The organism is Pontibacter sp. YIM B11418, assembly GCF_059278805.1.
The window spans coordinates 1-176,925 of the sequence record NZ_JCAEMH010000008.1; the positions used below are offsets into that span (position 1 = coordinate 1).

At 49.8% G+C, this 176,925-nt stretch carries 158 protein-coding genes, 1 tRNA gene and 1 riboswitch; of the genes, 65 read left to right on the plus strand and 94 right to left on the minus strand.

The genetic code is table 11. The features are described from left to right. Nucleotides 1-471, plus strand: a 471-nt coding sequence (locus AC4QZR_RS17980; RefSeq protein ID WP_494482164.1) for a hypothetical protein, incomplete at its 5' end; no start/stop codon positions are given. Between the two features lie 371 nt (nucleotides 472-842). Here the strand turns inward: AC4QZR_RS17980 and AC4QZR_RS17985 are convergent. From AC4QZR_RS17985 to rpmH, 5 genes are all read right to left on the minus strand, one after another. After that, nucleotides 843-1,355, minus strand: a complete 513-nt coding sequence (locus AC4QZR_RS17985; protein WP_494482165.1) for a DUF2480 family protein — start codon at nucleotides 1,353-1,355, stop codon at nucleotides 843-845. Nucleotides 1,356-1,364: 9 nt separating this feature from the next. Continuing rightward, nucleotides 1,365-2,063, minus strand: a complete 699-nt coding sequence (gene tsaB, locus AC4QZR_RS17990) for a tRNA (adenosine(37)-N6)-threonylcarbamoyltransferase complex dimerization subunit type 1 TsaB (protein WP_494482166.1) — start codon at nucleotides 2,061-2,063, stop codon at nucleotides 1,365-1,367. Between the two features lie 107 nt (nucleotides 2,064-2,170). Further along, entirely contained in the window at nucleotides 2,171-3,820 is a 1,650-nt protein-coding gene (locus AC4QZR_RS17995) for a S41 family peptidase (protein WP_494482167.1), read from the minus strand. Nucleotides 3,821-3,849: 29 nt separating this feature from the next. Continuing rightward, nucleotides 3,850-4,254, minus strand: a complete 405-nt coding sequence (gene rnpA, locus AC4QZR_RS18000; RefSeq protein ID WP_494482168.1) for a ribonuclease P protein component — start codon at nucleotides 4,252-4,254, stop codon at nucleotides 3,850-3,852. Nucleotides 4,255-4,295: 41 nt separating this feature from the next. After that, nucleotides 4,296-4,454, minus strand: a complete 159-nt coding sequence (rpmH, locus tag AC4QZR_RS18005; protein ID WP_220627940.1) for a 50S ribosomal protein L34 — start codon at nucleotides 4,452-4,454, stop codon at nucleotides 4,296-4,298. Nucleotides 4,455-4,684: 230 nt separating this feature from the next. On the opposite strand from rpmH, the gene AC4QZR_RS18010 reads away from it, so the two are divergent. After that, nucleotides 4,685-6,409 carry a M61 family metallopeptidase gene (locus AC4QZR_RS18010; protein ID WP_494482169.1) on the plus strand — a complete coding sequence of 575 codons (1,725 nt, stop codon included), beginning with the start codon at nucleotides 4,685-4,687 and terminating at the stop codon, nucleotides 6,407-6,409. Here the strand turns inward: AC4QZR_RS18010 and AC4QZR_RS18015 are convergent. From AC4QZR_RS18015 to AC4QZR_RS18050, 8 genes are all read right to left on the minus strand, one after another. Next, complete coding sequence (locus AC4QZR_RS18015) at nucleotides 6,406-7,641, minus strand: NAD(P)/FAD-dependent oxidoreductase (RefSeq protein ID WP_494482170.1); 1,236 nt, start codon at nucleotides 7,639-7,641, stop codon at nucleotides 6,406-6,408. The genes AC4QZR_RS18010 and AC4QZR_RS18015 overlap by 4 nt on opposite strands. 204 nt (nucleotides 7,642-7,845) lie before the next feature. Beyond that, nucleotides 7,846-8,046 (minus strand): hypothetical protein, encoded by a 201-nt coding sequence (locus AC4QZR_RS18020; RefSeq protein ID WP_494482171.1) that lies wholly within the window; start codon nucleotides 8,044-8,046, stop codon nucleotides 7,846-7,848. A 156-nt stretch (nucleotides 8,047-8,202) separates the two neighbouring features. Beyond that, nucleotides 8,203-9,126: a PfkB family carbohydrate kinase gene (locus AC4QZR_RS18025; protein ID WP_494482172.1), complete on the minus strand. Its 924-nt coding sequence runs from the start codon at nucleotides 9,124-9,126 to the stop codon at nucleotides 8,203-8,205. A 136-nt stretch (nucleotides 9,127-9,262) separates the two neighbouring features. Next, nucleotides 9,263-9,339 (minus strand) — tRNA-His (locus AC4QZR_RS18030). Nucleotides 9,340-9,583: 244 nt separating this feature from the next. Beyond that, nucleotides 9,584-9,952, minus strand: coding sequence for a DUF6980 family protein (locus tag AC4QZR_RS18035; RefSeq protein WP_494482173.1), 369 nt, complete (start codon nucleotides 9,950-9,952; stop codon nucleotides 9,584-9,586). Nucleotides 9,953-9,961: 9 nt separating this feature from the next. Then, the gene (locus tag AC4QZR_RS18040; RefSeq protein WP_494482174.1) at nucleotides 9,962-11,296 is read right to left on the minus strand and encodes a dihydroorotase; all 1,335 of its coding nucleotides are present in this window, start codon (nucleotides 11,294-11,296) and stop codon (nucleotides 9,962-9,964) included. Between the two features lie 102 nt (nucleotides 11,297-11,398). After that, nucleotides 11,399-12,688 carry a serpin family protein gene (locus tag AC4QZR_RS18045; protein ID WP_494482175.1) on the minus strand — a complete coding sequence of 430 codons (1,290 nt, stop codon included), beginning with the start codon at nucleotides 12,686-12,688 and terminating at the stop codon, nucleotides 11,399-11,401. 4 nt (nucleotides 12,689-12,692) lie between these two features. Next, nucleotides 12,693-13,322, minus strand: coding sequence for a hypothetical protein (locus AC4QZR_RS18050; RefSeq protein ID WP_494482176.1), 630 nt, complete (start codon nucleotides 13,320-13,322; stop codon nucleotides 12,693-12,695). Nucleotides 13,323-13,456: 134 nt separating this feature from the next. Between AC4QZR_RS18050 and AC4QZR_RS18055 the strand changes: the two genes are divergently transcribed. Next, complete coding sequence (locus AC4QZR_RS18055) at nucleotides 13,457-14,797, plus strand: DEAD/DEAH box helicase (RefSeq protein ID WP_253406376.1); 1,341 nt, start codon at nucleotides 13,457-13,459, stop codon at nucleotides 14,795-14,797. A 38-nt stretch (nucleotides 14,798-14,835) separates the two neighbouring features. On the opposite strand, the gene AC4QZR_RS18060 is transcribed toward AC4QZR_RS18055, so the two are convergent. The 3 genes from AC4QZR_RS18060 to upp all read right to left on the minus strand — a co-directional run bounded on the left by AC4QZR_RS18060 (nucleotide 14,836) and on the right by upp (nucleotide 16,481). Continuing rightward, nucleotides 14,836-15,243, minus strand: a complete 408-nt coding sequence (locus AC4QZR_RS18060) for a hypothetical protein (protein ID WP_253406377.1) — start codon at nucleotides 15,241-15,243, stop codon at nucleotides 14,836-14,838. A gap of 122 nt (nucleotides 15,244-15,365) precedes the next feature. After that, nucleotides 15,366-15,809 (minus strand): GNAT family N-acetyltransferase, encoded by a 444-nt coding sequence (locus AC4QZR_RS18065; RefSeq protein WP_494482177.1) that lies wholly within the window; start codon nucleotides 15,807-15,809, stop codon nucleotides 15,366-15,368. A gap of 15 nt (nucleotides 15,810-15,824) precedes the next feature. Further along, on the minus strand, nucleotides 15,825-16,481 hold the full coding sequence (gene upp, locus AC4QZR_RS18070) for a uracil phosphoribosyltransferase (protein ID WP_494482178.1): 657 nt from the start codon (nucleotides 16,479-16,481) through the stop codon (nucleotides 15,825-15,827). A gap of 221 nt (nucleotides 16,482-16,702) precedes the next feature. Here upp and AC4QZR_RS18075 point away from each other — a divergent pair, with 221 nt between their 5' ends. The 8 genes from AC4QZR_RS18075 to AC4QZR_RS18110 all read left to right on the plus strand — a co-directional run bounded on the left by AC4QZR_RS18075 (nucleotide 16,703) and on the right by AC4QZR_RS18110 (nucleotide 26,881). Continuing rightward, the gene (locus AC4QZR_RS18075) at nucleotides 16,703-18,382 is read left to right on the plus strand and encodes a hypothetical protein (protein ID WP_494482179.1); all 1,680 of its coding nucleotides are present in this window, start codon (nucleotides 16,703-16,705) and stop codon (nucleotides 18,380-18,382) included. 574 nt (nucleotides 18,383-18,956) lie between these two features. Continuing rightward, nucleotides 18,957-20,795, plus strand: a complete 1,839-nt coding sequence (locus tag AC4QZR_RS18080) for an ABC transporter ATP-binding protein (protein ID WP_494482180.1) — start codon at nucleotides 18,957-18,959, stop codon at nucleotides 20,793-20,795. Between the two features lie 128 nt (nucleotides 20,796-20,923). Then, nucleotides 20,924-21,265: a hypothetical protein gene (locus AC4QZR_RS18085; protein ID WP_494482181.1), complete on the plus strand. Its 342-nt coding sequence runs from the start codon at nucleotides 20,924-20,926 to the stop codon at nucleotides 21,263-21,265. An 8-nt stretch (nucleotides 21,266-21,273) separates the two neighbouring features. Then, nucleotides 21,274-21,849 (plus strand): D-sedoheptulose 7-phosphate isomerase, encoded by a 576-nt coding sequence (gene lpcA, locus AC4QZR_RS18090; RefSeq protein ID WP_494482182.1) that lies wholly within the window; start codon nucleotides 21,274-21,276, stop codon nucleotides 21,847-21,849. 814 nt (nucleotides 21,850-22,663) lie between these two features. Next, the gene (locus tag AC4QZR_RS18095; RefSeq protein WP_494482183.1) at nucleotides 22,664-24,202 is read left to right on the plus strand and encodes a YifB family Mg chelatase-like AAA ATPase; all 1,539 of its coding nucleotides are present in this window, start codon (nucleotides 22,664-22,666) and stop codon (nucleotides 24,200-24,202) included. A 244-nt stretch (nucleotides 24,203-24,446) separates the two neighbouring features. Continuing rightward, entirely contained in the window at nucleotides 24,447-25,031 is a 585-nt protein-coding gene (locus AC4QZR_RS18100; RefSeq protein ID WP_494482184.1) for a porin family protein, read from the plus strand. A gap of 371 nt (nucleotides 25,032-25,402) precedes the next feature. Beyond that, entirely contained in the window at nucleotides 25,403-26,068 is a 666-nt protein-coding gene (locus AC4QZR_RS18105; RefSeq protein WP_494482185.1) for a porin family protein, read from the plus strand. 153 nt (nucleotides 26,069-26,221) lie between these two features. Continuing rightward, nucleotides 26,222-26,881 (plus strand): porin family protein, encoded by a 660-nt coding sequence (locus AC4QZR_RS18110; RefSeq protein ID WP_494482186.1) that lies wholly within the window; start codon nucleotides 26,222-26,224, stop codon nucleotides 26,879-26,881. Nucleotides 26,882-26,962: 81 nt separating this feature from the next. On the opposite strand, the gene AC4QZR_RS18115 is transcribed toward AC4QZR_RS18110, so the two are convergent. The 7 genes from AC4QZR_RS18115 to uvrA form a co-directional block, all read right to left on the minus strand. Beyond that, the gene (locus tag AC4QZR_RS18115; RefSeq protein WP_494482187.1) at nucleotides 26,963-28,324 is read right to left on the minus strand and encodes a dipeptidase; all 1,362 of its coding nucleotides are present in this window, start codon (nucleotides 28,322-28,324) and stop codon (nucleotides 26,963-26,965) included. A gap of 93 nt (nucleotides 28,325-28,417) precedes the next feature. After that, nucleotides 28,418-29,062, minus strand: a complete 645-nt coding sequence (gene plsY / locus AC4QZR_RS18120) for a glycerol-3-phosphate 1-O-acyltransferase PlsY (RefSeq protein ID WP_494482188.1) — start codon at nucleotides 29,060-29,062, stop codon at nucleotides 28,418-28,420. 163 nt (nucleotides 29,063-29,225) lie between these two features. After that, nucleotides 29,226-34,010, minus strand: a complete 4,785-nt coding sequence (locus AC4QZR_RS18125) for a hypothetical protein (RefSeq protein WP_494482189.1) — start codon at nucleotides 34,008-34,010, stop codon at nucleotides 29,226-29,228. A gap of 19 nt (nucleotides 34,011-34,029) precedes the next feature. Further along, on the minus strand, nucleotides 34,030-34,860 hold the full coding sequence (prmA, locus tag AC4QZR_RS18130; RefSeq protein WP_494482190.1) for a 50S ribosomal protein L11 methyltransferase: 831 nt from the start codon (nucleotides 34,858-34,860) through the stop codon (nucleotides 34,030-34,032). A gap of 9 nt (nucleotides 34,861-34,869) precedes the next feature. After that, complete coding sequence (locus AC4QZR_RS18135) at nucleotides 34,870-35,241, minus strand: 7(1) septoil knot domain-containing protein (protein ID WP_494482191.1); 372 nt, start codon at nucleotides 35,239-35,241, stop codon at nucleotides 34,870-34,872. 92 nt (nucleotides 35,242-35,333) lie between these two features. Continuing rightward, the gene (gene tpiA / locus AC4QZR_RS18140; protein WP_494482192.1) at nucleotides 35,334-36,095 is read right to left on the minus strand and encodes a triose-phosphate isomerase; all 762 of its coding nucleotides are present in this window, start codon (nucleotides 36,093-36,095) and stop codon (nucleotides 35,334-35,336) included. Nucleotides 36,096-36,229: 134 nt separating this feature from the next. Continuing rightward, on the minus strand, nucleotides 36,230-39,037 hold the full coding sequence (gene uvrA / locus AC4QZR_RS18145; protein ID WP_494482193.1) for an excinuclease ABC subunit UvrA: 2,808 nt from the start codon (nucleotides 39,035-39,037) through the stop codon (nucleotides 36,230-36,232). A gap of 346 nt (nucleotides 39,038-39,383) precedes the next feature. On the opposite strand from uvrA, the gene AC4QZR_RS18150 reads away from it, so the two are divergent. Further along, a complete protein-coding gene (locus AC4QZR_RS18150; protein ID WP_494482194.1) occupies nucleotides 39,384-39,506 on the plus strand; it encodes a 30S ribosomal protein THX in 123 nt (40 codons plus the stop codon). Between the two features lie 63 nt (nucleotides 39,507-39,569). Here AC4QZR_RS18150 and AC4QZR_RS18155 read toward each other — a convergent pair whose 3' ends face one another. After that, nucleotides 39,570-40,838 carry an MFS transporter gene (locus AC4QZR_RS18155; protein ID WP_494482195.1) on the minus strand — a complete coding sequence of 423 codons (1,269 nt, stop codon included), beginning with the start codon at nucleotides 40,836-40,838 and terminating at the stop codon, nucleotides 39,570-39,572. Nucleotides 40,839-41,328: 490 nt separating this feature from the next. On the opposite strand from AC4QZR_RS18155, the gene AC4QZR_RS18160 reads away from it, so the two are divergent. The 5 genes from AC4QZR_RS18160 to nth all read left to right on the plus strand — a co-directional run bounded on the left by AC4QZR_RS18160 (nucleotide 41,329) and on the right by nth (nucleotide 44,110). Continuing rightward, nucleotides 41,329-41,664 carry a hypothetical protein gene (locus AC4QZR_RS18160; RefSeq protein ID WP_494482196.1) on the plus strand — a complete coding sequence of 112 codons (336 nt, stop codon included), beginning with the start codon at nucleotides 41,329-41,331 and terminating at the stop codon, nucleotides 41,662-41,664. Nucleotides 41,665-41,820: 156 nt separating this feature from the next. Further along, the gene (locus tag AC4QZR_RS18165) at nucleotides 41,821-42,210 is read left to right on the plus strand and encodes a group III truncated hemoglobin (RefSeq protein ID WP_494482197.1); all 390 of its coding nucleotides are present in this window, start codon (nucleotides 41,821-41,823) and stop codon (nucleotides 42,208-42,210) included. A gap of 386 nt (nucleotides 42,211-42,596) precedes the next feature. Then, on the plus strand, nucleotides 42,597-43,199 hold the full coding sequence (locus AC4QZR_RS18170; protein WP_007655595.1) for an RNA polymerase sigma factor: 603 nt from the start codon (nucleotides 42,597-42,599) through the stop codon (nucleotides 43,197-43,199). Further along, entirely contained in the window at nucleotides 43,174-43,404 is a 231-nt protein-coding gene (locus AC4QZR_RS18175; protein WP_253406399.1) for a hypothetical protein, read from the plus strand. Before AC4QZR_RS18170 ends, AC4QZR_RS18175 begins: the two co-directional genes overlap by 26 nt. Nucleotides 43,405-43,423: 19 nt before the next feature. Beyond that, nucleotides 43,424-44,110: an endonuclease III gene (gene nth, locus AC4QZR_RS18180; protein WP_494482198.1), complete on the plus strand. Its 687-nt coding sequence runs from the start codon at nucleotides 43,424-43,426 to the stop codon at nucleotides 44,108-44,110. A gap of 66 nt (nucleotides 44,111-44,176) precedes the next feature. Here the strand turns inward: nth and AC4QZR_RS18185 are convergent, their stop codons facing one another. After that, nucleotides 44,177-44,701 (minus strand): DUF4890 domain-containing protein, encoded by a 525-nt coding sequence (locus tag AC4QZR_RS18185; RefSeq protein WP_494482199.1) that lies wholly within the window; start codon nucleotides 44,699-44,701, stop codon nucleotides 44,177-44,179. A gap of 291 nt (nucleotides 44,702-44,992) precedes the next feature. On the opposite strand from AC4QZR_RS18185, the gene AC4QZR_RS18190 reads away from it, so the two are divergent. Then, nucleotides 44,993-45,526, plus strand: coding sequence for a hypothetical protein (locus tag AC4QZR_RS18190; protein WP_253406402.1), 534 nt, complete (start codon nucleotides 44,993-44,995; stop codon nucleotides 45,524-45,526). Nucleotides 45,527-45,529: 3 nt separating this feature from the next. Here the strand turns inward: AC4QZR_RS18190 and AC4QZR_RS18195 are convergent, their stop codons facing one another. Both AC4QZR_RS18195 and gldB read right to left on the minus strand, forming a co-directional pair. After that, nucleotides 45,530-46,732 (minus strand): glycosyltransferase family 4 protein, encoded by a 1,203-nt coding sequence (locus AC4QZR_RS18195; protein ID WP_494482200.1) that lies wholly within the window; start codon nucleotides 46,730-46,732, stop codon nucleotides 45,530-45,532. Nucleotides 46,733-46,761: 29 nt separating this feature from the next. Next, a complete protein-coding gene (gldB, locus tag AC4QZR_RS18200; protein ID WP_494482201.1) occupies nucleotides 46,762-47,721 on the minus strand; it encodes a gliding motility lipoprotein GldB in 960 nt (319 codons plus the stop codon). 103 nt (nucleotides 47,722-47,824) lie between these two features. On the opposite strand from gldB, the gene AC4QZR_RS18205 reads away from it, so the two are divergent. Beyond that, the gene (locus AC4QZR_RS18205) at nucleotides 47,825-48,502 is read left to right on the plus strand and encodes a porin family protein (protein WP_188503220.1); all 678 of its coding nucleotides are present in this window, start codon (nucleotides 47,825-47,827) and stop codon (nucleotides 48,500-48,502) included. Nucleotides 48,503-48,575: 73 nt separating this feature from the next. Here AC4QZR_RS18205 and AC4QZR_RS18210 read toward each other — a convergent pair whose 3' ends face one another. The 3 genes from AC4QZR_RS18210 to AC4QZR_RS18220 all read right to left on the minus strand — a co-directional run bounded on the left by AC4QZR_RS18210 (nucleotide 48,576) and on the right by AC4QZR_RS18220 (nucleotide 51,630). Then, on the minus strand, nucleotides 48,576-50,183 hold the full coding sequence (locus tag AC4QZR_RS18210) for an Rne/Rng family ribonuclease (protein WP_188503113.1): 1,608 nt from the start codon (nucleotides 50,181-50,183) through the stop codon (nucleotides 48,576-48,578). A 208-nt stretch (nucleotides 50,184-50,391) separates the two neighbouring features. Beyond that, nucleotides 50,392-51,153: a tetratricopeptide repeat protein gene (locus AC4QZR_RS18215; RefSeq protein WP_253406406.1), complete on the minus strand. Its 762-nt coding sequence runs from the start codon at nucleotides 51,151-51,153 to the stop codon at nucleotides 50,392-50,394. Between the two features lie 171 nt (nucleotides 51,154-51,324). Next, entirely contained in the window at nucleotides 51,325-51,630 is a 306-nt protein-coding gene (locus tag AC4QZR_RS18220; protein WP_007655567.1) for an HU family DNA-binding protein, read from the minus strand. Nucleotides 51,631-51,984: 354 nt separating this feature from the next. Here AC4QZR_RS18220 and mutY point away from each other — a divergent pair, with 354 nt between their 5' ends. The 9 genes from mutY to AC4QZR_RS18265 all read left to right on the plus strand — a co-directional run bounded on the left by mutY (nucleotide 51,985) and on the right by AC4QZR_RS18265 (nucleotide 61,644). Further along, nucleotides 51,985-53,076: an A/G-specific adenine glycosylase gene (gene mutY / locus AC4QZR_RS18225; protein ID WP_494482202.1), complete on the plus strand. Its 1,092-nt coding sequence runs from the start codon at nucleotides 51,985-51,987 to the stop codon at nucleotides 53,074-53,076. A gap of 110 nt (nucleotides 53,077-53,186) precedes the next feature. Then, a complete protein-coding gene (locus AC4QZR_RS18230; protein WP_494482203.1) occupies nucleotides 53,187-53,669 on the plus strand; it encodes a single-stranded DNA-binding protein in 483 nt (160 codons plus the stop codon). Nucleotides 53,670-53,695: 26 nt separating this feature from the next. Further along, nucleotides 53,696-55,066 carry a gliding motility-associated protein GldE gene (gene gldE / locus AC4QZR_RS18235; protein ID WP_494482204.1) on the plus strand — a complete coding sequence of 457 codons (1,371 nt, stop codon included), beginning with the start codon at nucleotides 53,696-53,698 and terminating at the stop codon, nucleotides 55,064-55,066. Between the two features lie 7 nt (nucleotides 55,067-55,073). Continuing rightward, on the plus strand, nucleotides 55,074-55,646 hold the full coding sequence (gene gldD, locus AC4QZR_RS18240; protein ID WP_494482290.1) for a gliding motility lipoprotein GldD: 573 nt from the start codon (nucleotides 55,074-55,076) through the stop codon (nucleotides 55,644-55,646). 212 nt (nucleotides 55,647-55,858) lie between these two features. Further along, entirely contained in the window at nucleotides 55,859-56,383 is a 525-nt protein-coding gene (locus AC4QZR_RS18245) for a Riean_0653 family protein (protein ID WP_494482205.1), read from the plus strand. Nucleotides 56,384-56,453: 70 nt separating this feature from the next. Further along, nucleotides 56,454-56,927: a Riean_0653 family protein gene (locus tag AC4QZR_RS18250; RefSeq protein WP_494482206.1), complete on the plus strand. Its 474-nt coding sequence runs from the start codon at nucleotides 56,454-56,456 to the stop codon at nucleotides 56,925-56,927. 164 nt (nucleotides 56,928-57,091) lie between these two features. After that, nucleotides 57,092-59,188: an ATP-dependent DNA helicase RecG gene (gene recG, locus AC4QZR_RS18255; RefSeq protein WP_494482207.1), complete on the plus strand. Its 2,097-nt coding sequence runs from the start codon at nucleotides 57,092-57,094 to the stop codon at nucleotides 59,186-59,188. 8 nt (nucleotides 59,189-59,196) lie between these two features. After that, a riboswitch (cobalamin riboswitch) is annotated at nucleotides 59,197-59,393 on the plus strand. Between the two features lie 228 nt (nucleotides 59,394-59,621). Beyond that, a complete protein-coding gene (locus AC4QZR_RS18260) occupies nucleotides 59,622-60,041 on the plus strand; it encodes an acyl-CoA thioesterase (RefSeq protein WP_494482208.1) in 420 nt (139 codons plus the stop codon). Nucleotides 60,042-60,183: 142 nt separating this feature from the next. Then, entirely contained in the window at nucleotides 60,184-61,644 is a 1,461-nt protein-coding gene (locus tag AC4QZR_RS18265) for a hypothetical protein (protein WP_494482209.1), read from the plus strand. On the opposite strand, the gene AC4QZR_RS18270 is transcribed toward AC4QZR_RS18265, so the two are convergent. The 7 genes from AC4QZR_RS18270 to AC4QZR_RS18300 form a co-directional block, all read right to left on the minus strand. Further along, nucleotides 61,645-62,376 carry a glycosyltransferase family 2 protein gene (locus AC4QZR_RS18270; protein WP_494482210.1) on the minus strand — a complete coding sequence of 244 codons (732 nt, stop codon included), beginning with the start codon at nucleotides 62,374-62,376 and terminating at the stop codon, nucleotides 61,645-61,647. It abuts the gene before it with no gap. A 141-nt stretch (nucleotides 62,377-62,517) separates the two neighbouring features. Then, nucleotides 62,518-64,308: an acyl-CoA dehydrogenase FadE gene (locus AC4QZR_RS18275; protein WP_494482211.1), complete on the minus strand. Its 1,791-nt coding sequence runs from the start codon at nucleotides 64,306-64,308 to the stop codon at nucleotides 62,518-62,520. A 58-nt stretch (nucleotides 64,309-64,366) separates the two neighbouring features. Next, the gene (locus AC4QZR_RS18280; protein WP_494482212.1) at nucleotides 64,367-64,723 is read right to left on the minus strand and encodes a four helix bundle protein; all 357 of its coding nucleotides are present in this window, start codon (nucleotides 64,721-64,723) and stop codon (nucleotides 64,367-64,369) included. Nucleotides 64,724-64,756: 33 nt separating this feature from the next. After that, entirely contained in the window at nucleotides 64,757-65,935 is a 1,179-nt protein-coding gene (locus tag AC4QZR_RS18285; protein ID WP_494482213.1) for a thiolase family protein, read from the minus strand. 29 nt (nucleotides 65,936-65,964) lie between these two features. Then, entirely contained in the window at nucleotides 65,965-68,367 is a 2,403-nt protein-coding gene (locus tag AC4QZR_RS18290; protein WP_494482214.1) for a 3-hydroxyacyl-CoA dehydrogenase/enoyl-CoA hydratase family protein, read from the minus strand. A 26-nt stretch (nucleotides 68,368-68,393) separates the two neighbouring features. Further along, nucleotides 68,394-68,828 carry a MarR family winged helix-turn-helix transcriptional regulator gene (locus AC4QZR_RS18295; RefSeq protein WP_494482215.1) on the minus strand — a complete coding sequence of 145 codons (435 nt, stop codon included), beginning with the start codon at nucleotides 68,826-68,828 and terminating at the stop codon, nucleotides 68,394-68,396. A 229-nt stretch (nucleotides 68,829-69,057) separates the two neighbouring features. Further along, on the minus strand, nucleotides 69,058-70,815 hold the full coding sequence (locus AC4QZR_RS18300) for an AMP-dependent synthetase/ligase (RefSeq protein ID WP_494482216.1): 1,758 nt from the start codon (nucleotides 70,813-70,815) through the stop codon (nucleotides 69,058-69,060). A 242-nt stretch (nucleotides 70,816-71,057) separates the two neighbouring features. Between AC4QZR_RS18300 and AC4QZR_RS18305 the strand changes: the two genes are divergently transcribed. From AC4QZR_RS18305 to murQ, 4 genes are all read left to right on the plus strand, one after another. Continuing rightward, a complete protein-coding gene (locus AC4QZR_RS18305) occupies nucleotides 71,058-72,209 on the plus strand; it encodes a formimidoylglutamase (RefSeq protein ID WP_494482217.1) in 1,152 nt (383 codons plus the stop codon). A 108-nt stretch (nucleotides 72,210-72,317) separates the two neighbouring features. Continuing rightward, the gene (locus tag AC4QZR_RS18310; RefSeq protein ID WP_253406421.1) at nucleotides 72,318-72,575 is read left to right on the plus strand and encodes a cytochrome b5 domain-containing protein; all 258 of its coding nucleotides are present in this window, start codon (nucleotides 72,318-72,320) and stop codon (nucleotides 72,573-72,575) included. Nucleotides 72,576-72,636: 61 nt separating this feature from the next. Further along, nucleotides 72,637-73,497 carry a hypothetical protein gene (locus AC4QZR_RS18315; RefSeq protein ID WP_494482218.1) on the plus strand — a complete coding sequence of 287 codons (861 nt, stop codon included), beginning with the start codon at nucleotides 72,637-72,639 and terminating at the stop codon, nucleotides 73,495-73,497. A 47-nt stretch (nucleotides 73,498-73,544) separates the two neighbouring features. Further along, on the plus strand, nucleotides 73,545-74,363 hold the full coding sequence (gene murQ, locus AC4QZR_RS18320) for an N-acetylmuramic acid 6-phosphate etherase (RefSeq protein WP_494482219.1): 819 nt from the start codon (nucleotides 73,545-73,547) through the stop codon (nucleotides 74,361-74,363). A gap of 84 nt (nucleotides 74,364-74,447) precedes the next feature. Here the strand turns inward: murQ and AC4QZR_RS18325 are convergent, their stop codons facing one another. Next, complete coding sequence (locus AC4QZR_RS18325) at nucleotides 74,448-75,530, minus strand: hypothetical protein (protein ID WP_494482220.1); 1,083 nt, start codon at nucleotides 75,528-75,530, stop codon at nucleotides 74,448-74,450. 223 nt (nucleotides 75,531-75,753) lie between these two features. Here AC4QZR_RS18325 and AC4QZR_RS18330 point away from each other — a divergent pair, with 223 nt between their 5' ends. Then, on the plus strand, nucleotides 75,754-76,323 hold the full coding sequence (locus tag AC4QZR_RS18330; RefSeq protein ID WP_253406424.1) for a hypothetical protein: 570 nt from the start codon (nucleotides 75,754-75,756) through the stop codon (nucleotides 76,321-76,323). Nucleotides 76,324-76,400: 77 nt separating this feature from the next. On the opposite strand, the gene AC4QZR_RS18335 is transcribed toward AC4QZR_RS18330, so the two are convergent. The 4 genes from AC4QZR_RS18335 to era form a co-directional block, all read right to left on the minus strand. Next, on the minus strand, nucleotides 76,401-76,592 hold the full coding sequence (locus AC4QZR_RS18335; RefSeq protein ID WP_253406425.1) for a hypothetical protein: 192 nt from the start codon (nucleotides 76,590-76,592) through the stop codon (nucleotides 76,401-76,403). 185 nt (nucleotides 76,593-76,777) lie between these two features. Continuing rightward, nucleotides 76,778-76,960, minus strand: a complete 183-nt coding sequence (locus tag AC4QZR_RS18340) for a hypothetical protein (protein WP_494482221.1) — start codon at nucleotides 76,958-76,960, stop codon at nucleotides 76,778-76,780. 72 nt (nucleotides 76,961-77,032) lie between these two features. Beyond that, on the minus strand, nucleotides 77,033-78,346 hold the full coding sequence (gene der, locus AC4QZR_RS18345; RefSeq protein ID WP_494482222.1) for a ribosome biogenesis GTPase Der: 1,314 nt from the start codon (nucleotides 78,344-78,346) through the stop codon (nucleotides 77,033-77,035). 63 nt (nucleotides 78,347-78,409) lie between these two features. After that, on the minus strand, nucleotides 78,410-79,297 hold the full coding sequence (era, locus tag AC4QZR_RS18350; RefSeq protein ID WP_494482223.1) for a GTPase Era: 888 nt from the start codon (nucleotides 79,295-79,297) through the stop codon (nucleotides 78,410-78,412). A gap of 391 nt (nucleotides 79,298-79,688) precedes the next feature. Between era and hemH the strand changes: the two genes are divergently transcribed. Then, the gene (hemH, locus tag AC4QZR_RS18355; RefSeq protein WP_494482224.1) at nucleotides 79,689-80,717 is read left to right on the plus strand and encodes a ferrochelatase; all 1,029 of its coding nucleotides are present in this window, start codon (nucleotides 79,689-79,691) and stop codon (nucleotides 80,715-80,717) included. Between the two features lie 417 nt (nucleotides 80,718-81,134). Here hemH and AC4QZR_RS18360 read toward each other — a convergent pair whose 3' ends face one another. From AC4QZR_RS18360 to glmM, 3 genes are all read right to left on the minus strand, one after another. After that, on the minus strand, nucleotides 81,135-81,716 hold the full coding sequence (locus AC4QZR_RS18360) for an LOG family protein (RefSeq protein WP_494482225.1): 582 nt from the start codon (nucleotides 81,714-81,716) through the stop codon (nucleotides 81,135-81,137). A 97-nt stretch (nucleotides 81,717-81,813) separates the two neighbouring features. Then, nucleotides 81,814-82,956 carry a cysteine desulfurase family protein gene (locus AC4QZR_RS18365; RefSeq protein ID WP_494482226.1) on the minus strand — a complete coding sequence of 381 codons (1,143 nt, stop codon included), beginning with the start codon at nucleotides 82,954-82,956 and terminating at the stop codon, nucleotides 81,814-81,816. 135 nt (nucleotides 82,957-83,091) lie between these two features. Continuing rightward, a complete protein-coding gene (gene glmM, locus AC4QZR_RS18370; protein ID WP_494482227.1) occupies nucleotides 83,092-84,483 on the minus strand; it encodes a phosphoglucosamine mutase in 1,392 nt (463 codons plus the stop codon). Between the two features lie 170 nt (nucleotides 84,484-84,653). Between glmM and mazG the strand changes: the two genes are divergently transcribed. From mazG to AC4QZR_RS18410, 8 genes are all read left to right on the plus strand, one after another. Beyond that, nucleotides 84,654-85,466: a nucleoside triphosphate pyrophosphohydrolase gene (mazG, locus tag AC4QZR_RS18375; RefSeq protein WP_494482228.1), complete on the plus strand. Its 813-nt coding sequence runs from the start codon at nucleotides 84,654-84,656 to the stop codon at nucleotides 85,464-85,466. A gap of 581 nt (nucleotides 85,467-86,047) precedes the next feature. Then, nucleotides 86,048-86,914, plus strand: a complete 867-nt coding sequence (locus AC4QZR_RS18380) for a MotA/TolQ/ExbB proton channel family protein (RefSeq protein ID WP_253406433.1) — start codon at nucleotides 86,048-86,050, stop codon at nucleotides 86,912-86,914. Nucleotides 86,915-86,944: 30 nt separating this feature from the next. Continuing rightward, nucleotides 86,945-87,547 (plus strand): ExbD/TolR family protein, encoded by a 603-nt coding sequence (locus AC4QZR_RS18385; RefSeq protein WP_253406434.1) that lies wholly within the window; start codon nucleotides 86,945-86,947, stop codon nucleotides 87,545-87,547. A 22-nt stretch (nucleotides 87,548-87,569) separates the two neighbouring features. Continuing rightward, nucleotides 87,570-88,094, plus strand: coding sequence for an ExbD/TolR family protein (locus AC4QZR_RS18390; protein WP_253406435.1), 525 nt, complete (start codon nucleotides 87,570-87,572; stop codon nucleotides 88,092-88,094). Between the two features lie 3 nt (nucleotides 88,095-88,097). Next, nucleotides 88,098-88,928: an energy transducer TonB gene (locus tag AC4QZR_RS18395; RefSeq protein ID WP_253406436.1), complete on the plus strand. Its 831-nt coding sequence runs from the start codon at nucleotides 88,098-88,100 to the stop codon at nucleotides 88,926-88,928. Nucleotides 88,929-89,139: 211 nt separating this feature from the next. After that, the gene (locus AC4QZR_RS18400; RefSeq protein ID WP_494482229.1) at nucleotides 89,140-89,982 is read left to right on the plus strand and encodes an energy transducer TonB; all 843 of its coding nucleotides are present in this window, start codon (nucleotides 89,140-89,142) and stop codon (nucleotides 89,980-89,982) included. Nucleotides 89,983-90,350: 368 nt separating this feature from the next. After that, nucleotides 90,351-91,313: a PstS family phosphate ABC transporter substrate-binding protein gene (locus tag AC4QZR_RS18405; protein WP_494482230.1), complete on the plus strand. Its 963-nt coding sequence runs from the start codon at nucleotides 90,351-90,353 to the stop codon at nucleotides 91,311-91,313. A 44-nt stretch (nucleotides 91,314-91,357) separates the two neighbouring features. After that, entirely contained in the window at nucleotides 91,358-92,962 is a 1,605-nt protein-coding gene (locus AC4QZR_RS18410) for a tetratricopeptide repeat protein (protein WP_494482231.1), read from the plus strand. 89 nt (nucleotides 92,963-93,051) lie between these two features. Here the strand turns inward: AC4QZR_RS18410 and AC4QZR_RS18415 are convergent, their stop codons facing one another. The 14 genes from AC4QZR_RS18415 to AC4QZR_RS18480 form a co-directional block, all read right to left on the minus strand. Next, complete coding sequence (locus tag AC4QZR_RS18415) at nucleotides 93,052-94,137, minus strand: RluA family pseudouridine synthase (protein ID WP_494482291.1); 1,086 nt, start codon at nucleotides 94,135-94,137, stop codon at nucleotides 93,052-93,054. 31 nt (nucleotides 94,138-94,168) lie between these two features. After that, entirely contained in the window at nucleotides 94,169-94,783 is a 615-nt protein-coding gene (locus AC4QZR_RS18420; RefSeq protein ID WP_494482232.1) for an OmpH/Skp family outer membrane protein, read from the minus strand. A 31-nt stretch (nucleotides 94,784-94,814) separates the two neighbouring features. Further along, on the minus strand, nucleotides 94,815-95,477 hold the full coding sequence (locus AC4QZR_RS18425) for an OmpH/Skp family outer membrane protein (protein ID WP_253406441.1): 663 nt from the start codon (nucleotides 95,475-95,477) through the stop codon (nucleotides 94,815-94,817). A 9-nt stretch (nucleotides 95,478-95,486) separates the two neighbouring features. After that, nucleotides 95,487-97,967 (minus strand): outer membrane protein assembly factor BamA, encoded by a 2,481-nt coding sequence (gene bamA, locus AC4QZR_RS18430; RefSeq protein WP_494482233.1) that lies wholly within the window; start codon nucleotides 97,965-97,967, stop codon nucleotides 95,487-95,489. 8 nt (nucleotides 97,968-97,975) lie between these two features. Further along, the gene (gene uppS / locus AC4QZR_RS18435; protein WP_494482292.1) at nucleotides 97,976-98,719 is read right to left on the minus strand and encodes an undecaprenyl pyrophosphate synthase; all 744 of its coding nucleotides are present in this window, start codon (nucleotides 98,717-98,719) and stop codon (nucleotides 97,976-97,978) included. A 60-nt stretch (nucleotides 98,720-98,779) separates the two neighbouring features. Further along, nucleotides 98,780-99,478: a type IX secretion system protein PorG gene (porG, locus tag AC4QZR_RS18440; protein ID WP_494482234.1), complete on the minus strand. Its 699-nt coding sequence runs from the start codon at nucleotides 99,476-99,478 to the stop codon at nucleotides 98,780-98,782. Nucleotides 99,479-99,635: 157 nt separating this feature from the next. Then, nucleotides 99,636-100,637 carry a DUF6089 family protein gene (locus AC4QZR_RS18445; protein WP_494482235.1) on the minus strand — a complete coding sequence of 334 codons (1,002 nt, stop codon included), beginning with the start codon at nucleotides 100,635-100,637 and terminating at the stop codon, nucleotides 99,636-99,638. Nucleotides 100,638-100,760: 123 nt separating this feature from the next. Beyond that, nucleotides 100,761-101,648 (minus strand): NAD kinase, encoded by an 888-nt coding sequence (locus tag AC4QZR_RS18450; protein ID WP_253406445.1) that lies wholly within the window; start codon nucleotides 101,646-101,648, stop codon nucleotides 100,761-100,763. Between the two features lie 14 nt (nucleotides 101,649-101,662). Further along, nucleotides 101,663-103,051: a BamA/TamA family outer membrane protein gene (locus AC4QZR_RS18455; protein WP_494482236.1), complete on the minus strand. Its 1,389-nt coding sequence runs from the start codon at nucleotides 103,049-103,051 to the stop codon at nucleotides 101,663-101,665. Nucleotides 103,052-103,059: 8 nt separating this feature from the next. After that, a complete protein-coding gene (locus tag AC4QZR_RS18460; protein WP_253406447.1) occupies nucleotides 103,060-103,725 on the minus strand; it encodes a CBS domain-containing protein in 666 nt (221 codons plus the stop codon). Then, complete coding sequence (locus AC4QZR_RS18465; protein WP_494482237.1) at nucleotides 103,722-104,498, minus strand: alpha/beta fold hydrolase; 777 nt, start codon at nucleotides 104,496-104,498, stop codon at nucleotides 103,722-103,724. Before AC4QZR_RS18465 ends, AC4QZR_RS18460 begins: the two co-directional genes overlap by 4 nt. Before the next feature lie 42 nt (nucleotides 104,499-104,540). After that, nucleotides 104,541-105,113 carry an anthranilate synthase component II gene (locus AC4QZR_RS18470; RefSeq protein ID WP_494482238.1) on the minus strand — a complete coding sequence of 191 codons (573 nt, stop codon included), beginning with the start codon at nucleotides 105,111-105,113 and terminating at the stop codon, nucleotides 104,541-104,543. A gap of 305 nt (nucleotides 105,114-105,418) precedes the next feature. Then, a complete protein-coding gene (locus AC4QZR_RS18475; protein ID WP_494482239.1) occupies nucleotides 105,419-105,937 on the minus strand; it encodes a CvpA family protein in 519 nt (172 codons plus the stop codon). Nucleotides 105,938-106,043: 106 nt separating this feature from the next. After that, nucleotides 106,044-106,505 carry a GatB/YqeY domain-containing protein gene (locus AC4QZR_RS18480; protein WP_494482240.1) on the minus strand — a complete coding sequence of 154 codons (462 nt, stop codon included), beginning with the start codon at nucleotides 106,503-106,505 and terminating at the stop codon, nucleotides 106,044-106,046. Between the two features lie 166 nt (nucleotides 106,506-106,671). Between AC4QZR_RS18480 and AC4QZR_RS18485 the strand changes: the two genes are divergently transcribed. The 5 genes from AC4QZR_RS18485 (at nucleotide 106,672) to AC4QZR_RS18505 (ending at nucleotide 111,261) form a co-directional block, all read left to right on the plus strand. After that, entirely contained in the window at nucleotides 106,672-107,385 is a 714-nt protein-coding gene (locus AC4QZR_RS18485; protein WP_494482241.1) for a pyridoxine 5'-phosphate synthase, read from the plus strand. After that, a complete protein-coding gene (gene mnmH / locus AC4QZR_RS18490) occupies nucleotides 107,327-108,415 on the plus strand; it encodes a tRNA 2-selenouridine(34) synthase MnmH (RefSeq protein ID WP_494482242.1) in 1,089 nt (362 codons plus the stop codon). The genes AC4QZR_RS18485 and mnmH overlap by 59 nt, the downstream gene beginning before the upstream one ends. A 4-nt stretch (nucleotides 108,416-108,419) precedes the next feature. Next, nucleotides 108,420-109,472, plus strand: coding sequence for a selenide, water dikinase SelD (gene selD / locus AC4QZR_RS18495; RefSeq protein WP_494482243.1), 1,053 nt, complete (start codon nucleotides 108,420-108,422; stop codon nucleotides 109,470-109,472). 70 nt (nucleotides 109,473-109,542) lie between these two features. Further along, entirely contained in the window at nucleotides 109,543-110,313 is a 771-nt protein-coding gene (locus tag AC4QZR_RS18500; protein WP_253406455.1) for an alpha/beta fold hydrolase, read from the plus strand. A gap of 231 nt (nucleotides 110,314-110,544) precedes the next feature. Next, on the plus strand, nucleotides 110,545-111,261 hold the full coding sequence (locus AC4QZR_RS18505) for an SAM-dependent methyltransferase (protein ID WP_494482244.1): 717 nt from the start codon (nucleotides 110,545-110,547) through the stop codon (nucleotides 111,259-111,261). A 70-nt stretch (nucleotides 111,262-111,331) separates the two neighbouring features. Here AC4QZR_RS18505 and AC4QZR_RS18510 read toward each other — a convergent pair whose 3' ends face one another. The 10 genes from AC4QZR_RS18510 to AC4QZR_RS18555 form a co-directional block, all read right to left on the minus strand. Next, nucleotides 111,332-112,363 (minus strand): DUF4249 domain-containing protein, encoded by a 1,032-nt coding sequence (locus AC4QZR_RS18510; RefSeq protein ID WP_494482245.1) that lies wholly within the window; start codon nucleotides 112,361-112,363, stop codon nucleotides 111,332-111,334. A gap of 5 nt (nucleotides 112,364-112,368) precedes the next feature. Then, nucleotides 112,369-114,690, minus strand: a complete 2,322-nt coding sequence (locus AC4QZR_RS18515; protein ID WP_494482246.1) for a TonB-dependent receptor — start codon at nucleotides 114,688-114,690, stop codon at nucleotides 112,369-112,371. Nucleotides 114,691-114,936: 246 nt separating this feature from the next. Next, nucleotides 114,937-116,367 carry a SusD/RagB family nutrient-binding outer membrane lipoprotein gene (locus AC4QZR_RS18520; protein WP_494482247.1) on the minus strand — a complete coding sequence of 477 codons (1,431 nt, stop codon included), beginning with the start codon at nucleotides 116,365-116,367 and terminating at the stop codon, nucleotides 114,937-114,939. An 11-nt stretch (nucleotides 116,368-116,378) separates the two neighbouring features. After that, complete coding sequence (locus AC4QZR_RS18525) at nucleotides 116,379-119,591, minus strand: SusC/RagA family TonB-linked outer membrane protein (protein ID WP_494482248.1); 3,213 nt, start codon at nucleotides 119,589-119,591, stop codon at nucleotides 116,379-116,381. A gap of 1,049 nt (nucleotides 119,592-120,640) precedes the next feature. Continuing rightward, on the minus strand, nucleotides 120,641-122,062 hold the full coding sequence (locus AC4QZR_RS18530; RefSeq protein WP_253406461.1) for a SusD/RagB family nutrient-binding outer membrane lipoprotein: 1,422 nt from the start codon (nucleotides 122,060-122,062) through the stop codon (nucleotides 120,641-120,643). Nucleotides 122,063-122,073: 11 nt separating this feature from the next. Further along, the gene (locus AC4QZR_RS18535) at nucleotides 122,074-125,283 is read right to left on the minus strand and encodes a SusC/RagA family TonB-linked outer membrane protein (protein ID WP_494482249.1); all 3,210 of its coding nucleotides are present in this window, start codon (nucleotides 125,281-125,283) and stop codon (nucleotides 122,074-122,076) included. Nucleotides 125,284-125,629: 346 nt separating this feature from the next. Continuing rightward, on the minus strand, nucleotides 125,630-125,821 hold the full coding sequence (locus AC4QZR_RS18540) for a hypothetical protein (protein ID WP_494482250.1): 192 nt from the start codon (nucleotides 125,819-125,821) through the stop codon (nucleotides 125,630-125,632). Nucleotides 125,822-125,835: 14 nt separating this feature from the next. Next, nucleotides 125,836-127,989 carry a ferrous iron transport protein B gene (gene feoB, locus AC4QZR_RS18545; RefSeq protein WP_253406463.1) on the minus strand — a complete coding sequence of 718 codons (2,154 nt, stop codon included), beginning with the start codon at nucleotides 127,987-127,989 and terminating at the stop codon, nucleotides 125,836-125,838. A gap of 12 nt (nucleotides 127,990-128,001) precedes the next feature. Further along, nucleotides 128,002-128,250 carry a FeoA family protein gene (locus tag AC4QZR_RS18550; RefSeq protein ID WP_494482251.1) on the minus strand — a complete coding sequence of 83 codons (249 nt, stop codon included), beginning with the start codon at nucleotides 128,248-128,250 and terminating at the stop codon, nucleotides 128,002-128,004. 432 nt (nucleotides 128,251-128,682) lie between these two features. Then, nucleotides 128,683-131,133 carry a bifunctional UDP-N-acetylmuramoyl-tripeptide:D-alanyl-D-alanine ligase/alanine racemase gene (locus AC4QZR_RS18555; protein ID WP_494482252.1) on the minus strand — a complete coding sequence of 817 codons (2,451 nt, stop codon included), beginning with the start codon at nucleotides 131,131-131,133 and terminating at the stop codon, nucleotides 128,683-128,685. 162 nt (nucleotides 131,134-131,295) lie between these two features. On the opposite strand from AC4QZR_RS18555, the gene AC4QZR_RS18560 reads away from it, so the two are divergent. Continuing rightward, the gene (locus tag AC4QZR_RS18560) at nucleotides 131,296-132,246 is read left to right on the plus strand and encodes an EamA family transporter (protein WP_494482253.1); all 951 of its coding nucleotides are present in this window, start codon (nucleotides 131,296-131,298) and stop codon (nucleotides 132,244-132,246) included. A gap of 96 nt (nucleotides 132,247-132,342) precedes the next feature. Here the strand turns inward: AC4QZR_RS18560 and AC4QZR_RS18565 are convergent, their stop codons facing one another. The 3 genes from AC4QZR_RS18565 to AC4QZR_RS18575 all read right to left on the minus strand — a co-directional run bounded on the left by AC4QZR_RS18565 (nucleotide 132,343) and on the right by AC4QZR_RS18575 (nucleotide 136,315). Next, on the minus strand, nucleotides 132,343-132,651 hold the full coding sequence (locus tag AC4QZR_RS18565; RefSeq protein ID WP_253406467.1) for a hypothetical protein: 309 nt from the start codon (nucleotides 132,649-132,651) through the stop codon (nucleotides 132,343-132,345). Between the two features lie 87 nt (nucleotides 132,652-132,738). Then, complete coding sequence (locus AC4QZR_RS18570) at nucleotides 132,739-135,360, minus strand: DUF5686 and carboxypeptidase regulatory-like domain-containing protein (protein WP_494482254.1); 2,622 nt, start codon at nucleotides 135,358-135,360, stop codon at nucleotides 132,739-132,741. A gap of 73 nt (nucleotides 135,361-135,433) precedes the next feature. Beyond that, nucleotides 135,434-136,315, minus strand: a complete 882-nt coding sequence (locus AC4QZR_RS18575; RefSeq protein WP_494482293.1) for a DMT family transporter — start codon at nucleotides 136,313-136,315, stop codon at nucleotides 135,434-135,436. Between the two features lie 147 nt (nucleotides 136,316-136,462). Here AC4QZR_RS18575 and AC4QZR_RS18580 point away from each other — a divergent pair, with 147 nt between their 5' ends. Beyond that, nucleotides 136,463-136,942, plus strand: coding sequence for a regulatory protein RecX (locus tag AC4QZR_RS18580; protein WP_494482255.1), 480 nt, complete (start codon nucleotides 136,463-136,465; stop codon nucleotides 136,940-136,942). A gap of 203 nt (nucleotides 136,943-137,145) precedes the next feature. Further along, complete coding sequence (locus AC4QZR_RS18585) at nucleotides 137,146-137,340, plus strand: PLDc N-terminal domain-containing protein (RefSeq protein WP_494482294.1); 195 nt, start codon at nucleotides 137,146-137,148, stop codon at nucleotides 137,338-137,340. Between the two features lie 107 nt (nucleotides 137,341-137,447). On the opposite strand, the gene AC4QZR_RS18590 is transcribed toward AC4QZR_RS18585, so the two are convergent. The 4 genes from AC4QZR_RS18590 to AC4QZR_RS18605 form a co-directional block, all read right to left on the minus strand. Continuing rightward, the gene (locus AC4QZR_RS18590) at nucleotides 137,448-138,077 is read right to left on the minus strand and encodes a DUF4230 domain-containing protein (RefSeq protein ID WP_494482256.1); all 630 of its coding nucleotides are present in this window, start codon (nucleotides 138,075-138,077) and stop codon (nucleotides 137,448-137,450) included. Between the two features lie 68 nt (nucleotides 138,078-138,145). After that, the gene (locus AC4QZR_RS18595) at nucleotides 138,146-139,045 is read right to left on the minus strand and encodes a 1-aminocyclopropane-1-carboxylate deaminase/D-cysteine desulfhydrase (RefSeq protein ID WP_494482257.1); all 900 of its coding nucleotides are present in this window, start codon (nucleotides 139,043-139,045) and stop codon (nucleotides 138,146-138,148) included. 45 nt (nucleotides 139,046-139,090) lie between these two features. After that, nucleotides 139,091-141,535, minus strand: coding sequence for a YfhO family protein (locus AC4QZR_RS18600; protein ID WP_494482258.1), 2,445 nt, complete (start codon nucleotides 141,533-141,535; stop codon nucleotides 139,091-139,093). A gap of 206 nt (nucleotides 141,536-141,741) precedes the next feature. Continuing rightward, on the minus strand, nucleotides 141,742-142,014 hold the full coding sequence (locus AC4QZR_RS18605; RefSeq protein WP_494482259.1) for a DUF4834 family protein: 273 nt from the start codon (nucleotides 142,012-142,014) through the stop codon (nucleotides 141,742-141,744). A gap of 287 nt (nucleotides 142,015-142,301) precedes the next feature. On the opposite strand from AC4QZR_RS18605, the gene AC4QZR_RS18610 reads away from it, so the two are divergent. Then, nucleotides 142,302-142,643, plus strand: coding sequence for a transposase (locus AC4QZR_RS18610; protein ID WP_494482260.1), 342 nt, complete (start codon nucleotides 142,302-142,304; stop codon nucleotides 142,641-142,643). Between the two features lie 415 nt (nucleotides 142,644-143,058). Here the strand turns inward: AC4QZR_RS18610 and carB are convergent, their stop codons facing one another. From carB to AC4QZR_RS18625, 3 genes are all read right to left on the minus strand, one after another. Next, nucleotides 143,059-145,872: a carbamoyl-phosphate synthase large subunit gene (gene carB, locus AC4QZR_RS18615; protein WP_253406476.1), complete on the minus strand. Its 2,814-nt coding sequence runs from the start codon at nucleotides 145,870-145,872 to the stop codon at nucleotides 143,059-143,061. 132 nt (nucleotides 145,873-146,004) lie between these two features. Further along, on the minus strand, nucleotides 146,005-146,205 hold the full coding sequence (locus AC4QZR_RS18620; RefSeq protein WP_253406477.1) for a helix-turn-helix transcriptional regulator: 201 nt from the start codon (nucleotides 146,203-146,205) through the stop codon (nucleotides 146,005-146,007). Next, complete coding sequence (locus AC4QZR_RS18625; protein WP_494482261.1) at nucleotides 146,195-146,668, minus strand: hypothetical protein; 474 nt, start codon at nucleotides 146,666-146,668, stop codon at nucleotides 146,195-146,197. The genes AC4QZR_RS18620 and AC4QZR_RS18625 overlap by 11 nt, the downstream gene beginning before the upstream one ends. 311 nt (nucleotides 146,669-146,979) lie before the next feature. Between AC4QZR_RS18625 and AC4QZR_RS18630 the strand changes: the two genes are divergently transcribed. The 6 genes from AC4QZR_RS18630 (at nucleotide 146,980) to AC4QZR_RS18655 (ending at nucleotide 151,667) form a co-directional block, all read left to right on the plus strand. Continuing rightward, nucleotides 146,980-147,201 (plus strand): hypothetical protein, encoded by a 222-nt coding sequence (locus AC4QZR_RS18630; RefSeq protein WP_253406479.1) that lies wholly within the window; start codon nucleotides 146,980-146,982, stop codon nucleotides 147,199-147,201. Nucleotides 147,202-147,465: 264 nt separating this feature from the next. Continuing rightward, nucleotides 147,466-147,864 (plus strand): hypothetical protein, encoded by a 399-nt coding sequence (locus AC4QZR_RS18635; protein ID WP_494482262.1) that lies wholly within the window; start codon nucleotides 147,466-147,468, stop codon nucleotides 147,862-147,864. A gap of 174 nt (nucleotides 147,865-148,038) precedes the next feature. Continuing rightward, on the plus strand, nucleotides 148,039-148,785 hold the full coding sequence (locus AC4QZR_RS18640) for a lysophospholipid acyltransferase family protein (protein ID WP_494482263.1): 747 nt from the start codon (nucleotides 148,039-148,041) through the stop codon (nucleotides 148,783-148,785). 22 nt (nucleotides 148,786-148,807) lie between these two features. Next, nucleotides 148,808-149,404: a hypothetical protein gene (locus AC4QZR_RS18645; protein WP_494482264.1), complete on the plus strand. Its 597-nt coding sequence runs from the start codon at nucleotides 148,808-148,810 to the stop codon at nucleotides 149,402-149,404. 174 nt (nucleotides 149,405-149,578) lie between these two features. Continuing rightward, nucleotides 149,579-150,061 (plus strand): hypothetical protein, encoded by a 483-nt coding sequence (locus AC4QZR_RS18650; protein ID WP_494482265.1) that lies wholly within the window; start codon nucleotides 149,579-149,581, stop codon nucleotides 150,059-150,061. A 91-nt stretch (nucleotides 150,062-150,152) separates the two neighbouring features. Beyond that, the gene (locus AC4QZR_RS18655; protein WP_494482266.1) at nucleotides 150,153-151,667 is read left to right on the plus strand and encodes an HTTM domain-containing protein; all 1,515 of its coding nucleotides are present in this window, start codon (nucleotides 150,153-150,155) and stop codon (nucleotides 151,665-151,667) included. A 45-nt stretch (nucleotides 151,668-151,712) separates the two neighbouring features. Here AC4QZR_RS18655 and AC4QZR_RS18660 read toward each other — a convergent pair whose 3' ends face one another. The 4 genes from AC4QZR_RS18660 to AC4QZR_RS18675 all read right to left on the minus strand — a co-directional run bounded on the left by AC4QZR_RS18660 (nucleotide 151,713) and on the right by AC4QZR_RS18675 (nucleotide 155,136). Continuing rightward, nucleotides 151,713-152,159 carry a hypothetical protein gene (locus tag AC4QZR_RS18660; protein WP_494482267.1) on the minus strand — a complete coding sequence of 149 codons (447 nt, stop codon included), beginning with the start codon at nucleotides 152,157-152,159 and terminating at the stop codon, nucleotides 151,713-151,715. Nucleotides 152,160-152,297: 138 nt separating this feature from the next. After that, nucleotides 152,298-152,750, minus strand: coding sequence for a hypothetical protein (locus tag AC4QZR_RS18665; protein WP_494482268.1), 453 nt, complete (start codon nucleotides 152,748-152,750; stop codon nucleotides 152,298-152,300). 269 nt (nucleotides 152,751-153,019) lie between these two features. After that, nucleotides 153,020-154,279, minus strand: a complete 1,260-nt coding sequence (locus tag AC4QZR_RS18670) for a zinc dependent phospholipase C family protein (RefSeq protein WP_494482269.1) — start codon at nucleotides 154,277-154,279, stop codon at nucleotides 153,020-153,022. Nucleotides 154,280-154,344: 65 nt separating this feature from the next. Next, nucleotides 154,345-155,136 carry a phosphatase PAP2 family protein gene (locus AC4QZR_RS18675; protein WP_494482270.1) on the minus strand — a complete coding sequence of 264 codons (792 nt, stop codon included), beginning with the start codon at nucleotides 155,134-155,136 and terminating at the stop codon, nucleotides 154,345-154,347. Between the two features lie 139 nt (nucleotides 155,137-155,275). Here AC4QZR_RS18675 and AC4QZR_RS18680 point away from each other — a divergent pair, with 139 nt between their 5' ends. Next, a complete protein-coding gene (locus tag AC4QZR_RS18680) occupies nucleotides 155,276-155,836 on the plus strand; it encodes a DUF4864 domain-containing protein (protein ID WP_494482271.1) in 561 nt (186 codons plus the stop codon). Nucleotides 155,837-155,864: 28 nt separating this feature from the next. Here the strand turns inward: AC4QZR_RS18680 and AC4QZR_RS18685 are convergent, their stop codons facing one another. Beyond that, nucleotides 155,865-156,344: a GNAT family N-acetyltransferase gene (locus AC4QZR_RS18685; RefSeq protein WP_494482272.1), complete on the minus strand. Its 480-nt coding sequence runs from the start codon at nucleotides 156,342-156,344 to the stop codon at nucleotides 155,865-155,867. A 91-nt stretch (nucleotides 156,345-156,435) separates the two neighbouring features. Then, a complete protein-coding gene (locus tag AC4QZR_RS18690; RefSeq protein ID WP_494482273.1) occupies nucleotides 156,436-156,930 on the minus strand; it encodes a CHRD domain-containing protein in 495 nt (164 codons plus the stop codon). A gap of 162 nt (nucleotides 156,931-157,092) precedes the next feature. Here AC4QZR_RS18690 and AC4QZR_RS18695 point away from each other — a divergent pair, with 162 nt between their 5' ends. Then, on the plus strand, nucleotides 157,093-157,683 hold the full coding sequence (locus AC4QZR_RS18695; protein ID WP_494482274.1) for a membrane-associated protein: 591 nt from the start codon (nucleotides 157,093-157,095) through the stop codon (nucleotides 157,681-157,683). A 53-nt stretch (nucleotides 157,684-157,736) separates the two neighbouring features. On the opposite strand, the gene AC4QZR_RS18700 is transcribed toward AC4QZR_RS18695, so the two are convergent. The 4 genes from AC4QZR_RS18700 to AC4QZR_RS18715 form a co-directional block, all read right to left on the minus strand. After that, nucleotides 157,737-158,834 (minus strand): efflux RND transporter periplasmic adaptor subunit, encoded by a 1,098-nt coding sequence (locus tag AC4QZR_RS18700; protein ID WP_494482275.1) that lies wholly within the window; start codon nucleotides 158,832-158,834, stop codon nucleotides 157,737-157,739. A 41-nt stretch (nucleotides 158,835-158,875) separates the two neighbouring features. Further along, the gene (locus AC4QZR_RS18705; RefSeq protein ID WP_494482276.1) at nucleotides 158,876-160,126 is read right to left on the minus strand and encodes an ABC transporter permease; all 1,251 of its coding nucleotides are present in this window, start codon (nucleotides 160,124-160,126) and stop codon (nucleotides 158,876-158,878) included. Between the two features lie 297 nt (nucleotides 160,127-160,423). After that, nucleotides 160,424-161,668, minus strand: coding sequence for an ABC transporter permease (locus AC4QZR_RS18710; protein ID WP_494482277.1), 1,245 nt, complete (start codon nucleotides 161,666-161,668; stop codon nucleotides 160,424-160,426). A 34-nt stretch (nucleotides 161,669-161,702) separates the two neighbouring features. Further along, a complete protein-coding gene (locus AC4QZR_RS18715) occupies nucleotides 161,703-162,422 on the minus strand; it encodes an ABC transporter ATP-binding protein (protein WP_494482278.1) in 720 nt (239 codons plus the stop codon). 593 nt (nucleotides 162,423-163,015) lie between these two features. Here AC4QZR_RS18715 and AC4QZR_RS18720 point away from each other — a divergent pair. Beyond that, complete coding sequence (locus tag AC4QZR_RS18720; RefSeq protein ID WP_494482279.1) at nucleotides 163,016-163,303, plus strand: hypothetical protein; 288 nt, start codon at nucleotides 163,016-163,018, stop codon at nucleotides 163,301-163,303. Here AC4QZR_RS18720 and AC4QZR_RS18725 read toward each other — a convergent pair. The 5 genes from AC4QZR_RS18725 to AC4QZR_RS18745 all read right to left on the minus strand — a co-directional run bounded on the left by AC4QZR_RS18725 (nucleotide 163,300) and on the right by AC4QZR_RS18745 (nucleotide 170,600). Beyond that, on the minus strand, nucleotides 163,300-164,079 hold the full coding sequence (locus AC4QZR_RS18725) for a pentapeptide repeat-containing protein (protein WP_494482280.1): 780 nt from the start codon (nucleotides 164,077-164,079) through the stop codon (nucleotides 163,300-163,302). The genes AC4QZR_RS18720 and AC4QZR_RS18725 overlap by 4 nt on opposite strands. 86 nt (nucleotides 164,080-164,165) lie before the next feature. Then, the gene (locus AC4QZR_RS18730; protein ID WP_494482281.1) at nucleotides 164,166-164,375 is read right to left on the minus strand and encodes a hypothetical protein; all 210 of its coding nucleotides are present in this window, start codon (nucleotides 164,373-164,375) and stop codon (nucleotides 164,166-164,168) included. 139 nt (nucleotides 164,376-164,514) lie between these two features. After that, entirely contained in the window at nucleotides 164,515-165,918 is a 1,404-nt protein-coding gene (lpdA, locus tag AC4QZR_RS18735) for a dihydrolipoyl dehydrogenase (protein WP_494482282.1), read from the minus strand. A 156-nt stretch (nucleotides 165,919-166,074) separates the two neighbouring features. After that, a complete protein-coding gene (gene odhB / locus AC4QZR_RS18740) occupies nucleotides 166,075-167,664 on the minus strand; it encodes a 2-oxoglutarate dehydrogenase complex dihydrolipoyllysine-residue succinyltransferase (protein WP_494482283.1) in 1,590 nt (529 codons plus the stop codon). Nucleotides 167,665-167,843: 179 nt separating this feature from the next. Beyond that, nucleotides 167,844-170,600 carry a 2-oxoglutarate dehydrogenase E1 component gene (locus AC4QZR_RS18745; protein WP_494482284.1) on the minus strand — a complete coding sequence of 919 codons (2,757 nt, stop codon included), beginning with the start codon at nucleotides 170,598-170,600 and terminating at the stop codon, nucleotides 167,844-167,846. A 275-nt stretch (nucleotides 170,601-170,875) separates the two neighbouring features. Here AC4QZR_RS18745 and AC4QZR_RS18750 point away from each other — a divergent pair, with 275 nt between their 5' ends. The 5 genes from AC4QZR_RS18750 to aspA all read left to right on the plus strand — a co-directional run bounded on the left by AC4QZR_RS18750 (nucleotide 170,876) and on the right by aspA (nucleotide 176,467). Continuing rightward, nucleotides 170,876-171,355, plus strand: a complete 480-nt coding sequence (locus AC4QZR_RS18750) for a very short patch repair endonuclease (protein ID WP_494482285.1) — start codon at nucleotides 170,876-170,878, stop codon at nucleotides 171,353-171,355. A gap of 77 nt (nucleotides 171,356-171,432) precedes the next feature. Continuing rightward, nucleotides 171,433-173,163, plus strand: coding sequence for a M28 family metallopeptidase (locus AC4QZR_RS18755; protein ID WP_494482286.1), 1,731 nt, complete (start codon nucleotides 171,433-171,435; stop codon nucleotides 173,161-173,163). 323 nt (nucleotides 173,164-173,486) lie between these two features. Next, nucleotides 173,487-173,717, plus strand: coding sequence for a hypothetical protein (locus tag AC4QZR_RS18760; RefSeq protein ID WP_494482287.1), 231 nt, complete (start codon nucleotides 173,487-173,489; stop codon nucleotides 173,715-173,717). A gap of 130 nt (nucleotides 173,718-173,847) precedes the next feature. Continuing rightward, nucleotides 173,848-175,032: a ribonuclease D gene (locus tag AC4QZR_RS18765; protein ID WP_494482288.1), complete on the plus strand. Its 1,185-nt coding sequence runs from the start codon at nucleotides 173,848-173,850 to the stop codon at nucleotides 175,030-175,032. A 25-nt stretch (nucleotides 175,033-175,057) separates the two neighbouring features. Next, nucleotides 175,058-176,467: an aspartate ammonia-lyase gene (gene aspA / locus AC4QZR_RS18770; RefSeq protein WP_494482289.1), complete on the plus strand. Its 1,410-nt coding sequence runs from the start codon at nucleotides 175,058-175,060 to the stop codon at nucleotides 176,465-176,467. Nucleotides 176,468-176,925: the final 458 nt, after the last annotated feature.

Consider the following 176,925-nt stretch of genomic DNA (forward strand, 5'->3'; position numbering starts at 1 on the left):
TTTTTTTCTCTCTCCGGTTCGCTTAACCTTCAAGTACTCGCACTGTTTTCGCTTTCAAGACCCTGTGTCTCGGAGCGGGTTGCAAAGGTAAGAAGAACTTTTACATCTTCAAGCACTCTGCAAAAACTTTTTTTCTTTTTCCTGCGGGCTGTGTTAGCAGCCTTTCCAGGAACGCTCCCTGCTGAAGCGGGTGGCAAAGGTAAGCAGCTTTTTTTAAGTTGCAAGGCCCCGGCCAAAGTTTTTTTTCAGTCTCGTTTCGGAGTGCCTGGCCTCTCAGCTTTCCGCACCCGTGGCCGCCCTGCCGGCTGCCGCTTTACTATCTTTCACCCGCCCCGTTTAACCGGGTTGGGAGTGCAAAGGTCTATAAAATTTCCGAATCCGCAAGCACCCGGTGTTAAATTCGGCCCGTGTCCCGGAGCAGTTCCCCCTAACTGTCTGTGTGGCACCATCAAAATCTTTAAATTAGTTTAAAAGTTTCGTCAGGCACTCCACCGACTTTTAGTAAAGCAGGTCAATTAACCCGCATTGCTAAAAGTTAAGTTTGTTTTCAGAGCTTTAAAAACTCTCTATTAAGATTGTGTGTTCTGTAATAGCATAAGGAGATTGCTTTCGCTTTCTGTGGGAATTCCCTATGCCTGGCGCCTCAGTACTTGCTGCGCTAGAGTGTAACAGTAATATCTCCTCCGGAAGTTCCCTTCCCTCATATTTTTTCAAAGAGTTTCACTTTTCTCCTCACGGCTGCCTAAAAGACAACTGAACATCTAGTCTCCCACCCCCTTTCAAAGCAAAAGACCTCTCGTTTCGGAAAGGGCTTTTCAACTATAATGAATTCCTGGATTGAATTATGCTGTCTTTGGTCTCTTATATAAAGGTACTGTACTGCATGGTTCGCCATACATCAGACTACTCACTACTGGTGATAGTTTTCGCATAATCTCTACATAAGCATAAGTAGGCACAGGTATACTGCCGCATCCTTTGATCACAACTTTACCATCCCGGTATTCTTCCGGATCTATTTTGGCAATCGCTTCCTGCATCAGCGCTTGTTCCAATGCTTCCAGATCGCCGAACACGTAATAGTTAGCGTGCGCCTGAAGCTTTGTAGCCAGTAGCATATAAGCCCAGGTCGGCACGATGGCATCAACAGAACAGATTATGGCGACATTCTTCCCGGCATAAGCCGACCAGTCGTGTTCTTTCACAAAAGCTCTGAAATCCTTCTCGCGCAGAATCAGGCCCTGGAACAGATTATCTTTTATATCATATACTACGCGCTCTCCCGGATGAAGCAGCTCTTCCAGGTTTAGCGTCACGAGTGCGCTTTGCGCTACTTTGTTTATTATATCTGACATTGTTATAGCTTATTTAATCGTGTTCTTACTCGGACTTGTTATATAAACATCCTTCAGGTAGAAGGGTTCATAATAGGCCACATCTTCAAATGTCTGCTGTTCGTACTTCACCATCGCCAGCTGCCCAATCGGTTTGGCGGATGGTTGTATACTATCTATAAATAGCGCATTCGAATTTGCTTCCTGTAGCTTTTTGAATTTAGCAGCGCCATTGCCGAAGAAAACAATTGACTGACTGGCTAATTGTTCCTGAAAGCTTTGCTCATCTAACACCATTGGCGTGACAGGCATTTGTTCTTCCAACCTGGAGTTGAGCAGACAGGTATAGACTTCCATACGGCGGGCATCCATCATGGGGCAGAACAAGTAGTTCTGCGCATTGGGCACACCGTCTATTGCTTGCTTCGCTAATCCATATAAAGTAGACACCTCCAGCAGCGGAATATCGAGTGAGTAGCAAAGGCCTTTGGCAGTAGAGCTCCCGATACGCAAACCGGTATATGAACCGGGTCCTCCCGAAACAGCCACAGCACTCAGGTCATGTAAGGTATAGCCACAGTTCTCAACCAGCTGCGAGATCATGACCGTGATGTGGGAAGAATGAGACTTTTCGATCTGCAGCTCGGATGCGCCCAATAAGTCCGCTCCTTTATATAAGGCAACAGAGCATACGTTAGACGAGGTTTCGAGCGCTAGCAGTAGTGGCATACTTTATACTTATAATAAATGATATGACAAAAGTACGGCCGAAAGACCAAGAAACAAAAAAGGTGACACCGGACCGGCATCACCCTTTCTACTTATACCTTGCTTGCTTACTTCACTTTCAGGTATGATGCATATTCCTGCTGATTGCTTAACACACGCTTGGCCATCAGAATATCCGGATCGTCATCGAACGAAGACTCGATATAGCCTTTCTGCAAATAGTAGCGAGAAGCGATTTCCGCCTCCAGCATTTCCTGTATCTCGGCACGGAAGCGCGTCAGGTCATTAGACTTGTTATGCGATACCTTTTTCTTAATAGCATCCAGCTCCAGTTTAATATCATCCAGGTGCTTTCCATCCTTTGCCTGCTCGGTCAGTTGTTCCAGTTCGCGCTCTACTTTCGTGGTGTAGTTCACATCTTTGTTGTCCAGGAAGGCGATGAACTTCTGGTAGTCGGCATCAGTCAACTTAAACTGCTTGGCTGAAGGTATAGTCGGGTTCTCTGCTCTGTACTTATTGGCGTACTCAAAGAAGTATCCTTTAACTGCGATTGTCCTGGCAATTTCAGAATAATCCTTTCGGGTAACTTCCACATCCGGGCTAACGCCACCGCCATCATAAACGATGCGTCCTCCGGCTGTTTTATGGGCCACCTTAAGTGAATCCGGAATTTTACCGGCGCTGCCGTCTTCGTTGCGATGCTGGTAGTCGATTGCCTGTATACTACGGCCGCTCGGGATATAATATTTAGCAGTTGTTACTTTCAGTTGTGAGTTATAGGAAAGCGGACGTGTTGCCTGTACCAGGCCTTTGCCGAAAGTGCGCTCCCCTACCAGCACCGCTCTGTCATAGTCCTGCATCACACCGGCCACAATTTCAGAGGCCGAGGCACTTCGCGAACTAGTCAAGATCACCATCGGAACCTCCTTGTCCAGTGGTTCATCCAGCGCTTTGTAGGTTTTGTTCCACTCCTTTACCTTGCCCTTGGTACTTACAATGTCACTGCCCTTGTCAACAAACAGGTTAGAGATGTTCACAGCTTCGTGCAGCAAACCACCCGGATTGTCGCGCAAATCGAAAATAATCTTCTTAGCCCCCTGCTCTTTCAGCTTCTGAACGGCAGTTCTCACTTCTTTAGAAGCGTCCACTGTGAAGCCTGACAGCTGGAAGTAACCAATTTCGTTATCGATCATGCCATAGTAAGGCACATTGTCGACCATAATATTGGCGCGGGTGAGTTCTACTGTTCGGGATTTGTTCTGCCCGTAGCTGCGCACTTCAAGTTTAACAATAGAGTTGGCCTGCCCTTTAAGCAGTTTGCTCACTTCAGAAGTAGTCTTACTGGAAACGTTCACGCCATCTATTTTCACGATCTCGTCGCCGATTACCAAACCTGCCTTGTGGGCCGGGGAGTTTTCATAAGGCATTTGTACCACAATCTTATTATCGCGGCTGCCAATGAGTGCGCCTATACCGCCATACTGACCGGTGGTCATGGTACGGAAATCTTCAATATCGTCTTCGGGAATGTAGTTGGTATACGGGTCGAGCGACTTGAGCATCGCGTCTATACCTGTGCGCACCAGTTTGGAGGGCGGCACTTCGTCTACATAATAGGTGTTTACTTCTTTGAAAAGCGTGGCAAAAACGTCGAGGTTTTTAGCTATTTCGAAATAGCGCTCCGACTCTGACTTAAAAGAGAAGAGGGTCAGCGCTAAGCTGCCGGCGAGGAGGCCAGCTAGTAACTTCTTGTACATAGAATTCCAGGTTTAGGGGCGGGGTAAGACTATCTAGTCAAACAACGTTCCAAACCGGAAATTAGTTTTTTTTGGATTGTATCAAAGGATTTTTTTTCCTTGCCGATGTAAATAATGGCAAGGAGGCTGGGAGCCTGCCCCTGATGTTGGGTAAGAAAGTGCTTGTTAAGGCGGTAAGCCTCACGTATCTGGCGCTTCAGGCGGTTCCGGTCGACGGCACGCTTAAAGTTGCGCTTCGAAACGGAAATAACCAGCTGCGTTCCTTCGGAAAGAGGTGTTTCAGGTGTGTGGTATACAAACCTGAGCGGATACAAATTAAAAGAAGAACCCTTGCTAAACAGCAGCGAGATGAGTCGCTTACTGCACAAGCGTTCTTCTTTCGAATATGTATAAGAAATCGGTTGCTCTGCTGGCTTGTTGTTAGCTGGATCCATACGCGTGACGGCTCCGGGCTGAGCAAAGCACAACCAGATTACTAAGCTTTGTGTCTTCTTTCGTCAGAAACAGAAAGTCTCTTTCTGCCTTTAGCTCTTCTGCTAGCTAATACTCTTCTTCCGTTAGCGGTTTCCATTCTTGATCTGAAACCGTGCTTATTTCTTCTTTTTCTCTGCGAAGGCTGGAATGTTCTTTTCATCGGATGCCAATGGTTTTATTATGGCCTGCAAAATTAGGGAAGCTTTTCTAAAATAGCAATCCCACTTCTCATATTATTTCAAAAAATACAGAAAAAATCGGCTGCACACCCTTTTATATTACTTTTAACGCGTAGCTATACCTTGAGCTGAGCCTTATCTGAGGGCTCTATACCTGGGTTAAACGCAGATTATCTTAATTTTACACCGAACGCTATACCTTCCCGCAACTATGATCCGACACCACCTCTCCTACACCAATCCGCTGACGCACTTCCTGGATATCACCATCACTATACCTGACAACAGCCAACAGGAGCTATACCTGCAACTGCCTGCCTGGCGACCGGGCCGCTACGAATTGCAGCATTTTGCCCAGAAGCTACGCGGTGTTACGGCCAGTGCCAATGGCGTGGCTAAACCTGTGCGCAAGGTAACCAAAGACCGCTGGATCGTAGAGACTGGTGGCGCAGAGCAGATCGAGATCTGTTACAGCTTTTATGCCCGGCAGATGGATGGTGGCGGCTCCTGGCTCGATGAAGAGCAGCTATATCTAAACGGCATCAACTGCCTGATGGCGGTGGAGGATCGCTTGCATGAACCACAGCAACTGCAACTCGCTATACCTGACAACTGGCAGATTGCCTGCGGATTGCCTGAAACTAAACACCATACTTTGCTGGCCGATAACTATGATCAGTTGGTGGACTCCCCTTTAATTGCCAGCGCCTCACTCAAAAAGGAGACTTATACCGTGGCTGGTATACCTTTCCATATCTGGCTGCAGGGCGATTGCCGGCCAGACTGGGAGCGGATCAAAAAGGATTTTGAGGCTTTCACAAAGGAGCAGCTGGAGGTGTTTGGTGATTTTCCGGTGCAGGATTACCATTACCTGAACGAGATCCTACCCTATCGCTTTTATCACGGGGTAGAGCACGTCAACTCCACTGTCATCACACTTGGTCCGGGCGAATTGCTGATGACACCAGCTTTATACAAGGAGTTTCTGGGTGTGAGTTCGCATGAGCTTTTTCACACGTGGAACGTCAAGCAGATTCGGCCCAAAGAAATGTTGCCATACGACTTTACCGGGGAGAATTATTTCCGGACAGGCTATGTGGCGGAAGGTATAACGACTTACTACGGCGACTACATGTTGGCCCGCTCGGGGGTATTCACGGCAGCACAGTATTTTGATGAGCTCAATACGACACTGCAACGCTACTTTGCAGACCACAGCCGCTACCACATGTCTGTCGCCGACTCGTCGTTTGACCTCTGGCTCGATGGCTACAAACCCGGTATACCTGATCGCAAAGTGTCTATCTACATCAAAGGTGCTCTGACTGCCTTGCTACTCGACCTGCAGCTGCGTCGTGTTACCGGCAATCAGGAAAGCCTGGATACTGTGATGCGACACCTTTGGGAAGACTTTGGGAAACGCGGCATTGGGTATACCGAAGATGATTACAAGCAATTGGTGCTCCGTGTTGGCCGTGAGGAGTTTAAGGGTTATTTTGAACAGTATATCAACGGCACTGCTCCGATCGAAAAGGCTTTGGATGAGGCGCTTGCTTATGTGGGCTGTACCCTGCGCGCAGAAGAAAATGCTCTGCTTTATGAGAGAATCTTCGGATTTAAGGTAGTCGCTGATGCGCAAATAACCAAAGTAACCGCTATCGCTCCTGACTCTCCTGCCAGTGCTGTGTTAAGCATAGACGACGAGTTGATAGCAGTGAATAGGAGAAAGATCGAGCAGAACCTGCAAGCTTTATTAGCGGACACAGATCTCATACAAGGTATAGAACTGACGTTATTCAGAAACAAGCAACTGCATCAGGTCAGGCTGGAGCCAAACCAACATACCTACTACACCAGGTATAGCATCGCCAAAAAAATGGAAGCGACAGACGCCGAGAAGCAAAACTTCAAGCTGTGGCTGAAGCAGGAGTTTTAGTTGAATAGTAGTTTGAGGTAGAATGATGGCTGCTTGAGTCGCTCGCGCAGGTCCAGGTCGGTGAACATACAGGAGATCGTTTCGGCGAGGGCCTGATTTTTTGATGCTTTGCTTGCCACTTGGTCAAATAGCCATGGGTAGTCCAGTAGTTGCTGCATGCGCCTGCTCAGCTTGAGTTCTTTCCAGAGCCGGTTATACACAGCTTTGTCATAGCCCTGCATGAAGCCGGCGGAGAAATTTCGCTGCTGTAGGCAAAGTTCGGCCTGCGTAGCGGCCCAGCGACCACTGATCATGGCATTGCTTATACCTTCTCCTGTAAAAGGGTCGATAAGCGAAGCTGCGTCGCCGACCAGCATGTAGTTGTCGCCGGAGATCACGCGTTTTTTGGAGCCCAGCGGCAGGCCATACCCTTTAATATCACCCATCAGTTCTGCTGCTGCAAAGCGCTGTTTGAATTCTGGGTGCGTCTCGATGATGCGGAGCATTTCCTTCTTCAGGTTGATCTTTCTTTGGCTCACCGTTTCGCTCAGCATCCCTACACCCACGTTGGCATAACCGTCCGGCAGCGGGAATATCCAGAAATAGCCCGGCAGAAAATCTTTGAGAAAGTGCAGTTCAATAAAATTATCCTTGTCGAGGCCCGCCACATTTTTGTAGTAAGCCCGGAGGCCGGCGCAATAGTGCTCGGGTTCCTGCTTTATACCTGCCTCGTGCCGCGCAAAGGCAGAATGCGCCCCATTGGCAGCAATCAGCAGGCGGGTGCTGAACTGGTGTTCGCCGCTTTTGTCGGTCAGTGAGAACCCCTGCTCGTTCCTCTCCACTTTCGAAATGTCTATACCTTCGAGTAAAGTGATCTCGGGCCGCTTCTTCACCTGCTCGATCAGGAAGTTGTCGAAGTCAATCCGTTTGGAGATGTAGCCGGAAGGAATGTCTTGCGCAGCTTTGTAATCAGGCTTGAAAGGGACGCTGAGTTTGTGACCGGCCGGCGAGATGAAATGAATTCCCCAGGATGGCAACTGCTCTTCCTGCTGACTTAAGAGGGCGGGCAAATCCGGAGAAATGCGTTTCAGTTCGTTGACTACTTTACCGCTCAGGGCATCGCCGCATACCTTGTCTCTGGGAAAAATGGCTTTATCAAGCAGCACACAAGAGATGCCTTTGTTGGCCAGGTGCAAAGCTGCCGAGGCACCACCCGGTCCGGCGCCCAGTATATAAATGTCGTGTTGCTGCATAAGGTCCTTCTGGTGGAAGAAGCTAAAAATAAACAGCAAAAACGAGTCTGTTGCTATACCTGCCGCAAAAGGACATAAAAAAAGGAAAGCCCTTGGGCCTTCCTCTCATTATTTCATAGTCTTATTTTGCATTCCTGACGCGCTTACCAACAGTAAGGGGTGCTTTCGCTACCTTTCGCCAGGTTAGATTGAATTACCGTATGGCTATTTCTTGTCGTAAGGCGTGTTGTTACCGCCTTTTGCCAGGTTTCGGTTTGGGTTTTGCACTTTGGTATCGTCAGCGTTCAACGCATTCTGGTTCGGCTGAGAATCAATATTACCCATTGGCTTGTTCGGATCTTTACCTTCTGGGTTATTCTTCTTCAACTCGTCCAGTGTTTTTTTATTTTCGTTTTTCAAGCTCATTTTCGTCAGTTTTAAGGTAATCTATACTTAAGTCTTACCTGTTATACCTGTACTTTGTTACAATTTAGTGCAAATCAGGCCACTGGCTATACCTTCCAGAAAACAAAAAAGGGAAGCTTTCGCCTCCCTTTTCCGGAATATATAAAATCCTTATACTTAAGACAATACTGTGTCAAAAGCCACCAGGTTCACAAACTGCTGCACGCGGCTGTCGATTTCCTGCTGGTCTAATTTCTTCAATCTTTCAGTGCCAAATTTTTCTACGCAGAAAGATGCCATAGCTGAACCGTGGATGATCGCACGCTTCATATTCTCGAAACTGATGTCGCCTGTAGCGGCAATATAGCCGATGAAACCACCCGCAAACGTATCGCCTGCGCCGGTTGGGTCAAATACTTCCTCGAGCGGCAGGGCTGGTGCAAAGAATACTTTTTCTTCGTGGAACAACAGGGCGCCGTGCTCTCCTTTTTTGATGATCAGGAATTTCGGTCCCATCGCCATGATTTTGCGGGCAGCTTTTACCAAAGAATACTCGCCGCTCAGCTGGCGTGCTTCTTCGTCGTTGATCGACAGCACGTCTACCATACCAATCGTTTTCTGAAGCTCTTCCATGGCAATGTCCATCCAGAAGTTCATGGTGTCCATCACGATCAGCTTCGGACGGTTGGTGAGGCGCTCCAGCACCGTGCGCTGCACCTGTGGCGCCAGGTTACCCAGCATCAGGTATTCGCAGTTCTGGTAGCTCTCAGGTATAATCGGATCGAAATCACCCAGCACGTTTAGTTCAGTTACGAGCGTTTCGCGGCTGTTCATGTCGTTGAAGTAGCGGCCAGACCAGAAGAAAGACTTCTCGTTCTCCTTTACCTGCACACCTTCGGTGCTGATGTTACGCTGGTGCATCAGGCTGATGTGGTCCTGATCAAAATCGCCCCCTACTACCGATACCACATTCACGGGCTTCACAAAATAAGAAGCCGACAGTGAAATATAAGTGGCAGCACCGCCCACGATCTTGTCTGTTTTTCCGAAAGGAGTTTCCAGCGCGTCAAACGCCATCGAACCTACTACTACTAAGCTCATATTACTGATTTTTGAATGAGTGATTTTTGAATGAGTGAATGGTTTCAGTTGATAATTGACACCATCAAGCTAACCATACAGCAATTTAATCATTAAAATAAATAAAAAAAGCCCCTGAAGGTTTGCTTCAAGGGCTTGGGGTGGAAGATGGGTCTCGAACCCACGACCCCCAGAATCACAATCTGGTGCTCTAACCAACTGAGCTACAACCACCGTGTCTCGTTTGAGAATGCAAATATACGTCTCGTTTTCTTATTTACAATACGTGAGAGGCATTTTTTCTAAAAACTTTGTAATCCTCCATAACCCTAAAAGGTAATCAACTCGCTATAAAGGCATTAATTAGCGACAGTAACAATTCCTGTCATTTCGACCCCCAGGGAGAAATCTGATAACTTAACAGGTATAGATTCAGATCTCTCCTATCGTCGAGATGACAGTTTAAAGTTTCAGGTCCTTATCTACTCAATTTTGTACCGCACCAGGGGCAGTAATTGATCACCACCATCGTGGCGCTACCGTTGTGGACAGGTATACCATAAAAGCCTTCATCCCATTTGTTGATGATTACCTCCGGATCATCATACCTGATATCCCCTTCCGAATCCAGGCTTTCGTATACCTTGTCGGCCATCATCAGGCAGCAGTAGTGCTGGTAGTCAAATCCCTTGCTTTTCAGCTTATCGGTAATGGCCCAGTTGTAACAAGCCTCATTTTCATGAATAGCCGCTTCGTAAGCCTCATACTCCTCCGATTGCAGCACTTCCTCAGGCAGGTCTTTTCCGAAAAAGCGGGTATGCAGTTCTTTGAATCGCTCTAATTCCATGGCTATACCTTAGCGGTCAAACAACAGTCGCTCGCCTTTTTTGCTTTCGTCGAAGGCGCCGTTGGCAAAAGCGAGGTGGCCGGAAACCAAGGTATGGGTGATGGTGCTATTGAAGGTATGGCCCTCGAAAGGCGACCAGTTGCACTTGTAGTAGGTGTTCTCTTTGGTCACGGTATAAGGCTTGTCCAGATCCACCAGCACGAGGTCAGCCCAGTAACCTTCGCGGATATAGCCGCGCTCGCGTACGTTGAAGAGGATAGCCGGCGCATGCGCCATTTTCTCCACCACTTTCTCAATCGTGAGCTTGCCCTGCTTCACAAACTCGAGCATCATCTGCACCGAATGCTGTACCAGCGGCACACCGCTTGGCGCCTGCTTGTACTTACCCTGCTTCTCTTCCCAAGTATGCGGGGCGTGGTCGGTGGCAATTACGTCGAGTTTATCTTCAAGCAAACCTTGCAGCAGACCTTCTTTGTGACGATGCTCTTTTACGGCCGGGTTGCACTTGATCAGGGTGCCGTATGTATCGTAGTCTTCTTTGTCGAACCAAAGGTGGTGCACGCAAACCTCGGCAGTGATACGCTTCTGCTCCAGCGGAATATCATTGCGGAAAAGCTTCAGTTCTTCTTCCGTGGAAATATGCAGAATGTGCAGGCGGGTGTTGTGCTTCTCGGCCAGCTTCACCGCCAGAAAGGAAGACTTGAAACAGGCCGTCTCGTTGCGGATCTCCGGGTGGCACTTGATAGGTATATCTTCTCCGTACTTCTCTTCATAGATTGCCATGTTGTCGCGGATGGTTTGCTCATCCTCGCAGTGCACGGCAATCGGCAGCCTGGCCTTAGCAAAAATCTGCTCCAGCGTTTCTTCGTTATCCACGAGCATGTTCCCCGTGGAAGAACCCATGAAGATCTTGATGCCGCAAACGGTGTTAGGGTTGGTGAGCAGCACCTCGGCGAGGTTGTCGTTGGTGGCGCCCATGTAGAAGGAGTAGTTTGCCAGCGAGGTCTCGGCCGCGATCTTATACTTATCCTCCAGCAGCTCCTGCGTCACGGTGTTGGGGACCGTGTTGGGCATCTCCATAAACGAAGTCGTGCCGCCTGCCACAGCTGCTCTTGCTTCAGTCTCGATGCTGGCTTTGCGTGTAAGTCCCGGCTCGCGGAAGTGTACCTGGTCGTCGATAGCACCGGGCAACAGGTACAGGCCGGTAGCGTCGATGGTCTGGTCGGCTTCGGCGGCTATACCTTGCCCGATCTGGGCGATACGTCCTTCTTTTACCAGCACATCGGCGGTGGTAGTGCTTCCTTCGTTTACAAGCTGTGCGTTCTTTATCAGGATAGATTTCATGCTACTAAGGTATGTGCTCAACAAAGTTAACACACATTAGCGTAGATTCCTGCACAAAAAGCCCCTGATTGCTATACCTTAAATGAAAAGCTATACCCGCCGCTATTCGGGCTGCATCAGTTTGCCGATGAAGAGAATGGCACCCGAGGATTTCTCGCGGATCATGAAAACAAAAGGCCGGTCGATGCGCACAGAGGGCGGCAATGAGGTGAGCATTATACCGGTGGAGGTGGCCGCTGCTGCTTCCGTACCTTCTTCGTTCACTTCTACAAATGTCTTGTGCTTTACTTCGGAGATCGCCAGGTTAGCACCGCCTTCTACCATCCTGCTAAAGTTGGCTCCACCATTAAAAGCAACGCTCATACCTAACTGGCTCAGCATGTCATTCAGCTCTTTGCTGTACTCGAGTTTGAACTTGGGCATGTAGAGTTCGTAAGTCGTTTCTTTCGCATCTGCCAGCAAAGTTGCCAGTCGGGCCGCATCGAGTTCCTGCACCACATCCTGCACCGTGCGGTCACGGCCGGGCAACAAAATCGTCATGCTGTATTGCCGGTTGCCGTAGGGCAGGTCGATTAGTTGTAGGCGGTCATCCTGGTAGTGCAGGTATTTGCCATCTCTCATCGCCATGAAGTCATGCGTTACGGTGCTGCCATTCTCCAGTTGGAAAGGGCCCGGTTGGGTCAGCTTTTTGTCGAAAGGAAAGGTCCAGGTGCCTTTAAAGTAAATGGCGTTGATCAGGAACAGGACATGCTCGCGCCGCACATCGTCTACGATCGTCTCAATTTTGCCGTTGGTTTTGCTCTTCACCCAGTTGTTCATCTGGTCTTTGGCGGTCGGAGAGGAAAAATCGAGCCCCTGTACCGTCGCGTCGTAGTAGGTTTGATTTGTTTTGATGAAAGGCGTCTGCAATTTGTACTCATTGCTGTGCCACATGGAGTTGGCAGAAGTGAATACCACCTGCTTGTCTATACCTTTCAGCAACGCGTCGAGGTCCCTGAAAGACTTGTTGATTTCTTCGTTGGTTGGCAGTGTAAAGCCGAGTGCTTTGCGCATGGCTTCTTTGGTTTCGCCATCGGCCCCGTTGTAGGCCATTCCCAACGACATGCTGATGCTCAATGGAGAGATGAAAACGTTCTCCGGCCCTTCTGCCTCACTCAGTTGCGCAAATGCCCGGAAAGCAAAATCGTTGGAGCTCGCCACTGTCTTTTCTTCCTGTGCCGTTAGCGGACGGGTGTTGGGCGAGTTATCTGCCAGCTCTTTTTTACAACCAGAAAATAAACTCACCGCCACAAGGGCTATACCTGAGAGAAATATACTTTTGCTCATGAGAAACATTGGGGTAAAATAAAGTTCTATACCTGAAAGACCCGGATTGTACCGGGATGGTTGCATGGGGTTAATTCTGGTGCTTCAACCCAGGAAAACATTGCGGCCCCACAGCCCCGCCACCGTACTCCAGCACGACCCTATCAGTATAGAGCACATAAGTACAGCCATCAATATAAGTAGCAACTAAGCTGTCAGGTATAGGTTGATCGAACAAGTTGTAAAAATACATGCCCATACCGCTTCGTTGAAAACCAATGTTAAAAGGAGAACTGTTGGTTACAGAAATGCAGTCGGCCTCATCTAACTTTAGTTTTAAAGTTTTCAGCGTCTCCTGCGACCAACCTAGTGATGCAATCATAGAGTCAACTTTTGGAGACTTGATCATCAGATCCCAATTACTATTCTGTATTGATTTGCCTGTCCGTGAATCTTTAGTCAGGATGTGAAAAATCCCCAACTCCCTGTTTCCATCAAACTCAATCTTTACAGTTTTATTGGCAGGAACTATAGATTCATAGTAAGCTTTAAGGTTTTGTATTTCGGCAGTCCTGGATTCGTAATGCTCGATCAGGTCTTGCTTAGTGTAATCCCTATCAAAAACTCCGAAGGCATACAAAACTGCTATGATGTAACCAACAAAAGAAAGGAAGCCTATACCTGCGATAATAAACACCCACTTGAGTATCTTTTTGAACATACTTTGATCTGACAAGCACCATTGGTATCAAAAATCAAGGTACTACTATTCATCAACAACTCCTCTCTCTTTATCCCGCTCCCGCAAATTTCCCGTACCTTTGCATATTAACACCAAACACAAGTACCACAAACATGGCTGAAGAAGCGGAGAAAGAAATAAGCACGTTCGAGGATTTTAAGCTGAACCGACAGCTGCTCAACGCCATTGAAGAGGCTGGCTACGAAAAGCCAACGCCTATCCAGCTCAAAGCTATACCTGTGATCATGGGCGGGCACGATGTAATGGGCATTGCCCAGACCGGCACGGGCAAAACAGCGGCCTTCCTGCTGCCAATCCTCATGAAAGTGAAGTATGCCCAGGGCACCAACCCGCGCGCCATCATCCTGGCCCCCACCCGCGAACTGGCTATGCAGATTGAGGAACACATCACTTTACTGGCCAAATATACCGACCTACGTCATACTGTTATCTATGGCGGACTGGGACCTAAAACACAGATCGAGATCCTAAGCAAAGGCATCGACATACTGGTAGCCACACCCAAACGCCTGATGGAGCTATACCTGAAAGGCGACCTTATATTAAAAGAGGTGAAGACGCTGGTGCTCGACGAGGCCGACAAGATGATGGACATGGGCTTTATGCCGCAGATCCGTCAGTTGCTGGAAGTGTTGCCACGCAAGCGCCAGAACCTGCTTTTCTCGGCCACTATGCACCCCAAGGTGGTAGAATTATCTGAGGAGTTTCTGGAATTCCCGACCCGCATTGAGGTAACACCGCAGGCTACGCCGGTTGAGACGGTGAGTCAGGTGCTGTACCAGGTGCCGAACCTGCGCACCAAAATCGCGATGCTCGAGCATATTATTCGCGACAAGGAAACATTCAACCGCGTGATCATCTTTACCCGAAGCAAGAAAAACGCTGAGAACGTGGCCAAGTTTCTGGAGCGTCGCGAGTACGGCGAAGTACGTGCCATTCACGGTAACAAAGGCCAGAACACCCGCATCAACTCCATGGAAGCCTTTAAAGGTGGTGAAGTCCGCTTTCTGGTTGCCACGGACGTCGCCTCCAGAGGTATAGATGTGACCATGGTGAGCCATGTGATCAATTTCGATGTGCCGTTTGTGTACGAGGATTATGTGCACCGCATTGGTCGTACGGGTCGTGCCGAGAATGTGGGCGCAGCCATTACTTTTGCGAACCCGGCCGAAATGTACCACATCCGCAAGATCGAGAAGCTGATCCGGATGCAGATACCGGAGGAGCCGATGCCGGCGGAAGTGAAGATTCACGACATCACATTTGAGGAGCAGCAGGCCATTGCCCGTGACATCGACCACCAGAAGCGCAGCGAGAACCCGGACTTTAAAGGCGCCTTCCACGAAAAGAAAGCTATACCTAAGAAGCGTCCGGAGAGCAAACGTGACCCGAGAGCCTCATTCTGGCAAAAGACAAAAAAGAAGAAAAAATAAGTGAGAGCACCCTGTCCGGTAGGACGGGGTGTTTTTGTTTACAGGTATAGCAGCGCTACTTCCCGGAAGCGGTAAACGAGGAAGGTCAGGATGAAACCCCACACGATGCCACTGCAGAGCATGTATATCAGGATTTGACGGCGGGGCACGCCAAACACAGCGGCTATCATGGTACCAGCTATCGGTGTCAGAAAAAGCGGTGTGAAGAAGGCAACGCCCAGTATCCCGAAATTATGCCAAATCCGGATAATGAAGCGCGTCTTGGTACCAAATACGGGCTTTTTGGCCTTGCGCCGGTATGCTGAGTACCACCGGGAGGCAGCGCGCCCTATAACGGAAAACACAAATACGCTCGTCATCATACCGGCGATCGTCAGAGACACCGTTTCTAAATAGGATAGCCCCAGCGACATACCCGTTAGGGGCCCGCCTATGAATTTCACCATGCTGACCAGGTACACTGACGCGTATTTGAGAAGTTCCGCTACCACTCTACTGCTTTAAAAGGGATGTGATCTGGTTGTTTTTACCTGACTGATGCGTATCCAGCATGTTATGAACGATGGTTCTAAGCGTTTAATTTCATCTTCATCTGATACAGGTCGATGCCTTGCGCCCAGAAATCCTTTTCTACTTTCTCCAGCTCAAATCCCAGCTTCTGGTAGAACGGATATACAAACTGACTTGTGCGTACCTGCAGCCACTGCATACCGGGCTTTTCCTTCAGCTTAGAAATACGAAACAAGGTCAGCTCCCGGCCTATACCTTTGCCCTGAAACGCAGGATGAACCAGATCCCATGACAGCCTGGCCCAAGTATAGCCATCGAAATAATTGATACCGCCCGCACCGACTACCTGGCCCTCCTGCTCTACCACAAAGTAATCTTCGCGGCGCTCCTGCAGGTATAGCAAAAAATCAGCCTCCTCCTCAGGTGCAAAGTAAGTTGGCGTGTTGAGCCGCAAAATCTGCAGCAGCGCATCCTGGTCAGCCGGGGTATAAAGCCTGATCATAATTGGCAGGTATGGCTATACCTTTGGACCGAAAGCCAGGTCGCCGGCATCGCCCAGACCGGGCACGATGTAGAAATTCTCATTCAGGCTTTCGTCCATGGCCCCAAGCCAGATGTGTGCTTCCGGCACTTCCTGCTGCACATACGCTATACCTTCCGGCGAGGCAATGGCAGCTGCAAAATGTACCTGCACCGGTTTGCCATGGCGCAGCATTCCTTTATAAGACTTCACAAGCGATCGACCAGTAGCCAGCATCGGGTCCGCCAGAATCAGAATTTTGTCGTGCAGGTCGGTCGAGGCCAGATATTCCATGTTGATCTGCAGCTCCGTGTTTTGCTCCTCCACCCGGTAAGCGCCCACAAACGTGCTGTAGGCTTTGTCAAAATAGTTGAGCATACCGTTGTAGAGCGGCAATCCGGCCCTTAAGATAGTAGCCAGCACTGGTTGTGCCGTGAGCAATTGCGTTTTGGTAGTCGACAGTGGCGTCACGATATTGCGGGTTTCGTAAGGTAGCGTTTTGGAAATTTCGTAGGCCAGCAGCTCGCCCAGTCGCTCCAGGTTGCGGCGGAAACGCAGGCTGTCATGCTGCACCGACACGTCGCGCAGTTCGGCTACAAAATGGTTGGCAAGCGATGGGGTTGCGGTGAGGATATGCAGGTTATCGTTTTGCATGGCTATGGCTGATTTGATAGGCTAAAGATACAGTCTTTCGGTCGTGTGGCAATCTCTGAGGATCAAAAACGTTAAACCGGTCAAGTGCTATACCTGTATAAGGCTGAGCTATACCTGCTTTCGTCGGTCGGCATCATGCAATTTCATGTGTTTTTGTTAATATTGTAACTTCTAAATAAGTACCTTACAAATCGCTTTCCCCTGATTAGAACTTTCTTCCTATGAGAAATATACTTGCCGCTATGGCATTTGGTCTGCTGGCTATACCTGCCGTGCAGGCGCAGGACGTGTACGTGCCTTACGACCGCGACACCTACCACCTGATAGACCGCTACCAGATTAAACTGGGAACAAAAGTGCCGGAGATGCATACTAATGTGCGCCCGATCGGTCGCCGCGACGTAGCTGCTTTGGCCGAAGCTGCCACAGGCGAGCCACGCTCCAACGCCGACATGTTCAACATCCAGTACCTGCTCAACGATAACTGGAACTACACTACGCAGGCCAACGACAATAGCAGCGAGCGCCCGATCTTCAACACCTTTTACCGCAACAAGACCGACTTGTATCATTATGAGTCCGAAGATTTTACTCTGCGTGTGAACCCGGTGCTGCACCTGGAGCTAGGCCACGATGACCAAAGCGACGGCATGCGCTACGTCAATACACGAGGTATACAGCTAGAAGGCAGCATCGACGATCGATTCGGCTTCTATACCTTCATCGGGGAGAACCAGGCGAAGTTTGCCGATTATGTGGTGGACCGCATCGAGCGCGATGGCGTGGTGCCGCACGAAGGGCTTTGGAAAGATTTTAAAGGCGATGGCTATGATTTTCTGACGGCACGCGGCTACATGAACTACTCGCTCTCGAAGCACGTGGAGATACAGCTGGGCCACGACCGCCACTTTATCGGCGACGGCTACCGCTCACTCGTTTACTCCGACTATGCTCCGCCGGCTTTCTTTCTTAAGCTAAACACCCGCGTCTGGAAACTGCACTACATGAACCTGTTCCAGGAGCTGACGGCTGACTACCGCCGGCGTAGCGGCGGCGACAGAATTCTGCCTAAAAAGTACATGGCCCTGCACCGCCTGGGTGTCAACATCACCGACAACCTGAATGTGGGTTTGTTTGAGCAGGTGATTTTCGGGCGCGAGAAAGGAAAGTTCGAGCTGCAGTACCTCAACCCGATCATCTTCTACCGCAGCGTGGAGCACAATCTGGGTAGCCAGGACAACGCCATGCTGGGCCTCGACTTCCGCTGGAATCTCTTTAACACCGCACAGCTTTACGGTCAGCTGGTGCTCGACGAGTTTGTGCTGAACGAGGTAAAATCGGGCGAAGGCTGGTGGGCGAACAAGCAGGCCGGTCAAATTGGTGCCAAGTATATCGATGCCTTTGGCCTTTCTAACTTAGACCTGCAGGGCGAGGTAAACATCATCCGCCCCTATACCTACCAGCACCGCGACGGCAGCTCCAACTACCAACACAACCGCCAGCCGTTGGCCCACCCGATGGGTGCCAACCTATACGAGTTTATAGGTATAGCCCGCTACCAGCCGCTGCCACGTCTTCATTTGGTAGGCAAAGCCATTGCCACCCGCTTCGGCCAGGACGAGATCACAGCAGAGGGCGACACCATTAACTGGGGCAACAATGTGAACCTGGATTATAACTCAAGACCATTCAACTATGGTCACGAAATTGCACAAGGTATACGCACCAACCAACTGCACCTCGACCTGACGGCTACTTACCAGTTCAAGCACAACCTGTTCGTAGACCTGAAGGGCATCATCCGCCGCACCGATGCTGAGGTGAGTTCTTTGAGCAAAAACACCGTGTTTACCTCTGTAGCCTTGCGCTGGAACATCGCCCAGCGACTGCATGAGTTTTAACAGATCATCTATATGAAACGGACCGCGCTTGTCCACCTAGGTATTAGTATGCTCTATTTCTGGGTTATTATCCTAATGTCCTGGAATGTGTCGGGCGGAGATATTCTGGCGATATTTTTCGTTTCTGTTTGCGTCCTGATACATTTGTTTGTGGTACTCCTGAGGATGATTCTGTATAAGCATAAGCGAAGCTTTTTACCATTGTTGGGAGTGTTATGTGGCTTGGCACTTCACCTACTTTCTTTTTATCTGATCTCGGAGTATAGGCAGTACAGGCACGAAGTAGCCGGCGGCAATCGAGTTGTACCCATGGAAGTAGAATAGTTAGTCTGTCACTGAAAAAAGTGGGAAGCCTTTCATAACAAGGCTTCCCACTTTCGTTTTAAAAGCCCGCTATACATACCTGTTCCATTTTAGTTATCTTTGCAGCGGCTAAGCGTGCGACAGGTATAGCATGGCCTATAATATTATAATTCATTAATACTTAAAAACTTCCGGTAAGCGGCTCGTGTGTTACGGGAAGCAAACGGAACCGCCGCCTATACCTGCAAGTGGTCAGGACGGCCTACACAACATGAAGACTTATCTCCGGATACTACAGTTTGCAAAGCCATACACTCGCTTTGTACCGCTTTATACTATTTACACCGTGCTGGGCATTATTTTCGGCCTGCTCAACTTTACGCTCCTCATTCCGCTGCTCAGCGTACTTTTCGGCACGGTAGGCGCAGACGATGCTGCCGCTATGGTGACCACCAAGCCCGAATTCAGCCTCTCGCTTGAGTATTTCAAGGATTTCTTCAACTACCATTTCGGACAAGTGATACTGGAAAAAGGCAGGCAGGGCGCTTTGCTGTTCGTGTGTATCATCATTGTATGCTCGGTTTTCCTTTCGAACCTCTTCAAATACCTGGCTTTGAGAGTAGTAGGAGCGCTAAGGGCACATGTCGTTAAAAAAATCCGCCATGCTACTTATGAGCGCGTGACGCAGCTGCACCTGGGTTATTTCAGCAACGAACGCAAAGGCGACCTGATGACCCGCATGACAGTGGATATTCAGGAAGTGGAAAACTCTGTGGTCAACACGATGACTGTGGTGATCAGGGAGCCTATTTCTATTATCGCCTTCTTTGTCGTGCTGTTTACCATGTCGGTCAAACTGACGCTTTTCACCCTGATCCTGCTTCCGCTCTCAGGTATACTCATTGCAGGTATAGCCAAGCGCCTGAAGCGGGCCGCGCAGCAAGGGCAGGAATCGCTGAGTTTTATCCTGACAATCATAGACGAAACGTTGAGCGGGATACGTGTGATCAAAGCCTTTAATGCCGAACCCTACATTCTGGACAAGTTCAACCACCAAAATGACCGATACGCCCACCTGCAGCGCTCCATCGCCAACAAGCGTGACCTGGCCTCTCCTTTTTCAGAGTTCATGGGTGTGACGGTAGTGGCTGGCCTGCTTTGGTTTGGCGGCAACCTGGTGTTGAACCAGCAATCTGAACTAAAAGCAGAAGAGTTTATCACCTACATTGTGCTCTTCTCGCAGGTGCTCGTGCCGGCCAAGGCCATGTCCTCTGCATTTAGTAACATACAGCGCGGTCTGGTATCCGGCGATCGTATCCTGAAAGTGATCGACACCAAGCCGCAGGTAACTGACAAGCCGAATGCAAAGGTTTTGCCGGAGTTCCGCCACGAAATTGAGTTCCGGGATGTGCGCTTTGGCTACGGTGACCACACGGTACTTCAAGACATCAACCTGCACATTCAGAAAGGAAAAACCATAGCTTTAGTTGGCCCCTCCGGAGGCGGCAAGTCCACGCTGGCCGACCTGATTCCGCGCTTCTACGACCCGACAGCTGGTGCTATTCTCATCGATGGCCACGACATACGGGACTATACCACAGAGTCGGTGCGCGACAAGATAGGTGTGGTAACGCAGGAGTCCATCCTTTTCAATGACACGATCTTCAATAACATCGCCTTCAACAAAACCGACGCGACCGAGGAAGAAGTGATCGCAGCAGCCAAAATTGCCAACGCCCACGAGTTTATCGTGAAGGCGCCGGAAGGCTACCAGACCCTGATCGGTGACCGGGGCAGCCGTTTGTCGGGTGGACAGCGCCAGCGCCTGAGCATTGCCAGAGCCATTCTGCAAAACCCGCCTATTCTGATTCTGGACGAAGCGACCTCGGCTCTGGATACCGAATCGGAGAAACTGGTGCAGGAAGCGTTGACCAATTTGATGAAGAACAGAACGTCTGTTGTGATTGCGCACAGGCTGAGCACAATACAGTATGCCGACGAGATTGTAGTATTACAACAGGGCAGCATCGTGGAGCGCGGCACGCACGAAGAACTGCTTCAACACGGTGGATTGTACGCGAAACTTACACAAATGCAACTGGTGTCATAATAGCATTTGGCGCTTAAGTGTTACTTACTCTTGCTTTAAATTAAATTTTGGACTCAACATTTCGGTATATTCACATTTTTTTATATTTTAGCCCGATACATTTTTGCACCAAAATCCAACCTGAAAGCATGAAAGAACTTAAGACTCTCTCGGATGTTGTCGTTTTTTGCTACGCCCTGTTTATAGCACTTTTGCTAACAAACCTGCTGGACCATAAAACCATCTTCGAGATCGCGACTGAAGAGCAGGCGCTCACCCTCTACAAAACGCTCGGGGCAGTAGGCGCCGGGCTGATGCTGATCAAACTACTGATCGGAAAACTTTACATTACGTCCCTCAAATACGACAGGCACATGGCTCAGGTAAAAATTAACGAGCTGAAAGCCGATCTGTATGAGCGCAAACAGGAATACAGAAGCAACAGCTACAAAGAATCTCTCCGTATGGAGATGGCTGTGGCGAGCAACTAATATTATACATGACCCAAACCGTAATCAAGGAGCTGCAGGAAGCGCAACAGACGCTTAACAATTTTATAGCCGACCCTAACAATATTGCTTCCATCGAAAAAGCAGCCAATGCCATGGCAGATGCCATAGCAGCTGGCGGCAAAATACTGTCGTGCGGCAACGGTGGCTCCATGTGCGATGCCATGCACTTTGCCGAGGAACTGACAGGTCGTTACCGCGAAAACCGCCAAGCTATACCTGCCATCTCTATCTCTGACGTGAGCCACATGAGCTGCGTGGGCAACGACTACGGCTACGATCATGTATTTTCCCGCTACATCGAAGCACTGGGTAATAAAGGCGATGTGTTGTTGGCGATCAGCACCAGCGGTAACTCCGCAAACGTGCTCAAGGCAGCCGCAGCCGCCAAAGCCAAAGGTATGACGGTCGTTGGCCTCACCGGCAAAGACGGTGGCAAACTGGCAGCCTTCTGCGACATAGAAGTGCGCGTTCCACACCACGGCTACGCTGACCGCGTGCAGGAAATCCACATCAAAGTCATCCATATTCTGATTCTGCTGATCGAGAAGTGGATTTGTGGGTAAGGTAAGACTGATTAAGGTATAGGTATAATTTGCTGGCGAGAAATGGCAGCCGCGGAGGGGCACCAAAACCCGCAGCGCCGTTCAGGCTGGTGAGCGTTTAGTGTTTGCTACGCAGGTATAGCTTTACTTAGATACTCCCACAGATTTATCACGCGCCTGCGAATTACCTCCCTTCGCCCCTCCTTTTGTAGCGGGCCCTACCTTCAAAACAGGAGGGTAAGTTTCTGCTACTGCCAGTTTGTAGGTATGCTTAGTAGTTTTGGTTTCGAGTGCACTAATAACATCCCCCTGCCCCCTTCAAAGGGGGAGTTTCCCACTATGGCGAATTTGTAAGTATAAGCGCTGTAGTTCCTGTCACATACCACTGGCAGGTATAGCAAGACTAACTTGCCCCGGAAGCGATGGAACAAACAGCCTTAGCCCGGTGCACTTTTCGGCGCTCCACTGTTTGAGCGGTCAGCGAGTTTGGGGAGTCTTGATTTTTTTGCTTACTTTTTTCATCAAGGAAAAAAGTAAGGCCGGCCAGGGCAAGCTATAAAACAATACGGGTTACTATACCTACAACCGCAGCTACACTAATCACAAACCAGCCATCATGCATTACCACAAGTTACGCTGACACTGTAAACTAGCGCTACACCCTCTACCCGCCTCACAGGCAATCCTATACCTACAATAGCAATACTACCCCTTACAACCTCAATAAATTTCTTTTTCCTACATTTACTACCACTCTCCGGAATCAATTACCGGCAGGCTATGTTGCGAATCTAACTTATCAAAAATTGCATTTACAGATCAACATCTAACCCCTATGCTTATCAAGACGTTTGGCAGCGCCGTGCAGGGCGTGAACGCCTATACCGTGACTGTGGAAGTGAGTGTGAGCGCCGGCGCGAAGTACTTCCTGGTGGGTCTGCCCGACAACGCCATTAAAGAAGGCGAGCAGCGTATAGAATCGGCACTGGCGCAGTATGGCTACAAACTCAAGCGCCAGAAAACCATCATTAACATGGCCCCTGCCGACATACGGAAAGAAGGCGCTGCTTACGACCTCACCATCGCGATGGGTATGCTGGCTGCCGGCGGACAAATGGCTGCTGATAAGCTTTCACAATACATGATCATGGGGGAGCTTTCGCTTGATGGCTCGCTTCGTCCGATTAAAGGGGTGCTTCCTATTGCCATTCAGGCCCGCAAGGAAGGTTTCAAAGGCATTATACTACCAGCCAGCAACGCCCGCGAAGCAGCTATCGTGAATAACCTGGATGTGATCGGGGTAGAGAATATCAAAGAAGCAATCGATTTTCTGAACGATGAGCTTGACATCCAACCAGTAAAAATAGATACCCGTGATGTGTTTCAGAATACGGCCAATCAGTATGCTGCCGACTTCTCGGATGTGCAGGGGCAGGAAAACATCAAACGTGCCTTGGAGATTGCTGCAGCCGGTGGCCATAATGTGATCATGATCGGACCTCCGGGTGCGGGTAAAACCATGCTGGCCAAGCGACTACCGTCTATCCTCCCTCCGCTTTCGATGCATGAAGCCCTGGAAACGACCAAAATACATTCGGTGGCTGGCAAACTGGGCGAGGTTTCGTCGCTGCTTGCTACGCGGCCATACCGGTCGCCGCACCATACCATCTCGGATGTGGCATTGGTGGGTGGTGGCGGTATACCACAGCCCGGTGAGATTTCATTGGCCCATAATGGCGTGCTATTTTTGGACGAACTCCCGGAATTTAAGCGCACTGCACTGGAAGTAATGCGTCAGCCGCTTGAAGAACGTCGTGTTACCATTTCGAGAGCAAAAACCACCCTGGATTTCCCGGCAAACTTTATGCTTATAGCGAGCATGAACCCGTGTCCGTGCGGATTTTATAACCACCCTGATAAAGAGTGTGTATGCGCACCCGGCCTGGTGCAGCGCTACCTCAACAAAGTCAGCGGCCCCCTCCTCGACCGCATCGACCTGCACGTAGAAGTAACCCCTGTTACGTTTGATGAAATGACAGCCACCCGTAAGTCAGAAGACAGTGAGACCATACGCGAACGTGTGGTGAGGGCGCGCGAGTTACAGCGGGAGCGTTTCAACGAATTCGACGACATCCACTCCAACGCCATGATGCCCTCGCAAATGGTGAAGGAACTCTGTCAGATCTCAGATGCCGGCCGCACTTTGTTGAAGACTGCTATGGAGCGCCTTGGACTCTCGGCCCGTGCCTATGATCGCATCCTGAAAGTAAGCCGCACCATCGCTGACCTGGCCGATAGCGACGAAATAAAAATTGAACATTTAGCAGAAGCCATTCAGTACCGCAGCCTGGATCGGGACGGCTGGGCTGGCTAAGTCATAAAAGATACAAAAACTTATATATTAAGTAATTATAAAGTTCAATACCATAAAATGGTGTTGAACTTTTCTTTTTAATACCGTTTTAATCTGCCATTGTGATTGCACTACCTTTCAAGCGAAAGATTAATCTTTTATAGACTTTTCTTGGGGGACTGCGTATTATGGGGCGTCAGGAGCCTGAAGTGAAGAAGACTTATCCTGACGGTTACACACTTAATCCAATTAACCATTTACTACTATGAAGAAGAGAATTTTAATGCTTGTATTAGCCATGACAACAGTGGTTGCCGCACACGCACAGGGACCACGATTGGGTATCAGGGCTGGTGTGAACTATGCTGGCTTTGGCGGCTCAGATGCCGACAATCTCGATCGTATCTGGGGCGGGCATGCTGGTCTGACGGCCAACTTCCCAATATCAACTGATAACTTTTTCTCTGTTCAACCCGAATTGCTTTACTCCATGAAGGGTGCCGAGACAAGTGCCGATGATGTGAAGTGGAAAATCAACTACCTGGATGTACCTGTATTGGGCCGCATAAATGCGGGACCACTGTACTTTGAAGCAGGACCTCAGGTGTCGTTTAGAATAGGCGGCGAAGTGGATGTGAATAATACAACCATCACCGATGATTTGGACGACTACAAGCGTACCAGCCTTGGATACGCAGCTGGTGTTGGCCTGCAGGCTACTCCGCTTGGGCTAAGCGTTGGCGTTCGTTATAACGGCGACATTTCTAAGCTTTATGACAACACAAACATAGGTAACTATCGTAATGACGTATTCATGCTGACGCTGGGCTATTTGTTCGGCAGCAGATAAGCGCCTCCATTAGTACAGAATAAAACTATGATACTGAAGCCCCGGTTTACGCCGGGGCTTTTTCTTGATCCCTCTGCTATACCTGTTGTGCCTTTTCCCAACTACTGTATCAGCACCGCTCACTAAGTATCCGTAACTAAGTTTTGAGTAGGTATAGTAAAGTTACGTATGCTGCAACTTCACTGAATGAGAGCCCGGATGAGTTGGCGCACAATAAGGTCGCAAATATGATCCAATTCTATAAAAATTATTCACTTGATAGTCAACCAGATGACCCCTTGTTGATAAATATACCCGCCTTATATACTCAATAAAAATATAGTTCTGCACGTATATTGCACAGGTAATACCAAAACAACCAATACCCAATTATGAAAAAGCTAGTATTTATGTTCGTGTTTGCAGTAGCTACTGCATTTAGTGCTCAGGCGCAAAACGCAAGCTTCGGTGTAAGAGGCGGTGCGAATATTTCTAACCTGTCCGGCGACCTGCGTGATGAAGACCGTTTCGAAAACAAAGTTGGATTCCATGCCGGTGTCATGGCTAACTTTGGCATCGTCGACAATTTCTTCTCTATACAGCCGGAGTTGCTCTACTCTGTGAAGGGTTTTAAGAACGAGGATTCTGAGTTTACGCTACTGGGCCAGAACTGGAGAAGAGAGGGTAAGGTGAATTACAACTACATCGACCTGCCAGTGCTTGCCAGAATCAAAGCAGGACCTTTGTATTTTGAAGCAGGTCCGCAAGCGTCTTACCTCGTGAGTGTAAACAATGAGACAAAGTCTTACCTGAACGGCCAGTTACAGAACACCTCCCGCGATGAGAACAGCAAGGATGGCCTGAAAGAATTTGAAGTGGGTTATGCAGCCGGGATCGGTTTCACTTCTGCTAACAATGCCATCAGTTTCGGAGTGCGCTACAATGGTGCCTTCAGCGACTTCGTGAAAGAAGACTTGAATTTCGACGGAGACCTGACCAACGCCCGCCATTCTACCTTCATGGTGACGGTAGGCTTGGCACTGCCAACAGGCCGCTAATTAATTTCTTAAATAGAAAAGCCGTCGGGTGCACAGCATCCGGCGGCTTTTTTGTTTCCGGCTATACCTGCTATACCTGTGCTTAACTAAATGCAGCCGTCAGGAGTACAATGAAGCAAGGCAAGACCCTAACTCGTTACTAAACACGCAACTATGAAAAAGACCATACTCCTGACAGGACTGCTGCTGATCACCTCGTTGGCAGCGGAAGCCCAGTATTACCGCTACGGCGTAAAAGCCGGGGGTGGCTTTTCCAAAGCAGCCGGCTCCGACGCCCCCTCCGACCAGATCAACCACCTGGCAGGTATACATGGCGCTTTTGTTTTCGACTATGAGTTTGCTTCCCGCCTGTCGGTGCAGCCCGAGCTCCACTACAGCCGCAAGGGCTTTACCTACGACAACTATACCTTAAACACGCCTTCCGAAACCGCCCTCACCGGCGACCTCCGCCTCGATTACATCGAACTCCCCCTTATGATCAAATTGCAGAAAGCCGCTCTGTTCGTAGAGGCCGGTCCTTACATGGGTTATCTGATCAATGTCGGCAACAAGGTTAATATGGTGAGCACTGATCCTACCCTGGATCCTCCACTCGTTCTGGGCCGCCAAGATTTCAGTCGGGATGATTTCAACAGCTTTGATGCCGGTTATGCTGTGGGTGGCGGCTTAATGCTCGAAAGCGGCTTCTTTCTGAATGTGCGCCACACGGGCAGCCTCCGCCCATTTCCGAAACAGGACCTGACCCAGCGTAACCTTGTCTGGCAACTTTCTATCGGCTTTCTGATGCCTGCAAGTAAGCCTGGCAACTGGTAAAAGCGCACTCGTATACCTTAAAAATAGCACAGCCCCGCTACTTGGATCAGTAACGGGGCTGTGCTATTTTGGAGAAGCTACTTATTTGCTCATCTCTGCGTAGTGCTTATAGAACTGCGGGATCGTCTCTATACCTTTCATGAAATTGAACACACCAAAATGCTCGTTAGGGGAGTGGATCGCATCCGTGTCCAGACCAAAGCCCATCAATACCGAGTCTAAGCCAAGCTCTGACTTGAACATCGCCACGATCGGAATAGAACCACCGCTGCGCACCGGCACCGGCTTCACCCCAAAGGTTTCCTCGTAGGCTTTTGCAGCTGACTGGTAGGCGATCGAATCCGTAGGCGTTACCACCGGCTCGCCACCGTGGTGTGGCTTCACCAGCACCTTCACACTCTTCGGTGCAATGCTCTCGAAGTGCTTCTTGAATTTCTCTGTGATCTCCTCAGAAGTTTGGTTCGGCACAAGGCGCATCGATATTTTGGCAAACGCCTGGGAAGGTATAACTGTCTTGGCGCCTTCTCCGGTGTAGCCTCCCCAGATGCCGTTCACATCCAGCGTCGGGCGAATGGAGTTGCGCTCCATGGTCACGTAGCCTTCTTCGCCATGCACATCCGGCAGGTCGAGGGCCTGCTTATACTTGTCCAGACTGAATGGGGCGCGGGCCATCTCGGCGCGTTCCTCCTGGCTTAGCTCCTGCACGTTGTCGTAAAAGCCAGGTATGGTGATGTGGTTGTTCTCGTCGTGCATCGAGGCAATCATCTGGCACAGGATGTTGATCGGGTTTGCCACAGCGCCGCCGTACAGGCCGGAGTGCAGGTCACGGTTCGGTCCGGTTACTTCTACCTCCACATAGCTCATACCGCGCAAACCAGTCGTAATCGAAGGCGTGTCGTTGCCCAGCATACCTGTGTCCGAGATCAGGATCACATCGGCATTTAATTTCTCCTTGTTATTTTTAACGAAAGTAGCCAGGTTGGCAGATCCCACTTCCTCCTCGCCCTCTATCATGAACTTCACGTTGCAAGTCAAAGCATTGTTCTGCATCATCACCTCAAAGGCTTTCACGTGCATGTACATCTGGCCTTTGTCGTCGCAGGCGCCACGGGCGTAGATCTTGCCGTCTTTAATCACAGGCTCAAAAGGAGGCGATGTCCACAGTTCATAAGGATCGGCGGGCTGCACATCGTAGTGGCCGTACACCAGCACCGTAGGCAGGCTTGGGTCCACCATTTTCTCGCCATACACGATCGGGTAGCCGGCAGTTTCGCATAGCTCCACGTTATCGGCGCCGGCCTCGCGCAGCTTTTGGGCTACAAAATCGGCTGTGCGCAGTACGTCCTGCTTAAACTTTGGGTCGGCGCTTACGGAAGGTATGCGCAGCATGTCGAGCAGTTCGTTTATAAATCGGTCTTTGTTGTCAGCGATATATTGATTCATAGTCTAGATAAATGTCCTGCGCTAAAGGTACAAAAAAAGCCACCCTTCGGAAAGAGTGGCTATTAGAATGCTTATACCTGTGGGTGGCTATACTTATTTTCGGAGCCCGAGCTTGATGTTGGCTTTGCTCTCCTCGCCATTTATCAGGCGGTTGATGTTCTTACGGTGCGTCAGTACCACCACGGCAAATACGATGAATCCGAATATGATCAGGATCGGGTTGTCGGGATGGAAACGCGGCAGTAACAGGAGGATTGGAAACGCAAGCGCCGCAATCATAGAGCCCAGCGACACATACTTAGAAGTAAAGAGCACGATCACAAAAATGACCATGCACATCAGGGCTACTTCCAGGTGTATGGCTAGCATCATACCCAGCAGCGTTGCCACTCCTTTTCCGCCCTTAAAGCGCTCGTATACCGGAAAAATATGGCCTACCACTGCTAATGCGCCCATGGCCAACTGATAGAACATCAAATCATCGGCGGGCACGGCGTTGAAGATCACCAGCAAGGCCGCCAGCGAAGTGGCTACCCAGCCTTTGAAGATGTCGATCAGCATCACGATGGTGCCCGGCTTTTTGCCCAGCACCCGAAATGTATTGGTTGCACCGGAGTTACCACTGCCGTGCTGGCGAATGTCAATCCCGTAGTATGCCTTGCCGATCCAAACGGCGGTAGATATAGATCCAATTAAGTATGCTACTATAAATAAAGCGGCAATTAAAAGTATGTTCATGACGCGTGTGCCAGGTTTCTGTTTGCATTAACCACACTTAACAGAATTTAGTGCGGTTTGCCCGTGTGTTTTTATATTGAAAAGAACCCAAATATAGGGACTAGTTATTTTAATATCCAAACGGTAGATATCTTTCCCTATACGGCCGTAATGCGGTTATCGGTTATTGCCAACCTTCCTCCTCTTCGGCATTTCCTTTTTTCTTCTTCTTTTTCTTCTTTGTGTCCTCTACTTCGTCTTCAGCCACATTAAAGCCACCCTGCTCTGCTATTGGTGCCTGAGTTGCCATTTTAAAAGGATCTTTACCGTTCAGGTAGTCGTGCTTAAACTGGTCCACGAAGCGGTTCTTGTCGATGCTCTCGCCCATGTACATGCCGTACTTACGGGAGCGACCGCCACTGGCCTTGGAGCGGATGGTTTTGTTCAGGTCAGCGTCAGACGACACAACTACCAGACCGTTTTCCAGGTAGCTCAGGAACACCCAGGTATACGGATCGGCCTGCAGGTACAGGTTCACCACCGGCTCGCCGTTCAGGTCCTGCTTTATTTCCATCAAGCCGTCCATGTTTGCGTTTATCTCCTCTTTCATCACGTTAGACAAGCCGAGCTTGCCCACGCTGTACCAGGCATTGGTTTTGTTGGACCAGCGCAAATCTACGTTGTCGAACACCATGCTGCGCACCAACTTGTTTGACAGCTTCGGTAAAGCGATCGCGCCGCCCTGGTAGCGTTGCGCGTCGCGGTTGCCGATGATGTTGCCCAGTTTGTAAAGCATCGTCTCATCACTGCCCTTGTCGCCGCCTCCGCGTATGGCCGTCTCGTTCAGCTTTTTGCCCAGCGCCGTTATAACCGAGGAGTGCATGTTCATGTCAAAAGCCATGAGCGCATCGATGGCATAGTAGCCGCTGTCGGTTTTGGCTATACCTGTTCCGGCCGATTCTATGCCGAAGTCTTTCAGGGAGTTCACCAGGTTCAGCTTGCCTTCAAAGGCTACAGTTTTGGAACCCTCGTTGTAACGCAGCTCGCTGCCTTCGTAAGATCCGGCAGCTGAACGGGCGGCATCCGTAATCTTAAATTCGCTTTTCTCCTTGTCGTAAGACAGGTCGCCGCTTACGGTAAAAATGTCCAGGTCGTCCTCGTACTGCTTCTTCGAAACAAAAGTGTTGTAGGGTTTAAACGTTCCACGTGACAGGTGCAGACCGGTGTACAGCTGGTTTCCGTCCGGCGCCTTCTGCTTCATGATCGGGATGCGCACGTTGTCCGGGTTCAGGGAGTCACGCTTGAACGGGAACCAGTCCGAGTCTTCTTCGTTTCCGGTGAAGTTCAGCTTCAGGTCGCCATCAAAATCCATGTGCGGGCGGTAGGAATACATCGTCACGTTTCCTCTGTAGCGAATGTGCGGGAAGATGTAGAAATTATCCGTTTCGCGCACCAGCGACTGTGCATAGGTTGTGTTGATGCTTGACTTCTTCTTCAGTTCGTGCTGCTTGTACAGGAAGTCGGCAAACTGCAGCTTAAACGAATCGGATGCGGCATTCTGATAATCATGTATAGCCGTACCACTGAAGGCATTGCGCGATAGCACGTTGATATTGCCTGAATACAGTTTGTGAAACTGCTGCAGAGAGTCAGCCAGAACGCGTGCATTGCGCAAGGTAGTAATGGTTGCACCTGCCGCCACAGATACTTTACCGCTGTCAGGTATAATGTGCACATCACCTACAGGTATGTAGGGCACGCCGCCTGCCAGAATAGAGTTTACTTTGAGGTCATACTCACCGGTGGCGGCGCTAAAGTACAGGCCTTCCTGCTCCGGGTGCTGCGAGTAGAAGTAGTTTTTACCGCTTGCGTCATCGGCTGCCAGACTTACCTTTTGCTGCTTCATATCCCAGGTGGCGCGGCTCATAGATGTTTTGTACTGTGCCTTCGGGAACTCAATACTCGCTATACCTGTCTGCTCACTACCAAACTCGACAAAGCGCTTGTCCAGGTCGTAGCTAATGGCCATATCCGTCGCTTTCATGGCTGGCTTACCTTCCACATCCGATTTCACGATCATCTGTGCATTGTTGCCCGACAGGTTGCGCCCTTTGAACGAAAGCTTTTGTGACACGATGTTGGCATCGGTGTTATCCAGTTCGCCATCGCCATACAGTCCGCCCGGCGACAACTTGGCTGTACCCGTAAACTTGAATTCTTCTTTGTAGATCTTCATCGGGTCCTCGGCAGCGGCCATCAGGTACATGGTGTCCTGCTTCGGCACCCAGATCATTTCATAGTGCCCCAGGCTGGCCATCGGGAAGCTGGCCTCGCCGCCTCCTGCTTCCACTTTCGCGCTGGCTCCTTTTTGGGTCACCACTTTGTCGAGGTAGTAGGTATACTCCGGCGCCTCTAAGGTCGAGGTCAGGTACTTGAGTTTGCCCCGGCTCTGTATACCTGCCGAGGTCATCATAATGGTATCATAGGCTATACCTTTGCCGCCGAATGCTGGCAGTCCTTTCGGGCCGGGCTGGTAGTAGAAGCCAAGCGTTTCGTCCGGCATCATGGTAAGCTTGGTCTTGATCGGCGGAAAAATATCGCCGGAATAGAAGGTGCCATTGAAGCCGAGCATGCTTTTGCCTTTGCTCAAACTGTCGAGTTTGTAGGACGGGATATCGAAGTAGACGGTGCTGTCGTAAGCACCTGCCAGTACGTCCGGCCTGGCAAAGGCCACCTGCCCACCCATCGGCGAGTCAAATTTCGGATACTCCGGGTAGTGCTTGCGACCCGACTTGTTGTTTGGCTTGTTGATGTAGAGCTTACCGGACATTTTGCCCGACCGGCTGGTCATTACTTGCTCCAGTTCTTTCTTTTTGCCTACCGCATGGCGTTTCTTTGTCACAAAAGCCACGGTGTCCAGCTTCTGCATATCGATCATGAACTCATTATAATCGAACTTGAACTGAGAGCCTCTGAAGTTCAGACGGCCTGCGTACAGCCTGCCACCGAACTCCATGTTGCGGTTGTCAAGCAGGTGCACAATGCTGCTGTCAGGCACGACGTAAACGGTAGAAGAGTCGTTGTTGAAGGCCATTTTCTCTACACCTCGCACCGTCAGGCGGTTGCTGTTCAGGTTGAGGGTCGCATTACGGCCAGACGGTACCACCGATTTGATCACCAGGTGGTCGTAGTCGCTCAGGTTCTGTGCTGAGCCCACATAATGCCAAGCCTTCGGCTTCAGGGAAATAAAGTTAGTCTGTCCGTCGTAGGTCAGGTAACCTTCGCGTGCCAGGCTGATGGCCGCTTCCCGCACCGCTTTCTCGTTCAGTTTCGATGCCTTGGCCACATCGAATGCGTAGAAGTCGTTGGTTTTGGCTTTGGCGGCATACGACACCAGCACCTGCAGCGGGTGGAAACTAGCTACACCGACCAACTGCTGAAAACGCATGTTAGAGAAATACTGCGCCGATTCCAGCTGTACAGGTATAAGGGTTTTGGTATTCAGGATCGAGAAATTGATATGTGGCGTGCCCAGGTTCCAGGCAACACGCTCAGCTGTGATCTCGAACTTGTGATAGCTGTCGTAGAAAGGAGACTTGCTATACACACCTTTATCGCGGGTCAGGACCAGTTCGCGGGTTGGCTTGGAGTAGCGCAACTGCATAGCCGGATGTGTAAGCGAGTCGCGGCGCTGGTTTTGGTAAATGGCTACGTAAGCCCTGTTGGCAAATATAATGGAGTCGTTCAGGTTGTAGTTGTGGGCCATAGACCGGAACTTCTTCTTCCCATCTTCCAGTACGGCCAACGCAGAAATACTACCGTCGAGTGGCTTACTACCGATCAGGTTGCCGGCCAGCGTAAAACCACCGGAATAGACTATATCTTTGCCCAGGCTTTTTACTTTTGCATCGTTGGTGTAGGAGGCAAAACGCGGATAGGATTTCTCTCCGTTCGTGCCGGCTTTGGTGCTTCTGAACTCAAAAATACCCTCAATCGGGGCGTCGAGCACAGCATTGTAGGTGATGGTGGCTTCAGGTACTTTGAAGGCGGCTGCAGTAATATCAAAATTGAATGCCTTGAAATCGGCTGAGACCGGCTTGCCGTCAGCTGTCCATGAAAAAGAGCCGCCCTCCCCGACGAACAGATTGCTCGCCAGCATCAGGTGCCCGCTCGTTTTCATGATGGCAGTGGAATCGTGTATAGTAGCGAAGCTCAGGTTGACGTTATCAAGCTTCAGTACCGGGCCGCTCGCCTTTGGCTGGGCAGGTATAAACATCTTCTTGAAGTCGTCGCGGCGCTTCTTCTCAGCTACTTTTGGGTCTACTTTTTTTGCGGCAGGCTTAGGCGTATCCCAGGCATCTCCCCAATCGTCAGCAGTAGCCTCTTTGCTTTCGCCCGCTACCTCATCATCCCAAGAGAAACTTTCCCAGTCGCTTACCTCCTCCGACTTTTCTTTGTCTTTCGGGGCTGCCTTGCCTTCATAGGCAAAGCTCACGGCGCCCCCTGTGGTGCGGAGGGTATACTGCTTGTTCTGGTAAAGTATACCTGTGCTCAGGTAACTGCTGCTGGTCTTAAAGAAACGATCGAGGGCTGCACCCTCATCCTGCTGCACAGCCTTGGCCACTACTTCCAGCATGTTGTCGATCTGAGCACCACGCATGTTCTGATGGTTCACGGCGCCCACCAGCATCTCGTAGAAGTTCTCGTAATGCGGATTGACGCGCAGCTTCTTGCGGTACATCAATTGCGAAATGTCGATCACCTGCTGTTTCTGCTTATCGGATAGTCGCTGGTTGCCCCACACGCTCTCCAGGGCAGCTCCCAGTGCTTCGGCATTTTTGGCTTTGCCAGTCACCAGCATAGCTTTGGCATCGGTGATATACTGCGCCGGGTCAGTTGCCAGCTTAGTCTGGGCTTGTGCTGCGAATACAGCCAGGAAAAATAAAAAGGGTAGAAGTTTATATTTCATAGGTCGGAAGGATAATCAATTACTTGTTCTTAAAAATAGCAGACACCCAGTTGTTCTTGGTGCGGTGCGATACGTAGGTCAGTCCCAGTTCAGCTGCCCGCTCCTGCAGCGCAGGCAAGTCTTCAGTATAAAAGCCGCTCAGCAACAAGGTGCCTGCTGGCTTTAGCACCGCCACATACGCTGGCATGTCTTCAAGCAGCACGTTACGGTTTATGTTGGCCAGGATAATGTCGTAAGGCTGGTCTCCTTCAATTGTCTCGGCACCGCCCAGTCGCACGTCTATACCTGCGTAGCCGTTTTCCTGCGCATTCTCGCGGGCATTTTCTACTGTCCAGTCTTCTATTTCTACGGCTACGATCTCAGCAGCGCCCAATTCTCCGGCCATAATGGCCAGTATACCTGTGCCGCAACCCATGTCCAGCACGCGCTTGCCCTGGTGGTCCAGTGTCAGCTGGTTTTCGATCATGAGCGTAGTCGTTTCGTGGTGGCCCGTGCCGAAGGACATTTTCGGGTTGATCACGATGTCATACTTTGCCCCGGCCGGTTTCTCGTGGAACGACGCCCTCACAGATACCTGCCCGCCGATGAAGAGCGGCTCGAAATTACGCTCCCACTCTTCGTTCCAGTTCTGCCGCTCGATCTTCTGTACCTGATATTCCACGGTGGTATACCCGGCGTAGCGGGAGATCATGTTAGTGAGTTCGCGCTGATCGAACTTGTCTTCGTCGATGTAAGCGTTAAAACCCTCGGCTGTGTCTTGGAAGGCATCGAATCCCAACTCTCCCATTTCGGCAGTGAAGATGTCGGCAAAATCGGGGCTTACTTTCAGGGCTACTTCTATAAAATCCATGTGTGTTGGTTAGGGGCGACACGCTGCGTAGGAGCGCACGTTGGTAAAGTGTACAGTAAAATCAGCAAAATTCCGGTTATCGGTCACGTACAGTACGTGGTCTGCAAAGGCTTTCTTGTTGGTGATGTGCCAAACGCCGGTGGCATCGGCAAAGAGCTTGTTGCTTTCGCGGTAAACCACCATGTTGGCAAAGGCTTCTTCATCGCCCAGGTATACCGTATAGGCAGCAGTGTTCTTGTACCTGGGGTCGCGCTCCAGGTATACCGAACCGTAGATGCGGCAAATGTCATTGCTGGCTACGGTGACGGGCGAGGGGGCTGCTGGCTGCGGTGCCACCAGGTATGGAAGCAGCGATAACCAAAAGGATATTATCAAAATCATAGCAGATAATTTAGCCAAATATAACTATATCTACAAGAAAAAAGGCTGCCAACTTTTTTAGTTAGCAGCCTTTTTCCTGTGTTACCTGATTCTTAGAACGATTTGATAATGTCGGTAAAGTCGCGTGATTTAAGCGAAGCTCCTCCGATCAGGCCACCATCAACGTCTGGCTGAGTGAACAATTCCTTTGCGTTGCCCGGGTTACAGCTGCCTCCGTACAGGATCGAGCAGTTGAAAGCCGCTTCGGCATCGAACATGCGTGAAAGCTGCTCGCGAATGTAAGCATGCATTTCCTGCGCCTGCTGGCTGCTGGCCGTGCGGCCTGTGCCAATAGCCCAGATCGGCTCGTAAGCTACCACCACCTGGTCAAACTCCTCGTTGCTCAAATAAGAAAGACTGTCGTGCAGCTGTTTGCCCACATAGTCGAAATGGCGGTCTGCGTCACGCTCCTCTAGCGGCTCACCGCAGCAGAAGATCGGCGTTATACCTTGCGCAATGGCCGCTTTCAGTTTTTTGTAAAGTGCCTGTGCATCTTCGTGGTGGTACATGCGGCGCTCACTATGACCTATGATCACGTACTGCACTCCCACCGACTTTAGCATACCAGCCGACACCTCACCTGTAAAAGCACCACTTTCGTGTTCGCTCACGTTTTGCGCAGCCAGGTGCATCAGGTCATTGCCCTGGGTTAGCTTGCCCACGCCCTGCAGGAACGGGAAAGGCGGTGCCACGATCACGGTCACATCGCCGTTCACTTCGTCTTTCACCATGTTATCAATTTCCGATACCAGCGAAAGCGCCTCCTCGTAGGTCTTGTTCATTTTCCAGTTACCGGCAACAATTCGTTTTCTCATGTTTTATAGTAGCTATTGATTTTTTTTGATTTTCACCTATACGGCAAGTTAACAAAATATAGTATACCTGCCTTGCTATACCTTAAAAACAAAAGCCGCCGCAAATTCAATTGCGGCGGCTTTTATACCTTACGTTACAACCTTTCCTTCAGGAACCTGGCCGTATGGTTATCCTCCAGTTTCGCCATCTCCTCCGGCGTGCCTTCGAACAGCAGGTGCCCTCCGTTAGTACCTCCTTCAGGCCCCAGATCGATGATCCAGTCGGCGGACTTGATGATGTCCATGTTGTGCTCAATGATGACGACCGTGTTGCCGTTCTCGATCAGCGCATTGATGGACTGCAGCAGTTTGTTGATGTCGTGGAAGTGCAGACCGGTGCTTGGCTCATCGAAGATAAACAGAATATCCTCCTGATGCGCCTGCACGCCTTTGGTCAGGAACGAAGCCAGCTTCACGCGCTGCGCCTCACCTCCCGACAAAGTGTTGCTCGACTGCCCCAACCGAATGTAGCCCAGACCCACGTCGTTCAGTGGTCTCAGTTTCTCTACGATCTTTGACTGATCGGCGAAGAAATCGATGCTGTCGGCAATGGTCATGTCCAGCACTTCCGAAATGCTTTTGTCCTTATACCTGACATCGAGCACGTCCTGCTTAAAGCGTTGGCCGTTGCAGCTCTCGCAGGTCAGGTAAATGTCAGCCATAAACTGCATTTCGATCTTCACCTGCCCCTCACCCTGGCATACTTCGCAGCGACCACCTTCGATGTTGAATGAGAAGTGCGACGGCTTAAACCCACGCGACTTGGCCAGCGGCTGATCAGCGTACAAGGAACGGATCGCATCGTAAGCCTTCACGTAGGTTACCGGGTTGGAGCGCGACGACTTCCCGATCGGGTTCTGGTCCACGAACTCGACGTGCCGGATCTTGTTGTAGTCACCGGCCAGTTTATCAAATTTACCGGTCGCCTCGGCTGTGTTGCCGTGCAGTTTCATCATGGCCGGAGCCAGTATTTTTTTGATCAGGGTAGACTTGCCAGAACCACTCACGCCTGTCACCACAGTCATCACGCCCAGCGGCACTTTCACGCTCAGGTTTTTGAGGTTATTCTCACGGGCACCCTGTATTTCAATAGCATTTCGCCATTTACGGCGCTGCGCCGGCACCGACACCTCCATCTCGCCGCTCAGGTATTTGGCGGTATAGGTATCGGCAGTGCGTATCATCTCATCCAGCGTCCCCTGGAACATCAGGTTGCCACCACCCGAGCCAGCCTCCGGACCAATATCGATCAGTTGGTCGGCAGCACGCATCATTTCTTCTTCGTGCTCCACCACAATCACGGTGTTGCCCATTTTTTGCAAAGAGCGCAGCACACCGATCAGTTGCTCGGAGTCCTTCGGGTGCAGACCGATACTTGGTTCATCCAAAATATACATGGAGCCTACCAGGGCACTACCCAGCGAAGTCGCCAGGTTGATACGTTGGCTCTCGCCACCGGATAATGTATTGGAAAGTCGGTTTAGCGTGAGATAGCCCAAGCCCACCCGCACCAGGTAGCCGAGGCGGTTGGTCACTTCCGTCACCAGCCGTTCTGCTACGTTGCGTTCGTGCTCGGTCAGCTGCATGTTCTCAAAAAATGCCAGCGACTGTGTGATCGGCATCAACACCAGATCAGTGATGCTCTTGTCATTGATCTTCACATAACTGGCGTCTTTGCGCAAGCGGGAGCCTTTGCAATCGGGGCAGGTGGTGCGGCCACGGTAGCGCGATAGCATCACGCGGTACTGTATTTTATGCGTCTGTGCTTGCAGGTGTTTAAAGAAATCGTTGAGTCCTTCGAAGTATTTGTTGCCGGTCCACAGCATCTCCTGCTCTTTTTCGGAAAGCTCACTGTAAGGGCGATGGATCGGGAAGTCGAATCGTATACCGTTCTTCACGAGCGGCTGCAGCCATTCGTTCATCTTTTCAGATCGCCAGGGCGCAACGGCTCCTTCGTATACTGTCAGGCTCTTGTCAGGTATAACCAGATCCGGATCTATACCTAGCACACTGCCAAAACCCTCGCAGGTCTGGCAGGCTCCGTAAGGATTGTTAAAGCTGAAGAAATTGACAGAAGGCTCTTCGAACACCATGCCGTCGAGTTCAAAGCGATCGGAGAAAACACGCTCTTCGCCGTCGCCATACTTCACACGACACTCCCCGTTACCTTCAAAAAAGGCGGTTTGCACGGAGTCAGCAATCCTGAACTGCAGGTCTTCGTCTGATTTGTAAATCACAGCGCGATCCACGAGAATGTATACCTGCTTGCCCAGCTTCGGCTTTTTCTCTTCCAGCAGCTCTTCGATAAAGTATACCTGTCCGTCGGCGTAAATACGTGAATAGCCTTTTTGAAGCAGCAGATCCAGTTCTTTGGCAAGCGTGCGCTCTTTGTGCAGTTGCAGCGGCGCCAAGATCATCACACGGGCTTCATCCTCTAACGAAAAGATAAAGTCCACCACATCGGCCACGCTGTCTTTTTTCACGACCTCACCCGAAACAGGTGAATAAGTTTTGCCAATGCGGGCGTAGAGCAGCTTCAGGTAATCGTAGATCTCGGTGCTGGTACCCACGGTAGAGCGGTTGTTCTTGATACTCACCTTTTGCTCGATGGCAATGGCCGGGCTGATGCCTTTGATGTAGTCCACATCAGGCTTATCCATACGCCCCAGAAACTGACGGGCATACGAGCTCAGGCTTTCCACATACATGCGTTGCCCTTCGGCATACAGCGTATCGAAAGCCAGCGATGATTTGCCGGAGCCGGAAAGGCCGGTGACCACAATGAATTTGTTGCGCGGCAAGGCCACACTGAGATTTTTGAGATTGTGCACGCGGGCGCCTTTGATGATAATGTGCTGGCGCGGATCGAGTGTTTCGAGGTTATTTTCGGATGTGTTTGCCATAAAGTATAGCGCAGGCTAGATAAAGCCCACGCATGACGAACTGATTTTTTTACGATGTAAAGATACAAATACCCGGTCGCATTCTGAAGGCTTTTTACCCCTTGGCACTATACCTGGCTTTTGGCCAAAGCATGCAACACGGCATCCTTTTGAAACAGCTACAGGTATAAAAAGGTTTAGCTTTCTATTACTATTTAAAGGTATAGGCCTGTCTTGGTTTCTGCCTGTGCTTTACTGGCGGCGGTTATAGAACCCGTCTGTTCCTAAACTTTGCCAAATGATTAAACTGCAGTCCCCTGCTTCCGTATGTATGGGTTACGATCTACAACCAATAAACTAACACAACATGGGAAAAGGAGATAAAAAATCGAAGAAAGGCAAAATCGTAAAAGGCACTTACGGCAACAGCCGCCCAAGACAGGCTACCAAAAGGAAAGCCGCCGAGAAGAAAGAGGGCGCTGCCAAGTAGCACCACCACCCTACCACATCAGCAGTCCCATGCCCCGCCTGTCGGGGCATGGGACTGCCTTTTTTAGACAACCTCCATCTCCGGCGTCAGGTCCAGCTTGCGCAGCTTGTCGGCCTTTAGGGCCGTTATACCTACTACCAACAGTGTGATCGCGCCGCCCAGCACCACAGAGGGCACCGCGCCCATCACCTTAGCCATTGTTCCTGCCCGGAAGGCCCCTATCTCGTTGGACGAACCGATAAAGATACTGTTCACCGAAGAGACGCGCCCCTTCATATACTCCGGTGTCAGGGTATGGAGCAGCGTGGAGCGGATGATGACACTGATGCTGTCGAAGGCGCCGCTCAGCACCAGCAATACCAGCGAGAGCCAGAAACTGGTAGATAACCCAAAAAAGATCAGGCTCAATCCGAAGCCTGCCACGCACCAGAGCATGATTTTTCCGGCTTTGATGGTAATAGGGTAATAGGCCATCCAGACGGCCATCGCCACCGAGCCGACAGCAGGCGCAGCCCGCAGAAAACCGAGCCCCTGCGGACCAACCAGCAATATGTCCGAGGCGAAAACTGGAAGCAGTGCCACCGCTCCTCCAAACAGCACCGCGAACATATCCAGGGAGATGGCGTTCAGGATGACTTGGTTGCCGAACACGAAGCGTATACCTGAGCGCAGACTCTCCATCATGTTCTGCGGATTGACATTTTCCGGGAGCGCCTTCCCGCCGATCAGCGCGAAAGAAGTGAGTGCCAGCAAGACAAGCACGGCATCCAGGGTATAGGCCGCTGTGATGCCGTAGAAACCGTACACCAGTCCGCCCAGGGCGGGTCCTACCAGCGAGGCAGCCTGCCAGGTGGTACTGCTCCAGGTGATGGCATTGGCGTAGAGTTGCTTGTCGGCCACCAGTTGGGGCATAAACGAGAACACGGCCGGCCCCATGAAACCACGGGCGATGCCGCTGACAAAGATGACGACATAAATCGGTAGCACACCATACAGCGGCAACACATGACTCGCATCCAGGGTAAAGTACAGCAGCGCCAGCGAGCAAAGAAGCAGCACCGCCACCACCGTCACGATGATTTTCTTGCGGGGCACCGTATCGGCCACGTAGCCAGCGTACAGCGACACAAAAATGGAAGGTATAGCCTCCGCCAGCCCGATCAGGCCCAGGGAGAAGACATCGTCAGTAATGGCATAGATTTGCCAGCCGACAATAACGGCCTGGATCTGCATGGCCAGCGTGATGCACAGCCGCGCCGATATATAATGCCTGAACTCCGGCAACCGGAGCACGGCGTAAGGGTCGTGCCTGCGGGTTGACTTAGCGCCCATTTCCCTTTATCCTCCACAAATAGGTTTTCATAGCCACAAAGCTACGCCATCGTGCGCATACCTGCAGAATGTCTGCCAGAGTAAAACCGGCCCAGCTGTTAATCGGTGAGCAATCCGAACCAGATCTAGAAGGCAGCTTTTTATCTTCAGTCTACTCAGCAAGCCGCATTGTCAGGCCACCGGATAAATCGTAAAGGGCTGTATACCTATGTTGTATAAAATTATTTGGAATTATATGACTTAAACTGTAACACTCCCTCCGGTATAGAAGTATAATTTTTTAAGGAGCGGCCACCCCCTCATTTAGCAGCCGACTTCTGCGTGTCAGACAACACCAACCTGTGCTGATGCATGCTTCTGGTGCTTACAGCGCCATATTATTCTTTTATTAACAATCCTTTTATGGGTTAACGCAGCCAACTCAGGACCGTATCCTGAGCAGAGGAACTGCCGACTTTATTGATTATTAATATTTAAAAATATCAACATCATGGAACAACTGGACATCCGCAAATTATTGGAAAACATCGAGAGGAAGGTGTACCAGCAGGAAATCACTTCAAGCTCTGACGTGACACAACTGATCAACACTGAAATCGCAAAGGCTATCAACCTTAATAGCAAAGTAGCTGACGGGGAAGGCCTGCAGTACCAGAATATCCCGTGCACTACCATCGAGTGCTATCTGGAGCACCTCAAAGCAGTAGAGGAAAAACTGAAATGCCCTGCTGACATCACCGCACAGTGCAAGCCTGTGGAAGAGCGTGAGATAAACCGCCGTCTGCTCCTCATCCTGAACCGTTTGAAGCGATACAACCGCGAGTAGTCAGCATTTGTAGTAATAACCTTATCCTTCGTACAGACGATCAGTTCTTACGAAGGATTTTTTATGACCTTTATATGCCCATAATGACCAATGTCATTTTTCCCGTGCTTCAGTGCTGGTAATTTTGTAAACCTATGAGGTTTCAATTTGCAGCAAATGAAGGAAGATATTAAAGACGAACAAGATATAAAACTGCTGGTTGACTCGTTTTACGCCAAAGTAAACGAGGACGATCTGTTGGGGCCTATTTTCAATGGCTTTGCGAATGTGGACTGGGAGCACCACCTTCCCATCATGTACAACTTCTGGAGTTCAGTTCTGTTTGGCACCATGGCCTACAAAGGGCAGCCTTTCCCCAAACACATGCGCCTGCCCATAGACAGGCAGCATTTCGCACGCTGGGTGATGCTATTTAGTGAAACTGCAGACGAGCTGTTTGAAGGCGATAAAACAAAGGAGTTGAAGCAGAAGGCAACCAGCATTGCGCAGGTGTTTCAGATGAAATTAGGCCTTCTGGGCATTATAGGCAAAGAAATGACCATCTAAAGCAGCTTATTAGCACAAGAGAGCGGCAGTCGCCCCGGGTTACATCCTTGGGGCGACTGCCGTTTTGCTTTGCCCTATACCTTATTCGTCTCCCTGATCAGTACTAATCTCCTCCCTGTCAGCACTATATACGTAAATACTATATGTTGAAAAATAAATTTAACTAAAAGCATATACGTTTACATTATCTTGCCGTATATTAGGGAACGATAATTCTTTACTGGCATATAGCACCTTTAATATTTTTTGCTAAGGACACCCGGCTATGTTTGCGCAGTCAAAATGCATTCTCTATATTTGATTTCCATTTCAAAAAAATATTTGTTCTAACAGCTTAACGCAACAATATGGTATAAAGCTCTACGTTAAACTAATGTAGCTTTACGATGAATACAACTACCCAGCTGAGCGACTCTGCTTTAGTCTCGCTCTACATCGCAGGTAACGAAAATGCGTTTGAACAGCTAGTAAACAGACACAAGAACAAAGTATTCACTACGATCTTACTGATTGTTAAGGACACGTATACCGCTGAGGACCTCATGCAGGATGCTTTTATTAAGGCAATCCACACCATGAAAGGTGGCAGGTATAACGAGGAAGGTAAGTTCTCTTCATGGATATGCCGCATTGCCCATAACCTGGCAATCGACTTTTTCCGTAAAGAGAAAAGAAGCCCGATGATCACGCTGGAGGACGGTAGCAATGTGTTCAATGCCTTGTCTTTTGCAGAAGACTCCGCTGAGTCGCAGCAAATAAAGGAGGACACCCATGCCCGACTACGCGAGCTGATCCAAACGCTGCCACAAGCACAGCGGGAAGTACTCATGATGCGCCATTACGCTGACATGAGCTTCCAGGAGATAGCAGAAGCAACCGGTGTGAGCATCAACACAGCTTTAGGTCGTATGCGCTACGCATTGATCAACCTAAGAAAAAAGATGCTAAACAGCACCATTGCTTATGATAAAAACCTCTACTCAGAATGAGCTGATCCAGTACGTATACGATGAGTTGGCAGACCCTGCCCGCGAGCAACTGGAAACAGCACTGATGCACGACAACGAGTTAGCCGAGAGCTGCTCCGAGCTCATGCTCATCCAGCGACTGTTAAGCGGCGCGGCCAAAAGCCCTAGCAAGCAGTCTATCGACAACATTTTAAATTACTCAAAAAGCTTAAGTTTGCAGTCTTAACCGACTGCAAACTTTTTTTATGCGCAAACGAGAACGCTACAAGCTGCTGATCGAGCACTTTACCCAAAACTTTCCGGATCCGGAAACCGAGCTAGCCTATACCAATCCCTTCGAACTGATACTGGCTGTAGTGCTCAGCGCCCAGTGTACCGATAAACGCGTGAACATGGTAACGCCTGCCCTGTTCGAAGCATTCCCGACGCCAGAGCATCTGGCTGCGGCCACTCCGGAAGATATCTTTCCAATTATTAGAAGCATTTCCTACCCTAACAATAAGGCCAAGCACTTGGCGGGTTTAGGAAGAATGCTCGTGGAGCAGTTTAACGCGGAGGTACCTAGCACAGTCGAAGAACTGGTGAAGCTGCCGGGTGTAGGTCGAAAGACGGCCAACGTGATCGTGTCAGTGATCTGGAACCAACCGGCTATGGCTGTGGACACGCATGTGTTTCGGGTGAGCAAGCGACTGGGCCTGGTTTCGAAAACAGCCAAAACCCCGCTGGAAGTTGAAAAAGAGTTGGTGGCCAACCTTCCACAAGAGCTGATCGCCAAGGCGCATCATTGGCTCATATTGCATGGCCGCTACATCTGCCTGGCGCGACGGCCGAAATGCGAGGAATGCCCGCTCACGCATTTCTGTGCTTTTTTTCAGAAGTACTACCCCAATATACCCGACGACCCTGAAAATAAAGTAGGAGGTATAGCCTGATAAAAAAAGCGGGGGCAGACACTAAATGGTCTGCCCCCGCTTTCACTATGGGAATCTTATCAGGGATTACATTCCCTGCTGTTGCTTCTTGTACTCCCCTCTTTTTTTGTGCTCACCTGATTTTTTGTGCTCGCCTGACTTGTGGCCTCTCTTACCATCAGCACGCTTCTGCTTCATCTCCGCGCGATCGGTTTCGTACTTGGCATACTGCTCTGCTGACAAGATGCTCTTAAGCTCGGCCTGCCACTTCTCGTGACTTGCTTTTCTGGCTTCCTGCATCTGTGCTCGCTGCTCAGGCGTTTTTTCCGTAGTCGCTTTGTGACTCTCTTGCATGGCTTTCATTTCCTGCGCATGCCGCATGTTCAGTTCCTGGAGTTGGTTTTTCTGCGATGCACTCAATTCCAGCTTCTGCGCCATCCTATCGGTTTTCATCTGAGCCATTTCCTCAGGGCTTTTTTGGGCTCTGTCTTTCATGGCTCCACGCATTTCGCTGCGCGGCTTTTGGTCTTGTGGCTTGGTTGTGGTCTGTGCGTAAGCGCCGCTGCCAGCAACTAACATTCCGAGCGAAAGGGCTGCTATTATCTTCTTCATATTTCTTTCTCTTTTAAATTTCTGGTTGGTTCGATCAGTAGCAAAGTTCAAATTTGCACATGTGCTCTGCTATACCTGCCTAAACAAAGGCTGTGCCAAAAACTCAATCGCAACTTGCACAGCTTCGTAAGCAACTGTTTTGCAAGAGCATGAGTCGAAACAGAGCAGGGGGCAATTTGAAAGCATGCTATACCTGAGCCGTCACTATACCTTTCGGAATCTGAAAATAATGGCACTGAAATAAATTCATATCCCTATATTTAACTATTCATCACTATACCCTTTAAGCTTATGCAAACTTCTACATCTATCAAACTATTTGTATCCTTCCTACTGCTCTTTGTTAGCTTTTCGGCAGTACAAGCCCAGACGCAGTTCACTGAGCGTAAAGGCGGACATTCCTATTCCATGGAAATACCAAGTTACATGGTGAAAACCTACGAGCTGAATGATGTAGCCAGTCTGCAGTACTTCAACAAAAACAAAGACGCTTACGCCATCGTGATAGAGGACTCTAAAGATGAGCTGGAGACGAAGGGGATGATGTTTGAGAATGCGACAGATTTTCTGGACAGCTTTACCGCTGACTACAAGAAGGAGGAGAAGAGACGCAAGCTGAGCAAGACAAAGGCCTTCGAATCAAACGGAAACAAAATTGCACAGAATGAATTGAAGTGGACGGATGAAGATGGCGACTTCTTTATGCTGATCACAGCTGTAGAAACGAAAACACACTTTTACAAAGTGATCTGCTGGACGCTGGCCGCAAATGCCCCACAATTAAAAGAAGACTTCAAGCACTTGTCGGAGAGCATCAAGGACTAGATCCTATACCTTGCCCGTTACCTTCAACAGGATTTGCTCTACCTGAGCGGCAAGTTGCTGGCGGTCGAATAGTTGCCGGGCGATGGCTTGTCCGTTTTGTCCGGCCAGCCGCCGCTTCTCATTGTCCGATAGGATCTCTCTTATTTTCTGGGCCAGTTGATTTGGCTGACCTGCCGGGCAATACCAACCGCAGTTGTACTGCTCCACAAATGTTTTCGTCCAACCAGGATTCGTTACCAGCACGGGCACGCCACAAGCCAGGCTATCGTACAGCTTGGCCGGCGAATTAGAGGCCAGCACAGGTAGATCGTTGAAAGTAATAAGCGACAGGTCTGCCAGCTTGAACAGCGTGAACACATCGGGCCGTGGCTGTGGGGGAAGCAGCACCAGGTTAGAAAGTCGCAGCGATAGCCTCCGGAGCTCGTCATCATAAAAACCTCCACCTGCCAGCACGAACACAATGTCCTGCTGATCGGCCATCGCCTCAGCTGCCTGCATGATGGTAGGGATATCGTTGGCCCGGCCAAAGGTACCGGCATAGAGCACCACTTGCTTGCCTTGTAATAGGTATCGCCTGCGCAGTGCTGCTACCTTCTCAGGAGTCACGGCATCAACCATTTCGATGTCAGTGCCATTCAGGATAGTGGTCACCTTGTCGCGCGCTATACCTTGGCTTACTACGTAGTCTTCCATGTCCGGGGAAAGCGTGATGATGTGGTTGGCACTCTGATAAAGGCTCTTCTCCAATCTGAACAGGCGGCGCTTCAGCCACTCCCGCTTTACCGCACCCATCTCAATGGGGAAGCTGGGCCACAGGTCCTGTACCTCAAATACCCACGGAATACCACGCATCTTCGCGACACGGGCCGCCATCCATGGCGTTGTGAGCGGTGTAGACACGCCCCAAACCACATTAGGCTTAGGTATAGAAAGGCCTTTGGCAAGACTGTAGGCAGCAAAGCCGCCGTAAGAAACCAATCGTCTGCGCACGCCCATCTTGTTACTATAGGGCACCTCCTGCTCATATAGATCGACTCCCTCTGGCACCCACTTATACTTGTCCGTAATGCGAAGCTGCTTCCAGGCGCTACTCGAGATCAGGCTCACCTTATGCCGCTTGGCAAGATACTCCAGAAAGGTATAATGCCGGCAAGTTGAAGGGCAGTCCGGGTTGTGATGGTGCTGGTTGAAAATAGCTATGTGCATGCGCGCAGGTATAGAGGCGAAGTATGGTACTACCGCTTCTCAGGCTTGTATTTCGATTCGTTAAATATTTTTTGGTGATCTTCGTCAGCCATCAGTTCCTGCAGCGTTACCTTTGGGTTACGCTCCATATACTTGCGCACGATCTGCCAGCCTACCCAGGTGCCGAGGCGGCCAGGAGATGTGGCATCGATCTCGGGCGTATTAGGGCGTTCGCCAATATACTTGTTCACTACGAACGGGCTCTTCTCATAAAGCAGTTTTTGCTCAATAAAGTGTGCCCAGATACGGCCTTCGTTATGACGCACGTCAGCCAGTTGCTGACCGCTATACCCAATGATAGTAGAGTCTGGCGCGCAAGGCATAATAGATTTCACAAAATAGTAGGCCTTACCCGTATTCACCATCTCAGCAAGCAGGCTACGCTCCAGGAAGTTCGTTTTGTTGTATCGGTTAGACAGCAGCAGCATAGCAGCCGGCACCATGTTCGCGCGTTCGTATCGCTTCAAAATATAGTCGTAGGTATCCGGGCGGTAACTGGCATTTTCGCCGATAAAGAAGTCGATGCCAAACACCAGTAGGCTATCCGACACCAGCAGGTCCTGGTTCAGGCCGGACACAAAGGTTTTCACTTGCGGCTCCTTAAACTCAGGATAGTAATATTTGATATGCTTGAAGGCAGTTTCCAGCTGTTGCTTTTCAGTAGCCATGTCACCGAAGGTAGTGTCCGCCTCATGGGCCAGCTTTTGAAGCTCAGGGTTAGCCGCCAGGTTATAAAGAGCATTGACGATGGCTGAGTCAGAAGGGTAATTCTTCCGCTGCAGGAACCGTTCGGTAAAAATAGGGTTGCTTTCCAGGAGTGAGGCGATATCCTGCCTAGAGTCCGCCGCAAAAAAAGGCTTCTCGAGTCGCTCTATCTCTACCTTTACCGGTATGCGTTCTATTTCTTCAGGTATGTCGCAGCCGGTCTTCTTCTTGCAGCTAAAAAGCAATAGGATGGTTGCTAGTAATAATAATCTGTGATACATTGCCGAATATTTAATACAAAAATAGAGGGTTATCCCGTATTAGAAGAAATAAACGCGACAAATTAACATGCAATTCAAAAAACTAGCATTCCTGCTGCTCTTTTTGGGCTTCTCATCCACTGCCATGGCCCAAATGGAAATCGGCATTCAATTCTCCCCCACTATTTCGGGTAACCGTTTTATAGCTGAGGACCGGCATAACTTTGAGAAATCGAACAGCGCTTTGCGCTTAGGAGTAGGCGTAGTCGGCGACTATTTCTTCTCTAACAACTATGCCTTCAGCTCAGGGCTGATGTACCGTAGCAAAGGCTCTAAGATCAGCTATACCTATATGGTTGAAAGTGGGGACGGAGTGGTTACACCTGCTAAAGAAACTGACGAGTTGACTGTGCAGTATCTTGAAATACCGCTTACACTCAAGCTTTTCACAAACGAAGTAGCTCCTGACATAGTGTTATACTTCCAGGTAGGCGGTGCACTTGGCACCAAAGTTTCTGGCCAGGTTGACCAGAAAAAGGTGATTAATGGCGAAAAGACGGCCAAACGTTTCAATGTTTTTGAGACCAGTGCCGTACTGGGTACCGGTGCAGAAATGCAGCTGGGCCAAAGCACAAAGCTGTTTGGAGGTGTTACCTACCTGCGTGGTCTGAGTAACATCGATAACTACTACAAAAAGCAGTTGAATGACAAGAACCTAGCAATCAAGAACAATGGCGTGTCCATTGATGTGGGCATCAAATTCTAAGGTATAGCCACCGCGAAAACCTGTTAAATCAAAAAAGCCGCTCTGTCTAGACAGAGCGGCTTTTTTGTTGCCTTTAAATCTGATTAAAATTTTCTTGATCCTGCACCCCGTTCACCTCCGTCAGGGCGGTGCGCAGCTCTATTTCTTCGCCTTTGTCGTCCATTACCTTAAAATCGGTAATGCCGAGCGAAGTGTCTTTTACAAATTTCACCCACTTGAAGTAGTGGAAGAACCACTTCATCTGCTTGGAGATGACACCCGATGTATAATAGGCATACAGGAAAGGGTGTACATACAATGTCAGACTTCTGTGATTATGTCGCGTGAGCAGGTCGTCTACCGCCACGTCAATTTCATCAGTAATCAGAATGCTGGCAGTTATCTTGCCGGTGCCGTTGCAAGTAGGGCATACCTCACCGGTCACAATATTCTGCTCTGGCCTTACACGCTGACGCGTGATCTGCATCAGGCCGAACTTAGAGATAGGCAGAACTGTCGACTTGGAGCGGTCCCGCTTCAGTTCCTCTTTGACTACTTCGTATACTTTCTGGCGGTTTTCCGGCGACTTCATGTCGATGAAGTCAATTACAATGATACCACCTATATCCCGGAGGCGCAGCTGACGGGCCACTTCTTTGGCAGCCATCATGTTCACGTTCAGCGCGGTAGCCTCCTGATCGGTTTCGGTATTAGATTTGTTCCCACTGTTTACATCGACTACGTGCAGGGCCTCGGTGTGCTCTATCACCAGGTATCCGCCGCCTGGTATGGTCACTGTTTTCCCGAAAGCAGCCTTTAGTTGCCGCTCGATGTTAAAGTGTTCGAAGGTTTTTGTCTTACCGGTATAGTGCTTCAGAATTTTTACTTTGTCTGGCGCAATGCTACCGATGTATGCTTTGATCTCGTCATAGAGTGACTCGTCGTCCACTACTATGTTGTCAAAGCTTTCGTTCATTAAGTCTCTCAGAATGGACGAAGAACGACCCAGTTCTCCAATGATCTTGTCATTGGGTTTGGCTATCTTCAGCGATTTAAAGCCTTCTTCCCAGCTTTCCACCATGTTGCGCAGGTCTCTGTCGAGTTCTGCCACCTCACGGCCCTCTGCCACTGTCCGGATGATCACACCAAAGTTCTCAGGCTTGATCGAAGTGATCAGGCGCTTGAGCCGCGTGCGTTCTTCTTTGCTAACGATCTTCTTGGATACGCTTACCGTGTTGGAAAACGGCACGAGCACCAGGTATCGACCGGCGAGCGAAAGCTCGCAAGAAAGACGCGGTCCTTTGGTGGAAATCGGCTCTTTGACAATCTGCACCAAGAGCTGCTGTCCCTTTTTCAGAACATCAGCGATCTTGCCGAGCTTGTCAATTTCTGGCTCGAATTTAGTCTGGTTAAGCTTTGCAGAAGCGTTCTTCTGTGTCTGTGCCGCCTTCACATACTTGTTCAGCGTTTTGACATTGGCTCCCAGGTCATGGTAATGCAAAAATGCATCCTTGTGGTAGCCAATGTCAATAAAAGCGGCGTTTAGGCCTGGCATTACCTTTTTTACAGTTCCCAGAAAGATGTCGCCTACAATGTAGTTTGTATCCTTCTTTTCGTGGTGAAACTCTACAAGTCTCTTGTCCTGTAAAAGGGCGATGCGCTCTCCATCCTGAGTAGAATTGATTATAAGCTCGTTACTCAATTTCTCTCAAAGATTAGTTGGATGTATAGACCAAAGCCCACAATTGCAGAAGCAATGTGGGCCTCAATAAACGCAGAAGAAATTACTTCTTCTTATGTCTGTTTTTTCTTAGACGCTTCTTTCTCTTGTGAGTAGCAATCTTATGTCTTTTTCTTTTCTTTCCGCAAGGCATAGTCTTGAAATTTTTATTAAGTGGTTAGTTCTTTTATTACATTTTTGCCAAATACTCATCAACAGAGGCTGTCAGGGCAGGGTCGCTGCTCATGGTCTTTACCTTGTTGAAAGTTCTGATTGCTTCTTCTTTCTTACCGGTTTCAGCCAGTGACACAGCCAGGTAGAAAGTGCCTTCCACGTGCTCAGGATTAACTGTTACCAGCTCCTGAAAACGCTCGGCGGCTTTATCCCACTGTCCGGACTGTACTGACAAAATGCCCAGGTTGAACAGCGCCTTCTGGTTTTTTGGGTCTGTCGAAATCACTTCACGCAGCAGCGTTATACCCTGCATTGGGTTTTCGCTTGCGATGTAAGTCATGGCTACGTTCGTTTTCGCATCCAGGTCCGAAGGATTGTTCTTGAGCACCTGCTCGTACATTTTACGAGCCTTGCCGCCCATTTCGCTGGCGCGCTGCTGTGTTGCTGCATACGTGAAGGCTTCGAAGTACTGGTCACCGGCTTTGCGGTAGCTCTTCTCACCCGGACGGGCATCAGCAGCTAACTCGTAGTAGTAACCTGCACTGTCAAACTTACTTGCTGAGGCATATGCTGCTGCCAGTTCGCCGGCCAATAGGCCACGCGCCTTAGTATCAGTTGCTTTGTTGTAGCGGGCACGCACGGTGGCGAGTTCCATCAGTTGCTCTGGCGTCGCCATTGAGTGTACTCCGTCAGCCGCAGCGGCTGGTGTAGCACCATGGTCATGGCCATCGTCTTCAGAGTGACCTTCAGGCAAAGCAGAGGTTTGTTCAGCAGCCACTGTGCTATCATCCTTTGTTACAACCACCTTAGGAAGAAAAAACATAGCCGCGGCCAATGCGATAGCTGCAACTAGTATCAGTATTTGAGCGCGTGACATGAGTTTCTGTTTTCTTTAAGTGACTGTATTTTAAATGATAAACTTTAAGCAACCGGCAAATATACGAAAGAATTAAGAATGAGCCAGTTCTTTGATCTTTTTGCTGTTCTTAATCTTAGCAATAAAGGTCTTGGATGGCTTGAAGCTTGGAATAAAGTGCTCATCAATAATGATGGAAGTGTTCTTCGAAATGTTACGAGCCACTTTCTTTGCGCGCTTCTTGTTTACAAAGCTTCCAAAACCTCTCACGTAGATGTTGTTGCCGTCAGCCATTGAGTCTTTCACTACTTTGAAAAACGCTTCGATGGTAGATTGCACATCAGCCTTATCAATCCCTGTTTTATCAGCAATTTCTGATATTACTTCTGCTTTAGTCACTTTCTTAGATTTTTATAAATTAGAAATAAGTTAACTTTCTATTTTTCAGGAGGAACCACAGCGCTGTCGTTCTCCATTTTTCGGGGCACAAAGGTATACCTACTTTTCGACAAGTAAAAGCTTTAGCATTAAATTATTACAGATTGTGCCCTGCTTAAACCGATCGGCCTCAGCCCCTTTTCGCCGGTCACACTGCTACAATACCCGTGCCAGCTTGCCAACACCCTAACGCGGGCTATGTGCTTATATTTTAGGCAGATACCATTATCTTACAAATTCCCCTCAACTCCTTTCCAGAACAAAGCTTTACCTTTGTATGTTTCCATCTCCTACATCAACCCACCTAAGTCAGCTATGGAAAATAAGCCGACCCCTTTGTTTGCCCAGACAATTATTGACTGGTACCAGCGTCATAAAAGAGCCCTGCCCTGGCGCGACACCACCGATCCATACCTGATCTGGCTCTCTGAAGTAATCCTGCAACAGACGCGTGTGGCACAGGGCCTGCCTTATTTCCATCGCTTTGCTGAAGCCTACCCCACCGTGCAGCACCTGGCTGCCGCCCCCCAGGATGAAGTGCTCCGTCTCTGGCAGGGACTCGGCTACTACTCCAGGGCCCGCAACATGCACCACACCGCCCAGCAAATTGTACAGGAGTATGGCGGCGTGTTTCCGGATAAATATGAAGAGCTGCTGAAACTGCGCGGGGTTGGAAGCTACACGGCTGCTGCCATCGCCTCTTTTGCATTCAGAGAGCAGGTCGCGGTGCTGGATGGCAATGTGTTCAGAGTACTGGCCCGGGTGTTCGGCAAATCAGAGGATATTGCGGCTCCGGCTTCGCGTAGGGTGTTTCAGCAACTCGCCGATGAACTTATACCTGCCGACGCACCAGACACATTCAACCAAGCTATCATGGAGTTTGGGGCTATCCAGTGCACGCCCGTGATGCCTGACTGCCTGTTCTGCCCGCTGCAGCAGTCCTGCTTTGCTTTTAACCATGGGCTAGTGCAGGAGCTGCCGGTAAAATCGAAGGCAAAAGCTGCCCGGCCGCGATTCTTTCACTACATGGTATTTGCGCACAAAGGAGAATATTATATGCGTAAGCGCCTGAGCGGCGATATCTGGGAAGGGCTGTATGATTTCTACCTGCACGAGAGCGACTCCAAGGTACTTGACACCGCCAAACTGCTGCGGGAACTGAACGACGCAGGTATAGCTGTGCAGGAATCGCATCTTTTACCGCCCCGCAAAGAATACAGGCATGTACTTAGCCATCAGAAAATTACGGCCCGTTTTTATCTGATTCAGCTCAATTTTCGTTTAAGTGAAGAGGTTTTGCAGGAGGCGAGACTGGCACCTTATTCATCTGAAAAAATAGAAGCATTACCGAAGCCAATTCTTATCGACAGCTATTTGAAACATGAGAAGATTTTACTAAATTTATAAACTGAAACTTTTCTGTTTGCAAATGCATTCTAGAGGTTCAGTAGCCATAATTGCCTCCGGCTAGGTTGTCGGAGTAGCCCAAATCAATTTAATATTAAACAAAAAAAGACATGGCAAGTGTAAACAAAGTCATCCTTATCGGCAACCTTGGTAAGGACCCGGAAGTTCGCCACCTCGAAGGCGGCGTAGCTGTAGCGCGTTTCCCGATCGCTACTTCCGAAACATTCAAAGACAAAAACGGCGAAAAGCAGGAGCGTACCGAGTGGCACAACATCGTGCTTTGGCGTGGTCTGGCTGAAGTGGCCGAAAAGTACCTGCGCAAAGGACAGTCTGTCTTCATTGAGGGCAAGATCCGCACCAACAGCTACCAGGACAAAGAAGGAGTGCAGCGTTACAGCACCGAAATCGTGGCTGACAACATGACGATGCTGAGCGCGCGTGAAGGCGGCAATGGCGGCTCAGGCAGCTTCCAGGGCGGTGCCTCTTCGCAGTCCTCGGGACAATCATCACCAGGTCAGGGCAGTGCCGCCACATCAGGCAAGGGCAATGCTTCTGCCTTCCAGAACGACGAGCCAGACGACCTGCCGTTCTAACCCATGTTTAACCTAACTATCTGATTTTGGACAGTTTAGATTCCGGAGACCCCCTAAGTTATAGCTTACTGCAACTTTTACAAAGCGCAACGGCTTTACTTAGAATTGAATATATCGCAGCCATCACGGCCTGCTTTATCTTATTGCTGCTCTCTGCCCTCACTTCGGGGGCGGAGGCAGCTTTTTTCTCGCTCACTCCCCAGGAGATCGAGAAAGCCAGAACGAGCAAAGACAAAAAGCTCCAACTGGTGCATCACCTGCTTCAGGCCCCGCGCCAACTATTGGCCTCCCTTCTGATCATCAACAATGCGATCAATGTCAGTATCATTACCCTCTGCGCCTATATTGCGTGGCAGGTGACTGGTTCTGTCACCATTACCACCTTCGCGCTGCTTCTGTGTGTGCTGGTCGTTACGTTCCTGATCGTATTTTTTGGCGAAGTACTGCCCAAGGTATACGCCCGCATACACGGACCTGCCATTGCGCAGCGCACGGCCCCTGTCCTTTCCGCCTTGGCCCCTGCGCTGAAGCCACTTGCCTGGATGCTAACCCGCATCAGCTCCTACATTGACAGACGCTACCGGGTCCGGTCTTACAGCAATACGCTGGAGGAACTGCATCATAGCCTGGATGTGGCCTTGTCAAATGAAGAAACCTCGCCGGAAGAGCGCAAGATCCTGCGGGGTATTGTCAACTTCGGCTCGATCACGGTCAAGCAGATCATGCGTCCGCGTTTGGATATTGTGGCGTTCCCGCAGAGCGCTACATTGCCGGAGCTTCTTCCGCAGATCATCCAGTGGGGTTATTCGCGTGTACCGGTCTATACCGAGAACACTGACAGCATCGACGGCATCCTGTATGTAAAGGACTTATTGCCGCACCTCGACAAAGGAGCCGACTTTAAATGGCAGAACCTGATCCGGGCACCTTTCTATGTGCCGGAGACCAAGCACATCTCCAACCTGCTGCAGGACTTCCGGGAGAAGCACGTGCACATGGCCATTGTGGTGAACGAATACGGCACGACAATAGGCCTGCTGACCATGGAAGATGTGATCGAGGAGATTGTGGGCGAGATCAACGACGAGTTTGACGAAGGGGACGAGATCATTTACTCACAACTCGACGAAAATACCTTTATATTTGACGGTAAAACATCGCTGCACGACTTTTGTAAGATCACAGAGGTTCCGTTTGATGCCTTTAACGAGGTAAAGAGCGAGCACGAAACGGTGGCGGGCCTGATGCTGGCCCTCTTTGGTCGCATCCCTTTTGTGGGCGAAGAAGTGTCGTACGGCCGCTACTACTTTACGGTGGAGTCGGCGGACAATAAGCGTGTAAAACGAGTCAAGATTAATGTCGCAAGCAAAAAAGAGCACTATCATAAAGTCGGCTAAACTGCAAATGGCCCTGTGGTCAGGTATGGCCCTGGCCGTAGCTAGCTGTAACGCCGAGTACACCCCAAAGCCAAAAGGCTACAACCGCATCGATCTGCCAGCCGTGGCTTACCAGCCGTTGCAGGATGAGCACCCCTATACCTTTGAGTATTCGAAGCACGCCAAGATCCGCCCAGACTCCTCCATGATAGCGCAGCCACACTGGATTAACATCATCTATCCAAGCCTGGGAGCCAATGTGCAGCTGACTTATAAGGCCATCAATAACGATCCGAAAATGCTGAATAACCTGATCGAAGATGCCCGCAAACTGACAGGCAAACACCAGATAAAGGCTTATTCAATTGAGGAAACAGAGGTTCGGACACCACAAGGAGATATTGCTTCGGTATTTGAGCTGGAAGGCGAAATTCCAAGCCAGTTCCAGTTCTATGTAACCGATACGACCACGCACTTCTTCCGGGGAGCGCTCTATTTCAGAACCGCTACTCAGAACGACTCACTGGCTCCTGTGATTGAGTATGTAAAGAAAGATATTGTGCATATGCTGAACACGCTGGAATTTAAGGATAAGAAGTAGGTTTATTTGACAAAAGACTTTGTGACAAAGAACAAAAGACCGTGGGTATACCTGCGGTCTTTTTTTGTTTATGTTCAGTTCGGATGGTCAATGCCCATTTGGAATAGCTTTTCTGGCACGAAAAAACTCAATGGCTCAGGTATAACAAACTGATATTCACTATATTTAGCATACCACCCACTACTTCTGCTGTGAAACTACGTTCCAAACTTATGCTACTGCTCTTGCCGCTGCTGTTTGCGGCCTGCAAAAAGGACGAGCTGAAACTGCTGCCCGATGCCACCCAAACGGGCGCCGACACCATGGGGGCTATCGTTAACGGCAAGGCCTGGGTAGCCAACGGTGGTAAAGGCTTTCAGGCTCCAAAACCGGTGGAAGGTGGGTATCTGGCATCAAGATCCTTTGATGAAACCCGGAATAATGTGTTCATAAGCGCTTACAGGAAAAATAAGACCAGTTTGCATTTTTATTTGCGAAATGTAACGCAGCCAGGGGAGTATCTGCTAAACACAACTACGAAACCAATCGGCGGTGAGCTAGTACAACCTCACAACCACGGGGCCTATCAAGTGCCAGGCAAGCTGCTCATGACCAATAGCAGGTATACGGGAAAGGTCATCATCACCAGGGCAGATACAGTTAACAAAATTGTGTCGGGCATCTTCACTTTCAAGGCCGTGCACGGGCAGGACACGGTGACGGTAACCAATGGCCGCTTTGATGTAGGCACGTTTTAAACGCACTACTTATTGGCTTTACTCTTATCAATGGTTACAGAGCTCACGGCATGAAACACGACAGTTACATATGAAGAACAAGCTATACTTTCTGATACTTCTTGTAGGCCTGCTTTCCTGCTCCAAGGACAGCTTCTGTGATGAATCATTCTGCGTCAAGATAAACGGTAAAAAATGGTGGCCGAGCAGTGGATTTAAGACGAATTCGTTGTCATTTACTCTGACGGATAACGGAAACAGATTCTGGTTTAGCGCTCAGAATGGCTCTACCTATCTCCTGGTTAGCGTAAGTGATACGATCAATGGCATCAGAGTAAGGGATTATGAACTTGGTGAGCATTTCAATGCTGGCTATTACACCCAAGATACGAACATGGATTTTCGCACGGACAAGATGCGTACTGGGTCTTTATCCATCTCCTCAATCGATCGATATAAAAGAACAATTTCCGGTACGTTCCATTTTAAAGCCCATAACTCCACAACAGGCGAATTGGTGGAGATCTCGAATGGCAGTTTCAATGCAACATACTACGAATTCTGAGCAAAGCGCACAATTCGATTGGGCCGAGTTATACAGACTTTTATACATACTGCCACTATTCACAACACATAAAGCCCCGCCAGCATTTACACCTGTCGGGGCTTTTGCTTATTTTTGTCAGGTATACCTGCTATACCTTATTTACCTAACCTGAGCGGACACCCTTGAACAACTTCTTCCATACCAAGATCGAATTTCTGAAAGGCGTGGGGCCGCAGCGTGCCGAGCTGCTGCAGAAGGAGCTCAACATCTATACCTACGGCGATCTCATCCAGCACTACCCTTTCCGTTACCTCGACCGCACCCAGTTCTACAAAATAGCCGAACTGGACGAGAGCATGCCTTATGTGCAGGTGCGCGGGCGTGTGCGGGGCAAGGAGGTGCTGGGAGAAGGCCGCAAGCAGCGCCTGGCCGCTACACTCGTGGACGAGGACGGCAGCGAGATGGAGCTGGTTTGGTTTAAGGGGGTGAAGTGGATGCAGAAGACGCTGAAAAACCACACCGACTACATTGTGTTTGGCAAACCCACGCAGTTCAACGGCAAGTGGAGCATGGCGCATCCCGAGCTGGAGGAACTGGGCGAGGAAAAACAGACTGCCTCCTTTCTGCAACCGGTATATAACACCACCGAGAAGCTGAAGGCCTTCCGGGTAGAGAGCAAAGTGATTGCCCGCATGATGGAGCTGCTGCTGAAGGTGGCGGAGCCGAACATACACGAAACGTTTTCGCCGGAACTGATAGACCATTACCGCCTGATGAGCAAGCGGGATGCGCTGATCAACATTCACTTTCCGCAGTCAGTGGAGAAGTATAATGCAGCCAAATTTCGCCTCAAGTTCGAAGAGCTCTTTTACATTCAGTTGCGTCTGCTGCGTCAGAAAACGGTGCGTCGTGCCGATCTGGCCGGACAGGTGTTCAGGCAGGTGCCGACTGTTACGGAGTTCTACAAAAACCATATGACCTTCGACCTGACCAATGCGCAGAAGCGGGTCATCAAGGAAATACACAAAGACTTGACGGCCGGCAAGCAAATGAACCGCTTGCTGCAAGGCGACGTAGGCTCGGGCAAAACGATCGTCGCTTTCATCACCATGCTTATCGCGGCCGACAACGGAGCGCAGTCGGTGCTGATGGCCCCAACCGAAATTCTGGCGGATCAGCATTACACCGGCCTCAAGGCATTTGCGGACCGGCTAGGTATAAACATCGGTAAGCTCACCGGCTCCACCAAGACCAAAGACCGTAAAGTGCTGCACGAGCAGCTGCGCTCCGGCGAAATGAAGATGATCGTGGGTACGCATGCACTGCTGGAGGACGTGGTACAGTTCCAGAACCTGGGCCTTTGCATTGTGGATGAGCAGCACCGTTTCGGGGTGGAGCAGCGCTCCAGGCTGTGGCGCAAAAACCCGCGCATCATTCCGCATGTGCTCGTGATGACAGCCACCCCTATACCCCGTACCCTGGCCATGACGCTCTACGGCGATTTGGATGTGTCGGTGATCGATGAGATGCCGGCGGGCCGTAAGGAGATCGTGACTGTGCACCGCTTCGACTCCCACCGCTTGAAGGTGTTCCAGTTCGTGCGTGACCAGATCAAGCTGGGCCGTCAGGTATACATCGTGTACCCGCTCATCGAGGAGTCGGAAGGCATGGACTACAAGGACCTGATGGATGGCTACGAGAGTGTTCGGCGGGCTTTTCCGGAGTACCAGGTGAGCATGGTGCACGGCAAACTGAAGGCGCAGGACAAAGACTACGAGATGCAGCGCTTTGTCAAAAACGAGACGCAGATCATGGTAGCCACTACCGTAATCGAAGTGGGTGTGAACGTGCCGAATGCCTCGGTGATGATCATCGAGAGCGCAGAGCGCTTCGGTCTGTCGCAGCTGCACCAGCTGCGGGGCCGTGTGGGACGTGGCGCGGAGCAGAGCTACTGTATCCTGATGACCGGGTATAAGCTGAGCAAAGACAGCAAGACCCGACTGGAGACGATGGTGCGCACTAACAATGGCTTCGAGATTGCCGACATCGACCTGAAACTGCGCGGACCGGGCGACCTGATGGGCACGCAGCAAAGCGGTGTGCTCGACCTTCTCATCGCCGACCTCGCCAAAGACGCCCCCATTCTTCAGGAGGCGCGTGCGGCCGCGCAACGTGTGCTCAATGAGGATCCTCAGCTGGAGCAGCCACAAAACCAGAACATCATGCGGCACATCAAATCGCTGAGCGTAAATACGGTTAACTGGAGCCGTATCAGTTAAAAATTTCTATCTTTACAACGTTTGGAGGCACCTCGGCCAGGTATAAGCTGAGGTTTAAAAAGGAACCGTGTGAAAATCACGGGCTGACGCGCAACTGTAAATAACACCTAATTGGCTGTCTCAAATTATCCATTGTCCGGAAGAGGATGAGAAGGATGGCAGCCAGGTTATAAGCCAGGAGACTTGCCCCAAATAACTTTACGCATGCTTTCGCGCCTGAAGCCTGTGGTCTGAGAAATTACCCGACTCCTATAGCCGGCCTGGCTTAAAAGAGTCGTAGCCTTTCCTTTCCGCCATTCTACAGCGCCAGCATACAAAGCCACACGACTATGCTGGAGACTTGTTTCATCTTTCCTATACCTCCTTTCCGGGCTACAATCCTTGCAGCGGTCAGCAGTGCATACGTATACCTTATCTTTAAAATTATACTTTTATGAATTTACAAGAACGCATTGCCCAATCGGAGACTCGCATATTCAAGGCCGTTTTCCCGAACACTACCAACCACTACGACACCCTGTTTGGCGGCACAGCCATGCAACTGGGCACAGCCATGCAACTGATGGATGAAGTAGCTTTTATCACGGCTACCCGCTTTTGCCGCAAACGAGTAGTTACTGTATCGTCAGACAGAATAGATTTTACCCAGCCTATACCTGCAGGCACCATTATCGAACTGATCGGGCAGGTAAAGCGCGTAGGAAACACCAGCCTGAAGGTGGAAGTGGAGATCTACATTGAAGAGATGTACTCTGATGTGCGGCTAAAGGCCATCCACGGCAGCTTTACGTTTGTCGCCATCGACGATAAGAAACAACCAGTGTCTGTATTGGAGAGTGAACTTCAGCGTTAAGGCAGGCTATACCTGTTTTTAGGTAATTTGCGTTAAAGGTTTTGTTTGTGCTGGTTCCACGAGAAACAATTTTATCCTATATTCGACCTGTCTATACCTGACGCAGAACATTTTGCTCACTGAAATTTCTAAAACTTATACCTTGAAAACACTTCATTTTTTGCCGTTCCTTTTGCTGGTGGTGCTTTTGGCCTCTACAGATGCCACTGCACAGGGCAGGAAAGCCGCCATACCTTTCACTTACCTTCCTGATAACGCAGAAGACCAGTATAACCAAAGCATCAGTAGCAAGACGCTTCCGCTGGAGGCTGACGGTTTTGTGATCCTCAGTCGAAATAAACCCGGCGAATATGCTATAGAGCGCTACAGTGCCACACTCAAAAAAGCCTGGTCAACTGCGATACCACTTGCTGCCGAAGAAACACTGGAGGCTTTTGCCAAAAACGAGGAAGCGGCACTGGTGGTAACGCACCGTCACGATGAAAAGGGCAACCAGGTGCTGTATGCGCACCGAATAGACCTGCGGAATGGCCAGAAAGACAAACCGGTGCTGTTGCTCGAAGCTCCCGCTGATGCCCGCAAAGCAGGTGTAGCTCTGTCGCCGGATGGCACCAAAATCCTGGCTTATCGCTTTAATGTGACGGGCAACCAGGTGGTGCAAGGTATAAGCGGTAGCCTGTACGACGGCAAACTTCAGAAATTAAAAGACACGAAATACAACCTGAGCGACCTGCGCGGCATTGTGTCGGCCGAGGTGACCGTCAACGATGCCGGCGATCAGTTCATCAGCCTGATTTCTGAAAACATGGAGCGACTGACCGTGCGACAGTATACCCTCAAATCGCCGGTTGCCAAAGGTATGTCGGTGCTGGTAGGTGGCATGTTCGACGGCAAGAAGGTCTACATCATGGACAGTAAGTATGCTTTGCAGCCCAACGGAAATATATATGGCGTGGTGCTCACGGCCGATGAGAAAACAGGCGAGTATTACAGCCTGAAAGCCGTAAAATTTGATTTTGAAAACGAAGACATGGTGTTTGCGGAGGAATTCCGGTTTACGCCAGAATACCTGGCCAGTGTAAACAAGCTGGACCAAAGCGGTGGAGCAAAAGCCAGTCGCCTGGAAGATATCTACCTGACTGACCTGATCCTGACGCCGGAGGAAAAGCTGATTGTGCTGGCCGAGAAAAAATACATGGAAGGTGGCGAGAACTCTCCTTACTATGCCAAAGAGATCCACCTTTTTGCCTACGACCAGTTTATGGGCACAGCCTGGAGCTCTGTGCTGATGAAAAACCAGAAGGCCCCGGCTGACGAAGCTTTTACAGGTATATCGTACCGCTATCACCTGACGGGCAACACACTGAACCTGCTCACCCTGGAAGAACTGGACGGCAAGTATGACCTATACCTGCGCCGCATTGACACCAACACTGGCAAAGCGGAAGCGCCAAAAGCCGCCGGTCTGAATGTAGCAAACGATAAGAACATCGCCTATGTAAAGGATTTCACGACCTGGCTTTCAGAGCGAGATCTGGTAACGGTGGTGCGGCCATCCAAAAAAGCGAATAGCCTGCAACTACGTCGTTTGCAGATCAAGTAATCAAGACACTCTTATACCTGACAGGAAGCGCGACCACTCTTTGGTCGTGCTTTTTTGCTTTTTGAGCTTCCGGGTGAAGGAGCTAAGCTGCACCAGCATGTGCACAAAACCCACATAGTCCACGATCTCAACATACATCTTAAACTCCCTCCGGGAACCCTCCAGCACTCCAAGCTTGTCTACTTTGTAGGTGTTCATGGCTGACCAGGGAATCCAGCGCACCCGTTTGCGTCGCTTGATCATATAGCGGTTAATGGCGACCTCCAGTTGGTAACGTGCCACGGGTTGGGCCAGCACCTCCTCCAGATCACTCCGCCGCAAGAGCCGCTCGCCTGACAGCAATATATCGCTGCGATACCAGCGCACAAACCAGGGCGACCGGATACGGCGCAGGATGAGCATATCGACTTTTGTAGTATTTTGAAAGGCATGAATGGCCTTTTCAAGCTCAGTACCATCTAACTCCTGCAGATCGGCGTCCATCAGGAGCACCTGCTCGTGCTGCACAAACTGGAGTCCATACTGTATGGCAGCGGCCTTTCCCCGGTTCTGGCTGAGGCGTATGACCTGTACACTTGGCCATTGCTGCCTTACCATGGTAGCCGTGCTGTCAGAAGACCCGTCATCCACACATATTACCTGCTGTATGCCATTTACATTGGTCACCACATCTAATACTGCCGCAATGCGGTCCTGTTCGTTATAACATGGAATAAGGCATGCTACCCCCATATGCTCTGATTATATTAATGCTTCGGTATTCGGGTATGTTTACGCACGATTAATCATTAAGTCACCAGAAGGTAACCCAATTAAACAAAAAGGCTGCCCCCTACGGAGACAGCCTTTCTTAAACTATAGATTTGTCAGAATCTAGTACACAAATTCGTTTGCCTCGATCATAGAAGCTGCAATGCGGCGGCGGGCTTCTTTGGTATTGTAGAGGTCTTTCTTGGTGAAGCGCTTCAGGCCCATGAACAACAGGCGCTGCTCGTCACCCTCCACCATAGAGGCAATAGCGTCTTTACCGGCCAGGAAGGCAGTATCCACGGCATCGTTCACGGTCACGCGCACAATGTCGATCTGATTGGCCACGGCATCCTCACCTTTCATACCTACCAGTTTCTCTACACGCAGCAGTGTTGACTCCGCCACGTAAGTTTTGATAGCCATATCGGCGATGTTCATCAAGATTTCCTGCTCTTTGGCCAATGAGTTCATGTACTTTTGCACTGCCGTACCCGCCACCATCAAGATCGCTTTCTTCAGGTTACGGATCGCTTTGTGCTCTGCAGCAAACAGGCCTTCTTCTTCCTCACCGAAATCAGGTATAGCCATCAGTTCGTTTTGCACGTTTTGCGCAGGTCCCATCAAATCTAACTCGCCGTTCATAGCCTTTTTCAGGATCATGTCTACGGTAAGCATGCGGTTGATCTCGTTGGTGCCCTCAAAGATGCGGTTGATGCGTGAATCGCGGTAGGCGCGGTCCATTGGGTAGTCGGCTGAGAAGCCGTAGCCACCGTAGATCTGCACGCCTTCGTCCACCACGTAGTCCAGTACTTCAGAACCTTCTACTTTCAGGATGGCACACTCCACGGCAAATTCGCGGGCTGCTCCCAGCATGGCTTCGTTCTCGCCTTTGCCGGCAGCCAGCAACTCCTGCTCTTTGCGATAGATGTCCATACCGCAGCGGTATAGAGCTGACTCCACAGCATAGATGCGGATGGCCTGCTCTGCCAGTTTGTAGCGTATAGCTCCAAATTTAGAGATTGGCAATTTGAACTGCTGGCGCTCGTTAGCATATTTCACCGACAGGTCTGCCACTTTTTTAGCGGCTCCCAAGGTAGCAGCGCAAAGTTTGATACGACCAATGTTCAGGATGTTGAAAGCGATCAGGTGACCTTTGCCGATCTCACCCAACACGTTCTCTTTCGGCACTTCGCAGTCCGACAGGAACACCTGGCGCGTAGAAGAACCTTTGATACCCATCTTGTGCTCCTCGTTGCCAAGGCTCAGTCCCGGGTAGTTTTTCTCTACAATGAAGCCTGTGAACTTGTCGCCGTCTACCTGCGCAAACACAATAAACACATCGGCAAAGCCAGCGTTTGTGATCCACATTTTCTGACCGTTCAGGATATAATGCGTACCGGCTTCGTTCAATACAGCTTTGGTTTTGGCTGCCAGGGCGTCAGAACCAGAACCCGGCTCAGTGAGGCAATAAGCTGCCGCCCATTCGCCTGAAGTCAATTTCGGCAGATAATTCGCTTTCTGCTCATCTGTACCGAAGTACAGGATTGGCAGCATACCTATACCTGTGTGTGCCGCAAAAGCCACCGGGAAGGAGTGTCCACCACCTACTGATTCTGTTACAAGAAGCGAAGTGTTAAAGTCCATGTTCAGACCACCGTACTGCTCCGGCATGGATACAGCAAACAGTCCAAGCTCTCCAGCTTTTTTCATCAGGCCTTCCATCAGACCTTCTTCGTGGTTGTCGAGGCGCTCGAGTAGCGGGTTCACTTCTTCGCGCACAAAGTCCAGACAGGTCTGCGCCATCATGCGTTGCTCCTCGCTAAACTCGGCAGGTATAAACACGTCCTGCGGATTCGTTTCTTTGATCAAAAATTCACCACCGCGTACGGTAGTTGCTTTATTTTGGGTTTCCATGGTATTTAGATTTTTTGATTTTTTGACAAAGGACAAAAGACTCTTTATCCATAAATATTCAATCTTTAAGTCGATCCTGTAGATTACTAATCTTCTTCTCAAGACTATGAAGCAACTTGAGCAAACCATTAAGACTATCTTCGGACAGGTAGCCAAACTCTTTCGACAATATTAATTGTGTTTCCACCTCGTAAGCTGATCCTAAAGCTATACCTAGAAAATTTCGAAAGTCTTTGTTTGTACTTCGAGCTGAGCCTTCTGCAATGTTTGAGGCAATAGATACAACAGCGCGATTAATCTGGCTTGTTAGTGCATACTTTTCGTAATCAGGGAACTTTCTAGATTGAAAGTATACTTCTTTCGCAATAGCTATGGCCTCCTGCCATACTTTTAGTTCCCTGAAATTATGCTTCATCTTATGTCCTTTGTCAAATAGTCTTTTGTCAAGTTATTTGAGTAATTCATAGATGCCGGCTACACCCTGACCGCCGCCAACGCAGGCTGTCACAATGCCATGCTTGCCACCTGTGCGGCGCAGGTCACTAAAGAGCTGCACGCTCAGCTTGGCACCAGAGCAACCAAGCGGGTGACCCAAGGCAATAGCACCACCGTTGATGTTCAGTTTGGCTGGATCGAACTCCAGATGGCGCATGACGGCGATAGACTGAGCCGCGAAGGCCTCGTTCATCTCGATCAGGTCGATGTCGTTGAGGGTCATGCCAGCCATTTTCAGGGCTTTCGGAACGGCGGCGATCGGACCCATACCCATAATGCGTGGATCCACACCGCCAGTGCCGTAGCTTACCAGGCGTGCTATTGGCTCCAGGTTCAGCTCCTTCACCATACGCTCGCTCATCACGACCACAAAAGCCGCTCCGTCTGAGGTTTGAGACGAGTTGCCAGCCGTTACCGAACCACCAGCAGCAAACACAGGCTTCAGACGTGCCAGCGCCTCCATAGACGTATCAGCGCGAGGGCCTTCGTCCGTATCTACTACATAAGACCGGGTTTTCTTCTTGCCGTTCTCGTCCACATAAGTTTCCTCTACCGTGATCGGCACGATCTGGTCTTTGAAGTAGCCGTTTTTGATGGCGTTTATTGCTTTCTGGTGCGAGTTAAAAGCAAATTCATCCTGGTCTTCACGTGAAACACTGTAGTCGGCGGCCACTGCCTCCGCTGTCAGGCCCATGCTCAGGTACCAATCAGGGTTGTTTTTCGAGATGTTGTAGTTCGGCACAGTCTTCCAACCCGCCGTCGGCACCATCGACATCGACTCGGTACCGCCCGCAATAATACAGTCGGCCATACCTGCCGCGATGCGGTTGCTGGCAATAGCGATGGTCTCGACACCCGATCCGCAGTAGCGGTTCACAGTCATACCGGATACCGACATCGGCAGCGCCAGTAAAGACACCATACGGCCGATCTGCAGGCCTTGCTCCGCTTCCGGCACGGCATTACCCACAATTAGGTCATCTACGCGCTCCGGGTCAAGGGCAGGCACTGAAGCCAAAAGATGTTTGATAACGTCAGCGGCCAGGTCATCGGGTCTGGTGAACCGGAAGCCCCCGCGCCCGGCTTTGCCTACTGCGCTACGAAATCCGGCTACGATATATGCGTTGTTCATTTTGATGCTCTTTATAGTTTATACTAAACTTAATTTCTCAGCGGCTTGCCCGTGGTCAGGATGCTTTGGATACGCTCAAGTGTTTTGCGCTCGCCAGTCAGCGACAGGAAAGCTTCGCGCTCCAGATCCAGCAGGTATTGCTCACTCACCTCGGTCGGGGCCGACAGATCGCCGCCGCACATCACGTAGGCCAGTTTGTGCGATATTTTTTGGTCATGCTCCGAAATGTAGCGTCCGCTCACCATGGCGTTAGCTCCCGTCAGGAACATACCTAAAGCGCCTTTACCCTGTACCTTGATGTTGGTCTTTTTAGCCGGCTGCGTATACCCTGCCTCCGCCAGACGAATGGCCTGCGCCTTTGCGTCTGCGATCAGCCGGTTGCTGTTGAGAGTAATGGCATCGCCTTGTCGCATAAAGCCCAGATCGAAGGCCTCTTTCGCTGAAGTTGACACCTTGGCCATACCTATGTTCAGGTAGATATTTTTGAGCGTGTTGTACTCAATGTCGCCGTCTTCGTACATCTCGGCTGCGCGGAGCGTCATTTCTTTGGTACCACCGCCGCCAGGTATAAGGCCTACGCCAAACTCCACCAGACCCATGTAAGTCTCAGCGGCAGCCTGCACGTGATCGCAATGCAGGTTGAGTTCACAACCACCACCCAGCGTAAGGCCGTGCGGCGCGCCTACTACAGGTATAGCAGAGTAGCGCATGCGCATCATCGTGTTCTGGAACTGGCGGATGATCATGTTTAGTTCATCATAATCCTGATCCAGCGCATACATATAGATAAGTCCCACGTTGGCACCGGCAGAGAAATTGGCACCCTGGTTACTCACTACCATCCCACGGAAATCCTTCTCGGCAAGCTCTATACCTTTGTTCAGCGCCATGATCACATCGCCACCGATGGTGTTCATTTTGGTGTGAAACTCCACATTCAGGATACCATCACCGAGGTCAATCAAGGTTGCTCCTGTGTTTTTCCACACCACGTTGTTACTGCGCATGTTGTCGAGAATGATGAAGTTCTCGGCACCAGGTATAGCTTTGTATTCTTTGCTCTGGATGTCGTAATAGCGGCGGTTGCCGTTCTCCACGATGTAGAAAGACTCTTTACCGTTATTGAGCATCTCCTCTACCCAGGCCGCTGGCTGGTAACCAGCCTCAATCATGCGCTGTACTCCTTCGCGGGCACCGATCACATCCCAGTACTCAAACGGACCCAGTTCCCAGCCAAAGCCGGCACGCATGGCGTCATCGATGCGGTATAACTCGTCAGAAATTTCAGGTATACGGTTGCTCACGTACTGGAACAGCCCAAAGAGAGACTCGTTGAGGAATTGCGCAGCCTTATCGCTTTGCTTGGAGAAGGCTTTTACCCGCTTCTTCAGGTCTTCGATCGGCTTAAGCACTTCGAGGCTCTGGAATTTTGCACGCTGCTTCGGCCCGTACTCCATTGTGTTCAGGTCGAGCGTCAGAATCTCAGTCTTGCCTTTGGCGTCTTTGGTCTTTTTGTAGAAACCCTGCCCGGTCTTGTCGCCCAGCCATTTGTTTTCTACCATCTTCTGCAGGTAATCCGGCAGCTTAAACAGCTCGCGCGATTCGTCCTGCTCGCCGGTCTGGTACAGGCCGTTGGCAACGTTTGCCAGGGTATCCAGGCCCACCACATCCAGCGTGCGGAAAGTAGCAGATTTCGGACGACCGATAATCGGGCCAGAGATACGGTCCACTTCGTCCACGTTCAGGCCGAGCTTGCTCATCACCTGCAGGCCTTGCATGATAGCGTAGATACCTACCCGGTTTGCAATGAAAGCCGGCGTGTCTTTAGCCAGTACCGTGGTCTTGCCCAGGTATAGGTCGCCGTAGTGCATTAGGAAGTCAACCACACTTTGGTCGGTTTCCGGTGTAGGTATAATTTCTAAGAGTTTAAGGTAGCGCGGCGGGTTGAAGAAGTGCGTACCGCAGAAGTGTTTTCTGAAGTCATCGGAACGACCTTCCAGCATCATATGGATCGGTATACCTGATGTGTTGGAGGTGATCAGGGTGCCTGGCTTGCGATGTTGCTCCACCTGGTCAAAGACCGTTTTCTTGATTTTCAGGTTCTCCACCACTACCTCAATAGTCCAGTCGGCGGTAGCGATCTCCTTCATGTTGTCCTCAAAGTTGCCCGTCTGGATAAGGCGGGCGTCGGACTTGCGGTAGAGGGGCGATGGGTTAGAGTTGATAGCGGCTTGCAGCGCAGTGTTCACAATGCGGTTGCGGACGTGCTTGCTTTCCAGCGTGAGCCCTTTTTTCTCTTCGTCGGGAGTCAGCTCGCGCGGCACGATGTCGAGCAGCAACACCTGCACGCCAATGTTGGCAAAGTGGCAGGCAATGCGGGAGCCCATTACGCCGGAACCCAGCACGGCTACTTTCTTAATAATTCTTTTCATAGAAAAAGCTTGATGGTCTACTATGGTTAGAAAATCTCTTTATTTTCGATCATGCTGATGATGCGCTCAGACACCCGGAAAAAAATATCAAGTTCTTCCTGGGGTATAGCCGCCTGCACTTTGTGGTTAAAATGCAGCACTGTACGGCGCGACACCTCTTTTTTCTCGAGCCCCTTCTCCGTCAGGAAAATCCGCACCAGCCGCTTGTCCTTGTCGTCCGACACTTTATAGATAAGGCCTTTCTCCTCCATGCTCTTCAGGATGCGGGTCAGGCTACGCGCCTCCAGCCCAAGCAAAGGGGCTATTTTAGTGGCGGGAGTTCCTGTCTCCTGGTTGATGTTGAGTAATACGAATCCTATGGAAGTGGTAATGTCGTTTTTGGCAGCCTCTGTATTATACATACGCGAGATAGCATGCCAACATACCTTTACATTATAATCTACGGTCTCTTCAGGCTTCATGCATTATAGTGTTTATACCAAATATATAAAATAATGTTATGCAAGCATACCATTTTAAGAAAAATATTAATTCCCCATCCGCTTTCGCTCACGAAAGCGGATTACGTGCTATAGTACCTTTTGCTCTAGTTTATGTATAATCCGGAGAATGGTTACAAACAAAAAACCCTTTCCGGCCGGGAAAGGGTTTTTTGTTATTCAGACGGTCTACCGTTTATTTTGGAATCGATTAATACATGCTGTCGATTTCTTTCTGGTAGTTGGCCGTAATGTTCTTGCGCTTCACTTTCAGGGTTGGTGTCAGCTCGCCGCTTTCTACGGTCCACATATTCGGTACGAGCGTGAACTTCTTGATGGTCTCGTACTGCGCCAGGCCTTCGTTCGTCTTCTCTATCTCACGCTTATACTTTTCCAGAATCTCTGGTTTCTTTATCATATCGGCATCAGAGGTATACGGTATACCTTTGTGAGCGCACCAGTCCTGCAGGCCCAGGAACGAAGGCACGATGAGCGCGGCGGCGTACTTTTGTCCGGCACCTACCACCATGGCCTGCTCAATCACCACTGACTCCTTCAGCTTGTTCTCGATTGGTTGCGGTGCCACATACTTGCCACCCGACGTCTTGAACATTTCTTTCTTGCGGTCCGTGATCTTTATATACTTGCCGTCTACCAGTTCCCCAATGTCACCGGTATGGAACCAGCCTTCAGCATCGATCACTTCAGCCGTCAGGTCTGGCTTTTTGTAATAGCCTTTCATTACGTGCGGTCCGCGGGTGAGGATCTCGCCGTCCTCTGCAATTTTCACTTCCACACCGTCAATCGGCAGGCCAACGGTGCCAATCGCATTATTTTCCGGCTCAAAACGGTTCACAGCGATTACGGGAGAGGTTTCTGTTAATCCATAGCCTTCCATCACGCGGATGTTGGCCGACCAGAACACGCGCGCCAGACGTGGCTGCAGCGCAGCGCCACCCGAAACGATCGCAATAATGTTGCCGCCCAGCGCCTCGCGCCACTTACTGAAGATCAACTTATTGGCCAGTTCGAGCTGTTTGTTGTACCACCAACCTTTGTCTTCGCGGGTATCGTACTCGAGACCGAGCTCCAGCGCCCAGAAGAACAGCTTGCGCTTCACGCCGGTCAGTTCCATACCTTTGGCCACGATCTTGTCATATACCTTCTCAAGCAGACGCGGCACCGTAGTGAACACATGCGGCTGCACTTCTTTCAGGTTGTCGGCCACTTTCTCGATACTCTCGGCATAGTAGATGGACACCCCGATGCGCATGTATAAATAAAGGAGCATGCGTTCGAAAATGTGGCAAAGCGGCAGGAAGCTCAGCGCGCGATGGTGCTGGTTAACCGGCACATAAGGTAGTGTGCCCGTTACGTTGCTGATAATGTTGTTATTGGTCAGCATCACCCCTTTCGGGTTGCCGGTTGTTCCGGAGGTATAGATAATGGTCAGGACATCGTCAGGCGAAACAGCCGCTTTCATCGGTTCAAGTTTCGCCACATCTTCTCCTTCAGCCATTTTCACTACTTCTTTCCAGTGCCTGGCGCCGTGTATCTCGTCGAAGGTATAGATTTCTTTGATGCTTTCCATCCCCTCGGTAGCTGCCACCACTTTGTTGTAAAGTTCAGCGTCAGACACAAACACCGCCTTCACCTCCGCATCGTTGAAGATGTAGCGGTAATCTTCTACAGTAATGGTCGGGTACATTGGCACGCTGATAGCACCTATCTGCTGGATACCGAAGTCAGCGAACACCCACTCCGGACGATTCAGGGAAATGATGGCTACTTTATCGCCTTTGCCTATACCTAGCTTCAGCAGACCAAGACTCACCTTGTTGGCCATGTCCTGCACGTCCTGCGTGCTGTATTTAATCCATTGTCCGTTAACTTTTGTGGCAAGACAGTCGGGCTGAGGCAGATTTTGCAACTGAAAAGGCAGCAGATCCAGGGCGCGGGTTACATTCATGGTGATTGCTTAGGTTAGTGTCAGTCTTATGTAGGGCAGTATGCTTAATGGCACAACATCGGCCATGCCTGCGTTCTTTAGTGCATTTTAACTATTTTTTTCTGAAATTTCTATACCTGCCTGCACAAATATTTGTCAATCCTTATATTGATAGCACTTTTTACACTAAAAAGTTATACTTAGCTAAAAGGCGCTCGCAAAAGCTGCATTTTTGCTATATTTGACCTTCCTGATACTGTTGTATGAATCTTTCTATTTTCTTCGAGCCTCTGAATGAGGACGTCTTTGCGCTGCTCGACAAGCCGCGCACGCTCGGTGCCTACATCGGCCGCTTCACAGGCAAATTCCCGGATTGGCGCTCCGCCGATATTGCCCTGATCGGTGTAAATGAAACCCGTGGACGGGGAGAAGAGACAGAATCAGAGGTGTTTCCGGCCCGAGCCGTGCGTAAAAAACTCTACAGCCTGCACAAAGGAACCGGCCGCTGCAACATAGTAGACTTAGGCAACCTGCGCTCAGGTATAACGCTCGATGACACTTATTTGCGCCTGAAAGAGATTGTGGAAATTCTTATTTCGCACAACACCATACCTGTCATCATTGGTGGTTCGCATGATCTGGAGTATGGGCAGTACATGGGCTACGAGCACCTGGATCGCGCCGTGAATATGGTGACCGTAGACAGCAGCGTGGACATGAGCGAAGACAATGATGTGCCCACCAACAAAAAGCAACTGCACCAGATTCTGATGCACGAACCCAACTACCTCTTCAGCCTGGGGCAGATTGGCTACCAGTCGTACCTGGTGGACCCGGAGGTGATGGCTACCTTTGAGAAGCTTCACTTTGAGGCTTACCGTGTGGGCGAGGTGCACCGCAGCCTGCAGGAAATGGAGCCCGTTGTGCGCCAGGCCGACCTGCTCACCTTCGATATTTCCGCTATCCGCCATCAGGATGCACCGGGCTATACCCCGGCCAATCCGTTTGGGCTCACCGGCGAGGAGGCCTGCCAACTGTGCTGGTATGCGGGCCTGAGTGACCAGATGACATCGCTGGGAATTTATGAATATGAACCGGAACAGGATGGACAAGAGCTGACGGCCATGACGATTGCTACCATGGTCTGGTACTTCATCGAGGGATTCTACCACCGCAAGCACGAAATAGAGTTCAGCTCCAGCAAGTTTACAAAATATGCTGTGGCCTTCAACGACGCTCCCGACCGCATGACATTCTTTAAAAGCAAAGTGAGTGAAAAGTGGTGGATGGAGGTGGAGCCTCTTTCAAGTGAGAAGAGCCCACGCATTGTGCCCTGCAGTTACGAAGACTATCTGCAGGCCATTAAAGGCGAAGTGCCCAACCGCTGGATACTGACACAGGCCCGTATCGGCTAAAACTCAGGGGTCGAACAAAGAAACAAACCTGATTCTGCTCCGTTTGCCCCAATCACTAAGGCAGTATTATTATATTTGCAATCCAGGTCCTCTGGGACCTGCCATTAAATGGAAGAAAATCTCCCGGAATATACCCTGCAACAGCTCGCCCTGCGCAATGGCCAGGACCGTGACGATGTGTGGGTAGCCTACAAGGGGCTGATCTACGACGTAAAAAAATCGAGGCTCTGGCGGAGCGGCAACCATTACGAACACTGGGCCGGGCAGGATCTGACCGAGGAACTAAAGGACGCCCCGCATACCGAATATGTGTTTGACAAATTTGAGGTGATCGGACTAGTCAAAAACTCAGTATACCGAAAATAAAGCAGAGGGAGTTTGTCAGCATGGCAGGCAGGCTCCTGATCAACTATAATTTACCAATATTATGATTCTGATAGCTGACAGCGGTGCTACCAAAACAGACTGGCGCACCATTGATGTCGACAACGAGTACGAACAGGTCACCACCACTGGCATCAGCCCCCAGTACCTGGATACTGACAAGATCTACACCATTTTTGAGGCTGAGCTGCTGCCTCAGCTAAAAGAGAGAAACATCAGCGCCATTTACTACTATGGCACCGGCTGCAGCTCCCCTGAGCGTAACAGACGTGTGGAAGATGCCCTGAGCCGTGCCTTCCCAGGTATACCTAACTACGTGGACCACGACCTGCTGGCAGCTGCGCGCGCGCTGTGCGGTCACAAGCCAGGTATAGCCTGTATCCTGGGCACAGGCTCCAACTCCTGCCTCTACGATGGCAAGAACATCATCGACAACGTGACTTCGCTGGGTTTCCTGATGGGGGACGAAGGAAGTGGCGCCTATTTAGGCAAACTCCTGATCAAAGCCTACATGTACCGCGAGCTGCCTGAAGAGCTGGCGACTTCACTTACAAACAGGTATAACCTCACCAAGAACGGCATTCTGGATGCGGTGTACGGCTCCGACATACCCAGCCAGTACCTGGCGACTTTTGCCAAGTTCATGCACGAGAAGCGCAAGAATCCGGTGATCAAGGAAATGATTTACGAGAACTTTGAGGAGTTCTTCGAGCGCCATGTGAGCAAGTACGAGGGCTTCGGCGAACTGCCCGTAAACTTTGTCGGATCTATCGCGTTTCATTTTGCAGACACGCTTAAGCTGGTGGCAAAGAAATACGGCTGCCACATTGGGGTCATCATCTCTAGCCCGAGCGAAGGCCTGATCAAGTACCACCAGGAGCTGCTCAAAATGCAGAATGCCTAAGCGGACGTATACTTATTTTCTGAAATCAAATTTGACTTACCACCACAGTGTCTACTACCGAATCCGACTCACTTTACAATAAATTAGAGCAAATGCCTGTGCACGAGTTGCTCACCTGCATTAACCAGGAAGACAAAAGTGTGCCCATAGCCGTTGAGCGGGTAATTCCGCATATTGAAACCTTGGTGAACGCCACTGTAGAACTTCTCCGCGAGGGTGGCCGGCTCTTCTACATTGGAGCAGGCACCAGCGGACGCCTCGGCATTCTGGACGCATCAGAATGCCCTCCCACATACGGTGTGCCGCATGGCATGGTCATTGGCATAATTGCAGGTGGCGATGGCGCTATCCGGAAGGCGGTGGAGTTTGCAGAGGATGACACCAAACAAGCCTGGAAAGACCTGCAGGAGCATACCATCACGGATAAAGACATGGTGGTAGGTATAGCCGCATCGGGCACAACACCTTATGTGGTGGGTGGCCTAGAAGCTTGCCGTCGTGCAGGTATAGCCACCGGCTGTATCGTGTGCAATGCCAATAGCCCCGTGGCTGCCGTTGCCGACTATCCTGTAGAAGTGATCACCGGGCCGGAATTTGTGACGGGTAGCACCCGCATGAAAGCCGGTACCGCCCAGAAACTCGTGCTCAACATGCTCACCACAGCTACCATGATTCAGCTCGGCCACGTGAGAGGGAACAAAATGGTAGACATGCAGCTATCCAACACGAAGCTGGTAGAACGTGGCACTCGCATGCTGATGGACGAATTGCAGCTGGCAAAACCAAAGGCTGCTGCTCTACTCAAGAAGTACGGCAGCGTACGCGCCGCCATCGAGGCCTACCGCAATGGCAATGCTATTTCATAAAGCCTATACCTAAAAAACAGATCGGCCTGCCAGCATAAGAAAACGCTGGCAGGCCGATCTGTTTTGGTAAACGTCTGGAAATAGCTAATCCAATATGGCCATGCTCTCTACCAGTACTTTCGCGGCTTCTTTGCTCGGCACTTTGTAATTGATCACCGCCCAGTCATAGCCTAGCTTAAAGCGATCATCTTTTATAGCGTACCGCATCTTCTCGCGGTAGTCGGCTACAGGTTCCAGACCAAGTTCCTGGCGAAGCTCGTTCGCCTTTGCCTCTTCCTCCTCACTCATACGCTGCACCAGGTAGCGGCTCGACAGGTCCCCAAATTCCTTGTCATCCTTGCAGTCTTCCGGTTTATTACAAATGACGCGGGCCAGCACTTTGGACCGGTATAGGTTCTTGCCCTGCTGCTGGTCCATCAGGTAGGCAGCTGCATGCGGGTCGAGCTTGCCCTCCTGCACTGCCTGGGTGAGCACCGTCTTGAAATCAAATCCGTTTCGGGCAGTGGTCTGCCTTTGAATCACGATGCTAAAGCGGGGCAACACCTCCAGCGTGTCGGGCAATCCAATCAGATCCTCTCCCGGATAGCCGTGCTTGCTGACCCAGGCCAGCAGTCTTTTCACGTTGTCAGCCTCTATTTTCCGGATCGTATCGGCATGAACGCGCAGGCCTCCTTTCGCCTGGCGGAAGAACTGATCCCGTGCCCAGAGTTCGTCCAAGTCAGCACGCAGGTCGATGTTCGTGTTCTCCCGGAAGGCTTTGCGGCGCTTCGGGTACTTTTTGACAAACTTCTTCCAGCCTTTGTGAGCTCTCAGGGTATCAAGCGCCTCCTGCTGCTCCAGGTATTCCAGCGACACCCCTTTTTCTACCAGCTTCTCCAAATAATTTATACCTTGTTTTCCGTGCCCGGTGAGCCCCGCGCATACGGCCGCATTGTAGTAGTCGCGGGCAAAACCATGTGGCACGGCTGCAAAAGCCTGTTGGTATACCTGCAGGGCGCCTTCGTAGTCTTTCGCCATCACCAGCCGTTCGGCTTTGTTGATGTGGGGGTGGTAGTCTTTGGTATAATCTGCCTTGGCTACTGCCTGGGCACTAAAACTCAGCATGGCCAGCAGGAAGAGTATAGCACCCGCAGGCTTAAAAAATTTGGATCTGAATGTGAACTGCATAGAAGATGGGTGGTGTTTTCAGTTGGAACGTGCCATGTTATAACGTATTCAGGAAAGCCTTAGCATATACAGTGGCTATTTTGTACCCGCTTATACCTGCATCGGCACATAGGAGTTGACTTAATCAGGAGATTTCTTCCTTAAATATAGCCAACTTTGTCCATAATCTTTAAGTAGACTGACAAATGCCAGCCTCTGACACAGGCGCAGAATAGATTGACTTATGCATGACATTGAACCCTTTTATAATTGGCTGGAGCTATACTCAGCTGCCGAAGACCCACGCTCTCCACTGTATGGCGCCGAGAACAGCCTGCTGCAGTACACCCATACCATCTATGGTTACTACATACACCCGCAGTGGGACGACATCGACTCTGAGACGCTATTTCTGAAAATCCTGTATGCCGATTACGACCTGGGTTTTGCCGTGATCGAGTTTATAGGGGAGTGGAACGATGCGCTCCACAACGACATCATGAAGCTCAAACGCAACATCATTGATCCGCTGGTGCAGGAGGGCATCAAGCACTTTATCCTGATCGGCGAGAATGTGTTCAACTTCCACGGCTCCGAAGACGACTACTACGAAGAGTGGTTTGAGGATGTGGAGGAAGGCTGGATCGCGGCCATTAGTTTCCGGGATTTTGTGCTCAGCGAGATGCGCAGCTACAACATTGACTCCTACGTCAACACGGGTGGCACACTGGATGAGTTGCATTGGCGAACCTATACTCCAAAACGGCTCTTTGCGCTGGTAAACAGCATGATTCAGAAGCGGCTGGGCCCGTAATCGGTTTAAACCAAGCCAAAACAAAAGAGCGGACTCTTCATGAGCCCGCTCTTTTGCTGTGTATACGTAACGTGAGACTACTGAACTACAGCTGTGTCGCCGTCTTCAATGCGGTCTGCTTCTTGCTCACCAGCTTCTTCAATCTGATCCGCTTGCTCTTCAGCAGCGTCTTCTACCTGGTCAGCTCTCTCATCAGTTGCAGAGTCGCAAGATGCGAATGTGAATGTGAAAAGACCAGCGGCTAGGAAAAGGTAAATTGACTTTTTCATGTTTATAAGTTTAATGTGATGGTGGAAAATAGTTGGTTATGGCAACGGACACCACCCTGCACCGAAGCTTGAATGCCAATACGCAGCCTGTACATATTAGTTGAGGTATATATATAAAAAAAGCACTCCAGGGAGTGCTTTTTTCTTTTGCCAAGCCTTGCGGCTGGTAGTACTGGTACTTGTGACTACTGAACAGCAGTTGTGTCTTCTTCGATAGTAGTAGTGGTGTCTGTCTCTACTTCAGTCTCAACTTCTACTTCTTCTACTGTTTCAGTAGTTTCAACTTCAGTTGCAGTTTCTTCTGCGTTGTTGCAAGATGCGAACGTGAAAAGACCTGCAACGAATAGTAAACCGAATACTTTTTTCATAATGTTTTGTGATTGGTTAAGGATGAAGCTTCAAATATAACTCTATATCTGAATATATTGATACAGAAGCTTTTATTTTTTCTTAAACAACACTTTGATCGGCACACCTTCAAAGCCAAAATGCTTCCGGATGCTGTTTTCCAGATAGCGCGTATACGGCTCCTTTACATACTGCGGCAGGTTGCAGAAGAACGCAAACGTTGGGTTATGCGTCGGCAGTTGCGTCACGTACTTGATCTTGATGAACTTGCCTTTCACGGATGGTGGCGGATAGCGCTCAATATCCGGCAGGATCTTATCGTTCAGCTTTGAAGTAGAAATTTTACGGGTTTTCTGCTCGTATACCTCCATCGCCGTCTCAACAGCTTTGTGCACACGCTGCTTGGTAACTACCGATGTGAAAATGATCGGCACATACTTGATAGGAGCAATCGCTTCGAGTATTTTCTCTTCGAACTCCTTGGTGGTATGCGTATCCTTCTCCACCATGTCCCACTTGTTCACCAGTATCACGATGCCTTTGCGGTTTTTCTCAGCCAGCGAGATAATGTTCACGTCCTGCGACTCTATCCCTCTGGTGGCGTCCAGCATCACAATACACACATCGGCATCTTCCAGGGCACGCACCGAGCGCATCACCGAGTAGAATTCAATGTCCTCGCTCACTTTGCTTTTGCGGCGCAGACCAGCCGTGTCGACAATGATAAACTCTTTGCCAAAGGCGTTGTAGCGGGAGTCGATCGCGTCGCGGGTGGTACCAGCAATATCGGTTACAATGTTACGCTCCACGCCCAGCAGCATGTTTACAAATGAGGACTTGCCTACGTTCGGGCGGCCCAACACGGCAAGTCTGGGTATACCTGCATCCGGGTCTTCTGTGCCTTCTGTTTTGAAGTGTTTTACCACCTCGTCCAGCAGGTCGCCGGTGCCGGAGCCACTTTGCGACGATACCGGGAATACGTCTATACCTAGGCCCAAAGCATAAAACTCCCCCATTTGGTGGGCACGGGCATTGGTGTCGGCTTTGTTGGCTACTACATAAATAGGCTTGTCGGTGCGGCGCAGTACGTTGGCAAATTCTTCGTCCAGGCTGGTTACGCCTGCCTCTACGTCCACCATAAACAGGATCACATCGGCTTCTTTAATAGCCAGCTCTACCTGTTTGTTGATCTCTCCTTCAAAAATATCGTCTGATCCGTGCACGTAGCCACCCGTGTCGATCACGGTGAAGTACTTGCCGATCCAGTCGCCGTGGCCGTAGCTGCGGTCGCGGGTCACGCCGCTCTCGTTGTCCATAATGGCTTGGCGGCGCCCTACAAGGCGGTTAAAAAGTGTAGACTTGCCCACGTTCGGGCGGCCTACGATTGCAATGATGTTGGTTGACATCGAAATAAAATAAAATAGTTAAAGTGCCCCCGGAGCACCTTGCCCCGAAGCTTTAATAGTGCGCTACTCGCTGTAGCCGAATCGGCGTAACAGCTTCTGGTCGGTTCGCCAGTTCTCGTTCACGCGCACGTATAAATCAAGAAATATCTTTTTCTGGAAAAACTGCTCCATATCCACACGGGCCTGTGTACCTACTTTTTTCAGCGCCTCGCCTTTGTGGCCGATCACAATGCCCTTCTGGCTCTTGCGCTCCACGCTGATCTCAGCCCGGATACGGATAATGTCCTCTTCTTCCTTAAACTCCTCTACCACCACTTCGCAGCTGTAGGGAATTTCCTTTTTGTAGTTGAGTAAAATCTTCTCGCGGATGATCTCAGACACAAAGAAACGCTCGGGCTTGTCAGTCAGTTCATCTTTCGGATAAAAAGCCGGGTGCTCTGGCAACAACGCCAGCAAACGGGCGAACAATTGCTCTACTCCGAAATTATGCAAAGCCGAAATCGGGTGAATCTCGGTCGGGTTCATCTTCTCCTGCCAGTAAGCTACCTTCTCGTTCACTTCCTCCTCGGTGGCCTGGTCAATCTTGTTGATGAGCAGCAGGATCGGCACATTGGCGTGCTGCAGACGTTTGATCACATCGTCCTCATCGTGCTTCTCGTAGATGTCCGTCACAAACAGGATGATGTCTGCATCCTCCAGCGAGGTGCGCACAAAACTCATCATCGACTCGTGCAACGCATACTGCGGCTTGATGATACCAGGCGTGTCAGAGTACACGATCTGGAAATCATCACCGTTCAGGATACCCATGATGCGATGGCGGGTGGTCTGGGCTTTGGATGTGATAATAGACAGCTTCTCCCCCACCAGGGCGTTCATAAGCGTGGATTTACCCACATTGGGCTTCCCCACTATACTCACAAAACCGGCTTTGTGCGGATTTTCGGACATACACTAAAATTTAAGGATGCAAAATTACTCCTTTTTTTACGAAACACGGTGAAAATGTGTGGATTTCAGTTTAATATGTGATTGAGCGATTTGGTGAATTGTTAAATTGTTGATGGTTAATTGTTGTTCGTGCAAGATTTGGTCAGGCTACGACCTATACCTATACCTATACCTATACCTATACCTATACCTATACCTGTTTGGCCACGGCTGATCTGTCAGGCGCTCGCAGGTCTAAAGAAACTACAAGGTCTTGGCGCGCACTTTCAAACATTTCCGCCTCCTTTTAGCTTTATACCCTGCCACCATCTATCAGGGCATAGAAACTATCGATCATAACTAACTCGTTATACTTCGTATCTTTGTAAAGCAACAGCACTATTTGTTATAGATGAGCAAGAAAAAAACAGGCAAGATTGGGGTTTTGCTGGTAAACCTGGGCACACCGGATACGCCCAATACTCCTGACGTAAGAAAATACCTGCGCGAGTTCCTGCTGGACCGCCGCGTGATCGACATTAACCCCGTAGGCCGCTATGCTCTCGTTAACGGCATTATCGCGCCGTTCCGGGCACCTAAGTCCGCCAAGGTATACCAGCAGCTCTGGACCGAACGCGGCTCGCCCCTCATGTACCATGGCCGCGACCTGCAGGTCAAACTGCAGGCTGCCCTGGGCGATGACTACCACGTGGCTTTTGGTATGCGTTACCAGAGCCCAAGCATCAAGAGCGCACTGGAAGAGCTTCAGGATAAGAGTGTCTCCCGCATCATTGTGGTGCCCCTGTTCCCACAGTACGCCTCTGCCTCAACCGGTTCGGTGCAGGATAAGATCATGGAGATCGTCAGGGAATGGTGGATTATCCCGAGCATCAACTTCATCTCGACCTACTGCGACGACCCGGGCTTCATCAACGCCTTTGCGGAGCTGGGCAAAAAGTACATGGCCGAGGACGACTACGACCATGTGGTATTCAGCTATCACGGGGTGCCGGAGCGGCAGGTGCTCAAGGGCAGTGACCACGGCTATTGCAAGCTGGGCTCATGCTGCAACAGCTACAACAAGCGCAACCGCTACTGTTACCGTGCTTCCTGCTTTGAGACCTCCCGTTTGCTGGCTGCAGCACTTGGTCTGCGCGAGGAACAGTATACCATCGCTTTCCAATCCAGGCTGCTGAGCGACCCTTGGTTGCAACCCTACACCGACGAGATACTAAAGACCATGCCAGCCAAAGGCATCAAAAAAGTGCTTGCCTTCAGTCCTGCCTTCGTGGCTGACTGCCTTGAGACCACTATTGAGGTGGGTGAAGAGTTCAAGGAGATGTTTGAGCACGCCGGCGGCGAGAAATGGGTGCTTGTCGAGAGCCTCAACTCCAGCGACACCTGGGTAGAAGCCTTAAAAAATATGGTGCTGGAAAATTAGAGCGATTTAAAATTTGGAGAAGTGAAGATTTGGAAATGACTTCACAGGTATAAACCAGAAGCGCCGCTGTAAGATTTTACAGCGGCGCTTCTGGTTTATAAATATCTCAGCTCAGCGGAGGTTATCCTAACATTAGCCGCGCTTCCTACTTTGCTATACCTGCGTGCAACACGAAGAGGTCGCGGATCTAAGTCGTCAAACTAAGCCCTGTGAGTTCAGGGGCTGCTCTGCTGGTATTTGCCGTAGGTATACCTCCGGATTGCAGACCCGAAAGAGCCGTAGGGCTGGAATTAGATACTTCCCGAACTGCAACTACTTAACGAATTTTGCCACGATCTATACCTACAAGTAGGCTTAACCTTTAAATCGCAACTGCTCAACAATTAACAACAACAAGCAGCAATTAGCAATCAACAATCAGATCCTCTTAAAATCGACCCAGTAATCGGAAGTGGTATCTGAATATTCTCTGATTTTCTGAAGCAGCACCTCCGGGTTACTTTCCACAATCAGGTTTTCACGATGATCAAGCTTCACGAAACCTTCACTTACCGTATGGTCGATCATCTCGAAGAACTTGTCCCAGTAACCGTTGATGTTATAAAAGGATACAGGCTTTTTGATGATGCCGAGCTGATTCCAGGTGATGATCTCGCAAATCTCATCGAAGGTACCAAAGCCGCCGGGCATGGCAATGAAAGCATCGGAACGAGCCGCCATAATGGCTTTCCGCTCGTGCATGGTCTCAACGACAATTAATTCCTGCAATCCTTTATGGGCCACCTCCCTGTCTACCAGGCTCTGCGGAATTACGCCTATACCTGTACCTCCACCAGCCAGCACGGCATCCGCGATCACACCCATCAAACCCACATTGCCTCCACCGTATACCAGCTTTATACCTTGTGCCGCCATCAACTCACCTAACTGTGCCGAGGCTTCACTATACACTGGGTTCATACCTGTATTGGCTCCACAAAAAACGCCTATACTTCTCATTGATTAAATTTATTCTGTTTCGGTTTTTGATTGATAAAGAAAGGCTCCAACATTCCTGCTGAAGCCTTTTTATAATTCTGACAGAGCGCGCCTATACCTAGGCCAGCTCTTTTTTATATATTTTGGCAACTGTCTCGGCCACGTAATCGATCTCAGCCTCGGTGTTATACTTGCTGAAAGAGAAGCGAACAGAACCGCGAAGCGGATCTACACCCAGCGCACGAAGCACATGCGAACCGGCATTAGCACCGCTGCTGCAGGCACTTCCGCCCGAAGCCGAAATTTTGGCAATATCCAGGCTGAACAACAGCATTTCGTTAATGTCAGAGGCCGGCAGGCTCACGTTAAGCACTGTGTAAAGGCTCTTGTCACCAAACTCCGACATACCGTTAAAGCTCACATCCTCCATCTGCTCACGCAGTTTGTAGATCATGCGGTCTTTCAGGCTTTGCATATGCTTCTGGTGCTCGGCCATATCGCGGTAAGCAATCTCCAGCGCTTTGGCCAGACCAATAATGCCATACACGTTCTCAGTACCGCCACGCATGTTGCGCTCCTGAGAACCTCCCTGAATCAGGGGCTGGATCTTGGTCTCTGCATCGCAGTACAGGAAGCCAACACCCTTCGGACCATGGAATTTGTGCGCCGAACCTACCAGGAAATTAGCACCAATCTGCTGTACATCGTGTTTGTAATGCCCCATGGTCTGCACCGTGTCAGAATGGAAAATCGCATCATACTTTCTGCAGATCTCTCCGATCTTCTCAATATCGTTGAGTGTTCCGATCTCATTGTTAGCATGCATGATCGAAACGATCGTGCGCGGCTGGTTTGCCAACAGCTCCTCCAGATGCTCCAGATCCAGGTTGCCGCGTTCGTCGTGGCGCAGGTAACTCAGTTGTACATCACCCTGCTTTTCCAGCATCTCCATGGTGTGCAGCACAGCGTGGTGCTCCAGTTTGGTCGTGATGGCGTGCTTTATACCTAGCGAACGGCAGGTACAAACAATAGCAGAATTATCAGCCTCGGTGCCACCGGAGGTAAAAAACACCTCAGCAGGCGACGTGTTTAGCAGCGTAGCTACCGTGCGACGAGCTTTTTCGATGGCAGACCTCACCTCGCGCCCATGTGAATGGATGGAAGAAGGATTGCCGAAATGCTCCAGCATAAAAGGGGCCATGGCATCAAAAACCTCTTTGTCAAGAGGAGTGGTAGCTGCATTATCTAAATAAACACGCATGATATTTTGTATTGGATTCTCTTAAACGAACTACTAAAGTATAAAAAAAAGTTGCGCCAATGGAGAAAAAACATGGTTTCCCCTTTGGCGCAACCTTCGATTGCTAAGTTTTAAATATGCTACAGCAACAACACATTATGCTTTGGCAGAGATAATCTCTTTGATGTCAGCAATAATTTTGTTGGCCAGATGCTCGGCAGTGGCATTGCTCTCCGACTCGGCATAGATGCGGATGATCGGCTCTGTGTTTGATTTGCGCAGATGTACCCACTCTTTGTCAAACTCGATCTTCACGCCATCAATTGTATTGATAGGTTGCTTCGCGTAGCGCTCCTGCATTTGCTGCAGTACATCGTCCACGTCTACATCAGGCGTCAGCTCGATCTTATTTTTAGAGATATGGTAATTGGGGTAGCTGGCACGCAGGCGCGTCATGCTCATACCTGACTTGGCCAGGTGTGTCAGGAACAAAGCTATACCTACCAGGGCATCGCGACCATAATGCAACTCTGGATAAATAATGCCGCCATTACCTTCTCCACCGATGATCGCATTTTCAGCCTTCATCATGTTCACCACATTCACTTCGCCTACAGCGGCAGCATAGTAATTACCGCCAGCCTTTTCGGTCACATCGCGCAGTGCTCTGGTAGACGAAAGGTTAGAGACAGTATTACCTACCTGATTCTTCAGTACGTAATCGGCCACAGCTACCAAGGTATACTCCTCGCCGAACATACTGCCGTCTTCATTGACCAAGACCAGTCTATCTACATCCGGGTCAACTACTATACCTAAGTCGAACTTACCTTTCTCGATCACGCGCGCAATCTCACGCAGGTTCTCTGGCAGCGGCTCCGGGTTGTGCGGGAAGTTTCCGTCCGGCTCGCAAAACAGTTTCTCAACCTTATTAACACCCAGCGCTTCAAGCAGCATCGGTATGGCTATACCTCCGGAAGAGTTCACGCAGTCGATGGCTACGCTGAAGTCTTTTTCTTTGATGGCGTTTACATCGACAAGCGGTAGTGCCAGAATCGTATCAATGTGCTTTTGCAGCGCTTCATCGTCACGTTGGTAACTGCCCAGGTCGTTCACCTGCGCAAACTCAAAGGCTTCCTTGTCTGCCAGTTCCAGCACCAGTTTCCCTTCGACATCGGAAATGAACTCACCTTTGTGGTTGAGCAGCTTGAGCGCGTTCCATTGCTTGGGGTTGTGACTTGCTGTCAGAATGATGCCGCCACCAGCTTTGTAGTCAGGCACCGCCATCTCTACCGTAGGCGTCGTTGACAGCCCCAGATCGACCACATTTATACCTAACCCCTGCAAGGTGGCGCAAACCAGTTTGTTCACCATGTCACCCGACAGGCGTGCGTCGCGTCCTACTATAATGGTATTGTTGCCAGTAGTCTGCAATACCCAGGTACCGTAAGCGGCGGCAAATTTTACCACATCCACAGGAGTAAGTGCTTCACCTGCCTTTCCTCCTATCGTACCTCTGATTCCTGAAATTGATTTTATTAAAGCCACTACGAGAATATTTTTTTCAGCTGCAAAAGTAATAAATTAGAATTAAGGTTTAGCAGTTTATGGAATTTAGCTGCCCGGTGCATCTAATATTTAAAAAGAAGCCATGCGATGTGTACTGCACCGTTTTGCAATACAACATCGCCCCAGATGATTTTATTATCTTTGTGTTTATGAATAAGACGCAAAAATTTGAAGACAGTCCGCGCGGACGCCAACTACAGGCCTTTGACCGTTTGCTGGAAGTGATGGATGAGCTACGCGAGAAGTGCCCCTGGGACAGAAAGCAGACTATTGAGAGTCTGCGCCATCTGACCATTGAAGAAACCTATGAATTATCCGACGCCATTATCCGAGAGGATATACAGGAGATCAAGAAGGAAATTGGCGACATCATGCTGCACATGGTGTTCTATGCCAAGATCGCTTCCGAGCAAAAGACTTTTGATATAGCCGATGTTCTCAACTCACTCTGCGAGAAGCTCATTTTCAGGCATCCGCATATTTATGGGGATGTCACCGCCAACACCGAGGAGGAGGTAAAGCAGAATTGGGAGCGTCTGAAACTAAAAGAAGGCAACAAGTCTGTGCTTGGCGGCGTACCAACCTCACTCCCGGCTTTGGTGAAAGCCATGCGGATACAGGAAAAAGCCCGGGGTGCAGGCTTTGATTGGGATGATAAGTCTGAGGTATGGAAGAAGGTGCAGGAGGAGCTGAACGAATTTGAGTCTGAATTTAACACAGTGGATATCCAGTCGATTGACCATCAGAAAGCTACCGGCGAGTTTGGGGATCTGCTTTTTTCGCTCATAAATTTCGCCCGCTTTATTGACATAAACCCAGAAGAAGCACTTGAGAAAACCAATCTGAAATTTATAGATCGGTTTCAGTATATGGAGCGAGAGGCGGCTAAAGATGACAAACGACTACAGGACTTGTCCTTAAAAGAAATGGATATTTACTGGAATCAGGCAAAAAACAGATAGGCATGCATACATATTTAGCAAACATGCTTTATATTTATGATTCAATCCGTTCCCAAGCCCGATTTCAAACAAACTTATTAGGGTTTTACTTTTTGTCATCTGTTAGTTTGAGCACTTTCTTCTTATCATAACATTCTCCGGTCTGATTTATTACTATTACAGGAAGCTCTACACTGTCTGCATTCATACAGCATTACAGCAGGGGTTCACTAATGTTTGAATCACCGGAAGAAATGGAATGGAAGACACAAGTGTCTGACTAGCAGAGTATGTGGAAAGGTTAAACCAGAGTTGATGAGATATCCAAAGTTTAAACTTTGGATAAGAATTTAAAATAAAATATATTTGTAAACCCGCAATATTTGCCATTAGAAGAGGCAATGGGAAATTTAATTTGGGCTGACTTTAGGGCATTTCAGTGAGATTTTTCAAAATTAAAAGCGCTATATCGTTTGAAAATTGCGGAAAAAGCAGAAATTGCAAAACCAAAGAAGAACTAAATCCGAAACAATTACATTTTCATATTACACAATCATTTTTAATTACAACACAAACAGCTAAACTTTAAACTTTTAAACAAAATGGAAAAAAAGACTGCAGTAGTGAGCAAAGATGCTAATGTAGAAAAAAAGCCGAGCCCAATTGGCGGCGTATTTGCGAGCATTGTTATTCCGTTGGCATTGATAGCCTCTGTGCTTATTTATATGTTCGTTTTTGGCAATCCTGCCAACTTTGAAGGCGGAAGCAACGAGAACCACCCACTTCCAGGTAACTATCTTGGTATTGTTTACAAAGGTGGTTGGGTAGTACCGATTTTGCTTGCCCTTAACCTGTTGGTATTCATTTTCGCTATTGAGCGTGCTCTGACAATCAGCAAAGCAAAAGGTAAAGGAGGCGTTGCTCAATTCGTGCGCACGATCTCTGCTAAATTGAAGCAAAACGACATCAATGGCGCTATAGCTGCCTGCGACGTTCAGAAAGGATCTGTTGCTAACGTAGTGAAATCTGGCTTGATGAAGTATAAGGAAATGCAGAACGAGCCGGAACTGCTTAAAGCAGAGAAAGTAGCTGCTATCCAGAAAGAAATCGAAGAATCTACTTCACTGGAGCTTCCAATGCTGGAGAAAAACCTGGTAGTTATTTCTACTATCGCTTCTATCTCTACACTGGTTGGTTTGATCGGTACAGTACTTGGTATGATCAAGGCGTTCTCGGCTCTTGCGACTTCAGGTGCTCCTGACTCAGTAGCGCTTGCAAACGGTATCTCTGAGGCCCTTATCAACACAGCCCTTGGTATTACAGGTTCTACTATCGCGATCATCGCTTACAACTACTTTACAAGCAAAATCGACGAGCTTACTTATGGCATCGACGAGGCAGGCTTCAGCATGGTGTCTACTTTCACGTCTCAGCACGAAACACCAGCTGCAAGACCACACACTGTATAAGTTAAGTTTAACCGTATTTAACCAGATAAGATGCCTAAAGTAAAAGTAAAAAGAACGGCCCCCTCGTTGGACATGACGCCAATGGTGGACTTATTCTTCTTGCTGGTTACTTTCTTTATGCTGACTGCAACAGCCCGTCCAGATGAGGCTGTTATAGTAGACACTCCTTCATCTGCTTCAGAAATCAAGATCCCGGACACTAACGTAATCACCATTACGGTTGATAAAAATGATCGGGTATTCTTTGGGGTAGACGGGCAGCAGACAAAGGAAGCATTGCTTGACAGAATTGCTAAGAACTACAATATTGGTTTTACCGAAGAGGAGCGAAAAACATTTTCTCTTCTAAGCAACTTCGGCGTGCCAATTAACCAACTGAAAGGTTACCTGGCAATGGAGTCAAACGATCGTAAGGAAGTAAACCAGCCGGGGATTCCGGTTGATTCGGCACGTAATGAGCTTGGCGACTGGGTACTGCAGACACGTCTTACTAACCCTAAGGTGGTAATTGCCATCAAGGGTGACCAGGACGTAAGCTACCCGACAGTGAAGAGAGTAATGGACATTCTACAGGAGAAGAAAGTAGACAGGTTCAACCTCATTACGGACATGGAGATGAAGCCTACGAACTAATAATTAGAAAGGAGATAAGATAATGGCAGAAATGCAACAAAAGGCCGACTCTGGCGGCAAAGGCGGGAAAAAGCGCGCCAAACGCCAGTCGACCAAAATTGACATGACACCGCTGGTAGACCTTGCCGCCCTTCTGATTACGTTCTTCATGCTTACCACAACCTTCAATAAGCCGCAGACGATGGAAATCAACATGCCGAAGAAGGTTGACAACCCGGAGGAGCAGATAGCATTGAAAGCCAGTAATGCCATGACGATTATACTTGGCCCTGACGACGATCTATACTACTACTTTGGTTTGGCAGAGGACAATCCGGAGATTGTGGAATCGAGCTATGCCTCAAATGGTATCCGCCAGGTACTGTTATCATCTAAAGTAAAATCGAACGATATGATGACAGTGATGGTAAAGCCAATGGAAAGTTCTCGCTATAAGAACGTGGTGGATATCTTGGACGAGTTGAAAATAACGGACACCAAGAGGTTTGCGATGGTAGAGATAGCCGAATCAGACAAGAAATTGGTACAAGAACAAATTGGGAATTAAGATATGGAAGTAAGTAAGTTAGAAAATGCATCGCTCGATGACATCGTCTTTGAAGGACGAAACAGAGCATATGGTGCCTACCTACTTCGCAAAATTTACAATAAGCATATCACAATTGCCGCAACTGTAGCAATTGCATTGTTCTTCCTTTTCCTTAGTATCCCTTTGATTTCAAAAATGATCAAGGGTGACTCGGAAGAAGCACAAGTGGTAGATCGTATTGTAACAGAAGTAGACCTGGCTCCGCCACCACCACTGGATGAAGCAACACCGCCACCGCCGCCGCCGCCGCCACCAGACCTTCCACCGCCACCGCCACCAGTACGTGCGCAGGTGAAGTTCACGCCTCCGGTAGTGAAGCGTGACAACGAGGTACAGGAAGAAGAGAAAGTGCCGGATCAAACAGAATTGGAGGACGTAGACATCGGAACCAAAACGGTTGAAGGTGTTAAAGGTGCTCCACTCGATCTGGGTGACATCGACGGTACAAGCGACGTAGTTGCAGAAGTAGTAGAAGAAAAGCCATATACTTACGTTGAGCAGATGCCTGAATTCCCAGGTGGTGAAGGCGAAATGATGAAGTATTTAGGCAAAAACATCCGCTACCCAGCAGCTGCCCAGCGTGCCGGAGTAGAAGGCCTGGTAGTACTTTCGTTTGTAGTAAGCCGCACAGGCGAGATCTCAGAAATTGAGGTTGTGAAGAGCCTTGGCTCTGGTACTGACGAAGAAGCTGTACGCGTTGTGAAAACAATGCCGAAGTGGTCTCCAGGAAAGCAGAACGGTAGATCAGTACCTGTTCGCTATACCTTGCCAGTACGATTTGCTATTAAGTAAATCTTATACAATAACAATAAAAAAGGCCCTCACTTGAGGGCCTTTTTTATTTATACCTGCTGCATTATGCTATACCTAGCGGAGGCAATCAGACACTCAGCACGAATTGCCCTATATTAAAAATATTAAATATGCTTATGGAAAAAGGGCGCGTGGTGCATCTAATAAGAAAATGCAGGTAAAACTGCCTCACTTCTAAAACCTATGCGCCATGAAAGAGAGCTATTTATTCGACATGACCTTCAACAACGTAGTTTTTGCTGCAAGAAACAAAGCTTACGGAGCTTATGAGCTAAGGAAAGACTACAGCAAGCACGTAATGGCTGCGGCTTTAATTGCAACAAGCATATTCGCAGCAGGTCTAGGCTGGCCCTTGCTAATGCCCGTACAGGAAAAAATTATTGCTATTGAAGATTTCCCTGCAAAGGACGACGGCAGCATAGTGATAGAGGACTGGGTATTACCACCACCACCTGCAGCAGATCCTGAACCGAAGCAACAGGCAGCTATACCTGTTACCCAAGAACAGATCAAAACGGTGAAAAATACTACGACCAGAGTAGTGCCTGACACCCATCCCGGACCAGACGAGGCTCCTCCTACTGAGGAGAAAATGACAGGCGCTATCATCGGAACCCAGAATATAGACGGAGAATTGCTGAGCAATCTGAATCTGAAAGATCTGGAGGGCGAGGGTAGCAGTGGCACCACCGGCACAGGGAACAATGAAAACAATAACATTGTCGATTTTGCAGAAGAAATGCCATCATTTGAGGGAGGAGAAGCTGCCTTAATGCGCCACATCAGCAAAAAAATACGCTATCCTAGACAGGCTATCACAGAGCAGATAGAGGGAATGGTTATTGTGAGTTTTGTGGTAAACAGGAATGGTAAAGTAACTGACGCAACCGTACTAAAGGGTCTGGGCTACGGAACAGACGAAGAAGCACTGCGCGTTATACAAAGTTTACCTGACTGGTCGCCGGGCAGGCAAAATGGAAAACCTGTTGCAGTACGCTATACCTTACCAATACGATTTAACTTGCAACGATAAGTAACAATATAAAGTATAAAGCAGAAGCTAAACTACACATAGCATGGCTTCTGCTTTAATTTTTAAAGTATAAACCTTAAATTTAGGCCTACATATATAGGCAAACCAGAACATGTTACGACCAAGGAGAGGAGATGAGCGATCGTCCGTTACGTATTTCAATAAATTCGCACGCTATTTCGGTATGCTGATGACATTGATTTATGTAGCAGCCGGGCTATTTATGATCTTTATGGATGGGGAGGAATATAATCTGAGTATGTCGAAGACATCACAAACGATTTTTGGTGGGGTGCTTATCCTTTATGGACTCGTACGGTTCGTCAGAGCATATCAGGTTAATTCCAAATCAAGGAGAGACAGACAAGATGATTAAAGCAGCCAAGGTGTTCCTGGGGCTCGCGGTGGTGGCACTGGCAGCCTGTACCAGCGATCCTAAGACAGAACGTGACACCTCTACAACAGGTACAATTGGCATTCGGGTAGATGAAACACTTCAACCTATTATAGAAAGCCAGATCCAAGCCTTCGAAGGCATATACAGATACGCCAGCATAAATGCAGAGTACAAGGCAGAAGGCCAGGTATTCAAGGACCTGCTCGATGACAGCACTCGCATTGCGATTGTGTCCCGACAACTGACTGACCAGGAAAAAGCAGTCTTTGACCAGAGAAAGATTACCCCCAGGTATACCAGAATCGCCATTGATGCCGTTGCATTAATTGTGAACAACAAAAATCAGGACACGCTCCTGACCATGAACCAACTGCGGGACATCTTTTCAGGTAAGATCACCAACTGGAAGCAATTAAACCCCGAGAGCGGCTTACGGGATATTGCCTTGGTGTTTGACAACAATAACTCCAGCACAGCCAGGTATATGCGCGACACACTGATAGCCGGCAAGCCCTTACCTCCAATAGCCACCGCTAGCAACTCCCACCCGGCCCTTATAGATTATGTGGCCAAAAATGAGAATGCGATAGGGATAATTGGGGTCAACTGGGTGAGCGATCGGGATGACACGACTTCGGTTAATTTCCTGAAACAAATAAAAGTGGTGGGTATCAGCACGGAAGATAATCCGATAACAACGGACAGCTACTTTCAGCCGTATCAGGCGTACATCGCACAAGGCGATTACCCACTCAGAAGATTTTGGTATATCATTAGTACTGAGGGCCGTGCAGGTCTTGGCACAGGTTTTGCAGCATACGTGGCAAGTGACCGTGGGCAACGTATCATATTGAAGTCTGGCCTGGTGCCTGCCACTATGCCTGTCCGTATAGTAGGTTTTAACAACAGGCCGAGTAAATTCAGACAAGATTAAAGATTAAAACAAACAATAATAACACAACCTAAATTAAACTAACAATGACAAATAACTGGAAATATGCTTTACTGGTAGCTGCCATGTTCCCTACAGCAGCGGTATTCGCGCAGTCTGGCGATCAAGGCCGCAGAGCGGCAGAATTGGGGCGCTATCAGGAGGCTAAGTCTATTTATAAATCTCAGTTGAACAACAAAAATGCTGACAACGCTTATTTTGGACTGGGTGATGTATACCTGCGTTCTGAAAATCCGGACTCAGCCGCTTACTACTTCAATCAGGGTCTGGCGAAGAACTCAAAATCTGCCATCAACATGGTAGGACTGGGTAAGGTAGAGATGGCTAAGGGAAATCGTGCAGGCGCTGAAAAGCACTTCGCCGATGCGATGAAGCGTGGTAAGAAGGACGCCTTCGTACTGGCAAGCATTGGAGAGGCCTACCTGACAGCTCCAGAAGCAACAGAGCAGGATTACAACAAGGCGATCGAATACCTGAAGCAGGCTGTAGAGCGTGATAAGAACAATGCTGAGGCTTACCTGTTGATGGGTGATGCTTACCTGAAATTGGGTAACGGTGGTCAGGCTATGACTAGCTACGACAATGCTATCCGCATCAACGACAAATCACCAAAGGCTCACCTAAAAAGAGGCCAGCTTTATACCAGCTCACGAAACTACAACGAAGCAGAAGAAGCTTACAAGAAAGCGATCGAGCTAGATCCGAATTTTGCACCTGCTTATAGCGACCTGGGCGAACTTTATTACTTTGCGGGCCAATATGACCTGGCACTTTCTACGTTCAAGAAGTTTGTAGACATGTCAGAGAACACCCCTGCGACACGTGCCAAATATGCGTCTTTCCTGTTCCTGACAAAGGACTATGAAGGAACACTGCGCGAAGTACAGGAAGTTCTAAAGTCTGACCCTGAAAACAAGACGATGAACCGTCTGTTAGCCTACTCATACCTGGAGCTTGGCAAGCCTGAAGAAGCTCTTAAGGCGATGGAGAATTACCTGAGCAAGGTAGACCAGAACAGCCTGATTGCTAGCGACTACGAGTATTACGGCAGAATCTTGGCAAGAAACAACCAGCCTGCAAAAGCTGTTGAGAACCTGGAAAAAGCGATTGCACTGGAGCCAACTAAACCGGAGCTTTATTATGACTTGGCGAACATGTACGCCCGTGAAAAGCAGTTTGACAAAGCGGTAGAGGTTTACAACAGAAAGCAGGAGAAGCTTGGCGCTTCCAATACCGACTACTTCCACTTAGGTAACGCCTACATGATGGCAGAGCAGTTTGATAAGGCTGACGAGACTTACAAGAAGATCACCGATGCCAACCCTACTTATGCTTACGCACACCTGTGGAGAGCCCGTGCGCAGGCCAACCTGGACCCTGAAACAGAAAAAGGTCTGGCTAAGCCTCACTACGAAGAGTTTATCAAATTGACCAACGGTGAGACTGAGAAGTATAAAAAAGAGCTGATCGAGGCTAATACTTATCTGGGCTACTATTACTACCTGAAAGGCGAGCGTGACAACGCTATCAAGTACTGGACAGATGTGAAAACGCTAGACCCAACCAACACACAGGCAGAAACTGCCTTGGCTGAGATCAACAAGACGAATGCTCCTAAAAAGAAGCGCTAATATTAATTAGATCGTTTGATCATAGAAAAGCCCGCTCCTGATGGAGCGGGCTTTTTGTTTATATACGTCAGATTATACGTAAGTATACCTTACTGATTTTCATAAAGCAACCACTTTTCTAATACCGCCTGGAAGTCCTGAGGCAGTTCAGAGTTGAACTGAATAAACTCTTTCGTAGTCGGGTGAACGAAGCCGAGAGATTTAGCATGCAGCGCCTGACGCGGCATCAGTTTAAAGGCATTCTCTACGAATGTCTTATAAGAGCCGGTTGGCATCCCTTGTAGTATCTTGTCTCCTCCGTAGGTTGCATCCGAGAAGAGCGGATGCCCCAAGTACTTCATATGTGCTCTGATCTGGTGCGTTCTTCCGGTCTCCAGATTACACTGCACCAGCGAGACATACTTAAATCTCTGCAGCACTTTGTAATGGGTAACGGCATGCTTTCCAAACGTTCCGTCAGGGTATACGGTCATCACTCTCCTGTCTTTTGCACTACGTCCCACATGGCCTACAATTGTGCCTGCATCCTGTTTCGGCACGCCCCATACCAAGGCGTAATAAGTTCGCTCGATCGTGTGTTTGAAAAACTGCTTAGCCAGAAAAGCCATGCTATACTCCGTCTTCGCTATTACCAGCAAGCCAGAGGTATCTTTATCAATGCGGTGCACAAGGCCGGGACGCCCCTCCCCGTTGCGGGTGGTTGGGAGCTGTTGCAAGTGATAAGTAAGTGCATTTACCAGCGTTCCTGACCAGTTATTAAACCCTGGGTGTACCACCATACCTGGCTCTTTGTTAACGATCAGCAACTCATCATCTTCATAAATGATGTTGATCGGTAAATTCTCCGGAATGATTTCAGTATCGCGTGGGGGTGTTGCCAGTGTGATAGTGATCACATCAAGGGGCTTTACCCTATAGCTTACCTTTACCGGTTTTTGGTTCACCTGTACTGATTCAGAGCGTATAGCGCCCTGCAGTTTGTTGCGGGTCACGTTGGGCAACCGATCCATCAGGAACTTATCGATTCGGAGCAGCGCCTGCCCCTTGTCCACCACAATGCGGTGGTGCTCGTATAGTTCGTCCGAATCTTCTATACTGTCCTGCTCTTCTTCTTCAAAGTCAATCACGGTACTGGATTTAGGTATAAACAAAAAGAAAGCCGAGGTATAGAACATCGGCTTTCCTGAACTCACGAAGGAGTATTAATTATTTTTTCTTCTTCTTGGCTGGGGTAGTAGTTGCTGGCTTGGCAGCGGCTGGTTGCTGCTGCTGAGGCTGCGCCTGTTGTGCTGCTGCTGGCTGCTTGCTAGGGTCTACACCCAGTTTCTTGAACACCAGGTTATTGATGCTGCCGTTTTCAGGACCTTCCAGAATAGCCTGCTCGCTCAGGATATAAAGGTAACCGTTCTCTTTCGCTACATCTTTAATGGCGTTCTCGATCTTTACAAGCACTGGCTGAATTAATGACTGCTCTTTTTCACGGATAGACATCTGAGCATCGTACTGGAACTTCTGGATAGCCTGCTCGAGGTTCATCAATTCACGCTCTTTGTCTTCGCGTACCACTTTGTCCATGGTGGAAGCGCCCTTCTGGTAAGCCTGCAGCTTCGTGTTGTACTCTGTTTCTTTTGATGCAAACTGCTCCTGCAGCTTTTGACCATATACTTCCAATTCTTTCTGCATAGAGGCTCTTTCTGGCATCTTGCTCAGAATCTCTTCTACGTTAGCATATCCTATCTTAGTCGCCTGCTCGTTCGTCTGTGCAAAAGAGGCAAAGCTGATAAAGAAAAACGCTACTACTAAAAATTTGATTTTGTTCATGATTGGATGGTTAATTTGTTATTCTTGTTGTTTAGTTGTTTGACTTCTTCTTTGTTGGAGGCGTTTTTTTCTTGTCCTGCTGCGTTTGGTTCTCTTCGTTTTGTATACCTGTTTCAGGCAGGCTATCCGGATCATCCACTAACGCATCTTTTGGTTGTTTACCAGGCACGTTCTGTTTATCGGTAGCAAGGCCCAACTCTTCCAGCACATACTCTGTGTAATCGTGTACCGGGTTTGTATAGATCATGATGAGGTCTCCTGACTTATCAAATACCGTCTGCAGGCCTTTCGCCTTGGCAACTTTCTCTACTGCTGTAAATACTTCGTCCTGAATTGGCCTGATTAGGTCCTGGCGACGTTTGAACATCATCCCCTCAAAACCGAAGACTTTGCGCTGGTATTCCCGCACTTCGTTCTCCTTGCGGGTAATTTCAGCCAGTCGCTTCTTCTTCATCTCTTCCGTCAGGAGAACTTCTTCGGCCTTGTAGTCTTCCTTCATCTTGTCCACCGCCTGGTGCATCCCTTCTATCTCCTTCTGCCAGGCAGCACTTTGCTTGTCCAGCTCTACCTGTGCTTTGGCATATGCCGGCATCTTGCTCAGGATAAAGTTAGAATCAATATAGCCAAATTTCTGCGCCTGTGAAACAGTCGTCAGGAAAAATCCGGCTAAAAAGATGAACAAAAACTTTTTCATACTAATTCCTTATCGTATCTGCTGCCCGATCATGAAGTGGAACTGGCCACGTTTCATGTCAGGTCGTCCAGGTACATCGTCGAATCTCCAACCGTAGTCGAAACCAAGCAAACCGAAGGCCGCCATGAAGATACGCACACCCACACCACCTGAGCGGTACAGTTTAAACGGATCGTATCGGTCATAAGTACCGAAGCTGTTACCTGCCTCCAGAAATGCCAGACCGTAGATTGTAGCACCCGGGTTAGGGGAGATCAACTGTCTTGCCTCCAATACAAACTTGTTATAAGCAATGCCACCTGTATTGATGAGATCCTGATCCGGGTTGTTAATTACCGACTCCTCATCGTAGCCACGCAGACCTACGTAGTCGGTTCCTACAAAGATATTAGCACCGCCCAAACCGTTACCTCCTAGTCTAAAACGTTCAAAAGGACCAATGCTTGTCTTTGAACTATAGTTATTGAGGAAGCCAAAGTGGGCTCGTGTGTTCAATACCAAATTCCCTGCCAAGTTCATGAAGAACGACGCATCAAACATCCATTTGTTGAATTCTACATACTCGTAGTTGTTGCGCTGCTCCGAGAACAGCGAGTATGGCGGCGTCAGGTTCACACTAAGCGAGATATTAGAACCTCTTCTTGGGAAAGTTGGGTTGTCAATACTTACACGCGCCAGTGTGTTGTTCAATGATATACTGTTCGAAACGCCATTGTTAAATCCACCACCGAACAGGTTGAAGTTCTTCAAGGTATAGCGGTTGTAGCTCAGGGAGTGACTCAGCTGGAAGAAGTTGTCTGGCCAGTTTAGGGTACGGCCCAAACTCAAGGCTGCTCCGTCTACATTCAGTCGGCTGTCCACATCGGCTCTCGGGTCACGACGGACGGTTTTGAACACACTCGCCGTAAGTGAGTTACGCTTACGACCGCCTAGCCACGGCTCAGTGAATGAGAAGGAGTAAGACTGGTAGTAGCGTCCGTTTGCCTGCACGTTAAGTGAAAGGCGCTGGCCATCTCCACTAGGCAATGGTCGCCACTCCGATAGCTTAAACAGTTTCCGGGTAGAGAAGTTGTTCAGGGTAAGGCCTACTGTACCTACCGCCCCGATCGGGCCACCCCAACCTCCTGAAAGGCTGATCTGGTCATTCGGGCGCTCTGATACGGTATAGTTAATGTCCACAGTTCCTTCTTCCGGGTTTGGCATTGGGTTCAGGCCAATCGTTTCCGGGTCAAAGTATCCTAAGTTCGCTAATTCATTTCGGGAGCGAATCAGGTCGTCGCGGCTGTACTTCTGGCCAGGCAAGGTACGGATCTCGCGGAGCACCACGTGGTCGCTCGTTTTGGTGTTGCCTGTCACAGTCACCTTGCTAATCGTCGCCTGCGGACCTTCCGATACACGCATCTCGATATCTATCGAGTCTCCCTCTACCGTTACTTCTACCGGGTCGATGTTAAAGAACAGGTAACCGTCATTCTGATAAAGAGCCGACACGTCTATACCTGTCGGGTTATAGTTCAGGCGCTTGTCCAGCTCCTGCTTGTTATAAATATCGCCTTTGTTAATGCCCAGAACACGCGTCAGATAGTCATCGTCGTACAGGTAGTTGCCATTCCAGGTAATGTTGCGGTAATAGTATCGGTCGCCTTCATCTATCACGATACGAATCCCTAAACGGTCTGGACTCACGTTATACACACTGTCAGACACAATGATCGCATCCCGGTAGCCTTCTGAATTGTAAAAGTCGAGCAATAGTTGCTTATCGTTCTCGTATTCGGAGCGTTGGAATTTTGAAGAGGTAAATATTTTGTGGAGGCGCTTCTCTTTTGTCTTTTTGAGCTGGCGACGCAGTTTTTTGTCCGCAAAGGCTTCATTGCCTTCAAAGTTGATCTCGGCTATTTTTACTTTGTCGCCTCTGTCAATGTCAATGTTTAGCACCACACTGTTTGGAAGCAGTGAGTCAGGGCGCTGCACGATGTTGATCTTTGCATTGAGGTAGCTTTTCTCTGCGAAGTATTTGCGAATGGCTGCGCGCGTCTGGTTAAGCACGGCATCTGTTACCACCTTCCCTCTGATCAGGTTAATCTTTTCGCGAAGTGCATCCTGCTGCGACTTATTTATACCAGTGAACTCGAAGCGGGACAGACGCGGACGCTCTTTCAAGTCGAAGTTCAGGAAGATCTGGTTACCCTCGATACGAGTTACGTACACATCCACGTCCCCGAGTATACCCTGATCCCACAGTTTTTGAATGGCGCGACTGATGTCCTCGCCCGGCACGGTGATCTCATCACCCACTTTCAGACCGGAAACGGCCATAAGAGAAGCGGGGTCAAGAAATTTTATACCTGTAAACTCAATCCCGCCGATGCGGTACTGTTGAGGCTGGGCGTAGTCTACGGGCTTGCTCTGTGCTTGATTATTCAGAACTTGGGCAGAAGCTGTGCCTGTCATTAGCAGCAACACAAGCACCCAGATGCATCTTGTCATTAATATGTTCACTTTGTTAGTTGTTCACTTGTCTTGCCAAAGCGGCGTTCTCTTCTCTGGAAGGCACATATGGCTTCGTAGAGGTGCTCTTTGCGGAAGTCAGGCCAGAGTAGCTCCGTAATGTATAATTCCGTGTAAGCCAGCTGCCAAAGCAGGAAATTGCTGATACGCTGCTCTCCGCTCGTACGGATCAGCAGTTCGGGATCCGGTATACCTGCTGTAGAAAGGTGCTGCGCGATAGTGGCCTCACTTATATCAGCTGCCGCTATAGTACCATGACCCACTTCAACAGCAATACGTTGCATGGCTTGCACAATATCCCAGCGGCCGCTATAGCTAAGAGCCAGTACCAGCGTCATGCGAGTGTTACCCTTTGTTATCTCCATCGCCTCAAACAATTCTTTCTGACATGCTTTCGGCAGGCTTTCTGTATTCCCGATTGTTTGCAGGCGGATATTATTCTTATTCAGCGTCTCAGTCTCTTTTCTGATCGTGGATACCAGCAGTTGCATCAGTGCGGAAACTTCAGTTGCCGGTCTTGACCAGTTTTCGGTTGAGAAGGCGTATAGGGTAAGGTATTCGACGCCCATCTCTGCCGTGGCCTCCACTGTTTCGCGAACAGCTGTGATAGCACTCTGATGACCAAAAATTCGCAGGCCGCCCCGTTTCTTTGCCCAACGCCCATTTCCGTCCATGATAACGGCAATGTGTCTTGGCAAATTGTCTAAATCTACTTGTTCCCTAAAATTCATCAAACCACAATTTCCTTGCAAGTTACAAAAAGCAAGATAATTTAATGAAATTTTAGCGGGTTAATCTAGTATTCCGGCTTTGCGCTTGTAAACAGGGGGGCAATTGAGTCGGTAGAAGGTATAAGAGAGGCTTATACCGTTGTAGAAGTACATATCTTTATCGAATGGATTGGCATATGACTTGGAGTTTCCTGCTCCCAGATCGGTAGCCAGCGGTCCGGACCCGCTCTCCTGAAGGTAGTCCAGGTTATCAGTGAACATGAAGCGGGGACCAAACTCTAGGCCTAGGTTCCAGTGCTTACTCAATGCATACTTCACCCCTACCCCGAAAGGAATTGAAACGGTGAATTTGTTGTCGAATGGCTCCATCACGTCACCTTGTCGGGTAAGCTGGTGATTAAAATTGAGCAGTGCCGCTCCGATAAAGAAATAAGGCGATACTCGGTGTGGCTGTCGGATATCTTCGTAGTAATCGAGAAAGTTGTATTCTATACCTAACGAAAATTCCAGCATACTCAGCTTCAGCTCCGTGTCGCGCCAATCATGATGCGGCAGATTCTGTGACTCGTCCTTAAATGCTTTGTCGTCAAAAATGCGATGGCTGCCCATGAAAGCAGCCTTGAGCGTGATAGGAGCTGATATGTTATGACGATAGAAGATCGTCATGGCAGGCTGATTATTCAGGAAACGGTAATTGGGTGAAATTTCACCAACGTAATTTAACCCACCTATGCCAGCGCCTATCTCGCTGGTAGTCACAGGCTTAATCTGCTGCAGCTGTGCCTTCGCAGTATGGCATAAAAAGACGCTCCCAATTTGCAGTAGTACACAAATAAGGAGCGTCTGTCTGAATGTATTCAAAGTCATGTAAACTTATTTCGGAGTTTAGGAGAACAACGCACTATACTCCGTTATATTATCTGAATTTAGGTCTTCTTATACGTGGGTTCAGGATATAGTTAACACCTAAGCTGGTTTGGATATACCAGTCGTTATCAGAGCTGTTGCCACGCGTACGGTTGTTGCTCGTACCGTAAGGGCGCAGGCGGCTGAAGCCGTTAGGCTCCATGATCAGGTCGTTTGTGAACCCTGATTCGGCGCTTCTGTCAGAGAAAATAACAGAGGCATTGCGGTTATCCACGCGGTTACCATCGCTAAGTAGAACATCTTTGTCTACGTGGGCTGTACTTACGTCATCCAGGTAGTCTGTGAAAGTGGCTCTCCAACCTACCTCGAAGCTAAAGTCCCAGTTACGGTCCAACTTGTATCTTACGCCAAGGCCAAACGGAATGGCAATCTGCACGCGGCTGTAAGGATCGCTAACAGTGCCTGGATGATCCACGAACTGACCTTCTGTACCGAGCGGCTGCAACGCATACCAGCCAGAAGGAATATCCTTGTCAGGCGAAAGGCCTGGGTGCGAGCCGTTTTCGTAGTACGCTTTCGGGTTGTGGTGCAATACTGCCACTCCAACAAAACCATAAGGCACGAAGTCAGGACGACGACGGTAGTAGTGACGGTTTTCGAAAAGGTCTATGATGGCGACAGCGCTAAGTTCTTTGATGTCGTTGCGGAAAGACAGGTTACGTCTGTAACGGCCTAGGTTCTCCCCTTCATCAGGACCCGCGGCCAGGGCGTCATCACCCGCGATACGGTTCCAGTTGAAAGACACGCGCGAGGAAATACGCGGGAAGTGGCGCTTGGTGTAATTGATGCCTATGCTCGGACGCGTGGACTTTACGCGCATACTCGTAAAGTTAGGCTGAGGCACCAGATCGCCGAAGTAGTTAGAAGCCCCCAGCTGGATACCCACCGTGGCGTACTGCTTTCGCTTCGTAAAGCGCTGTGCTTCAGCCTCTATGGCTACAGTAGTTAGCACAACAGTAAGTAATAAAAACAGCGTAGTAAATTTCTTCATAGCGAACCAATTTCTTTTAAGCGTATTTCCGCAGGCTTACAATTCATCCAAATTAAACCTTCGTGACAAAAATAGAAATAATTTTCTGGTATAAAAATATGTATATCAAATATCGAATATAATTTACCTAAAAATATTTGTCCTTTTATCAAGACCCCAGTTTAACTTGCCCCTTAGCGTGGTCAGGAAATTTACATGATGCAGCTTAACGAGTCGTGCTACGAAGTTCTCCCGCCGCACGGCTATCTGAACTGACATGTCTACCGGTACGGATCTCGAATCGAGGGAGGCAAGGTATGTACTGCTGCGCCCTTCCACCTCAAACGAGATCACGGTTTTATCTGACACAATCATGGGCCTTACGTTCAGGTTGTGAGGGCATACGGGTGAAATAACGAAATTGTTGGTCTGTGGCAGCACCAGCGGACCGCCACAACTGAGCGAATAGCCCGTCGATCCGGTTGGAGTGGCCACCACCAATCCGTCGGCCCAGTATGTGTTCAGATATTCTCCGTCTATATACGCATGCACGGCTATCATGGATGATGAATCGCCCTTGAGCAAACTGAACTCATTTAACCCAAAGTTGATCCCATCAAATATCTCCAGATCAGAGTCCACGCGAATCAGCGCCCGGTCATCGAAGGTATAGTGGCCTTTGAAAAGAGCATCCAGCGCCAGGTTGATACTGTCGTGCGCGATGGTGGCCAGAAAGCCAAGCCGCCCTGTGTTGATGCCCAGTATCGGAATCTGAAGCGCCCCGACATAGGTAACCGTATCCAGCAACGTGCCATCCCCACCCAAACTCAGCACAAAGTCAACTCCCGACAGACTGTCGCCACGGTTAAAGGTTGAGATGCCCTCCGGCAGTTTAATGCGGTTCTGCAGAAAAAGGCTGAAGTGCTCCACTACCATCAACTCTGTATTCCGGCGCTGAAGTTCGTCGAACAGATTCTGGATAAAAGGTCCGTATTCTTCGTCGAAGGGTTTTCCAAGTATAGCTATCTTCATAAATCTTCTTTTAATTAAAAAGGAAAGCGACCGCTTAGGTAAAAGCCGCCCATTTTCTCCCGGTTGATGGTATATTCGGCCCGGAACACAAAGTCATAAAACGTGACCAGATGCAGTCCTGCCCCCACCCCTGCCAGTAACCGGTTGGCCAGCGGGTTGTCTTTCTCAAACACCTCATCCACAACATAGCCCGCATCTGTGAACACGTTGGCATAGAGCGCGAGCGGCACTTTGTTGAACTTGGGACTTTTAATAAACTTCAGGTGTATGCCCTCATGTTTAAAGAGCTCCCGGGTAAGCCCCTGCTTAAACAATCCGAAGTGCTGACCACCCACTACCTGCAACTCATAGCCCCGCACCAGTGAACGAAAGCCCAGCGCCACGTTGTCAGCATAGGCATAACGCTTCGAGAGCCGGGCCTGTGTTTCGCCACCTACAAAATAATAATATTTGCCCGATAAGTGTTGATAATTTACATACTTCGCACGCAGAGTGGTGATGAGCGTCCCGTTTCCATTCATAAAAAAGGTCTGCGCGGCGATCGCTTCAAAGTAACTCCCCGTGAGCGGGTTCACGAAGGAATTGCGTAGGTTCACCACTTTGGATAACTCCAGTCGCAGGTACTGCCGCTCTTGATTACTCTCGCTATAATATTCTGGATTCAACACCAGGACCGTATCAGCCACTTGTTCCTGCACATAAGTTAGTCGCAGGCCCTCTTGTCGCTGCACGCTCTGCCGGTGTGTAAGGCCGGTCGTGAGCAGTGTGCGCTGAATGGGTACGCCACTCTCCTGCACAAAAAACCGCTGCCGGTTATTGAGCGTGCGGTAGTCGATGGCGCGGCTGCGGTAGTCCGCTATCCCGAAGTCCATACCTAATTTATGGGTACGGCTTATATAAGGTACACGGTAGGTGAACTCCAGCCGTTTGTTGAAGCCCTGCTGCAGCCTGATGCGCACTTCTTCATTGCGTCCTCTGAAATTACGTCTGATCAGGTTAATGCCATAATCGACACGGCTCCAGTCGCGGCGTTCGAGCCAGGCGTTGAAGTTGCGATCGGCTATGTCTAAGATAGGTATAGGGTATAGGTACCAGCGCTCCTGCATGGTATAAGTTACAGTTACCAGCCCTTCGCGACAGGTATAGGTATAGCCTACCTCGTGAAAAAGACGCAGGTTGAAGAGTCTTCTTCTGTTCTCCTCCAGTTTTTCCTCTAACTCAGCAGTCAGCAGGGTGTCGCCGGGAGCGATGTTGAGTTCAAAGAGGAGCATGCGACTTTTGCTGACCTCGTTACCCTCAAAATTAATGCTGTCGATTATAACAGATTCGGTATGGCAGCGCTGCGCCACCAGGGTATGGCCAAGCAAACCAAAGCAAAGCAGCAGGAAAGCGCGTAAGATCACGGACAGGGCTATATGTCCAGGTATTTGAAAAGCATGTCCAAACGGTCACGGCCAACGTCGTATTTTGATCCGTCCTGGAACTGCGCCGTCACCCGGTATTCGAATCGCTCCAGCGTAGCAATGATGCGGGTAAGATCGGACGTGTTAAGTTTAAGGGTGAGCTTGATATTATAGGGGTCTACTTCGTCAGGCGATACATAAGCGCTCAGGATTTTGGTATTCTCCTCCTCTATCAGGCGGCTGATCTGCCCCAGGGAGTAATCGCGCTCGGGCATGGTGAGCACCAGTATGCTGCCCTGGCCCTGCAGCGCCGACATCTGACCAAAGGCAGCCAGCGTATCGTTGATGGTGATGATGCCCATGTAGTCCTGCTCCTCGTCGAGCACGGGCACCACCTGTATCTTGTTCTTAATGGCAGCCTCCATCACATCATAAAAGTGCTGGTGGTGCATCACAAACACATCCTGATATTCCAGTTTTACCTGCTCCAGCGTCTGCCCACGGTCTGGCAGCTCGATCAGGTTAACTTCGGTGGCAAGGCCCATGTACTTGCGGTTGCGGGACACGGGCAACTCGTTTACGCGGAACTCATCCATCCATCGCAAAGCCTTCTCCACGGTGTCGTAAAGCTTGAGCGGCGGTATCATTTGGTTGATGAGTTCTTCTGCTATCATGTGGCTTTTTCCCTTACTTCTGTTTTGGCCAAAAATTTATCTAAGATACTGTTAAATCTCTCCGGATGTTCCATCATCGGCGCGTGCCCGCACTTGTCTATGAAATAAAGTTCGGAATTCTGAATAAGTCGGTTGAACTCGTGCGCTACCAGCGGCGGCGTGATTGTGTCGTTCAGTCCCCATATTAACAGGGTGGGCACCTTAATGTTCTCGAGATCCTTGCCCAGGTTGTGCCGCTGCGCCGACTTGGCAATGGCAATAATGCGCAGGCACTTGGCATTGCTGTTAGTAATATCGAACACCTCGTCTACCAGTTCCTTGGTGGCCGTTTCGGGACTGTAGAAGGTATAACCCACGCGCTCTTTCACATACTCGTAGTTACCGCGCTTCGGAAACGAACCGCCCATAGAGTCCTCGAACAGGCCGGAGCTACCTGTGAGCACGAGGCGGTTTACTTTGGCTGGGTTCTTTAAGGTATAGACCAGCGCCACATGCCCGCCCAGTGAGTTGCCGAGGAGCGTCAGGTTGCTCAGGTTCTTAAATTTAACAAAATCTTCGATAAAAGAAACAAGCCCCGGCACACCAGCCTTGTGAAGAGCCATTTCATAAATAGGCATCAGCGGAATCACCACACGGTAACTCTTAGAGAAATAATCTACTACGCCGTTCCAGTTGCTCAGGGCTCCGAACAAGCCGTGCAGCAGCAGCAATACATCTCCTTCGCCTTCGTCTATGTACTGAAATTCGCCCTCGTGTTTGACCTGTAGATTCATTTCTGTTAATCCTAAAAGTAATGTGATGTAGAAATCCGGCTTTTACCGACCTGCAATATTAACAAAATCAAGCCAGTTTCGCAGCATGTCGAGCCCATAAGTCGTGAGGGCGGCCTCCGGATGAAACTGCAGTGCATGCAGCGGCAGTGTACTGTGCCTGAAGGCCATGAGCTCTCCCTCGGCAGTATACGCAAGGGGCACAATGTTGTCAGGCCACTTTTTCAAAACCAGCGAATGGTAGCGTACGACGGGCATTTTGGAGGGCAGTCCGGAAAAAAGCGGATCATCCTCACAAATGATCTGGGAGATTTTGCCGTGCATGGGTTTTATACCTTTGTCGAGCTGCGCACCGAAAAACTCACCCAGCGCCTGATGCCCCAGGCAGATACCCAGCATCGGCACTTTATCGTGGTAATGCCGGATCACGTCCATCATGACCCCTGCCCGCTGCGGCTCTCCCGGCCCGGGCGACAAGACGATCCCTTCAATGGGCAGCACCATGATTTCTTCCAGCTGCACATCGTTGCGCAACACGTGCACCTCCACCCCCAACTGACCAAAGTAGTCCACCAGGTTGTAGGTAAAGGAGTCGAAGTTGTCGAGCAGGAGCAGCATGGTTTGGGTAATGTGGAAATTTGAAGAGGTAGAGCTGAACTAAAGCATCAACTTCTGTTCGCAGTTCATTTGTAGTGCAGTAGATCTTTTGATTTGAAATTACAGTACCGCAAAATTCTACTGCGCAAATTTGTAAGCCCGAGGCAAGTTCAAACCAAGGTATGGAGTAAGGTATAGGTATAGCTTTCACTTAAATTGAACAGATATTGCGCTATACCTGCCTGATGAAAATTATATCTCAAAGCACCGTTATCAGCTCAAATAATATTCTAAAAAATCAAGGCGAAACCCCGCCAATATTATACCTAAAAATGCTCCTTAAGCGAAAGCAGCAGTGACTTCACAAACGGCAGCACATAGCTCATCACGCTGAGCGCATAGGGTGTTGTTTTTACGACGAACGGGTATACAATAGAGCTCGCCGCTGTTTCAGGTGTGATGGCTATACCTGCCATCTCCGAAACGTAGAGCAGCAGACTCAGGGCTAGGGTCCATTTCAAGGCTCCCAGCAGGGCGCCCAGTATGTTGTCAAACATCCCAAATGGCGTGAAATCGATCACTTTTTTGAGCAGAATGCCCAGCACCCGCACGCCCAGAATGATCGCCACGAAAATGACCAGGAACGTGACGAAAGGCAGCAGACCACCGGCATCGCCAATGTATTCTTTCATGATGGGCAGACCCGAGTCGAGCAGTTTGAGGCCAAGCAGAATGCCCAGCACCAGCGCAAACAGCGAAATCAGCTCAAGCAAAAGACCTTTGCGGAAACCCAGGAAGGCGCCGAACAGAATGGGGATGGCCAGGAAAATATCGAAGGTACTCACAGGATAAAAACATTAAAGGCAGAAACGAACACCTGTCGCCCCTGCCTTCAAATATAGGACAATTGCAGCATTCACACCAGCAGGCGGGCTGCAAAAAATCCGGATTTTAGAAATCCGTGTTGTTCAGCAAATCGCCTACGGCTTTGGAAATGGCACGCCCGTCGGCCTGTCCGGCCAGTTCGCGCGAGGCAACGCCCATCACTTTGCCCAGGTCTGAGGGGCCGGTTGCGCCCACACGCTGAATGATCTCCAGCAGCCGAACGCGCAGATCACCTTCGTCAAGCTGCCCGGGCAGGTACTCTTCTATCACAGCCAGCTCAGCCAGCTCCACCTGCTCGAGGTCGGCGCGCTGCTGCTTGGCGTATATCTCGGCCGACTCCCGGCGCTGCTTGGCGGCTTTGGTGAGCAGTTTCAACTCCGTATCCTCGCTGATCCCGTCAGTGCCGCCTTTTTCGGTTTCGGCCAGCAGTATGAGCGATTTTATGCTGCGTAGCGCCTGCAGCCGGGCTTTGTCTTTGGCCAGCATCGCCTGCTTGATATCGGCTTCAATGCGTTGTTTTAAACTCATAGTTTTAGGATTGATTGGTTATTTAAGGCAAGTGATGAACTCCCTGCCGCTACTTTATACACTACTACAGCCGGGGCCATAGGTTATCATCTTAATCAAATTTCCACTAATTTAGTCTTTCCGTATGCATTAGTATCACCAGCCTACGGGCTACAACACACATACCATGACCAAACTTAGTGTAAATATAAACAAAATAGCCACACTGCGGAACGCCCGGGGCGGCGACAGACCCAACGTAGTGCAGGCCGCCAAGGACTGCGAGCGATTCGGCGCCGAAGGTATAACGGTACACCCGCGCCCCGACGAGCGCCACATCCGCTACCGCGACGTGTACGATCTGAAAGAAGTCGTGACCACGGAGTTTAACATCGAAGGCAACCCAACACCCGATTTTCTGAAGATTGTGAAAGAGGTGCGCCCCGCCCAGGCCACCCTGGTGCCGGATGCGCCGGATGCCATCACCTCCAACGCGGGCTGGGACACGCTGCATCACAAGGATTTTCTGACGGACGTGATTGGCGAGCTGAAAGAACTGGGTATACGCACCTCTATTTTTGTGGACCCGGATGTGCGCATGATCGAGGGAGCCTCTTTCATCGGCACAGACCGCGTAGAGCTCTACACCGAGGCCTATGCCAAAGGCTATCCCACGAACCCGGAGGAAGCCATCCGCTCATACCTGGTGGCCGCCCAAAAGGCACAGGAACTCGGCATCGGCCTCAACGCCGGCCACGACCTGGACCTCGACAACCTGAAGTACCTGAAAGACACGCTGCCTGGCCTGCTGGAAGTGAGCATCGGGCACGCGCTGATCTGCGATGCGCTATACCTTGGGCTGGAAAACACGATCCAGCTATACCTGCGTCAACTCAAATAAAGTGGTCCATACCATCACGATACAGGAATTTCTGTCGAAAGCGAAGCAGCTGCCAGTGCTGGATGCCCGCGCACCCAAAGAGTATGCGATTGGCCGTATACCGCAGGCCTTAAGCTTCCCTATTTTTTCGGATGAGGAGCGGGCTAAAGTAGGCACTGCTTACAAACAACAGGGGCATGACCCGGCTGTGCTGATCGGGCTCGACCTGTTTGGCCCTAAAATGTCAGGGTTTGTGCAGGAGGCGGAGAAACTGGCTCCGACTAAAGAGGTGCTGGTGCATTGCTGGCGTGGCGGTATGCGCAGCAGCGCCATGGCCTGGCTCCTCGGCTTTGCCGGATTTCAGGTATACCTGTTGCAGGGCGGCTACAAAGCTTACCGGCAGTACATGCACGAGCAGTTTGAGCGTGAGCGCCCGCTGCTCATTATCAGTGGCAATACCGGAAGTGGCAAAACCGACCTGCTCCCATACCTGCAGCAGCACAGTCAACAAGTCATCGACCTCGAAGGGCTGGCCAGTCACAAAGGCTCTTCTTTCGGGGGCATCGGCATGGAACCGCAGCCCAGCACCGAGCACTTCGAGAACCTGCTAGGTATGGCCATGCTTGAGCTGGATGATCAAAAACCGCTTTGGCTGGAAGACGAAAGCATCGGCATCGGAAAGGTACAGTTGCCTAAGCCACTTTACCAACACATGCAGGTATCCCCGACCATTGTGCTCGATATTCCGAAGTCGCTCCGTATACAGAAGCTCGCTGAGGAATATTGCCGTACCGATCGGGTTGTGCTCGAATCTGCCATTCTGAGAATAAAGAAACGACTAGGCGGATTGGCCACCAAAGAAGCGATTGAAGCCATTTCAGCTGGCGACATGGAGAAGATGGTTGACATTGCCCTGACCTATTACGACAAAGCTTATACCTACGAACTGGCCAAAAAGCAAAGTGTGCTGCGACTATCTTTGGAAACTCTGAACCCGGAAGAAAACGCCCAGCGCTTGATTGAATTCGCAAAACAGCAAAAGCTGATTTAATACCATGGAAAATACCAACACACAAGACATAAAGCTTACCCAGTACAGCCACGGTGCTGGCTGCGGCTGCAAGATATCCCCGAAAGTGCTTGATACGATCCTGCACACCGACATCCACTACCCGGAAAACGAAAAGCTGCTGGTAGGCAATAGCTCCCGCGACGATGCCGCTGTGTATGACATTGGCAACGGCCGTGCGGTGATCAGCACCACCGACTTCTTCATGCCGATCGTTGATGATGCCTATGACTTTGGTCGCATCGCCTCCGCCAATGCCATTTCGGATGTATACGCCATGGGCGGCACGCCTACGATGGCCATTGCTGTGCTGGGCTGGCCGATTGATAAACTGGCTCCCGAAGTCGCCAAGCGTGTGATCGAAGGTAGCCGCAGCATCTGCCACGAAGCAGGTATACCATTGGCAGGCGGCCACAGCATCGACAGTCCCGAGCCTATTTTTGGCTTGGCCGTGACCGGCATGCTCGACATCCCGAACCTGAAATGCAACGACACCGCCACCGCCGGCTGTGAGCTATACCTGACCAAACCACTCGGCGTGGGCATTCTAACTACTGCTCAAAAGAAAGCCATCCTGAAACCGGAACATGCTCATTTGGCGCCACAGCAGATGATGCAGCTGAACAAAATAGGTGCAGACCTGGGGCAGTTGTCACAAGTAAAAGCCATGACCGACGTGACGGGCTTTGGTCTGTTGGGTCACCTCTCCGAGATGTGCGAAGGCAGCAACTTAACGGCAGAAATACACTTCGACAGAGTGCCGGTTATACCTGAGGCGTTGGATTACTTAGCGCAAAAAGCTATACCTGGTGGCACGCACCGCAACTTCGACAGCTACGGCCACAAAATAGCTGAACTCACTCCAGACCAGAAACACCTGCTCTGCGACCCGCAAACAAGTGGCGGTCTGTTGGTAGCCGTAGACCCAAGCGGCCGCGAAGAAGTGCTGCAGGTATTTGAGAAGTACGGTCTGCAACTCCAGCCGCTAGGTGTGCTGCGGGAGCGAAACAGCGAAGAGAGGCTGATCCAGGTGGTATAGCGACCGTTTGCGTCTTGCTTCCGTAAGCCTACATTGATAACTGATTATTGCTGACTGATCACTGAAAAACATGAAACTACACTACAAGGAAATGGGCCATGGGCAGCCGCTGCTGATCTTGCACGGGCTGTTCGGCACATTGGATAATTGGGCAACCCTGGCCAAGCGACTGTCGGAGCACTACAATGTGTTTCTGGTAGACCTTCGCAACCACGGCCGCTCCCCGCACAGTGAACAGCACGACTACGATGCGATGGCCGAAGATGTGCTGCGCCTCGTGGACGAGCTGCAAATACCGACGCCGGCTATCATGGGGCATTCTATGGGCGGAAAAGTAGCGATGAATTATGCGCTGAAATACCCGACCCGCCTCACCAAACTGATTGTGGTAGATATTGCTCCGAAAGCTTACCCTCCGCATCACGACGAGATCATCGATGCCCTGCAGTCGGTGGACATAAGCAGCGTAACCAGCCGCAGCGAGGTGGATAAACAACTGGCCAATACGATCTCGCAGGAGGACGTGAGACTCTTCCTGATGAAAAACCTGTATCGCAAAGAGGACAACACCTTCGGCTGGCGCATGAACCTTGACGCGATTGAGAAAAACTACGATAAGATAGCCGCTCCTATCACTTCCGATATACCTTTCAAGAAAAACACGCTCTTCATCAAAGGCGGCAGGTCCAGGTATATTATGCCAGAGGATGTGTATGGCACTATTGAGCATTTGTTTACACTGGTAGAAGTCGAAACTATACCTGAGGCCGGCCATTGGGTACATGCCGAGGCACCGGACCAGGTATACGATCTGGTTACGAGGTTCCTGGATACTAACTAAGTCCGGATCAGGATTCTTAGGATTGTAAAAAAGATTTTCAGGATGGAGTATGTCTTTCCAGCGTGTTCTTGGTTGTGTAAAGTCCTACGAACACGGGAATCACTCTTCCGGAATAATCACAAGTGCATAAGCCGTGGCTACAAGCTGCGGCTTATGCTTAAGGTATAGCCACCACAACAGGTATAACTCTACAACATTCCAACCATCAGCAATTCCACAAGTAAAAGCCTCATGAAAAAAACCGGCACCTTATACCTTATACCTACTGTACTGGCAGACGACACCGCCGATCAGGTGATATCGCCACAAGTAAAGGACACGGTTGGTCGCCTAAGCTATTTCATTGTGGAGAACCTGCGCACCGCCCGCCGCTTTGTCAAAAGTATTTGCCCGGAACTGGTGATCGAGCAACTCAACTTTGTGCAGGTAGACAAGGATGCAACGCCCGCTCAGGTGCAAGCCTCTCTGAAGCCACTGCTGGAGCAAGGTATAGACGCTGGTATTATTTCGGAAGCGGGGTGCCCAGGTATAGCCGATCCTGGCGCTGAGTTAGCCAGGTATGCGCATCAGAAAGGTATACGGGTAGTGCCTTTTGCCGGTCCGTCTGCTATTCTGCTCAGCCTGATGGCCAGTGGTTTTAACGGGCAGCGCTTTGCTTTTCATGGTTATCTGCCCATCGAGAAGGGGCCACGACTGCAGGCACTGCGCAACCTGGAGAAAGAGATGCTACAGCGGGACCAGACCCAGATTTTCATGGAGACGCCCTACCGCAATAACAAACTGCTCGAGGACCTGCTGCAGACCCTTAGCGGCAGTACCCGCCTCTGCATTGCGGCCAACATCACCTCGCCTGAGTACGAGTTCATCCAGACCAAAACCATTGCCGAGTGGAAAGGCAAGCTGCCGGATATTCACAAGCAGCCAGCTGTGTTTCTGATTTACAAGTAATTGGCCTGAAACTACATTTCAGCAAGACCTGCTCTTAAGTTAAGCTATACCTGAATTTCCACACTAGCATCTACCAACCTTCAGGTATAACCCTGGTTGCGCCCTTCATTACCTCACAGTCGTCGGGATAGCGGAACGGGGCGAAAGGATAGTCAATATCATTGCGCAAAATGGTCACTTGCTTGGTGCTCACTCCGGATACGTCAAAAAAGCCGATCACTTGCTCGTTATCATTGTTTACGCTGGTGATGTTCCCTTTTACTTCAGCCGGTGGCGGATCAAATACAGTGCCTGTGGCGAGCTTTTGCTGCTCCAGGATGCGAAAGAAATTGTAGGCATCTTCACTGATCGAATGTTGGTATAGCGTCAGTTTGTTCTTCACGCCCAAATATTTTTCAAAAGGCATGAAGAGCACATTCTGACGAAGTACCTTCTTTCCATTGGTCAAGCGGTCATCTATTACTTTGAGTTGTTCCAGGTTTTCTTCCAGAAAGCATTGCGTACAGCATTCTTTTGGAGCGGGAAGCCCGGTGAACGGATGAATGTAATCCTGGGGCTGCGTTCTGACCTCGTATTGGGTAGCGAAGGACCATCGCAAAAAAGTCTTCTCTTCTGCCGGATCCTCGTAATCGACAAGTACATTATAGCCCGGAAGTAATTGCTGTTCGCGTTCTCCCGGAAAAGCAAACGTCTGCTCAGCAACCTCAAACTGAACAGAATCGATCGCGATCGGCTCTCTCATAACAACCGACTCCGATTGGTAGAGTTGATCGCCTACCGTGACGTTGAGCGTATAGGTACGTCCTGGAACTCCCGTTGCCTCGCCAAAAGTGGAAGGATAATAATACCCTGCCTTATCATAAAAGAACTGGTACCACTCCCCCTCATCACTTGTTACAGTTACAATCGCCTTTTCTTCAAACTCATTGTAGGGGGAGGAATGTGGCTGGGAATAACTTAGCCGCACAAAGTTCAAACTGGCCTCATTTGTAAAGTACCCTTCTACTACCAAGTGCTTTCTTTGGGTGCTCAGGTCCGTATCCACCGGGTCGATACAGCCCATTAGAAGCAGTAGAAAAAATGGCAGCAACCTTCGTAGCATACGCATTAGAATTTAACATTAAAATTAATTGAAGGTATAGGAGCCCCGATCACCGCTAGTTTATACGCTCCCGGTGCTTCTCCATAGTGGTGCTGGTAGAGCATAGAGTAGGCATTCTTTCTGCCATACAGATTATAAATGGAGAAGCTGCCACTGTACTCCGCCTTGCCCCTTTTGATTATTTCCCGATTCAAGGACACATCCAGGCGGTGATAGTCGGGCATTCTCTCCTGATTTCGGCCCGAATAATTGGCAAAGATCTGCCCTTGGTACCAATACCAGGAATCCGCTACGGTAACAGGCCTGCCGGTGGTATAAGTAAAGTTGGCCGTCACTTTCCATTTGGGCCAGAGATGATAATCGGCAAATATGTTCAGGTTGATCGGTTTGTCGTAATTGGATGGATAAGCTTTCCCGTCGTTAATGGTTTCTGCTTCGGTTTTGCCGGCTATCGTTCTAAAAGACCTTGAGTACGTCAGGCTGACCCACCCAGTAAGTCGTCCCTGGTTCTTTTTCAGCATCCATTCAGAGCCGTAGGCCTCCCCATCTCCGAACAGTAAATCCGATTCGAGTGTGGGGTTGAGCAGGAGCGTTGCCCCGTCTTTGTAATCGATCTGGTTATAGAGCTTTTTATAATATACTTCCCAGCTGAAGTCGTACCAACTCTCCGGATCCGAGTAGAAGTATCCCAAAGACACCTGATCTGCCACCTGAGGCTCTATGTGTTTGTTGGATAGTTTCCAGACATCCACCGGGGTAATGGCAGCAGTGTTTGAAATAAGCTGAATGTACTGCCTGGTTCTGCTATAGCCTGCTTTAAAAGAAGTATTGTCCGTTAGAGAATATTTGAAGGATGCCCGTGGCTCAAGCCCATAGTAGGTTTGCACCACCTTTCCTGTACCATAGGACAGCGTATCGACAATATTCACATCACTCTTAGGTTGGCCTTCTGCATACACGTAAGTATCTGAGGGGCCTATTTTAGCAAACTGAGAGAAACGCAGTCCCACAGACATCGACAGCCTGTCGGTAAGCGTCATTTCATCATTCAGGTAGACGGATGTTTCATATCCTTTATCGCTTTCCAATTGGCGCGGGTTGAGGCTAGAACTGCCATATGGCAATAATTCTCCTGGGTCAATGGCGTATACAGATGCGTCAGCACCAAAGTCAAGCTGATGTTTAGCAAGACCGAAGTATCCAAAATCCAGCTTTAGCTGTGTCAGGTCTATACCTGAGTTAAGGGCAAATTCCTCCCCGACTGCTATACCTTCGACCTTATTTACATAGTTGCTCTTAACTACAGTAGCTATACCTGTAAAGTTGTTGTTGAAAAGATGACTCCACTTGAGCGTTCCCAGCGTGTTTTTCCACTGGTAAGTCGTATCGTTCGGGAATTTGAAGCCATCCGCACTATGGTAACCAGAGAAACTGACGGTGTTCTTTGCGTTCAGCTTATACTTAAATTTCAGGTTACCATCATAGAAATGACCGGAGCTGTTTTTTATATTCTTGTTGGGAAAAAGCTTCATGATGTAGCCCGGGAACGCCCCTCTAACAGCAACCAGAAACGTTAGCTTGTCAGACAGAGGCCCGTCCATACTGAATTTGCCCGAGATAGGAGACACGCCGATCTCATACTTCATTTTCTCCTCATTCCCATCCCGGAGGCTTACATCCAGAATAGACGAAATTCTGCCTCCATACCTGGCAGATATGCCGCTGCGATGCAGTTCATAACTCTTAAGGATATCCGGATTGTAGACAGAGTAGAAACCGAACAAATGGTTGGCATTAAATAGCGGGGCATCATCCATCAGCACAAGGTTCTGGTCGGCACTGCCACCCCGCACAAAAAAGCCAGATGTTCCTTCGCCAGCATTCACCACCCCAGGTAATGCCGAAACACTCCGCAGCACATCAGCCTCTCCCAATAGCTTTGGCATGCGTGTGAGCATCTTCTGATCGATGAACGAACTGCCCATGTGGGTGCTGTTCACATCCGTCGCAGGCTTGCTGGTGATCTCTACCTCTTTTAATTTAAAGTTGGCCAGTGTCAGCGTAAACTCAACCTCTTTATCAGCGGTCATGGCAACCGACTCCCGAAACGGCGCCATCCCGATGTATTGACAGGCAATTTCATAATTTCCCTTCTCCAGCAGTAAGGAAAAGCGCCCCTGTTTATCCGTGAATACGCCTTTACCGCCTGGTGAAACTACTAAAAAAGCGCCTTCCAGTCTTTCGCCCCAGATCCCCTTCACTGTACCTGATAGTTTGTATTGCCTTGGATTTACAGCTTGAGCCCATACGTTTAATGTGAAGACCATCAGTAAGAGGGTAATTGCGACTGATTTTCGGGGCATATGGAGCGAAATATTGTTTAAATACTTTTTTAAATATACAAAGTTTGGACATTCAATTACCACTAGCGTTAAAAGCTTTTCAATAAATCAACCTGACACTGCCTTTGCTATAAATATCTACAAAAAGAAAAGGTCTCCGGATTCCGGAGACCTTTGCCAATGAAGAAGACTACTACCTAGTTTTCTTAAAATTCAATTACTATTTTATTACTATCTAATATCCCAGAATAGCTTAGTTGAGCTCGCATCACCACCAATTGCTGACGCAGCAGCGGCATTGTTTCCTGGGTTAAGCGTTTGCTCGTTAACTGGGTAGATCAATCTTGTAGGTACGGTCAGGCCTTCTACTGGAGGAAGAAGCGTTGGAGCATCTAATCTTCTCCAGGTTACCCATGCGTCGTATCCACGGTTATAAAGCGCGATCCACTCCTGTGTACCAATCTTCTGTCTCCAGTCGCCAGGAGCAGTCAGATAGTTTACGCTTGGCTGTAACAGGTATGCTGTAGCCTGAGCTGCTGTACCACCCCAATAGGTGATGGAAGCTGTAACAGCATTGTTGTAGTGCTCCATAGCAGTGCCACCTACATTGTAACCTCTTTCTACGGCTTCGGCCAGAAGGAATTCTACCTCAGCGTAATCAAGCAACAGTGCTTCGAACGTAGGGTCAGCAATCTTCGGACTTACAGTTGAGAAATCAGTGAAGGTGTTAGTGAAACCGTACTTGCCACCTTTAAACTCGGTGCCAACCTTCGAGAAGTAGAACTCTCTTCTTGGGTCGTTACGCTGGTTCATGGCATCAACCAATGTGTTGGCAGCCACATAGTCTTCTCTGGTTGAAAGTGGGCCTTTTACGTTAGAAGAGATCGGGTTGTTGTTCGGTGGTGCGGACAAGTATTCGAATGATGCATTCTCATTATTGCTTGAGATTACACCGCCTGCCACTGCTGATTCTGCTAAGGCTTTTGCTTTTGCATTGTCAACATCAGCTACCACCATACCTAGCTTTAACTTAAGAGAGTTGCCAAACTTAAGCCAATTAGCCATGTTGCCACCGTAAAGAATGTCACCGCTTCCAGCAAATCCAGTTGTATTAGGATCAAGCTGTGCTACTGCTGTTTCAAGACGAGTTAGAATGTCCGCGTAAACAGTCTGTGCATCGTCGTATACAGGCAGTGCATTCTGAGAATTGAGCGCCTCAGAGTAGGGAATATCACCAAACGTGTTTACCAGTACAGACCAGGTATATACTTCCATGATCTCGATCTGAGCCAACTGGTTCTTCTTAACGCCTTCAGCAAGCGTCGCATCTTCGGTAACGATTCTTTTTGCTTCAACAAAATCGTTCAGCACATCACGGTACAGGGTTGTCCACATGTTCTGTGGAATCAAACGTGAAGTCATGTTATAGCGTGGCTCATCCAGGTACTGCGTGGATGTCCAGTGCTGCACATAAAAACGATAGTTGTTTGTGTTAACGTTTGGAGTCGTCAGCACATCTGCTAAGTTTTTGGTTGCACCCGTGAACAGGGTAACCGCCGGAACTACTGTCGCTTGTTTCTGGTCGACATTATACTCTTCCAGATCATCTACGCATGATGCCATAAACACCAGCGAGAATAAGCATATGATAAGTTTCTTCATTTTCTGATATTTTAGAAATTTAATTTAACGTTGAAGCCATAAGTTCTAACAGCTGGGTAAGCACCAGACTGATATCCTCTGCCAAAGTTACCTGAGCTCAAACCTTCCTCAGGGTCAGAGTACTCCATGTTCTTGTGGATGATCCAAAGGTTACGACCGATCAACTGGAGATCAACGCCTTTCACGAAGCCAAGGTTCCCGATAACAGACTCAGGCAAGGCGTAAGAAAGAGCTACTTCTCTCAGCTTCACGAAGCTACCATCGAACACATACATGGCGCGCGGTGCACCAACATAGTTATCAGCTGCGTAGCCGTAAGGAGTCATACCGTCACCATCCTGGTTCTCAGCATAGATGTCGTTCGGAGTACCATCTTCTTTAACACCTGGCAGCTTTACACCACCACCTTCTGCAGCTGGGTCACGAGTAGGGTTACCCTTGTCGTTCAGGCCGGCAGTGTGGGCATATAAACCAGTTGCTTCGCCATACCACTGGTCAAGAGAGAATACATCGCCACCATGACGAACATCGATCAGGAAGCCCAATGATACACCTTTGTACGTCAAGGTGTTGTTGAAACCGCCAGTCCAATCTGGGTTTGGATCACCAATGATAAGGTCTGATCTGTCTGACAACAGGTAATAGCCGTTTGCTCCAACTGTTTTCTGACCATTTGTGTAAACGAAGTCGTTACCACGGATTACACCGTAAGGCTGACCAATAGCAGCGTTCAGAGAAACACCTCCCTGGAAAGAAGCAAGTGTCAGGTTCTCCACATCTTCATACAGGCTGATAACTTTGTTTCTGTTACGAGCGAAGTTGAAGTTCATGGTCCATGTGAGGTCTCCTGTCTGAACTGGCGTTACAAAAGCAGCCACCTCAAAACCTTTGTTTTCTACTTCACCAGCGTTAACGTAACGGTTTGTGTAACCGGATGCTGCAGTCTGACTAACAGGCATGATCTGGTCAATCTGGTTCTCTTTGTACACAGTGAAGTCGAATCCGAACAGGTTGTTGAAGAATTCAGCCTCTATACCTGCTTCCATACTCTTCTTTCTTTCTGGCTTCAGGTTAGGGTTGTTCTTCGTGCTTGGAAGCGAGAAGATCGGAGTTGAGCCAAAACCGGTTGGCTTAAAATACACATCATAGATACTCAACGGAGGAGCGTCGTTACCAACTTCTGCGTAGTTAATTCTCGCCTTACCATGTGATAACCACGATGTTTCCATAAGGTTAGAGAATATTACGTTCACACCAGCAGCTGGGTAGAAGTAAGCGTTATCGCCTTTTGGAAGTGTAGTAGACCTATCCTGACGGGCAGAAAGTTCCATGTAGTAAGTGTCTCTGAAACCAAAGTTTACGTTAGCAAAAACACCATCTACACCTCTGCGCCAGTAAGTTTCAGTTGGAGGGTTTACCGGGCTTGCTGAGTTGGAGATAGAGTACAGTTTTGGAACAACCAGACCACCGTTTGTTGCTGTAAAGATAGATTCAGCACGGTCTCTGCGCAGGTTGGTACCTAACAAACCTGTAAAGCTTAACTCTTCAGAGATGTCTTTGTTGAAGTTCAACATGAAGTCGAAGTTCGTCTCGTTGAAGTCTCTGTTGTATCTGGAGTAGCCACTCAAACCAGCACTACCAACCGCAACGCGCTCTTCCTGCATGTCACTTGTAGAGTTGAAAGAGGCTCTACCCATGGCGCTCATCCAATCAGTGATTTTGTAATTAACAGTCGCATAACCATAGATGTTATCTCTGCTGTCGTTCGCGTAGTTTTCGTACTGCGTCCAGTATGGGTTGTCAGAGTAGATCGGACCTGTGTTTGAGCTGTTCCAGTTCCAGGTGATGTTCTGGCGGTTTCTGAAGTAAGCATCTTTCTGCTCTTTCAGATCCACGTTGGTTTGCCACCACTGGCGGAACTGCTGGTTAGGGTTAGTACCGCTATAACCAGTACCATATCTACCCATACCTACTGTACGAGTGTAGTTACCTGAAGCAGACACTGTTAACCTTTCACTAGCCTCGTAAGAAGCATTGAAGTTAAACATGTCTTTGTCTATTGTAGAGTTTGGCAGGTTACCTTTGATGTCGTTACGGGTGTAACCAAGGTTAAAGGTTGTCTTGTCGCCACCGCCACTAACTACCACGCTCTGGTTAGAGTTAAGGCCTGTTTCATAGAATGAAGTAGGGTCATTCTCAGCAGCTACCCAAGGTCTTGTCTTGCCAAAGTTTGGATGAAGAGGATCGATTGCATCCCACTGGTAAACCTGCAGGTTTGGATCGAATCTAGGACCGTAAGAAGCGTCATCCTGGTATCTTACCACTGGCGCTTCACCGCTACCTAAATCTTTAGGTGCGCGGAAGCCCTGGAAATAACCACCACCATACTCTTTCTGGTATTTTACATAAGTGCTCTTATCGATGTTACTCCATGTAACACCGCTGTTTACAGCTATATTAAGGCTGTTCTTCGCGCCTTTTTTAGTCGTAATCATGATAACACCGTTGGCTGCACGCGAACCATAAAGTGCTGTTGCTGCTGCACCTTTCAGCACGTTAACAGACTCAATGTTATCAGGGTTCAAGTCAGCTGCAGCGTTACCAAAGTCAGCTCCACCACCACCACGTGCTTGTGCAGAACCGTTGTTGTTAGCATTACTTACCGGCACCCCGTCAATAACGAAAAGTGCCTGGTTTTCACCTGTAAGGGAAGAATAACCACGGATGATCACGTTGGTAGAACCGCCCATGGTGTTGTTGGTTCTGATGTCCAGACCAGCCACTTTACCTGAGAGGGAGTTTACTACGTTTTCGTTTCTGGCACGGGTGATCTGGTCTCCGCTAACTTCCTGAGCTGAGTAAGCCAGCTCGTTTCTGTTACGCTCGATACCGAGAGCGGTCACCACAACCTCACCCAACTGGCGGGTATCGGTTCCCATAGATACGTTTATGGTCGATTGGTTTCCGATTGGCCGCTCAACTGTCTGATAGCCGATGAAGCGAAATACAAGGGTGTTGCTGCCTTCCGGCACATTTACAGTAAAGGTACCGTCTGCCCCTGAGGCAGTACCCACTGATGTGCCTTTCACCAGGACTGTAACCCCTGGCAGCGGCTGATTGGTAGTAGCGTCTGTCACCGTACCGGTGATCGCCCTGACTTGAGCCATGGCCTCATGAATAAAGGCCGACACAAGCAGCAGGCATAGCATTAGAATTTTTTTCATTGCGCTGTTTGTTTAGGTAAGAATTAAATCAAAATAGTTAAGGTGTTATTTTATCACTTCGCTGGATAGCAGCGTCAGTTTGTTTGTTTTAAGTTAAATAATGAGCTAATGCTCGCTTTATTTGTTAATCACCTCCTTCATCTATGCTTCCCTTCACTTCCGAGATTGAATACTTTACAATAATGCCGACAAAAGCTTCTGATACAGGTGTATGTGCTTACTTATCTAAATTGCCGGAACCAACATATTCACGGGACAGAAGCACGACCCTAAACAGATAATTATCTTCAACAAAACATTGTATCAGATACCGAGAAAATTAAATTATATCAAATTATTTATCAAAATAAGGATATAGCTGTAGTTAGGACAGACAGTCTAAGCCTGCAAACTACAGTCAGATAGCCTTAAATATCAGGCTATGTAAATCGATAAATACTTAGGAAGCCGCTAGCTTTGCTGAAATGGGTAAGCGGCAATGGGGCAAAGATAACTCTGAGAATAGTAGAGGTCTTTTCATTGTTTTAAATTGTTTAAGGTGAGAGATGCTCAATTTTAAAGAATGTTTTCGGTTTTCACAAATATTTAATGCGTTTTTTGACCTCAAAAGCAAATCTTAAGAATTTTCACAGCGACTCATAGGTAGTTAATGTAAGCTGAATCCGAGCAAAGCAATAAAAACTCCTCCTTATACGGACTTGTATAGGAAAGGATAAATTTATTCAATACGATAACAGAAAAGTTAAATTTTTAAAACATAACGCGAACAAAATCAATATTTTAGTCTCCCTTGGTGTCAGGTATAGCAACTTGATGAAACGGATCTACCCCTCGATTTTTTAGTTGACGGGCAATAAAACAGGGCTGTCTATGGATCGCAGCTAGCTTTCAATAGGTATATAGAGTCTTAAGGCTCCCGGGTATTTAATTACAATTCAACAGCTCATGATTTGATACTTATCTGGTAGTAAAAGAAAAATGCCCCCGAACCCGGGGGCATTTTTCAATAGGTAAACTACTACTATATTAATCAGTCATGCTTTCGTCAATCAATTCACATCCCAGAACAGCTTGGTAGAGCTTTCATCTCCTCCTATGGCCGATGCCGCTGCTTCGCGGTTGTTCGGGTTCAGCGTCTGCTCATTGACAGGGTAGATCAATCTGGTTGGCACGATCAATCCTTCTACCGGCGGTGTCAGGGTTGGTGCATCCAATCTTCTCCAGGTCAACCAAGCCTCATAACCGCGGTTAAAGAAAGCAATCCATGCCTGTTTACCTATCTTCTGCTTCCAGTCACCAGGCGCTGTGGCGTAGTTAACTCCAGGTTGGGCCAGATAAGCAGTTGCCTCGGCTTCTGTTCCTCCCCAGTACAGAATGGATGCCCTGATAGCTGCATTGTAATGTTCGGCGGCAGACCCGGCAATAAATCCCCTTTCTACAGCTTCAGCCAACAGAAACTCTACCTCGGCATAATCCAGCAGTACACCCGGAAAATCAAGGGCCGCTACTTTCTCACTTACGGTAGAGTTTTCTTCATAATTGTTCGCAAAGCCAACTCTGCCACCAATAAATTGTCCATTAACATCTGTAAAGTACTGCGGTCTCCTGGGGTCATTCAGCGAATTCATCACATCAACCAATGTACTGGCTGCTATAAAGTCTTCTCTTGCTGAAAGCGGACCTGTCACGTTATCAGAAATCGGGTTGTTGTTCGGAGTTGCAGCCGTGTAGGGGAATAAGGCATTGTCTGCATTGCTTGTGAACACATTGGGCGCAGCTTCTGCTACAAGCGTTCCGGCTTTGGCGGGGTCAACATCGGCTATCACCATGGCTAACCGCAGCTTCAGAGAATTACCGAACTTCACCCACTGCGTCATGTCCCCATTGTAAAGCACATCCCCTTCTTCAAACCCAGATTCTTCAATGTTGATTAGACCAAGTGCCATATCAAGGCGCTCCAGGATATCGTTGTAAATCGCCTGGTCGTCGTCGTATACCGGCTGCGTATTGGTCGGATCAAGCGCCTCTGTGTAAGGTATATCACCAAAAGTGGTCACCAGAATAGACCAAGCGTATACCTCCATGATCTCAATCTGAGCCAGCTGGTTGTTTTTAAGTACCGGATCAATCGTCTCATTGGCATTTAACAGCCTTTTGGCTTCTTTCAAGTCGGCCAGCACGTCCCGGTATAGCGCATTCCAAAAGTTTTGAGGAATCAAACGGCCAGTCATGTTGTACCTGGGCTCCTCTACATATTGTGTTGTAGCCCAGTGCTGCACATACAACCTGATGTTGTTCGTGTTCACGTTCGGCGTGGTCAACACATCCGTCAGGCCCAGCAGAGCATTGGTGAACAGCGTGGCGGGCGGAACATCGGTTGCCCGCTTCGTGTCAATATTATATTCATCCAGGTCGTCTACGCATGCTGCCATAAACACCAGCGAGAATAAGCATATGATTAGTTTTTTCATCTCTCGTTAGTTTAGAAATTAAATCTGACGTTAAATCCGTAGTTTCTAAAGGCAGGGTATGCGCCAGACTGATACCCTCTGGATGCGTTGCCCGAACTCAAGCCTTCTTCCGGATCGGAGTAATCCATGTTCTTGTGGATAATCCACAGATTTCGGCCAATCAATTGTATATCGACCCCTTTGATAAAGCCAAGGTTTTCCATTAAGGTCTGTGGCAGTGCATAGGAAAGGGCAACTTCTCTCAGCTTCACGAAGCTGCCGTCGAACACATACATGGCCCTTGGGGCCTCTATACCGCCGGCAGCATATCCAAAGGGAGTCGCTCCATTACCGTCCGCATTCTCTGCATAGACGTCGTTCGGGGTTCCGTCCTCTTTCACTCCGGGCAGCAGTACACCACCGCCTTCAGCTACCGGAAGACGAGAAGGATTTCCTTTGTCGTTCAACCCGGCAGAATTCGGATACAGGCCTGTTGCCTCGCCATACCACTGGTCGAGCGAGAATATATCACCGCCGTGGCGCACATCAACCAGGAAGCCGAGCGACACACCTTTAAAGGTCAGCGTGTTGTTAACCCCACCGGTCCAGTCTGGGTTCGGATCACCGATAATGTCAGACGCGTTGCCAGAGTTTATGTAGTAACCATCGGAATTCACGGTCTTTTGCCCATTTGTGTAGACAAAGTCAGTGCCTCTGATCACACCAAATGGTTGCCCAACGGCAGCGTTAAGTGACACACCGCCCTGGAATGTGGCAAGTGGAATGTTCTGAACATCCTGGTACAGGCTCTTGACTTCACTTCGGTTTCGGGCGAAGTTGATATTGATGTTCCATGAGAAATCACCTGTTTGAACTGGCGTCGCAAAAGCAGCCACCTCAAATCCTTTGTTTTCCACTTCACCGGCATTCACCCACTGCGCTGTATACCCTGTAGCACCAGTGGTAGACACGTTAATGATTTGATCTACTGTGCTGGAACGATAATAGGTGAAGTCAAATCCAAACAGGCTATTGAAGAAGTCTGCCTCAATACCAGCCTCAAAGCTCTTGGTTCTCTCAGGCTTCAGGTCCTCGTTGTTTTTGGTATTCGGAATCGAGAAGAGAGGAATGGAGCCTAATCCTGTTGGCTGTGTGTACACATCGAATATACTGAATGCCGGAGCACTGTTGCCTACCTCAGCATAGTTTACCCGAAGCTTACCCCCTGACAGAAATGGTAGCTGGAGGAGGTTGGAGAATACCACGTTTCCAGCTATAGAAGGATAGAAGTAGGAGTTGTCTCCTTCTGGCAATGTTGTGGATTTATCCCGACGGGCAGAAAGCTCGAGGAAGTAGGTTTCTCTGAAGCCGATGTTTGCATTCGCAAAAATGCCGTCAACGCCTATTCGCTCAAAGTTTTCAATAGGAGCCGTGATGGGGTTAACTGAGTTTGACAGCGTGTATAGCCTTGGCACAACAAGACCACCGTTGGTAGTTGCTCTAATATCTCTGAGCCGGTTTCTGCGCAGGTTGGTTCCAATTAAACCATTCAGGCTAATATCTTCTGTAAGATCTCTGTTGAAGTTTAAGAAGAGGTCATAGTTGGTTTCATTGAATTCCCTGTCATATCGCTCAAACTCACTCACATCGGCACTTCCTACGGCTACACGCTCTTCCTGCATATCTGTGGTTGTGTTATAAGTGACTCTGCCCATTAAGTTTAACCAATCTGTAAACTTGTAAGTAGCAGTTACATAACCATAGAAGTTGTCTCGGGCGTCGTTAGAGTAGTTCTCGAATCTCGTCCAGTAGGGGTTATCAGAGTAGATAGGACCTGTGTTTGCCGCATTCCAGTTCCAGGTAATGTTCTGGCGGTTTCTGAAATAAGCCTCCTCCTGCTCTTTGATATCCACGTTAGTCTGCCACCATTGCCTGAACTGCTGGTTAGGGTTACGGCCCTGGTAGCCTGTGCCATACCTACCTACACCCACTGTGCGCGAGTAATTGGCAGAAGCACTTACCGATATCTTCTCTGTCGCCTCAAAAGAACCCGTAAAGTTAAACAGGTCTTTATCGAGCGTCGCATTGGGCAGGTTTCCTTTGATGTCGTTTCGGGTATAACCTACATTGAAGGTAGTCTTATCGCCACCGCCACTGATCATGATACTCTGGTTAGAGTTAACACCGGTCTCATAAAAATCACGGGGGTCGTTTTCAGCAGCTAACCAAGGCCTTGTCTGTCCAAAGTTCGGGTGAAGCGGATCAATAGCGTCCCATTGGTATACCTGCAGGTTCGGGTCGAATCTCGGACCATAGGAAGCATCATCTTGAAAACGAACTACCGGCGCAACCCCACTGCCTAAGTCAGCTGATGTACGGAAGCCCTGGAAGTAGCCCGCCCCATACTCTTTCTGGTAGTCAACATAAGTGCTCCTGTCCATTGTGCTCCAGGTAACACCACTGTTAACCGTAATATTCAGGCTGTTCTTTGCGCCTTTTTTGGTCGTAATCATGATAACGCCGTTGGCCGCACGCGAACCATACAGCGCTGTTGCTGCTGCCCCCTTCAGTACGTTCACAGACTCAATGTTATCAGGGTTCAAGTCTGCAGCAGCGTTACCAAAGTCAGTACCCGTCCTGCCAGACTGCTGGTCAGCGGTATTGGTATTGGCATTACTTACCGGTACACCGTCGATAACGAACAGTGCCTGGTTATTGCCTGTAATGGATTTGTTACCGCGAATAATCACGTTAGTAGAGCCACCCATAGTATTGTTGGAACGAATATCAAGACCGGCCACTTTACCTGAGAGGGAGTTCACAAAGTCGGCAGGTCTTGTACGTGTTATCTGTTCACCACTCACCTGCTGGGCAGAGTAAGCCAGCTCATTCTTGTTTCGTTCGATACCCAAAGCTGTTACCACTACCTCGCCCAGTTGTTCTGCGGCCAGAGGGAGTGCTACATTAATAGAAGTAGCGTCTCCAATGGGACGCTCAGTAGTACGATAACCGATAAACCGGAATTCTAAGGTAGTGCCGCCGTCTGGGACCGTTATAGAGTAGTTTCCATCGGCACCTGTGGCGGTACCAACGGTTGTTCCCTTCACCAGTACTGCTACCCCTGGTAAAGGCTGATTTGTGGAAGCGTCCGTTACATTGCCGGTAATGACCCTTCCCTGGGCCAGCACCTGTAGCTGCAATGCAAAGATCAGTAAGAAGCTTATTGCTAGAAGTTTTTTCATCGCTTTCTGGATTTAGTAAAAATCAGAGTATGGCTGGCTTATAGAATTATAGCCAATTATCCAGCGCCAGGATAGCGTCTGTTCAGAAGAAGGTAGATGTTGGTTCCCGGTGCTGTTAGGCAGCCGTTCAGTTGTAGGCGTAATATACCGGTGCCAGAGTGGCATCCGTAAAGTGGAGATATTTTAATGATTGCAGCTAATCAGACCCTTTCCAAGATAGCTTGCCAGGAACCCACCACATTCGGTCACTGCATTTATTCCTGCGCCATATGTTATACCTATCGTGCAGAATATTTGTTATGACAATTTTAATTTAATTCTAATATTTTTAGTCACAAAGCAAATATTAAAAGCCAAATAATACAAAACCAAGGATAACTAACTTACTTTTATGCTTTTCTGAAGTCTGCACATTCTCTACCAAAATAGCAGTATCTGATGCAATACTCCCCAGACAACCAGGCGAAGTGGATAAGAGGGCTGCTTCAGACATAAATACAAAAAGCCCGCTCCTTTCGGCAGCGGGCTTTCCGGTCATCTTTAAGTTCTGGCTTAGCTCATCAGTTGGAAAACGGCAAAAGCGGACACGTACGCCAGTCCCGTCATGTAGACCAGCTGCGCCAGCGGCCACATCCAGCTCTTCGTTTCGCGGCGCACAATGGCCAGCGTACTAATGCACTGCATAGCGAAGGCGTAGAAGATCAGCAGCGAGAAGGCTCTGGCCGGCGTGAAGAATGGATTGCCATCGGCGTCTTTCTCTGACATTAGCTTGTCTTTTATCGTCGTCACGTTCTCTTCTTCGCCTATACTGTAGATCGTCGAGATGGTGCCGACAAACACCTCGCGGGCAGCGAAGGAGGTCAGCAGGGCTATACCTATCTTCCAGTCGTAGCCCAGTGGACGGATGGCCGGCTCGATGGCATGACCGAACTTGCCCGCATAGCTCGACTCCAGTTGGTAAGAGGAGATCAGGTTATTTGTTTGCTCTTCGCCGAGGCCTTTTACTTCGGCCTCGGCCACAGCGCGCTCCTCGGCACGCTCAAAGCTATCGCCGGGACCGTAGGAGGCCAGCACCCACAGGATGATGGAAACCGCCACGATGATCTTACCTGCCTCCAGTACGAAGGTCCTGGACTTCTCGAAAATAGTGAGACCCACGTTTTTCCAGCGCGGCATGCGGTATACCGGAAACTCCATGATGAAGTAGCTGCGCTCACGGGCCTTCAGCAACACTTTGAGCAGCAGTGCCGACAAGATGGCCGACAGGAAGCCCAGCAGGTATAGCCCCATCAGCACAATTCCCTGCAGGTTCATGAAGCCTAAGTAGTATACCTCCGGCACCACCAGGGCAATCAGCACAGTATACACCGGTATGCGGGCCGAGCAGCTCATGAGCGGCGTCACGAAGATGGTGATCATCCGGTCTTTCCAGTTCTCGATCGTGCGCGCCGACATCACAGCCGGCACCGCGCAGGCAACGCCTGAAATAAGCGGCACCACGCTTTTGCCGTTCAGACCGAATTTGCGCATGATCTTATCCATCATGAAAGTGACGCGGGCCATGTAGCCCGTTTCTTCCAGAATGGCGATAAAAGCAAAGAGTATGGCTATCTGTGGTATAAAGATCAGTACACCTCCCAGGCCGGCAATCACACCTTCGGTCAGCAGGTTGATGAGCGGGCCGTTAAAGTTCGCCTGAATCAGGCTGTTCAGCGCCGCTATACCTTCGTCGATCAGGTCCATGGGGTAGCTGGCCCAGGCAAACACCGCCTGGAACACCAGAAAAAGCAGTCCCATGAAGATCAGATACCCGTACACCCGGTGCGTCAGGATCTGATCGAGCTTGTTGCTGAACTTCTCTTCTTCTTTGGCCTTCTCTACCCGCACCGCATCGAGCAGCACCTCGTTGATGCGCACATAGCGGGCAATGGTCTCATTGGCCTGCTCAGTGGTAGACTTGAAGCCCTGTGCTTCCAGTAGCTGCGCCACCCATACCTTGTCTTCTTCTGATAAAAAGCGCAGGTGCTTGTACTGGTGGGCATAGTGCAGGGCCAAGTAATCGTTGTTCAGACTGAAGCGCTCTTTTATCTGGTCTACCATTGGCCGGAGGTTGGCCGGTACCTCAAAGAAAGCCACCTCAGTGGCTGACAGTTGCTGCGACACCAGGATTTTGAGCGCCGCTATACCTATGCCTTTGCGGGCATTCATGGGTATAACCGGTACTCCGAGGTCGCGCTGCAACGCTTCAACATCGATCTTCACGCCTTCGGTCTCTGCCACGTCCATCATGTTGAGGGCCAGCACAGCAGGTATACGAAGGTCAGCCAATTGCGTGAAAAGCAATAAGTTGCGCTTCAGATTGGAAGCGTCGGCGGTTACGATGACCAGGTCAGGGCGATTTTTTAATACCGGATCGTAGAGCAGGTCGATGATCACACGCTCGTCGAGCGACTTCGGGTATAAACTATAGCTGCCGGGCAGGTCGATGATTTGGGCTTTAAGCTGCGGTGTCAGATGACTGATGCCGGTCTTTTTGTCGACGGTAACGCCCGGAAAGTTACCCACCTTCTGGTTAAGGCCTGTGAGTTGGTTGAAAAGTGATGTTTTACCCGAGTTTGGGTTGCCAATCAAAGCTATTCTGGCCACCGGCTGGTGGACAGGTACTTTTTTGGCTTCTGGCGCTTCCGCCTCTATAGTAACAGCCATGTGGTAATAAATCTACTTCAGCAGAATGGTTTCAGCTTCGTCTAAACGGAGTGAGAGCGTATAGTCGTTCACGATAATGGTAACAGGGTCTCCGAAGGGGGCTTTGCTGTTCAGCTTAACCTCGGCACCAGGTATACAGCCCATCTCGAGTAGCTTAAGTGCCATTTCCGGGTCGTTTAGGCTAGAAATCTCTCCGCTCTCCCCGATCTTCAGATCGCGCACACTCTTCTGGTCCTGTGGTTTCTGTATCCTGTTACGCACGATTTCTCTTCTTTTATTTAGACTGTTTATAAACAACTGCAAGATACAAGCTGTTCCCCGGTATTGCAAAAGAATAGGACTTATGATTTGAAGATGTGAGGATTTGGGGATTTTAAAATTTAGAGATGTGGAGATTTAATGATGGGCTAATGTGTTGCTGGTAAAAAACCTTGCGTTCGGTTATCACTGGTACTGGCCGGATTGGCTATACCTGCAAGCAACAGCCTTTCTATACCTGCAAGCAACAGCACTCCTATACCTAACTTTGCGGTATCGCTACGAACCTGCACCAGGAAGCTACTGCACCGGAGGCCCACACTCAGATCACAAATCAACTGTTCCTTTAAAATTTTGATAGTTTCAAATCCTGAATTCGTCATCGGCACATTCATTTTCAAATTTCCGAATCTCCAAACCCTCACATCAGTAAAGTTACTCCGAGAAGAAGATGCGCTTGACGCGGGAGCTGACGTTGGTGAGCAATTCGTAAGGGATGGTGCCGATGCGTTGCGCTAGTTCAACAAGTGTGAGTTGCGGGCCAAACACCGTCACTTCGTCGCCTGTTTTGGCAGGTATACCGGTTACGTCGACCATGCACATATCCATACACACATTGCCGATGATCGGAGCGCGCTGGCCGTTGACGATCACCTCGCCGGCGCCGTTGCTGAAGCGTCGGTCGTAGCCGTCGGCGTAACCGATAGCGATGGTGGCGATGGTCTTGTCGGTGTCGGCTATACCTTTGCGGCTGTAGCCCACCGTTTCGCCCTGCCGGATGTGCTTAAGCTGCGAGATGGTGGTTTTGAGCGTACTAACCGGTTGCAGCGCCTCCTGCTCCGAGCCCGTAGACTCCACACCGTATAAGCCTATACCTAAGCGCACCATATCCAGCTGGTGCTCCGGAAAGCGAACGATGCCTGCCGAGTTAAGAATATGTTTGAGCAAGGTATAGCCGAGGCGTTCTTCTACCTCAGCAGCCAAAGCGGTGAAGTTTTGCAGTTGCCTGTGCGAAAAATCGTCGTGCAGGGCCTCGTCGGCTCCCGCCAGATGACTGAAAGTGCTTACCACCCGCACCTGAGGATGCTGCCTGAGCAAAGAGAAAAGCTCGTCAAAATCATCTCCCGTAAAACCAAGGCGGTGCATGCCGGTATCGAGCTTCAGGTGAATTTTGTAGAGGATGTCAGGCTGGGCAGTTGCCAGGAAATCGCGGAGTAGCTCCAGGGAGTAGATCTCAGGCTCGAGGCTGTACTGGTGCAGTTTGGCCAGGCTGTCTGGCGAGGGGTTCATGACCATGATCGGCAGCGTGATGCCGTGTTCGCGCAGGCTCACGCCTTCGTCCACGTAGGCCACTGCCAGGTAGTCAACCCGGTGAAACTGCAGGAGGCTGGCGACCTCAAAGCTGCCGCTGCCGTAGGCAAAGGCCTTCACCATTACCATCAGTTTGGTACTAGATGCCAGCTTGGAGCGGTAGTAGTTGAGGTTGTGAACCAGCGCATCCAGGTTTACTTCCAGCACTGTACCGTGTACCTTCTGCTGAAAAGCCTGCACAATCTTCTCGAAACCAAAAACACGGGCGACCTTGATTAGCACCAGTTCGTTGCGGAACTGCTCCGGACTTAATTGCTGCAAGAAATCGGCAGTACTGGTATAGAAAATGGTATCGCCGCCAAATTTGGCGCCATGCGCCCGTATGGTCGGCCCGACCCCGATCAGGCGCTCCACCTGATGGGCTTTGGTCAGGGAAGCTACTTGGCTATAAAGCTTCTCCTCCGACATACCCGACTCCAGCAGATCGGAAAGTATAAGCGTGCGCCTTCCCCGCTTCGGCTGACTAGCCAGCAGGTCGAGGGCGATGGAAAGACCGGCGAGATCGTTGTTATAAGTATCGTCGATGAGGTAGCAGCCGTTGATGGCTTCTTTCATTTCGAGGCGCATGGCCACGGGTTGAAGCCGGTCCATGCGGTCTTGTATAGCCGTAAGGTCAGTGGCGCGTTGCAGTAGCACCGCCAGGCAGTGCAGGGCATTTTCTACGGAGGCCTCGTCTGTGAAAGGGATGGCCAGGCTGTGCTGCTCGCCCCGGAAGGTATAGCCCACGATCGTTTTGTGGCCGGAGATGCTGCTGTTTCGGATTTCCACATCCGCCTGTTGGTGGCGAGACCAGGTGAAAGCAGGTATAGCGCTCGCCTGCACTGCTTCGTGAATCAGCTTGTGATCGAGGCAATAGAAAAGCAGCTCCACTTTAGTGAACAGTTGCATCTTCTCCGCCACTTTCTGGCGATGGTCGGCAAAGCCCTCGTCGTGGGCGCTGCCGATGTTGGTGAACAGGCCCTGCATAGGCTGTATGATTTGCTGCAGCTTCTGCATCTCGCCCGGCTGCGATATACCTGCCTCAAACAGGCCAAAGGTATGGTTTGCATCCAGCTGCCACACCGAGAGCGGCACCCCGATCTGGGAATTGTAACTGCGCGGGCTCTTCACCACCAACTCTTCCGGACTCAACAGTTGCGCCAGCCACTCCTTCACAATGGTCTTGCCGTTGCTGCCCGTAATGCCCAGCACAGGTATACGGAACTGCGTCCGGTGCCAGGCCGCTACTGCCTGCAAAGCCTCCAGACTGCTCTTTACCTGCAAAATATTCGCCTCGGGGTATAGCTGCTCCATACCTGCTGCTTCCTCCACCACAAACTGCCGCACGCCCAGCCTGTAAAGTTGCTCCAGGTATACGTGCCCGTCGTTGTGGCGACCCCTGATGGCAAAAAACAGCGTGCCCGCCGACTGCGAAAGTTTGCGGCTGTCGGTGAGCAGGTGCACCACGGGGCTTTCCTGCAGCTGTTGCAACACGGCACCTCCTGTAATGGCTTGAAGCTGGTGAAAGCTGAGCATACAATTTAATTTAAAGCTCAAAGATAAGGTTTCAGACGAAGGGTTGGGATGAGCTGCAAATAATTAAACCGGTCGGCAACTGATGTCAAAACACGGATATCGGAAACTATATAGCGGCTTTTTCAAAATCAAAACGATACATTTGCGCTCTTTTATATTGAAATGGAAACAACGAACACCAAACCATATTACGCGGCAGGTATAGCAGCCTTTGTCATCTGGGGCTTTATCCCTTTCCCGCTCAAGGCCCTGGCCGACTACCCGAGCGGACAGATCCTGTTCTTTCGGGTGACCTTGTCTATGCTGTTTCTGGTGCTGATCACGGTGCTTTTCCGGCGCAAATACCTCCTGCAGACGCTTGCGCAGGTAAAAGCCTCCAAGCCGCGTGAGGCGCGCAGGTTCCTTCTCTTTACTTTTCTGGGCGGCTCGCTGCTCACCATCAACTGGCTCACGTTCATTTACGTGATCAACCACATCAACATCCAGACGGGCTCATTCTCATACCTGCTTTGCCCCATCCTGACGGCAGTGCTGGGTTTTGCTTTGCTGAAAGAAGAACTGCGGGCGAACCAGTGGGTAGCCATCGGGCTGAGTGCGCTGAGCTGCGTGCTGATCGGGACGGGCGAGCTGACGAGTCTGCTGTTCAGTCTGCTGATCGCGTTGAGCTATGCTTTTTACCTGATCACGCAGCGCATCCTCAAGGTATACGACAAGATCGTGCTACTCACGTTGCAGCTGTTGCTCTCTTTTGTGTTTATCGCACCATTTTACGATCAGTTCAAAGGCAGCTCCGAAGTAGCGCTGGACGGGCACTTCTTTTTGATGACAGGTATACTGAGCGCTGTCTTTACGGTGCTTCCGTTGTTCCTGAACCTTTATGCCCTCAAGGAACTCACGTCCGGCACCATTGGCATCCTGATGTACATCAACCCGATCCTCAACTTTGTGGTGGCGTTCGTGTACTTCAACGAAGAGACCACGGCGGTAAAAGTAGCGGCTTATGTGCTCATCTTTATCTCGGTGATCATCTACAACATCAACCTTAAAGGCCGCAAGAAAACGGGCGCCGGTCTGGTGATTCCACCGGTCGGTACTACGGCTGTAGTGAAATAACCTATACCTGCCAAAAACAAAGAGGCCATACCTGATCGTTTTCAGGTATGGCCTCTTCTGTACTTGCCTTCTTTTATCTGCAGTCAGGTTGCGAAGTTAGGGCTGCTGATTGGGGTTCTTTTGTTGCTGCTTTTCCAATTCTACCCGCTGGCGGGCTACAGTATCTACGTTGGAAGGCAGGTTGCCAAAGCGGTCGGCCTGCTCGCCTGTTTCAGCGGTGTCGCCGATAGGGGCAGGGCGTGGCTTGGTCAGGTTTTGTGTGGACTCGCTTTTGTTCGTGATGGCTTCGGCAGTACTGGTGTCATCTACCGGGTCGGACTGTGGCCTTTCGCCGCAGCTGGTGCCCAAAACCGCTACCAGGGCCAGCGCCAATCCTGTTATGAATATATCTTTTAACTTCTTCATAGTCGTTTTTAAATGGTTATGAACTGTGCTTTTTTAACGGCCAACCTGTGGATTTGGTTATAAAACAGCTTTCACCAAGTGCTTGGCTTAAAATCCAAACCCGAACCGCAGCCCGGTGTGCACCTTTTGCCGCTCCTGAAACGACGTGAAGAAATCGACGCGCAGTACTTTGAAGATGTGCTCTATACCCAGGCCCAGTTCCAGGTAGTTCTCCGACTCGCGCGTGTTCAGGTAGTGCAGACTCACCACTTCCTGCCATTTGAGTTTGCGGAAGAGCGGGATCTTGTTGAACAGGAAGCCATTGAAGTGGTGCTCATAGTGCCCCTCCAGGTAGCGGTTGCTGGTGCTATACCTATAGTAGTCAAGCAACTGGAAGCCGGTATACACACCCGCGAACACGGTGCGGTTGCCGTTGAAATGGCGGTAGTCCATCAGCTGCATGTTCTCCTTGCCCCAGAAAGTGCCACCCGTAAAGCTGAACTCGCTGCTGCCCAGCAGGCCCAGACTGAAATCATCTGAAATGCGCAACGCCAAGGTGGTATACCGCACATCGCCCCCCAGCGCTTTTATACCTCCCCGATAGCCCAGCGAAAAAGTAGGCCAGCGCGAGCCGATGTTGATCTTGCGGTCGGGTCGGGAGATGTAGTTCATGCCCGGCCGGAACGCGACGGTGAAGGCTGCCGTCAGGGCCTGGTGCGGCTCGAAGGAAGCATCGGCCAGCTCCGCGTTCTCGGGCACATTGGAAGTGAAGTTGCCGCTGCTGCTTTCCCGGAAGGTATAGTCGGTGGAGTTCTCCAGCGGCATGCGGTGACTGTAATCAAGTGAAGTGAGGATCGTAACGCCATTCAGAATTTCGGAGCGGTGGTTCACCCGGCCATAGTCACGCTGGTAGAGTTTGAGGTAATTGCGCTCCATCAGCAAGGTATAGACCGTGTTGGCAAACGGCGAGATCGGGTTGGTGGAGTTGATCTGATCCACAAAACGGCCGCCTTCCAACGAAACCGAGCTCCGTTTGATGGGGTCGTAGGTATAGCTCAGGCGCAGTTTGGCATTGAGTTTCTCGTTGGAGAGGCCGTAGCGGATCGTGGGCTCTATTTCGTAGCGCCGACGGTCTTCAAAATCCTGCCGGTATTCCATGCCCACGTTCAGCACGGTGCCCTCTACGGTATTGAATTGCAGTACACTCGGCCCACCCGTCAGGCTCAACAGCGGGTCTATCCGGAAAAAGCGGCGTTCGTAGGTGTTGTTGTAGGTATAGCCGCGCGTAAAAAAGCTGCCAAAAGTAGGCTTGTTCCGGATGCGGTCCACCGAGTCCTTGTATACCCTGGACTCCCGGATGACCTCCAGGCTGTCCTTGCGCTGGTAATCGATTTGCTCTTCCTCGGTGAGCGCCACCGGCCGGATCTCGGCCCAATAGGCAGAATCGCGGGTATTCGCTTCTTTCTCCACAACCAGCACTTCTCGGCTAAATAATTTTTCGTCGTGTATGGCAGGCTGTTCCTCGGGTGTTGCCGCAACAGGTTCGATCACCCGTGCCCGCTGCCGACGGGCGGGCTTCACCTCTACCGCTACGGCATCTTCCACCACTTCCGGCTCCGGCTCTACCACCTGAGGTGGACGACTGTAGGCGGGCTGCACCTTATACCTGGAGTACACACCCGTGGCATAGCCTCCTCCCTTGAAGCCCAGTCCCGAAGCTTCAAAGGTAAACCGCTGCGAAACCGGCATCCAGACATGGTCCTGCACCGGCGCGTATACCTGCCGCACCCGTATAAAATCGACGAAGTCTATACCTGCGTTTTTGGTGAGGGTCAGGTCGGTGCTGTGGATGCGCCACGAGCCGTCCACGATGTAGATATTGCCCTGAAACACCGGGTCGTTCTTGCGCCTGGGTATGACTTTAATTTTGTTGATCGTGCGGCCATTTTCCTCGAAAGTGCCCTGGTACTCGAAGCGGTAAAAGAAAAGCGCATTGTTGGCCAGCGGCGACACAAAACCCCGTTCGCTCAGCCCCTCCACCTTCAGCAGGTTGTCATAAAAGCTGATGTTCATTTCAGAGGCCTGGTTGAAGCTAAAGCCCTGCTTCTTGCCACTGACTTTGGAGGAGATGACGCGCTCGTTTACTTTGTTCGGCTTTTTAAAATGCAGCTCCGACACCGACTCCGACAGGTATACGATGCCTGTGTCCACATCCACTACCCGCACCCCCAGCACCTTGCCGGGCACTTTGTCCATTCGGGCCACGCCTTTCATGTATACCCGGGCGCTCCAGGCATTCACTTCGTCGCGGTGGTACTTGCGCAGCCGGATGGCGTTGCGCATGATGCCGTAGGCCGGGTCCTCGTCTGCCGCCTTCACCACCACTTCTTTCAGGTTGAGCACCTCGGGCAGTAGCTGCACGTTCAGTTCCTGCGCGCCCTCGCCGATCGTTACGGTCTCAATGCGGGCTCTATACCCGACATACTTAAACTCTAAGGTATAGGTGCCGGCCGGGAGTTGCAGTTGGTAGTTGCCCTGATCGTTGGAGGCGGTGCCACTGGCGGTTTCTTTGATGTAGATGCTGGCGAAAGGTAGACCCTGGTTGTTTTCGTCGGTGATGCGCCCGCGCAGTGTACCCGCCATGGTGAGGGCCGGCAACAGGTATAGCAGGAAAAGCAGCAAAGCAGGGCGCATGTGCAGTAGGCTCTTAGTTTGAATGTTGGCTTTCACAATTTAAGAACTAACGACAAAACCCGCCCATCGTGTTTAGCTTTTTTGGAATTTAAGCGTGGAGGCCTCTATGCTATATCTTAGGCAGCTTCGTTTCAAGGGCCTCGATCTCGCGTTTCGACAGTTTGTTTTTATAGCGCACGTTCAATATGACACCCACCAGCACCAGCGCCATCCCTACGTAAGTGGCCAGTTGGAAATGCTCGTCAAACAAGACAAATCCCAACAAAAGCGCATAAATAATTCCGATGTAGTTCAGGTTGGCCACTTTAGAGATCTCTTCGGCCTGGTACGACATAGTCATGTAGTACTGCCCCAACTGCGTGAGGATGCCCACCAACAACAGAATGCCCCAGTCCCAGCCCGCGGGCTGCACCCAATGGAAAAGGGAGTATACACCTGCAATAGGCAGGGCTACCAGCGGAAAGTAAAACACGATCACAAGCGGGTGCTCCCGGGTGTTGAGCCGGCGGATGGAGCTGTACGCCAGTCCTGAGAAAAGGGCGCTCGCCACCCCCATCCAAACGTAAAGGGAGTCGGCCGTAGCGTCGAGCCCCTCAATGACGATGATACCCGCAAAAGAAATGGCGAAGAAGACCCACTGCCAGGGCTTGACCTTCTCTTTTACAATAAAAACACCCAGGATCGTCGTGAAGATCGGCGAGAGGTACTGTATGGTGGCGGCCGTGGCCAGCGGAAGGTTCTGCAGGGTGTTGAAGAAAAGTACGAGCGCCGTAGAACCTGTCAGGCCGCGCATGATCAACAGCCCCCGGTTATTGCCCCATACGCTCACTTTCTGGCGACTTAGCGCAAAATAGCTGATCACCAGCGACACCGCTGACCGGAATAATATTACTTCCATGGCAGGTATATGCGGCACCAGCTTCACGCACACGTTCATGAGCGAGAAAAACAACGTGGACAGCAGCATGAACCTGACTCCTTTTGAGAACATACCTGAGTTAATTTTAGAAGCCACAAAGGTGCGGGGAATTCAGATTAGTTGTGTGTTTAATTGTTAGTTTCTTATCTTGTTTTTAATTGAAAATGCCGCAACTCTTGCACGCTCATACTTGTTTTAAACAGGAGCAGAACGAACGATTTGGAACGACAGAAAAAACAGAAAACCTATACCCCGAAAGAGGCCCTGATCAAGGCGGCGGCTTACTGCGCCTACCAGGAGCGTACGCAGCAGGAAGTGCGCACCAAGCTCTATACCTATGGACTGGAACCGGATGATGTGGAAGAGATCATTGTGCGCCTCGGGCAGGAGAAGATGCTGGATGAGGAGCGCTACGCACAGTCCTATGTGCGGGGTAAGTACGGTCTTAAGAAATGGGGACGCCGCAAGATCGTTCAAGGCCTCAAGGCCAAAGGCATCTCCGACTACTGCATCAAACAGGGCCTAAAGGAAATTGACTACGAGGTATATGAGCAGAATCTGAAGCAGCTCCTCGAGAAGAAAAATGCCACTGAAAAAGAAAAGAATCCCTTCGCCCGCCGCCAGAAGCTGACTTATTATCTGGTAAGCAAAGGCTATGAAAGCGATTTGGTACAGGATGCGCTAAAGAAGCTGGAATGAATACTTTTCTGATTATCAGAATATAATAAGAAAGTTCTATATTAGTAGACTATAATAACCTGTTTCAATAGCCTACCTTCAGAGGCATGCGATTGAAGTTTGCGTTATAGTAAACCTTGTATAAAGCAGTATTACACGAAAATAAACTTAACATGATAGTGAACAGCCTGTTATTTATCGGTGGACTAGGAGGAGCAGAAATAATGCTCATCTTATTTTTCCTGGGTATACCTGCCATTCTGTGGCTATGGGCCTTGGTCGATCTGCTTACAAACGAATTTGAAAACAGTATCAATAAGCTAATCTGGGTTTTAGTAATCGTTTTTCTGCCCATTTTAGGAGCCATACTGTATCTTTTGATAGGGAGAAAGCAGAAAATAAGCCTTTCGGGCCAGTAGCAAGCCCTTAAACTAAACAGCATTGGTTTGCTACGCTCCCATACAAGTGGAGCGACAGCATTGCTTATGGCTGACTAGCGACCATCAAAAAAGCGATTCGGTTGTAATTAACGCTTCCTAGGCATTTCCGGGTTCTGGATACGGCGTTGCGGCACTAACACGACTTTCCGGCCTGTTACTTCTTCCAAAATTGGCTTCAGCACCTTCTCAGCATTTACCTGCGTCTGGCGCAGGATGCCGGAGTTAATGGCAGCTTCTTTCACATTACTTTCGGCATAACGGTAACTTTCCTGTACCAGATCGGCATCCTGGAAATAGGTATTCTCTTTTGAAAAAACTTTGGACTTGCTATGATCTATCTTGTAATAGCAAAGTTCGGGTTCCGGTAAACTGATCTGCACCAGCGAATCGCCCTGGAAAAGGATGTCCTGCTGTGTCAGTTTCGTGAAATCTATACAGCCCACAGCTTCTCCCGTCACGATCAGCACCACTTTCGAATTGGGTACCCAGCGCGATACATTTTTCTCGTACTCCACTACATCTTTGAAATTATAGCGCACCAGCTCCATCTTCCCGAGCTCTTCCACGGTGGTCAGGATGGTGTTGTGATTTACAATGACTTCAGGTTGTTTCTCGTCAGGACCGAAGGTGTCTTTCACTTGTCGCCAGACGTACCAGCCCACTACGAGCAGCAGGATGAAGGGCAGCAGGCGGAACAAAGATCGGATGAGGGGCATGAGCAGCTTTTTGTCAGTTGTGATAACTACGGTCTACACAGCAATTATGGTGCTAAAGTTCAAATCAGCTACAGGGCTATACCCAGCCTTTCCTGAAAACCGGCATTGCCCTGCAGTCCGCCGGTATGCACCGCCACAATGCGACTGCCTTTCGGGAAGTAACCTTTCCGGATCAGATCAATTAAGCCATAAAACATTTTGCCGGTATAAACAGGCTCCAGCGGAAAGTGGTGCTCCTGCTGAAAGATGCGCATAAAATCCAGCAATTCCGGTTTTACCTTAGCATAGCCGCCGAAATGATAATCAGTGATCAGTTGCCAGTTATCATAGTGCTGCCCGTTATACCTGTCAATCAGTTGCTCGATCTCCTCCTGTAGAAATTCTCCACCCTTCAAAGCCGGAAAGCCGAGCACCTGCCCTTTCCCATCCAAGCCAGCGATGATTCCGGCTATTGTACCGCCCGTGCCGCTTGCACAGCAGATATAGTCGTAGTCGATGGGAATGTCTGACACAATTTCAGTGCAGCCTTTCACGGCCAGTGCATTGGTGCCGCCTTCAGGTATGATATAAGGATTTACGAACTGCCCGGCTAGTTGCGTCAGGTATACGGGGTCAGCTTTCTGCCGGTAAGCCTCGCGGGAAATGTAGTGCAGTTCCATACCTGCCGAAGTGGCAAACGTGAGTGTGGGGTTGAGCGGCAGGTGCTCCTCTCCCCGGATGATGCCAATGGTCTTGAAACCGAACTCCTGCCCAGCCGCTGCTACGGCCGCGATGTGGTTGGAGTAGGCCCCGCCAAAGGTCAGCAGCGTGTCGTGTTGCAGCCGCTTTGCCTCCTGTAGGTTGTATTTGAGTTTGCGCCACTTATTGCCCGAAATAGTGGGGTGCAACAGATCCTCTCGCTTTACCCAAAGCGCTATACCTTGCTCCTCCCAAACCGGACTGTGCAGTTGTTGCAGCGGTGCTTCCATGTGGCTTAAAACAAAGGCCCCGATCTACAAAACCGGGGCCTCAATTTATACGATCACTTCTTTTTCTACTTCCTCAGGCTTGAGGCGCATGCCGTAAAAGATGGCCCCTCCGATCACCAATAAAAGCAAGATGGAAGAGATCAAGGATACGGTATTGCCAATCGCATAGGATTTTGGCTCAAACTTGAACTCGATGGTATGCTTTCCGGCTGGCACTTCCATGGCTCGCAGGATGTAGTTCACCCGAATGTGGTCCACCGGTTTGCCATCCAGATAAGCCTGCCAGCCATCTTCATAGTATACCTCCGAGAATACGGCCAGACCGGGCTGCGCTGCATTCACCGCATAGGTGAGGGCGTTTGGCTTATAGTCAGTTAACTTGATGGTAGAGCCCTCGGCATTGTAGCTGGTAGCAGAAGTCTTGAACTTCGACGCGTCTACTACAGCGGTCGTGCTGGCATCCAGTCCGTTCAGCGCTTCAATTTCTTCATCCGGATTGTTCACCGTCTTCACTTCGCTCACAAACCAGACATTGCCCAATGCGCCCGGCACGCGCTGCACCGGCTGCTGTTGATCACCCGTGATCACGTAGCGGGTATTGAGCATCCGCAGCACCTCCAGGTTATTTTGGGCGATGTGGCGGTCAATTACATCCTGGTAGCGGCGCAACTTGGCACCATGGTAACCACCTACCGATTTATGGAAGAAAGAGGTACGGGCATCGTTAAACGGATTTGGCAGGTATAGCACGCGGTAGTGCGGGTCTTTGTCCTGCAGGATCATCTGGTCGGCTTTCGTTGGCTGGAAGTAGTTCTCCACCACACGTTTCTCAAAGTCACCGTCGTTGAGGTAGCGCTTGTTCACGCTCCACAGATCCACGAGTATCAGCAAACCTATACCTGCCATGGCCATAGTGGCCGACAGCTTGTTTTTCAGATACAGGTATAGCAGTCCGAAGGCTAGGGCGATAAAGACGAATGCACGTAGAGCATCCGAGCGCATCATACTTTCGCGGTCGGCACGTATGGCGTCGAGCGGGAAGTAAGACTGCTGCAGCTGCGCATCCACGGCACCCACAAAGCTGGCTGAGCCGGCAAACAGCCATACCAGCAAGCAAACACCGGCGGTTATACTTGCTGAGATCATCAGTTTTTTGTCCAGGTCTTTGATCAGATGGCGATCGCGGATGACTTTGTAAAGCGCCAGTATACCTAGCAGTGGCATCGTGATCTGGGCAATAATTAGTGCCGAAGAAACCGCCCTGAACTTGTTGTAGCCCGGGAAGTAGTCGAACATGAAGTAGTTGAAAGCCTCAAAATTCTTACCCCAGGCGAGCACAATCGACAGGATAGTAGCGACCAGCAACCAGATACGGGTAGGTTTATGGACGATGAAAAGACCCAGTACGAACAGGAAGACGATGATCGCCCCTACGTATACCGGACCGCTCGTCATGGGCTGCGGTCCCCAGTAAGTCGGCAAGCCCTGCTCGAGCGCCTGCTCTGCCTGCATCGGCGGCATACCGAGGCCGAGTAAAGCCTCGTAACTTTGAGAGTCCTTATCAAGGCGAGTGTTGCTGCTGCTTCCACCATAGAAATCAGGTATAAGCAACGTAATGGTTTCGCCAACGCCGTAGCTCCAGCTAAAGGCATAGTCGCGGTCGAGTCCGCTGGAAGTTTTGTCGCCGCTGTTGGCCACGCTCAGCTCGGACTTGCCGCGTATACTGTGCTGGCTGTACTCTGCTACAGTATAAAGTCTTCCAAAGTTAACGCCCACCGCCAACACAGCCGCTATACCTAGCACCAGTCCACGCTTGATCAGGTCAGCAATTCTACCTTCTTTTATGGCATAGATCAGCTCCACCACCATCCATACCAGCACCATCAGGAGCATGTAGTAGGTCATCTGGAGGTGGTTGAAGTGCAGATTGAGCGTGAGGGCCAGCGCGAAAATAGCCGCCCCTATCCAGACATTTCGCCGGAGTGCATAGAACATACCGGCCAGTACGAGTGGAATATAGGCAATGGTGAGCGACTTTGTATTGTGGCCCGCCTCCAGAATGATGAAGTTGTAGGACGTGAAGGCAATGGCAATAGCACCGATAATGGATACCCAGGTGTTGAGCCGCAGCGTGACCAGCAAAATGTAGGCACAGAGCAGCGTAATGAAGATATTGCCCGCCATAGCCGGCATATTGAAGGTCAAAATGCTATGGATGTAGCCCGATAGGTCGCCGGAGTAGCGCGTGTTGATCAGGTATGAAGGCATGCCGCTGAACATGGAGTTGGTCCAGAGGGTCTCTTCGCCGGTGGCCTCGCGGTAGTCCTGTATCTCTTTGGCGCCACCCTTAAACTGCAGGATATCGTGCTGCGCCATCGCCTTGTCCTCAAACAGGACTGGGGCAAAGTATACGGCGGTAAGAGCAAGGAAAATCAGGATCGCGATGAGGTGCGGAAGCACATCGCGCTTAAAGTCAATAGAAGCTGTCATATCTTTCAGGAAACCTTAGAGCATGTTTAAAATTTATCCTTTGCGCTGCAAACTGCTCATAATGGAACCTGACTTTATGCTTTTTTCGTCGCATAGCGCTGCTATGCAACTCTAAAATCATTGCGTCAGAACCCGTTCTGACCATTTTTCGCTTGCAAAAACGAAATTTAAATATGCTCTTTGAATAGAGCTGAAAGATAGGCTTTTTATTTTATTTCTTCATAATCGACGTACTGGCCGCCATTGAAATCCTTCCGGTCAGGCTGCTCTGGCACATAGTCGATCTTGACATCGCCCTGTCGTCGACCATTGCCATTTGTTTGCGGCTCAGGACGTGGCTGATTCATGTTAGAATAGAAGAAAGTGCCGTTGCGCAGACTCTTCTTAACAAAGAAGGCCAGCAGCCAGCGAAACAGGAATGGGGCCACCATTCGGATAAAAAAGATAACGAGTAAGGTAACGAATATGAATTTGATCATGATAGTCGGTTAAGGTATAGCAAGCATATGGTCAGCTAGTTGTTAACAAAAACAGTACCTGTTCAGATACAATTCCCCTGCCAAAAAGTTTTTCCTGCCATTTCGGCGGGGCTTATGCAAAGGTAAGGATTTCCGCCTTTGCATACCCGAGCGATTAGGAGGAAAGGGTATAAAAGCGGAACCTACTCCCGTGATGCCCTCGCTCGCGTCCCGCGAGTGTGAGCTCTTGGGCGGACTCTGGCCGCTTCTATAGTTTCTCACGTATGAATTACACCAAAAACACACTCATGAGCGAATACCGCAAAACGGAAGGAGGGGATTTATATTTCATCACGTTGACTGTCGTAGGCTGGGTAGAAGCTTTCTCCAGAAAAGAATACAAAGATATTCTGATTGAAAATCTTAACTATTGTCAGCAAAAGTTTGGGTTGGAGATCTTTGCTTATGTGATCATGTCAAACCATCTGCACATGATAGCTCGAAGACAAGATGAAGACTTAACGGAATTACTGGGCAGGTTCAAAAATTTTGCCGCTAAAAAAATTCTGGAAGCAATAAAAAAACAATCCCAAGGAAAGCAGAAAAGACTGGATGCTATACCTATTCAGTCACTATGCGAAAACCAATAAGCAGTATAGCGATTACCATTTCTGGATCTACACAAACCACCCTACTCTACTTCGAACCAATGAAGTTATAAAGCAGAAGATTGATTACATTCATCAGAATCCGGTGAGAGCTGGGTTGGTATCTGAGGAAGAACATTATTTGTACTCTAGCGCTAGCCCAAACAGCCCATTAGAAATTAACGAAATGTGAGCATTAGCAGAATCTGACTAATTTACGCCTCGCCTTTGGCAAGAGTGAGGTATTTAGTTTCGCCTACGGAAGAAAAGCGGCCAGAGTCCGCCCAATACCTCACACTCGCGGGACGCGAGCGAGGGCAAGTATTTTAGCGCCTCTCTGAATATGCCATACCTACAAACCAAACAAAAAGCCCTCTCCTTTTCAGAAGAGGGCTTTTGCATATTGCATTACAACTTACTACACACTCAGGTATAGATTCCGCTCGGAGTATACCTTCACAAAGTAGTCATCCTGCAGGTTGTCGATAAAGTAGATCGCCTCGCCTGTGGACTTCATTTCAGGGCCGAGCTCCTTGTTCACTTCCGGGAACTTGCTGTGAGAGAATACCGGCACTTTAATAGCGTAGCCCTCTTTGTGCGGATTGAAGTTGAAGTCCTTCACCTTCTTCTCGCCCAGCATGATCTTGGTCGCGTAGTTGATGTACGGTTCGCGGTAAGCCTTCGCAATGAAAGGGATCGTGCGCGAAGCGCGTGGGTTGGCCTCTATCACGTATACCTCCTCGTTTTTCACGGCAAACTGAATGTTGATGATACCCACCGTGTCCAGTGCCAAAGCGATGCGCTTGGTATAGTCTTCGATCTTTCTGATCACGTTTTCGCTCAGGTCAAAAGGAGGCAGTACGGCGTAAGAGTCACCGGAGTGGATGCCGGCCGGCTCGATGTGCTCCATGATACCGCAGATGTGTACGTCCTCGCCGTCGCTTATCGCGTCGGCCTCTGCCTCAATGGCGTGGTCGAGGAAGTGATCGAGCAGTACTTGGTTGCCCGGATGGTCTTTCAGCAGGTCGATCACGTGGGCTTCGAGCTCTTTCTCGTTAATCACGATCTTCATGCTCTGGCCACCGAGTACGTAGCTTGGACGCACCAGCAGTGGGAATTTCAACGTTTTGCACTGCTCCAGCGCCTCTTCAGCTGTCTCGATCACGCCGAACGGAGGGTATGGTATCCCAAGGTCGCGCAGCATTGACGAGAACGAACCGCGGTCTTCAGCCAAATCCAGGGCTTTGTAGCTCGTACCAATTACCTTGATGCCGTAGCGGTCCAGTTTCTCAGCCAGTTTCAGAGCTGTCTGTCCGCCCAGCTGTACGATTACACCTTCCGGCTTTTCGTGCAGAATAATGTCGTAGATGTGTTCCCAGAATACAGGCTCGAAGTACAGCTTGTCAGCAATGTCGAAGTCTGTCGAAACCGTTTCCGGGTTACAGTTGATCATGATGGTTTCGTAGCCGCACTCTTTGGCTGCCAGCACCCCGTGCACGCAGCTGTAGTCGAACTCTATACCTTGTCCGATGCGGTTCGGGCCGGAGCCCAGCACCACGATCTTCTTCTTGTCGCTCACTACGCTTTCATTCTCACCGTCGAAGGTGCTGTAGAAGTACGGCGTCTTGGCCTCGAACTCAGCGGCGCAGGTATCCACCATTTTGTAGACACGCTGTATACCTAGCTCCATACGCACGGCATGCACTTCGCTCTCGAGGCAGCGCAGAATGTGCGCGATCTGGCGGTCAGCGTAACCTTTCACTTTCGCTTCACGCAGCAGTTCGCCTGGCAGGGTTGCCAAGGTATATTTCTCCATCTCCTTCTCCAGCATGTCGATTTCCTCGATCTGCGACAAGAACCAAGGGTCAATCTTGGTCAGGTTCTGGATGGTGCTGGTAGGTATACCGATGCGCATGGCATCTTTGATGCAGAACAAACGGTTCCAGCTTGGGTTCTTCAGGTTGTAGACCAGCTCGTTGTAGTCCGTCATTTCCTTGCCGTCGGCACCCAGGCCGTTACGCTTGATCTCGAGGCTCTGGCAGGCTTTCTGCAGCGCCTCCTGGAAGGTACGGCCGATGCCCATTACCTCGCCCACAGACTTCATCTGAAGACCCAGCGTGCGGTTAGCGCCTTTAAATTTATCGAAGTTCCAGCGTGGTATTTTTACAATCACGTAGTCCAGCGCTGGCTCGAAATAAGCTGAAGTGGTTTTGGTGATGGCGTTCTTCAGCTCGTCCAAGTTGTAACCGATGGCAAGCTTGGCGGCAATCTTAGCGATTGGGTAACCAGTGGCTTTAGAGGCCAGTGCCGAAGAGCGGGAAACGCGTGGGTTGATCTCTATAGCGATGATGGTATCGTCTTCCGGGTTCACCGAGAACTGCACGTTACAGCCACCTGCAAACTGCCCGATGCCGTTCATCATTTTGATGGCTAGGTCGCGCATTTGCTGGTAAATGGTATCCGGCAGGGTCATGGCTGGAGCGACTGTAATGGAGTCGCCGGTGTGCACGCCCATCGGGTCGAAGTTCTCGATAGAACAGATGATGATGACGTTGCCGATGTTGTCGCGGAGCAGCTCCAGCTCGTACTCTTTCCAGCCCATGATGCTTTGCTCCACCAGCACTTCGTGCGTAGGTGAAGCGTGCAGGCCGCGGGTCAGGGCTGCGTCGAACTCCTCAGGGGTATTAACAAAACCGCCCCCCGTACCTCCAAGGGTAAACGAAGGGCGAATAACGAGTGGGAAACCGATTTCCTGCGCTATCTCTTTTCCTTCCAGGAACGAGGTAGCTGTTTCTCCCTTGCAAACATTTACCCCGAGCTCGAGCATCTTTAAACGGAACTGCTCGCGGTCTTCAGTGGTCTCGATGGCTTTGATGTCCACCCCGATGATGCGAACGCCATATTTTTGCCAGATACCGGCCTTATCGCACTCGATGGCTAGGTTCAGGGCTGTTTGTCCGCCCATGGTAGGCAGCACGGCGTCGATCTTATGCTTCTCCAGAATCTCAATGATGTACTTCTTCTCAAGTGGCTTGAGGTACACATTATCCGCTGTTACACTATCGGTCATGATAGTGGCGGGGTTTGAATTGATGAGCGTCACTTCGATACCTTCTTCACGAAGGGAACGTGCCGCTTGCGAACCGGAATAGTCAAACTCGCAGGCCTGGCCGATAACGATGGGGCCAGAACCAATAATCAGAACGGATTTAATACTGGTGTCTTTAGGCATTTGTATGGGTAGGTATAAATTGCCCAAAGTTACCGCAAAATGTTGGGGCTCACAAACAGAAAATGTGTACCCGGGTCATTATTTTCACATAGTGCTTTTGCATTATTTAGAAAGACGAGTCAGCCGGAAGGCTCAATCGCCCTCTTCCAGTATGAATAACTCGTTTACCGTGATACCAAACAAATCCGACATTTTAAGGGCTAACAGCGTGGAGGGCAGGTATTTATTTTTCTCGATGGCGTTGATCGTCTGGCGGCTCACGCCCAGGGCTTCGGCCAGTTGCTCTTGGGTCATGTCTTTTTTGGCCCGCTCTACTTTGATGTTATTCCTCATCGGCCTCGAGCGATTTTTGGATCTGATGGAGTCTTACCCTAAAGGAAGCATAAGTATAAAAGAGCAGCAGCGCCAGAGCGCCCCACATACCCCCTACATCGGGCATACCAATGGCTCTTCCCTCCAGTAGCCTGACTATGTTAGTGAACAGAGGGAGCAGGAGCAACCCAGCAATCAGGTATAATACGCCGGTCATAAACGATTGGTAACGCACATGCTGCACCATTTCGTCTTCTTCTTTCTCTTTTGAGAAATTGAGTAGCGCCAATCCGATAATGATGGGGTAGTAGATGATCGGTTTAGACCATTCATCAAAAAAAGCATCGTTTCTTGGTATAAGTCCTAAACTTATTAAGGCGAAGGTCAAAAGTGTCACGATAGGTATACCTGTAATGAGTACCCAAAGGCCATACCGCTTATACCTGTATGGCAGCAACTTTATCGGGGGCATTACTTCTTTCATAGGCTTTTTGATTATATGTACGAATCTGTTTACTAAAAGTAAAACAGATTTTACATTAAGCAAATTATTTTTTACACCAATGAGATTTATATTTGCTGATCTTGCTTATTTACATTGCCTTAAAGTTGAGGCTTCTAGTGACACACCAAGTTTTTGCGGCCTATACCTGAACTGTATACCTGTCGCTCCCATGATAGCTTGTTCCTCTAATGATTTAAAGTGAATCGCAGGAACAGCTTGCTCTAATACAGCCTTTACAAAAACCTTGCGCCCGCTCTACGTACACAAGGTATAACCTAAATAAGATAACCATGGAAACACCACGCGAAGACGATATCATTACCAACTCCGATGAAAGCGAGCGCCTGCCCGACGAAAATCCCGAGCCGCTGGAGGGCGTCAAAAAAGAAGAGCACGACATTTTAGACTCGGAGCCGGAAGGCACAGAAGAAGGAGGCAATGTCGCAGCTAAAAACGAGGAAGACACCCGCAAACTGGACGGCAGCAACGCCAATAACTTAAGGACGAAATAATTTTTTTTTGATCGCAAAAGCTGCAGATAACGGCACCTTGTGCTACTATCTGCAGCTTTTGTGTGCTAGTGCAGCCCGTTTGGCAGACTCAAAAGTCTAAACAGGCTTATTTTACAAACAATGGCTGCAGAATCACGAAAGCAGCGGCATAATATAGAATTATTACGATATTGAGATAAGGACTTTTTATTCTGGGAAAGGTTGACTTGACTATAATAATTCATTATTATTAGGCTGGGATTCACCGGTTTAACGCCATATATTATGGTTTACTTCCAGACAGATTATCTGCTCTTAGAGTATCATGTAGCCAGCCATGTACTACTGAGTCAATGGTATGGCAAATGCAGTAGCTTACAGTACAGGCAGGCACTCATCAAACTGATCAGGCTTGCCCGTGAATTGGGAGCGCCCTACGCCATTACGGACAGCCGCCTGCTCACCCCCCTTGACCCCGAAGACCTGGCCTGGACCCGTGACGTGTATGCTCAGGCTTTCAGCCTACTCCCCCTCAGGCGCTCCGCCTCCCTCAACCCCTTCGATCCTGCTGCCCACCGACAGCTCCAGCAGGTGTTTGTCAAAAACGCCTCCCCACTCCCTTTCGAAACCCGGGAGTTTGACGACCTCACCTCCGCTTACGACTGGCTCACTTCTGAGGAATAGGCAGCGGTTCCCGGCTTTTTCTCCAACATTCATAACAGGTAGCCATACCTGGTGGCAGGCCATTTTCTTCTGATTTCTCAATCCTCCGCCTCTGAAAGATATTACTTATATTGTCAGGCTAAACGCAGACCTATACTCCTGTGGAGGGCTTCTGCACATACCTGAAAAGCGCGCATGCTATACCTTGTTTTAAAGCTGATCTTACGTACAGGCCTATGGGTGTTCTTCCGGAGGTTCGTGGTGCGCAACCAACAATTGATGCCGGCGCGTGGTCCGCTGCTGGTTGTGGCCAACCACCCCAACACGTTCATGGACCCGATCGTGATCGCCTCGCTGCTTCCCCAGCAGGTATACTTCATCGCGAAGAGCACCGTATTCAGTTCGCCGCTGCATAACTGGCTCCTCTACCGCATGAACCTGATTCCGATTCACCGCAGCCAGGACAGGCCGGGCCAGCCGGTGGATAACGAAGCCGCCTTCAAGGCCAGCTACCAGGCCTTGAAGGCGAGCAAAACGCTCCTTATCTTTCCGGAGGGCACTAGCTTTAATGAAAGGCGCCTGCGCAAACTTAAGACAGGTACTGCCCGGATGGCGCTGAGCGCTGTGGCGCAATTGCCTGAGGTAGCTGAACTGCAGATACTCCCGGTGGGCCTCAACTACTCCGACCCTACCCGTTTCCGCAGCGATGTGTTTGTAAATGTGGGAAAGCCTATTGCCGTCGCCCCTTACTTAAGCCAGTACCAGCAGGACGAGATAGGCACCGTAAACGAACTGACGGATCATATCCGGCAACAGCTCGAGAAGCTGATCGTGGTAACACCCACCGATGATGAGGACACGCTTGTGCGACAGATAGAACAGGTATACAAAGAAAAACTGGCGGCGCAAACGCCCATAGAGGGCCCCTCGCCACGTGCGTGACTTTCTGTTAACAAGAGCTATTATGAAAGGGCTGGCACATTTTCTGGAAACGCAGCCGACGCGGGTTGAGCAGTTTCGGGATAAGATGCGGTCGTACACCCGGCAGCTTCAGGAACTGGACCTGCAGCGCCTCCCCACCGTGGAAGAAAACAACGTGCTGCTTCGTCAGACACTCGCCCGCACCCTGTTGCTGACCCTCACCATGCCGCTATACCTGTACGGGCTTATTAACAATTACCTGGCCTATATCATACCTTCCAAAGTAGCCAATGCGCTTACCGAGGAGCAGGAGTTCCGGGCACCGATCATGCTGTCGGTGGGCATTTTTTCATTTCCGATACTTTATGCGGTGCAGGCGAACATCCTATGGCATTTCTGGCCCAGCACCCTCTACCTGTTGCTATACCTGATCAGCCTGCCCCTGTCAGGCTTTTTCGCGCTGCGCTACTGGAACACCTTAATGCGTGTGCGGGAGCGCTGGTTGCTGCTGCGTCTTTTTCTGAGCAACAGCCCGGTGGCAGAAAGCCTGAAACGGCAGCGCCAGGAGTTGATAAAGGAACTGGAGGTCGCCAGAAAAGAGTACCTCCACCAACGGACTGACAGCCAGCACTTTGGCTAAAACCCTATCCGCTCCTTTTCCTCTGTACCTTCCTATCTGCTCTGGAAATCCTTCATCTGGTATCAAAACAGGTCTTATCCGCTCTATTTCCACAAAAAAAGCTATCTAAATAGCACTAGTTCCGTAAACAGGATACTGAAATCTAATTTTACAGTATTACAAACAACAAGAACTATGAAAAAGACATTTGTAAACATGCTCGCGCTATCATTTGTAGCGGCAACTGTGGCAATGACCGGTTGTGCAGACACCACTACCACTGGTACTGATGCAACAGATACCGATATGGGCACAACCACCGGTACCACAACTACTGGTACTACAACCACTGGTACTACAACCACTGGCACAACTACAGGCACTACAACCGGTACTACCACAGGCACGACGACAGGTACTACCACTGGTACGACTACCGGAACAACTACTGGTACGACCACAGGAACAACTACTGGTACAACTACCGGTACGACAACGGGTACAACAACAGGAACCACGACTGGAACTACTACAGGTACAACCACTGGAACTACAACAGGAACAACGACTGGTACTACTACGGGCACAACAACTGGTACGACAACGGGCACAACCACTACCGGCGGTACGACAGGCTCTACTACCGGAACTACCACAATGGGTACAGCTCCAAGATAGCAGGCGTTCTACTTCTGATCACATAAGCAAAAAGGCAAGCACCTCCCGGTCTTTGCCTTTTTGTTTTATTCAACCTTATACCTGAAGCATCATGAATCAACTGCAAGGATACCTCCGCAAGGTTTTTACAGTTGACCTTCGTGCACTGGCCATCATGCGGATCTGGGTAGCCGGCATCATCCTGACGGACCTGGCCATACGGGCAACCGACCTGGAGGCGCACTATTCCAACATGGGTGTACTGCCGTTGCACGTCCTGCACCAGTTTGGCTGGAACCCTTACCATTTTTCCTTCCATACCCTGAGCGGACTCTGGCAGGTACAGGCCCTGCTCTTTCTGGTAGCGGCCATATTTGCAGTATGCCTGCTGCTGGGCTATAAAACCCGCACGGCCACCATTATCAGTTGGGTCTTGCTCGTCTCGCTCCAAAACCGGAACACTTTTATAGCACAGGGAGGCGACGATCTGCTGCGCATGCTGCTCTTCTGGGGGATGTTTCTGCCATGGGGCAAATTCTACAGCTATGATGCCACCAAATCTGAGGCTCCTCCACTACAGCAGACAACCTATTTCAGCGCGGCTACAGTAGCCTACATCATGCAGATCTTCCTAGTGTATTTTTGCACGGCGCTGCTCAAAAACTCTCCGGAGTGGCACACCGACGGCACCGCACTGTACTACGCCCTTAGCCTTGATCAAATCCTGATGCCTGTTGGCAAGCTGATATATCCTTACCCGGAGCTGCTGAAATTCCTCACGCTCAGTGCCTGGTATACCGAGCTGCTGCTTCCTTTTCTGCTACTGATCCCATTCTACAATCATATTTGGCGGCTCGTTGTTATCGGTGTGCTGTTTGTGTTTCACATCAGCATCAGCCTGACCTTGTTTGTCGGTTTGTTTTATCTCATCAATATCGCCTCCATCTCTGGCTTGCTCCCGCAACAGGCCATGAACTGGGTAGAGCGAAAGTTCTTCACATCCTTTAGAAGGCCTCTTTCAGGTCAGTTTCAGCGCATCTTCAAAGGCTTCAAAAGTCCGGCGCAACTGCGGTTCGAGATCAGCATGCAGAAGTCATTGCTTTCTAAGAATCAGCTGCATTACGTCCGGGAGGGATTTGTGACTTTTGTACTGATTTACTGCATCTGGTGGAACCTGGCAGGGGCGACTACGCGGGTGCCCGCCATGACGAATTCCACCGCCTGGTTTGGCAACCTGCTACGCGTAGACCAGCGCTGGGGTATGTTTGCCCCGGCCGTTTTTAAGGATGATGGTTGGTATGTGTTGGAAGGCCATGCAGCCAACGGCCAACTGATTGACCTGAACCGGGAGGGGAAGGAAGCAGATTATGCCAAGCCGGCCTCCGTTATGAGCATGTTTAAGAATGACCGCTGGCGGAAGTACTCCGAGAACTACCTGTTTGTAAATTATGCCTTTCTGAGACCCTACTACTGCAACTACCTAGTGCGCCGCTGGAACGAGGCGCATCCCCAAAACCCCATAGAAGAACTGCAGGTGATATACATGAAAGAGTATACCCAACCTGATTACCAACCTGTTACCCCACAAAAAGAAGTGCTCTGCATCTGCGCCAATCTATCACAGTAGACCGATCGCACATACAGAGCACAGTCTAATTACTTACTTCGAGTATCAGCAGTCTTTGTCGTCGCAGGCCAGAGCGCTGCCTACAGCAGCGGCTACCAGGCCACCCAGCAGGTATAGCCCGACTGTCATAGCGCGGGTACTGTTAGTACGGTTGCTTGGGTCTGTGCCCAGGCCCATCGGACCGGGCAACAACACAGCGCCTGCCCCTGCCCCGGCTCCCAACAGACTGCCACGCAGCCAAGTATCTTTGCCGGCTCCGGCCAGACTGTAGTAGAGTGAGTTTGAAACCACATCGCCCACCATGGCCCAGGTGCGCAGGGTATCGTCGGCAGGAGGCTGTGCACCCGCCTTCTTCATAATTTTTGAGATAGCCCGCATCCCCAGCACATCCATCCGTGGTGCCTCAGGCACAAGTCTGCGCAGCGTTTCGTGTGTGATCGTTAAAGCGACGGCCCCTGCCAGTCCGCTTATCAGTGCTTTGCTTATTTCCATAGTACTTGCTTCTTCATAGAGTTAGTGAGGTCGGTTGTGTTGCTATACGCAGGAATTGTCTGTCTGCTGTAGCCTCACGAAACAAAAAGCCGGGTTAATCACCCGGCTTTTTGCCATGTAGCTTTATCGTTGGGGCAACTATCTGTTGCTACCCAGGTTCTTATTCAGGTTTCTGTTCAGCTTGTCCTGCGAGCTCGCTTTTTTGGAGCCCATGTAGGTTGATTTGTTTTTGTTCATCGAGTTCATGGCTACCCAGCCTGCGCCCAGCGCCAGCAAGGAACCACCTACTACCTTTTGGGTAGTGCTCAGACCATTCACTTTGTTCATGGTGCTGTTGCCAAGCTCCTGCAACTTACCTGTCAGGTTGTTCAGGTTCTCTTTCTTGAACGTGTCCATCCAGTTCGACTTGCCTGAAGCAGAAGACTGCTGGCTGCTTCCGGATGCATTTCTGGAAGATGACTGGCTGCCGCTGTTATAGCCTGAAACTGAAGAGGGCTGGCTAGAGCCCATATTGGATGTATTTGATTGTGAGCTGCTCTGAGCTGATGGATTCTGATTCGATTGCGAATTCTTATTCGTTTTGTTTTCCATAGTTATGTTTGTTTTAATTAAACACATGCACACCCTGTCATGCGTCCACAATTGGTCTTTTATGCAGGGTGTCAGACTTATATGTATCGGGTTTTAAGGCTTAGGGTTTCAGTCGCTCCTCATATTCCCCCGTGCGCACAAGTTCGACCCGCTATAATCATATGCGCGTCAGCAGGTTAGTGATCTGACAGAACAGTATTTACGCGTGCGTTTATTTGTGTCATACCTGACTATACCTGTACCTGTGGGCTTAAATGCTTGACCTTCTTCTACAGCTGATATACCTGCAGTTTCTTCAGGTCTTCTTTTAATTCGGGACGGTCTTCCTGCTCCACACCCTGCAGCGCTACCCGGGGTTGATAGAATTGCAGGATATCCTGCCGCAGTGCCGGGCTTGTGTGCTTGAAATCAGATTTGGCAAGTTTGTGCAGCAGCTCAGCGTACGTTTCATCGGTAAGTTTGTAGTCGCCGGGTTTTGTGGGCTCTCCTGTGTCGAGCTGCCTATTGGCCAACTTTAGCTGGTCCTGTTGCCGGAGATGCTTCAGGAGTTTTGCGTAATGCTCGACGGTAGTGTTAAAGCTGTGATAGAATAGCTTTTCGGCCTCAGGGGTCGGCGGTTTGAAGGCAAGCGTCTGGAACGGCCCTAATTTGGGGAGCACTTTGATGATCCAGGCTGCGAAACGGGCGAATAGGTTGGGTCTGTCGTAATCTGTGCCCCAGGTCTGGTTAAACTCGGCGCGCTTCATGTGATATTGGAACTTGCGTCGGGTTATACCTGGACTGGCCTCTTGTATGTCACTTTTTTTGGCCTGCCAAGCGGCTTTGGTCAGGTCTGGCAGAAAGCCGCGTATGGTATAGCGGTAGGTCCCGATCGCCAGCGGCAGGTTTAGAAACACGTCGTTCAGCTCTAGCCCGTACGTTTCCAGAAAGGCACGTTCCAGCAATTCTTTCGACACCTTAAATCCGATAAAGGCATGGTATTCCTCGGGCGCGTAATTGCCTCGCGCCACCTGCAGCACATCGAACCCGAACTCTGTTTTAATGTGCGATGCGGCATCCTCAGCATAAGTTACTTCTTTTCCATACTCCGCTCCCACCTTCGGGTATACCAGTGCCACCGCCTTGTTGGTGCCAAGCGGGTGCCCGTGTATATCGGCATTGTAGTGCGACAGGGCACCGAGCGCAAAGCCATACTCTTCTATCGTGGTAGAGGATTCGATGAGATTCTCTACAAAATCACCGCTGCGCAAATAATGCGTCAGGTCGGTGAAGAAGGTGTTGCCAAACGGAAAGTAGCCCATGTCCTGCACAATAGATCCTCCATAGGCATGTGCATGGGCCTTTTGCAGGTCCTCGTCCGTAGCCTTTGGAAAACGCTTGCGCAGTAGGGGCTCCATGGAGTCCTTCCAGGCGGCATCGATAATGGCCTGGTGCGTGAGCACGCCATAGGCGCGCGCGGTGGTCGCCGTCAGAAACAGGTATAGGAACAAAGCCAGGAAGCCTGACTTTGAAAGGGTGCGATAATTCATGATTGTAGGTATGCGTCAGTTGTTGTACGCAGAAGCCGCCAAAGAGATAGCATAAGGGCTATATACTAGGGAGAAGCCTGTAGCTTTTTCCGGGCTCTGAGGTAGCTCATCACCTCCACAATGCTGATGCCCAGCAGCACCCACATGGCGCCCAGCAGAAAGCCCGCCAGTACATCCGAGAGAAAGTGCACCCCCAAGTAAATTCTGCTGAAACCTATCAGCAGGATCAGCACACCGGTTGCGGCCAGCACCAGGTTGCGCAAGCGCTTCCGGTACAGGTGGCGGTATCCGAAATAGGCCAGTATCCCCCAAAGCGCCATGCTGGTAGTAGCGTGTCCACTCGGGAAAGAAAAATTATGCTCCGGGTAGAAAGCTACTTCAGTGGGCCGGTCGCGGCTGATAAACTTCTTGCCATACTGCACCGAAAGTCCCGTACCTGCCATGGTCAGCCAAAAAGCCAGCACCGCTGTGTAGCGCCGATTGTATAAAAATACGATAGAGGCCAGACCACCAACGGCAAACACGGCCTCCTTGGTACCCAGCTGGGTGAGGGCATAGAAGGTCTGGCTCAGCCACTCGCTGCGCATGCTATAGAGGAAGGCTGTGAAGGCTTTGTCAATATGTACCACTCCTTCAGATTCAATGACATCTTCGGCAAGCTGGGAGAGCAGCGCAGCGTTCACCCCTATAACCAGCAGTAGTATGGACAGCGGTAACCCAATAAAAGTCGTGGTATCGAAGCGGCGCAGCAGAAAACTGGAAAGCCTAGGGAATCGCCGGTAGAAGCGCTGCACCAGCGGTTGCCTGGCCAACCAGCTGCGTATCGTTTGGAAGAGGTATGTCAGAAAATGGAGCATAAAGTAAAAATCCAACTTTTATACGCAATTCTCTCAATTTGATGCACGCGCATTAGCTTTTACCCGCAAAAAAGGGCGATTCACATAGCAGAATGCTTTATTAACAACTTATTAGCCCTATATAAAGTACATATTGAACATGAGAGGGTTTGAAAACATATACGACAAACTCCTGCTCGGTGTAGGGGTCGTATTGCTGGCGTTGCTGTGGGTGCAGTTTCCGGCTATGCCCGAGATGAGTGCGGAAGATAATATACGCTACACCTCGGACGAAGCCAGAACGGTTATGAACTCAAAAGCCCGCTTTCTGAAGCCTTCCAAGACACTTTCTCCCCGCGAAGTCATCAAAATTCAGCTCCATGCCCTTCAACGAAACGACATGACGGATAGCGGCATCATTACGGTTTTCAATTTCTCATCGCCAACCAGCCGCGTCAGTTTAGGCCCGCTCAACCACTTCCGGATGATGGTGCGAGACCCTGCCTACAGCCCCATGCTCAACTTTGTTTCATACAAAACCGGGAAGATGGTGATAACAGACGATACGGCTTACCAACTCGTGGTCATTAAAGGAGCGAGTGGCGAGCAACTGCCCTATTTATTTATACTGGCCAAGCAGCGAAAAGGCATGTACAAAGGCTGCTGGATGACAGTGGGTGTTGCCCGACAGGATGTAAACCGCCAATCCAGCCTGATCTAAAGGCTATACCTCTATACCTATACCTTCCTTATAAAGACAATTCCATTTTGATATCGGCACGCTTGTAAATGCTGGGCGGCATCGGCACTTCCACAAAGCCCAGGCGACGGTACAAGTTTAGAGCAGGTTCAAGCCCGCGGTTCGATACCAGGTATACCATGCGGGCTCCAACTTCACGGGCTTTCCGGATGGCTGCCTCGCCTAAAAGCTTCCCGATCTTCAGGCCCTGTGCCTTGGGAGTCACCGCCATTTTAGCCAGTTCATACACGCCATCACCATCGTTGATCAACGCACAAGTGCCTACGATCTCGCCCTGGTAACTGGCCATCAGAATATGACCGCCCTTGTCAATGATGTAGCTTTGCGGATTGCCCAGCGATTTGTGGTCAGCCCCTTCCATCACAAAAAAGCGCGTGATCCACTCCTCGTTCAGGGCTTTGAATGCGCCGGCGTGCTGGGGTTCGAAATCAAGTATTTGTACGGTAGCTTCGGTAGTAGCCAATTGCATAAAGTATTTTAATTTCCTGCAAAGGTACACCTATACCTACCTTATTGTCAAACAGGCTATCACAAAAGGACTTCGCCACGCCATTACTATCTTAGTTCTCACCACGCAATAATTGCCCGCGTAACTCCCCGTTCGGGTAAGTGGTGCTGTGTATGTTCAGATACCACCTGCCGTCAAGCAACTGCTCTTCTTCGGTCTGGGTTAGCTCCCGTGTCGTGCCTGTCACCGAACCGGTATGGCTGGTGGGATGATTTTCGATCGGTATCACGACAGGGGCACTCTCGGTGACAAGGGCCGGACCATGAAAGTGTATCCCTACAGTGTTGTCGGCTGCGTTGCCCAAGGTCCAGCTGAAATTATACGTCAATACCCGGGTGCTCCGGTCGTAAGTCGCGGTGAGGGAGCCCGACCCGCTTGTGGTAACGGCCGGCACCTCGTTCTCACCGGACAGCACTACATTGGTGAATTCAATTTCACTCTCAAGTATGTCATCTTCATCATCGTCGTCGCAGGCGTAGGCAAAACCACTCAGCAATACCATTAAATAAAACACTGCCCTCCTGACACTAATATCCTCACGTTTCATAAGCCAACATTTTAAACTATTATAGATCAATTTCTTATACTATTTTACTTGTCTGACAGTCAATTGTTAACCCTCAGGTATAAACTGGCGCTTCACCAAGCTCTTTTTATCCTTTCGCAGGGAAGTCAGGTATAAGATGATCGATTAAACGCTACTGTTTCTATGTCTGACACCATTCCACTCTGGTTGCCGATCGCCTATACCTTGTTTCTGCTGGTGTTGGTGCCGGTGTATTGGAAGCACTACGGGACGGGCAATTTCCTGTGGTTTTCGGATGTGGCGCTGTTCTCGGTGGGTATTGTGCTCTGGACGGAAAATCATCTTTTGCTGAGCATGATGGCCGTGGGAGTTCTGGGGCTGGAACTAGTATGGAATGTGGACTACTTTGGCCGTCTGCTCACCGGCAAGGAACTGCTGGGCCTGAGCGATTACATGTTTCATCCGGACAAGAGCCTGTTTTTGCGGGGGCTGTCGCTGTTTCATGTTTTCCTGCCTGCCATTGTGATCTGGTTGCTGATCGAGTGGGGCTATGATACCCGGGCTTTCTGGTACCAAACGGCACTGGCCTGGGTCGTGCTTCCTCTTAGTTACTTCCTCACCGACCCCAAAGAAAACGTGAACTGGGTATACGGCTTTGGCGGCAAACCACAAACGGCTATACCTAAAGGACTGTACTTTGCGCTAGCTCTACTGTTTTTCCCGATCTGTATTTACCTGCCTTCGCACTTTATTTTGCAGTGGATATTTAATTGAGCACAAAAAAAGCGGGCTACGGCCCGCTTTTTTCTCTCACCTTAAACAAACAATTAAATACTCTGCGTTGCGTTCGCATCCGGCACCTTCACTTTCTCAGAAGTCTTCAGGCCGGATACCACCTCAATATTGATGCCGTCCGATAGGCCCGTTTTCACTTCGCGCTTCTCGAACACCTGCGGGGCAGTCTCCACTTCCACAAACGACTTATCTTTCTCAAATTTGAGTAAACTTTCCTTCACCGCCATTACGTTCTCGCGCTTGTCGAGCACGATGTCGGCGTTGGCGCTATACCCTGCCCGGATAAAGTCCTTCTCGTCGAGCAGCACCTTGGCGCGGATTGGGAATTTGATAGAGCCCTCTTCCAGCACGCCTTTCGGAGCGATGTACTCGAGCTTGGCATTGAACACGCGGCCCTCGATAGCGCCGATGGTCAGCAACAGGTCCATGTTTTCTTTCAGCTTGCCCACTTCCGACTCGTCGATCTTACCCTCGAAAATGAGGCTGCGCATGTCGGCCACGGTGGCAATAGAGGTGCCCTCGTTGAAGTTGTTGCGCTCGATAATGGAAGTCCCCACTTTCACCGGCACATCCAGCAGCATGCCGTCGATGGTAGAGTATACCAGGTTCGAAGCCTGACCGCTACGCTTCGAAGCTCCCTCGCGTACCAGTTGCAGGTTGCTCTCTGCCGATTGCAGCGCCTCGCGCTTCAGTCCGTAGTCGGCCTTATACCTTCTGAACTCCTGCTCGGCGATCACTTTCTGGTCGTAGAGCTGCTGATAGCGGGCCAGTTCGCGTTTGGCTTCGTCGAAGTTAATGCGGGCCGTCTCCAGCGTGTTCTGGGCATTGTTCACGTTCACGATGTTCGGCACGATCTTGATCTTGGCCAGCAGCTGCCCCTGCTTCACAATCTGACCGGCCTCCACGTAGAGTTCCTCCACAATGCCCGATACCTGCGACTTCACTTCTACCTCTTTGCGGGGCACGATAGAGCCTGTGGCTACTGTCTTCTTCACGATGTCCGTCTCAAAGGGCTCTTCTGTTTTGTACACGATCGGATCGGTGTTGGCTTTGTTGTAGAAGTAGCGGACCAGCCAAACAGACAAGGCCAGCATGACGATCACAAACAGTCCAATAAAAACCTTTTTCATAGTGGTTGTTCAATTATAATCTTGTTGATTCGATGCTCCAATTATTCTTCCTGCAGGGCGACTACCGGATTCACGCGGGCGGCCTTGGTGGCAGGTATAAGCCCGGCCAAAGCACCGGCCACTACCAGCAGCACTGTTGCGGTCACGGCCACAGCCGGGTTCACTTCCGGCGGACCAAAGAAACCCGCCTGCACGTTGTTGTCCACCATAAAGCCTTCGATGGCCGCGATTAGCCCGGTACCCGCCAGCAAACCGATGTAGCCGGCAAAGCCTGTGATCACGATGGATTCCTGTATGATCAGGCTCACGATGGAGAGGGGCGTTGCGCCGAGCGCCTTGCGTATACCTATCTCTTTTGTCCGCTCCTTCACCACGATCAGCATGATGTTGCCTACCCCGATGATGCCGGCTACGATGGTTCCGATGCTCACCAGCCAGCTAAAGCCCGCTATACCTGCAAACAGCCCCTGCACATCCTGAAACTCTTTCTCGACGTTGGCCGATCCGAAAGCCTTCAAATCGGTTGGGGCCACTTTGTGCCGTTTCATTAACAGTGCTTTCACTTTCTCCTCCACCACCGCGGCAGGTATACCTGGCTTAGGCGTCATGGCGAAGAAGTTCACCTGGTTGGGCTGGTTAAAGGCCTGTTGCAAGGTGGTGTTCGGTATATAAATGGTTTGGGCATCCTGCACTACATCTTCGTCCTTGCCAAGCGGCTTAAACGTGCCCACTACTTGAAAGTAAATACCTTTGATGCTGATATACTTACCGATTGGGTCTATTCCTTCGCCAAACAGCAGCTCCAAGGTGCGCGGCCCCACCACCGCCACTTTGCGGCGCTCCACTATGTCTTTCTGGTTGATAAAGCGGCCACTCACGACATTGGTCGGCTTCACCTGCAGTACCTCCGGCGTTTCGCCATTCACGGTAAAAGCTGAGCTCTTGGTGCCGTAAACCACCGAGAAGCTGCCTTGTAGTTGGTTACTCGGTGCAATCACCCCCACCTCCGGCACAAAGGCACGGATAGCGTCTATGTCGTCGTTGGTCATCTGGATGAAGCGCCCCGCTTTCAGGCCCAAGTAGGGTACACTCGTGCGCTGCGTCCACACAAACACGGCATTCTTAGCCACATTAAATTCAGAGGTGATGCCTTTCTCCAGCCCTTTACCAGCGCCCAGTAACAACACCAACATGAAAATGCCCCAGAACACCCCAAAAGCAGTCAGCGCCGTACGCAGCTTGTGCTTCTTTACGGTGTTATAAATCTCGGTCCATTTATCAATGTCGATCATGTTTTTTTATTGAGTGAATGAGTGACTTAGTGAATGAATGATTATTTATTTCTTATTGATTGAATTAGTGAGTATTCAGTAAGTAGTTGTTTTGTTGATTATTGGGTCATTGATTCAGAAAAGCTTTGGCAAACAATAATTATGATTGATTATTATGCTCACGATTCATCAAGTGAATAACTAACCGGTTCTATAGTCTTATCTCCATTTAATCACTTAGTAAATCAAAAATGAAAATCACTCATTCACTAAATCGCTAACTCACAAATCCATCCACTCCATCACTCATTCACAAATCTACCCCGCCCTGAGCGCCTCAATCGGCTTAATCCGTGCCGCTTTCAGGGCGGGCATCAGGCCGGCCAGGGCACCGGAAATCACCAGGATCAGGGTAGCTGCCAGCGCTACGCCGGGGTCCACTTCGGGACTAGCAAAGAAAGGCGCTTCCGCCCCCGACGATTCCATCAGGTATTCCATACCTGCGAGCACACCTGTGCCTGCCAACAAGCCCAGGTAGCCGGAGAAGGCCGTAATCACGACAGACTCCTGCAGGATCAGGCTCACGATAGAGAATGGCGTTGCCCCCAAAGCCTTGCGCACGCCGATCTCGCGGGTACGCTCTTTCACGATGATCAGCATGATGTTGCTCACGCCCACAATGCCGGCAATCAGGGTGCCTATACCTACTATCCACACAAATATCTTAATGCCATTGAAGAGACCCATCACTTTCAGAAATTCCGCCTCTGTGTTTTCCACCCCAATGGCCATCTTGTCTTCGCTAGAGAACTTATGCCGCTCGGCCAGCAGGTTGCGCAGCCGGGCCTCCATGTCTTTGGCACTCACGCCGGGCTCGGCCACCAGCGCCATCATCTGTACCTGGTTGGGCTGGTTAAAAGCAGCCTGCAAGGTCGAGAATGGAATGTACGCCCGCTCTTCGCGACGACTGCTGTTGTTGCCGCGCATCTTAAAGGTGCCTACTACCTTAAAGTGTATCCCTTTGATGTTGACGTACTCTCCCACCGGATCAGCCTCCCCGAACAACACTTTGCTTGCCTGATCACCGATTACAACGACTTTGCGCTTCTCACGCTCGTCGATGTCGTTGAGCAAGCGACCTCTGAACGGAATTTCCCCATTTATTTTCAGGAAGCCCGGCTCGGCACCAAACACCTGGTAAGAGCCGTTCTGAGTTTTGTAATTGATGGTATACTCGCCCATCACCCGGTTGCGCGGCGAGAGTAACTGCACGTTATCCACATCGCGGTGCACCGACGCTATATCCTGATTGGTCAGTTTTATCTCACGCCCCGGCGACATACCTTGGTGGGCCAGCGCTGTCTTGCCGGTCCAGACGTATATGCTGTTCTTGGCACCGGCACCGAAGCGGTTGTACACCCCGTTCTCCAGCCCTTTGCCGGCACCCAGTAACAACACCAGCATAAAGATGCCCCAAAACACGCCAAAGGCGGTCAGGAACGTACGCAGCTTGTTCTTCTGCATCGTCCCGAGTATCTCCTGCCATTTGTCTAGGTCAAACATCTGATTGCTGGTTGTTGATTGTTGTGCGTATACCTTAGCTTTTGGCCGCGACCGCCTCTGCTGCCAGTATCGCTTCCTCAGCCTGATGTTCTCCACTCACGATCAGACCGTCTTTGAGCCGTATGACGCGGTGTGTCTGGGCGGCGATGTCGTTTTCGTGCGTCACGATTACCACTGTCATCCCTTTGCTGTTCACGTCTTTAAAGATATCCATCACATCGTAAGAGGTCTGCGTGTCGAGGGCACCGGTCGGTTCGTCGGCCAGGATGAGTTTGGGCTGGGAGATAAGCGCTCTGGCGATGGCCACCCGCTGTTTCTGACCGCCTGACATTTCGTTGGGGGAGTGCTCCGCCCAGTCTTTCAGGCCCACCATATCAAGGTACTCCAAGGCCAGTTTGTTGCGCTGCTTGCGCCCCACGTTCTGGTAGTAGAGCGGCAGGGCCACGTTCTCCATAGCGTTTTTAAAAGAGAGCAGGTTGAAGGACTGGAACACAAAGCCCAGAAACTTATTGCGGTAGTAAGCCGCCTTCGCAGCCGACAGGTTCCGGATAGGTGTGCCTGCCAGGGTATAGCTACCGCTGTCGTAGTCGTCTAGGATGCCGAGGATGTTGAGCAGCGTAGACTTGCCGGAGCCGGAAGACCCCATGATGGACACCAGTTCGCCTTCTTCTATGTGCATATCAATGCCTTTGAGCACGTGCAGTTTGTTGTGCCCTACCGCGTAGTATTTATGTATATTTTCCAACTGTATCATAGGCGGTAGTCCAAAATGATGGCAAATAAATTACTGGTATTTGCCTTATAAGGTGCTCTATATAGGGCTAAGTTTCTGAAATACTATACCTACAGGAGATTTGTACCGACTGACAGGTATAGTTTGTCTATCAGTCGTTTATCATCCTCCCGAAACAGTTTTAGCTCAAAAGCCCTTATTTAAGTTAAAACGAAACACAATACCTCACTATTTTGCTTGGTACATGATAAAGATGAAATAGGGAGAGGATAGGTTGCCTGCGCTGGAAAATAATTTACTTGCTATACCTCCACTGCGTAGAAAAGCTATGCTACAACCGGACCTGCCCCAGCCTATCCTCTTTCATCCTTTGAAGCATCACCTGGGGTTTATCCAGCAGTTCATTCAAAAGAATTGTAGAGGCAGAGGATTCTTTTCTGAGGGCACAGCTCAAGACAGTAGGCAGCTCGCAGCTCGACCTATACCTGGGCAAGTTATCAGCCAAACAAATTGCTGAAGAAACCATCCTATACCTGCAAAAGCACCACACACTTACGCCGGAGGCGTACCGGCTATACCTGTCTGGCAGCGAAGCGGCCTATCAGTTGATCAACTTGTCTGACGAAAGCAAGTGGGTGCTGCGTTGGGGCGTAGTCGAAGGAAGGCACGTGCATCTGCACCCGGCCAGGTATAGCCTGTATACGATCAGGGTGAAGGCAAACACCCTCAAAACAGCTGTGGCAGTGCAAATAGAGATTCGAAGGTATGAACAACCACTGAGTTTGGCGCTGGTTAACCAGGTGCGTACCCAGTGGCTTGAGCTAGCTCCTATACCTGCCTCCTTAACGAGCGGTACGTTTGCAAGATTGGTCTACTTGTTGGACGACAAGCAAACTAGTTAGTTTCCAGTCCGGCTAAAGACCATACGGTTATTAACCTTGGTATACTTAAAGTCCTCATCACCTCTGAACATGGCTCTTTGTAGGTGCATGTTGTTAGCTACTTTGGTATACTTGAAGTTGGCCAAACCCCTAAAGTCTGCCGCTTTGAAGTCAGCGTCTCCGCTGAACTTGGCATATTTGAAGTTCGCCTCTCTTTTGAAAGAAGCATTCCCGAAACTTGTCTCCTCAGGAAAAGCCACATACTTGAAGTTGGCCACTTCATCAAACTTCGTATTACTGTAATCGGCTGATTTCGAAAACTTACTATACTTGAAGTTTGCCTCGTGCCGGAAATTGCTGCCTGCAAACGATACGTTGTCCTTAAACTTCGAGTACTTGAAAGCGCTGTATCCTTCGAACACACAGTTCTCGAAGCGGACTGCTTTGTCAAAATTGGTGTTATACACTTCGTTTTTCCTGTTAAGAATCTTTATGTCCTCGTTATCCGGATTGTAGTAAGCCAGCACATCATCTTTGAAGGTGCAGTTCACAAAAGTCAGGGGTACTTTTACGGTGCTGATATACTCATTCGTACTATTCTTATTGTCAGCCCTTTTCTCGAGGCGCATGTTGTCCAGGCGCGTCAGATCCAGCACGCCCACGATCACAGCATTTTTGTAAGACACCGCCTCGCCACGGTTTATTTTGGCCATAATTTCAGAGGCATTTACTTGTGTTTGCGCCCAGGTAAGGAAAGGCACAGCCAACAACATTAGGAATAGCAATGATTTCTTCATGGTTTTAAGATATAAGTTTTGAGTGGAATATCAGCTTATACCTTCTAGATGAAGCAAGTACGCGTAAGGTTGCCTGGCTACATTTTTTATTCTTCCAGGTATTGCACAATGGTGCGCACTACGATCCAATAAATAAAGAAAGCGAAAATGAAGACAGTGCCGAATAGCAAACCCTTCTCCAGCAGGCTGGAGTTGATGATCTGGCAGGTGAAGCTCGCGACCAGAAATGGTAGCAGGATGCCGAGCCCCATCATAATTTTTAATACTTTGTCGAAGGATTGCTGCGGCTCGTTCATAGCTATCTAGGTTTAGAGTTTCATGTTTTAATACAACGTAAAACCTCCTAAAAGAGTTATCATCGCTATATAGTTATAAAACAAAACAGCATCACCTTTTTCGGGCGATGCTGTTTATGTTAGGATTGTATGAACTTGATTAGATATGCAGGGCGCGGTTTTCCGTCGCGGCCAGGCAAGCCTCTTTGATGGCCTCTGTATACGTCGGGTGCGCATGGCTCATACGGGAAATATCCTCGGCCGAAGCACGGAATTCCATCGCCACTACTGCCTCCGCAATCAGGTCAGCAATACGCGGACCGATCATGTGCATACCTAGGATCTCGTCAGTCTCCTTGTCAGCCAGCACCTTTACAAAACCGTCCGTGTCCATCGACGCTTTGGCGCGACCCGAAGCTTTGAACGGAAACGAACCTGTTTTGTAGGCACGGCCCTGCTCTTTCAGCTGCTCTTCGGTGTAGCCTACGCCAGCCACTTCCGGCCAGGTATACACCACACCCGGGATCAGGTTGTAGTTGATGTGCGGCTTTTGGCCCACGATGGTCTCTGCCACGAACACGCCTTCTTCTTCAGCTTTGTGGGCCAGCATCGCGCCACGCACCACATCGCCGATTGCGTAGATGCCGGGCACGTTGGTTTCCAGGTGATCATTTACGGCAATCATACCGCGCTCGCCCATCTGCACGCCTGCATTCTCCAGCCCCAGTCCTTCGGTATACGGCTTACGGCCCACTGATACCAAAACGTAGTCGCCGTCAAACGTAACGGTTTCGCCTTTCGGATTCTCAGCCGTTACCGTTACGGTTTCGCCCTCATTGGTGGCGCCGGTTACTTTGTGATTGAAGAAGAACTCAAAACCCAGTGTTTTCTTCAACACACGCTGCAGCTCTTTGCCCAGCGCACGGTCCATCGTCGGGATAATCGAGTCCATGTACTCCACCACCTGTACTTTGGTACCCAGGCGAGCATACACAGAACCCAGCTCCAGACCAATCACGCCGCCACCAATCACGATCATTTTCTTCGGCACCTCTTTCAATTCCAAAACTTCCGTAGAGGTGATGATGCGCTTCTTATCGATTGGCAAAAATGGCAGCGAAGTAGGCTTAGAGCCCGTTGCGATAATGGTTTTGTCTGTCTCGATCTGCTGCTCCTGACCGTCTATACCTGCTATTTTGATGGTGTTCTTGTTCACGAATGAACCCAGGCCATAGTAGGTGTCGATCTTGTTTTTCTTCATCAGGAAGGCAATGCCGTCGTTATTCGACTTCACCACGCCCGCCTTGCGGTTGATCATCTGCTCAATGTTCACCTGCAGGTCATTCAGCTCAATGCCGTGCTCCTTAAAGGTATGTGCCGCATTGTGGTAATGCTCCGATGAATCAAGCAGTGCCTTAGAAGGTATACAGCCCACGTTCAGGCAGGTGCCACCCAGTACGTTATACTTTTCTATAATAGCGGTTTTCAGGCCCAGCTGCGCGCAGCGTATCGCTGCCACATACCCGCCAGGACCAGAACCAATTACGGTAACATCGTATTTCATCTGTCTATATTTTAGGGAGAGGTATACCTCTCGTTTTGTTTTGGTTTCTCTAGTTTACATGACGGGAGCGAGGACACTCGGGCCATACTCTGAAAAGCAAAAAAATAAAGGAGGAGCAAACTTTAACGCTTACCCCTCCTTTCTTATCTCAATAAATTATACGCCAAGCAATAAGCGCATCGGATCTTCCAACAGTTCTTTCACGCGAACCAGGAAGCTAACCGACTCGCGGCCGTCGATGATGCGGTGGTCATAAGAAAGCGCCAGGTACATCATCGGGCGGATCTCTACTTGTCCATTCACGGCAACCGGACGCTGCACGATGTTGTGCATACCTAGTATAGCTGACTGTGGCGCATTGATGATCGGTGTAGACATCATAGAACCAAATACGCCACCATTGGTGATCGTGAAGGTACCGCCTGTCATCTCCTCAATTGAAAGTTTCCCGTCGCGTGCCTTCTTGGCCAGACGAATCACTTCTTTCTCGATGCCATCCAGTGTCAGACTTTCCGCGTTGCGGATAACAGGCACTACCAGACCTTTTGGTGAAGAAACAGCGATAGACACATCCACAAAATCATTAAAGATCATATCGTTGCCATCGATCTGTGCATTCACAGCTGGCCACTCCTGCAGGGCTACGGTACAAGCCTTCGTGAAGAAGGACATAAAACCAAGACCTACCTCGTGCTTCTCCTTGAACTTATCTTTGTACTTGGCGCGGATGTCCATGATCGGCTTCATATCTACCTCGTTAAAGGTCGTCAGCATAGCCGTTTCGTTTTTCACCTGCACCAGACGACGGGCAACTGTTTTGCGCAGCGAGCTCATTTTCTCACGGCGCTGGTTGCGATCACCTGACGCAACTGGTGCGGCGGCAGTCTCCTGCTTGGCAGCCGGAGCGGCGGCAGGCTGTGCAGCAGGTCTTGACTGAGCACCCATCGCATCTTCTTTCGTAATGCGACCGTCGCGGCCTGTACCTTGCACATCAGCTGGGTTGATGCCTTTCTCAGAAAGGATCTTACCGGCAGCCGGTGATGGTGTGCCGGAAGCGTAGGTCTGGGCACCAGATGAAGCAGCAGCGGCTGGCTGTGATGCCTGTTGTGCAGCTGGAGCGCTTGGCTGAGCGGCTGGTTTCGCAGCGCCGGCACCTGCACCCTGTACAATGCGGCAAAGCAATCCACCGATCTCTACTGTGTCACCTTGCTGAGCTACGATTTGCAGTGTACCTGCGGCCTCGGCTGGCAATTCAAAAGTCGCCTTATCCGACTCCAATTCGGCAATTACCTCGTCCATTTCTACATGGTCGCCGTCGTTTTTCAACCAACTGGCAATCGTTACTTCTGTAATAGACTCGCCTACTGTTGGCACGCGCATTTCCTTTGTTTCACCAGCACCCTGTGCAGCGGCCGGAGCGGACTCCTGTGCAGACGGAGCTGCGGCAGTTGCAGTTGGTGCTGCAGTTTCCTGTTTAGCGGCTGGGGCAGCAGGAGCGCCACCAGCTTCGCCGTTTTGCTCGATGCGGCAGATCGTGGCACCCACCTCAATGGTATCGCCTTCCTGCGCAACGATGCGTAAAATGCCTGCGGCTTCTGCTGGCAGTTCGAATGTGGCTTTGTCAGATTCCAGCTCCGCAATCACCTCATCCATCTCTACCCGGTCGCCGTCTTTCTTTAGCCACTGGGCTATGGTCACCTCAGTGATGGACTCACCTACGGTAGGCACTTTAACTTCTAAGCTCATATTTTCTATCAATTATGAATTACAGTTTTGAATTACGAGAGACTAATGATTAATGACGAATGAATAATGATTAATTGGCAATGACTTCTAATTGGGAAATGACAAATGCATAATTTCTATTCACTCATCAAACTTCATTCATCATTATTACCTACTCATTATTCATTCGTCATTACTCATTAAATAGCGAATGCTCTTTCAATCAGCTCCGCTTGCTCCTTGCCGTGTATTTTGTTATACCCTGTTGCAGGAGAAGCACTTGGCTTGCGGGCTACCAGGTCTTCCACGCCGTTGCGCATCACACGCAGCACGTACATCCAGCCGCCCATGTTCTCAGGCTCTTCCTGCACCCAGTATACCTTAGCGCCCTTGTACTTGCTCAGCTCAGCCTCCAACTGCACTTTCGGGAACGGTGCTAGCTGCTCCATACGGATAATGGCCACATCCTTGCGCTTGTTCTTCTGCTGCTCTTCCAGCAGGTCGAAGTATACCTTACCAGTACACAAGAGTACTTTCTTAACTGACTTGGCCGATGCGTAGTCATCACCGATTACCTCTCTGAAGCCTCCCTTTGTGAATTTCTCTATAGGAGATACCACGTTCGGATGACGCAGCAACGACTTCGGCGCCATGTTGATGGCCGGCTTGCGGAATGGCAATGCGAGCTGACGACGCAGGAAGTGGAAGAAGTTGGCTGGTGTTGTGATGTTGGTCACGAACATGTTGTACTCAGCTGCCAGCTGCAGGAAACGTTCAGGACGGGCATTGGAGTGCTCCGGCCCCTGGCCTTCATAACCGTGCGGCAACAGCATCACCACACCGTTCATACGCTGCCACTTAGACTCCGTAGCGGCCACAAACTGATCAATCATCACCTGCGCACCGTTGGCGAAGTCACCAAACTGCGCTTCCCAGATAACGAGTGCGCTCGGGTTGGCCATCGCGTAGCCAAACTCAAAGCCGAGCACACCATACTCTGACAGCAGCGAGTTGTAGATCTCCAGTTGGCGCTGCTCGTCCTGTATATAATTCAGGCTGTTGTAAGGCGCGCTTGTGTTGGCGTCGCGGAGCACGGCATGGCGGTGCGAGAACGTACCGCGCTGCACATCCTGTCCGCTCAGGCGCACAATCTTACCCTCTACTAACAGCGAACCATAGGCCAGCAACTCGGCAGCCGCCCAGTTCAGCTGACGGGTTTCAAAGAACATCTCGTTGCGCTCTTTCAGGAGCTTTTCTATCTGCTTCAGCGGCTTAAAGCCCTGTGGTACCGTAGAGAGCGCTTTGCCCACACGTTCCACCACCTCAGGAGCTATACCTGTTTCAGGCGACTGGTTGAAGTCTTCCGGATTGGAGCGGCGCAGTGTCTGCCATTCCTTTTCCATCTGCTGGTAATTGTAAGGAAGGGGCTTTTGCTTCACCATGTCCAGGCGGTCCTGCAGCATCTGCCGGAATTCCTTGTCCATCGACTGCGCCAGTTCCGCATTTATATCGCCACGGGCAATCAGGTTCTTGTTATATACTTCACGTGGGTTCGGGTGCTTCGAAATCAGGTTGTACAGATGTGGCTGCGTGAATTTCGGTTCGTCTGCCTCGTTATGGCCATGACGGCGGTAGCACACCATGTCGATGAAGATGTCGTTGCCGAACTTCTGACGGTACTCGGTGGCCAGACGCACAGCAAATACCACTGCTTCCGGATCGTCGCCATTTACGTGCAGTACTGGCGCGTCGATAATTTTCGCCACATCCGTGCAGTAAATAGAAGAACGAGCATCTTCGAAGTCAGTCGTAAAGCCTACCTGGTTGTTGATCACAAAGTGAATGGTACCACCTGTCTGGTAGCCTTTCAGCTTCGCCATTTGCGTTACCTCGTACACTATACCTTGTCCGGCCAATGCGGCGTCGCCATGGATCAGGATAGGCACGATCTGCTTCGGATCGCGCTCATACATGCAATCGATCTTGGCACGAACGAAACCTTCCACTACCGGGTTCACCGCCTCTAAGTGCGATGGGTTTGGTGCCAGTTTCAGATTAACCGTGTTGCCAGATGTAGGGGTAACCACCTCTGAAGAGAAGCCCATGTGGTACTTCACGTCACCATCGCCCATGGTCAGGTCTGGTGTGGCAGTGCCCTCAAACTCGGAGAAGATCTGCTCATAGGTTTTGCCCATGATGTTGGCCAGCACGTTCAGGCGACCACGGTGCGCCATACCGATCACCACTTCTTTGGCACCCAGATCGGAGGCCTTGTCGATGATGGCATCCAGGGCAGGTATAGTTGTTTCGCCGCCTTCCAGTGAGAAGCGCTTCTGACCCAAGAATTTCGTGTGCAGGAAGTTCTCGAATACAACCGCTTCGTTCAGTTTAGAAAGAATGCGTTTTTTGTATTCTATACCTGGGTTGAAGGCCGGGAATTCCTTTTCTATTTTGTTTTGCAACCACTGGAGCACCTCTGGGTTGCGGATGTACATGTACTCGAAGCCGATCGGGCCTTCGTAAATTTGCTGCACCGTCGCTACAATGTCACGCAGTTTGGCAGGTCCGATACCGATCACTTCACCTACCTGGAACACAGTGTCCAGGTCAGCTTCTGACAGACCGAAATCTTTCAGGTCAAGCAGGGCTTTGCGGTCTTTGCGCTCGCGCACCGGGTTGGTTTTGGAACGCAGGTGGCCGCGAGTGCGGTAGGCATATATAAAGTTGCGAACAGCTACTTCTTTATCTGATAAGCCGGCTGAAGCGGCTTTGGCCGGGGCGCCTACTGGAGCACCATCCACCTTGTGACCGTTCTCGTTATAGGCCGTCGAGAAATCAAAGCCTTCGAAGAATTTGCGCCATCCAAAGTCAATTGACTCCGGATCCTGTTGATAAGCTTTGTACAGCTCGTCAATGTAGGCTCCGTGCGCATTTGCGATATAGGTATATTTATCCATAACTAATGTTTACGGCTGTGTGTAAAGGCAAAGTTAGGAGTATTTATAACAAATCAAACTTTATGCATTCGCATAAGCAAATGTGGTTGTAAATCAACACAATGCTATCAGATATATTATTTATATATAGGGCTGGATCATAGAAAGTACATTCCCATAATAGCCTGATTTTTTTACCTGGTATCCTGCTTTCACGCCATAAAATTGAATCCTGCCACTATTCTGCACTTTCATAAGCCACTATTTGTTCGAATATAGAACATACCCCTGCGGAATTGACCGTCAGAAAGAAAGTCAAAAAATATAAAGCGAATCCTGCACCACTCACAGCACGTGAGAAGGTAAGCAGGTATATGCGCGGCAACAAAAGCCGTGACACGAAGCCCGAACTCTTGCTCAGACGCGCACTCTGGCATAACGGCCTTCGCGGCTACAGAATACACTGGCACAAGGCACCGGGCAAACCCGACATTTGTTTTCCTGGCCGACGACTGGCTATTTTCGTGCACGGCTGCTTCTGGCATCGCTGCCCTTATTGCCAACCGGCATTTCCCAAATCAAACCTACGATTCTGGGAGGAAAAGTTTACCAATAACCAGTTGCGCGACGAACGCTATAAGACGCTATACCGCGAAGCTGGCTGGCAACGGGTCGTTATATGGGAGTGCCTGCTGTACCTAAACCCTGCCTCCTGCCTCGATCTTATCAAAACGCTGCACCGGGGTGTTCCTGCCAGTTGGGAAATAGCTGCCTGATCTAAATCCAGACGGGCGTAACTATCGGTATGAATAAAAGTATTATCTTCAGTACCTTAACATACCCATTTAAACCTATGAAAAAAAATATGATCGGTCTGGCTGTGCTCAGTCTGCTAGCTTTTGGCTGTAACGAAAACGCCAGGGAGGTAGCAGACAGCGACGACGACCGCACCGCAGTTGCCAGCGACACAACCGGCGGCCTTCTTACTGCCCAACAGAGCATTAACGCTAACGACCTCCTCCAGCACATACAGGTGCTTGCCTCTGATGAATTTGAAGGCCGCAGTCCCGGCACTGCCGGCGAAGACTCTACCGTGAACTACCTGACCCGCGAGTTTAAGGAGTTGGGCTTACAGCCTGGCAACCCGGATGGTACTTTCGTGCAGAAGGTCCCCATGTTTGGCTTTACGGCACAGCCTCAGGCAAACTTTACGGCAGGTGGCAAAACCGTCAACCTTTCTTTTCCGGATGACTATGTGGCTGTGTCGCGCCGCTATGTGCAGGATGTGAACGTCAACAATTCGGATCTGGTGTTTGTAGGTTATGGCATCGTAGCCCCTGAGTATGGTTGGGATGATTACAAAGGAGTGGATGTTAAAGGCAAGACGATCGTGATGCTCATCAACGATCCGCCTATACCTAGCCCGAACAACCCGGGACAGCTGGACAGCACCATGTTTGGCGGGAAAGCCATGACCTACTATGGCCGCTGGACCTACAAATATGAGATCGCTGCTGAGAAGGGCGCTGCCGCTGCCATCATCATCCACGAAACCGGTCCGGCAGGCTATCCTTACGAAGTGATATCAGGAAGCTGGAGCAGGGAGAACTTTGACATCAGTAACCTAGGTAAAAATATGGACCGCTTGGCGGTAGAATCCTGGATAACGGAAGACAAGGCCCGCGAACTCTTCACAGCCTCTGGTAACAACTTCGAAAACCTAAAGAGCGCCGCGGCTCAAAAAGGCTTTAAGCCTGTGCCACTAAATGCGAAGGCTAACTTTAAGATCAAAAACCAGTTGCGAGAAGTGGAGTCGCGGAACGTGATTGCCAAACTGGAGGGATCTGACCCGGAGTTGAAAAACGAGTATGTGGTATACACGGCACACTGGGACCACTTGGGCAAAGATGAGAAGCTGCAGGGCGACCAGATCTACAACGGCGCCATGGACAATGCCAGCGGCACGGCTGGGCTCATCGAACTGGCGAAAGCCTTTACACAACTACCCGAGAAGCCGAAACGCTCTATACTGTTCCTGGCCGTGACCGCTGAAGAGAAGGGTCTGCTGGGGTCCAAGTACTATGCTTCTAATCCACTCTACCCGCTCACCAAAACCCTGGCGAACATCAACATGGATGTGCTCAACCCTTACCATCCTACAGAGGATGTGATCGTGATTGGGTATGGAAACTCTGATCTGGAGGATATACTGGCAGAAGAAGCACGCACGCAAAACCGCCGGATCGTGCCGGAGGCCTCTCCTGAGAAAGGCTCCTTTTACCGCTCCGACCACTTTGAGTTTGCCAAGCAAGGTGTACCTGCTCTATATGCCAAGTCAGGTATAGTGGCCCGTGACCAGGCCGCCGATTACATTACCAAAAAGCAGGACCAGTACACAGCCGAACATTACCACAAAGTAAGCGACGAGGTATATGACAACTGGAATCTGGATGGTGCGGTAGAAGACCTGCAACTCTATTTCCGGGTGGGGTACCGTGTGGCAAACGGCACTGCTTACCCGGCATGGCGTGAGAAGTCTGAATTCAGGGCCAAACGAGAGAAGTCGCTATCTGAAGTTCAGTAATTACCCCGGCAATTTAAAATGGAGCCTTTCTGGAATAGCAGGAAGGCTCCATTTTTATTGGCTATTGGTAATGCTACGGCAGAGCTGAATTTTACTGGAGCCCACCAAATAAATAAAGTTATATTTTATACCTTACTCCCTATAATAGCATCAAGGCTATACCTGTTTATACAAATGCATTTACTATCATAAATATCTGTTTAACAACCAAATACAAGCCATTCACAGGGATTATTGTTAAAAAATTTAATCCTAAGGGTTACCTTTCCGTATAAACCGAATAAATAAGTACAAATTTACTTGTTTAACAAAAATTGAAAATCATGAAAAAGACAATAAAATTTGCATTCGCTGCATTCGTTTTTTTTGCTTTCACAGCTTGTGGTACCGATAACAACACAGCCACTGAAACTGACCAAATCGATGAAGTAGAGACTTCTGATATTGATGTGGATGCAGATATGGATATGGATACTGACACTACTACCGTTATGGACTCTACCGTAAATGATGGTGTAGCAGACGAAATCCCGGAAGAAAAACCTATTCAGTAATATACATACTTATCCTTTTCAAAAAGCCCCCTTTCAGTTCGCTGAAAGGGGGCTTTTGCATAAGTGCACTACGAAAGAAAAATAGTATACGAGGTATGGATATGGCTTAATACTTGTTTAAATTTAGCCAATGGAAAAATTATCTTTAGAAGAAGACGGCGTGGCAATTGTGCTCGTGGCATCTGATGCAGATTTGCGTCAGGCCGTGCAGCAATTGGAGCAATGCGATGAACTTGCCCTTGACCTTGAGTTTGATCAGAACCGCTATACCTATGGTTTTAACCTCTGCCTGATCCAGATTGCTGATGGCAAAGGAAAGTGCTTTATCATAGACCCTTTTTACATTGATGATCTGAAACCTTTTTTCCTGTTGATGGAGAATCCGGCAATTACAAAGATCATACACCACTCCAATAACGATATTCTGTTGCTCGATAAAATGGGGTGCTCCATAAAAGGTATAGTTGACACAGATGTGGCTGCTAAGATCCTTAACTATGAACGCTCCTCTCTGGCAACTGTCCTCAAAGAAGAATTTGGAAAAGAGATCGATAAATCACAGCAATCCAGTAACTGGAACAAGCGACCACTTACAGAAGATCAGCTCCGCTATGCAGCCATCGACGTGATATACCTGCACAAGGTAAAGTCTAGGCTACTTCAGGAAATAGAAAAGGTTGGTCGTATGCATTGGCTCGAGGAAGAAGACTATCTGTTAGAGCAGATCAAGTATACTGAGTCAGAAAATCCGCACCTCAGACTGAAGCATTCGTACCGCCTCAACTATTACCAACAGTATCTTCTCAAATGGCTCTATACCTTCAGGGAGAACCTGGCCCGGCAATTTAACAAACCAGCCCATTTCGTAATCCCGAATGAAGCCTTGGTAGAGTTGGCCAATAATCCGAACACGGATATCCACGAGTGGTTGAACCATACAAGGGGGGTACACGGCAATCTCAAAAAACCCAAAAACGAGCGGATGCTGGAGGATGCTTTGCAAGAGGCTAAAGAAGCAGCCAAAGCCAACCATATCAGCCACGATTACCCAGAGCATCGCTTCCAGCGGCCGTTGCGCACTCCTGAGACTGAGCGACGCAAGGAGTTGCTGACAGCGGTACAGCAGGAAATCATGGCAAGGTATGGAGAGTATGCCTCCAAACTGATCATTAACCAAAGTCTTATCACGGACTACAGCCAAAATGGTAAACTGCGTTGCTATAAGAAGTATGGCAGCGACATTGTACTGGAAGTGGCAAAGGACCTAGGTATAGCTATACATGTTTCAACTGCTCCCCAGCAGACAGGTGAATAAATAAGTTTGTCTTTAAGAAAACAGCATGGAAAAAGTAAGGATTGAACACGACTTTTTGGGAGAAAAAGAAATCCCCAATGAAGTTTACTATGGAATTCAGACGTTACGCGCACTAGAAAACTTTCATATTACAGGTATACCGATTTCGAAGGAGCCTCTTTTCATAAAGGCTTTTGCTTATGTGAAAAAAGCAGCTGCACTTGCCAACCACCAGAGCGGTATTTTGAGCAAAGAAGTGACAGATGCTATCGTTTATGCGAGTGATAAACTGATAGCAGGAGAGTATCTCGATCAATTTGTGACAGATATGATTCAAGGAGGTGCAGGTACTTCTGTGAATATGAACGTCAATGAAGTTATTGCCAATGTTGGGCTAGAGTATATGGGCCATGCAAAAGGCATGTATAATTTCCTTCATCCTAATAACCATGTAAATTGCTCACAATCGACAAACGATGCTTATCCAACGGCATTCAGGCTGGCTCTCTATTGGAAAATACAGGCATTTATCGAAAGTCTGGAGGCCTTGCAACAGTCATTTGGTCGCAAAGCAGAGGAGTTTAAGGAAGTACTAAAGATGGGCCGTACGCAACTGCAAGATGCTGTACCTATGACACTAGGGGCAGAGTTTCATGGTTACGCCACTACTGTACGAGAGGACATCCAGCGTTTACATGAAGTGAAAATGCTGATCTGTGAGATCAACATGGGAGCAACGGCTATTGGCACCTCTATTAACGCACCACAAGGTTACCCACAACTGGTTACAAACATTCTACGAGAAATAGCAGGGGTGCCAGTTGTGCTGGCCGAAGACCTGATTGAGGCAACCTGCGACACAGGAGCGTATGTGCAGGTATCGGGTGTGATGAAGCGCTGCGCGGTAAAGGTATCCAAGATATGCAATGATCTACGCTTACTCTCTTCAGGACCACGTGCCGGCTTGAATGAAATCAATCTGCCACCCATGCAGCCAGGCTCATCTATTATGCCTGGAAAGGTAAATCCTGTTATACCTGAGGTAGTCAACCAAACGGCTTACTACGTCATTGGAGCTGACATGACAGTGACGATGGCTGCGGAGGCCGGTCAGTTACAACTCAACGTAATGGAACCTGTTATAGCTTACAGCTTATTCAATTCATTGACCTTTCTGGAGAATGCCTGCTATACCTTACAGCGCAAGTGCATTGACGGAATCACAGCGAATGTAGAGATCTGCCGTAATATGGTGATGAATAGCATTGGCATCGTCACTTCACTAAACCCGATTATAGGATACGAGCAGTCTGCTTCTATTGCTAAAGAGGCGTTGAAAACAGGGAAGTCAATTCATGAGATTACAGTACTTGAACGTAAGCTGATCACACAGGCCAAATGGGATGAAATTTTCTCAATGGAAAACCTGATACACCCTAAGTTCATCAATTTATAAAAGTAGAAAATGTATAAAAAGGGGCTGTAGGTAAAACCTGCAGCCCCTTTTTTTGTGCTTGAATTTATTAGTATGGGATAATGTGTGAAAGCTAGCCTTATCTAGAGTAAGGAAGATAAACTGTCCTCCTGCTTCAAACCATGTAGATGACCTGCCAGCGTAGCCCTTCCGACGCGGAATCCACCTCTTTCTACTACAGACAATGCAGCCTCCACCGTCCAGCGCCCCGGAGGGATCTTCCTTCTGCTCCCACCCTTGCGGGGTAGCTAGGTGGTTGACTTTGCCGGCCTGCGCCTACTACTCCTTTCGTTGCCCTAGCGCCTACTGGTCTCTGCGCCTTGTCCCCTCGGGCTGTAACGGTGTAAACGGCGACAGCCCCTGTCTCTTTGCAGAGGCAGGGGCTGTCTGTTGTTGGGGTTGGCGGCCACCTACTCTCCCGGGTGTGACCCCAGTACCAT

Coding starts and splice junctions, on each gene's coding strand:
- AC4QZR_RS18685 (WP_494482272.1), bottom strand. CDS start 156,344: ATGCAATTGGCTACTACCGAAGCTACCGTACAAATACTTGATTTCGAA.
- AC4QZR_RS17995 (WP_494482167.1), bottom strand. CDS start 3,820: ATGTACAAGAAGTTACTAGCTGGCCTCCTCGCCGGCAGCTTAGCGCTG.
- AC4QZR_RS18035 (WP_494482173.1), bottom strand. CDS start 9,952: ATGGAATTAGAGCGATTCAAAGAACTGCATACCCGCTTTTTCGGAAAA.
- AC4QZR_RS18155 (WP_494482195.1), bottom strand. CDS start 40,838: ATGGGCGCTAAGTCAACCCGCAGGCACGACCCTTACGCCGTGCTCCGG.
- AC4QZR_RS17985 (WP_494482165.1), bottom strand. CDS start 1,355: ATGTCAGATATAATAAACAAAGTAGCGCAAAGCGCACTCGTGACGCTA.
- AC4QZR_RS18190 (WP_253406402.1), top strand. CDS start 44,993: ATGCAAACTTCTACATCTATCAAACTATTTGTATCCTTCCTACTGCTC.
- AC4QZR_RS18595 (WP_494482257.1), bottom strand. CDS start 139,045: ATGGAAGCACCGCTGCAACAACTGCACAGTCCGGTTTGGGAGGAGCAA.
- AC4QZR_RS18700 (WP_494482275.1), bottom strand. CDS start 158,834: ATGAAAAAGGTTTTTATTGGACTGTTTGTGATCGTCATGCTGGCCTTG.
- uvrA (WP_494482193.1), bottom strand. CDS start 39,037: ATGGCAAACACATCCGAAAATAACCTCGAAACACTCGATCCGCGCCAG.
- lpdA (WP_494482282.1), bottom strand. CDS start 165,918: ATGAAATACGATGTTACCGTAATTGGTTCTGGTCCTGGCGGGTATGTG.
- AC4QZR_RS18675 (WP_494482270.1), bottom strand. CDS start 155,136: ATGCTCCATTTTCTGACATACCTCTTCCAAACGATACGCAGCTGGTTG.
- AC4QZR_RS18500 (WP_253406455.1), top strand. CDS start 109,543: ATGAAACTACACTACAAGGAAATGGGCCATGGGCAGCCGCTGCTGATC.
- AC4QZR_RS18565 (WP_253406467.1), bottom strand. CDS start 132,651: ATGAAGAAGTTAAAAGATATATTCATAACAGGATTGGCGCTGGCCCTG.
- AC4QZR_RS18670 (WP_494482269.1), bottom strand. CDS start 154,279: ATGAATTATCGCACCCTTTCAAAGTCAGGCTTCCTGGCTTTGTTCCTA.
- mazG (WP_494482228.1), top strand. CDS start 84,654: ATGAATAAGACGCAAAAATTTGAAGACAGTCCGCGCGGACGCCAACTA.
- AC4QZR_RS18105 (WP_494482185.1), top strand. CDS start 25,403: ATGAAAAAGCTAGTATTTATGTTCGTGTTTGCAGTAGCTACTGCATTT.
- AC4QZR_RS18330 (WP_253406424.1), top strand. CDS start 75,754: ATGCATGACATTGAACCCTTTTATAATTGGCTGGAGCTATACTCAGCT.
- AC4QZR_RS18460 (WP_253406447.1), bottom strand. CDS start 103,725: ATGATAGCAGAAGAACTCATCAACCAAATGATACCGCCGCTCAAGCTT.
- AC4QZR_RS18175 (WP_253406399.1), top strand. CDS start 43,174: ATGATAAAAACCTCTACTCAGAATGAGCTGATCCAGTACGTATACGAT.
- AC4QZR_RS18275 (WP_494482211.1), bottom strand. CDS start 64,308: ATGGAAACCCAAAATAAAGCAACTACCGTACGCGGTGGTGAATTTTTG.
- mutY (WP_494482202.1), top strand. CDS start 51,985: ATGGAAAATAAGCCGACCCCTTTGTTTGCCCAGACAATTATTGACTGG.
- AC4QZR_RS18365 (WP_494482226.1), bottom strand. CDS start 82,956: ATGCGTGTTTATTTAGATAATGCAGCTACCACTCCTCTTGACAAAGAG.
- AC4QZR_RS18415 (WP_494482291.1), bottom strand. CDS start 94,137: ATGTTCTATACCTCGGCTTTCTTTTTGTTTATACCTAAATCCAGTACC.
- rpmH (WP_220627940.1), bottom strand. CDS start 4,454: ATGAAAAGAACATTCCAGCCTTCGCAGAGAAAAAGAAGAAATAAGCAC.
- AC4QZR_RS18645 (WP_494482264.1), top strand. CDS start 148,808: ATGAAAGGGCTGGCACATTTTCTGGAAACGCAGCCGACGCGGGTTGAG.
- AC4QZR_RS18465 (WP_494482237.1), bottom strand. CDS start 104,498: ATGAATCTACAGGTCAAACACGAGGGCGAATTTCAGTACATAGACGAA.
- prmA (WP_494482190.1), bottom strand. CDS start 34,860: ATGGATTTTATAGAAGTAGCCCTGAAAGTAAGCCCCGATTTTGCCGAC.
- AC4QZR_RS18575 (WP_494482293.1), bottom strand. CDS start 136,315: ATGTTCTCAAAAGGAGTCAGGTTCATGCTGCTGTCCACGTTGTTTTTC.
- AC4QZR_RS18555 (WP_494482252.1), bottom strand. CDS start 131,133: ATGCTCAGCTTTCACCAGCTTCAAGCCATTACAGGAGGTGCCGTGTTG.
- AC4QZR_RS18260 (WP_494482208.1), top strand. CDS start 59,622: ATGAATTTACAAGAACGCATTGCCCAATCGGAGACTCGCATATTCAAG.
- AC4QZR_RS18285 (WP_494482213.1), bottom strand. CDS start 65,935: ATGAACAACGCATATATCGTAGCCGGATTTCGTAGCGCAGTAGGCAAA.
- AC4QZR_RS18160 (WP_494482196.1), top strand. CDS start 41,329: ATGGAACAACTGGACATCCGCAAATTATTGGAAAACATCGAGAGGAAG.
- AC4QZR_RS18300 (WP_494482216.1), bottom strand. CDS start 70,815: ATGAATGTAACCCGCGCCCTGGATCTGCTGCCTTTTCAGTTGCAAAAT.
- AC4QZR_RS18390 (WP_253406435.1), top strand. CDS start 87,570: ATGGCAGAAATGCAACAAAAGGCCGACTCTGGCGGCAAAGGCGGGAAA.
- AC4QZR_RS18025 (WP_494482172.1), bottom strand. CDS start 9,126: ATGAGCTTAGTAGTAGTAGGTTCGATGGCGTTTGACGCGCTGGAAACT.
- carB (WP_253406476.1), bottom strand. CDS start 145,872: ATGCCTAAAGACACCAGTATTAAATCCGTTCTGATTATTGGTTCTGGC.
- AC4QZR_RS18405 (WP_494482230.1), top strand. CDS start 90,351: ATGATTAAAGCAGCCAAGGTGTTCCTGGGGCTCGCGGTGGTGGCACTG.
- AC4QZR_RS18245 (WP_494482205.1), top strand. CDS start 55,859: ATGCTACTGCTCTTGCCGCTGCTGTTTGCGGCCTGCAAAAAGGACGAG.
- AC4QZR_RS18165 (WP_494482197.1), top strand. CDS start 41,821: ATGAAGGAAGATATTAAAGACGAACAAGATATAAAACTGCTGGTTGAC.
- AC4QZR_RS18325 (WP_494482220.1), bottom strand. CDS start 75,530: ATGCAGTTCACATTCAGATCCAAATTTTTTAAGCCTGCGGGTGCTATA.
- AC4QZR_RS18695 (WP_494482274.1), top strand. CDS start 157,093: ATGTCTGACACCATTCCACTCTGGTTGCCGATCGCCTATACCTTGTTT.
- AC4QZR_RS18680 (WP_494482271.1), top strand. CDS start 155,276: ATGAGAGGGTTTGAAAACATATACGACAAACTCCTGCTCGGTGTAGGG.
- AC4QZR_RS18050 (WP_494482176.1), bottom strand. CDS start 13,322: ATGTTCAAAAAGATACTCAAGTGGGTGTTTATTATCGCAGGTATAGGC.
- AC4QZR_RS18760 (WP_494482287.1), top strand. CDS start 173,487: ATGAAAAAGACAATAAAATTTGCATTCGCTGCATTCGTTTTTTTTGCT.
- AC4QZR_RS18010 (WP_494482169.1), top strand. CDS start 4,685: ATGATCCGACACCACCTCTCCTACACCAATCCGCTGACGCACTTCCTG.
- AC4QZR_RS18410 (WP_494482231.1), top strand. CDS start 91,358: ATGACAAATAACTGGAAATATGCTTTACTGGTAGCTGCCATGTTCCCT.
- AC4QZR_RS18745 (WP_494482284.1), bottom strand. CDS start 170,600: ATGGATAAATATACCTATATCGCAAATGCGCACGGAGCCTACATTGAC.
- AC4QZR_RS18715 (WP_494482278.1), bottom strand. CDS start 162,422: ATGATACAGTTGGAAAATATACATAAATACTACGCGGTAGGGCACAAC.
- AC4QZR_RS18205 (WP_188503220.1), top strand. CDS start 47,825: ATGCAATTCAAAAAACTAGCATTCCTGCTGCTCTTTTTGGGCTTCTCA.
- gldD (WP_494482290.1), top strand. CDS start 55,074: ATGGCCCTGTGGTCAGGTATGGCCCTGGCCGTAGCTAGCTGTAACGCC.
- AC4QZR_RS18505 (WP_494482244.1), top strand. CDS start 110,545: ATGAAAAAAACCGGCACCTTATACCTTATACCTACTGTACTGGCAGAC.
- AC4QZR_RS18535 (WP_494482249.1), bottom strand. CDS start 125,283: ATGAAAAAACTTCTAGCAATAAGCTTCTTACTGATCTTTGCATTGCAG.
- AC4QZR_RS18015 (WP_494482170.1), bottom strand. CDS start 7,641: ATGCAGCAACACGACATTTATATACTGGGCGCCGGACCGGGTGGTGCC.
- AC4QZR_RS18590 (WP_494482256.1), bottom strand. CDS start 138,077: ATGCCCCTCATCCGATCTTTGTTCCGCCTGCTGCCCTTCATCCTGCTG.
- AC4QZR_RS18250 (WP_494482206.1), top strand. CDS start 56,454: ATGAAGAACAAGCTATACTTTCTGATACTTCTTGTAGGCCTGCTTTCC.
- AC4QZR_RS18125 (WP_494482189.1), bottom strand. CDS start 34,010: ATGAAATATAAACTTCTACCCTTTTTATTTTTCCTGGCTGTATTCGCA.
- AC4QZR_RS18665 (WP_494482268.1), bottom strand. CDS start 152,750: ATGGAAAACAAAACGAATAAGAATTCGCAATCGAATCAGAATCCATCA.
- tsaB (WP_494482166.1), bottom strand. CDS start 2,063: ATGCCACTACTGCTAGCGCTCGAAACCTCGTCTAACGTATGCTCTGTT.
- AC4QZR_RS18425 (WP_253406441.1), bottom strand. CDS start 95,477: ATGAAAAAGTTTTTGTTCATCTTTTTAGCCGGATTTTTCCTGACGACT.
- AC4QZR_RS18170 (WP_007655595.1), top strand. CDS start 42,597: ATGAATACAACTACCCAGCTGAGCGACTCTGCTTTAGTCTCGCTCTAC.
- AC4QZR_RS18655 (WP_494482266.1), top strand. CDS start 150,153: ATGAATCAACTGCAAGGATACCTCCGCAAGGTTTTTACAGTTGACCTT.
- AC4QZR_RS18315 (WP_494482218.1), top strand. CDS start 72,637: ATGATTCTGATAGCTGACAGCGGTGCTACCAAAACAGACTGGCGCACC.
- AC4QZR_RS18150 (WP_494482194.1), top strand. CDS start 39,384: ATGGGAAAAGGAGATAAAAAATCGAAGAAAGGCAAAATCGTAAAAGGC.
- AC4QZR_RS18610 (WP_494482260.1), top strand. CDS start 142,302: ATGAGCGAATACCGCAAAACGGAAGGAGGGGATTTATATTTCATCACG.
- AC4QZR_RS18395 (WP_253406436.1), top strand. CDS start 88,098: ATGGAAGTAAGTAAGTTAGAAAATGCATCGCTCGATGACATCGTCTTT.
- AC4QZR_RS18100 (WP_494482184.1), top strand. CDS start 24,447: ATGAAGAAGAGAATTTTAATGCTTGTATTAGCCATGACAACAGTGGTT.
- aspA (WP_494482289.1), top strand. CDS start 175,058: ATGGAAAAAGTAAGGATTGAACACGACTTTTTGGGAGAAAAAGAAATC.
- AC4QZR_RS18085 (WP_494482181.1), top strand. CDS start 20,924: ATGAAAGAACTTAAGACTCTCTCGGATGTTGTCGTTTTTTGCTACGCC.
- AC4QZR_RS18055 (WP_253406376.1), top strand. CDS start 13,457: ATGGCTGAAGAAGCGGAGAAAGAAATAAGCACGTTCGAGGATTTTAAG.
- AC4QZR_RS18620 (WP_253406477.1), bottom strand. CDS start 146,205: ATGAGGAATAACATCAAAGTAGAGCGGGCCAAAAAAGACATGACCCAA.
- AC4QZR_RS18335 (WP_253406425.1), bottom strand. CDS start 76,592: ATGAAAAAGTCAATTTACCTTTTCCTAGCCGCTGGTCTTTTCACATTC.
- AC4QZR_RS18635 (WP_494482262.1), top strand. CDS start 147,466: ATGGTTTACTTCCAGACAGATTATCTGCTCTTAGAGTATCATGTAGCC.
- AC4QZR_RS18640 (WP_494482263.1), top strand. CDS start 148,039: ATGCTATACCTTGTTTTAAAGCTGATCTTACGTACAGGCCTATGGGTG.
- AC4QZR_RS18060 (WP_253406377.1), bottom strand. CDS start 15,243: ATGGTGAAATTCATAGGCGGGCCCCTAACGGGTATGTCGCTGGGGCTA.
- AC4QZR_RS18705 (WP_494482276.1), bottom strand. CDS start 160,126: ATGATCGACATTGATAAATGGACCGAGATTTATAACACCGTAAAGAAG.
- AC4QZR_RS18630 (WP_253406479.1), top strand. CDS start 146,980: ATGGAAACACCACGCGAAGACGATATCATTACCAACTCCGATGAAAGC.
- der (WP_494482222.1), bottom strand. CDS start 78,346: ATGTCAACCAACATCATTGCAATCGTAGGCCGCCCGAACGTGGGCAAG.
- AC4QZR_RS18650 (WP_494482265.1), top strand. CDS start 149,579: ATGAAAAAGACATTTGTAAACATGCTCGCGCTATCATTTGTAGCGGCA.
- feoB (WP_253406463.1), bottom strand. CDS start 127,989: ATGGCTGTTACTATAGAGGCGGAAGCGCCAGAAGCCAAAAAAGTACCT.
- AC4QZR_RS18540 (WP_494482250.1), bottom strand. CDS start 125,821: ATGACCGGAAAGCCCGCTGCCGAAAGGAGCGGGCTTTTTGTATTTATG.
- plsY (WP_494482188.1), bottom strand. CDS start 29,062: ATGAACATACTTTTAATTGCCGCTTTATTTATAGTAGCATACTTAATT.
- uppS (WP_494482292.1), bottom strand. CDS start 98,719: ATGAATTTTAGGGAACAAGTAGATTTAGACAATTTGCCAAGACACATT.
- AC4QZR_RS18450 (WP_253406445.1), bottom strand. CDS start 101,648: ATGAAGATAGCTATACTTGGAAAACCCTTCGACGAAGAATACGGACCT.
- AC4QZR_RS18195 (WP_494482200.1), bottom strand. CDS start 46,732: ATGCACATAGCTATTTTCAACCAGCACCATCACAACCCGGACTGCCCT.
- AC4QZR_RS18625 (WP_494482261.1), bottom strand. CDS start 146,668: ATGAAAGAAGTAATGCCCCCGATAAAGTTGCTGCCATACAGGTATAAG.
- AC4QZR_RS18385 (WP_253406434.1), top strand. CDS start 86,945: ATGCCTAAAGTAAAAGTAAAAAGAACGGCCCCCTCGTTGGACATGACG.
- AC4QZR_RS18600 (WP_494482258.1), bottom strand. CDS start 141,535: ATGACAGCTTCTATTGACTTTAAGCGCGATGTGCTTCCGCACCTCATC.
- AC4QZR_RS18560 (WP_494482253.1), top strand. CDS start 131,296: ATGGAAACAACGAACACCAAACCATATTACGCGGCAGGTATAGCAGCC.
- bamA (WP_494482233.1), bottom strand. CDS start 97,967: ATGACAAGATGCATCTGGGTGCTTGTGTTGCTGCTAATGACAGGCACA.
- AC4QZR_RS18755 (WP_494482286.1), top strand. CDS start 171,433: ATGAAAAAAAATATGATCGGTCTGGCTGTGCTCAGTCTGCTAGCTTTT.
- AC4QZR_RS18305 (WP_494482217.1), top strand. CDS start 71,058: ATGAATCTTTCTATTTTCTTCGAGCCTCTGAATGAGGACGTCTTTGCG.
- AC4QZR_RS18445 (WP_494482235.1), bottom strand. CDS start 100,637: ATGAAGAAATTTACTACGCTGTTTTTATTACTTACTGTTGTGCTAACT.
- rnpA (WP_494482168.1), bottom strand. CDS start 4,254: ATGGATCCAGCTAACAACAAGCCAGCAGAGCAACCGATTTCTTATACA.
- AC4QZR_RS18340 (WP_494482221.1), bottom strand. CDS start 76,960: ATGAAAAAAGTATTCGGTTTACTATTCGTTGCAGGTCTTTTCACGTTC.
- AC4QZR_RS18075 (WP_494482179.1), top strand. CDS start 16,703: ATGAGAAATATACTTGCCGCTATGGCATTTGGTCTGCTGGCTATACCT.
- AC4QZR_RS18095 (WP_494482183.1), top strand. CDS start 22,664: ATGCTTATCAAGACGTTTGGCAGCGCCGTGCAGGGCGTGAACGCCTAT.
- AC4QZR_RS18230 (WP_494482203.1), top strand. CDS start 53,187: ATGGCAAGTGTAAACAAAGTCATCCTTATCGGCAACCTTGGTAAGGAC.
- AC4QZR_RS18295 (WP_494482215.1), bottom strand. CDS start 68,828: ATGAAGCCTGAAGAGACCGTAGATTATAATGTAAAGGTATGTTGGCAT.
- AC4QZR_RS18360 (WP_494482225.1), bottom strand. CDS start 81,716: ATGAGAAGTATAGGCGTTTTTTGTGGAGCCAATACAGGTATGAACCCA.
- nth (WP_494482198.1), top strand. CDS start 43,424: ATGCGCAAACGAGAACGCTACAAGCTGCTGATCGAGCACTTTACCCAA.
- AC4QZR_RS18065 (WP_494482177.1), bottom strand. CDS start 15,809: ATGATCAGGCTTTATACCCCGGCTGACCAGGATGCGCTGCTGCAGATT.
- tpiA (WP_494482192.1), bottom strand. CDS start 36,095: ATGAGAAAACGAATTGTTGCCGGTAACTGGAAAATGAACAAGACCTAC.
- AC4QZR_RS18530 (WP_253406461.1), bottom strand. CDS start 122,062: ATGAAAAAACTAATCATATGCTTATTCTCGCTGGTGTTTATGGCAGCA.
- AC4QZR_RS18080 (WP_494482180.1), top strand. CDS start 18,957: ATGAAGACTTATCTCCGGATACTACAGTTTGCAAAGCCATACACTCGC.
- AC4QZR_RS18045 (WP_494482175.1), bottom strand. CDS start 12,688: ATGCAACCATCCCGGTACAATCCGGGTCTTTCAGGTATAGAACTTTAT.
- AC4QZR_RS18380 (WP_253406433.1), top strand. CDS start 86,048: ATGGAAAAAAAGACTGCAGTAGTGAGCAAAGATGCTAATGTAGAAAAA.
- AC4QZR_RS18185 (WP_494482199.1), bottom strand. CDS start 44,701: ATGAAGAAGATAATAGCAGCCCTTTCGCTCGGAATGTTAGTTGCTGGC.
- AC4QZR_RS18040 (WP_494482174.1), bottom strand. CDS start 11,296: ATGAAATCTATCCTGATAAAGAACGCACAGCTTGTAAACGAAGGAAGC.
- AC4QZR_RS18520 (WP_494482247.1), bottom strand. CDS start 116,367: ATGAAGAAACTTATCATATGCTTATTCTCGCTGGTGTTTATGGCATCA.
- hemH (WP_494482224.1), top strand. CDS start 79,689: ATGAGCAAGAAAAAAACAGGCAAGATTGGGGTTTTGCTGGTAAACCTG.
- odhB (WP_494482283.1), bottom strand. CDS start 167,664: ATGAGCTTAGAAGTTAAAGTGCCTACCGTAGGTGAGTCCATCACTGAG.
- AC4QZR_RS18400 (WP_494482229.1), top strand. CDS start 89,140: ATGAAAGAGAGCTATTTATTCGACATGACCTTCAACAACGTAGTTTTT.
- AC4QZR_RS18480 (WP_494482240.1), bottom strand. CDS start 106,505: ATGAGTTTAAAACAACGCATTGAAGCCGATATCAAGCAGGCGATGCTG.
- AC4QZR_RS18270 (WP_494482210.1), bottom strand. CDS start 62,376: ATGGGGGTAGCATGCCTTATTCCATGTTATAACGAACAGGACCGCATT.
- AC4QZR_RS18510 (WP_494482245.1), bottom strand. CDS start 112,363: ATGCTACGAAGGTTGCTGCCATTTTTTCTACTGCTTCTAATGGGCTGT.
- AC4QZR_RS18420 (WP_494482232.1), bottom strand. CDS start 94,783: ATGAACAAAATCAAATTTTTAGTAGTAGCGTTTTTCTTTATCAGCTTT.
- AC4QZR_RS18470 (WP_494482238.1), bottom strand. CDS start 105,113: ATGCTGCTCCTGCTCGACAACTTCGACTCCTTTACCTACAACCTGGTG.
- mnmH (WP_494482242.1), top strand. CDS start 107,327: ATGCGCTATACCTTGGGCTGGAAAACACGATCCAGCTATACCTGCGTC.
- AC4QZR_RS18660 (WP_494482267.1), bottom strand. CDS start 152,159: ATGGAAATAAGCAAAGCACTGATAAGCGGACTGGCAGGGGCCGTCGCT.
- AC4QZR_RS18280 (WP_494482212.1), bottom strand. CDS start 64,723: ATGAAGCATAATTTCAGGGAACTAAAAGTATGGCAGGAGGCCATAGCT.
- AC4QZR_RS18020 (WP_494482171.1), bottom strand. CDS start 8,046: ATGAGCTTGAAAAACGAAAATAAAAAAACACTGGACGAGTTGAAGAAG.
- AC4QZR_RS18525 (WP_494482248.1), bottom strand. CDS start 119,591: ATGAAAAAAATTCTAATGCTATGCCTGCTGCTTGTGTCGGCCTTTATT.
- AC4QZR_RS18725 (WP_494482280.1), bottom strand. CDS start 164,079: ATGAAGAAATCATTGCTATTCCTAATGTTGTTGGCTGTGCCTTTCCTT.
- AC4QZR_RS18605 (WP_494482259.1), bottom strand. CDS start 142,014: ATGATCAAATTCATATTCGTTACCTTACTCGTTATCTTTTTTATCCGA.
- AC4QZR_RS18710 (WP_494482277.1), bottom strand. CDS start 161,668: ATGTTTGACCTAGACAAATGGCAGGAGATACTCGGGACGATGCAGAAG.
- AC4QZR_RS18690 (WP_494482273.1), bottom strand. CDS start 156,930: ATGAAACGTGAGGATATTAGTGTCAGGAGGGCAGTGTTTTATTTAATG.
- AC4QZR_RS18110 (WP_494482186.1), top strand. CDS start 26,222: ATGAAAAAGACCATACTCCTGACAGGACTGCTGCTGATCACCTCGTTG.
- AC4QZR_RS18310 (WP_253406421.1), top strand. CDS start 72,318: ATGGAAGAAAATCTCCCGGAATATACCCTGCAACAGCTCGCCCTGCGC.
- AC4QZR_RS18135 (WP_494482191.1), bottom strand. CDS start 35,241: ATGATTTTGATAATATCCTTTTGGTTATCGCTGCTTCCATACCTGGTG.
- era (WP_494482223.1), bottom strand. CDS start 79,297: ATGTCCGAAAATCCGCACAAAGCCGGTTTTGTGAGTATAGTGGGGAAG.
- upp (WP_494482178.1), bottom strand. CDS start 16,481: ATGCAAAACGATAACCTGCATATCCTCACCGCAACCCCATCGCTTGCC.
- AC4QZR_RS18485 (WP_494482241.1), top strand. CDS start 106,672: ATGACCAAACTTAGTGTAAATATAAACAAAATAGCCACACTGCGGAAC.
- AC4QZR_RS18730 (WP_494482281.1), bottom strand. CDS start 164,375: ATGAACGAGCCGCAGCAATCCTTCGACAAAGTATTAAAAATTATGATG.
- lpcA (WP_494482182.1), top strand. CDS start 21,274: ATGACCCAAACCGTAATCAAGGAGCTGCAGGAAGCGCAACAGACGCTT.
- AC4QZR_RS18765 (WP_494482288.1), top strand. CDS start 173,848: ATGGAAAAATTATCTTTAGAAGAAGACGGCGTGGCAATTGTGCTCGTG.
- AC4QZR_RS18290 (WP_494482214.1), bottom strand. CDS start 68,367: ATGAAAAGAATTATTAAGAAAGTAGCCGTGCTGGGTTCCGGCGTAATG.
- selD (WP_494482243.1), top strand. CDS start 108,420: ATGGAAAATACCAACACACAAGACATAAAGCTTACCCAGTACAGCCAC.
- AC4QZR_RS18585 (WP_494482294.1), top strand. CDS start 137,146: ATGCTCATCTTATTTTTCCTGGGTATACCTGCCATTCTGTGGCTATGG.
- AC4QZR_RS18515 (WP_494482246.1), bottom strand. CDS start 114,690: ATGGTCTTCACATTAAACGTATGGGCTCAAGCTGTAAATCCAAGGCAA.
- AC4QZR_RS18115 (WP_494482187.1), bottom strand. CDS start 28,324: ATGAATCAATATATCGCTGACAACAAAGACCGATTTATAAACGAACTG.